204 protein-coding genes and 1 tRNA gene (2 of these 205 running past the window's edge) are annotated in these 230,686 nt (G+C 37.2%); 92 read left to right on the top strand and 113 right to left on the bottom strand.

Annotation, left to right across the window (positions count from 1 at the left end):
• The 3 genes from SJY44_RS10705 to SJY44_RS10715 form a co-directional block, all read right to left on the bottom strand.
• Nucleotides 1-1,556 carry the 5' portion of a tetratricopeptide repeat protein gene (locus SJY44_RS10705; protein ID WP_396589700.1) on the bottom strand. It extends 127 nt beyond the left edge of the window, so only the first 1,556 of its 1,683 coding nucleotides appear in the window; its start codon is at nt 1,554-1,556; its stop codon lies beyond the left edge, outside the window.
• 243 nt (nt 1,557-1,799) lie between these two features.
• Complete coding sequence (locus tag SJY44_RS10710) at nt 1,800-2,039, bottom strand: VF530 family protein (RefSeq protein WP_298925803.1); 240 nt, start codon at nt 2,037-2,039, stop codon at nt 1,800-1,802.
• A gap of 13 nt (nt 2,040-2,052) precedes the next feature.
• Nucleotides 2,053-3,477, bottom strand: a complete 1,425-nt coding sequence (locus SJY44_RS10715; RefSeq protein WP_396589701.1) for an L-serine ammonia-lyase — start codon at nt 3,475-3,477, stop codon at nt 2,053-2,055.
• Nucleotides 3,478-3,644: 167 nt separating this feature from the next.
• Between SJY44_RS10715 and dnaK the strand changes: the two genes are divergently transcribed.
• The gene (gene dnaK, locus SJY44_RS10720) at nt 3,645-5,561 is read left to right on the top strand and encodes a molecular chaperone DnaK (RefSeq protein ID WP_299214078.1); all 1,917 of its coding nucleotides are present in this window, start codon (nt 3,645-3,647) and stop codon (nt 5,559-5,561) included.
• 110 nt (nt 5,562-5,671) lie between these two features.
• Here the strand turns inward: dnaK and SJY44_RS10725 are convergent, their stop codons facing one another.
• The 12 genes from SJY44_RS10725 to SJY44_RS10780 all read right to left on the bottom strand — a co-directional run bounded on the left by SJY44_RS10725 (nt 5,672) and on the right by SJY44_RS10780 (nt 15,221).
• Nucleotides 5,672-6,316 carry a response regulator gene (locus tag SJY44_RS10725; protein ID WP_396589702.1) on the bottom strand — a complete coding sequence of 215 codons (645 nt, stop codon included), beginning with the start codon at nt 6,314-6,316 and terminating at the stop codon, nt 5,672-5,674.
• A 670-nt stretch (nt 6,317-6,986) separates the two neighbouring features.
• Complete coding sequence (locus tag SJY44_RS10730; RefSeq protein WP_298925815.1) at nt 6,987-7,847, bottom strand: hypothetical protein; 861 nt, start codon at nt 7,845-7,847, stop codon at nt 6,987-6,989.
• A gap of 291 nt (nt 7,848-8,138) precedes the next feature.
• Nucleotides 8,139-8,861, bottom strand: a complete 723-nt coding sequence (gene rluF / locus SJY44_RS10735; protein ID WP_298925817.1) for a 23S rRNA pseudouridine(2604) synthase RluF — start codon at nt 8,859-8,861, stop codon at nt 8,139-8,141.
• A 17-nt stretch (nt 8,862-8,878) separates the two neighbouring features.
• A complete protein-coding gene (bla, locus tag SJY44_RS10740) occupies nt 8,879-9,625 on the bottom strand; it encodes a subclass B1 metallo-beta-lactamase (RefSeq protein WP_396589703.1) in 747 nt (248 codons plus the stop codon).
• Between the two features lie 217 nt (nt 9,626-9,842).
• A complete protein-coding gene (locus SJY44_RS10745) occupies nt 9,843-10,130 on the bottom strand; it encodes a TIGR03643 family protein (RefSeq protein ID WP_298925822.1) in 288 nt (95 codons plus the stop codon).
• On the bottom strand, nt 10,120-10,539 hold the full coding sequence (locus SJY44_RS10750) for a DUF2452 domain-containing protein (RefSeq protein ID WP_396589704.1): 420 nt from the start codon (nt 10,537-10,539) through the stop codon (nt 10,120-10,122). The genes SJY44_RS10745 and SJY44_RS10750 overlap by 11 nt, the downstream gene beginning before the upstream one ends.
• Before the next feature lie 14 nt (nt 10,540-10,553).
• Nucleotides 10,554-10,718 carry a Lacal_2735 family protein gene (locus tag SJY44_RS10755; protein WP_298925827.1) on the bottom strand — a complete coding sequence of 55 codons (165 nt, stop codon included), beginning with the start codon at nt 10,716-10,718 and terminating at the stop codon, nt 10,554-10,556.
• A 222-nt stretch (nt 10,719-10,940) separates the two neighbouring features.
• Nucleotides 10,941-11,384 (bottom strand): DUF1801 domain-containing protein, encoded by a 444-nt coding sequence (locus SJY44_RS10760; protein WP_396589705.1) that lies wholly within the window; start codon nt 11,382-11,384, stop codon nt 10,941-10,943.
• Between the two features lie 222 nt (nt 11,385-11,606).
• Nucleotides 11,607-12,032, bottom strand: a complete 426-nt coding sequence (locus tag SJY44_RS10765; protein ID WP_396589706.1) for a VOC family protein — start codon at nt 12,030-12,032, stop codon at nt 11,607-11,609.
• Between the two features lie 244 nt (nt 12,033-12,276).
• The gene (locus tag SJY44_RS10770; protein ID WP_396589707.1) at nt 12,277-13,131 is read right to left on the bottom strand and encodes a lysostaphin resistance A-like protein; all 855 of its coding nucleotides are present in this window, start codon (nt 13,129-13,131) and stop codon (nt 12,277-12,279) included.
• A gap of 70 nt (nt 13,132-13,201) precedes the next feature.
• Nucleotides 13,202-14,893 (bottom strand): amidohydrolase family protein, encoded by a 1,692-nt coding sequence (locus SJY44_RS10775; protein WP_396589708.1) that lies wholly within the window; start codon nt 14,891-14,893, stop codon nt 13,202-13,204.
• 243 nt (nt 14,894-15,136) lie between these two features.
• A tRNA-Ser gene (locus SJY44_RS10780) sits at nt 15,137-15,221 on the bottom strand.
• Nucleotides 15,222-15,325: 104 nt separating this feature from the next.
• Here SJY44_RS10780 and SJY44_RS10785 point away from each other — a divergent pair.
• Nucleotides 15,326-16,081: a sulfite exporter TauE/SafE family protein gene (locus tag SJY44_RS10785; protein ID WP_396589709.1), complete on the top strand. Its 756-nt coding sequence runs from the start codon at nt 15,326-15,328 to the stop codon at nt 16,079-16,081.
• Between the two features lie 46 nt (nt 16,082-16,127).
• Nucleotides 16,128-17,321, top strand: coding sequence for a DegT/DnrJ/EryC1/StrS family aminotransferase (locus SJY44_RS10790; RefSeq protein ID WP_396589710.1), 1,194 nt, complete (start codon nt 16,128-16,130; stop codon nt 17,319-17,321).
• Here the strand turns inward: SJY44_RS10790 and ribB are convergent.
• The 8 genes from ribB to SJY44_RS10830 form a co-directional block, all read right to left on the bottom strand.
• The gene (gene ribB / locus SJY44_RS10795; RefSeq protein WP_396589711.1) at nt 17,318-18,460 is read right to left on the bottom strand and encodes a 3,4-dihydroxy-2-butanone-4-phosphate synthase; all 1,143 of its coding nucleotides are present in this window, start codon (nt 18,458-18,460) and stop codon (nt 17,318-17,320) included. The genes SJY44_RS10790 and ribB overlap by 4 nt on opposite strands.
• Entirely contained in the window at nt 18,460-19,971 is a 1,512-nt protein-coding gene (locus SJY44_RS10800; protein WP_396589712.1) for an LptF/LptG family permease, read from the bottom strand. Before SJY44_RS10800 ends, ribB begins: the two co-directional genes overlap by 1 nt.
• Nucleotides 19,972-19,975: 4 nt before the next feature.
• Complete coding sequence (locus SJY44_RS10805; RefSeq protein ID WP_396589713.1) at nt 19,976-20,623, bottom strand: outer membrane lipoprotein carrier protein LolA; 648 nt, start codon at nt 20,621-20,623, stop codon at nt 19,976-19,978.
• 3 nt (nt 20,624-20,626) lie between these two features.
• Nucleotides 20,627-22,996 (bottom strand): DNA translocase FtsK 4TM domain-containing protein, encoded by a 2,370-nt coding sequence (locus SJY44_RS10810; RefSeq protein WP_396589714.1) that lies wholly within the window; start codon nt 22,994-22,996, stop codon nt 20,627-20,629.
• A 64-nt stretch (nt 22,997-23,060) separates the two neighbouring features.
• Nucleotides 23,061-23,426 (bottom strand): diacylglycerol kinase family protein, encoded by a 366-nt coding sequence (locus SJY44_RS10815; RefSeq protein ID WP_396589715.1) that lies wholly within the window; start codon nt 23,424-23,426, stop codon nt 23,061-23,063.
• Nucleotides 23,419-23,925: a thiol peroxidase gene (gene tpx / locus SJY44_RS10820; protein ID WP_396589716.1), complete on the bottom strand. Its 507-nt coding sequence runs from the start codon at nt 23,923-23,925 to the stop codon at nt 23,419-23,421. The genes SJY44_RS10815 and tpx overlap by 8 nt, the downstream gene beginning before the upstream one ends.
• Before the next feature lie 92 nt (nt 23,926-24,017).
• Nucleotides 24,018-25,508: a Na+/H+ antiporter NhaC gene (nhaC, locus tag SJY44_RS10825; RefSeq protein WP_396589717.1), complete on the bottom strand. Its 1,491-nt coding sequence runs from the start codon at nt 25,506-25,508 to the stop codon at nt 24,018-24,020.
• 71 nt (nt 25,509-25,579) lie between these two features.
• On the bottom strand, nt 25,580-26,800 hold the full coding sequence (locus SJY44_RS10830; RefSeq protein ID WP_396589718.1) for an aminotransferase class I/II-fold pyridoxal phosphate-dependent enzyme: 1,221 nt from the start codon (nt 26,798-26,800) through the stop codon (nt 25,580-25,582).
• A 150-nt stretch (nt 26,801-26,950) separates the two neighbouring features.
• Between SJY44_RS10830 and SJY44_RS10835 the strand changes: the two genes are divergently transcribed.
• Together SJY44_RS10835 and SJY44_RS10840 are read left to right on the top strand one after the other, a co-directional pair.
• Nucleotides 26,951-27,409, top strand: coding sequence for an Lrp/AsnC family transcriptional regulator (locus SJY44_RS10835; protein WP_298925873.1), 459 nt, complete (start codon nt 26,951-26,953; stop codon nt 27,407-27,409).
• Nucleotides 27,410-27,518: 109 nt separating this feature from the next.
• Nucleotides 27,519-27,908 (top strand): hypothetical protein, encoded by a 390-nt coding sequence (locus SJY44_RS10840; protein ID WP_396589719.1) that lies wholly within the window; start codon nt 27,519-27,521, stop codon nt 27,906-27,908.
• A 6-nt stretch (nt 27,909-27,914) separates the two neighbouring features.
• Here the strand turns inward: SJY44_RS10840 and SJY44_RS10845 are convergent, their stop codons facing one another.
• From SJY44_RS10845 to SJY44_RS10855, 3 genes are all read right to left on the bottom strand, one after another.
• On the bottom strand, nt 27,915-28,844 hold the full coding sequence (locus SJY44_RS10845; protein WP_396589720.1) for an aldo/keto reductase: 930 nt from the start codon (nt 28,842-28,844) through the stop codon (nt 27,915-27,917).
• Nucleotides 28,841-30,139: an NTP/NDP exchange transporter gene (locus SJY44_RS10850; RefSeq protein WP_396589721.1), complete on the bottom strand. Its 1,299-nt coding sequence runs from the start codon at nt 30,137-30,139 to the stop codon at nt 28,841-28,843. The genes SJY44_RS10845 and SJY44_RS10850 overlap by 4 nt, the downstream gene beginning before the upstream one ends.
• 97 nt (nt 30,140-30,236) lie before the next feature.
• A complete protein-coding gene (locus tag SJY44_RS10855; RefSeq protein WP_396589722.1) occupies nt 30,237-31,286 on the bottom strand; it encodes a helix-turn-helix domain-containing protein in 1,050 nt (349 codons plus the stop codon).
• Nucleotides 31,287-31,465: 179 nt separating this feature from the next.
• Here SJY44_RS10855 and lpdA point away from each other — a divergent pair, with 179 nt between their 5' ends.
• Nucleotides 31,466-32,872, top strand: a complete 1,407-nt coding sequence (gene lpdA / locus SJY44_RS10860) for a dihydrolipoyl dehydrogenase (protein ID WP_396589723.1) — start codon at nt 31,466-31,468, stop codon at nt 32,870-32,872.
• Nucleotides 32,873-32,932: 60 nt separating this feature from the next.
• On the opposite strand, the gene SJY44_RS10865 is transcribed toward lpdA, so the two are convergent.
• On the bottom strand, nt 32,933-34,342 hold the full coding sequence (locus tag SJY44_RS10865) for a DUF3179 domain-containing protein (RefSeq protein WP_396589724.1): 1,410 nt from the start codon (nt 34,340-34,342) through the stop codon (nt 32,933-32,935).
• A gap of 85 nt (nt 34,343-34,427) precedes the next feature.
• Nucleotides 34,428-35,624 (bottom strand): acyltransferase family protein, encoded by a 1,197-nt coding sequence (locus SJY44_RS10870; RefSeq protein ID WP_396589725.1) that lies wholly within the window; start codon nt 35,622-35,624, stop codon nt 34,428-34,430.
• Nucleotides 35,625-35,753: 129 nt separating this feature from the next.
• On the opposite strand from SJY44_RS10870, the gene SJY44_RS10875 reads away from it, so the two are divergent.
• The 17 genes from SJY44_RS10875 to SJY44_RS10955 all read left to right on the top strand — a co-directional run bounded on the left by SJY44_RS10875 (nt 35,754) and on the right by SJY44_RS10955 (nt 60,078).
• Nucleotides 35,754-36,287, top strand: a complete 534-nt coding sequence (locus SJY44_RS10875) for an NADPH-dependent FMN reductase (RefSeq protein ID WP_396589726.1) — start codon at nt 35,754-35,756, stop codon at nt 36,285-36,287.
• A 7-nt stretch (nt 36,288-36,294) separates the two neighbouring features.
• Nucleotides 36,295-37,596 (top strand): anthranilate synthase component I family protein, encoded by a 1,302-nt coding sequence (locus SJY44_RS10880; protein ID WP_396589727.1) that lies wholly within the window; start codon nt 36,295-36,297, stop codon nt 37,594-37,596.
• 22 nt (nt 37,597-37,618) lie between these two features.
• Nucleotides 37,619-38,926, top strand: coding sequence for a tRNA lysidine(34) synthetase TilS (gene tilS, locus SJY44_RS10885; protein WP_396589728.1), 1,308 nt, complete (start codon nt 37,619-37,621; stop codon nt 38,924-38,926).
• On the top strand, nt 38,923-40,902 hold the full coding sequence (locus SJY44_RS10890; RefSeq protein ID WP_396589729.1) for a cytochrome c biogenesis protein CcdA: 1,980 nt from the start codon (nt 38,923-38,925) through the stop codon (nt 40,900-40,902). Before tilS ends, SJY44_RS10890 begins: the two co-directional genes overlap by 4 nt.
• An 82-nt stretch (nt 40,903-40,984) precedes the next feature.
• Nucleotides 40,985-43,378 carry a penicillin acylase family protein gene (locus SJY44_RS10895; protein WP_396589730.1) on the top strand — a complete coding sequence of 798 codons (2,394 nt, stop codon included), beginning with the start codon at nt 40,985-40,987 and terminating at the stop codon, nt 43,376-43,378.
• 195 nt (nt 43,379-43,573) lie between these two features.
• Nucleotides 43,574-44,326 (top strand): hypothetical protein, encoded by a 753-nt coding sequence (locus SJY44_RS10900; RefSeq protein ID WP_396589731.1) that lies wholly within the window; start codon nt 43,574-43,576, stop codon nt 44,324-44,326.
• Entirely contained in the window at nt 44,323-47,094 is a 2,772-nt protein-coding gene (locus SJY44_RS10905; RefSeq protein WP_396589732.1) for a carboxypeptidase-like regulatory domain-containing protein, read from the top strand. Before SJY44_RS10900 ends, SJY44_RS10905 begins: the two co-directional genes overlap by 4 nt.
• A 4-nt stretch (nt 47,095-47,098) precedes the next feature.
• A complete protein-coding gene (locus SJY44_RS10910) occupies nt 47,099-48,322 on the top strand; it encodes a DUF4249 domain-containing protein (protein WP_396589733.1) in 1,224 nt (407 codons plus the stop codon).
• Nucleotides 48,319-49,521, top strand: a complete 1,203-nt coding sequence (locus SJY44_RS10915) for a DUF4249 domain-containing protein (protein WP_396589734.1) — start codon at nt 48,319-48,321, stop codon at nt 49,519-49,521. The genes SJY44_RS10910 and SJY44_RS10915 overlap by 4 nt, the downstream gene beginning before the upstream one ends.
• A 23-nt stretch (nt 49,522-49,544) precedes the next feature.
• The gene (locus tag SJY44_RS10920) at nt 49,545-50,729 is read left to right on the top strand and encodes a DUF4249 domain-containing protein (protein WP_396589735.1); all 1,185 of its coding nucleotides are present in this window, start codon (nt 49,545-49,547) and stop codon (nt 50,727-50,729) included.
• Complete coding sequence (locus tag SJY44_RS10925) at nt 50,726-51,904, top strand: DUF4249 domain-containing protein (RefSeq protein WP_396589736.1); 1,179 nt, start codon at nt 50,726-50,728, stop codon at nt 51,902-51,904. The genes SJY44_RS10920 and SJY44_RS10925 overlap by 4 nt, the downstream gene beginning before the upstream one ends.
• 53 nt (nt 51,905-51,957) lie before the next feature.
• Nucleotides 51,958-53,121: a DUF4249 domain-containing protein gene (locus SJY44_RS10930; protein ID WP_396589737.1), complete on the top strand. Its 1,164-nt coding sequence runs from the start codon at nt 51,958-51,960 to the stop codon at nt 53,119-53,121.
• A 26-nt stretch (nt 53,122-53,147) separates the two neighbouring features.
• Entirely contained in the window at nt 53,148-54,347 is a 1,200-nt protein-coding gene (locus SJY44_RS10935; protein WP_396589738.1) for a DUF4249 domain-containing protein, read from the top strand.
• On the top strand, nt 54,344-55,546 hold the full coding sequence (locus tag SJY44_RS10940) for a DUF4249 domain-containing protein (RefSeq protein ID WP_396589739.1): 1,203 nt from the start codon (nt 54,344-54,346) through the stop codon (nt 55,544-55,546). The genes SJY44_RS10935 and SJY44_RS10940 overlap by 4 nt, the downstream gene beginning before the upstream one ends.
• Nucleotides 55,543-56,718, top strand: a complete 1,176-nt coding sequence (locus SJY44_RS10945) for a DUF4249 domain-containing protein (protein WP_396589740.1) — start codon at nt 55,543-55,545, stop codon at nt 56,716-56,718. The genes SJY44_RS10940 and SJY44_RS10945 overlap by 4 nt, the downstream gene beginning before the upstream one ends.
• Nucleotides 56,719-56,727: 9 nt before the next feature.
• Complete coding sequence (locus SJY44_RS10950; protein WP_396589741.1) at nt 56,728-58,491, top strand: hypothetical protein; 1,764 nt, start codon at nt 56,728-56,730, stop codon at nt 58,489-58,491.
• Nucleotides 58,492-58,542: 51 nt separating this feature from the next.
• Nucleotides 58,543-60,078: a YifB family Mg chelatase-like AAA ATPase gene (locus SJY44_RS10955; RefSeq protein ID WP_396589742.1), complete on the top strand. Its 1,536-nt coding sequence runs from the start codon at nt 58,543-58,545 to the stop codon at nt 60,076-60,078.
• A gap of 6 nt (nt 60,079-60,084) precedes the next feature.
• Here the strand turns inward: SJY44_RS10955 and SJY44_RS10960 are convergent, their stop codons facing one another.
• The gene (locus tag SJY44_RS10960) at nt 60,085-61,197 is read right to left on the bottom strand and encodes a pyridoxal phosphate-dependent aminotransferase (protein WP_396589743.1); all 1,113 of its coding nucleotides are present in this window, start codon (nt 61,195-61,197) and stop codon (nt 60,085-60,087) included.
• 409 nt (nt 61,198-61,606) lie between these two features.
• Here SJY44_RS10960 and SJY44_RS10965 point away from each other — a divergent pair, with 409 nt between their 5' ends.
• Nucleotides 61,607-62,017: a hypothetical protein gene (locus SJY44_RS10965; protein WP_298925958.1), complete on the top strand. Its 411-nt coding sequence runs from the start codon at nt 61,607-61,609 to the stop codon at nt 62,015-62,017.
• On the opposite strand, the gene SJY44_RS10970 is transcribed toward SJY44_RS10965, so the two are convergent.
• Nucleotides 62,014-62,457 carry a hypothetical protein gene (locus SJY44_RS10970; protein WP_298925961.1) on the bottom strand — a complete coding sequence of 148 codons (444 nt, stop codon included), beginning with the start codon at nt 62,455-62,457 and terminating at the stop codon, nt 62,014-62,016. The two genes, SJY44_RS10965 and SJY44_RS10970, sit on opposite strands and share 4 nt — an antisense overlap.
• Before the next feature lie 181 nt (nt 62,458-62,638).
• Between SJY44_RS10970 and SJY44_RS10975 the strand changes: the two genes are divergently transcribed.
• From SJY44_RS10975 to SJY44_RS10990, 4 genes are read left to right on the top strand one after another with little or no spacing between them, the layout of a single operon-like run.
• A complete protein-coding gene (locus tag SJY44_RS10975) occupies nt 62,639-63,835 on the top strand; it encodes an Nramp family divalent metal transporter (RefSeq protein WP_396589744.1) in 1,197 nt (398 codons plus the stop codon).
• Nucleotides 63,836-64,564 carry a 5-oxoprolinase subunit PxpA gene (gene pxpA, locus SJY44_RS10980; RefSeq protein WP_396589745.1) on the top strand — a complete coding sequence of 243 codons (729 nt, stop codon included), beginning with the start codon at nt 63,836-63,838 and terminating at the stop codon, nt 64,562-64,564. It begins immediately after the preceding gene.
• A gap of 10 nt (nt 64,565-64,574) precedes the next feature.
• Entirely contained in the window at nt 64,575-65,309 is a 735-nt protein-coding gene (gene pxpB / locus SJY44_RS10985; RefSeq protein WP_396589746.1) for a 5-oxoprolinase subunit PxpB, read from the top strand.
• The gene (locus SJY44_RS10990; protein ID WP_396589747.1) at nt 65,302-66,141 is read left to right on the top strand and encodes a biotin-dependent carboxyltransferase family protein; all 840 of its coding nucleotides are present in this window, start codon (nt 65,302-65,304) and stop codon (nt 66,139-66,141) included. Before pxpB ends, SJY44_RS10990 begins: the two co-directional genes overlap by 8 nt.
• A gap of 3 nt (nt 66,142-66,144) precedes the next feature.
• Here the strand turns inward: SJY44_RS10990 and SJY44_RS10995 are convergent, their stop codons facing one another.
• Entirely contained in the window at nt 66,145-66,873 is a 729-nt protein-coding gene (locus SJY44_RS10995) for a nitroreductase family protein (protein ID WP_396589748.1), read from the bottom strand.
• 364 nt (nt 66,874-67,237) lie between these two features.
• Between SJY44_RS10995 and ilvD the strand changes: the two genes are divergently transcribed.
• The 7 genes from ilvD to SJY44_RS11030 all read left to right on the top strand — a co-directional run bounded on the left by ilvD (nt 67,238) and on the right by SJY44_RS11030 (nt 76,365).
• On the top strand, nt 67,238-68,914 hold the full coding sequence (gene ilvD, locus SJY44_RS11000; protein ID WP_396589749.1) for a dihydroxy-acid dehydratase: 1,677 nt from the start codon (nt 67,238-67,240) through the stop codon (nt 68,912-68,914).
• Nucleotides 68,915-68,963: 49 nt separating this feature from the next.
• Nucleotides 68,964-70,697: a biosynthetic-type acetolactate synthase large subunit gene (ilvB, locus tag SJY44_RS11005; protein ID WP_396589750.1), complete on the top strand. Its 1,734-nt coding sequence runs from the start codon at nt 68,964-68,966 to the stop codon at nt 70,695-70,697.
• A gap of 2 nt (nt 70,698-70,699) precedes the next feature.
• Nucleotides 70,700-71,281 carry an O-methyltransferase gene (locus SJY44_RS11010; protein WP_396589751.1) on the top strand — a complete coding sequence of 194 codons (582 nt, stop codon included), beginning with the start codon at nt 70,700-70,702 and terminating at the stop codon, nt 71,279-71,281.
• Nucleotides 71,282-71,283: 2 nt separating this feature from the next.
• Complete coding sequence (gene ilvN / locus SJY44_RS11015; protein WP_298925993.1) at nt 71,284-71,811, top strand: acetolactate synthase small subunit; 528 nt, start codon at nt 71,284-71,286, stop codon at nt 71,809-71,811.
• 24 nt (nt 71,812-71,835) lie between these two features.
• Nucleotides 71,836-73,311, top strand: a complete 1,476-nt coding sequence (ilvC, locus tag SJY44_RS11020) for a ketol-acid reductoisomerase (RefSeq protein WP_298925996.1) — start codon at nt 71,836-71,838, stop codon at nt 73,309-73,311.
• A gap of 36 nt (nt 73,312-73,347) precedes the next feature.
• Nucleotides 73,348-74,613, top strand: a complete 1,266-nt coding sequence (ilvA, locus tag SJY44_RS11025; RefSeq protein ID WP_396589752.1) for a threonine ammonia-lyase IlvA — start codon at nt 73,348-73,350, stop codon at nt 74,611-74,613.
• Nucleotides 74,614-74,775: 162 nt separating this feature from the next.
• Nucleotides 74,776-76,365 carry an NADP-dependent glyceraldehyde-3-phosphate dehydrogenase gene (locus SJY44_RS11030; RefSeq protein ID WP_298926004.1) on the top strand — a complete coding sequence of 530 codons (1,590 nt, stop codon included), beginning with the start codon at nt 74,776-74,778 and terminating at the stop codon, nt 76,363-76,365.
• 18 nt (nt 76,366-76,383) lie between these two features.
• Here the strand turns inward: SJY44_RS11030 and SJY44_RS11035 are convergent, their stop codons facing one another.
• From SJY44_RS11035 to leuC, 7 genes are all read right to left on the bottom strand, one after another.
• On the bottom strand, nt 76,384-76,857 hold the full coding sequence (locus tag SJY44_RS11035) for a hypothetical protein (RefSeq protein ID WP_396589753.1): 474 nt from the start codon (nt 76,855-76,857) through the stop codon (nt 76,384-76,386).
• 40 nt (nt 76,858-76,897) lie between these two features.
• A complete protein-coding gene (locus tag SJY44_RS11040; protein WP_396589754.1) occupies nt 76,898-77,377 on the bottom strand; it encodes a hypothetical protein in 480 nt (159 codons plus the stop codon).
• Between the two features lie 12 nt (nt 77,378-77,389).
• Nucleotides 77,390-79,072 carry a hypothetical protein gene (locus SJY44_RS11045; RefSeq protein WP_396589755.1) on the bottom strand — a complete coding sequence of 561 codons (1,683 nt, stop codon included), beginning with the start codon at nt 79,070-79,072 and terminating at the stop codon, nt 77,390-77,392.
• A 223-nt stretch (nt 79,073-79,295) separates the two neighbouring features.
• Nucleotides 79,296-80,351 (bottom strand): 3-isopropylmalate dehydrogenase, encoded by a 1,056-nt coding sequence (gene leuB / locus SJY44_RS11050; protein WP_298926012.1) that lies wholly within the window; start codon nt 80,349-80,351, stop codon nt 79,296-79,298.
• Between the two features lie 24 nt (nt 80,352-80,375).
• On the bottom strand, nt 80,376-81,893 hold the full coding sequence (locus SJY44_RS11055) for an alpha-isopropylmalate synthase regulatory domain-containing protein (protein WP_298926015.1): 1,518 nt from the start codon (nt 81,891-81,893) through the stop codon (nt 80,376-80,378).
• A gap of 35 nt (nt 81,894-81,928) precedes the next feature.
• Complete coding sequence (gene leuD / locus SJY44_RS11060; protein ID WP_298926018.1) at nt 81,929-82,525, bottom strand: 3-isopropylmalate dehydratase small subunit; 597 nt, start codon at nt 82,523-82,525, stop codon at nt 81,929-81,931.
• A gap of 15 nt (nt 82,526-82,540) precedes the next feature.
• Nucleotides 82,541-83,950 (bottom strand): 3-isopropylmalate dehydratase large subunit, encoded by a 1,410-nt coding sequence (leuC, locus tag SJY44_RS11065; protein ID WP_396589756.1) that lies wholly within the window; start codon nt 83,948-83,950, stop codon nt 82,541-82,543.
• Between the two features lie 418 nt (nt 83,951-84,368).
• Here leuC and SJY44_RS11070 point away from each other — a divergent pair, with 418 nt between their 5' ends.
• Complete coding sequence (locus SJY44_RS11070; RefSeq protein WP_396589757.1) at nt 84,369-85,481, top strand: DUF2911 domain-containing protein; 1,113 nt, start codon at nt 84,369-84,371, stop codon at nt 85,479-85,481.
• Between the two features lie 47 nt (nt 85,482-85,528).
• On the opposite strand, the gene recG is transcribed toward SJY44_RS11070, so the two are convergent.
• Nucleotides 85,529-87,634 (bottom strand): ATP-dependent DNA helicase RecG, encoded by a 2,106-nt coding sequence (gene recG / locus SJY44_RS11075; RefSeq protein WP_396589758.1) that lies wholly within the window; start codon nt 87,632-87,634, stop codon nt 85,529-85,531.
• A gap of 46 nt (nt 87,635-87,680) precedes the next feature.
• Between recG and SJY44_RS11080 the strand changes: the two genes are divergently transcribed.
• Together SJY44_RS11080 and SJY44_RS11085 are read left to right on the top strand one after the other, a co-directional pair.
• Nucleotides 87,681-89,768 carry a M1 family metallopeptidase gene (locus SJY44_RS11080; protein WP_396589759.1) on the top strand — a complete coding sequence of 696 codons (2,088 nt, stop codon included), beginning with the start codon at nt 87,681-87,683 and terminating at the stop codon, nt 89,766-89,768.
• Nucleotides 89,765-90,679: a patatin family protein gene (locus SJY44_RS11085; RefSeq protein WP_396589760.1), complete on the top strand. Its 915-nt coding sequence runs from the start codon at nt 89,765-89,767 to the stop codon at nt 90,677-90,679. Before SJY44_RS11080 ends, SJY44_RS11085 begins: the two co-directional genes overlap by 4 nt.
• Nucleotides 90,680-90,682: 3 nt before the next feature.
• On the opposite strand, the gene SJY44_RS11090 is transcribed toward SJY44_RS11085, so the two are convergent.
• The 5 genes from SJY44_RS11090 to SJY44_RS11110 all read right to left on the bottom strand — a co-directional run bounded on the left by SJY44_RS11090 (nt 90,683) and on the right by SJY44_RS11110 (nt 95,524).
• Nucleotides 90,683-91,201: a hypothetical protein gene (locus tag SJY44_RS11090; protein WP_163422518.1), complete on the bottom strand. Its 519-nt coding sequence runs from the start codon at nt 91,199-91,201 to the stop codon at nt 90,683-90,685.
• A gap of 109 nt (nt 91,202-91,310) precedes the next feature.
• Nucleotides 91,311-92,084 (bottom strand): hypothetical protein, encoded by a 774-nt coding sequence (locus SJY44_RS11095; RefSeq protein ID WP_396589761.1) that lies wholly within the window; start codon nt 92,082-92,084, stop codon nt 91,311-91,313.
• A 38-nt stretch (nt 92,085-92,122) separates the two neighbouring features.
• Nucleotides 92,123-93,697, bottom strand: a complete 1,575-nt coding sequence (locus tag SJY44_RS11100) for an FMN-binding glutamate synthase family protein (RefSeq protein WP_396589762.1) — start codon at nt 93,695-93,697, stop codon at nt 92,123-92,125.
• Between the two features lies 1 nt (nt 93,698).
• Nucleotides 93,699-94,973 (bottom strand): amidohydrolase, encoded by a 1,275-nt coding sequence (locus tag SJY44_RS11105; protein ID WP_396589763.1) that lies wholly within the window; start codon nt 94,971-94,973, stop codon nt 93,699-93,701.
• A gap of 11 nt (nt 94,974-94,984) precedes the next feature.
• On the bottom strand, nt 94,985-95,524 hold the full coding sequence (locus SJY44_RS11110) for a DsrE family protein (RefSeq protein ID WP_396589764.1): 540 nt from the start codon (nt 95,522-95,524) through the stop codon (nt 94,985-94,987).
• A 133-nt stretch (nt 95,525-95,657) separates the two neighbouring features.
• On the opposite strand from SJY44_RS11110, the gene SJY44_RS11115 reads away from it, so the two are divergent.
• Entirely contained in the window at nt 95,658-97,988 is a 2,331-nt protein-coding gene (locus tag SJY44_RS11115) for an ATP-dependent helicase (RefSeq protein WP_396589765.1), read from the top strand.
• Between the two features lie 51 nt (nt 97,989-98,039).
• Here the strand turns inward: SJY44_RS11115 and SJY44_RS11120 are convergent, their stop codons facing one another.
• Nucleotides 98,040-99,380 (bottom strand): hypothetical protein, encoded by a 1,341-nt coding sequence (locus SJY44_RS11120; protein ID WP_396589766.1) that lies wholly within the window; start codon nt 99,378-99,380, stop codon nt 98,040-98,042.
• Between the two features lie 270 nt (nt 99,381-99,650).
• Between SJY44_RS11120 and SJY44_RS11125 the strand changes: the two genes are divergently transcribed.
• Nucleotides 99,651-100,271, top strand: coding sequence for an L-threonylcarbamoyladenylate synthase (locus tag SJY44_RS11125; RefSeq protein WP_396589767.1), 621 nt, complete (start codon nt 99,651-99,653; stop codon nt 100,269-100,271).
• A 62-nt stretch (nt 100,272-100,333) separates the two neighbouring features.
• Here SJY44_RS11125 and SJY44_RS11130 read toward each other — a convergent pair whose 3' ends face one another.
• The 3 genes from SJY44_RS11130 to SJY44_RS11140 all read right to left on the bottom strand — a co-directional run bounded on the left by SJY44_RS11130 (nt 100,334) and on the right by SJY44_RS11140 (nt 102,761).
• A complete protein-coding gene (locus tag SJY44_RS11130; protein WP_298926061.1) occupies nt 100,334-101,206 on the bottom strand; it encodes an OmpA family protein in 873 nt (290 codons plus the stop codon).
• A 94-nt stretch (nt 101,207-101,300) separates the two neighbouring features.
• On the bottom strand, nt 101,301-102,302 hold the full coding sequence (locus SJY44_RS11135) for a glycosyltransferase family 2 protein (RefSeq protein ID WP_396589768.1): 1,002 nt from the start codon (nt 102,300-102,302) through the stop codon (nt 101,301-101,303).
• A gap of 12 nt (nt 102,303-102,314) precedes the next feature.
• The gene (locus SJY44_RS11140) at nt 102,315-102,761 is read right to left on the bottom strand and encodes a type I restriction enzyme HsdR N-terminal domain-containing protein (RefSeq protein WP_396589769.1); all 447 of its coding nucleotides are present in this window, start codon (nt 102,759-102,761) and stop codon (nt 102,315-102,317) included.
• Between the two features lie 26 nt (nt 102,762-102,787).
• Between SJY44_RS11140 and holA the strand changes: the two genes are divergently transcribed.
• A complete protein-coding gene (gene holA / locus SJY44_RS11145; protein WP_396589770.1) occupies nt 102,788-103,789 on the top strand; it encodes a DNA polymerase III subunit delta in 1,002 nt (333 codons plus the stop codon).
• Between the two features lie 2 nt (nt 103,790-103,791).
• Here the strand turns inward: holA and SJY44_RS11150 are convergent, their stop codons facing one another.
• The 5 genes from SJY44_RS11150 to uvrA all read right to left on the bottom strand — a co-directional run bounded on the left by SJY44_RS11150 (nt 103,792) and on the right by uvrA (nt 113,274).
• Nucleotides 103,792-104,169 (bottom strand): DoxX family protein, encoded by a 378-nt coding sequence (locus SJY44_RS11150; protein WP_298926073.1) that lies wholly within the window; start codon nt 104,167-104,169, stop codon nt 103,792-103,794.
• A gap of 121 nt (nt 104,170-104,290) precedes the next feature.
• Nucleotides 104,291-106,702, bottom strand: coding sequence for an alpha-ketoacid dehydrogenase subunit alpha/beta (locus tag SJY44_RS11155; RefSeq protein WP_298926075.1), 2,412 nt, complete (start codon nt 106,700-106,702; stop codon nt 104,291-104,293).
• Nucleotides 106,703-106,860: 158 nt separating this feature from the next.
• A complete protein-coding gene (locus tag SJY44_RS11160; protein ID WP_396589771.1) occupies nt 106,861-109,635 on the bottom strand; it encodes a metalloprotease in 2,775 nt (924 codons plus the stop codon).
• A 75-nt stretch (nt 109,636-109,710) separates the two neighbouring features.
• The gene (locus tag SJY44_RS11165; protein ID WP_298926081.1) at nt 109,711-110,397 is read right to left on the bottom strand and encodes a TIGR00730 family Rossman fold protein; all 687 of its coding nucleotides are present in this window, start codon (nt 110,395-110,397) and stop codon (nt 109,711-109,713) included.
• Nucleotides 110,398-110,412: 15 nt separating this feature from the next.
• Nucleotides 110,413-113,274, bottom strand: a complete 2,862-nt coding sequence (gene uvrA, locus SJY44_RS11170) for an excinuclease ABC subunit UvrA (RefSeq protein WP_298926084.1) — start codon at nt 113,272-113,274, stop codon at nt 110,413-110,415.
• Between the two features lie 255 nt (nt 113,275-113,529).
• Here uvrA and SJY44_RS11175 point away from each other — a divergent pair, with 255 nt between their 5' ends.
• Complete coding sequence (locus tag SJY44_RS11175) at nt 113,530-114,054, top strand: hypothetical protein (protein ID WP_298926087.1); 525 nt, start codon at nt 113,530-113,532, stop codon at nt 114,052-114,054.
• Between the two features lie 85 nt (nt 114,055-114,139).
• Here the strand turns inward: SJY44_RS11175 and SJY44_RS11180 are convergent, their stop codons facing one another.
• The 6 genes from SJY44_RS11180 to SJY44_RS11205 form a co-directional block, all read right to left on the bottom strand.
• Complete coding sequence (locus SJY44_RS11180; RefSeq protein ID WP_298926090.1) at nt 114,140-115,000, bottom strand: alpha/beta fold hydrolase; 861 nt, start codon at nt 114,998-115,000, stop codon at nt 114,140-114,142.
• 111 nt (nt 115,001-115,111) lie between these two features.
• On the bottom strand, nt 115,112-116,674 hold the full coding sequence (locus tag SJY44_RS11185; RefSeq protein ID WP_396589772.1) for an amidohydrolase family protein: 1,563 nt from the start codon (nt 116,672-116,674) through the stop codon (nt 115,112-115,114).
• A 284-nt stretch (nt 116,675-116,958) separates the two neighbouring features.
• Nucleotides 116,959-117,729: a DNA alkylation repair protein gene (locus SJY44_RS11190; protein WP_396589773.1), complete on the bottom strand. Its 771-nt coding sequence runs from the start codon at nt 117,727-117,729 to the stop codon at nt 116,959-116,961.
• 3 nt (nt 117,730-117,732) lie between these two features.
• The gene (locus SJY44_RS11195) at nt 117,733-118,509 is read right to left on the bottom strand and encodes a TIGR03915 family putative DNA repair protein (protein WP_396589774.1); all 777 of its coding nucleotides are present in this window, start codon (nt 118,507-118,509) and stop codon (nt 117,733-117,735) included.
• Nucleotides 118,510-118,519: 10 nt separating this feature from the next.
• Nucleotides 118,520-118,672: a hypothetical protein gene (locus SJY44_RS11200; protein WP_298926104.1), complete on the bottom strand. Its 153-nt coding sequence runs from the start codon at nt 118,670-118,672 to the stop codon at nt 118,520-118,522.
• A 55-nt stretch (nt 118,673-118,727) separates the two neighbouring features.
• Complete coding sequence (locus tag SJY44_RS11205; protein ID WP_396589775.1) at nt 118,728-119,990, bottom strand: putative DNA modification/repair radical SAM protein; 1,263 nt, start codon at nt 119,988-119,990, stop codon at nt 118,728-118,730.
• Between the two features lie 99 nt (nt 119,991-120,089).
• Here SJY44_RS11205 and SJY44_RS11210 point away from each other — a divergent pair, with 99 nt between their 5' ends.
• Nucleotides 120,090-120,851 (top strand): LexA family transcriptional regulator, encoded by a 762-nt coding sequence (locus tag SJY44_RS11210; protein ID WP_298926110.1) that lies wholly within the window; start codon nt 120,090-120,092, stop codon nt 120,849-120,851.
• A gap of 47 nt (nt 120,852-120,898) precedes the next feature.
• Here the strand turns inward: SJY44_RS11210 and SJY44_RS11215 are convergent, their stop codons facing one another.
• The gene (locus SJY44_RS11215) at nt 120,899-121,348 is read right to left on the bottom strand and encodes a hypothetical protein (RefSeq protein WP_396589776.1); all 450 of its coding nucleotides are present in this window, start codon (nt 121,346-121,348) and stop codon (nt 120,899-120,901) included.
• Between the two features lie 152 nt (nt 121,349-121,500).
• Here SJY44_RS11215 and SJY44_RS11220 point away from each other — a divergent pair, with 152 nt between their 5' ends.
• Nucleotides 121,501-122,574, top strand: a complete 1,074-nt coding sequence (locus SJY44_RS11220; RefSeq protein WP_396589777.1) for a transporter substrate-binding domain-containing protein — start codon at nt 121,501-121,503, stop codon at nt 122,572-122,574.
• A gap of 6 nt (nt 122,575-122,580) precedes the next feature.
• Here the strand turns inward: SJY44_RS11220 and SJY44_RS11225 are convergent, their stop codons facing one another.
• The 4 genes from SJY44_RS11225 to SJY44_RS11240 are packed head-to-tail and all read right to left on the bottom strand — an operon-like array spanning nt 122,581 to nt 126,459.
• The gene (locus SJY44_RS11225; RefSeq protein ID WP_396589778.1) at nt 122,581-123,270 is read right to left on the bottom strand and encodes a hypothetical protein; all 690 of its coding nucleotides are present in this window, start codon (nt 123,268-123,270) and stop codon (nt 122,581-122,583) included.
• Nucleotides 123,270-124,184 (bottom strand): RimK family alpha-L-glutamate ligase, encoded by a 915-nt coding sequence (locus SJY44_RS11230; RefSeq protein WP_396589779.1) that lies wholly within the window; start codon nt 124,182-124,184, stop codon nt 123,270-123,272. The genes SJY44_RS11225 and SJY44_RS11230 overlap by 1 nt, the downstream gene beginning before the upstream one ends.
• An 11-nt stretch (nt 124,185-124,195) precedes the next feature.
• A complete protein-coding gene (gene ggt / locus SJY44_RS11235) occupies nt 124,196-125,878 on the bottom strand; it encodes a gamma-glutamyltransferase (protein ID WP_396589780.1) in 1,683 nt (560 codons plus the stop codon).
• A complete protein-coding gene (locus SJY44_RS11240; RefSeq protein ID WP_298926125.1) occupies nt 125,866-126,459 on the bottom strand; it encodes an acyl carrier protein phosphodiesterase in 594 nt (197 codons plus the stop codon). The genes ggt and SJY44_RS11240 overlap by 13 nt, the downstream gene beginning before the upstream one ends.
• A 91-nt stretch (nt 126,460-126,550) precedes the next feature.
• On the opposite strand from SJY44_RS11240, the gene glmM reads away from it, so the two are divergent.
• Nucleotides 126,551-127,942, top strand: a complete 1,392-nt coding sequence (gene glmM, locus SJY44_RS11245) for a phosphoglucosamine mutase (RefSeq protein ID WP_396589781.1) — start codon at nt 126,551-126,553, stop codon at nt 127,940-127,942.
• Nucleotides 127,943-127,944: 2 nt separating this feature from the next.
• On the opposite strand, the gene SJY44_RS11250 is transcribed toward glmM, so the two are convergent.
• The 5 genes from SJY44_RS11250 to SJY44_RS11270 all read right to left on the bottom strand — a co-directional run bounded on the left by SJY44_RS11250 (nt 127,945) and on the right by SJY44_RS11270 (nt 131,775).
• A complete protein-coding gene (locus SJY44_RS11250; RefSeq protein ID WP_396589782.1) occupies nt 127,945-128,478 on the bottom strand; it encodes a hypothetical protein in 534 nt (177 codons plus the stop codon).
• Nucleotides 128,479-128,565: 87 nt separating this feature from the next.
• Nucleotides 128,566-129,747 (bottom strand): Gfo/Idh/MocA family protein, encoded by a 1,182-nt coding sequence (locus SJY44_RS11255; protein ID WP_396589783.1) that lies wholly within the window; start codon nt 129,745-129,747, stop codon nt 128,566-128,568.
• Between the two features lie 3 nt (nt 129,748-129,750).
• Nucleotides 129,751-129,984, bottom strand: coding sequence for a hypothetical protein (locus SJY44_RS11260; RefSeq protein ID WP_396589784.1), 234 nt, complete (start codon nt 129,982-129,984; stop codon nt 129,751-129,753).
• Between the two features lie 23 nt (nt 129,985-130,007).
• Complete coding sequence (locus tag SJY44_RS11265; protein WP_396589785.1) at nt 130,008-130,871, bottom strand: alpha/beta fold hydrolase; 864 nt, start codon at nt 130,869-130,871, stop codon at nt 130,008-130,010.
• Nucleotides 130,849-131,775, bottom strand: a complete 927-nt coding sequence (locus tag SJY44_RS11270) for a lysophospholipid acyltransferase family protein (RefSeq protein ID WP_396589786.1) — start codon at nt 131,773-131,775, stop codon at nt 130,849-130,851. The genes SJY44_RS11265 and SJY44_RS11270 overlap by 23 nt, the downstream gene beginning before the upstream one ends.
• 51 nt (nt 131,776-131,826) lie before the next feature.
• On the opposite strand from SJY44_RS11270, the gene SJY44_RS11275 reads away from it, so the two are divergent.
• Nucleotides 131,827-132,477: a rhomboid family intramembrane serine protease gene (locus SJY44_RS11275; protein ID WP_396589787.1), complete on the top strand. Its 651-nt coding sequence runs from the start codon at nt 131,827-131,829 to the stop codon at nt 132,475-132,477.
• Nucleotides 132,478-132,546: 69 nt separating this feature from the next.
• Here the strand turns inward: SJY44_RS11275 and SJY44_RS11280 are convergent, their stop codons facing one another.
• The gene (locus SJY44_RS11280; RefSeq protein ID WP_396589788.1) at nt 132,547-133,656 is read right to left on the bottom strand and encodes a redoxin domain-containing protein; all 1,110 of its coding nucleotides are present in this window, start codon (nt 133,654-133,656) and stop codon (nt 132,547-132,549) included.
• 97 nt (nt 133,657-133,753) lie between these two features.
• Nucleotides 133,754-134,248 carry a hypothetical protein gene (locus SJY44_RS11285; protein ID WP_396589789.1) on the bottom strand — a complete coding sequence of 165 codons (495 nt, stop codon included), beginning with the start codon at nt 134,246-134,248 and terminating at the stop codon, nt 133,754-133,756.
• 88 nt (nt 134,249-134,336) lie between these two features.
• Here SJY44_RS11285 and SJY44_RS11290 point away from each other — a divergent pair, with 88 nt between their 5' ends.
• Entirely contained in the window at nt 134,337-137,249 is a 2,913-nt protein-coding gene (locus tag SJY44_RS11290) for an FAD-binding and (Fe-S)-binding domain-containing protein (protein ID WP_396589790.1), read from the top strand.
• Here the strand turns inward: SJY44_RS11290 and SJY44_RS11295 are convergent.
• Nucleotides 137,246-138,124, bottom strand: coding sequence for a UDP-2,3-diacylglucosamine diphosphatase (locus SJY44_RS11295; RefSeq protein WP_396589791.1), 879 nt, complete (start codon nt 138,122-138,124; stop codon nt 137,246-137,248). The genes SJY44_RS11290 and SJY44_RS11295 overlap by 4 nt on opposite strands.
• Nucleotides 138,125-138,316: 192 nt before the next feature.
• Here SJY44_RS11295 and aroC point away from each other — a divergent pair, with 192 nt between their 5' ends.
• The 5 genes from aroC to SJY44_RS11320 are packed head-to-tail and all read left to right on the top strand — an operon-like array spanning nt 138,317 to nt 143,798.
• The gene (gene aroC / locus SJY44_RS11300; protein ID WP_396589792.1) at nt 138,317-139,381 is read left to right on the top strand and encodes a chorismate synthase; all 1,065 of its coding nucleotides are present in this window, start codon (nt 138,317-138,319) and stop codon (nt 139,379-139,381) included.
• A 56-nt stretch (nt 139,382-139,437) separates the two neighbouring features.
• Nucleotides 139,438-140,763, top strand: a complete 1,326-nt coding sequence (locus SJY44_RS11305) for a dicarboxylate/amino acid:cation symporter (protein WP_396589793.1) — start codon at nt 139,438-139,440, stop codon at nt 140,761-140,763.
• 17 nt (nt 140,764-140,780) lie between these two features.
• Nucleotides 140,781-141,812 (top strand): glutathione synthase, encoded by a 1,032-nt coding sequence (gshB, locus tag SJY44_RS11310; RefSeq protein ID WP_298926190.1) that lies wholly within the window; start codon nt 140,781-140,783, stop codon nt 141,810-141,812.
• On the top strand, nt 141,805-142,629 hold the full coding sequence (locus SJY44_RS11315; RefSeq protein WP_396589794.1) for an N-formylglutamate amidohydrolase: 825 nt from the start codon (nt 141,805-141,807) through the stop codon (nt 142,627-142,629). The genes gshB and SJY44_RS11315 overlap by 8 nt, the downstream gene beginning before the upstream one ends.
• Nucleotides 142,626-143,798 (top strand): flavohemoglobin expression-modulating QEGLA motif protein, encoded by a 1,173-nt coding sequence (locus SJY44_RS11320; RefSeq protein ID WP_298926196.1) that lies wholly within the window; start codon nt 142,626-142,628, stop codon nt 143,796-143,798. Before SJY44_RS11315 ends, SJY44_RS11320 begins: the two co-directional genes overlap by 4 nt.
• A gap of 38 nt (nt 143,799-143,836) precedes the next feature.
• On the opposite strand, the gene SJY44_RS11325 is transcribed toward SJY44_RS11320, so the two are convergent.
• From SJY44_RS11325 to SJY44_RS11395, 15 genes are all read right to left on the bottom strand, one after another.
• A complete protein-coding gene (locus SJY44_RS11325) occupies nt 143,837-145,930 on the bottom strand; it encodes a mucoidy inhibitor MuiA family protein (RefSeq protein WP_396589795.1) in 2,094 nt (697 codons plus the stop codon).
• 128 nt (nt 145,931-146,058) lie between these two features.
• Nucleotides 146,059-146,475 (bottom strand): hypothetical protein, encoded by a 417-nt coding sequence (locus SJY44_RS11330; RefSeq protein WP_396589796.1) that lies wholly within the window; start codon nt 146,473-146,475, stop codon nt 146,059-146,061.
• A 71-nt stretch (nt 146,476-146,546) separates the two neighbouring features.
• Nucleotides 146,547-147,803 (bottom strand): mechanosensitive ion channel family protein, encoded by a 1,257-nt coding sequence (locus SJY44_RS11335; RefSeq protein WP_396589797.1) that lies wholly within the window; start codon nt 147,801-147,803, stop codon nt 146,547-146,549.
• The gene (locus tag SJY44_RS11340) at nt 147,800-148,213 is read right to left on the bottom strand and encodes a thiol-disulfide oxidoreductase DCC family protein (RefSeq protein WP_396589798.1); all 414 of its coding nucleotides are present in this window, start codon (nt 148,211-148,213) and stop codon (nt 147,800-147,802) included. The genes SJY44_RS11335 and SJY44_RS11340 overlap by 4 nt, the downstream gene beginning before the upstream one ends.
• Before the next feature lie 130 nt (nt 148,214-148,343).
• Complete coding sequence (locus tag SJY44_RS11345) at nt 148,344-149,594, bottom strand: amidohydrolase family protein (RefSeq protein WP_396589799.1); 1,251 nt, start codon at nt 149,592-149,594, stop codon at nt 148,344-148,346.
• Nucleotides 149,595-149,737: 143 nt separating this feature from the next.
• Nucleotides 149,738-150,034: an antibiotic biosynthesis monooxygenase family protein gene (locus SJY44_RS11350; protein WP_396589800.1), complete on the bottom strand. Its 297-nt coding sequence runs from the start codon at nt 150,032-150,034 to the stop codon at nt 149,738-149,740.
• A gap of 51 nt (nt 150,035-150,085) precedes the next feature.
• Nucleotides 150,086-150,472 carry a DUF4345 domain-containing protein gene (locus SJY44_RS11355; protein WP_298926216.1) on the bottom strand — a complete coding sequence of 129 codons (387 nt, stop codon included), beginning with the start codon at nt 150,470-150,472 and terminating at the stop codon, nt 150,086-150,088.
• 209 nt (nt 150,473-150,681) lie between these two features.
• Nucleotides 150,682-151,455 carry an alpha/beta fold hydrolase gene (locus tag SJY44_RS11360; protein ID WP_396589801.1) on the bottom strand — a complete coding sequence of 258 codons (774 nt, stop codon included), beginning with the start codon at nt 151,453-151,455 and terminating at the stop codon, nt 150,682-150,684.
• 382 nt (nt 151,456-151,837) lie between these two features.
• A complete protein-coding gene (locus SJY44_RS11365) occupies nt 151,838-152,821 on the bottom strand; it encodes an NAD(P)-dependent alcohol dehydrogenase (protein ID WP_396589802.1) in 984 nt (327 codons plus the stop codon).
• Between the two features lie 32 nt (nt 152,822-152,853).
• Entirely contained in the window at nt 152,854-153,564 is a 711-nt protein-coding gene (locus SJY44_RS11370; protein WP_396589803.1) for a hypothetical protein, read from the bottom strand.
• Nucleotides 153,565-153,754: 190 nt separating this feature from the next.
• Nucleotides 153,755-154,336, bottom strand: a complete 582-nt coding sequence (locus SJY44_RS11375; RefSeq protein WP_396589804.1) for a Crp/Fnr family transcriptional regulator — start codon at nt 154,334-154,336, stop codon at nt 153,755-153,757.
• Between the two features lie 361 nt (nt 154,337-154,697).
• Nucleotides 154,698-156,200 (bottom strand): S10 family peptidase, encoded by a 1,503-nt coding sequence (locus SJY44_RS11380; protein WP_396589805.1) that lies wholly within the window; start codon nt 156,198-156,200, stop codon nt 154,698-154,700.
• A gap of 97 nt (nt 156,201-156,297) precedes the next feature.
• Nucleotides 156,298-157,719 (bottom strand): serine hydrolase domain-containing protein, encoded by a 1,422-nt coding sequence (locus SJY44_RS11385; RefSeq protein ID WP_396589806.1) that lies wholly within the window; start codon nt 157,717-157,719, stop codon nt 156,298-156,300.
• A 53-nt stretch (nt 157,720-157,772) separates the two neighbouring features.
• The gene (locus SJY44_RS11390; RefSeq protein ID WP_396589807.1) at nt 157,773-159,680 is read right to left on the bottom strand and encodes a tetratricopeptide repeat protein; all 1,908 of its coding nucleotides are present in this window, start codon (nt 159,678-159,680) and stop codon (nt 157,773-157,775) included.
• Nucleotides 159,677-161,557 (bottom strand): tetratricopeptide repeat protein, encoded by a 1,881-nt coding sequence (locus SJY44_RS11395; protein ID WP_396589808.1) that lies wholly within the window; start codon nt 161,555-161,557, stop codon nt 159,677-159,679. The genes SJY44_RS11390 and SJY44_RS11395 overlap by 4 nt, the downstream gene beginning before the upstream one ends.
• Nucleotides 161,558-161,871: 314 nt before the next feature.
• On the opposite strand from SJY44_RS11395, the gene SJY44_RS11400 reads away from it, so the two are divergent.
• A complete protein-coding gene (locus SJY44_RS11400) occupies nt 161,872-163,950 on the top strand; it encodes a thiol-activated cytolysin family protein (protein WP_396589809.1) in 2,079 nt (692 codons plus the stop codon).
• 127 nt (nt 163,951-164,077) lie between these two features.
• On the opposite strand, the gene SJY44_RS11405 is transcribed toward SJY44_RS11400, so the two are convergent.
• The 4 genes from SJY44_RS11405 to SJY44_RS11420 form a co-directional block, all read right to left on the bottom strand.
• Complete coding sequence (locus SJY44_RS11405; protein WP_396589810.1) at nt 164,078-166,249, bottom strand: DNA mismatch repair protein MutS; 2,172 nt, start codon at nt 166,247-166,249, stop codon at nt 164,078-164,080.
• A gap of 102 nt (nt 166,250-166,351) precedes the next feature.
• Complete coding sequence (locus tag SJY44_RS11410) at nt 166,352-167,491, bottom strand: cytochrome-c peroxidase (protein WP_396589811.1); 1,140 nt, start codon at nt 167,489-167,491, stop codon at nt 166,352-166,354.
• 119 nt (nt 167,492-167,610) lie between these two features.
• On the bottom strand, nt 167,611-168,213 hold the full coding sequence (locus tag SJY44_RS11415) for a short chain dehydrogenase (protein WP_396589812.1): 603 nt from the start codon (nt 168,211-168,213) through the stop codon (nt 167,611-167,613).
• 22 nt (nt 168,214-168,235) lie between these two features.
• Entirely contained in the window at nt 168,236-169,741 is a 1,506-nt protein-coding gene (locus SJY44_RS11420; RefSeq protein WP_396589813.1) for a YfcC family protein, read from the bottom strand.
• A gap of 72 nt (nt 169,742-169,813) precedes the next feature.
• Here SJY44_RS11420 and SJY44_RS11425 point away from each other — a divergent pair, with 72 nt between their 5' ends.
• A complete protein-coding gene (locus tag SJY44_RS11425) occupies nt 169,814-170,479 on the top strand; it encodes a uracil-DNA glycosylase (protein WP_298926249.1) in 666 nt (221 codons plus the stop codon).
• Between the two features lie 86 nt (nt 170,480-170,565).
• Nucleotides 170,566-170,970 carry a response regulator gene (locus tag SJY44_RS11430; protein ID WP_298926252.1) on the top strand — a complete coding sequence of 135 codons (405 nt, stop codon included), beginning with the start codon at nt 170,566-170,568 and terminating at the stop codon, nt 170,968-170,970.
• Here the strand turns inward: SJY44_RS11430 and SJY44_RS11435 are convergent.
• From SJY44_RS11435 to SJY44_RS11460, 6 genes are all read right to left on the bottom strand, one after another.
• A complete protein-coding gene (locus tag SJY44_RS11435; RefSeq protein ID WP_396589814.1) occupies nt 170,967-171,821 on the bottom strand; it encodes a substrate-binding domain-containing protein in 855 nt (284 codons plus the stop codon). The two genes, SJY44_RS11430 and SJY44_RS11435, sit on opposite strands and share 4 nt — an antisense overlap.
• Nucleotides 171,822-171,872: 51 nt before the next feature.
• Nucleotides 171,873-172,742, bottom strand: coding sequence for a nucleoside phosphorylase (locus tag SJY44_RS11440; protein ID WP_396589815.1), 870 nt, complete (start codon nt 172,740-172,742; stop codon nt 171,873-171,875).
• A 1-nt stretch (nt 172,743) separates the two neighbouring features.
• On the bottom strand, nt 172,744-173,676 hold the full coding sequence (locus SJY44_RS11445; RefSeq protein WP_396589816.1) for a DUF1835 domain-containing protein: 933 nt from the start codon (nt 173,674-173,676) through the stop codon (nt 172,744-172,746).
• 144 nt (nt 173,677-173,820) lie between these two features.
• The gene (locus SJY44_RS11450; protein WP_396589817.1) at nt 173,821-174,150 is read right to left on the bottom strand and encodes a translation initiation factor; all 330 of its coding nucleotides are present in this window, start codon (nt 174,148-174,150) and stop codon (nt 173,821-173,823) included.
• A 12-nt stretch (nt 174,151-174,162) separates the two neighbouring features.
• Nucleotides 174,163-174,606 carry a hypothetical protein gene (locus tag SJY44_RS11455; protein WP_396589818.1) on the bottom strand — a complete coding sequence of 148 codons (444 nt, stop codon included), beginning with the start codon at nt 174,604-174,606 and terminating at the stop codon, nt 174,163-174,165.
• A gap of 7 nt (nt 174,607-174,613) precedes the next feature.
• Nucleotides 174,614-175,564, bottom strand: coding sequence for an isopenicillin N synthase family dioxygenase (locus tag SJY44_RS11460; protein ID WP_396589819.1), 951 nt, complete (start codon nt 175,562-175,564; stop codon nt 174,614-174,616).
• Between the two features lie 114 nt (nt 175,565-175,678).
• Here SJY44_RS11460 and SJY44_RS11465 point away from each other — a divergent pair, with 114 nt between their 5' ends.
• The 11 genes from SJY44_RS11465 (at nt 175,679) to SJY44_RS11515 (ending at nt 185,110) form a co-directional block, all read left to right on the top strand.
• Nucleotides 175,679-177,655, top strand: a complete 1,977-nt coding sequence (locus SJY44_RS11465; protein WP_396589820.1) for a thiamine pyrophosphate-dependent enzyme — start codon at nt 175,679-175,681, stop codon at nt 177,653-177,655.
• Between the two features lie 88 nt (nt 177,656-177,743).
• Entirely contained in the window at nt 177,744-178,229 is a 486-nt protein-coding gene (locus SJY44_RS11470; protein ID WP_396589821.1) for a lipocalin family protein, read from the top strand.
• Between the two features lie 4 nt (nt 178,230-178,233).
• Nucleotides 178,234-178,926, top strand: coding sequence for an OmpA family protein (locus tag SJY44_RS11475; protein WP_396589822.1), 693 nt, complete (start codon nt 178,234-178,236; stop codon nt 178,924-178,926).
• A 77-nt stretch (nt 178,927-179,003) separates the two neighbouring features.
• Nucleotides 179,004-180,131, top strand: coding sequence for an NAD(P)/FAD-dependent oxidoreductase (locus tag SJY44_RS11480; protein ID WP_396589823.1), 1,128 nt, complete (start codon nt 179,004-179,006; stop codon nt 180,129-180,131).
• Nucleotides 180,131-180,844, top strand: coding sequence for a methyltransferase domain-containing protein (locus tag SJY44_RS11485; protein WP_299167408.1), 714 nt, complete (start codon nt 180,131-180,133; stop codon nt 180,842-180,844). The genes SJY44_RS11480 and SJY44_RS11485 overlap by 1 nt, the downstream gene beginning before the upstream one ends.
• Nucleotides 180,844-181,899, top strand: coding sequence for a type III polyketide synthase (locus SJY44_RS11490; RefSeq protein WP_298926286.1), 1,056 nt, complete (start codon nt 180,844-180,846; stop codon nt 181,897-181,899). Before SJY44_RS11485 ends, SJY44_RS11490 begins: the two co-directional genes overlap by 1 nt.
• 12 nt (nt 181,900-181,911) lie before the next feature.
• Nucleotides 181,912-182,691 (top strand): SDR family oxidoreductase, encoded by a 780-nt coding sequence (locus SJY44_RS11495; protein ID WP_396589824.1) that lies wholly within the window; start codon nt 181,912-181,914, stop codon nt 182,689-182,691.
• A 3-nt stretch (nt 182,692-182,694) separates the two neighbouring features.
• Nucleotides 182,695-183,153: a 3-hydroxyacyl-ACP dehydratase FabZ family protein gene (locus SJY44_RS11500; RefSeq protein WP_396592091.1), complete on the top strand. Its 459-nt coding sequence runs from the start codon at nt 182,695-182,697 to the stop codon at nt 183,151-183,153.
• Nucleotides 183,143-184,414 carry a beta-ketoacyl-[acyl-carrier-protein] synthase family protein gene (locus tag SJY44_RS11505; protein WP_396589825.1) on the top strand — a complete coding sequence of 424 codons (1,272 nt, stop codon included), beginning with the start codon at nt 183,143-183,145 and terminating at the stop codon, nt 184,412-184,414. Before SJY44_RS11500 ends, SJY44_RS11505 begins: the two co-directional genes overlap by 11 nt.
• Before the next feature lie 22 nt (nt 184,415-184,436).
• The gene (locus tag SJY44_RS11510; RefSeq protein WP_396589826.1) at nt 184,437-184,688 is read left to right on the top strand and encodes a phosphopantetheine-binding protein; all 252 of its coding nucleotides are present in this window, start codon (nt 184,437-184,439) and stop codon (nt 184,686-184,688) included.
• Complete coding sequence (locus tag SJY44_RS11515) at nt 184,685-185,110, top strand: hypothetical protein (RefSeq protein ID WP_298926298.1); 426 nt, start codon at nt 184,685-184,687, stop codon at nt 185,108-185,110. The genes SJY44_RS11510 and SJY44_RS11515 overlap by 4 nt, the downstream gene beginning before the upstream one ends.
• Nucleotides 185,111-185,147: 37 nt before the next feature.
• Here SJY44_RS11515 and SJY44_RS11520 read toward each other — a convergent pair whose 3' ends face one another.
• On the bottom strand, nt 185,148-185,663 hold the full coding sequence (locus SJY44_RS11520) for a YceI family protein (RefSeq protein ID WP_396589827.1): 516 nt from the start codon (nt 185,661-185,663) through the stop codon (nt 185,148-185,150).
• 298 nt (nt 185,664-185,961) lie between these two features.
• On the opposite strand from SJY44_RS11520, the gene SJY44_RS11525 reads away from it, so the two are divergent.
• The 6 genes from SJY44_RS11525 (at nt 185,962) to SJY44_RS11550 (ending at nt 191,814) form a co-directional block, all read left to right on the top strand.
• A complete protein-coding gene (locus SJY44_RS11525; RefSeq protein WP_298926306.1) occupies nt 185,962-186,291 on the top strand; it encodes a hypothetical protein in 330 nt (109 codons plus the stop codon).
• Nucleotides 186,292-186,414: 123 nt separating this feature from the next.
• Nucleotides 186,415-187,332, top strand: a complete 918-nt coding sequence (locus SJY44_RS11530; RefSeq protein WP_298926309.1) for an EamA family transporter — start codon at nt 186,415-186,417, stop codon at nt 187,330-187,332.
• 155 nt (nt 187,333-187,487) lie between these two features.
• On the top strand, nt 187,488-188,936 hold the full coding sequence (locus SJY44_RS11535) for a hypothetical protein (protein WP_298926312.1): 1,449 nt from the start codon (nt 187,488-187,490) through the stop codon (nt 188,934-188,936).
• A 105-nt stretch (nt 188,937-189,041) separates the two neighbouring features.
• Entirely contained in the window at nt 189,042-190,040 is a 999-nt protein-coding gene (locus SJY44_RS11540) for a sensor histidine kinase (protein WP_396589828.1), read from the top strand.
• On the top strand, nt 190,037-191,056 hold the full coding sequence (locus SJY44_RS11545; RefSeq protein WP_396589829.1) for a histidine kinase: 1,020 nt from the start codon (nt 190,037-190,039) through the stop codon (nt 191,054-191,056). The genes SJY44_RS11540 and SJY44_RS11545 overlap by 4 nt, the downstream gene beginning before the upstream one ends.
• Nucleotides 191,053-191,814 carry a LytR/AlgR family response regulator transcription factor gene (locus SJY44_RS11550; protein ID WP_396589830.1) on the top strand — a complete coding sequence of 254 codons (762 nt, stop codon included), beginning with the start codon at nt 191,053-191,055 and terminating at the stop codon, nt 191,812-191,814. The genes SJY44_RS11545 and SJY44_RS11550 overlap by 4 nt, the downstream gene beginning before the upstream one ends.
• Here SJY44_RS11550 and SJY44_RS11555 read toward each other — a convergent pair.
• Nucleotides 191,811-192,386 carry a Crp/Fnr family transcriptional regulator gene (locus tag SJY44_RS11555; protein WP_396589831.1) on the bottom strand — a complete coding sequence of 192 codons (576 nt, stop codon included), beginning with the start codon at nt 192,384-192,386 and terminating at the stop codon, nt 191,811-191,813. The genes SJY44_RS11550 and SJY44_RS11555 overlap by 4 nt on opposite strands.
• Nucleotides 192,387-192,468: 82 nt before the next feature.
• On the opposite strand from SJY44_RS11555, the gene SJY44_RS11560 reads away from it, so the two are divergent.
• Together SJY44_RS11560 and SJY44_RS11565 are read left to right on the top strand one after the other, a co-directional pair.
• Nucleotides 192,469-193,665, top strand: coding sequence for an MFS transporter (locus SJY44_RS11560; protein WP_396589832.1), 1,197 nt, complete (start codon nt 192,469-192,471; stop codon nt 193,663-193,665).
• Nucleotides 193,666-193,752: 87 nt separating this feature from the next.
• Nucleotides 193,753-194,211 carry a cold shock domain-containing protein gene (locus tag SJY44_RS11565; protein ID WP_298926329.1) on the top strand — a complete coding sequence of 153 codons (459 nt, stop codon included), beginning with the start codon at nt 193,753-193,755 and terminating at the stop codon, nt 194,209-194,211.
• Between the two features lie 72 nt (nt 194,212-194,283).
• Here the strand turns inward: SJY44_RS11565 and SJY44_RS11570 are convergent, their stop codons facing one another.
• Entirely contained in the window at nt 194,284-195,552 is a 1,269-nt protein-coding gene (locus tag SJY44_RS11570) for a hypothetical protein (RefSeq protein WP_396589833.1), read from the bottom strand.
• A gap of 119 nt (nt 195,553-195,671) precedes the next feature.
• Between SJY44_RS11570 and SJY44_RS11575 the strand changes: the two genes are divergently transcribed.
• A complete protein-coding gene (locus SJY44_RS11575; protein ID WP_396589834.1) occupies nt 195,672-196,790 on the top strand; it encodes a hypothetical protein in 1,119 nt (372 codons plus the stop codon).
• Nucleotides 196,791-196,802: 12 nt separating this feature from the next.
• Here SJY44_RS11575 and SJY44_RS11580 read toward each other — a convergent pair whose 3' ends face one another.
• Nucleotides 196,803-199,028, bottom strand: a complete 2,226-nt coding sequence (locus SJY44_RS11580; RefSeq protein WP_396589835.1) for a DUF5916 domain-containing protein — start codon at nt 199,026-199,028, stop codon at nt 196,803-196,805.
• Between the two features lie 94 nt (nt 199,029-199,122).
• Between SJY44_RS11580 and SJY44_RS11585 the strand changes: the two genes are divergently transcribed.
• The gene (locus SJY44_RS11585; RefSeq protein ID WP_396589836.1) at nt 199,123-199,680 is read left to right on the top strand and encodes a DUF4251 domain-containing protein; all 558 of its coding nucleotides are present in this window, start codon (nt 199,123-199,125) and stop codon (nt 199,678-199,680) included.
• Between the two features lie 5 nt (nt 199,681-199,685).
• Here the strand turns inward: SJY44_RS11585 and SJY44_RS11590 are convergent, their stop codons facing one another.
• Complete coding sequence (locus tag SJY44_RS11590; protein ID WP_396589837.1) at nt 199,686-200,420, bottom strand: LytR/AlgR family response regulator transcription factor; 735 nt, start codon at nt 200,418-200,420, stop codon at nt 199,686-199,688.
• Nucleotides 200,421-200,503: 83 nt separating this feature from the next.
• Nucleotides 200,504-201,013 (bottom strand): hypothetical protein, encoded by a 510-nt coding sequence (locus tag SJY44_RS11595; protein WP_396589838.1) that lies wholly within the window; start codon nt 201,011-201,013, stop codon nt 200,504-200,506.
• A 271-nt stretch (nt 201,014-201,284) separates the two neighbouring features.
• On the opposite strand from SJY44_RS11595, the gene SJY44_RS11600 reads away from it, so the two are divergent.
• Nucleotides 201,285-202,196, top strand: coding sequence for a sugar phosphate isomerase/epimerase family protein (locus tag SJY44_RS11600; protein ID WP_396589839.1), 912 nt, complete (start codon nt 201,285-201,287; stop codon nt 202,194-202,196).
• 75 nt (nt 202,197-202,271) lie between these two features.
• Nucleotides 202,272-203,465, top strand: a complete 1,194-nt coding sequence (locus tag SJY44_RS11605; RefSeq protein ID WP_396589840.1) for a PQQ-dependent sugar dehydrogenase — start codon at nt 202,272-202,274, stop codon at nt 203,463-203,465.
• A 21-nt stretch (nt 203,466-203,486) separates the two neighbouring features.
• On the opposite strand, the gene SJY44_RS11610 is transcribed toward SJY44_RS11605, so the two are convergent.
• Nucleotides 203,487-205,730, bottom strand: coding sequence for a DUF5916 domain-containing protein (locus SJY44_RS11610; RefSeq protein ID WP_396589841.1), 2,244 nt, complete (start codon nt 205,728-205,730; stop codon nt 203,487-203,489).
• Between the two features lie 129 nt (nt 205,731-205,859).
• Here SJY44_RS11610 and SJY44_RS11615 point away from each other — a divergent pair, with 129 nt between their 5' ends.
• The gene (locus SJY44_RS11615) at nt 205,860-206,759 is read left to right on the top strand and encodes a helix-turn-helix domain-containing protein (protein ID WP_396589842.1); all 900 of its coding nucleotides are present in this window, start codon (nt 205,860-205,862) and stop codon (nt 206,757-206,759) included.
• A gap of 40 nt (nt 206,760-206,799) precedes the next feature.
• On the opposite strand, the gene SJY44_RS11620 is transcribed toward SJY44_RS11615, so the two are convergent.
• The 7 genes from SJY44_RS11620 to SJY44_RS11650 form a co-directional block, all read right to left on the bottom strand.
• Nucleotides 206,800-207,438, bottom strand: a complete 639-nt coding sequence (locus SJY44_RS11620; RefSeq protein ID WP_298926358.1) for a class I SAM-dependent methyltransferase — start codon at nt 207,436-207,438, stop codon at nt 206,800-206,802.
• A gap of 49 nt (nt 207,439-207,487) precedes the next feature.
• Nucleotides 207,488-209,863 carry an outer membrane beta-barrel protein gene (locus SJY44_RS11625; protein ID WP_396589843.1) on the bottom strand — a complete coding sequence of 792 codons (2,376 nt, stop codon included), beginning with the start codon at nt 209,861-209,863 and terminating at the stop codon, nt 207,488-207,490.
• A gap of 133 nt (nt 209,864-209,996) precedes the next feature.
• Nucleotides 209,997-210,554: a hypothetical protein gene (locus SJY44_RS11630; RefSeq protein WP_298926364.1), complete on the bottom strand. Its 558-nt coding sequence runs from the start codon at nt 210,552-210,554 to the stop codon at nt 209,997-209,999.
• A gap of 50 nt (nt 210,555-210,604) precedes the next feature.
• Nucleotides 210,605-211,585, bottom strand: coding sequence for an alpha/beta hydrolase family esterase (locus SJY44_RS11635; protein WP_396589844.1), 981 nt, complete (start codon nt 211,583-211,585; stop codon nt 210,605-210,607).
• 142 nt (nt 211,586-211,727) lie between these two features.
• Nucleotides 211,728-212,384, bottom strand: coding sequence for an SCO family protein (locus tag SJY44_RS11640; RefSeq protein ID WP_396589845.1), 657 nt, complete (start codon nt 212,382-212,384; stop codon nt 211,728-211,730).
• 11 nt (nt 212,385-212,395) lie between these two features.
• Entirely contained in the window at nt 212,396-214,123 is a 1,728-nt protein-coding gene (locus SJY44_RS11645) for a tetratricopeptide repeat protein (protein ID WP_396589846.1), read from the bottom strand.
• Between the two features lie 289 nt (nt 214,124-214,412).
• On the bottom strand, nt 214,413-215,198 hold the full coding sequence (locus SJY44_RS11650) for a sterol desaturase family protein (protein ID WP_396589847.1): 786 nt from the start codon (nt 215,196-215,198) through the stop codon (nt 214,413-214,415).
• Nucleotides 215,199-215,302: 104 nt separating this feature from the next.
• On the opposite strand from SJY44_RS11650, the gene SJY44_RS11655 reads away from it, so the two are divergent.
• Nucleotides 215,303-215,926, top strand: a complete 624-nt coding sequence (locus SJY44_RS11655) for a TetR/AcrR family transcriptional regulator (RefSeq protein ID WP_396589848.1) — start codon at nt 215,303-215,305, stop codon at nt 215,924-215,926.
• Nucleotides 215,927-215,934: 8 nt separating this feature from the next.
• Here the strand turns inward: SJY44_RS11655 and SJY44_RS11660 are convergent, their stop codons facing one another.
• Nucleotides 215,935-216,429 carry a Crp/Fnr family transcriptional regulator gene (locus SJY44_RS11660; RefSeq protein ID WP_187269583.1) on the bottom strand — a complete coding sequence of 165 codons (495 nt, stop codon included), beginning with the start codon at nt 216,427-216,429 and terminating at the stop codon, nt 215,935-215,937.
• A gap of 243 nt (nt 216,430-216,672) precedes the next feature.
• On the opposite strand from SJY44_RS11660, the gene SJY44_RS11665 reads away from it, so the two are divergent.
• The 10 genes from SJY44_RS11665 to SJY44_RS11710 all read left to right on the top strand — a co-directional run bounded on the left by SJY44_RS11665 (nt 216,673) and on the right by SJY44_RS11710 (nt 228,476).
• Nucleotides 216,673-218,187 (top strand): M20/M25/M40 family metallo-hydrolase, encoded by a 1,515-nt coding sequence (locus SJY44_RS11665; RefSeq protein ID WP_396589849.1) that lies wholly within the window; start codon nt 216,673-216,675, stop codon nt 218,185-218,187.
• A 43-nt stretch (nt 218,188-218,230) separates the two neighbouring features.
• Nucleotides 218,231-219,070, top strand: coding sequence for a LytTR family DNA-binding domain-containing protein (locus tag SJY44_RS11670; RefSeq protein ID WP_396589850.1), 840 nt, complete (start codon nt 218,231-218,233; stop codon nt 219,068-219,070).
• Between the two features lie 91 nt (nt 219,071-219,161).
• Nucleotides 219,162-220,304, top strand: coding sequence for a serine hydrolase domain-containing protein (locus SJY44_RS11675; protein WP_396589851.1), 1,143 nt, complete (start codon nt 219,162-219,164; stop codon nt 220,302-220,304).
• 235 nt (nt 220,305-220,539) lie between these two features.
• Nucleotides 220,540-220,917 (top strand): hypothetical protein, encoded by a 378-nt coding sequence (locus tag SJY44_RS11680; RefSeq protein ID WP_298926394.1) that lies wholly within the window; start codon nt 220,540-220,542, stop codon nt 220,915-220,917.
• 621 nt (nt 220,918-221,538) lie between these two features.
• Nucleotides 221,539-224,658, top strand: a complete 3,120-nt coding sequence (locus tag SJY44_RS11685) for a WD40/YVTN/BNR-like repeat-containing protein (RefSeq protein WP_396589852.1) — start codon at nt 221,539-221,541, stop codon at nt 224,656-224,658.
• 2 nt (nt 224,659-224,660) lie between these two features.
• Nucleotides 224,661-225,074 (top strand): PH domain-containing protein, encoded by a 414-nt coding sequence (locus SJY44_RS11690; RefSeq protein WP_396589853.1) that lies wholly within the window; start codon nt 224,661-224,663, stop codon nt 225,072-225,074.
• Nucleotides 225,071-226,285 carry an amidohydrolase family protein gene (locus SJY44_RS11695; RefSeq protein ID WP_396589854.1) on the top strand — a complete coding sequence of 405 codons (1,215 nt, stop codon included), beginning with the start codon at nt 225,071-225,073 and terminating at the stop codon, nt 226,283-226,285. Before SJY44_RS11690 ends, SJY44_RS11695 begins: the two co-directional genes overlap by 4 nt.
• An 8-nt stretch (nt 226,286-226,293) precedes the next feature.
• Nucleotides 226,294-226,662 (top strand): hypothetical protein, encoded by a 369-nt coding sequence (locus SJY44_RS11700; protein WP_396589855.1) that lies wholly within the window; start codon nt 226,294-226,296, stop codon nt 226,660-226,662.
• 96 nt (nt 226,663-226,758) lie between these two features.
• Nucleotides 226,759-227,268: a hypothetical protein gene (locus SJY44_RS11705; protein ID WP_396589856.1), complete on the top strand. Its 510-nt coding sequence runs from the start codon at nt 226,759-226,761 to the stop codon at nt 227,266-227,268.
• A gap of 104 nt (nt 227,269-227,372) precedes the next feature.
• On the top strand, nt 227,373-228,476 hold the full coding sequence (locus tag SJY44_RS11710; protein WP_396589857.1) for an MBL fold metallo-hydrolase: 1,104 nt from the start codon (nt 227,373-227,375) through the stop codon (nt 228,474-228,476).
• A 17-nt stretch (nt 228,477-228,493) separates the two neighbouring features.
• On the opposite strand, the gene SJY44_RS11715 is transcribed toward SJY44_RS11710, so the two are convergent.
• The gene (locus SJY44_RS11715; protein WP_298926410.1) at nt 228,494-229,576 is read right to left on the bottom strand and encodes an adenylate/guanylate cyclase domain-containing protein; all 1,083 of its coding nucleotides are present in this window, start codon (nt 229,574-229,576) and stop codon (nt 228,494-228,496) included.
• Nucleotides 229,577-229,876: 300 nt separating this feature from the next.
• On the opposite strand from SJY44_RS11715, the gene SJY44_RS11720 reads away from it, so the two are divergent.
• The gene (locus SJY44_RS11720; protein ID WP_298926413.1) at nt 229,877-230,068 is read left to right on the top strand and encodes a cold-shock protein; all 192 of its coding nucleotides are present in this window, start codon (nt 229,877-229,879) and stop codon (nt 230,066-230,068) included.
• A 138-nt stretch (nt 230,069-230,206) separates the two neighbouring features.
• Nucleotides 230,207-230,686, top strand: the 5' portion of a protein-coding gene (locus tag SJY44_RS11725) for a hypothetical protein (protein ID WP_396589858.1). Its footprint extends 171 nt past the window's final position; 480 of the gene's 651 nt are visible here — the first part of the coding sequence; the start codon lies at nt 230,207-230,209; its stop codon lies off the right edge, out of view.

The following is a 230,686-nucleotide window of genomic DNA, read 5'->3' on the forward strand; positions in this document are numbered from 1 at the left end:
TTTGCTGCAATTGCAGCACCATAGACACCATTAAACCTATTAGGGTGCCCTTTTAAATTTACCTCATAAGCTTCTAGTGCTTCAACAGGTTTGTTTAGAGCTAAGAGCATATCGCCCAAAAGTTCATCAGCGGGTAATACTTCACCTGGAGTCACCGCATGTTTTGAAGTTTCACCTTCTAATTTAGAAGCTGTTTCCATCAAAACAAGCGCATTATCCTTATTGCCTTTTGCCAATTCAATCCAAGCTTTGGCGGAATGTATTTGTACATTTACTTGACCGGCTTTGTACACCTCTTTTGAATCTAGAAGACTTTGATGCAATGTCTCTAAGGATACTAGTTCATTTTCTGCTGATTTTACATCCGCAGTATGGGAATAACCCAATGCTTTGCCAAAATGTAACATGGCTTTTTCCCAATGCAAATTCTCCCATGGAAAGTTAATCGTTGGTAATTCAAGTTTAGAGGCCTGCTCCCAGTTTTTGTTCTCTAAAGCCATTCTAACGGGCATTGCGGTTAAAGCATAAGTGGCAGCAAAGTGGTCTTTGGGAAAAACTTCTTTTACTTCTTGCATTTCCTTCAATTGTTCGGCTGCTTTTTGATTGTCTCCCATCTGCAAATAGCCATATACCAAATAATCAACTGCATGAATTTCCTGTGCCCAACTTGCAGTTGGATTAACACTTTCTGCGTAGCAGGTTGCAGAAGATGCAGAATTTAGATTTGTGTTGATAGATTCGTCCCAAAGCCCCAAACGTGTAAATATATGTGATGGCATATGCTGTGCATGTGCTGAAGCTGGTGCAATTTCGGCATAACGTCTTGCTGTGGTCAATGCCTTTGCTGCAAGTTCTGGATAATCGTAATTATGAATAATATAATGTGCAATACCTGGATGGTTGGGTTGTTCCACAAAGAGGTCTTCTAGGATTTTTCCTGATTTTTTCTGTCTGGAATAGGTTTTATCATTGGGGTCCGCAGCGGCACGGATAGCCAATGCATAGAAAACTGCAGCTTCGGTATCCCCTTCATGTTTATGGTACAGCTCTTCCATTTTCTTTTCATACATTCTCTGTCTAGTCAGTTTGTCAATATTTTCCCAATCTGTATAGAAGACGCTAATCGCATCCAAATAATCCTTTTCCAAATCGGATTTAGGTAGTTTGTTTGCCAATTTTATGAGTTTCTCACCTTTTTCTAAATAACTAAGGTCAGATTGCATCCAAAGCGATTGAAAGATGCTCATTGAAACGCCCCAATATGCCATGGCACAATTTGGATCCATATCGATTACTTTCACAAATGCTTTTTCAGCTTCGGCATATTCAAAAGAATGTAACAATGACAATGCTAAATCAAACGTAGCTCTGGTCTCATAACTGCAGGATAATGAAAAATTTACTTCCCCAAAACTTTCTGTGCTGCATAATAGGAGTTCTCCTCTTTTAAGGTCGATGGAGGCTAATGCGGGGTTTTGTTTTTTGTTTTTACAGGCAAATAAACAGACGGTCAGAATTGTGCTTACTGCCAACCATACCTTTTTTGAATGTCTCATGAATTGAATAGAGTAAATAAAATGTTCCTTTTTGTTCTAGCGGGGGAATCAAATAGTGCTTAATGTGTCAATATTACGGTGCTGTCTCGGGAGATGGAAATCACGGCGCCGTAGGTCTGAATGGATAATTGTAACCAATAGTTGGTTGCAAATCAGGGCGTAAGGTAACAAAAGTTATGGGATGTTAGCAATAAAGATGTTCTATATGCTTGTTCTTAATATATTTTGGTATGTTTTGCTGTATTACTTACCAGTAATCAATTTAAGATAGAGCTGCTCTACCTTATCTCTAGCCCATGGAGTTCTTCTCAAAAATTTAAGACTGGACTTTATTGAAGGGTCTTTTTTGAAACAATTGATATTAATTCTATTTGCCAACTCTTCCCATCCATAATGCTCCTCTAACAGCTCCAATATATCTACCAATTTTACACCATGTAATGGGTTGTTTGGTTGTTGATTGAAATTATTTTGATTTTCCATGCAGAGATTTAGATTAACAATCACTTAAGAACACCCCAACTGCCAATCCTCCTTCTGAAGTTTCCTTGTATTTGGAACTCATATCCTTTGCAGTTTCCCACATGGTATTTACTACTTTATCCAACGGTACTTTGGTTTCCTTTGGATTTGTATCCAGGGCCAATTCCGCGGCATTGATTGCTTTAATGGCTCCCATGGAATTTCGTTCAATACAAGGAACTTGTACCAATCCGCCAATAGGGTCACAGGTTAGCCCTAAATGATGTTCCATAGCAATTTCCGCTGCAACTAGGACCTGTTCTGGTGAACCACCCAGCAGTTCGGTTAATGCTCCAGCAGCCATTGCAGATGAAACACCTATCTCAGCTTGGCACCCACCCATAGCAGCGGATATCGTAGCACCTTTTTTAAAGATACTTCCTATTTCGCCCGCTACTAACAAGAATTTTTTGATGTGCTCAAAATCTGCTTTATGATTTTCAATGACCATATAATACATTAAAACTGCAGGAATGACCCCTGCGCTTCCATTGGTGGGTGCAGTAACCACCCTTCCTAAAGAGGCATTTACTTCATTGACACTAAGTGCAAAACAACTCACCCATTTAAGAATTTGTCTAAACTTAACCTCTGTTTTTCGGATAGTTTGCAGCCATTCCTGAGGATTGGAGTAGGGGAATTCGCCTTTTAGTTTTTCATGCATTTCAAAGGCCCGCCTTCGGACATTTAGTCCACCTGGTAATATGCCTTCAGTATGACAACCCAAATACATGCATTCCAACATGGTATCCCAAATCCTTTGTAATTCTATATCAATTTCCGAATCTGTTCTAAGTGAAAGTTCATTTTCTAGAACAATGGCAGAAATAGACTTGTTTTTTTCTTCACAATAATGGAGTAGTTCGGTACCTGTTTTTATAGGGCAAGGAAAAGTTTTGAATACGGCCTTGTTTTCTTTGGAATGGAGGAGTTCTTCCTTCACTACAAATCCTCCACCAATAGAATAGTATGTTTCTAGCATGGAACTGCCAGATGACAAAACTGCTTCGAACTGTATACCATTAGAATGAAAGGGAAGAAACTCTTTTTTAAAGATGATGTTTTTGGTGAAATCAAAAGGTATTTTTTTTATGCCATCAAAATGAAGTTGTTTTTCAGCTTTTAAATCAGAAATCACATTGCCGATGCTTTCAGTAGGTACGGTTTCGGGATTGCTCCCCAACAATCCCATGACTACGGCAATATCCGTGGCATGACCTTTACCGGTGAGGGACAGTGACCCATACAAGTAAACTTTGACATTAAGAACAGACTCAAAAATTTCTTGCTCCTTGAGTTCGCTGATCCAACGCTCTGCAGCTCTCCACGGGCCCAAAGTGTGTGAGCTTGAGGGGCCTACGCCAATTTTGAGCATGTCAAAAACACTAATACATTCCATGGTTTGGGTATTATATGGGGCTAAAGATAAAGAGGCATTATGTAATTAATACTATCCTTCTGTTTTTTAAAAGATGACACCTTGTCATATTCTTTGACATGGCATAATCATTGACATTTTTAGAGCGAGACAAAAATGAATTTTCAATATATATAACTTTAGATACAATGAGCAAAATTATAGGTATAGACTTGGGTACAACAAACTCCTGCGTCTCTGTGATGGAAGGAAACGAACCCGTAGTAATCCCAAATGCTGAGGGTAAGCGTACAACTCCCTCTGTAATTGCATTTGTGGAAGGCGGAGAGATAAAAGTGGGTGACCCTGCAAAAAGACAAGCAGTAACAAATCCTCACAACACGATTTATTCCATCAAAAGATTTATGGGAAACAAATTCTCAGAATCTTCTAAAGAGGCAAAAAGAGTTCCTTATAAAGTGGTTAAAGGAGATAATGACACTCCAAGAGTAGATATTGATGGGCGCATGTACTCTCCTCAAGAATTGTCAGCAATGATTCTTCAGAAAATGAAGAAAACTGCTGAGGATTATTTGGGTCAAGATGTTACAAGAGCGGTTATTACAGTACCTGCTTACTTTAATGATTCGCAAAGACAAGCTACAAAGGAAGCTGGTGAAATAGCTGGTTTAACTGTAGAACGAATCATAAACGAACCTACTGCGGCTTCTTTGGCCTATGGTATGGACAAAAAAGACACAGACCAAAAAATAGTAGTGTTTGATTTTGGTGGTGGTACACATGATGTTTCCATTCTTGAATTAGGCGACGGCGTTTTTGAAGTATTGGCAACAGATGGAGATACGCACTTAGGTGGTGATGATGTTGATCAAAAAATTATTGACTGGTTGGCTGAAGAGTTTAAAAAAGACGAATCAATGGATTTGCGTGAAGATGCCATGGCATTGCAAAGACTAAGAGAGGCTGCTGAAAAAGCAAAAATTGAATTGTCTTCTTCTCCACAAACCGAAATAAACTTACCTTATGTTACGGCTACTGCTTCTGGCCCTAAGCACTTGGTAAGAACACTATCACGCGCAAAATTTGAGCAGTTGATAGATGATTTGGTAAAAAGAACTATCGAACCTTGCCAGACAGCTTTAAAAGCTGCAGGGCTTTCAAAAAGTGATATTGATGAAATCATCTTAGTTGGTGGTTCCACACGTATCCCAGCGGTGCAAGAAGCTGTTGAGAAATTCTTTGGTAAAAAACCTTCAAAGGGAGTGAATCCTGATGAGGTGGTAGCCGTTGGTGCAGCAATACAGGGTGGAGTATTGACAGGGGATGTTAAAGATGTATTGTTATTGGATGTTACACCACTTTCTCTTGGTATTGAAACTATGGGTAGTGTTTTTACCAAATTGATTGAGTCTAATACCACAATTCCAACGAAGAAATCTCAGGTATTCTCTACTGCTGCGGATAATCAACCTTCAGTTGAAATCCATGTGCTGCAAGGAGAGCGCCCTATGGCTAAGGATAACAAAACCATTGGTAGATTCCATTTGGATGGTATTCCACCTGCACAAAGAGGTACTCCTCAGATTGAGGTAACCTTTGATATTGATGCAAACGGTATCATAAAGGTATCTGCAACTGATAAGGCTACGAACAAAACACAGGATATTCGTATTGAAGCTTCTTCTGGCTTGACCGAAGAAGAGATTCAAAAAATGAAAGCAGAAGCGGAAGCTAATGCTGAATCGGATAAAAAAGTGAAAGAAACTGCTGATAAGTTGAATGAAGCTGATGGAATGATTTTCCAAACAGAAAAGCAACTTAAAGAATTTGGTGATAAATTATCTGATGATAAGAAAAAGCCAATTGAAGAGGCTTTGGAAGAACTCAAGAAGGCTTATGAAACCAAAGATTTGGTGATAATTGAGCCAGCTTTGGAAAAAATCAATGAAGCATGGAAAGTGGCTTCAGAGGAAATGTACAAAGCACAAGCTGACGCTGCGCAGTCCAATGGAGCTGAGGATGCAACTGCAGGTGATGCAGGAGCAAGTGATAGTGGTGCTGAAGGTGACAACGTAGAAGACGTAGACTTCGAAGAAGTCAAGTAGCCTATCCAGAGCAAAGTCGAAGGATAGGTTTTGAAGAAGTGAAGTAAATTTTCAAAATACATAATAAAAAAGCCCGCAATTTGCGGGCTTTTTTATTTTAAAAGGATTGGCTACGCTGCGTTCAATTGACGTATTTCCATCTCTTGAAGCTTCTTCAAAGCTTCGGCTTTCGAGTTCACATTAAGTTTTACATAAATATTCTGAATGTGAAAATTCACTGCGCTTGGTGTTACGCAGAGCCTATCCGCAATCATTTTATACGTATATCCTTGAGTGAGGAGCTCAATAATTTGATTTTCCTTTTTTGAAAACCTCTCAAAAGTTTTTATCTGAAAAGAGTGGATGATTTTCCTGGCAATATCATGTTCCAAGACCACTCCATGATGATGTAACTCCTCTAAAGCATTAAAGAACCGGTTTTTGGTCAAAGGTTTGGTCAAAAAGCCGTCCGCTCCCTTTTTAAAAGCTTCTTTTATAATTTTGAAATCACATTTCTGACTTGTCATTAAGATTTTAGGAGCTTCACTTTGCTTATTGAAATACGATATTCCATCAATTCCTGAGATTCCGGTCAGATTAACTTCAGAAACAACAATATCGGGGTCAGTTTTTGCTGAACGGCACATAAATTTATTTACTGAGGTATATATTTCTACTAATTGATAGCGCGACTCATCGCTAAAGTAAAATCTATAAAGGGGGTGCAATTTTTCATCACTATCAATAATCGCGATTTTTAAAGGGTTAGTTTTCATGTTTACTAGATTTGGGTTATCTGATTTTGTCATTGCTTGTCTTCATTTTACCTTAATTTAAGGCAAGATGTATCCTGTCTGCCATATCCGAATAAGGGAATACATAGGAAAAGCGGTTGCGTTTCAGAATATTGATTTGGAACGCAATGATAAGCTTCACCGATGCCCTAGATGGACATGCTGATAACAATCCTGTAAAGGATTAAATCAAAGTGGTGTAGAAAGAGTTTTTGGAGTGCTAAAAAAGAACCCTTATTTGGCCAGGGGGACTTAATGTAGCACTGAGAATTGTAGCTTTTTTCATAGGTATAAGATTTGGGATCTTGTATTATTTCGAAAATTAAATTAGGCTATTTTTTCTTTCAGAAGAACTTTTTGTGGCTTTTTTCGTTCAAATGCACTTTTCTATTTCTATTATAACAAATGAAATATGCGTAAAGAGAATCGATGTAAAGCTTTAAAAATCAAATAGTCACCTAACCGTATATAACAAAATAGGATGCCCTATTGGAGCATCCTATTTTTAGTAAATCGGTCCGAATGAAATAATACAACCCGCTTCTATGATAAACTTCAGTTCCCCCTGTTTAGTTCATCATAGGTCAACTATAGCATCTCGATATTTGACAAAATCAGATTAACCCTGAGGTAATGAACCGATCTATTTTTTTTAATCTTCAAAGGAAGTGCTGGTGTACTCGTTTGAAGTTTCAGCATTTAGTGCTGTTTTAAGATTTTCATCACTATAAGCTACCATGGTATTATCCATAGATTGCCTTCTATAGGCGATGGTCACTTGTTCAATAGTGTGGTTTTCTCCTCTGTTGGATACCACATAGCTCTCTCCTTTTTCTAGATCAAGTTGTATGGCGTAATCATCTCTACTACTATTAATATGACTTCCAAGGTTTACAGAAGGAGTAAGGGTGTTGTATGATACTTGAGAAGCATAGAGGTCCAGACCTCCAAATCCATCTCGGCCTTCAGAGGCAAAGAACAAAAGGGTGCCATTGTATATATTGGGGTATAATTCATCTTCTTTGGTATTTACCTTTGGCCCAAGGTTTTTTGATACACCTAAACTTCCATCCGCCTTGATATCGGCTACATAGATATCATATTTTCCATAGCTACCTCTCATATTGGAGGCAAAGAAAAGACGTTTGCCATCTTCTGAAACAGTTGGGTGTTTGGCAGAAGCGTATTTTGGGCATACCTTTAACTTGGTAATGTTACTCCATTTACCATTTATTTTTTCAGCACGATAGATTTCGTGTATTTGCTCCTTTTTTGAAAACACTCCATATAATGGTTTTTGCTCACTGGATTGGCTGAAGTAAGCCGTTTTACCATCTTTGGTCATTGACTTGGAAGGAATATAACCTTCAAGTGTTGATAAATGACCATTACCGTTATTTATTTTGATGGCTTCTTTACTGGTTTCAAGTTTCATCGGATTTTGTGCTGTAATCTGATTCATGTGAAACAAACCGATAATTAATGTCAAACTGTAGGTTAATATGCGTGTCATGATTTTGGGATTTGGGGGTTAATACATGACAAAGTTGAGGAAAGATTTTTGAGGATTACTTATCAATTTTTCATAGGTTTTGAATTTTAACGATAAAAAAGTGTATTTTATCGAAAATATTTTAACAATTTAACATGTGTGTAAGCGCATTATGTTGATTAACGATGTTTTTTGCATTTTGACCGACATCATCTGCTGCTAAACCGCTCATGCCATGATAGTTTCAGTTGTGCTTTTAACTACAAACCCGCTTGATTGGGAACACAATTCCTTAAAATGGCTATGTTTTTCTTAGTAGTGGGTCTTGGAAGAATCGGATACCAATCTATTGATTTCCATAAGTTCATTGTTTGTTAAGTGGCGCCATTTACCCACAGGAACATCTAGGTCTACATTCATGATACGGACACGTTTTAACTTCTTGACACGGTAGTCCAAGTACTCGCACATTCTACGAATTTGCCTGTTTAAACCTTGTGTTAGTACAATTTTAAACTGATTTGAACTTAATTGTTCCACTTTGCATTTTCTGGTGACCGTATCTAAAATGGGTACTCCGTTTTGCATTTTCTTTATAAACTCTGAGGTAATAGGTTTGTTTACCGTAACCAAGTATTCCTTTTCATGATGGTTTCTTGCACGAAGAATTTTGTTCACGATGTCCCCATCGTTGGTCATAAAAATGAGACCTTCACTTGGTTTGTCTAATCTGCCAATAGGGAAAATTCGCTTTGGATAATTTATAAAATCAATGATGTTGTCTTTTTCAACCCTGGTATCAGTGGTGCAAACAATGCCAATGGGTTTATTGAAAGCTAGGTAAACAGGTTTTTCTTTGGGTTCAGAAATTAACTCTCCGTCAACTCTTACTTCATCTTTAGGGTTTACTTTGGTGCCCATTTCAGGCACTTTTCCATTTATGGTCACCCTACCTTGCTCTATAAGTTTATCTGCGGCACGTCTGGAGCAATATCCTACTTCACTTAGATATTTATTAATACGGGTTTCTTTCATTTCCATTTATTACCGGACTATTGCTGTTTTACATTGGAAAACAACTTAACCGTGTAATCCAACAAATCTATACCACCTGGTTTTCCGTGACCGGGAACTACATATTGTAGTTCAGGGAATCTGTTTTTTACATTTTGAACAGTAGTTGGCCATTCATTTACATTGGCTTCTTCAATATAGCCTTTACCAGCGTTTAGTCCTTTTACCAAGCATCCTCCAAAAAGCACTTTTTCTGTTGGCACATAGCCTACAATATTGTCTTTTGTATGGCCTTCACCCATAAATACAGTTACAACACTTTCATCACCTACTTTAGTTATAAGTTCATTTTGAAAACTGTTTTGAGGAATTGCTGTGCTATCCGCTTCTTTTGCAAATTCAATTGTCAATTGGTTTGCAAAAGATGGTATTTCTGCATCATGAAATGCATTTAGACCTCCAAGACAGTCATCATGAGAATGGGTTACTATTACGGCTTTTACGGTTACTTTGAAATTGTTTTTTAACTGCGCTATAAGTTCTTTTGAAACCAAGTCTGTTGTGGGAGTATCAAAAATTATGGCTTCGGAACCATTTTTATATACCAGTCCGTTGCAAGGAACTTTTCCAAAACTCTCGGTCTTCAAATAGGATGTGTGTATGTAGGTGTTATCTGTTAGTTTTGTTATAATTAAACTATCAGATTTATAGATTTCCTTGGGCGCTGTATTGGCACACCCGAGAAGTATAAATAATACAATTATAGAAAGTAACTTGCACTTCATTTTTGATAAATAAGAATGATTTGCTAAAGATATTCAGAAATTTGTTCCCGTTAAAAGTAGTATGGGTTTCAACTGACTTTATTTTCAGTTTACTAATTCGTTTATATATGGTAATTACTGTTGTTTTAAGACTTTGCCACATTTTGTAGACCTGATATGATGAACTAGCTTATTTTAAGGTTTTTATTTTTGAGATTGTCTTCCAAAGTACTAGTCATTAACGCTTACTGATTTTATTTCCAGAAATAGCCTTTTGCCTTGAGCACTTAAAACGGTTGATGTCTGGGTTACGTTTTTTTAGGTGTTTTTGACTGACTCCACTATTTACGCGTTTTCGCCAACGTTTAAAACTGGAATTTTTAAGACTCTCCCGCATGAGTTTGATGACATCTTTTTCTTGAAGTCCAAATTGAAAAAGAATTGCTTCAAAAGGGGTGCGATCCTCCCACGCCATTTCTATTATACGATCTAACTCTCTTTCGGTGAACGATTCATTACTTGTCATCGAGAGATGTCACTTTTTCCCAGATCTGATCTGCATTTAAATAAAAACTTCCGAGAATATTAAAATTACATTGATTAGGCGCTATAAGAGATAAAAAAGATTCTGTATTATTTCTTTCATACAGATGGTAGACTTCCCCAATAATAGGTTCAAAACTAAATTTAGCATTGAAAATGAGTTGGTTATACTCAAATTCATGTATCATTTTTTCATACTCAGCCTTAAGCTCTAAATATTTGGTTTTAACCTTATGGTTAACTTTGTTGATGCTTCTATTTTTCCAGGCAATACTATCTGTCGCGGTAATGACGGGTGCACCAACATTTGTTGCATAAGGTTTTAAAGCAGCGTCGTATTTTTGACTCCCTTGGTCAAATACCACGTTGTCTGGCTTTTTTTCATATCCCATTTAAGTTGATGATATTAGACCAGTTGATCAATTTGTTTCATTATTTCCTCTGCTTCAAATGTTTTCTGATCACTTAGTTTTCTATTTGATGTTGAGAATCCATGGGCTTCTCTTAAAAGTTTTGCGTACTGTTCTTGCAATTTTTCTTTTTCTGTTCTCTTTTTGAACAATCCGAACATATTTTCTGGGGGTTTTTGAAATTATTTCTAATCTGTTTCTTCTTCTTAAGATAAAACAAAGATACAAAATGTTTAACCATTTTTAATATTAGTTAAACATTTTATGTTTTTAGACTGTAAAGAGAAATTCTAGGAGATTTTTTTCTTCGAATAACTTGGCTTTTATTATTCTGTGCTTAGTTATGTAAGCTATAACTGATCTTGACGTTGTAATGAACTAGCTTATTTTGAGGTTTTTATTTTTGATATTATTTCCCCCTTTGATTTGCTTGGTTTGTCCATATCTTCAATAGCTAAATTAACCGCTGCTTTAATCAAATCCTTTACTTTTTCATTGCGGTAATTGCTTACGGCTTTTATGGGAATGTGTCTAATCAATTTCCCAGTACCTGTGAGCAGTTTGTGCTTATCTTCGATTATGGTTCCTTTGTTAAAACCTAAATTCAAGTGATTGGTATATATTGGTATCATGCAAAATGCATCCGACATTTTTTCGGAAATGGAAAATAAGGATGTTAAGGCATGCGTGTGATATAGCAATTCATTGGCATCAGGGTAAACTTCAAGGATAAATACCCTTAAGTCTATAAATAGCTCTATCAAATGGGGGTCTTTTAATTCTAAAAAATTGAGAAAGTCAGGATGTATAGCACTTGGTTCCTTCATCTTTTTTCTTTTTGATTATTTTTCAATAGTAATCATAGGTTTGGTGTACAACAAAATGGAATATACCATAATCAATCCCATTATGGAAAAAATCATATCGTATAGGTCATACACATTGTTACCACCTAAATTATGGATTTTGGGTAGCTTCAGCGTTTTTTGCAATTTGTGAAAGCACTTGGTTTTCAGATGTATCCGTGCGGCTTATATTAAAATTTGAAATTATTCTGAAAGGTTCAGTTGCCATGAAATACCATATTTGTCTTCACACCATCCAAATTTTTTACCAAAGCCATAATTCCCCGAACCGTAGTTATCAAGAGGAACCATAATTTGGCCTCCATTTGAAGAAAGTTCTTCAAATAAAATTTGCATCTCGTTTTCTGAGTCACATTCAACGAACAGTGATACTCCTGGTGTAAATGACCAAGCGTGTTTAAAATTACTTTCGGAAACCCCGTACTCTGTACCATTTAATGTAAATACTCCATATTTGATAAGCTCTGGTGTTCCTCCAGCCTCTCCTTCCGAGTATTTTGATATGCTTTTGATTTCCGAATTCGGAAAGATCGAAGTGTAAAAATTCATCGCTTCTTCAGCCTTTCCGCATTGATCACCTACAAACGTTAGAAATGTTGTTGTCTGCATTTTCTTAATTTTAGTTCAAACCAATTTTTTTTAATCAAATAATTAACATACTTCTCGAAAGTTGCTATTATTGGTGAATTGCTGAATTGCTGAATTGGCAATTGTTAAGCTCTTTTTTGCATCGAATTACTGCCGACGTGTTGTATATGATTCGTTGCTTGGTTTAGCACATAGCTTTGCAAGTACACACCAAACTAAAAACCTGCGAAGATTTTCAGAAGTAGGCTTTTATCAGCAATTAATTTTATACAGTGTTGTAGCTTGTTTTTTCTATTTTATTCTTTCTTATTGATAATTTCAAAAATACAATACAAACTATGAGTAGTAAAATTATAGACAAAATAGAATCTTCTATACCAAAGTCACTTCCTATTAGTAAAATGGGTCCATCAAAATTAGAATTGATTATATGACCTTCTTCTGTTCCAGAGAGATTTGAACCATAAAAAGGTTGCGCAAAGTTCCATCCTAAATGAAACGCAAAAGGCAACCATAATCTTTTTGTATAGGTATACATTATACTATGTGCAAATCCAAAGCTTAATAATAGTAGAACAGACAATACTGTAACATTGTCATTCAACAAATGTGGCACTGTGAAAATTATAGATATTATTATCAAAGCCAAATAAGTTCCTAGCCATTTCTCAATAATTCTATATATAATCAGCCTGAAAAAAACCTCTTCTATTAAAGCTGCGATTACTAGAAATGAAAATGGTGCTAGTAGATAAGAAAAATCAGAAATACTGTCAACAGTATAGTAACCGAGTAGATAAAGAATTAATATAACCAACGATAAAACCAAAAAACCAAATAGAAAACCGCCTAATAATTCTGTTTTTAAATTTGTTTTAGACAGCTCTTTGATTTCTCTTTTTTCATATATTTTGAAAAAATAAAAATAGCTAAATAATAAAACAACAACAGAAATGTAATTTATAATAGTATCTCCAATTGGCTTGCTGTCAATAAAGTTATGTATCAAAGGTTTTGTAACTAAATTTTGAATTCCGATAAGTACTCCAAGACAGGTTGTAATCCCAAAAACTATTTTGACAATAGGAAAGTGAATTATTTTTTTTAATGTAAACTTCATCAATAAATTTTAGGTTTGTTTTATATAAGCTCCAACGACCTTAATAAAAGGTCGTTTTAATGCCGTTTATTTATTGTCGTGGGCTTTTTTGATTTGTATACCCAGGTCCTCTAACCACTTGTCCGGGCAATTCACCAGTATGTTCTCCACCTTTAAGTACTTGAGTTCCATTGACAAAAACATGTACCATACCTGTCGAGAACTGCAAAGGTTTTTCAAATGTCGCGTGATCTTGAATTTCATTTGGATTAAATATTGCCAAATCTGCATAGAAGCCTTCTTTTAGTGCTCCACGTTTTTTGATTTTCAAATTGGTGGCTGGGAGGGTAGTTAGTTTATAGATAGCCTCCTCCAAGGAAATCACTTTTTCATCTCTCACATATTTGCCAAGCAAACGGGCAAAATTGCCGTATGCACGAGGGTGTGTACTCGATTTAAGGAAAACACCTTCGGGAGCAGAAGATTCAGCATCTGAACCAAAGCTCATATAGGGTAACGCAATTTGCTTTTTTACATTTTCCTCTGACATCAAAAAATACACTGTTCCAACTCTACTACCATCTTGAATCACTAAATCCATCGCTGTTTCTTCTGGGGACAGGTTTCGCATTTTCGCTACTTCAGCTAAGGTCTTACCTGTGAGGTATTTCAAACTATCATTTTTAAATCCAATTAGCATTATTTTGTCCGCAGATTCTGCTGCCTGCATCAAGCTTTCCCATTCGTCAGTTGGAGTGGTCATTTCTTTTATAACTTGTTTGCGAATTACAGAGTCTTGTAACCGCTCTGCCCATTTATCATAACCTCCTTCTTGAACCCAAGGTGGCATGGAGGCATCTAAACCTGTAGCTCCGGCAATATACGTGTACATATCCGTAGTGATTTGCAAACCTGCTGACCTAGCTGAGTCAATTTTTGCGACCACATCATCAAACTTGTCCCAATTGGCTCTTCCACTTTGTTTAAGATGGTAGACTTCTGCTCTAATATTAGCTTTATCAGCAATTTGTATCAATTCGTCCAAGCTCTCTAATATTTTTCCGCCTTCGCTTCTCATATGTGATATGTACATCCCATCATATTCAGCTGCCACTTTGCAGATTTCAATTAATTCTTCGGTACTGGAATAGAATGCAGGAGCATAAATTAGCGATGAGCCAATACCCAAGGCTCCTTCCTCCATAGCTTGCTTTACCATCAATCGCATGGAATCAAGCTCTACATCTGAAGGTGGTCGGTCTTCAAATCCAATGGCATGGATCCGAAGCGTTGTAGCACCTACGAATGAAGCCACATTGGGGGAGATACCTTTTTCAACCAGAAAATCCAGATATTGTGCCAGTGTCGTCCATTTGATCTCGTATTTGATGTCGCCTTGTCTTTCCTGTTCTTCTTTTTTCATTTTTTCGTTCCATGGCCCCATTGACCACCCTTCTCCGAAAACTTCCAATGTCACACCTTGTCTGATATCACTTTGAGAGGTACCATCTTCTATCAAAGCGTCTACGGACCAGCTGAGCATATTTATAAAACCAGGAGCTACCACCAGACCTGAAGCATTGATTTCTAACTCGCTTTTTGCTCCTTGTAGATTGCCTATAGCTGCAATAGTATCCGCTCTTATGCCAATATCACCTGTATAGGATGCATTACCGGAACCATCAACAATTTGACCGTTTTTGATAAGTACATCATAGGATTCGGTAGAAGAGCATCCATATAAAATGGAGACACCTAGTAAGATTTGAAAAAGTGGTTTCATATTGTTCAGTTTAATTGACCATAACAACCCGCTAAACGCAGTTCGATGATTTCTACGGAAATATAATAAAATCATACAACAATGAAACCAGAATTTGGACTACCTAAAAATCTGGTCTTATTGTTCATCAAGAAGGCCGCGTTAGCGGTCGTACCTTGTTGATTTAGTTTGATATCGGGTAAAATAAAAAAGCCCGTAAACATAATGTTTACGGGCTTCTGGTGGAATTTGGCAATTCCCAAGCGGAGAAAGAGGGATTCGAACCCCCGGAGGTGTGACCCTCAACAGTTTTCAAGACTGCCGCATTCGACCACTCTGCCATTTCTCCTAATGCGGGTGCAAATATACTAACCTTTTTTATTTCTTTATAGCCTCTTCACTTTATTTTTTTTAAGTCGAAAGATTCCAATTTAAGCTACTATTTTTACGCCCATGGATCAATGGTACCATTATGCACTTTTAATTATTGTGGGTTTTGCGGTTGGTTTTATCAATACCATTGCAGGGGGAGGTTCTTTACTTTCTTTACCAACATTAATTTTCCTTGGACTACCACCTAGCGTGGCCAATGGCACCAATAGAGTAGCTATTGTTATACAGACCGCCATGGCAACCGCGGGTTTTAAAAGTAAGGGAGTGTCTACATATCCTTTTAATATCTATTTGGGTATTTCGGCTTTTTTAGGGTCTATTATCGGAGCAAAGATTGCAGTTGATATTGATGGCGAAGCATTTAACAGGATTCTTGCCATTGTAATGATGGCAGTGGTTTTGATTATCATTTTTAAACCTAAAATGAAGCTCATTGAAATGCAAGAACGCCTTACTGGAAAATATTTATGGCTCAGTATTGTAGTATTTTTCTTTTTTGGTATTTATGGAGGGTTTATTAATGCAGGTTTGGGGTTTTTAATGATTTTGTTTATGCATTTTGTCAATAGAATGAATTTGGTAAGAGTGAATGCGACAAAAGTGGTCGTGGTCTTTATCTATATGTTGTCCGCTTTAGCTGTATTTGCTTTTAATGATAAGGTAAATTGGAAACTTGGGTTCATTTTGGCCATTGGAAATGGAACAGGTGCTTGGGTGGCCAGTAGATTCTCGGTTAAAAAAGGAGATGGATTTATAAAGACATTTTTGGTGGTCATGGTGGTTGCCATGGCAATTAAATTGTGGTTCTTTACATAAACTATTTGTCGATTCCGTAACGACGAAAATTTTAAATTAAAATTATATGCCAGGTTTTGAACTTTTTGGAGATAACGAACGGAAACAAGTACAGGATGTGCTTGATTCTGGAGTGTTGATGCGCTATGGATTTGATGGGAACCGACAAGGGCATTGGAAAGCAAAAGAATTGGAAGCCGCATTAGCGGAAAGAATGCAAACAAAGCATGTTCACTTATTAAGTAGCGGTACAGCTGCCCTAACAGTAGCATTGGCAAGCGCAGGAGTTGGAGCAGGGGACGAGGTAATTATGCCCACATTTACTTTTGTGGCCAGTTTTGAATCTATTTTAGCCATAGGAGCAGTCCCAATTCTTGTTGATGTTGATGATACGCTTACTCTTAACCCCAAAATGGTAGAAGAAGCAATTACAGAACGTACCAAAGTTGTAATGCCTGTGCACATGTGTGGATCTATGGCAGACTTAGTGGCATTAAAATCTATCTGTACAAAACACGGCTTGCTATTATTGGAAGATGCATGTCAGGCTATTGGTGGCAGTTACCAAGGAAAACCTTTGGGAAGCATAGGTGACTTAGGTTGTTTTTCTTTTGATTATGTAAAGACGATTACTTGTGGGGAAGGAGGGGCTTTAATTACGAATAATGAATCGTACTATGAAAATGCCCATAAATACTCAGATCATGGGCATGACCATTTGGGCAGCGATAGGGGAGCGGAGCAACATCCATTTTTGGGATACAATTTTAGAATTTCAGAACTGCATGCTGCAGTGGGTTTAGCACAAGTTTCAAGGTTGGATGATTTTTTAGAAATTCAAAAACGGAACTATACTATTTTAAGAGAGGTATTATCCAGTATTCCAGAAGTTACCTTTAGAAGAGTGCCAGAAGGCGGAGTGGAGAACTATTCGTTTCTGAATTTTTTCTTACCTACCGAGGAAATCACCAGGAAGTTACATGAAAACTTAGGTGCATCTGGTGTTGATGCCTGTTTTTATTGGTATGATAACAATTGGCACTATTACCGAAAATGGGAGCATTTAACTAATTTGAAATCGTTGGGTAGTCTACCCAAAGAAGTTATAGATGGCTTACCTGACTATTCAAAATCGGATTTCTCTGCATCGGACCATTGGATAGGTCGCACTATTTCATGCTTAATTAAGCTAAGCTGGATGGAAGATGAAGTGCATCAACGAGCAGAAAGAATGGCAGGTGTCATTAAAGAGGTTGTTTAGTAATTTACGTAATCAACAATCTCTAAACCATAGCCAATCATACCTACACGACGCGTTTTTCCTGAATTGGTGAGTAATCTAATTTTTGAGATATTCAAATCGTGCAGAATTTGAGCACCAATACCAAAATCTTTGGTGTCCATATCAATTTTAGGCGCTTTTGTTACGCCATCAGGGGCTTGTATTTTTTTAAACTCCGCCAGACGACCCAATATATTCATATTTTGGTTTCCTTGATTGATGAAAATCATCGCACTTTTTTCCTCCCCATTCAACGCATCAAACATTTTGCTTAACGCTTCATCAGGGTTATTGGTCAAAGTGCCCAGAATATCATTATTGACCAAAGTAGAATTTATACGGGTCAAAATAGGCTCGCCACTTTTCCAAGTACCGCGTACCAAAGCAATATGAACTTGGTCATTGGTAGTTTGCTTATAGGCCCGTAAACGAAAATCTCCAAAGCGTGTTTTTATATCAAAAGCTTCCTTGCGCTCTATAAGACTGTCGTGCTCCATCCGGTAAGCAATTAAATCTTCAATAGAAACAATCTTAAGGTCAAACTTTTTGGCAACTTTAATAAGTTCTGGTAAGCGAGCCATGCTACCATCTTCGTTCATGATTTCAACAATCACCCCAGCAGGTTTAAGATCTGCCAATCTGGCAAAGTCAATTGCTGCTTCAGTATGTCCAGTTCTTCTCAGTACACCACCTTCTTTTGCAATCAATGGGAAAATATGCCCCGGTCTAGCCAGTTCATGTGGTTTAGTACTTTTTTCTGTAAGTGCTATGACTGTTTTAGCTCGGTCTGCTGCTGAAATACCCGTGGTAACCCCATTACCACGAAGGTCAACAGAAACGGTAAAAGCGGTTTCTAAAGGATCAGAGTTATGGGTAACCATTTTATGGAGTCCTAATTCTTCACACCTTCCTTCTGTAAGTGGAGTGCAGATTAGGCCACGCCCATGCTTGGCCATAAAGTTTATGGTTTCTGGGGTAACCATTTCTGCTGCGGCCAAAAAATCCCCTTCATTTTCTCTATTCTCATCATCTACAACGATAATGACCTTGCCCTGTCTGATGTCTTCAATAGCATCCTCAATGGCATTGAGTTCTACTTTCTTTTCTTTGGTAACCATTATTCTTTAGAAGCTTTTTCTTTCTTTTTGAACAGGTTTTTTATCCCGTCCACAATATGTCCAAATCCTATTAGGCCTTTATCTGCAGTGGCTCTTCTGGTTAAAGAGATTCCAAGTGGAAGCATGATCAATGTTGGGAGCCATGCCCCTAAAATGTTGCTTATGTTTCCTTCCTTGGCATAATTGCTGGCAAATACCCCAATAAAATAATAGGTCAAAAATAACATAATAGCAACAACCATAGGTAAGCCCAGTCCCCCTTTTCTGATAATGGCCCCTAAAGGTGCTCCCACAAAGAAAAGGATGATACATGAAAAAGCAAGTGCGTATTTCTTATGTAAGGACAATATATGGCTGTTATAGAATTTGAATCTTTTCTGTAATTCTTCCTTTTTGGTGACTACAGTGGTCAGAATACTTGATACCGTAGTTTTTGCATTGTTTACTACCTGTAAATGCTGCCATTCGGGAAGGCTAGTCAATAGTTCATCAACTGTTTTAATAGTATCGTTGGTAATCTTTTTGTTTTTTATGGTATCATTTACCGCTGAACTTATGAGTTGTGCTTTAATAAGTGTACTATCCTTTACTTTGGTTTCAGGGAACGCTCCCATACGGTTGACAATGTTTTTAGAAAAAGCTTCAACTTTTTCCAAATTGTTCTTTCCGATAGAGTCAATATCCTTAATTAAACGGCTAACATTTTTCATCTTATCCGTGGTAATATTTCTGTCTTCTTCTAAATCTTGATTATTTAGTTCCGAAATATCTATGTTGATGGTATATGTCTCAAACTTGGACTTGGCAAACGGATGTTTTTTTCTGTCTTTGCTGCCTTTGGGCTTTAATTCCTCATAATAATGACCATCTTTTAGAACCAATTGTATAATATTGGATTCTTCACTACTTATTAATTCACCCTCCTTAGCCTTTATGACCGTGTTGTTTACGCTTTGCTTTGTTTTTTTATGGATGATTACATTATCTAAAAAACGGTCCTGTTCCCCATACTTTTTATCCACTTTTATATTCATTCCCTCACCAGTACCTTCAAAATCACTAAAAATACCTTCGGTAATGGCCGCTGCCGGTTTTACCTTGGCAATATTCCGCCTAAGGTTAAACATTTTTTGTTCAGATTTTGGAATAACCGTATTGGCGAAGAAGAAGGTGACCCCACCTAGCAGGATAACATATACGATAAGACTGCGCATACCTCTTTGCAGCGATATCCCTGAAGCTTTCATGGCCGCAAATTCATAGTTTTCCGCAAAGGTGCCAAAAGTAAGAATGGAAGCCAATAATACTGTTAATGGCAATACTTTGTCTACCAATGTTGGGATAAAGTAGAAAATAAATTTACCGATAATGACAATGCCCAGACCTTTACCCGCTAAATCATCAATAAAGAGCCAGATTCCCTGAAAGATGAAAATAACGATCAGGATAAAGAAAGCGCTAAAGAAATTATAGAGAAATCGAGTTAAAATATACTGGTCTAGTATTTTCAATGCCTTAGTTTCTTATGATATAGTAACCTTTGTCTTCGTATTTTTTCGCGTCAAAGGTAAACAGGGTATTTGAAAGTGACTGATTTGTTTTGAAAGAATTAACGGTGATGGATGTTTTGGTGCTGTTTTCACCAGTTTGAATAAGCTTATAGATGTGTTTGGTCTGAATATCCACTCCTAACAGGATAGATTTAATCTCAGTATTTGAGTCAATTGGGGTTAATTTCACATATTGAATTTTTCGACCTTCCACATTTTGAAGGATGTCCCATTCATAATTATGTCCGGTTCTATAAAAGGTCAGCATTTTTGACGGGGTAACAATGTTGTTGTCCTCGTTAATATCTTCAACGGTTACTTCCTCATTTTCAGGAACAATGGTATATACTTTTCTCCCGTCATTTAACTGCTGCGCGCCTAAATAATCAAGTATATATTTATCACCGCTTATAGTAACATTTCCATTGGTTTCTTGTTTAAGGTTTGCTTCGGTATTTTCTAAGGTAGACTTAAAATCAATGTAGATATTTTCATAGCTCATTACCTTGGTATAAACATCATCTAGCAGTGTTTTTGCTTTGGAAGAATTTTGTCCATAAGAAAAGATGCCAAGAGTCATGATTCCTATAAAAAGAAGTTGTTTTTTAAACATGGTTTACTTTTTTTCGTTTTGTAAAAGTTGTTCTAAAGAATAAATGTCTGGGACCAACACTTGCCTTGCTTTACTACCTTCAAAAGGTCCTACGATTCCGGCTGCTTCCAATTGGTCAATAATTCTGCCAGCTCTATTATATCCTAATTTTAATTTTCGTTGAATAAGAGAGGCGGAACCCTGTTGCGCTGTTACAATAACTTCCGCAGCATCTCGGAACATAGCATCTCTATCCGAGATATCATAATCAATCCCCGTGCCAGAATCCTCACCTACATATTCCGGAAGTAAATGTGCATCTGGATAAGCGCGTTGAGAGCCTATGTATTCCGTAATCTTGCTAACTTCAGGAGTATCTACAAAAGCACATTGCAATCGGGTAACATCATTACCTTGGGTGAACAACATATCTCCACGACCTATAAGTTGATCTGCTCCTTGAGCGTCTAGAATAGTTCTGGAATCTATTTTTGAAGTAACCCTAAATGCAATCCTAGCGGGGAAGTTAGCTTTTATGATACCTGTTATCACATTTACCGAAGGTCTTTGCGTTGCTATTATTAAATGAATACCTATTGCTCTGGCCAATTGTGCCAATCTGGCAATAGGGGTCTCCACTTCTTTACCTGCGGTCATTATCAAATCTGCAAATTCATCAATCACCAAAACAATGTACGGAAGGAACTTATGCCCATCATTAGGGTTTAATTTTCTTGATTTGAACTTTACATTATATTCCTTAATGTTACGGACCATTGCCAATTTGAGCAATTCGTACCTGTTATCCATTTCTATACAAAGGGAATTTAAGGTATTGATTACTTTATTATTGTCCGTTATAATGGCTTCTTCAGAATCTGGAAGTTTTGCCAAGAAATGACGTTCAATTTTATTATAAAGTGTTAATTCCACTTTTTTAGGATCTACAAGAATAAACTTGACTTCCGCAGGATGTTTTTTGTAGAGCAAAGAGGTGATAACAGCATTCAATCCAACGGATTTTCCTTGACCAGTAGCACCTGCCATAAGCATGTGGGGCATTTTGGCCAAATCAACCACAAAAGTTTCATTGCTAATGGTTTTTCCAAAGGCAATGGGAAGCTCCATTTCTGCCTTTTGAAATTTGTTTGAAGCAATCACCGATCGCATGGAAACGGTTGTCGCGTTCTTATTGGGAACTTCAATACCAATAGTGCCTTTACCAGGAATAGGTGCTATGATCCTAATACCTAATGCAGCTAATGAAAGGGCAATATCGTCTTCAAGGTTTTTAATCTTGGATATTCTAACACCAGCTTCTGGAACTATCTCATAAAGCGTAACCGTTGGGCCAATTGTCGCTTTTATTTGGGCAATACCAATTTTATAATTCTTTAGGGTACTAACAATCCTATTTTTATTCTCCTCAAGCTCTTCTTGGTTAATGGTAATACCACCTGATGCTCCATGAGGGTCTAGAAGATCTAAGGGAGGGAATTTGTAATTTCCCAATTCCAGCTTTGGGTCAAATTCACCATAATCTTTGACCAATTTCTCAGCCTTGATATCTTTCTCTTCCTTTTCTTCGGTGACTTTTTCAACTTTCAAGGCTATGCCTAAATCATCTTCTTCTGGAAGATTGACATCTAAGCCAGCTTCATTTTTTATGGGTGGAATATCTTTTTTGTGAGTGTAAGTATCTACAACAACGGGAGTGTCGGTATCCATACTTAATTCGATACTTCCTTCATCTGAAACCAGCGTTTTTGTCTTTGGGGTGCTCTTTTTTAAATCAGATTTAAGATTCTGTCTTTGGGAACGAAAGAAGTTTGCAATGCCTTCTGGAGAGAAGTTGAACAATTGCACTAAGATTATAATCAAAACAAACAAAAGCAATAGGAACACTCCTATTTTTCCGGTATAGTCTTGAAGGAAATCATTCATTTCATAACCGATCAGGCCACCTAGAAGGGGTAGTTCAACAGCAAAAAAACCAAGTGCTACTGAAATCCAAATAATTCCAATCAAGCCCCAAATCCATTTACCTATGAGTCCCTTACTATCAAGTCCAAGAAAAAGATATAATCCTGTAATTGCCAGTAATAAGGGGAAAGCAAATGAGGCAAGGCCAAAGCCTTTGTACATAAAAAAATGACTTATGCCTGCACCAAATTTATTTAGCAAGTTACTTGCCTGAGCGTTTCTATCCTTAAACTCAGAAAGCATGCTCTGGTCTTCTTGCCAGGTAAAATAGAAAGACATAAAGGAGAAAAACAAAGCTATGCTGAGGACAATCAAAAGACTTCCCAGAATAATTTTATTTTGCTTCGAGAGTTTTAATGAAAAACCTTTTTTGGCGGATGTAGGTTTGGATTTTGTCCTCTTTTTTGCCATTAATCTTTTTAATATGGGGGCTAATTTACAAATTTACGATGCTAAAGACGTTCCTAGATGTTACTTAAACCAATTTTGGCACATAAATTAGAAGTCCAACAATGCCAGCCAAAATGGATACGATCATAACGGCACCAGCGGAGACATCCTTAATAAAGCCAATTTTAGGATCTTTTTCTGGCTGAACAAAATCAGATAATTTCTCAACGGCGGTGTTTAGCCCCTCTATCCCCATGACCATGCCAATGGCGATCAACTGAATCATCCATTCAGTGTTTGAAATATTAAAATAGAAACCTGCGCCCGTTACGACCAACGCAATTACAAACTGAATCTTAATACTGGACTCAGTGCGTAAAAGCAGGAACATGCCCTTCATGGCATACCCTACACTTTTTATTCTATTTTTTAGAAAAGACTCTTTAGGCATTCATAAGTGCTTCTAAAGCAGCCTTGTAGTTTGGTTCGTCCGCCGTTTCAGCCACTTGTTCTGTATGTACAATTTTTCCGTTCTGGTCTATTACAACAATGCATCTGGAGAGAAGTGTAGCAAATGCACTATCGGCGAAGGCAACACCATATTCCTTTCCAAAGCTTCCCGTTTTATAATCAGAAAGCATGTCTACATTTTCAATTCCTTCTGCTCCACAAAAACGTGCTTGGGCAAAAGGTAAATCTTTGGAAATGCATAAAATTTTTGTGTTTTCAAGTTTTGCAGCTTCTTCGTTAAATTGACGAACTGATTTTGCACAGGTACCCGTGTCCACACTTGGAAAAATATTCAATACAAGTTTGTGTCCGGTATAATCTGATAGAGAAACCTCGGATAGGTCAGATTTTGTAAGCTTAAAACTAGGTGCTGTTGTATTTGTTGATGGAAGTTCACCTACTGTATTGGCAGGGTTTCCTCCTAATGTTATTGAAGCCATTTTATAGAAATTTATATTGGCGTGAAGGTAAAAATATAAACGCTTATTAGCGCATTTATCATAAAATATTTAACCAGAATTTATAGACTACACTATGCATTAGCTGGGGTTGCCAGTTGCTTTATTTTAATTCTAAAAGCTGCAAACAACAAGGTCATAAATGGACTTAACCAATTAAAGATGGCGTAGAAAAAATATTCTGCAACGCCAACACCCAAAACACCGCTATGGTATGCACCACAAGTATTCCAAGGGATTAAAACAGAGGTTACCGTCCCTGAGTCTTCCAATGTTCTACTCAGGTTTTCTGGAGCTAACCCTCTTTCTTTATATGCTTTGGCGAACATTTTACCTGGTACAACAAGGGCTAAATATTGATCGGATGCGGTTACGTTAAGTGCCAAACAACTCCCAACTGTACTTGCAAACAAACCAAAGGTGGTTTTTGCCATGCTCAAAAGAGACTTCGTAATACGCTCTAAAGCTCCTATACCATCCATGATGCCACCAAATACCATAGCACAAACAATTAGCCAAATGGTCCCTAACATTCCGGACATTCCTCCAGATGAAAATAATTTACTCAAAGCAGGGTCATCTGTGGCAATATTGGTATCCACAGTGATTGCGTTTAAGATGCCCTTATAACCAGATTCAAAATTGAGACTTGTTCCACCACCAATACTAGTCACTATTTCTGGCTGAAAAATCAAAGCGAATACTCCTCCCAAAAGCGTTCCTATCAATAAAGCCAATAGTGGGGGGGCTTTTTTTACAATTAAAAAGATAACAACTAAAGGGACAATGAAAAGCCATCCATTAATATTGAAAGTGGAGGCTATATTTTTTAGAATGGCATCCGTGTCTGTAACTCCTGAAGAGTCTATTGTGAATCCTAGAATTATAAAAACCAAAAAGGTAATGCTAATGGTAGGAATCGTGGTCCAGGTCATATAGCGAATATGGGAGAACAAATCTCCCCCTGCCATCGCTGGTGCTAGATTGGTGGTATCACTTAAAGGCGACATTTTATCTCCAAAATAGGCTCCTGAAAGCACAGCACCTGCTGTCATTCCTAAAGAAATACCTAATGCTTCTCCAATGCCTATTAAGGCAATACCAACAGTCGCAGAAGTTGTCCAGCTACTTCCCGTTGCAATAGAAATGATTGCACAAATGATAACACATGCTGCTAGAAAAATAGTGGGATTTAGTATTTGCAAACCATAATAAATCATCGCCGGAATAATACCACTTACCAACCAAGTTCCAGAAAGTGCGCCCACCATTAATAAAATGAGCAACGCTCCAGTAGTGGATTTTACATTTTCTGCCACTTCAGATATCATTTGTTTATAGGAGACCTTGTTGAAGAAACCAACAATGGCAGCAACGGCGCCACCCAATAACAAAATAAACTGGTTGGAGCCACTAAGTGCATCGTCACCAAAAACATACACATTGTAAGCCAACATGCCTACCAATGCAAAAACGGGAATTAGGGCTTCCCAAATATTCAGTTCTCTATTTTCAATGATTTTTTCGTCTTCGCGATATTTGGCTTTTTTCTTCTTTTCAGACATTAATTGGAGTTTGGTAGAAGGTAATATTACGATTTTGAAGCTTGTTCTCCAAACTGATAGATTTCACCTTTCTAAACCAGAACGGCTTTTCTTGGTAGGATATCCAATTTCTCCATGCAAGAGCGCATTGTTAAATATGTTTTATGAATATCATTGTCCAAACCTATAGAAAAGCGGATAAGTCCTTGTGACAATCCTAGTTCTTCTTGTTCTTCCAAGGGAATTTCTGAAGAGGTAGATGTACCCGGAGCACTAAATAATGTTTTATAAAAACCAAGACTTACCGCCAAGTAACCCAATTTCTCTTTTTGCATTAATTCCATTAGAGCGTTGGCGTTTTCTAACGAACCTACGTCCAAAGTCATTAACCCTCCAAAACCGTACTCAGCATTCATTTGATTTTTCATGGTCTCATGTCCTGGATGGCTTTCTAGACCTGGGTACACAACTTTTAAACCATCTTTTTCAAAGGCTGTTGCCAAGTAATGCGCATTCTCACTGTGCTTTTTGATACGGACATGCAGGGTTCGCATGTTTTTTAATATCGAAGCAGCCCTAAGACTGTCCAATGTGCTACCTAATAGCATTCCAGCACCATCATTCACATCTTTTAAGCTAAGGCAAAAATCTGTGGAGGCGCAAACTGCTCCAGCCACGCAATCACTACTTCCGTTTATAAATTTGGTAAGACTATGTATGACAACGTCAGCTCCGAGTTTGGCTGCGTTTATATTTAATGGTGAAAAGGTATTGTCTACAACCAATGGAATCCCGTGCTTTTTTGCCAATCTAGAAAGCGATTGGATATCCGCTACCTCAAGCAAAGGATTACTCACTGCTTCACAATAAATCATTTTTGTTTTTGGGGTGATGGACTGCTCAACAATTTCCAAATTGGTAATATCAATGAAAGAAGTGGAGATATTGAATTTCTTCAAAAAGTTTTTAAGAAATGCATACGTACCTCCATAAATGGTTCGGCTACATACAATATGCTCGTTGGCGTCACACAATTGCATTATTACGGAACTAATGGCACCCATTCCACTTGCATATACATTTGCAGATTCTGTTCCTTCCAGTTGCGCTAAGGCCTCACCAAGATATAGATTGGACGGAGAGGAGTGTCTGCTGTATAGGTAACAGCCTTCCGTGTTGCCCTCAAAAGTATCGAACATGGTTTTTGCCGAGAGAAAGGTATAAGTTGATGAATCTGATATTGAGGGGTTAACGCCTCCGAACTCACCAAAATATTGCAAGTCCTGAATGTTTTCTGATGCTTTATAGTCCATTTGAATACTTTTTTAGTAAAAATACCTGTATGATGAACTAAAGTCAATAATAATAAGTAAATATAGATTTTAAACTTAAAATATTAATTTTTTTAGTTTTTTGTTCTATTTTTGATAGAATAGCAGGGTTTTAACCGAAAAATAATCAGAATGGAACTGGATGAAAAGGATAGACAACTAGTGAAATTGCTCCAAGAGGACTGTAAAAAAACTACAAAGGAGTATGCGGACAGTTTGCAATTATCCAAAACAGCAGTTTATGAGCGAATACGGAGACTTGAACGCACCGGGGTAATTACCAATTACGTGGCCCTGGTCAATAAAGAAAAGGTGCAACGTGACTTCACTGTGTTGTGCCACATTAAATTGGTGCAACATACCAAAGAAAATGTACTTCGTTTTGAACGTGAAATCCTAAAACTGGAAGAAGTATCAGAATGTTTTCATGTAAGTGGTGATTATGACTACATTTTAAAAGTGAATGTAAAGAACATGAAAAATTACAGGGAGTTTATGGTTACAAAACTAACAGCCATAAACAATATAGGGAGCACTCAAAGTTCATTCTCTATCAAAGAAGTGAAGAACAGTACTTCAGTTTATATTTAAGAAAGTTTAACGTAAAGCAGTGTTAAAAGAACAGTTTCATCGGGATGATATTCCTAATTTCTGATTAAATCAAGAAACAAACAACAATCAAAAAACACCTTTTTTACAAATGAATTCCCGTACGCGAGTTTTTCTCACGGTGCTGGCAACAATCATTGGCGGACTGTCATTGATGCTTTACACCACAATTTCAGAAGATATTTTATTTGATAATTTAAGTTTTTGTACCTCTTCATCACAAGACCTAGTTCTTGGTAGCATGTCACTTTTTACATCTGCTATTTTAGCAGGATTTATTGCAACTTTAATAGTAGTAAAAGACAATTTTTTACCCCATTTTTTCATTTCAATGTTCATTATTGGTAAAATGTCTTTTGCCGCAATGTGCGGTCAATGGCATGGTCCTTTATGGTTTGAGACTGGAATGAACCTATCTCTTATTGGTGGTGTTTGGTTAGGCAGATATGGCGCTGTTAAATTCCCTTTAGCTCCTTTTTAATTTAGGTTAAAGTGTTTTAAGGTGAGAAAGCATTTTGCTTCTCAAGCTACTGTTGGGCATTTTACCCAAACCTGCTCCCATATTGTCAATCATGTGGTGTGGTTTGGATGTGCCTGGAATTACACAGCTTACATTTTCGTTGGACAAAATGAATTTTAAAAAGTATTGTCCCCAGCTATTAATGTCTTGTTCTTTTGCCCATTGCGGGATTTCCTTTCCTCTTACCAATCTAAACAATGAACCACTTTCATAAGGTTGATTTATAATCGTTGCTGTATTGTATTTTCTAGCAGTTTCAAATAATGATTCCTCCGCATGCCTTGATTGGATGGAGTAATTAAATTGAACAAAATCAGGTCTCTCAGATTTAATTATTTCTTCTAAAGTGCGATGGGATGAATCCACATAGTGTGTAATGCCCCAATAACGTATCTTTTGTTGTTGTTTCCAATCTTTTAATGTTTTAACATGGGTTTTCCAGTCTGTTAGATTATGAATCTGAATTAGATCCATTTTTGCTTGCCGCATTTTTTGCATAGATGCTTCCATTTGACGAATTCCCGCTTGTTTGCCTGAGGTCCAAACTTTGGTGGCATAAAACAGCTTGTTTTTAAAATCCAGCTTACTGGTTAAATCACCGACCACTTTTTCAGAACTGCCATACATGGGTGAAGAATCAATAACGGTACCCCCTAAACGGTACATTTCCAGTAGTACCTGACTTAAAATTTCACGTTGTTCAAGAGCATTTCCAACATCAAAAGTTTGCCATGTACCAAGCCCTACAACTGGCAATGCTTCTCCAGTAGATGGTATAATTCTGGAAATTACTTTCTCATTTGTATTCAAGGGGTTTGTAAATGATTGGAATGAAAGCCCAATTCCTGCCAACAATGATATTTTTAGAGCTTCCCGACGATTGTACATTGTTTTCATGTCTTGTTGTTTAAAGTTAATACATTCTCTTTTTTTAGTTGTTGTTTTCCAAGTTGATATCCAATAAAGCTCCATAAGAAGGAAACAGGTATAGCAAGGAATGCAATAGCGCCCAATCCCCAACCAATAGCGACAAATCCAGCAAAAACCCACCCGACAAGTGCATCTCCTCCACGATAGATTGCAGTATCTATAAAATTTTTGGCTTTGTATTTATCTTCAAAAGAAGAAACGGTAAATAGGATTTCTTTGCTTGGACGCAATAACATAAAATTTCCAGCTCTGTGCACCACCATCAACATTGCAATGATGCTCAAAGAAGGATTTAGCCCTAGAATTATTAATCCAATGCCCATGATAAAAGGAATGGAAGCTAGAACCATGGATAATCCAGACTTTTTTATAATACTTCCGGTAAAAAACAATTGACCAATAATGGCTATTGTGTTTACCCTAAAGTCAATACTTGAAAAATAACGTATCCGCTCCGTGCTCTTGGTCAGCACTTCCTCTACAATATGCGCTTGCTCAAAATAAAGAACGGTAGAAATAGAGGTATAGAGCAGAACAAAGGCAACAATACCTATTAGGTATGGTGATTTAATTATATTTTGAATTCCCTCAAAAAGCCTTGTGACGTTTACAGTATTGGTTTTGATTACTTTGTTAAAATGCTGTTTCTTACCTGACAGTTTAAGAATGCCAAGAATGCATAAAAGAGCAATTAGCAAAAAGAAAGCAGCAACTACTAAAAGCATACTTATAGCATATCTTGAGCTTAGGTGATTTGCTATTACCGGCCCTGTTAGTGCTCCCAAACTTCCTCCGGAAGCAATTATTCCAAAAAACCGTTTAGATGACTTACTTGAAAATACATCGGCCATAAAACTCCAGAACAAGGAAACCACAAACAGGTTGAAAACACTTAACCATATAAAAAATGAAATGGCAACTATTCTTGAAACACCAAAAATTTCAAAAAGCAGATAAAATAGTAAGATGTTGCCAATGAAGAAAGAGTAAGAAAAAAGAAGCACTCTTTTGATTGAATTTCTAGACATCAAAAGACTAAATAAAGGAACAATACATAGCATGGCAACAAAAGTTCCAGTAAACAGCCATTGCATGTTTATGGCGCCATTTACAATACCCATTTCATCTCGTAAGGGCCTTAAAATAAAGTAGGAACACAGCAAGCAGAAAAAGTACAGAAAAGAACAACTTATAAGGCTTAGTTCCTTATTGCTATATTGTTTTAACGGTTGAAATATAGAAGTATTTAAATACTGTTTCATAGAAGCCTAAAACCCATTTTATTCGAAACCGAATATGGGAATTAGTGCTTTCTAATCCTTTTTGATTAGTGAATACGTCTGATGGATTTATAAAAGGCTAAACGGATGCTTTGACCTTCTGAAATTTTGTTGGGGTCACACCAGTAAACTTTTTAAAGGCAATATTAAAAGAAGATAGGGTATTGAACCCGCAATCATAGGCAATGCTTGCAATTTTAGTGTTTCTGTATTTTGGATGGAGCAGGCACTTTTTTGCCTCTTCAATCCTGTACCCATTTAAAAAATCAGGGAAGCTTTTTCCAATGGTATTGTTCACAATGTGCGAAACAAGGTAAGCGGGTAATTTTGCCTGCTTTGCAACCTTGTTCAAAGTGCAACTTGGGTCTAGATATAGTTTTTCATTTTTCATTAAGGATTGAAGCTGTTTTGCGCTATGAAAAAGTTCTTTCTCCGTGAGCCTTATGTTTTGATGCTTCCTTGAAGCTTCATGCTTTAAGAGCGAAGGATTCTTGAACACCAGAAACGCCATAAAGTAGATAAATGGTAGGTAGGTTACTGGCCCAAGCAAATATGGCGTAAGCCCTAGAATATAGTTGGAGAAATACAAAAATTGCAACAAAGCGGTCCCAAGGACTAAGGTTGTTATCCAGATAACAGAAGTTCTATCTATTGGTGATTGATGCTTTTTGGATAAAAACCGCACAGCCAAAAGAGTAACTGCCAAACCACTGTATGTTACTTGATGAAAAAGCAGGAAGGAATAGCCGCCAGAATTCCAAAAGCCGTTTAGCGAAAGAGAGGTGATGAAAAATAATAAAATGGAGCTGGGCACAAAATGTAAAAGATTTTGTGATGTCCATTTTTTTGGAAATAGAAAATACAAAGTGTAAAGAAACAGGGCTGGCCCTGAAATTGAATGTGCTATAAAACCAAAATCGATAAACCATAAGGGGATAGAATCCAAATAAACCCAAAGAATAGATTTGGTGAGGCGCAGTGTTACGGAGACAAAAAACAGGCAAAGTAAAAGGTTCCTAAAGTCTTTTTTTCGTTCGGAGAAACTGTAAAATGCCATTAAAAAGCTTTGGGCAGCCCCAATACCTGCTATAAATACTTCTATTTCTTTATTTAATCGTATAGTTCGCATAAACTAAATATAACCAGAAGTTGTAAAAATGTTAAGAAAAATAAGATAAGCTTAACAGCTAATGCCAGTTGTGATAAAATTGATGCAAAATCAAATCTCAAAAGAACAAAGCCTTTTCAGATAAACATTGTTATTTTTGTATTGATTATCGAACTAAATAATATCCCTAAGAAATAGATATGAATCAATATGATGTAGCCGTTATTGGCTCTGGACCTGGAGGCTATGTAGCGGCAATTCGCTGCGCGCAATTAGGAATGAAAACTGCAATTATTGAAAAGTATAGCACATTGGGTGGTACCTGTCTAAATGTGGGCTGTATCCCTTCCAAGGCCCTTTTAGACTCTTCGCATCATTATGAAGATGCCATAAAACATTTTGAAGAGCATGGAATTGACATTCCAGGCGAGATCAAAGTGAATTTAAAACAGATGATTGCCAGAAAGCAGGGTGTTGTTGATCAAACTACCAAAGGTATCCAGTTTTTGATGGATAAAAACAAAATTGATGTCTATGAGGGAGTAGGTAGTTTTAAAGATGCTACGCATATCAATGTAGATAAGACAGATGGAAAGAAAGAAACCATAGAAGCAAAACATACAATTATTGCGACTGGTTCCAAACCATCTTCACTTCCATTTATTAATATTGACAAGGAACGTATTATAACTTCCACAGAGGCTTTGGAACTCAAAGAGATTCCAAAACATATGATTGTGATTGGTGGAGGTGTTATTGGACTTGAATTGGGACAAGTATACAAACGTCTAGGTTCAGAAGTTACTGTTGTGGAATTCATGGACCGAATTATTCCAGGAATGGATGGTGGGCTTTCCAAAGAATTGATGAGGGCGATGAAAAAGCAGAAAGTCAAGTTCAGCCTATCACATAAAGTGAAATCTGTAGAACGCAATGGCGACGAAGTTGTAGTAAAAGCAGATGATAAAAAAGGGCAAGAAGTAACGTTTACAGGGGACTACTGTTTGGTTTCTGTAGGGCGAAGACCTTATACAGATGGATTGAATGCTGAAGCAGCTGGAGTAAAACTGGATGATAGGGGCAGAGTAGAGGTCAATGACCATTTACAAACCAATGTTTCCAATATTTATGCTATTGGAGATGTAGTACGAGGAGCTATGTTGGCTCATAAAGCGGAAGAAGAAGGATCTATGGTTGCAGAGCTGATAGCAGGACAAAAGCCTCATATCGACTACAACTTAATTCCAGGGGTCGTATACACGTGGCCAGAAGTTGCCGCCGTAGGCAAAACCGAAGAAGAATTGAAGGAGGGTGGAATTGAATATAAAGTTGGGCAATTCCCTATGCGAGCTTTAGGACGTGCCAGAGCCAGTATGGATATTGACGGCTTTGTAAAAATACTTGCAGATAAAACTACAGATGAAGTTTTAGGAGTTCATATGATTGGGGCACGCTGCGCTGATCTAATTACAGAGGGGGTGACTGCAATGGAATTTAGAGCATCGGCTGAAGATATAGCTCGTATGAGCCATGCACACCCTACCTATGCGGAGGCTGTTAAGGAAGCTGCCTTGGCCGCGACTGAAGATAGAGCGCTTCATATTTAGGAAAAACAATGAGCCCTGACTATCGAAATAGCCAGGGCTCTCCTCCTCCTCATAGCAACCCTACTTTATTAATATCACATTTGGGAAAGCGGCCTTATAGCCAAACCAAAAAGCATTATGGGATGGTAATCGTTCCATAAGTTGTTCACGTGGACCAATCAATTCATTTTCTGCGATTTCCCACTTATTTCCATTCATATCTGTAACAGTGCTTTCTCCATCATAATGAGTAAATGTTTTTCCTTTCGTTTTGTAGACGCGGTGCGCTCCAGTTTTATCTGTAAATACTGTAAAATGGATACTGCCAATTTTACCAGCGTAAATGACATTCTTTTTTAAGAATTTACTGCTGATGGCCATATTATCTTTAGTTTCTTCAGGTAACCGTATAGCAAGGATTTCATCTTTGTTTTTTAATCTAGGATCTATTTTAGGAACTGTAAACATTAATTTATCTGTTGAAAAATAATCCTTGTAGGCAACTCCCTCCCTATAATCCCTTTGGTGCCCAGTATTCAAAGACAGCACTTGGGTGTCTGGATGTCTTTTCTTCCATTCGCTCCAAGTAGTGGTAACTACACTTAAGTAATCAAGTTTTATTCCTTTTCCTACCAAAGGCCCTATAACAGGCTCTCCTTCCAAAGTACTCCAAAGAGATTGCGTGGCCTTGTCATACATAAGCTTGTTGGAGCGATACAGAAACCCACTGGTACCTATGCTATGGTTAATTCTATTATGCTCAGTTTTGTACAGAATTACGGTTCCGCACAAGGTGCAATACACCCCGGCAACGGGAACCCCGCCAACATCATCAACAAACATTTCATGCCAAGCTAAAATTTGTTTTGGGTATGCTCTGGCATCTCCATTTACCTCTATTCCAAAGACGGTGGCATTGTCATCTAAATAATTAGCTTCTATGGGAGCTATCATTTTTGGATTGCGTAATGGGGGAATGCCATCTTGAAATACGCCACCCCAGCGTACTTCATCCAATCTAATTAGGGATTGATCACTTCTGTCTAAAAAGTACTTTCTGAATTTAGGATCTATAAATTGATGAAGCTCTGCTTTAAAATGATAATAGGCATCAGAATATGTTGCTTCCTTATTCCAAAGCCATTGAAACCATTTGTCATAATCGAAACCAAATTGCTTGTTGGTTTTTTTTTCCAATAGCCTAAGTAGCTTATTGGAATGTGCCGGAGACTTTGAAAAATATAAAGATTCCAAGAGCATAATTTCATAACTTTCTTTCCAATTTTCGTCAATGAAATTGATTGCCTTAACGGTTACCCGAGAGTCATTTTCATTTAACAGATCTAAGAAATAAGCTGAAATCTCTTTTTCATTAACTGAAGGTTCTTTTTCAACAGCAACAGCTCTGTGATTCCCAAAGTGATATATGAAAGAAATAAAAAGGTAAATAGAGAAAAGCACCAAGCTTTTTACCTTATATGCAGCAAACATAATACAAGATTTACACTAGTTATGTCGGTATAAAAACCTATAAATCTTGCATTTAACTATTTTTTGTGAAAAACTGAAGAACCAGTTAGTTTTTAACCAACCCCAAAATTCTAAGTAGAAAAAGTCTTGCCTTATGGAATGCTTCTTTTCGTATTGGTTTACTTGCTTTGTAGATGCCAATACTTTGATTTTTCACATAGTCTATTCCCCAGGCAATGTTGCCCTTGATTTCAGATTCATGTTTGCCATATTTCAAAGCCAAAAATGTACAGGCAAACATGAACGCCAATGCACCCGCAATTACTACGGGGGGAATTAAAATGTGATTGAAAAATCTATACAATCCCAAACCCGTAAAACTTCCATAAAGAATAACAAAATGGATTACATATATAGAGAGGGTGCTTGCACCAATACTCAATACTATTTTGTTGGTCATAAACTTGCGAAGCAACATAAAAATTGCAAAGATTACGAACACATCACCTAATCTAATAAAGAGGTAATTATTAAAGAAGATATCTGCAAAAAGCTGTATGCCTGTTATTCTGTGTGTGTATAAAAAGAAATCCGAAGAAGCGAAAATCAATATGGACCCAAAAACTAGCGCTAAACTAATGGCAACTTCATATAGGTGCTTATAGTCTTTGAAACGGTTAAATAGAACAGAAATAAATCCTCCTATGGTGGCATATCCCAACCACGGAATTATTGTGAACACAGAACCATTTGCTTTGGTAAAGTAGTTTGCAATGGCATTGGGTAAAAATGAAAACGTCCATTGTTTAAACAACGGTTCAAATAAGAACAGCACAATAGTAATTCCTAAGAGTAGCGTTGGAAAGAGATGTTTTTTTCTTTTAATAGTAAAAAGATAAACCCCAATAAGTGTTAATATGGAAAGGCCAATACAATGCAGGACATCTACTAGATAAAACGAATCATAAATTTCACCGGTTAAGATTCCAAAAAGGTTCATTCGCAAGAAATAACCAATCAATAACAATTGCAATCCACGACGGATGCCTTTTTTTACTCTTGGGTTTTCAAACCCTTTTTGAGGAACCTTTATGAGCAGGTATGTGAAAATAAAACCAGAAACGGTAAAGAAAACGGGAGCTGTAATACCTCTAAAGTACTGCCAGACACTGAAAACCATGTTTTCTCTATCTCTAAAGACGGGGTCTAAAAGACCATCTATGAAATGACCTTGGAGCATCATTAGGATTGCCCATGCACGCATGGCATCAATAAAGAACAATCTGTTGGTCTTGGTATTCATTTACAAACAATTATCCTATATACTTGCTTAACAGCTAGTTTGGATGTTTCGCGAAGCGAAATTAGACAAAATACTCGCATGTATAATACAATTGGGGTATTTTAGCGAAACAATCAAAGTTTTTTCAATATGGCTGCAATTTTGTCACTGGCAGGTAGCAATTCTTCAATTTCCATTAATTATAGATTAGTACAACACACAACTTCTTCAATAGAAGGACATGAGATTCAATTGCTGAATATGGCAAGATATCCTTTTCCAATGTACAGTGAAGATGAGGAAAAGCAAAAAGGATATTCCAATTCTTTAATTGAATTGAAGAATGATATTCAAAGAGTTGATGCCATTATACTTTCGGTAAATGAACATAATAGTAATCCCTCTGCCTATTTTAAAAATTTAATTGACTGGTTGTCAAGACTAGAGCGTAAGTTTTTACAAGATAAAAAAGTGTTTTTGATGTCAACTTCTGGTGGTAAGCGAGGAGGGGTGGGGTCCTTGCAAGTAATCGAAAATATGTTGCCAAGATTTGGAGCTGAGATTATTTCAACATTTTCATTGCCATCTTTCCACGAGAATTTTGGGATAGATGGAATAACGAACGATAGTTTGAAAATAGAACATAACAAGGCCTTAAATACTTTTCTAGAAACTCTAAAGTAAAAACCTATTGCGCAAGCATCTTTCTTTCTCAATTTCCTCTCCTTCAATACTTAAGGACAACTTACTGGAATGGTCAAAAACATATGACAAGATTGTGTGGTTGGACAGCAACGAACATGTTGACAGTTACGGTTCGTACGATGCGATTTTAGCAATTTCAAGACAGACCGATAGGTTCGCCAAAATTATTAAAAGCACCGATGAAGCACATGAATTTATCGGTAAAAAGCAGGATTGGCTATTTGGTTATTTCTCCTATGATTTAAAAAATGAACTGGAAGATTTAGTTTCCGACAACTTTGATGGCCTTGGTTTCCCAGAAATTCATTTTTTCCAACCTTCAAAAATCATTCAGGTTAAAGGAAATAAAATCAGCTTTTTATATTTAGAAGATTGCGCGGATGAAATAGAAAATGACTACTCCCAAATAGAAAAGTTAACGCACTCTGAGAGTGAAAAAGAAGATCCTTCACAATCTGTCCACATAAAAATGCGCGTTCATAAGGATGCCTATTTTGAAAAGGCAAATAAGTTTTTGGAACATATATATCGAGGAGATATTTATGAAGCCAATTTTTGTCAGGAGTTTTATGCAGAAAACACATGTATTAATCCTTTGACCACCTACAAAAATTTAAACGCTATTTCCAAACCACCGTTTGCCGCTTTTTTTAGAGATGATGATAAATATTTGTTGTGTGCTTCTCCAGAGCGTTATCTTAAAAAGTTGGATGAAACCATTATTTCGCAACCCATTAAAGGGACCGCCCAAAGGGGAACAAATAAGAAGGAAGATGAACAATTTAGAATACTGCTTGGGAATGATGAAAAGGAACGTGCTGAAAACATTATGATTACGGACTTAGTCCGTAATGATCTATCTAAGAGCGCATTAAAAGGAAGTGTGCAGGTGAAAGAATTATGTGAAGTGCATACATTTAAGCAAGTGCATCAAATGATTTCTACAGTTGTTTCAACAGTGCCAAAAGATAAAAATCCGTTTGAACTTATTAAGGAAACCTTCCCAATGGGGAGCATGACGGGAGCCCCAAAAATTTCTGCAATGAAAATCATTGAAGAGTTAGAAGAAACAAAACGAGGGCTGTATAGTGGTGCAGTGGGGTATTTTGAACCTAATGGAAATTTTGATTTTAATGTGGTCATTCGTAGTATTCTTTATAATGCCAAATTAAAATACGTTTCCTTCTCCGTGGGAAGTGCCATTACTGCCAAATCAAATCCTGAAAAGGAATACCAGGAATGTCTTCTTAAAGCGAAAGCTATGAGAAGCGTTTTGGAGCAGAGCTGATGTTTATTGTTAATTTTGCACTATGCTAGCACAATTCTTGAGCCATATTGATTCTAACTTCACTTTCTTAAAAGGAAAGCGATTGTTGTTGGCATGCAGTGGGGGAGTAGACAGTGTAGTACTTGCGCATTTGTGTGTTGGTGCTAATTTGGATATCACCCTAGCGCATTGCAATTTTAATTTGAGGGGAAAAGAAAGTGATGATGATGCATTGTTTGTTAAAGATTTAGCGAATCAACTTGAAATAGATTTTAAGACAAAATCTTTTGATACCAAGAAATATGCTCAAACTCATAAGGGGTCTACTCAAATGATTGCGAGAGAACTTAGGTACCGGTGGTTTGATGAAATTATGGATACCGAAGGTTTTGATTATGTTATGACTGCCCATCATGCTGATGATAGCGTCGAAACTTTTTTAATCAATCTTTCAAGGGGTACAGGAATTGATGGACTTTCAGGAATTCCAGCGATGAACGAAAAGATAGTGCGACCACTTTTGAGCTTTTCAAGAAAGGCCATTTTAGACTATGCAAATGCTGAACACATTGATTGGAGAGAAGATAGCAGCAATGCGGAGAGCAAATACCTTCGCAATAAAATCCGTCAAGAAATTGTTCCAAGACTAAAAGAACTTCATCCAACTTTTTTGGAAAACTTTAAAGGGACACAAACCCATCTGCTTCAAACTAGTGTTATAATTCAAAGCCATATTGATAAACTTAAGGACAGTCTGTTTGAAAAAGGAGAAGGACATTTCAAAATAAATATAGACAGCCTGACAAAATTAGAACCCCTTGATGCGTATTTATATCAACTCTTTAATGAATATGGATTTACGGAATGGGAGGATGTAAATAGACTTTTAAATAGTATGAGCGGTAAAGAAGTGCAATCTAATACTCACAGATTAGTGAAGGATAGAGAGTACTTACTTCTTTCTAAAAAAGAAGACAAAAACAATGAAATTTTTGTTGTTTCTGAAGGCGCTGGAAGTATTGATTTTCCTGTTCAGCTGAAGATTGAAGAAGTAAAGACCCTTGAGGAAACGGCTAAAAATGTGGTTTTTTTGGATAAGGAAAAGTTAAACTATCCGTTAATGTTAAGGAATTGGGAAAAAGGCGACTATTTTTATCCTTTTGGAATGAAAGGAAAAAAGAAGCTTTCTAAATTCTTTAAAGATGAGAAAGTGGATGTTCTTTCAAAAGAAAGGCAATGGCTTTTGTGCTCAGACAATAATATTGTTTGGGTAATTGGAAGAAGGCCAGATGAACGCTACAAGGTTGATGATTCAACTAGAAATATTTTAAAAATTACATTTTCTGTATGAAGTATTTGTTTCTATTCTTAGGTTTCTTTTATGCTTTTTCTACTGTTCAAGGGCAATCTGAGGACAATCCTGCCCTGTGGTCCCATGAGGTTAAAAAAATATCAGATACTGAATACGAACTTGTCTTTAAAGGGAAAATTCAGGAAGGCTGGCATGTATATTCCCAATACACAGCGGAAGGAGGTTCCCTTCCAAGCGAATTCACTTTTGAAAATGCAGGAGAGGAATATGAGTTGGTTGGAGAAACAAAAGAGAGTGAGACCATAACAGAATACAGCGATGTCTTTGAAGTTGATGAGACTTTTTTCAAGAAGGAAGCAATATTTACACAAAAAATAAAATTGTTGAAACCCGAAATCACCCAGATTTCGGTCAACTTGTTTTATCAAATATGTAAAGAAGTATGCATTCCAAAAGATGAGCTGTTTCAAATCTCACTAAATGGAGATGTTTTTGTAAACGAGAATAAGCAGGTAGATGAGCACAGTGCGTTACTTAGCTCGTCTTTAAAGTTGGATTTAAAGAACAAAGAACTTCTAAACCAGGGAGATTTTGAGAATTTGAAGGGGGTATCCAATCTTTGGATGATTTTTGGTCTTGGGTTTTTAGGAGGACTTATCGCATTGTTGACACCATGTGTTTTCCCTATGATTCCATTAACGGTCTCTTTTTTTACCAAACAGACCAAACAAAAGTCTAAAGGAATAGGAAATGCCATATTGTATGGTTTCTTTATTGTACTGATTTACTTTTTGCTGAGTTTACCTTTTCATTTGTTTGATTCAGTTGACTCGCAAATCTTGAATACTATAGCGACCAACATTTGGTTAAATGTGCTCTTCTTTGTCATATTTGTGTTTTTTGCCTTTTCCTTTTTTGGGTATTATGAGCTAACCTTACCAAGCTCTTGGGCAAATAAAATGGATGCAGCTTCTTCTAAAGTAGGAGGAGGACTGGGCATATTCTTTATGGCTTTAACTCTTGCAATCGTTTCTTTTTCATGTACGGGACCTATTTTAGGAGGACTTTTAGGAAGTACCACTCTGGCTGAGGGTGATGTAGCTACAAACCTTTCTTCTGGCATGGTAGGTTTTGGTTTGGCTTTAGCATTACCATTTGCATTGTTTGCGCTATTCCCGACTTGGTTAAATTCCTTGCCCAAATCTGGAGGTTGGATGACCACTGTAAAGGTTGTTTTAGGGTTTTTGGAATTGGCACTTGCATTTAAATTCCTTTCAAATGCAGATTTGGTTGGAAATTGGGGCATTTTCAAAAGAGAAATATTTTTGGGTGTTTGGATTGTGTTGTTTGTTTTGTTGACATTGTACCTTTTCGGAATCTTCAAGTTTCCACATGATGGTCCAAAACAAAAACTTTCGCTCACTCGAAAATTCGTGGGATTAGTAAGTATTGCTTTTTCAGGGTACCTGATAATGGGTTTACTCAATGTTACAAACTTGAAATTGCTTAGTGGGTTTCCTCCCCCTGATTTTTATAGTATAACAGAAACAGAAAGTGATTGTCCATTAGGTTTAGATTGTTTCAAAGACTTTGAAGAAGGAGTAGCCTATGCGCAAGAGGTGAACAAACCTATTCTTTTGGATTTTACGGGTTGGGCCTGTGTCAATTGCAGGAAAATGGAAGAAAATGTTTGGAGTGATTCCAAAATATATCCAATGCTAAAAAATGAATATGTTCTCATTTCATTATATGTTGATGATAGAAAAGAACTCCCGGATAGCGAAAAATTTGATTTTAAGTACGATTCGGGTAGAATAAAAGCCATTGAGACCGTAGGACAAAAATGGGGTACTTTTCAAACCATAAACTTTAATGCTGCTTCCCAACCGTATTATGTGTTGTTATCTCCAAATCTTGAAATATTAAATGATGCGGTACAATATGTAGACAAGGACGTTTATGAAATGTGGCTCAGATCTGGTCTGGAAAAGTATCAGCTATCCATGAATAAATAACACCTACATTCTTCCCATTATTTTACCCTTTTTGGAAAAAAGTTTAACTTAGTTCAACTAATTAACTTAACCAAGCACCCCCGTGAAGAAGTTAAAAAGAGTACTTAGAGTACTTGTTCCTATATTACTTGCTGTAATCATTAGTGCCTTTTTATTCATAAACAGCCTTAAGCCCGATTATGATGGAGAAAAAGTATTGCCTGGGTTAGAAAGTGAGGTAACTGTTTTTTATGACACTTATGGAATTCCCCATATTTATGCTGATAATGAAAATGATGCTTTTCGTGCTTTAGGATATGCTCATGCACAAGATCGTCTTTGGCAAATGGAATTGCTTAGGAGAGTTGCTAAAGGTGGACTTTCTGAAGTTTTCGGAAGGGACTTGTTAGAAACGGATAGATTCTTTCTTTCTCTGGGAATAAGCGATTATACAGAGCAAACAGTTTCCAGATTAGATATGGATAGTGATATGGTGATTCTTTCAAATGCATATTTGGATGGGATAAATGAGTTTATTAAAGAAGGCCCTACACCTATAGAATTTTACCTTACAGGATTGGAAAAAACACCCTTCTCTCTTGAGGATATCTATAATGCAACGGGTTACATGGCCTTTAGTTTTGCCATGGCCCATAAAACAGATCCCTTGTTGACCAATATTCGAAATCAGTTTGGTGATGACTATGTTAAGGATTTAGCCATAGATTCGGATACTTCAACGGTTTGGATCAATAATTATAAAAGACCAGATTTAGATTCCATTGATATAAATATTATAGGTGGTATTACTCGCGCTTTGAAAAAATTGCCCATACCTCAATTTATTGGGAGCAATAGTTGGGTCTTGGCACCAGAGAAAACTAAAAATGGAAAAGTTATACTGGCAAACGACCCCCATGTTGGTTTTGCCCAGCCCTCTGTTTGGTACGAAGCTCATATGAGTACCCCTAAATATGAAAAATACGGGTACCACTTTGCAGGCATACCGTTTCCTGTATTGGCCCATGACAGAAATTTAGCCTTTGGCCTAACAATGTTTGAAAATGATGATATTGATTTTTACTTTGAAGAAACTCATCCAACTGATAGCACAAAGTATAAAACCGAAACAGGGTGGGAAGAGTATGAGGTTGTAAGTAAGAACATTAAGGTTAAAGATAGTGGTGACATCACTTTTACTTATAAGAAGACAAGGCACGGTCCTATATTGAACAATATTGCAAAACAAATCAAAGGAGAACGTCCAATTGCTATGTCATGGATTTATACCCAGGTGGAGAACCAGGTAATAGATGGACTGTATGGTATGGGTCATGCCGAAAACATAGATGAATTTGAAGCAGAATTACCCAAAGTACACGCACCGGGCTTAAATGTAATGTATGGTGATGCTGCCGGGAATGTTGCATGGTGGGCCACCGCCAAGTTGTATCAAATGCCAGATAGCATATCCACCAAATTTGTCCTTGATGGAACCACAGGGAAAGAAGAGCGTTTGGATTATCTTGATTTTTCAAAGAATCCAAGTGCGGTAAATCCACCTTGGAATTATGTGTATTCGGCCAATAACCAGCCAGATTCTATTTCTGGAAGGTTGTACCCAGGGTATTATTTGCCAGAAAATAGAGCTAGAAGAATCGTACAGCTGCTGGATTCAAAAAGTGATTGGGACAAAGAATCAACATCAGAAATGATACTCGATGTCACTTCAACCGTGAACCCAGCTTTGGTTACAGAGTTGATAAAACTTCTAGATGTCACCAACTTATCCGAAGAGCAATTGGTGCAAGTGGATGCACTCAAAAATTGGAATGGGGAGTATACGCTTGACAACACAAATGCAGTACTTTATCATAGGTGTGAGTATTATGTTTTAAAAAATACTTTTGAAGATGAATTGGGAGCAGAACAATTCAATCAGTTTTTGAGCACACATTTACTTAAACGCCATATAGCTAAGGGAACTAGCATGGAATCTGGGAAATGGTGGGATAATGTCCATACAAAAGATATAATTGAAACTAGGGATGATATTGTATTAAAATCTTTTGCAGATGCATGGTATTCCTTGATAAATGACTTTGGTACAGACCCAACCCAATGGACTTGGGAAAAGGTACATACTTTGGAACATGAGCATCCCATAGGTAAAGTAGAGTCGTTACGAAAGTTTTTTAATGTGGGTCCTTATCCGGTACATGGTACTAGGGAAGTTATCAACAATATGGCGTTTCCTTATGATAGCACAGGTTTTTATAAAGTCAATTCGGGACCATCAACACGTCGTATCATAGATTTTTCAGATATAGAGAATAGTATTAGTATTCTACCCACAGGTCAATCCGGAAACCCTTTCAGCAAGCACTACAAAGATCAAGCAGAACTGTTTGTCAATGGTAAGTTTAGAAAAATGATGATGAACAAGCAAGAAATTGAAAGTAGCGCTGAATCCGTGTTGATATTTTCTAAAGAATAGACTAAGTCGAACCGGATGTTTAAGAACTATATCTCATATGTTCTTTATGATAGTATATTTATCAGAAATTTATGTTAATTTTTAAGGATTTTCTATTTTTTTGCGCTTCAACAGGTTTGATGATTATAAATAGTATTTTAGTTTAGCTAATTTAAATAAGAATTGTCTTACCCCAGGCACAACCTAACATAAATTATGATTTGTTTTTTTAAGAATTCTTTAGTGTCATTTTTGGCCTTTAGCGTCTTTTCCATAGCCTATGGTCAAGATGTAGCGCAAGTAAAATATTATAATTTTTTTGACCAACAGGTCGGTGTTGAAAACACGGGACTGTATCAAGGAATTGTGTATGCCGAGCAATACAGAACAATCAATGAAAAAACCCAATTCTTTAAAACCCGGGACTTTCTTAAAGGTAGTGTCTGTTATGACGGACAGTGCTACTATGACCTGGATTTAAAGTATAACGTCTATGAAGACGAAGTTTTGATGAGGTTAATTACCAAAGCGGGAGGGGGTACAATCAAGTTGTTTAAAGATCATGTAGATAGCTTTGAAATTACGGGAAGCAATTTTATTAAAATTCTTCCAAAGGATGCACCTTCTTTGAATGCTTATGGTTTTTATGAAGTAGCCTTTAGTAACTCACGGTTTACTTTATACACCAAACACGTCAAGAAAAATTTTGAAAGAAAAGATAGGAAATCTCTCTATTACGAATTTTTGAAAGGTCAAAGTGAGCACGTCCTTTTTTACAACGATACATATACCATTATTAATTCCAAGAAAGACATAGTAGAATTGTTCCCAGCACAAAAAAAGGAAATCGACAAATTCTACAATGTGGCAAGATCACTAAGAAAATCAAACCCAGATGGTTTTCAGGTCAGTCTAATGAAACGCATTGAAATACTATTATCCCGAACCGAAAACCAATCAGGAGAATGAAAAAACTTTTTACTATCATCGTGCTTCTTGTAAGCACGCAATACGCCATTGCACAGGAAGAAATACCAAAAATTTCAGTTTCATTTACTAATGTAGATGTGTCAAGGGCACTTGAAATGATTGAGAACAAAACTGACTATAAATTCTATTATTTGGATGAGTGGTTAGAAAATGTGAAGGTTACGGGTAATTTTCAAGATACTCAGGTAAGCCTGATATTAGATGATTTGTTCAAAAATACTGTGTTGAACTTTTACATTTCTGATGACCAAAAGATATTTCTGTTGCAGAACAATCAGATTTATGATTCCCTCCCAGATGATTTTTTTGGAGAACAAGAAGATCAGCTTTCGGATGAAGAAATAGGATATGAGCAATTAAAAGACTTAGGACCTTTATTTGTTAATTCAAATGATGGTGCAAATAGAGGATTAGAAGTTGTAAAAATTGGTAGAGAAAACAGAAACAATAGAAGGAGAACCTTCACATTGACTGGAAAGATAGTTAATGCCAAAGGCCAACCAATACCAGATTTAGCTCTAATTATAAAAGGCAAAGATATCGGAACATCAACTAACGCAAGTGGAAACTACACGGTAGAACTTCCAGTTGGTGAGAACATTATTGAAACAAGAGGGCTTGGTATACAAGATTCCAGAACCAAGGTGATCTTGTATAATGATGGAGTTTTTAATTTTCAATTGGACGAAAGTGTTGAGGTATTGGACGAGGTGGTAGTGCAGGCCAATAGAGATCGAAATGTGGAAGCAGCTTTGACTGGTGTAACCCTTATTGAAGTTGAAAAAATAAAGAATATCCCCTTGGTTTTGGGAGAGAGGGATATACTCAAGGCTGCGGTAACTCTACCCGGTATTACCACAGCAGGTGAAGGTGCTGCCGGTTTTAATGTAAGAGGAGGTAGAACGGACCAAAATTTAATTTTATTGGATAATGGTGTTATCTATAACCCATCACACTTTTTTGGAATCTTTTCCGCTATTAATCCTTTTAGTACTGGATCAGCGGAAATTTACAAAGGAAATATTCCAGCTGAATATGGTGGTAGACTTTCCTCTGTTTTTGACATTACTACCAAAGACGGAAATACAGAAAAATTTGCAGGTGAAGCTTCCATTGGACCTGTGACAAGCAATATTGTTCTTGAAACACCTATAGTTAAGGATAAATCAGCTTTACTGGTTGGAGGTAGAGCTACATATTCAGATTGGATATTACGTTCCTTAGATGATGAACAATTAAACAATAGTACGGCTTCATTTTTTGATGTGGTTGCAAAATACAACCATACCATAAATGAAAACAATGAGATAAAAGCAACTGGATATTTTAGCCGCGATGCTTTTAGTATTACCTCAGATTCCATATTTGATTATAGCAACAGATTGGTTTCATTGAAGTGGGATCATAAATTCAGCGAAAAAACAACAGGAAGCCTTATTCTTTCTAACAGTGAATACAAATTTGGAATTGAGTTTAATGGCGAATCCAATGACGATTTTGATTTAGGATATAAGAACAATGAAACTGAGGTTAAAATAAAGATGAAATACCTTCATAGTGACAAACACAAATTTGATTATGGTATATCTAGTAAGCTTTATGTGGTAGACCCGGGAGATATTGTGCCACTAGGAGCCCAGTCAGATGTCTCTTCTTTGACCATACCTCAAGAACGGGGTCTGGAATCGGCAGTTTTTATATCTGATAGCTATAAAGTCAATGATAAATTGCTGATAGACATGGGACTCAGGTTTTCATTTTATGCTGCTCTCGGTGCTTCATCCCAGCGAATTTATCAAGATAATGCACCACTCAATAGCGGTACTTTTGTGGAGACTCAAGAGTTCGATAAAAATGAAGTGATCGAAACTTATGGAGGTCCAGAGGTGCGACTATCTGCAAGATATTTTATAAAGCCGGACCTGTCAGTAAAGGCAAGTCTTAATAACGCTTACCAGTACATCCATACATTATCCAATAACACAACGGTATCACCAACAGATACATGGAAGTTATCTGATTTAAATATTGAACCTCAGGAAGCATATCAGGCTTCACTAGGGTTATACAAGAATTTTGAAGGCAACAAATATGAGCTGAGCGTTGAAGGATATTACAAGCAACAAAAAAATCTATTGGATTATAAGGTAGGCGCCCAGCTATTGCTTAATGAAGCCATAGAAACCGAAGTGTTGCAAGGAGACGGAAAAGCATATGGGGTAGAGTTTCTTCTAAAGAAAAGCGAAGGAAAATTGAATGGTTGGTTAGGTTATACCTATTCACGTTCCTTTGTAAAATTGGATAGTGAGTTTAATGAAGAGAGGGTAAACAATGGAGACTTTTTTCCGTCAAACTTTGATAAGCCTCATGACATAAGTGTAGTTGCCAACTATAAGTTCACCAGAAGGTTTAGTGCATCGGCCAACTTTGTATATCAGACAGGAAGACCTGTCACATTTCCGATAGGAAGCTTTTCTTTCAATAATTCAGAGTTTGTTTTTTACAGTGACAGGAACAAGTTCAGAATCCCTGATTATTATCGATTGGATTTGAGCTTTAACATGGAAGGAAATCATAAGATCAAAAAGTTTGCACATAGTTTTTGGAGCTTTTCAATCTATAATGTATTGGGAAGAAATAACCCATACTCTGTATTCTTTGTAACGCAAGATGGAGATATAAAAGCATTCCAAAGCTCTATTTTCTCAATACCTGTGCCTACTATAACCTACAATTTTAAGTTTTAAATGTATGAAACTACTAAAAAAACATTTTTGCTTTTTAGTAGTCATCAGCATCGTTTTGCTATTTATTGGATGCGTTGAGGAATTTATTCCAAAAGCAGGTGAATTTAATGACATTCTTGTAGTTGAGGCTACAGTAACCAATGAAATGAAACATCACAAGATTTATTTGAATAGGACATATTCTTTTGAAGATGAAATTGCGCTTGCGGAAACCAATGCGCAGGTTATGATTCTTGAAGATTCAAACAACCAACATATGTTTGAAGAATCAGAACCAGGCGTATATACTTCAATCAATCCATTCAATGTTGTTCCAGGGTCTAACTACCAACTGAAGATTACCATGACAGACGGAAGTTCCTTTAGTTCTGATCAAATGACCTTGCCCCAGGGTTCCGCAATAGATAGTTTGTATACGGAACGTATTGTAAACGATTTTGGTGAAGAGGGCATGGGAATTTATGTAGATAATACCAATGCTCAAGAAGGTTCAAAAAACTTTCGATATGAATATATAGAAACCTATAAAGTCATAGCGCCAGATTGGAATTCAGTTGCACTGGTCAATGTACCGCAACCCGTATGCCCCATGGTAATAAAAGCAGGTAGAGAGCGGGAGGAACGTGTATGTTATACCTCAAAGAGCTCCAACGGTATAATTTTGGCCAGCACGGATAGCTTTGATGAGAACCGGGTGCAAAGATTTCTTGTTCGGTTTATTGATAGGAGCAATTACATTCTATCCCATCGCTATAGTATTTTGGTAAAACAATATGCGCAAAGCAATGCAGCACATTCCTTTTATGAGGCACTTAAAGAGTTTTCAAGCTCAGAAAGCTTGTTTTCCGAGACACAGCCTGGGTTTTTAGAAGGAAACCTGCATTCCGATTCTGATAGGAACAAACAAGTTTTGGGGTATTTTGATGTATCCACAGTTTCTGAAAAAAGGATTTATTTCGATTATGAAGATTACTTTCCTGGTGAAGAACTTCCTCCATATGCAGATCCATGCCAAAGAGCCGCACCAAAAGTGGCCGCAGGACATAGTTCTGAACCTAGGTGTATTCTTCCGGTACTTGTGGAAATGGATTTAATACGATACGTGACTGATAATTCAAGCTATACAGGCCCTCAGTCAGAAGGAGGCCCTTTTATAACAGTTCCCCGTGTATGTGGGGATTGCACGGTTTTAGGCTCAACTGAGATTCCAACATTTTGGGAAGAATGAAAAGAACATACAGCACATATAAACTTTTACCCATTGGTGTAGTGCTGAGCTTCACCTTAGATGGATGCATAGAAGAATTTGATGCTGAGTTCGAAGATTTTGAAAGTGCTATCGTTGTAGAAGCCACCATTACGAATGAAATGGAACAGCAACAGGTTTTTTTAAGCCGTACCTACAAGTTTGAGGAAGAAGGACCAACGGCAGAAACTAATGCCCAAGTAAGGATAATAGAAGGAGGCAATACATATACATTACAGGAAACCGAACCAGGAACCTATGTGTCCGAACAAACATTTTCTGCCCAACCAAACGTAGCCTATCAACTGCTAATAGAAACCCAAAATGGTAGAAGATATAGTTCCAATGAAATGACGTTGACCGATACCGCCCAAATAGATAATTTAAGTGCGGAACGCATAACCAATGATTTTGGTGAAGATGGGGTAGCTATTTTGGTGGATAGTTTTGATGCTACAGGAAATTCTAAAAACTTTAGATATGAATTCTCAGAAACCTATAAAGTTATAGCCCCAGAATGGAATGCCTTTGACCTAAAGAGTACTGGAATAGAATGTGGGGTGGATGTAATTCCAAAAACGGAACAAGATCAAGTTTGTTTTGCCTCAAATGTTTCTAATGACATCATTTTGGCCAGCACAGCCAATTTTGATGAAAATAGGATAAGTAAGTTTATGGTGCAATTTGTAAGTGGGGAAAACTATATCATTTCCCACCGGTATAGTGTGGAGGTGACACAATATATATTGTCAAACGAGGCATTTTCATATTTTGAAGCCTTAGACCAATTTTCAAGCACTGAAAGCCTTTTTTCTGAAAGCCAGCCTGGTTTCTTGATAGGCAATGTTTTTTCAGATGATAACCCAGATGAAAAAGTACTTGGTTTTTTTGATGTAAGTACAGTTTCTAAAAAACGAATTTTTTTTAACTATGATGATTTTTACCCTGGAGAAGATTTACCATCATATGTAAATCCTTGTCTGGAAATAGCACCTAAATTAATTAGCCAAGGCGGTGCTAGATGTATTCTTAGTGCTTTGGTAGATGCTAATCAAGTTAGTTACTCTAATGTAAATGATGACCCCCCTTTTGAAGAAGGCCCATTTCTGGTATTACCTCGAGAATGTGGGGATTGCACAGTTTTAGGCAGTAATGAACAACCTGATTTTTGGATAGAATGAGGAAGAGAAACAAAATATTCATAATGGTGATCGCTTCGTTTCCAATGATGTGTATTTGTTCATGCATCGAAACTTTTGAAACCAAGTTTGAGGATTTTGAAAGCGCTTTGGTATTTGAAGCTATAATAACAGATGAGTTAAAGCAGCATGAGGTAAAGGTTACCAGAACTTATGAGTTTGAGGATGAAGGCCCCGAGACAGAATCAAATGCTGACGTTAGGATAGTGGACGGAACGGGAAATACTTTTGTGTTTCAAGAAACTCTTCCGGGCACCTACGTTTCCAATCAATCTTTTGCCGCACAATCTGGAACAACATATCAATTGTCCGTAACTACAAATGATGGCAGGTCTTACAGTTCAACGGTTATGGAGATGACGGAAAGCACCACCATTGACGAAGTCTCGGCACAGCGCATTACAAATGATGAGGGAGTAGATGGAATGGCAATTTATGTAGATAGTTTTGATCCTTCTGGTAATTCGGTTAACTATAGGTATGAATATGAAGAAACCTATAAAATAATTGCACCTCGACATAATAAGAATACTTTAGAAATTTTATTTTCTGTCTATCCTGAATGTGAAGCCAGAATTGTACCCAGAGAAGTTGAGGAACGTGTTTGTTATGCCACCAACTTATCCAACAGGATTATCCAAACAACAACTAGTGAGTTGGATGAAGATAGAGTCGATAAGTTTCTTGTTCGTTTTATTCCAAGCGATGACTTCATTTTATCACATCGTTACAGTATTTTGGTGAGGCAGTATGTTCAGTCCAATATTGCCTATTCTTTTTACGAGACCCTTAATGAACTATCTGGCAATGAGAGCCTTTTTTCAGAAACGCAACCTGGATTTCTAATAGGAAACGTTTCTTCAGATAATAGCAGAGATGAAAAGGTTTTGGGATATTTTGATGTTTGTGCCACTAATGAGAAACGGATTTTTTTCGATTATAAGGACTTTTACCCAGATGAGCCTCTTCCTCCTTACATTGTCCCATGTGTTGAAAGTTCGCCACTGGAGATTAATCATCCACCAGGGACTTGCCCATTGATCAGGCAAATAGAATTGGATATTGTGGAACTAATTGGAGAAAATGAAGGCCAATTTCCTCTTGGAGGACCATTTATAATTGTTCCTCGCGAATGTGGAGATTGCACTGCACTTGGTAGTAATATACAACCTGATTTTTGGCTGGAATGAGCAAAAGAAGAAAAATAATAAAACTTACAACGGCTTCATTTTCCATAATGTGTATTGGTTCTTGTATAGAACCCTTTGATGCCAAATTCGAAGATTTTGAAAGTGTTTTGGTAGTGGAGGCCACCATTACGGATCAGCTTGAACAACAGCGCGTATTTTTAACGCGGACTTTTGAATTTGATGATGACGCCCCTTTTCCGGAATCCAATGCAAATGTTAGTGTTAAGGGAGGCGGTAATGTTTTTGTCTTTCAAGAGAGTGTTCCTGGTTTGTACTTATCAACCCAAGCTTTTGCCGCTCAGTCGAATATCGATTACCAATTGCGTATTGAAACTCAAAATGGAAGCTCATATAATTCGCAACAAATGACGTTGACCCAAGCAACGCAAATAGATGACCTGCGTGCTGAACGTATTTCTAACAATCTGGGGGAAGATGGAGTAGCTGTTTTGGTGGACAGTTTTGATTCAACGGGAAATTCAGTTAATTATCTATATCAATATGAAGAAACCTATAAAATTATAGCTCCAGATTGGGCTCCTCTGGATTATGTAATTCGGAATCAAGAGGGTGTAGATATGTTGGAGTTAATTCCAAGAGGCATGGATGAAAGAATCTGTTATGCTACGGATGTCTCAAACTCCATTATACTTGCAAATACTACAAATTTGAGTGAAGATAGAGTGTCCAATTACATGGTAAGATTTATGGGTAGCAACAACTATATTTTATCTCATCGCTATAGTATTTTGGTGAAACAGTTTGTGTTGTCCAATGCGGCCTACACTTTTTATGAGAGGCTAAATCAGTTTTCGGAAAACGAAAGTCTGTTTTCAGAGAATCAGCCTGGTTTTTTAGAGGGAAATATTTCCTCAGAAGACAGTAGGGAAAAGGTATTGGGGTTTTTTAGTGTAAGCAGTGTATCGGAAAAGCGAATATTTTTTAATTACGAAGACTTTTTTCCAGATAAAAGATTACCAGAATTTGTAAACCCTTGCAGACCTGTTGGAGTTGGTACAGGACTATTGGAACAAGTAAGAGCGGATGTGGTAAAATATTTTGGAACCATTGTGAATAACATTACAGGAGAAGTAGAAACAGCTGTTGTACCTAGGGTTTGTGGGGATTGCACTGTATTGGGGTCTTCTGAAATACCTGAATTTTGGATAGAATAATTATGATTAGAAATATATACTTTCTTTTGATTGTCATATTATCAACAATATTGATGAGCTCCTGTATTGAAACCTTTGAAGCCACTTTTGAAGATTTTGAAAGTGCCATAGTTGTGGAAGCGACTATTACGGACAAACTGGAACAACAGCGGGTATTTCTAACCCGTACTTTTGAATTTGAAGACGACGGACCTTCTGCAGAGACCAATGCAAGTGTTAGGGTAGAGGGTGGCGGTAATACTTTCGTTTTTCAAGAAAGTACGCCAGGTTTATACATATCTACGCAGGCTTTTGCAGCTGAACCTAACACAGATTATCAGTTACGTATTGAGACTCAAAACGGGAGGTCATATGGCTCAGAACAAATGACGTTGCCCCAAGCTACACAAATAGATGATTTAAGGGTAGAACGCGTTACCAATGATTTAGGAGAAGAAGGAGTGGCTATTTTGGTAGATAGTTTTGATCCTGCAGGAAATTCGGTAAATTATAGGTACCAGTATGAGGAAACCTTTAAAATAATTGCCCCGTTCTGGACACCCAATGATTTAGAAAGGACACCTGCAGGTGTAGCTACCGAAATTTGCCAAGTAAGTATTATTCCCGACGAAAGATCTGAAGAAACTTGTTTTGCAACTGATTTTTCAAATACAATAATTCAAACAAGTACTAAAGATTTAGCAGAGGATAGGGTAAGCAATTTCATGGTTCGCTTTATCAGTAGAGAAAATTATATCATTTCACACAGATATGGCATATTGGTCCGTCAATTCGTCCAGTCTAACGAAGCATTTACATTTTATGAGACACTGAATGAATTTTCAGGGAATGAAAGTTTTTTTTCAGAAACGCAACCAGGATTCCTAGAAGGAAACATTTCCTCGGATACCAATACAGATGAAAAAGTACTGGGTTATTTTGATGTTGCATCTGTAGCTGAACAGCGATTATTTTTTAATTATTCAGACCTGTTTCCTGGAGAAGAGCTTCCACCATATGTGGATCCTTGTAATTTAAGTGCTCCTCCATTTAGAACTCCTGGAAATCCTCCAAGATGTATTTTAGCTGTTCAAACGGACCTTGGTTTAGTCAGTTATGCAGGCAACAACGATAGTGCAGGACAGAATGAAGGCCCATATTTTGTTGCGCCAAATGTATGCGGAGATTGTTCTGAAATTGGTAAAGTAGAAGTTCCTGAGTTTTGGATTGAAGAGTAATTATTTATATGACAATAATAATGATGATGGATTTTTTAATCATTTTTAAAAATAGATTTTTGGTTGTTTTGGCTGGTATCTTACTTTACGGTTGTATTGACCCTTTTGATGCTGTATTTGTTGATTTTGAAAGCGCAGTGGTAATTGAGGCCACCATTACAGATGAAATGAAACAACAACGAATTTTTATTTCCAGAAGTTATGAGTTTGAAGATGATGGCCCTGTAGCTGAATCCAATGCTGTAGTTAGTATTAGTGATGGAACTGGCAATACATTTTCTTTTCAAGATGACGGAAATGGGGTGTACGTTTCTGAACAGATTTTTGCCGCTGAGCCAGGTAGAGAATACCAACTTTCCGTGATAACTCAGGATGGCAGAAGCTATGGGTCGGAAGTTACAGAAATAACACCGTCAACAATTCTTGATGAAATAAAGGCCGAAAGGATAACAAATGATGATGGAGTAGATGGTATGGCCATTTTAGCGGACAGTTTTGATTCTTCAGGAAATGCCAAGAATTATCGATACGAGTACCAAGAGACGTATCGCATTATAGCACCAACTTGGACCCCTACGTCGTTAGTTGGAGAGCCTGGTGGAGGTTGCGCATTGCTCAAAGTACCGAACACAACAGATGATGAAGTTTGTTATAGAACTGATTTTTCCAATAGAATTATTATCACTTCTACAGAAGATTTAGCAGAGGACAGGGTGAGCAATTTTATGGTACGTTTCATTAGTAGGGAGAACTATATCATTTCACATAGATATAGTATTTTGGTAAGACAATTTGTTCAATCAAATGAGGCTTTTACTTTCTTTGAAACACTTAATGAGCTTTCAGGTTCAGAGAGCCTATTTTCGCAAACACAGCCTGGTTTTTTGCAAGGAAATGTATTCTCAAATGAGAATGAAGATGAGCGTGTACTTGGTTTTTTTGATGTGAGTTCGGTTTCAGAAAAACGTATTTTTTTCAACTTTGATGATTTTTATCCAGGAGAACCACTGCCCCCATACATAGAATCATGTAGATTTAGTTCTCCGCCTATAGCCTCACCTGCGGGTTGTGTGTTACGCCCCCTTATTGAGAGTGGAGCAGGTATTTACGCAGGAGATAATGGGGAGCCTTCTGATGGCGAAGGACCCTTTTTTGTTGTACCTAGAGTATGTGGGGATTGTAATGTTTTGGGAGCTCCGGAAGTTCCAGAATTTTGGATTGAATGATAAAAAAGATAAGAACATATAGCCTATTTATAATCATTGCAACGGTATGGTTGTTTAATGGCTGTATTGATCCTTTTGAAGCAAATTTCGTTGACTTTGAAAGTGCATTGGTCATAGAAGCTACTATAACCAATCAGTTGAAGCCACAACAAGTTGTACTTACAAGAACCTATGAGTTTGAAGAAGACGGCCCTTCTGCTGAACCCAATGCAAATGTAAGTGTAAGTGATAGTGCTGGGAATACGTTCAATTTTCAGGATACTGGTAATGGGGTCTATGTTTCAACACAGGTCTTTGCGGCCCAATCAGGAATGGCTTATCAGCTTTCCGTAACAACTCAGGACGGTAGAAGTTATGGATCAAGCACTACTCAGGTAACCCCGGCAGCAACAATTGATGATATCAGGGCAGAAAGAAAAACAAATGATAATGGGGAAGATGGAATGGCCATTTTTCTGGATAGTTTTGACCCTTCGGGAAATGCCAAGAATTATCGTTATGAGTATGAAGAAACCTATAGGATAATCGCTCCAGAATGGAACCCTCGATCCTTAATAGGGGACCCTGCTGGAGGCTGTGGCTTGCTTAAAATACCAAACATTACAGATGAAGAAGTATGTTATAGAACTGATTTGTCAAATGCTATAATACTTACTTCTACAGAAGATTTAGAGGAAGACCGAGTATCTAACTTTATGGTGCGTTTCATTAACAGGAACAATTATATCATTTCACATAGATATAGTATTTTGGTAAGACAGTTTGTACAGTCCAATGAGGCATATACCTTTTTTGAGACACTCAACGAACTTTCGGGTTCAGAGAGCTTATTTTCACAGACGCAACCTGGTTTTTTACAGGGAAATGTATTCTCAAATGAGAATAGGGGTGAGCGTGTACTTGGTTTTTTTGATGTGAGCTCGGTTTCAGAAACACGTATTTTTTTTAACTACGATGATTTTTATCCGGGTGAATCTTTACCACCGTATATAGAACCTTGCCGACCAAGTGCTCCACCAATTATTAATGCTGGTGGGATCTGTGTCTTGAGACCAATAATAGAGATTGGAGCCGGAGTATATCAGGGAGACAACGAACCACCTGGAGAAAACGAAGGACCTTTCTTTATTGTGCCTCGTATTTGTGGCGATTGCAAGGTGTTAGGGTCGCCAGAAATACCAGATTTTTGGATTGAATGAATAGTAGAATGTCTACATATGGCTTAGGATTGATTATTTTAATGACATGTCCACTTATGGGTTGTATTGAACCTTTTGAGACAGAGTTCATAGACTTTGAAAGCGCATTGGTAATTAATGCAACTATTACAAATCAGTTTAAACATCAAGAGATATTGGTATCTCGTACTTATGAGTTTGAAGAAGAAGGCCCTACTGGAGAATCCAATGCAAAGGTAAAGGTGGTTGCGGGTAATGGAACAACATACGATTTTAATGAAACCGAAAAAGGTAAATATGTTTCAAATGCTCCTTTTTCCGCAGAACTTGATATAGATTATGTTTTGAATATTACTACTGAGGAAGGGTATTCGTACATATCAGATGAGGTGCAATTAAGTAATTTTACAAAAATTGATAGCCTATATGCAGAAAGAATGACTACAGATTTGGGTGAAGAAGGTATGGGAATCATGATTAACAGCTTTGATGCAACTAATTCTTCAAAGTATTACAGATATGAATATGAAGAAACTTACAGAATAGTAGCACCCAGATTTGTAGGTCGAGATTTGGTTGCTGGACCGGAGGGGTGGTTATTCCCGGGCAGACCCATTGATGAAAAGACATGTTATTCAACAGATTTTTCCAATCGCATTATTTTAACAGATACAGAAGATTTGAGTGAGGATAGGTTGTCACGTTTTTTAGTTCGTTTTGTGAATAGGGAAAATTATATTATCTCACATAGATATAGTATTTTGGTGAGGCAGTACGTACAGTCTTTTGAAGCATTTAATTTTTATGAGACGTTAAACAATTTTTCAAGCTCTGAAAGTTTGTTTTCGGAAACGCAACCTGGTTTTTTGGAAGGAAATGTGTTTTCTAATGAAAATCAGAATGAGAAGGTTTTAGGTTATTTTGATGTGGCGGCGGTAGACGAAAGACGAATTTTCTTTGATTATGAGGAATTTTTCCCAGGAGAACCACTTCCACCTTATGCCGACCCTTGCACACCGTCTTCACCAGAAGAAGACAAATTAGTTAATCAATTGGACTTAAATATAATTAAATACTTAGATACAAACCCTAACCCCGAGCCTACGACGGGACCCTTTTTTATAGTCCTTAGGGTTTGTGGAGATTGCACGGTACTAGGAACCTCAGAAGTACCAGATTTTTGGATAGAATAAAACAGAATTATGAAAAAACTAACAATTACAATCATTTTATTGGCTCTAGTTTCTTTGGGTTTAAAAGCTCAATTAACAACAAATGCTAGCCTGGCCAATATTCCACAGGAAAGTGTTTATCTGCATTACAATGAATCTTTCTTGTTTTCTGGAGAACATCTGTTGTATAAGTTTTACAGCTTGGATAATGTCAATAGAAAACTCAGTAGCATCAGTAAAATGGGTTATGTTGCTTTGGTTGATAAAGAAGGGAACACTGTTTTCAAACATAAAGTACGCCTCACAGGTGGTTCGGGCTATGGCAACTTTTTTGTGCCTACTTCGGTTCCCACAGGTAGTTATAGGTTATTGGGCTATTCGGAATGGATAAAAAACTTTGGTAAAGAACATTTCTTTCAATCAGATATCTATATTGTTAATCCATACCAAGCCACTCCGGATTCTTATTTGGAGCAACCAATAGACTCTTTACAGCCTGTTGTTTCCAAAAAGAGCACTCTCATGCCACTAAACACAAATGTATCTGAAGTTAACAGTACTTTGGTCAGTTTGACTGTTGATAAGTCCACAGCTGGAAAAAGAGAAAAAATAGCACTTAATATTTCTGGAATAAATGCTGCTGCCAATAATGGTAGTTATGCCATTTCTGTAAGAAAAACAGACTCTTTTTCGGCACCTGCTCAAATAACTTCAGGAATGTTTTATAAAGAGTTGCTTAAAAAAGGTTCCACTAAGATTAAAGTCACGGGGAATTCCTCAAAAATACCGGAGCTAAGAGGTGAGACAGTTGCAGGTATGATTAGAAATAAAGAGACTAAACTCCCAGTAAAAGACCTAAGAGTATCTTTTTCATTGCCTGGAGATAAGTATTTGTTTAAGGTGGCCACGTCAGATAATCAGGGAAGGTTTAGATTTATCCTTGGAAGGGAATATGACAATGCAACCGCAGCGATTCAAGTTTTGTCCAATGATTGGGATCTTTATGAAATAAGTATGGATGAAGAAAAAATCGATTCCGAAGGAATGGAGTTTACAGATTTTGTCCTTACCAAAGAAATGAAGGATTATATGCTTGAAAAAAGTATTCAAAACCAAATAGAGAATGCTTATCAAGAGGTGAAAGCGGACTCTATTGTCCCTGCTAGCCATGTACAACCTTTTTATAGGAAATTTGCCACGGTTTATGATTTGGATGATTATACAAGATTCAATAGTATACAAGAAACTATAGTTGAAGTTGTAGATCAAGTTGGGACTAGAAAATTGGATAATGGCAATCGCGTTTTTGAAGTTAGACCGGAAATTGGTTATACGGATGCAAGTCTTTTACCCATGGTTTTTGTTGATGGTCTTTTTATTAAAAAGCACGAAGATTTCATGGATTATAGCGCCAAGAAAATCAAAACAATAAGTTTTTCAAGAGACAAGGTGATTTTAGGGTCACAGTTGTTTCAAGGTGTGATCTCCTTTAAAACTATTGAAGGTGGTTTTTACGATGATTTTTTTACTCCCCATATTGTGAATGTGGAACTGTTTAAACCGCAATCCAATAAGGAATATTTCTCACAGGAGTATTCAGAAGAAGCAAAACAAGATCGTGTTCCCGATTTTAGACATCAATTGCTTTGGGTTCCTAAATTGGATATATCTAATGGAAAAAAAGAAGTGACATTTTATACATCTGATGTGGTTGGGGATTATGAGTTGGTTCTAGAAGGGTTTACATCAACTGGAAAGCCGGTATCCGTCAAAAAGAAAATTGTGGTTAGATAGGATTAAATATATTGCAAATCTTATCTAATGTGATTTTTCTTTTAAATCTATATGCTCATAAAAGTATACGGCAGCGCTGTCTTTGGGGTAGAAGCCACTACAATTACTGTAGAGGTTAATGTGAACAAAGGAATAGGTTATCACTTGGTAGGCCTTCCAGATAACGCGATAAAGGAAAGCAATTATCGTATTGCAGCAGCACTCCAAAACAATGGGTATAAAATCCCGGGGAAGAAAATTACCATAAATATGGCTCCGGCCGATTTACGAAAAGAAGGTTCCGCTTATGACCTTACCTTAGCCTTGGGAATACTTTCGGCTTCCAACCAAATACAATCCAAGAATATAGACAAGTATTTAATTATGGGGGAACTGTCGCTAGATGGGGGATTGCAGTCAATAAGAGGAGCTTTGCCTATTGCCATAAAAGCACAAGAGGATGGTTTTAAAGGATTTATACTGCCAAAAGAGAATGCAAAAGAAGCAGCTATTGTCTCGGATTTGGAGGTTTACGGGGTAGAAAATATTAAAGAGGTAATAGATTACTTTGATACTGGTAAACCCTTAGAACAGACCAAAGTAAATACCAGAGAAGAGTTTTTTAAGTGTTTGAACTTTCCTGAATTTGATTTTTCGGATGTAAAAGGACAAGAAAGTATAAAACGTTGTATGGAGATTGCCGCCACAGGCGGGCATAATATCATTTTGATTGGACCACCAGGAGCAGGAAAGACTATGTTAGCCAAACGCCTACCATCTATTCTTCCACCAATGACTTTGCATGAAGCATTGGAAACCACAAAAATCCATAGTGTAGTTGGTAAGGTGAAAAATATGGGGTTAATGAGTCAACGTCCTTTTAGAAACCCACATCATACCATTAGTAGTGCAGCTTTGGTGGGTGGGGGCAGTTATCCTCAACCAGGTGAAATTTCTTTGTCTCATAATGGCGTTTTGTTTTTGGATGAACTTCCAGAGTTTGAACGGCGTGTGCTTGAAGTGATGCGGCAACCTATGGAAGATAGAGAAGTAACCATTGCAAGAGCAAAATTTACGGTTACCTATCCCAGTAGTTTTATGTTGGTTGCTAGCATGAATCCCAGTCCTAGCGGGTATTTTAATGATCCTGATGCTCCTGTAACCTCATCGCCAATGGAGATGCAACGATATTTGAGTAAAATTTCAGGTCCTTTATTGGACAGGATTGATATTCATATTGAAGTTACTCCGGTACCTTTTGAAAAGTTATCAGAAGAAAGAAAAGGGGAGAGTAGCGTTGAAATTCGAAAAAGAGTAATGGTTGCACGAGATGTTCAAACTAGAAGGTTCTCAAATTTAGAACAGGTGCATTATAATGCACAAATGAATACCAAGCAGATCAGGGAGTTTTGCGTTTTGGACAAGGATTCAAAAGAATTGCTCAAAAACGCTATGGAACGATTAAATCTTTCGGCCAGAGCATATGACAGAATTCTAAAAGTTGCAAGAACAATTGCTGATTTGCAGAATGTGCAAAATATTTCAACCACACATATTTCGGAAGCTATTCAATACAGAAGTTTGGATAGGGAGGGGTGGTTGGGATAGAGTAAATTAGGCCATCACTTTCTTCAAGGCTTGAATAAAAACTTCCATTTCCTGCATTGTCCCAGTACTTATTCGAACCCAATTGTACATTGGGGGGAAAGGTCTGCCAATAAGTACATTCTCCTTTTTCATTGCGGCATTGACCTCGCGGATATCTCTACCAGTCTTAAAAAACACAAAATTGGTATGTGATGGTATATACTCTAGTCCCATTTCCGAGAAATTACTATATAAATAGTCTTTGGCTTCGGTGTTTTTTAAAATGCTAAACTTATAAAAATCATCATCTTTCAGCGCCATTTTAGCCGCTTCAATAGCTAATATATTTGTATTGGCCATTACACTGGCTTTCAATCTATCTGCTATATCAGGTCTGGCAACAAGATAGCCAATACGAAGCCCGGCCATACCATATACTTTTGAAAAAGTTTTGGAAACAATAATATTACGTCCTTTTTTAACCAATTCCACCATGGAGGGATAGTCCGGCTCCGTAATGAAATCATAGTAGGCCTCATCACTAAATATCATGGCTTTGCTATCCATTGAGGTACAAAAATCCGACAACCCCGATTTGTTTAACAATGTACCCGTAGGGTTATTGGGATTACAGATAAAAATAAGTCCGGTTCTATTGTTAACTCTTTTGGCCATTGCCTCTAGATCATGCTCCATATTGGTATTAACAGGTACACGATGCACGTGTGTCCCAAAATTTTCTGCATATCGCAACATGGCTTGAAAGGTTGGGTCAGCTGCAATGATTTCCCTTCCACCAAGGCCATAGGTAAGTCCTGTTGCATGAAGCCCTTCAGTAGAACCTCCAGTGACAACAATATGATTTTTGGGTACACCTTCCTTTTCTGCAATCATTTCAACCAGTTCTGACAATGCCTTAAAGGGGTAACGACATGCTACATCAAAAGCTTGGGTTATAGCTGTCCTAACTTCTTTGGAAGGCCCAAAAGGATTTTCATTGGAATTTAGTTTTACTACACCATCTATTTTAAAAGGCCTTGCCTCAAAATCTCTAGCAATAATATCTAATGGCCCTAAAAGAGCAAAACCACTTGATAACCCCACAGTCTTAAGCCAATGTCTTCTATCTATATTTTTCATACCCAATTATTTATGGTCAAAAAGGTACAAAAAATAAATATTGAGAGCTTTAAAAACCACTTTGAATAACTAGGAGTATTAGCTTAACCAAGGAAGGCTGAACAGAGTGGCACCCGAAACTCTTTTAAATATGTTGAAGCTTTGATTTCATGCTAATGATAGCCACACTCAAATAAATTTCCGAGTGTTATTACATCATAGATGGCTGGGACTATATGCTGTAAGTTTAGTATTACAGATAGAAGAGGATAGCATTATAATTTTTTTTTAAGTCTTTAATTCTCAATTTCTTAAGTAAACTATAAAATTGGATCTAAAACATCAAAAATTAAGTTAATTATTTCATTTTCTGCACTTTAAGGACAGCTTTGTTCTAATTTTGCACCCGTTTTCTGAAAAAGAATAAAGTATGCAATGTGTGGAATTGAACCCCATAGGAAATTTTGACCCATGGGAGCAAGATAAGATAGATGAATTGCTACATCAAGAGATAACCCATTCACTTGGGGAGCGATTGGTGTTTGAAAATGAGAGCGTAAAACTTTGGGATTTACATCTGGACCCTGGAGAACGCATACCATTTAGACATCATAACACCAATTACAGTTGGGTGTGCACCACGGGAGGTTTAGCATTGACCCGTAATGGGAACGGTAAAATAAACATGGTCAAACTTGACCCTGGAGACACCGAATATTGGGAGTTCAAGGGCAAGAATTACGTCAATGATTTAGAAAATATTGGCGAAGACCTTATTGTTATAAATATTTTGGAATACAAGGAAAACAATGTTGGAAAACAGTTGTTGTTTTCTGATTAAATTGCCTTGATGTTCGCCTTTAAGCCAGTAATTATTCCTAAGATATTTTCTACCGTATCTTCCAAGTAGTATTTTATTGCCAAATGTGGAATTCTTACAGTTGTAAATCCATTTTTAAAAGAGTGCATTGCTTCTTCTAAGTCATTTATTGCTTGTTCATGGGTAATCATGTTATAGTCCTTGTCAATTTCAATATTAAGTTTCACCCTAGAAATTGCAATATCTACAGATTTTTTTCCATCCCACCATTCTAGCATAGGATTAGCTCCAGCAACTTTTAGCGCGTAAAAAAGTTGAATGGCCTCAACGGAAGTATTATTGTCAAGAATGATTTTTTTGATTAGTCGGGTATGCCTCTCACAGAGTTCAACGCCTAAAGAATCCATGGATTCCTTATGTTGTTGGTACCCGATAGTTTTATCGCAGTCCTTACATGTCATGAGTATCGGTCAAGTTTAAGTCAATTATTTGATTTGGGACTATTATAACTTTTACATTTTCAAATTCGTATAAAAAATCGATGTAAAACACTCTACTTTTAGACGAAATGCATTTTTTTGGATGAAATGCATTATTTCTAATAAAACCTTTTAATTTGAAGAATGAAAAACAACAATAAATATGTTTAAGAAAATAGGGCCTGGTGTATTGGTAGCCGCAGCATTTGTTGGGCCCGGCACAATTACAGTATGCACTTTGGCGGGAGTTCGTTTTGGATATACGCTTATCTGGGCAGTATTATTATCCATTTTGGCCACAATAATACTTCAAGAGATGGCGGGTAGGATAGGGGTTGTTTCCCAAAATGGTCTTGTTGATGTTATAAAGAATGAATTAAAAGTCAAATGGATAAAAAACACAATAATAGGGATTGTTCTGGGAGCTATACTTGTTGGAAATGCTGCATATGAAGCTGGCAATATTGGTGGGGCAACTCTAGGACTAGAGGGGTTATTGGGACAGAAGGAATTAACACCTTTCTACCCGCTTTTAATCGGTGGTTTTGCATTTCTTCTTTTATGGTTTAGCAGTTATAAAACATTAGAAAAGGTGTTCGTTGGTCTTGTAGGAATCATGGGAGTTTGTTTTGTGGTCAGCGCAATTTTAACCAACCCTTCTGTATCCGAAATTTTAAAGGGTATGTTTATTCCAGGATTGCCTGAGGATAGTCTGCTTACCGTAATCGCATTGGTAGGAACTACCGTGGTGCCCTACAATCTGTTTTTACATGCATCTTTGGCCAAGGAAAAATGGAAATCTAAAAGTGAGCTTAAATCGGTAAAATGGGATACAATAATTTCAATCGCATTAGGGGGGGTAGTGTCCATAGCAATACTTATTACTGCATCAGCAGCACCAATACAAGATGTTGCCAATGCTATGGATATGGCAAAAGGTCTTGAGCCTTTATTTGGAAAATCTGCAATTTACTTCATGGGTATTGGTCTTTTGGCTGCGGGAGTTACCTCCGCAATAACGGCCCCATTGGCGGCAGCTTTTGTAGCAAGTAGCTGTTTTGGATGGGATGGAGCAATGAGTAACAAAAAGTTCAAGTTAGTATGGTCTGCGGTATTGTTTTCTGGTGTTTTCTTTCTGTCGTTTGATATAAAACCCATTCAAGTGATACAATTTGCCCAAGTGGCAAATGGGATCTTACTGCCCGTAATGGCCGTGCTCCTGCTTTGGATCGTAAATAAAAAAACTGTTATGGGAAGCCATAAGAACTCGTTGTTTCAAAATGTATTAGGATTCATTATCGTTGGGTTCGCTATTTTTTTAGGGATAAAGAGTATTCTAAAAGTTATTGGTTTGTTCTAGATGGGAAATTGGACGGTTAATATTAATTGTGATGTTGGTGAAGGAGTAGGCAATGAAGCTCGACTACTACCTTTAATTAAGTCATGCAATATAGCTTGCGGAGGACATGCAGGTGACCTAGAGAGTATGACAGAGGTAGTTAAGTTGGCAAAAATCCATAATGTAAAAGTAGGTGCCCACCCATCATATCCAGACAAAGCCAATTTTGGTAGGGAGGTAATGACAATTTCAGATTCAGAATTAAGACAAAGTATATTAAATCAATTAAGGACTTTTGACGAAGTTCTTAAAAAAGAAGAAATACAGCTTCACCATATTAAGGCGCATGGTGCTTTATATAATGAGACAGCAAAGAACGGTAAGCTTGCGGAGCTTTATCTAGATACAATAAAGGACTATAAAAGTAAAGCTTGTTTATATGTCCCATATGGGTCGGTTATAGCAAGCATTGCAGCGGAAAAAGGATTTAAATTACAGTATGAAGCATTTGGGGATAGAAATTATAACAAGGATCTAAGCCTTGTGTCAAGAAAACTAGATAATGCCCTTATTCAAGAACCTGAAAAAGTACTGCAACATATATTGCCAATCATAAAAGAGAGAAAAGTGAAGGTAGTTACAGGCGAAAAAATAAAAATAAAAGCAGAAACAATATGCATTCACGGAGACACCTCTTCTGCATTGGAAATATTGATGTATCTTTCTCAAGAATTACCCACACATAGGTAGAGTTGTAAAGGTGAAAAGTTACCCCATTAACATCAAACAATATGGTCAAAATTCAGTTCTTGTTGAATGGCCAAATATTGTAAACGAAGCTGTATTAGAAGATATTCTTCAATTTGTTGACTCCTTTAAAAACTTGAATTTAGCCGGGTGGGAAATGTCTGCAGCGTACAACTCATTAACATTGGTCAATTCCAAGGAAGAAGTTAACTTCGAAAATATTGAGAAGTTAATTTTAGATTGTTATTCAAACCGAACAGATTCTAAAGTCAAAAGCAAACGATTTTTGTGGAAAATACCAGTTTGTTATGATGCTGATTTTGGAATTGATATTGAAGAAGTTTCCAAAACATTGAAATTGTCTATTGGAGAACTCATAGAATTGCACACCTCTTTTAAATACACCGTTTATGGAATAGGTTTTTTGCCTGGTTTTATGTATTTGGGAGGATTGCCAGCAACGTTGGAAATTCCAAGACGAAAAGAACCAAGATTATCCGTCGCCAAAGGGTCAGTAGGTTTGGCAAGCAAACAAACAGGTATTTATCCGCAGGACTCACCTGGAGGCTGGAACATTATTGGGAGTTGCCCAATTCCAATCTTTAATCCTAGTTTGGAAAAACCATGTTTTGTAAATGTTGGAGATAAGATACAGTTCCATAACATATCAAGGGCCGAGTATGATTTACGCAAGATTGAAGGTGAAGTAGGCATATATAAACCTGAAAAAATCGCTTTGGATGCTTAAGGTTTTAAAATCAGGTTTTTTTACGAGTATACAAGATTTAGGAAGGTTGGGATATAGGGATATGGGAGTTCCTATTTCTGGGGCAATGGACAGCCATTCGGTAAAGAAAGCGAATTTACTTTTGGATAATAATCCAGATGCTGCGGTTTTGGAAATTACCATGACCGGTCCTACCTTATTATTTGAATCCCCAACGTATATCTGTCTTTCAGGAGCTTATTTATCCCCAACACTTAATAACAAACCTATTGAAAACTATCAAGTCATAAAAATTACAAAGGGAGATATTCTGTCTTATGGCAAATTGGAAAATGGATTTAGAAGCTATTTGGCAATAAAAGGGGGCTTCCGAACTACAAAAGTTTTAGGGAGTCGTTCGCAGTATTTTCCTGTAACGGAGCACAGGTGTCTTAAAGATAGAAATGAAATTGATTATGAAGAAACAGTTTCTTTTAACCCTGTAATATCAGGAATCAAAATGGGGAACCATTTTGATTTGGATTACTTGGAAGTGTATAAGGGCCCGGAATTTTCTATTTTATCGGATAACCAATTGGCTTCTCTTTTTGCAAAATCTTTTTCTGTATCTAAAGCAAATAACCGAATGGCGTATCAGCTTTCTGAACTTATTGAGAGGCACAAAAAATCTATGCTAACCTCTGGAACACTGCCCGGAACAGTTCAGTTAACACCAGCAGGAAGACTGATTATTTTAATGAAAGACGGTCAAACAACAGGGGGCTATCCAAGAATATTGCAACTTTCCAATGCTTCTATAAATGTATTGGCACAAAAAAAGTCTGGAGACACCTTTTCCTTTAAACTCTTATAACAGTTAGACCAGTTTGTAAACCTCTTCAAACGGGATTCTAAAACGAGGCCCGTATACTCCTTTGTCATCTCGCACTCCACAACCAATAACCATATTTATTTCAGAACTCCGTGGCAAACCCAAAGCACGTTTTACCAATAAGGTGTCACTGCCTTCCATAGGACAAGTATCATAACCTTTGGATGCCATACTTATCATAAAATTTTGAGCGGCCAATCCTGCGCTTTTATGCGCCACTATGCGCATGTCGGACGCTCGAACTTGACGATAGGTGGGCTTGAAAAAACCAACTATTTGAAAAATTAGATACTTCAACCATCCAAAAATCCCCATAAAATCAAAATAGACAGAAGGAATAAGTTTTCTATAGTACGCAAGAGCAAACTTTTCTCTAGAGGTATATTCCTTTTGGGGTTTCTTGCCATATGCCGATTCCAGAAAGGTAAGATTAGACCTGACTCTTTTGCGCCATAAATCTTTTCGGGTTACAACTACAACCATTTGTTGAGCTGTTTTAGCTGCATTTTGGCCCAAGCAGGCTTTTACCATGTTATTTAAAACATCTTTATTGGTGATATGATAAAACTCCCAAAGCTGCATATTACTGCTAGTAGGGGCTAAAATGGCATTTTCAATACATTGTCGAACCGTATTGACATCTAATTCAACATCACTTTTAAAAATACGGACGGATCTTCTGTATTGAATAGCTTGGGTAACTGTTTTTTCCATGTCGTTAAAGATACCTAAATGTACTTTCCATTAAATATTTTTTGTATTATTGAATTGTGAAAGCAAAAAATCTAATTAATGGTGTCGTCATTATTATTCCAAATTTGGAATGATACAGCTATACTATTTATTTAAAAAAGCCTGTATCAAAAACGATACAGGCTTTTTTTATACAGTCAATGAAACTAAATGGATATGGGATTTTAAATTGGTATAACTATCTGAAAAACAAATGAATATGTTGATATTTTTTTAAATGAATTTAGAACACATCTAACTGTTAAAATTATTGAGTTTTTGAAACATCTATCTTTGATTATAAGAGTAAATTCAACAAAAAACCGGATTCGAAAGAAATATATTAATGGAATTGAATAAGTATAGTAAAAATGTTACACAAGACCCAACGCAACCTGCAGCACAGGCTATGTTGCACGCCATAGGATTAACGGAAGAAGATTTAAAAAAACCGTTGATCGGCATAGGAAGCACAGGGTATGAGGGAAATCCATGTAACATGCACCTAAATGAGTTAGCTACCTATGTTAAAGAAGGCACACAACAAGGAAATCTTGTGGGCTTAATTTTTAACACCATTGGCGTCAGTGATGGTATTTCAATGGGAACTTATGGCATGCGTTATTCACTTCCATCAAGAGATATTATTGCCGATTCTATGGAGACCGTAGTTCAGGCAATGAATTATGACGGTTTGGCAACTGTTGTTGGATGTGACAAGAATATGCCTGGCGCACTTATGGCAATGATTCGTTTAGATAGACCTTCTATTTTAGTCTATGGGGGGACAATTGCATCTGGATGTCTAAAAGACAGAAAACTGGATGTAGTATCTGCATTTGAAGCTTGGGGAGAGAAAGTCGCGGGGACCATTAATGAAGAAGAATACAAAAGTGTAATTCAAAACGCTTGCCCAGGTGCAGGAGCATGTGGCGGAATGTATACTGCAAACACTATGGCTTCTGCCATTGAGGCTTTGGGAATGGCGTTGCCTTACAATTCATCAAACCCTGCTGTTGGTGATAAAAAGAAGCAAGACTGTATTGATTCAGGAAAAGCGCTAAGACACTTATTGGAAAACGATATCAAACCAAGTGATATCATCTCTAAGAAATCATTGGAAAATGCAGTTCGGTTAATAACGATACTTGGCGGTTCTACAAATGCTGTACTTCATTTCTTGGCAATCGCAAGAGCTGCTGAAATAGATTTTGGTTTGGCAGATTTTCAAAGGATTAGTGATACCACACCTTTCTTGGCAGATTTAAAGCCAAGTGGAAAATATTTAATGGAAGACCTACACCATGTAGGAGGAGTTCCTGCTGTTATGAAGTTCATGCTAAAACATAACATGTTGCATGGAGACTGTCTTACCGTTACAGGAAAAACAATAGCCGAAAATCTAGCTGATGTTGCTGATTTAACAGAGGGGCAACAAGTTGTAAAGGATTTAGAGAACCCAATCAAAGAAACAGGGCACCTTAGAATACTTCATGGCAATCTTGCTACGGAAGGAGCGGTTGCAAAGATTACAGGTAAAGAAGGATTGCATTTCTCGGGACCAGCAAAAGTTTTTGAGGGTGAGTTTGATGCGAATGACGGTATTCGTGATGGATTGGTGAAAAAGGGAGATGTTGTAGTCATTAGGTATGAAGGACCAAAAGGAGGTCCAGGAATGCCAGAAATGCTAAAACCTACTGCTGCTATTATGGGAGTAGGATTGGGTAAAGATGTGGCTTTGATTACAGACGGGAGGTTCTCCGGAGGAACCCACGGCTTTGTGGTGGGTCACATTGCACCAGAAGCGCAAGATGGTGGAGCTATAGGATTGGTGATGGATGGAGACATTATTACCATTGATGCAGAGAAAAATAGTATTTCCATGGCTGTTTCAGATGAAGAATTGGCAAGCAGAAAGGAAAAATGGGTACAACCACCTTTAAAGGTTAAAAAAGGAAGTTTATACAAATATGCCAAAACAGTTTCATCTGCCTCGAAAGGCTGCGTAACTGATTTGATTTAATAACAATTTGGGGTTTTAAGGGAGCTTTATTCCCCAAAATATTACGCTTATGGAAACACTAAAAGCACAAAAGAAAGATTCTGAAAAAGACACCGCTATGCGAATAAGTGGTGCTGAAGCTATAATACATTGTTTGTTGGCTGAAGGAGTAGATTTAATCTATGGATATCCAGGTGGAGCAATTATGCCCGTTTATGATGAGCTATACAAATTTCAGGATAAACTAACGCACATTTTAACTAGACATGAGCAGGGCGCTACCCATGCAGCACAGGGCTATGCAAGAGTTAGCGGAAAAGTAGGGGTTGCTATGGCAACTTCAGGCCCCGGTGCTACAAATTTGGTTACTGGATTGGCAGATGCCCAAATAGATTCAACGCCAATGGTGTGCATAACAGGTCAAGTACCTAGACATTTGTTGGGTTCAGACGCCTTTCAAGAGACAGATATTGTTGGGATTTCTACGCCCGTCACTAAATGGAACTATCAAGTTACCAAGGCTAGCGAGATTCCCGAGATTATAGCAAAAGCTTTTTACATCGCAAGATCTGGGAGACCTGGGCCTGTATTGATAGATATTACCAAAAACGCTCAGTTTGATGAGTTGGATTTTACATATGAAAAATGTAAAGGAGTTCGTAGTTACAAACCTGTTCCCGAACCAGACTTAAAAGCAATTGAAGAAGCTGCCGAGCTTATCAACAATGCAAAAAAGCCATTTATAGTTTTTGGACAAGGAGTAATATTAGGAGAAGCAGAGGAAGAACTCAAGGCATTGGTGGAAAAGGCAGGAATTCCAGCTGCTTGGACTATTTTGGGGCTATCGGCAATGGACACCGCCCACCCTTTGAATGTGGGAATGGTAGGTATGCACGGCAATTATGGTCCAAATGTGTTGACCAATGAATGCGATCTACTCATTGCCATAGGAATGCGCTTTGATGATAGAGTAACAGGTAGCTTGGACACCTATGCCAAACAGGCAAAAGTGATTCATTTTGAAATTGACCCAGCAGAAATTAATAAAAATGTAAAAGCAGACGTAGCTGTCTTAGGAAATGCTAGACAGACTTTGGATTTATTATTGCCTTTGATTAATAAAAACGAACATGCAGCATGGAAGGCTGAATTCGACAAAAAATATCAAATAGAATACGATACTGTTATCAAAAATGATATAACACCTACTAAAGAGGGTTTAACTATGGGTGAGGTCATTGAGCAAATCAATATTTCTTCAGATCATAAGGCCGTTATTGTTACAGATGTAGGACAACACCAGATGATTGCCTGCAGATATGCCAAGTTTAAACAATCTAAGAGCAATATAACTTCAGGAGGATTGGGAACTATGGGATTTGCATTGCCCGCAGCCATAGGGGCTAAAATGGGAGCAATGGACCGCGAAGTGGTTGCTGTTATTGGTGATGGGGGCTATCAAATGACAATTCAAGAGCTGGGGGTAATCTTTCAGCATAAAGTTCCGGTTAAAATTGTGGTGCTGAACAATGACCATTTGGGTATGGTTCGTCAATGGCAAGAACTTTTCTTTGAGAGCAGGTATGCTTCAACGGTAATGGTTAACCCAGATTTTGTGAAGATTGCAGAGGGTTATCACATCAAATCAAGAAGAGTTTCGGTTCGTTCAGAATTAAAGGATGCAGTTGCAGAAATGATTGCATCCAAGGATTCATACTTTTTAGAGGTTAAAGTGGAGAAAGAAGATAATGTATTTCCAATGATTCCTTCAGGAGCATCTGTTTCAGATATTAGACTTAAGTAGAGATGGATCAAACTAATATTTTAGATACACCACAAGTGTATCCAGAGTTACTTGCTAAATCTAAGGAGATTGGATTTACTATGCCTTCAGACATGTATATCGGAACATTTCTTAAAACTTTGGTCTCTTCTAAACCAAATGGGAACTTTTTGGAGTTAGGCACCGGTATGAGTCTATCTCTAGCTTGGATGCTGGAAGGAATGGACATGAGTTCAAAACTTATTAGTATTGACAATGATGAAGAACTTATTCAAATAGCGAAGGATTTTTTTGCCGATGACCATAGACTTCAATTGGTTTGCGCTGATGGAGATGTATGGTTGTTTCAATATAATGGAGAAAAGTTTGATTTAATCTTTGCGGATGCATGGCCAGGAAAGTACAGTTGTCTGGATGAAGTTTTGAAACTAATCAAAGTTGGAGGTTTTTATGTGATTGATGATATGAGAAAACAAGCCAATTGGCCGGTAGGTCATGAGCACAATGCATCTTCATTAATTAAGGTATTGGAAACAAAGGAAGATTTTACAATTACAAAAATGGATTGGTCAACAGGAGTTATTGTTGCCGTGAAAACAAAATAAATATGGAAAAACAGTGGTATACCATCTCTGTCTATTCAGAGAACAATGTTGGATTACTAAATAGAATATCTGGAATATTTTTAAAGAGACACATTAATATAGAAAGCTTAAATGTCTCTAAATCAGAGATTGATAATGTTTCAAAATTCACAATAGTTGTTGTGGCTCCGGAAGAATCGGTCAGAAAGATTGTGGGACAGATAGAGAAACAGGTAGAGGTGATAAAAGCTTACTATCATACAGACGATGAGACCATTTATCAAGAATCTGCTTTGTTCAAAATATCATCAGATTTATTGTTTGATGAGAGACAGATTCAAAACATTATCAAAGAAAGTAATTCACAAATTGTAACCGTGGCTAGAGACTTTTTTGTTTTGGCCAAAACAGGACGCAGGCATGAAATAGACGAAATGCACGATGCCTTTGAACCTTATGGTATAATGCAGTTTGTACGTTCAGGAAGAATTGCAGTAAGTAAAGCAGCAATGCCAATAACCAGTATTTTAGCAGAATTTCAAAATCAATAAATAGCACAAAATCAAAAACTAAAAATGACAAATTATTTTAATACGCTATCACTTCGAGATAAATTAGAACAGTTAGGAAAATGCAGATTTATGGATGCCAGTGAATTTGCTGATGGCGTTACTGCGTTAAAAGGAATGAAGATTGTAATTGTAGGCTGTGGTGCCCAAGGATTAAACCAAGGTTTAAATATGAGGGATTCAGGTTTGGATATTTCATATACCTTAAGGGAGGCTGCGATTAAAGAGCAAAGGCAATCCTATAAAAATGCCAAGGAGAACAACTTTAATGTGGGAACCTATGAAGAGTTGATTCCTAGCGCAGATTTGGTTATCAATTTAACTCCTGATAAGCAGCATACCAATGTGGTAAGCACTGTAATGCCTTTAATGAAAAAAGGAGCTACACTTTCCTATTCCCATGGCTTTAATATTGTAGAAGAGGGAATGCAAATCCGAAAGGACCTTACGGTAATTATGGTGGCTCCAAAGAGTCCAGGTTCTGAAGTTCGTGAAGAATATAAGAGAGGTTTTGGAGTACCTACCTTGATTGCTGTACATCCAGAAAACGACCCTGAAGGTAAAGGTTTGGCGCAAGCAAAAGCTTATGCAGCCGGAACTGGCGGGCACAAAGCAGGAGTATTGGAATCTTCTTTTGTAGCTGAAGTAAAATCAGATTTGATGGGAGAGCAAACCATTCTTTGTGGGTTGTTGCAAACAGGTTCCATCTTATCTTTCAATAAGATGTTGGAAAAAGGAATTGATGCTGGGTATGCTTCAAAGTTAATTCAATATGGATGGGAAACCATCACAGAAGGATTAAAGCATGGAGGAATCACCAATATGATGGACAGATTATCTAACCCTGCTAAAATAAAAGCGTTTGACCTAGCTGAAGAATTAAAAGATATTATGCGTCCTCTTTTTCAAAAACATATGGACGATATCATGAGCGGTCATTTCTCTAAAACCATGATGGAAGATTGGGACAATGATGATAAGAATTTATTGGATTGGAGATCAGCGACTGGTGAAACAGCTTTTGAAAAGACCCCAGCCAGTAATGATGCTATTTCAGAGCAGGAGTTCTATGACAATGGAGTTTTAATGGTTGCTTTTGTGAAATCTGGAGTAGAATTGGCATTTGAAACCATGACAGAATCTGGAATCATAGATGAATCGGCATACTACGAATCCTTACACGAAACACCTTTGATTGCTAATACCATTGCAAGAAAAAAGTTGTTTGAGATGAATCGTGTAATATCTGACACGGCAGAATATGGTTGCTATTTATTTGATCATGCCTGTAAGCCTTTATTGACAGATTTTATGAAAACTGTTGAGACTGATATTATTGGCGAAAAGTATGGAGAAGGAAAAGACAATGGTGTTGACAACGTTAAGCTTATCACAGTGAACAAGGCACTGCGCGAACACCCTGTGGAAGTGGTAGGTGCTAGATTGAGAGAATCAATGACCGCTATGAAGCCCATAGCTTAGACTTGAGTTTCTTATAAATTGGAAATTAATAACCTGATGAAAGAAACGGTAGCTACATATTTTCCGCAAATAGCTGATATCTATGAAGCTGCCAATACTATTAAGCTGGTTGCTGGAGAAACACCTTTACAGCAAAGTATTCGTTACTCGAAGAAGTATGATGCCGATATCTTGCTAAAGAGAGAAGATTTACAGCGGGTAAGAAGTTATAAAATTCGTGGTGCTTTCAATAAAATCAGTTCCCTTACCAAAGAAGAACTAAAAAATGGTGTGGTTTGCGCTAGCGCAGGAAACCATGCTCAAGGAGTTGCGTTTGCTTGCAATCACTTAGGGGTTAAAGGAACTATTTACATGCCTGCGGTTACTCCAAAACAAAAGATTGACCAAACCAGAATGTTTGGTGGAGACTGGATAAAAGTGGTGTTGGAAGGGGATACTTTTGATGATTCCCAAAAGGCGGCCAAATTGTTTTGCAGCCAAAAAGATAAAACTTTTGTTCATCCTTTTGATGATGCAAAAACTATTGAAGGCCAAGCCACAATTGGGCTAGAGTTATTAAACCAGTCTAAGGAGCCTATAGATTATATTTTTGTCGCAGTAGGTGGGGGAGGATTGGCGGCCGGATTATGCGGTACATTTCAAGCGTTGTCTCCTAAAACCAAAATCATTGGTATAGAACCAGAAGGTGCTCCCTCTATGAAAATATCCATAGAAAAAGGGGAATTGGTTGAACTGCCCCAAATTGATAAATTTATAGATGGTGCTGCCGTTCAAAAAGTTGGAGAATATACTTTTCCAATTTGTAAGGACTATCTGCACAAAATGGAAACTGTGCCAGAAGGGAAAGTATGTCAGACCATTTTGGATTTATATAATAGAGATGCTATTGTTGTTGAACCCGCTGGAGCTTTAACCATTGCTGCTCTAGATGATTTTAAAAACGAAATAAAAGGCAAAACTGTTGTGTGCATTGTTAGTGGCAGTAACAATGATATTACGCGTACTGCAGAAATAAAAGAAAGAGCTTTATTATATGGTAACTTAAAGCATTATTTTATCGTTCGTTTTCCACAGCGTCCAGGAGCCCTCAAAGAATTTGTGGCTGATATTTTAGGTCCAGATGATGATATCACACATTTTGAATACTCTAAAAAATCGAGTAGGGAAAATGCACCAGCGGTCGTTGGTATTGAACTAAAATCTTCCGAGGATTTAAACCCATTGATTGAACGAATGAAAACCAATAACTTTTTCGGTGATTACCTCAATAACAAGCCTGACCTTTTTCAATATTTGGTGTAATCGGTATAACAATTTTAAAACCTTTTCTGATAAAGGCACTACTAAAACGTTTTCGTAGCTAAACCATTGAAAATAAAGGGTTTTTCAATCTTTTTTATGTTAACTTTATTCAATATTTAAGCTAGTAAATAGAAATTAATTCTAATTAAAAAGCATAGGATTATGCCAATTAAAACAGCAATACCAGAAGAATTCCAAATTACCTCGGAAATACATCAAAAAACCTATTTGGTCAATGGTGAGTTGAAAGAATGGAAAGGGAATAACACAACAGTAATTTCAACAATCTCGTCAACGGAGAAATACGAGCATACCGTTTTAGGAAGTATTCCGGATATGGGAGAAGCTGAAGCGTTAGAAGCGTTGGATGCAGCGGTAGGGGCATATGACCAAGGTCAAGGGGTATGGCCGACCATGAAAGTAAAAGACCGCATTGAATGTATGGAATCCTTTGTAAAAAAAATGGAGGAGAAGCGAGAGGAAGTGGTAAAGCTCTTAATGTGGGAAATTGGCAAATCGCTACCGGACTCACAAAAGGAGTTTGATCGTACCGTTGAATACATTTATGATACCATTGAAGACTATAAAAAATTGGATCGTGATTCTGCGAAGTTCCAAAAACATGATGGGGTATATGCCCATATCCGTAGGGGACCCTTGGGTGTAGTTTTATGTTTAGGGCCTTATAACTACCCCTTAAACGAGACCTTTGCTTTGTTGATTCCAGCGATTATTATGGGGAATACAACGGTATTTAAACCAGCCAAGCATGGGGTTTTGTTAATAACGCCGTTATTGGAGGCCTTCCAGAGTAGTTTTCCAAAAGGCGTTGTCAATATTTTGTTCGGAAGGGGCAGGGCAGTGGCGGCACCTATTATGAAAACTGGCAAGGTAGACGTGTTGGCGTTAATAGGAAACAGTAAATCTGCCAATGCATTACAGGACCAACATCCAAAAAGTAACCGATTAAGGTTGGTGTTGGGGCTTGAAGCTAAAAATCCGGCTATTATTTTACCAGATGCAGATTTGGATTTAACCATAAATGAATGTTTAGCTGGTACACTTTCTTTTAATGGACAGCGATGTACTGCCTTGAAAGTGGTTTATGTGCATGAAGATGTAAAGGATGAGTTTTTAAAACGATTCTCAGAAAAAGTAGACGCCTTAAAATTTGGAAATCCTTGGGATGATGGTGTAAAACTAACACCCTTGCCAGAGCCAGGTAAGCCTGCTTATATTCAAGAATTATTGGATGATGCCAAGGCAAAAGGTGCTAAAATCAAAAACAAAAAAGGAGGAAAACAATCCGATAATTATATCTGGCCAGCAGTTTTGCACCCAGTTTCTAAAGACATGCGAGTGTATGAAGAAGAACAGTTTGGGCCTATAATTCCTGTGGTTTCTTTTAAAGATATAGAAGAACCTTTGGATGATATGGCGGAGTCCAACTACGGGCAGCAAGTAAGTTTGTTTGGTAAGGATGTGTATACCCTATCTCCATTGATTGATTCGCTTGCCAATTTAGTGTGTAGAGTAAATTTAAACAGTTCTTGTCAACGAGGTCCAGATGTTTACCCATTTACAGGAAGAAAAGATTCTGCTCAATCTACTCTAAGCGTTCATGATGCACTACGTTCTTTCTCTATTAGAACCTTTGTTGCTTTTAAGGACAATGATTTGAACAATGAAACCATTGAACAACTGTTAGAAGCTAAAGTGAGCAATTTTTTAAGCACGGATTACATTTTGTAGTAGTCTTTTGGAATGTGATCAGGAATCGGGAATGGTAATTATTTCATATTTCCAATCTTTTTTTGTTTTATGACCTTTTAAGAGGTTTGGTGGTTTTATGCCTCCATAGATAAAAGTAGTGGCAGGTATGGATAATAGAATTGCAGCTGAATTTTGAGTGATAACATAAATAAGAAACCCCACTGTAAGTGCCGTAGCAGCATTATAATAGAAAAATCCACTGATAATAATAGAAGCAAGCAGAGGATTCCGTTTCAGTTTTATAATTTCATCGATTGCTACTTTTCTATGTTTTATTAGAATATAGTTTTTGTCCAAAATTGCAAACCTACCCGATAAGCGTTCTCCATTTTTAGTCTTTAGTCTTATCCGTTTATGTTCTTTTATAATTATTTGTTTTTGTAGGGTAGAATTTGTGATTTTGAGAGCTTTGTTTTGTGAAAAAGTTATAATAGTAAAAAGCAAGCTAAACAATAGAAAATGTATTTTCATTTTTAAAGTTTCTGATAAAAAAACGAACAAATAATATGCCTTAATTACAATCTCCAATACAAGGTTCTGCACCCTCATAATCACTATCCGTTATTTGAAAAAGGAATTTGTCTTTACCGATTGAGACATAGTCCGTGTCTCTTAATAAATTTCTGTTGGCTGGATTGAAAGCAGGAACTCCCATTTGCATGAATTCAATTGTGTACGTTGCTTTTTTTTCATTATTGAAAACTGCAATTATAGAATCTGCTTCAAGAGATGCCACAGGTAATCTTAAGTTATTGCTTTCAGGTAAATTTTCCCACGGCCCCCCGCTCCTAGTAAGCACTGAGCCTTCCAATTGGTTGGATGTATTTAATAAAGTCTCATTATACCTGCTGGGTTCGCCATTTTTATAGAATTGCAGGACAATTTGAAAAGAAGAGCTGTTTTGAATAACATATTGCCTATCAAACATGGGAGCCTCTGGGCCACAGGCCATGGTTAAAAGAAGTAAAATGATTGGAGATGAATATTTCATTGTGTTTATAAATTAATTTTGCCAATTATTGAACAATTCATCTAAATGTATCTCTGTTGGATTGTTAAATCTGGCTTTAATGTTATTTTTCCACCCCCGCCATGTTTTTGCTCCTCTTAACCCCAATTCCAATTGTTTTACAGTATAACCTTTTACCTTGTCTTTTGGAAAACCTGAACCATAAACGGAACTTTGATTAAGGTTGTCAATCATATCATAACCAACAGAAGTATAGTGATTTTCATCTAAAATCGTCTGGTTTTGAAGATTATCAGACTTGTATTCAAAAGATTTGAGTCGATATAAGTTTCTGTACCTATTCAAAACAAAAACAGTTTCTACTGTGGTTGCCCATGTTTCCATTAACCTACGTTTGCCATTTGCAGTCGGACCAAGGTTTTGGCAGCCATTAAAAGAGGTACATGGTCCAGTATACGCACCCCATACTATACTGTTATATGACTTGCGGTCCACCCTCCTGTGTGCAGCATGGGCAAGTTCATGTATAATTGTTCCGTACACTCTATCCGAAGTCCTGCCCCATGCTTGCAAAGAGATGTCTGCTCCTAAATATATTGAACGGGCTTTCACATAGGAAGACTGCCCACTTTTAGGTCTAGCAGCAATCTTAAGTTGTTTTCTTAAAAATTTATTTCGAGGTGGAGAAGTTAATCCGAATCTGCTGCCGTAATAATAGTCCAATGCTCCTTGATGTATTAGGGCATAGTATTGTTGTTTGTCATTTACTATACTGCTTGATGACTTGCCTAAATTTACATTCCAATTGCCTCTACGTTTTGGTCCATTTAATATTGCTTGTCCAAAAGTACCTGAACGGATACTGTATTCATATCGATCCCATTTGATACTATAATTTGCTTTTCTTCTAAATCTCCCTACACATTTAAAATTACCTGAATTGTTTGTAAAACCTCTATGGGTAGTAAACCATCGCCTTGCACGAACCTTAAGACCGGTTACAGGCACATAGGACCTTGTGATATGGTCATAAACTCTTACCCTTCCAGATGGTCGCCACCTTCTTCTTGAAGCTAACGGGTTTTCTTTTTCAAGCTCATCAAGATTATTAGTTAATCGTAGTGACTCATCTACTAATCTATCAATGGTTTCTTTAGATGCAAAACTATTGGCTTTAAATTCATTGGTATCACTATCTTCATCAGGTATGAAAAGTTCTTCTAAAACCTCGAACTCGATGTCAGTGGGGGTCTTTTTATTTTTTGGTATAGAAGCATATTTATAAGTAGGTTGGCTTTGTGGTAATTCAGGATCATGATAAAAATCACCATCACTAATTATTTCATAATCTAGAGGTAAGTCATATAAAACAATTGTAGAGTCATTCTTCAATTCCGCCAACTCTTCCGCTGTTTTCGGTTTAAATCTTATATATAGATGGGTGGTTATGATTTCCGAATTTTTAGTGACTTTGGATTTTTTTGAAAGACTGTCCCAAGCAGTTCTCATGTTTTGTACAGAGTATGGGTTTTCAAGTCTTTCTCCCAGTTGTGTCATACCCTCTATTTCATTTTTTTCCTCTAATAAGTTATCTAAGGCTTTTGTCTTTTCAGAAATATCTGTCTTTTTAGGATAATACTCTTCTTTTTGGCAGGAGAGAATTAAAAATATTGGAAGAACAAAAAATGGCAAACGGATTTTGCAGCCTTGTTTCATATTGTAGCATAGGTTTGGTTAAACAATAGGGGCGCTGCTGTAAATCCAAATTGAACTGTATCCTATGAAACTAGGAAAAGCTTACATTTTTAACTTTAAGAATTGATGAATAGACTATTTGAATTGATGAATCTGTAGGTGTGAGAAAAATATTTTTCTAGAGATCAAATAAAAAAGGGGGCATTTTGTTAAAAATGCCCCCTTTTTTATTCCTGATGTATTTTTATAAATTCTTAGCCAACCAGTCTCCAACTTCGCTAGTTTTATAAGCTGTTCCACCTTCGGAAAGATCTTCAGTGACAACACCTTCAGCTAAGGACTTATTTACTACAGTTCTTATTGCTTCAGCTTCATTCTTTAAATCAAAATCTTCAAAAAGCATAGCTGCGGATAAAACGGTAGCCAACGGATTGGCAATATCCTTGCCTGCGGCTTGTGGATAAGATCCATGAATAGGTTCATATAATCTGGCTTTTTCTCCCACCGAAGCCGAAGGCATCAACCCCATGGAACCTGAAATCACGGAAGCTTCATCAGTTAAAATATCACCAAAAAGGTTTTCGGTGATAATAACATCATAGTCACTTGGCCATTGCACCAAACGCATGGCAACGGCATCAACAAATTCATAAGAAACTTCTACCTCTGGATAGTCTTTCTCCATAGCTTGGACAGTTTCCCTCCATAGACGAGAAGATTCCAGTACGTTGGCCTTGTCTACACAACAAAGTCTTTTTGAGCGAGTCATGGCCATTTCAAAACCTTTTTTTGCCAAACGTTGAATCTCAGCACGGGTATATGTCATGGTATCAAAAGCGGTATTTCCATTATCTTTTCTACCTCTTTCACCAAAATAAACACCGCCTGTTAATTCTCTCAATATAATCAGGTCGGTACCCTCAATGCGCTCCCTTTTTAATGGAGATTTATCAATTAATGATGGAAAGGTAAACGTGGGTCTAACGTTAGCAAAAAGCCCCAGTTTTTTACGCATTTTAAGAAGACCTTGTTCCGGACGTACTTTAGCAGAAGGGTCATTGTCAAAACGAGGATGCCCAATAGCGCCAAACAACACTGCATCTGCAGCTTCACATATTGCATGGGTTTCATCGGGGTAAGGTTCGCCAACCGAATCAATAGCTGCAGCACCAGTCAATGCAGGTGTCCAGTTTATTTCATGATTAAATTTCGCAGCGACTGCATTAGATACTTTTACGGCTTGATCTATCACTTCTGGACCAATCCCATCTCCTGCCAATAAGGCTATGTTTAATTTCATGTATACTTTTTATAGGTTGTTTTCTCAAATTAAATTGAGCATTTTTTCTGTGGCTTTTATAGCAGATACCGTTTGATCGGAATCTAGGCCTCTGGTGGTAAAATCATTTTCTTTGGTTTGCCAGGTTATGATGGTCTCACAAAGCGCATCTGAGGTACTTCCTGGAGGAATACGAACTGCATAATCCACCAATTTTGGTAATTCCGTTTTTTCTTTTTGATATACTTTATGAAGGGCATTTATAAAAGCATCAAACTGCCCATCGCCTTGCGCATTTTCCTCATAAGATTTTCCATCTATTTCAATAGAAAGGGTAGTGGAAGGTTTTAAGCCTTTAGAATGAGTCAGAACATAGGACCTAACAAAAACGCGTTGTTGATGCAATTCACTGTTTAAAACATCAGAAATAATATAGGGAAGGTCCTCTTTTGTGACACGCTCCTTTTTGTCGCCTAGTTCTATAATACGTTCTGTTACCTTTTTAAGTTCATCATCGTTAAGTGTTAGCCCTAACTCTTGAAGATTCTTTTGAATATTTGATTTGCCAGATGTTTTTCCTAGTGCGTATTTACGTTTTCTACCAAAACGCTCTGGCAATAAATCATTAAAGTAAAGATTCTTTTTACTGTCTCCATCTGCATGTATTCCAGCCGTTTGAGTGAAAACATTGTCTCCAACTATAGGTTTGTTGTCTGGAATGCCAAAACCAGTAAATGCCGAAACCAATTTACTCACTTTATATAGTGATGATTCCTTTACTCCAATCGAAATCTCGGGCAAAAAATCATTGATTACCGCAACAGCACTTGCTAAAGGAGCGTTCCCTGCCCGCTCTCCCATACCGTTAACGGTTAGGTGCAACCCATGGCAACCAGCTTTCAAAGCTTCCATAATGTTGGCAACACTTAAATCATAGTCATTATGACCGTGAAAATCAAAATGTGAATTTGGATATCGCTTAATGATTTGACCTAAAAAATCAGAAGTTTCATGATACGTGAGTATGCCCAAAGTATCTGGAAGAAGTATGCGTTTTATAGGTTGGGTTGTTAGAAAATCTAAAAACTGAAATACATATTGAGGTGAATTTCGCATTCCATTGCTCCAATCTTCTAGGTATACATTGGTTTCTATTCCCAAAGTTTTAGCCTTGGAAACAACCGCTTCAATGTCTTTGAAGTGTTGTTCAGGTGTTTTCTTTAATTGATGGGTTAAATGGTTAAGAGATCCTTTGGTCAATAAGTTTTGCACTTTTGCACCGGTTTCTACCATCCAATCCAATGAAATTCCTTTGTCTACGAAAGTAAGAACCTCTATCCGAGATAGATAACCTTCGGTTTTTGCCCAATCCGTAATGCTTTTGACCGCCTTAAACTCTCCATCTGAGACTCTAGCCGAAGCTACTTCTATTCGGTCCACTTTGAGTTCTTCCAACAGCAGTTTGGCCAGTGTAAGCTTTTCTGATGAAGAAAAGGACACACCTGAGGTTTGTTCACCATCCCTAAGGGTGGTATCCATTATTTCAACAGTACGTGTTTTCATTTTAGATATAGTGGTCTTAAGGCATAAAAGCTGCCCTATAAAGGAGTGTCCTCAGCAAACTCTCGTATTTCTTTCTCGATGTTCAAAAGGAAATCAATATCGTCAAAACCATTTAGCATATTTTCCTTTTTATAATCATTGATGGCAAAACCCTCATTTTCATTGGTTTCCAAAATGGTAATGGTTTGCTCGGGAAGACTGATTTCCAATTCAGTATTTGGATTTTTCTCAACAGCCCTGAAGATTTTATCCAAAAACTCTGGGCTTACCTGCACTGGTAAAACACCAATGTTTAAGCAGTTGTTTCTGAAGATATCAGCAAAAAAACTAGATACCACGCAACGGAACCCATAATCATAAACGGCCCATGCTGCATGCTCCCTGGAAGAACCGGAGCCAAAATTTTTACCCCCAACCAATATTTTTCCTTTGTAAATGGGATTGTTCAATACAAATTGCTCCTTAGGTGTATTATCTGGATGGTATCTCCAGTCTCTGAACAAATTGTCTCCAAAACCTTTTCGTTCTGTTGCTTTTAAAAACCGAGCTGGGATAATCTGATCAGTATCCACATTTTCTATTGGCAATGGGACTGCTGAACTTTTAAGTATATTGAATTTATCGTAAGCCATTTTGTGTTCTTTTATTTAAGCGATTACTTCCTGCATTAATTCTCGTGGATCTGTTACTTTTCCCGTAACTGCCGCTGCCGCTGCAACTAGTGGGCTGGCCAATAATGTTCTGGATCCTGGACCCTGTCTACCTTCAAAATTTCTGTTTGATGTACTCACGGCGTATTTACCAGCAGGAATTTTATCATCGTTCATTGCCAGACAAGCTGAACAGCCAGGCTCTCTTAGTTCAAACCCTGCTTCATGTAAAAGATCAAGAATACCTTCAGTTTTGATGGCTTCTTCAACTCGGTGTGAACCTGGAACTAGCCATGCAGTGACATTATCCGCTTTTTTTCGTCCTTTTATGATGGAAGCAAAAGCTCTAAAATCTTCAATTCTACCATTGGTACAGCTTCCTAAGAATACGAAGTCTATAGGTTTTCCTATCATAGCTTCACCTTCATTAAAAGCCATATATTCCAATGATTTCTTATATGTGGCATTTCCTCCTTCCACAGCATTTGCCAGTGGAATACCATTTTGAATTCCCATACCCATACCAGGGTTTGTACCATAAGTAATCATTGGTTCTATTTCCGAAGCGGTAAAAGAAATCTCTTTGTCAAAAACGGCATCTTCATCAGAATAAAGTGTTTGCCAATAATCCATGGCCTTATCCCATGCAGAACCTTTAGGAGTATACTCCCTTCCTTTTATATAGTCAAAAGTTTTCTCGTCTGGAGCTATCATTCCGCCTCTAGCTCCCATTTCTATACTCAAATTGCAGACAGTCATACGTCCTTCCATAGACATATCTCTAAAAACCTGCCCTGAGTACTCCACAAAATATCCCGTGGCACCGGAAGTGGTAAGTTTGGAAATAATAAAAAGTGCTACGTCTTTTGGTGTCACCCCAATATTTAAATCTCCATCTATATTTATGCGCATACTTTTTGCTTTGGGCTGCATAATACATTGGGTGGAAAGCACCATTTCAACTTCGCTGGTACCAATACCAAAAGCAATTGCACCGAACGCTCCATGCGTGGAGGTATGAGAATCTCCACAAACAATAGTTGCCCCAGGAAGTGTAATTCCATTTTCAGGACCTATAACGTGTACAATTCCGTTTTTCTCATGCCCAAGGCCCCAATAGGGAATGTTATGGGCTTTGGAATTTTCTTCCAAGGCTTTTAATTGATTTGCGGACAGTTTGTCTTTAACGGGTAAATGCTGGTTCAGTGTTGGGGTATTATGGTCTGCAGTGGCAAAGGTGCGTTCTGGATACAGCACTTTAACGCCTCTATTTTTTAGCCCCAAAAAAGCTACGGGACTTGTTACTTCATGCACCAAATGTCTATCAATAAAAATCACATCAGGGCCATTTTCAATGCGCTGCACTGTATGCGAATCCCATACCTTATCAAATAGTGTCTTACTCATAGTTGTGTTCAATAATTAATAAGCTGGTAAATTTAAAATATGTAAAAAAAAGTGGTGGTATTTTGTTGCGAAAATTACGATGTTCAAGGATGGTTTTAAAATCGATTTGCCTCTTTACTCATGATTTTAGGGGATTTCAAACAAAAAACATTTTAATTGTTATCCGCTTAAAGACGATTCTTAAAGAACTGATTTTAAGAAAATGCGCTTAAAGGGAAATTCCCGATAAATGTTTACTTTTTGATTAAGGAATACATTAGGATTTACGTATTGATTTTGAATACATTATGCCTAATCTGTTGAAATTTAACATGTTTAGTTCTATTTTAACATTGCTGTAACGCTATGGAGACATTGCGCTTTCTACTTTAGAGGATCGACCTAAAAGTTTATTCATTAACACATCAAAAACGAACAAATGAAAAAAAGTTACTCGGCCATTTCGGCCATGATGCTTATTGCGATTTTTTTTATTTCCAATAGCACTTTTGCCCAATTAGATTTTCTACCACGTGGTAGTCAAACGGCAAAAGTATCTCAGCGCATTGGAAACACAGATGTTACCATTGTTTATTCTAGACCTAGCGTAAATGATAGAGAAGTTTGGGGGGCATTGGTTCCTTACGGTATGAACAATTTAGGGTTTGGTACTGCTACCGAATCTCCATGGCGAGCTGGTGCCAATGAAAATACCATCTTCAAGGCTTCAGATGACCTAACCATTGGTGGGAAAACATTGCCCGCAGGTAAATATGGTCTACATATGATTGTGAATGAAGATAATACCGCTACTGTTATCTTTTCTAAAAACTATGATGCTTGGGGTAGTTATTTCTATGAGCCAAGTGAAGATGCACTCCGTGTAGATGTTGAAGCTAAAGAAATTGCTCATGTGGAACAACTTACGTACACTTTTAATGAAGTTGATGCCACTTCTGCAGTAGCTTCATTAAACTGGGAAAAAAAGCAGATTCCATTTAAAGTAGAAACAGACGTCACGAACAATGTTCTTGCAGACATACGTCAAAAATTGCAAACCTCTCCTGGCTTTAATAGACAGACATGGGAACAGGCGGCAAATTACGCCCAGAACAATGGTGGTGATTTAGATGAAGCCCTAGGTTGGGTAGATGCTGCAATTGCCGGACAGTTTTTTAGCCAAAAAACCTTCAATAACCTGAGCATAAAATCTCAGATTTTGACAAAGCAAGGAAAAACTGCAGAAGCAGAAGCATTGATGAAGGAAGCACTGCCTCTAGGAACAGTTTTTCAGGTACATGGCTATGGCAGACAACTTATTGGTCAAGGAAAAAATGCTGAAGCTCTGGAGGTTTTTAAATGGAATGTAAAAAACCATAAGGACACATGGCCTGTACATTATGGTTTGGCAAGAGGTTATTCCGCCGTGGGGGATAATAAGTCAACAATAAAACATTTGAAAATAGCTATGGGAAATGCGCCAGCACAAGCCAACAAGGATAGAGTTGCGGCTAACATTGCTAAAGCGGAAAAAGGAGAAGCAATCAACTAAATATAACCACTACTCATAGGCAAAAAGCCCAGCGAAAGCTGGGCTTTTTAACTTATATAATTCCAAATCGTTTTTTGCTGCATCATTTTTGTATAGGCAAAAAGAATGGAACGATTCTCTTCCCTTTCCAATCTGGGGTCATCTTTGAACAGCTGTATGGCATGGTATCTCGCCGTTTTTAATATCTGATTATCCTTTACAATATCCGCTATTTTAAGATTGAGAATGCCACTTTGTTGTGTTCCCATTAAATCTCCTGGACCGCGCAGTTTTAAATCAACTTCAGCAATTTCAAAACCGTCGTTGGTACGTACCATAGTTTCTAAACGTGTTTTGGCATCTTCAGATAACTTATGGCTGGTCATAAGAATGCAAAAGCTTTGTTCGGCACCTCGGCCTACACGCCCACGCAATTGATGCAACTGGGAAAGCCCAAACCGTTCCGCACTTTCAATGATCATTACCGAAGCGTTGGGAACATTCACTCCAACTTCAATAACAGTGGTAGCGACCATGATTTGAGTTTCTCCTTTTACAAAACGCTCCATTTCGTAATCTTTATCACTTGGCTTCATTTTCCCATGTACAATAGATATCTGATAGTCAGGTAGGGGAAAATCTCTGGCAACACTCTCATAACCATCCATTAAATCCTTATAGTCCAATGCTTCGGATTCTTTAATCAACGGGTATACCATATAGATTTGTCTTCCCTTTTTTATTTCATCCCTGATGAATTGAAAGACTTTTAATCTATTACCGTCAAATCTGTGGACGGTCTTTATGGGTTTACGTCCCGGCGGCAGCTCATCGATAACAGAAATATCTAAATCGCCATAGAGGCTCATGGCCAAAGTTCTAGGGATTGGGGTAGCGGTCATGACCAAAATATGGGGAGGGACTTCATTTTTGTGCCATAATTTTGAACGTTGGGCCACGCCGAATCTGTGCTGTTCATCTATAATGGCCAACCCAAGGTTTTTAAATTGGACCTTATCCTCTAGAACTGCATGAGTGCCCACTAGAATATTTAACTCCCCATTTTCTAACTGTTCATGAATACTATTTCTGTTAGATTTTTTTGTGGAGCCAGTTAACAACGAGATATTGATTTCCATATCTCCTAACAGTTCTTTAAGGCCATTGTAATGTTGATTGGCCAAAATCTCGGTTGGCGCCATTAAACAGGTTTGAAATCCATTATCAACAGCCAACAGCATGCACATTAAGCCTACAATGGTCTTTCCAGAACCAACATCACCTTGAAGAAGCCGATTCATTTGAGCATTACTGCCCATATCATTTCTAATTTCCTTAATTACCTTTTTTTGGGCGTTGGTAAGTTCAAATGGTAAGTGCTCCTTAAAAAAAGTATTAAAATTTTCCCCCACATTGTCAAAGGGCAATCCTTTTATTTTTTGTTTTCGAAGGAGCTTTTTGGAAATTAATTGGAGCTGTACATAAAACAATTCTTCAAACTTGAGTCTGAACTGTGCTTTTGCAAGCAAATCCTGGTTTTTAGGAAAATGGATATTAAAAAGCGCTTCGCTTTTGGGAATTAGTTTTAGTTCATCCAAAATAGCATTTGATAAAGATTCTGGAAATTGCCCTTTACATTCCAAAAACAACTGTTGCATCATTTTGGCAATAACACGATTTGTAATCCCCTTGGCACTAAGTTTTTCAGTAGAAGGATAAATAGGCTGCATTGCAATTTTTAAACCTTTCTGATGTTCAGATAACAACTCCATTTCTGGGTGGGGCATAGAAAATGTGCTGCCATAGCGGGTAGTTCTGCCGAAAACAACATAGGGTTCATTCAGCTTCAGGTTTTCCCTGATCCATTTATGACTGCGGAACCAAACAAGTTCCATTTCTCCTGTTTCATCCACAAAACTGGCTACCAAACGCTTTCCCCGTTTCTGTTCAACAGTTTTAATACGGATAATTTTTCCAACCACTTGAACATCGGCTCCACTGGGTTGAAGTTGATTTATCTTGTAATAGCTGGTTTTGTCAAGATATCTGTTTGGAAATAAGTGTAGCAAATCCCGATAGGTTTGAATACCCAACTCAGACCCTAAGGTATCAGCCCTATTTGGCCCTACACCTTTTAAATATGGAATGGGAGTTTCAAGAAAATTGGGATTCATCAAACTAAAATATGTAATTTGGAAAGACTTTTGCTATTTACAAATCATGAAGCTACGCCCCATCGTTCTTTTTTTTCTTTTTGGACATATGTTATTGTCCCAAATACAGGATAAAGTGGATTTTATAAGAGCTGGGGTTTCTGTTGAAGCATTTCCAGAGGAAAAACGGATTGATGGCACTGTAGCATATGAATTTCAAGTTCTTAAAGATGTGGATTCCATTTTTTTGGATGCTGTCAACATAGATTTACTTTCTGTTTTGTTAGACATGGAGAAAGTCAAATTTGTCAATGATGGAAAAACAATTTCCATCAAAAGAAAATTTAAGAAAGGAGGCTCGCACATTATAAAACTGGAATATACTACTAAGCCCAAACAAACGGTTTATTTTTTAGGTTGGGAAGATGAAAATCCTTCAAACGATCAAATATGGACACAAGGTCAAGGGAAATATACAAGCCATTGGTTACCAAGTTTTGATGATATGAACGAGAAGGTGGAGTTTGATATGCACATCACAGCAAAAAATGGGTTATCTGTTTTTTCTAATGGAAAATTGGTAGAAAAAAATGTCGTAAAAGAAAACAAAGAGGTATGGACTTTTAACATGGACAAACCTATGAGCAGCTATTTGGTAGCTTTTGTTATAGGCGATTTTGAAAAAAGGACCACAGCTTCAACTTCTAAGATTCCAATAGAATTATATTATGAGCCTAAGGACAGTTTAAAAGCCGAACCAACCTATCGATATACGAAAGAAATTTTTGACTTTTTAGAAAAGGAAATAGGGATTCCATATCCTTGGCAGAACTACAAGCAGATACCGGTACAAGATTTTTTGTATGCAGGGATGGAGAATACAGGGGCTACTATTTTTTCCAACACTTTTATGGTGGATTCCATTGCTTTTGCTGATAAAAACTATGTCAATGTAAATGCCCATGAACTGGCACACCAGTGGTTTGGAAATTTGGTCACGGAACAAAGCGGGGAACACCATTGGTTACATGAAGGTTTTGCAACATATTATGCTTACTTGGCTGAAAAAAAGATTTTTGGGGAGGAATACTTTTATTGGCGTTTATTGGAGACAGCTGAGGCGCTTAACAATTTCTCTGGAGATGGAAATGGAGAAGCGTTGACCAATTCTAGTGCCGGCAGTCTTACTTTTTATGAAAAAGGAGCTTGGGCCTTAGTAATGCTCAAGAAAAGAGTAGGAGAACATAGTTTTCAACAGGGAATCCAAAACTATCTGTCTCAATATGCATACAAAAATGTTACAATTTCAGATTTTATTTGGGAAATAGAGAAAGCATCTGGAATGAAGCTTTCCGATTTTGAAGAAACCTGGTTACAAGAATCTGATTTCCCTTTTGAAAAGGTGAAGGATTTTTTGATTGATAAAAGCACTTCTATTTGCACCTACTTCGATATTAAAAATAACATCAAGAAGAAAACAGATTCAGTAGGAACCATTTTAACAGATAAATGGGATGTGCTGCAGTCGGATGATTTAAAATACCGATTGATTTTGGATTATGGCAACGACTTATCGGTAGATTTTCTAAAAAAAATACTGAATGAAGAAAGCCTTAAAGTTAGACAGGCAGTAGCACTTTCACTTGGGAAAACACCTTTACTGCTAAAAGAGGAATTTGAAAGTCTTTTGCTGGATAGGAGCTACAAAACTATGGAGGCCACACTTTATCGACTCTGGACAGATTTCCCAAATAATCAAAAAACATATTTGGATAAGACAAGGAAGGTTATTGGTTTGCCCAATAAGAATGTAAGGTTGCTTTGGTTGACCCTTGCGTTGGTAAGCCCGGAATATAATACCAATCTAAAGCCAGGTTATTTTGATGAACTAAGCAGTTACACAGGTTCAGCGTATCATTTTGAAGTAAGACTTTTGGCATTCCAATATTTGAAAAATATTGGAGGATTTAATGATGAAACCCTTAAAAATCTGGTCGAAGCCTGTAGTCATCATGTTTGGCATTTTAAAAAATCTTCCCGCAATATTTTAAAGGAATTTTTGAAAGGAGAAGGAAGCATTGCCCGACTTAAATCAATATACCCATCTTTGGGTCAAGAACAACAACAATATTTAGACAAAGCATTGAGTAAATGAGAGCATTGGTGATTTCTGGTGGTGGTAGCAAAGGGGCTTTTGCAGGCGGAGTTGCTCAATTTTTAATACAAGAGGCCAAGCATGAATACGATCTATTTGTTGGCACCTCTACGGGAAGTTTGTTGATTTCCCATTTGGCTCTAAACAAGTTGGATAAGATTAAACAAATTTACTCTTCGGTGAACCAAAAGAGTATTTTTAATAATTGCCCATTTCTGATTAAGAAAAAACATGGTGTTGAGGTAATTTCCATTAACCACTGGAACGTGGTAAAAAACTTCATAAAGGGTAAAAAGACATTTGGAGAGAGCGAGAACCTTCGGCATTTAATAAGGGAATCCGTAACACCGGAAGAATTTAATACCTTAAAACAGGGCATAACAGATGTAGTGGTTACCGTATCCAATCTATCGTTGAATCAAGTGGAGTATAAGTCCGTTAATGATTGCACATATGAGGAGTTTTGTGATTGGATTTGGATCTCTTCCAACTATACACCATTTATGAGTCTTGCAAAACGAAATGGTTGTGAATATGCAGATGGTGGACTGGGTAGCTTGGTTCCTATTGAAGAGGCTTTAAAAAGAGGCGCCACAGAAGTAGATGTTGTGGTGCTGCATACAGAGGTGAATTATTTAAACAGAATGCCTGTAAGAAACCCGTTTGAGCTAATGACCACAACTTTTAGCTTTATGTTGGATAGAATTGAGAATCAGAACATCAGAATAGGTAAACTGGTTGCCAACCAAAAGGATGCAATCATAAATCTCTACTATACGCCAACAATATTAACTACAAATTCCCTTATTTTTAATAAAGAACGGATGACTTTGTGGTGGAAACGAGGTTATCTATATGCAAAAAATAAAAATGAAGAAACTAGTCCTATAAACCCTGAACATCAGGAGTAGGGATTACCAAAGTTCACCTACTTCTTTCTTTACAAAACTTAGTGCGGTGGTTGATGGAGATTGTTTTTCCATGGTTTGGTTTAAGATATCCTCTCTAAGTTTATCTGGTGAATCCGTTGCGCTCATACCCGCAGATCTAATAATTTGAATAGTAGCGTTTTTTGCCGCTTTTATGATGTTCCAACATTCTTCAGACATATAAATTTGTTGAGAAAGATTATGTTCAAATTCTGTTTCAACCTGTTTTATGAGCAAATTTTCATAATCGTTCTTATCCTTCCCTTTTGGAGCAACACGCACTACCAAACTATTGATTGAAATTCTTTCCAAGAAAAGAACCATTCTTTCATAAGCTTGCAATCGAACAGGCAGTGTGTCTTTTTGTGAGTCTTTATGAAGTAGAAAGCGTCTTCGGCCTTCTTCATTTCGTGTATGTAATCTAAAAAAGTAAAAGGCAATGGCTCCGGTTACTACAGCAGGCAATAAATAAGCAAAAAGTTGAAAGATGTTATCTCCAGTCATGGAATAGTTGGTTTTTTTGATTTTATAGAGATAAAACGCAGTAAAGTTTTAAATAGTATGAAAGCTTAATAATCAAAGTAATTGTTGCTTCAACATTTTTTGCCCCTTATCAGTTACCAGCTTTCATATCTTCTTTAACCTTATCATAGAAACCTTTATAATCTGGTTGTAGTCTGATGGCGATTCCTTCTTTAAAATTTCCATCTTTAACGGAAATGCCAATATTTTCAGTGGAAACTTCAAAAGAGTCCACTAATTCTTTTGAAATGGCATTTACCTGATCAAAGGTTACTCCAAATTCCCCTGTAATATTCAATCCTTCTATTTTCGTTTTTAAGGTTGGGTTGGCTATAATCACTTTTGCCACATTTTCTAGCCAAGTTTTCCCTAAGTCAGTTAATTCAGAAGAAGTGTCAGAACCAAATAATGTGTTTAAACTGTTGGATATTACAATGTCCCCATCTACAAAATCAGCTTTAGCTTCGCTGCCCATGGTCTGCTTTACTCTTCCCAATAAAACAATAGCTGTGGAATCATTTGATGCTATCATTTCATTGATGCCACTGAGCTGCTTTTCTTTCCGTTCTAAAGCCGCTAAGGTTGCATTGACATTATCACTGCTCTTTTTTGAAAGTTCTGAAAAACTACTTAAATTTTTAAGGAGAGTGCCATTAGCATCACGGAGGCTTATATTTTCATTTTCTAAAGTTTGTGCTTTTGCCTCGCTTGAAGAGATTTTTCGCTTTGACTGTGCAAGTTCATCCTCAACATTTCTTATTTCGGTTTTTAAGTTCTCTATTTCCGCAAAAAGCTCGCTTTTTTTCTGGGAAAGCCCTGCAGCTGTAAACAATAGCGCCAGTAAAATAGGTAAATGTCTTTTCATAGATTCGTATTTATTGTTTTTTGATTTTGAAGGCTAAATTATGATGTTTTTTCCAAAGCAGTTTTTCCACCAAGATATTCGCAGTCATAAAGCTCTTGCATGGAACTAAATGGCACTGCTGTCTTTTTATAACGATAAACAGTTTCCAAATCACTACTTAGATAATCATCATCCACATTTACTTGTATGTCATTCATAGTAAACTGACTTGGGTGCTCATAGCCTGCAGCATGTGTAATTTCTATAAACTCTTTTCTAAAGGTTTTAAAATATTGAGCTAATCTGTCTGATTTTAAAGGAACATTGATGCCATTTTGCAACCATTTACTTTGGGTTGCCACTCCGGTTGGGCATCTGTTGGTATGGCAAACTTGTGCCTGAATGCACCCAATACTCATCATAGCTTCACGAGCCACATTAATACAATCAACACCCATGGCAAACGCCATGGCCGCTTTGGCAGGGAAACCTAGTTTTCCACTCCCGATAAAAACAATACGATCCGTAAGATTTCTATCCTTGAATGTTTTGTAAACCGATGCAAACCCATAGACCCAAGGTAAAGAAACATGATCAGCAAAACTTGGAGGAGCCGCACCAGTACCACCTTCACCACCATCAACGGTAATAAAATCAGGTCCTTTTCCAGTTTTCTTCATTAAATCGGCCAATTCATTCCACTGCTCCATTTTTCCAATGGCCGCTTTGATACCAACGGGAAGTCCAGTTTCCTGCGCTATCGCTTCAATAAGTTCTAAGAGTTCTGGAATTGAACTAAACGCTTTGTGTGTGGCGGGAGAGAGGACATCTTTTCCAACTTCAACACCTCGTATGTTAGCAATTTCAGGGGTAATCTTAGCTCCGGGCAAAACACCTCCTTTACCTGGTTTTGCTCCTTGTGACAGTTTTATCTCTATGGCTTTGATGCACGGGTTTTCATCCACCAAAATTTTCATTTTTTCTATGGAAAAATTACCTTCTCTAGACCTGACACCGAAATACCCTGTGCCAAAATGGAATATGACATCACCACCCTGTTTATGATAGGGTGACAGGCCCCCTTCACCTGTATTATGATAGGCATGACACTTTTTAACACCATGGTTCATGGCATCCACTGCAGCAGCGGATAGCGACCCAAAACTCATAGCTGAAATATTGATAACCGAGGCTGGTCTATACGGTTTTTTACGTTTGTTGTGCGCTCCAATTACTTTTGCACAGGGAAGAAAGTATGGGTTCTCAATATTTGGATGATTGGACCTCATTTGATACCCAATCATGGCATTTTTTATAAAAATGTGCTGATGAGAATAGATATCCCTATCAGTACCAAACCCTTCATAATTGTTTTCCTTTTTGGCTGAAGCATAAATCCAACCTCTTTCTATTCTATTGAAGGGCAGTTCTTCTCGGTTATTGGCAACAAAGTATTGGCGCATTTCTGGGCCAATACTTTCCAACCAATATCTTAAATGCCCTACTATTGGGAAATTATGGCTTATGGTATGCGCTTTTTGAAAAAAGATGTCACGTATTGCCACAAACAGTAGAAATATGAGAATCCATGCCCACCAAGGAACATTCGCCAAAAAATCCAATAAGATATCCATTTTACATATTCAGATAATCCAATGCCAGTTGGGTCATGGTTTTTACACCTAATAACAAGCCACTGTCATCAATTTTAAAGTCTGGAGTATGATGTGGAAAAGATTCAGTACTTCCGGGTGTCATACCTCCAAGGAAAAAATAAAACCCTGGGACCTTTTCTTGAAAATAGCTAAAATCTTCAGCGCCGGTAATGGCTTTATGAATGGTAACATTTTCTTCTCCCGCTACCTTTTTAAGGGTAGGGGCCATCTGAGCGGTCAAATCCAAATCATTGTATGTGATAGCTGTAGAGGTATGGATATCTATAGTAGCATCACCTCCATAAACTTTCGCGATGGCAGGTACCATTTCTTCCATACGTTTATTAATGAATTTCTGCATTTCATAGTCCAAAGTTCTTATGGTACCAATCATTTCAGCACTTTCAGGAATAATATTGGAACGAACCCCACTGGTTATTTTACCAACGGATATAACAGCAGCTTCGTTAATCAATTCAGTTTCCCTACTTATAATAGTTTGCAGACCATCAATAATTTTAGCACTTATTAAAATTGGATCAACTCCTCCCCATGGCTGAGAGCCGTGTGTCTGCTTTCCTTTTACATTGATTACGAAACGTTGAGCCGAAGCCATACTACCCCCTGGCTTGTATTTTACAGTTCCTACTGGGGTTTGTGAGTTAATATGAAGACCAAAAATGGCATCAACATTTGGATTTGTGAGTACACCTTCTTTTACCATTAGCAATGCTCCACCTTCTTCACCTGGTGGTGGTCCTTCTTCAGCTGGTTGAAATATAAATTTTACTGTTCCTTTGATTTTGTCTTTGTTTTTGGAAAGTACTTCGGCAACTCCCATTAAAATGGCAGTATGGGTATCGTGTCCACATGCATGCATGACACCTACGCTTTTACCTAAAAATTCTGATTTCACTTCCGATTTATATGCAAGATCATTACGTTCGGTGACAGGTAATGCATCAATATCTGCTCTTAGCGCTACCACTTTACCAGATTGGTTGCCTTTAAGTAAGCCAACAACGCCGGTTACAGCTACTCCGGTCTGTACTTCAATACCAAGAGACTTTAGATGTTTTGCAATTTTCTCGGCAGTTTTAAACTCCCTATTGCTTAATTCAGGATTTTGATGGATATCTCGCCTCCATTCAATTACTTTGCTTTCAACCGCTGAATAATCTTTTTCCAGGTTGGGGCCTTGTGCCCAGATGGATAAACTGGTTAATAGGAAAGTAAGTGTGAAAATTTTGTTCATATATGTTGGATTTAAAATTTTATAAGTCGATAACCTTCATTTTGAAGCTGAATCAGTGCAGTCATTGCAGAAAGCGAAATTTTGGTTCCGGAAATAAGTTCATTTTTAGGATATTTCCGTGAATTTGAAGACTGGCCGCAAAGAATAACTTCTACCCCAGAATCCATCAACGTTTTTACCATATCATAATTTGGGTTAGGAACGCCAAACCTGGACTTGTATGCCTCATTATCAATAACATCCTTAGAAGCTTTATTGTGCACCACTAAAGTTACTTTGAGTTGTGATTGGGGAACACCGCCTTGAACGTGCATGTTCAAGAATCGGGCGGCAGTTTCAATGCTTCTGTTAATTTCAGTGTGAGATTCAGGGCTGTTCATGATATCAAAAACTGCTTTGAACTCTGCATCGACATCTGTTTTAAAATCTGGATTTTCAACAGACCAAACTTCACCGTAATTCTCTATTACTGGGCCGGCTTGCTTCTTTTGAGCACTTCCGACTAAACAAATCAAACCAAAAAATAAAGGGAAAAAATAATTATGTTGCATTATTCACTCTTGAGTGTCTAAATATATTCAAAATCAAATTAAAACTACTTTCGTGTTTATAAGTATTGAAAGGATGATTTTAGCATGAAACCATTATTGGCTAATTTCACGTTTACTTAAAATACTTTAGCATTTGAATACTTTTTTGGATGAATTGAATGATGCGCAGCGAGCCCCTGTACTGCACAAAGATGGCCCCCTTATGGTTATTGCTGGCGCAGGTTCCGGAAAGACCCGTGTTTTGACCTACCGGATTGCACATTTGATGGATCAAGGCGTGGATTCCTTTAATATTCTTGCATTAACCTTTACCAACAAGGCTGCTCGTGAAATGAAAAAGAGAATTGCCACGATCGTTGGTAGTTCTGAAGCAAAGAATTTGTGGATGGGAACGTTTCACTCGGTTTTTGCAAAATTGCTGCGTTTTGATGGAGATAAACTTGGCTACCCGAGCAATTTTACAATTTATGATACCCAAGATTCTCAACGATTGATTGCTTCTATCATAAAAGAGATGGGACTTGACAAGGATATTTACAAATACAAACAAATACAAAATAGGATATCTTCTTATAAGAACAGTTTGGTTACTGTAAAGGCTTATTTCCAAAACCCGGAATTAGTGGAGGCTGATGCCATGGCCAAGCGACCCAGACTTGGAGAAATCTACCAAAATTATGTGGACCGTTGTTTTAAGGCAGGCGCAATGGATTTTGATGACCTTTTATTACGGACCAATGAGTTGTTGACGCGTTTTCCAGAGGTTTTGATGAAATACCAGGACAGGTTTAGGTATATACTGGTAGATGAGTATCAGGATACCAATCATTCCCAATACCTCATAGTAAAGGCATTGTCCGATCGCTACCAGAACATTTGTGTAGTTGGGGACGATGCCCAGAGCATCTATTCGTTTAGGGGTGCTAATATCAGTAATATCTTGAATTTTCAACGAGATTATGATGATGTGGGAATGTATCGTTTGGAGCAAAATTATCGATCTACAAAGAATATTGTAAATGCTGCCAATTCTATTATTGCCAAGAATAAAAATCAACTGGAAAAAATAGTTTGGACTTCCAATGATGAAGGGAGTAAAATAAAAATACACAGAAGTATTACTGATGCAGAAGAGGGTAGGTATGTAGCTAGCTCAATTTTTGAGAATAAAATGCAGCAACAAATGCAAAATGGAGAGTTTGCCGTTTTGTACCGAACCAACTCTCAATCAAGAGCCATAGAAGATGCTTTACGGAAGCGGGACATTCCATACAGAATATACGGAGGTCTTTCCTTTTATCAACGAAAGGAAATCAAAGATGTACTGGCTTATTTGCGAATGGTTATTAATCCAAAGGATGAAGAAGCTTTAAAACGGGTGATTAACTTTCCTGCAAGGGGCATTGGTCAAACCACCATTGATAAATTGGTTGTAGCTGCCAATCACTATGGCCGTTCCATTTTTGAAGTGATGGAACACATGGAAAAACTCGATTTGAAAATCAATACGGGAACCAAGCGTAAGCTGGGCGATTTTGTAACGATGATCAAGAGTTTTCAGATTATGAACGAAGGTTCTGACGCTTTTACTCTTGCAGAACATGTTACTAAAAAGACAGGATTATTATTGGAATTCAAAAAAGATGGCACTCCTGAAGGCATAGCCAGAATGGAGAATATTGAAGAGCTTTTGAATGGAATAAAAGATTTTGTAGAAGGACAGAAAGAATTGGCAGATGCTACTGGAGCGATATCAGAGTTTTTGGAAGATGTTGCCTTGGCAACAGATTTAGATAAGGATACAGGAGATGATGACCGTGTAGCATTAATGACCATTCATTTGGCCAAAGGACTGGAATTTCCTTATGTCTATGTTGTTGGGATGGAAGAAGATCTGTTCCCTTCTGCGATGAGCATGAACACAAGAAGTGAGTTGGAAGAAGAACGAAGATTGTTCTATGTGGCATTGACCAGGGCTGAAAAACAAGCATTTCTTACCTATACACAAAATCGATACAGGTGGGGAAAACTTATTGATGCAGAGCCCAGTAGGTTTTTAGAAGAGATTGATGAGCAATATGTTGAGAATCTTACTCCCGTTAATGATGGCTATCGATATAAATCCATGATTGATGTTGATATTTTTGGTGATGTGGATAAAAGCAAGTTACGTCAAATAAAACCAAAGAACGGAGCACCTCCAGCTGTACATAAACCAAATGAAAATCAACTACGAAAACTTAGAAAACTAAAACCTGAACTAGCAGCTCCAGCGAACAATACAGGTTCTATTGACCCTAATTTGGTTGAAGGTTCTTTGGTAAACCATACCCGTTTTGGAAAAGGAAAGGTTTTAAAAGTTGAAGGAATTGGTAATGATAAAAAAGCTGAGATTCAATTTGAAAGAGGAGATATTAAAAAACTACTGCTCCGCTTTGCCAAGTTAGAGATTTTAGAAGGGTAAAGGATTAAAAGGCTTGTGTGAGTCCTCCAAAATTCATTTTGAATGATTCAACTATTGCACGTATCCACAAAATACCTGATCAGTGAATTCCACAATGGGGTTTTCTTGGTTAAAAGGAAACGTATAAATATTGAAATATCCTTTTTGATCTCCATAATCTAGATTACAGTCAATTTCTCTAATATCATTATTGCTTGTAGCATCTACCAATTCTGCAAATAGAATTTCCCGCTTTTTTATTAGGGCTTTCGCCATGTGTTTGGATAGAACATGTTTTTCACTTTCCATATTATAAATGAGCAAAGGCCAATTCTCTGAGGCGCCACTACCCGAAAAGAAAAGAAATTCGTTCTTTTTTCCAATCAAACTAGCTACATCTTTTAAGTTAAACGTTAGGGAATCAATACTTGATGAATAAATAGAAACCTCTGTATTTTTCTTTTTATAATTATTGGTCACTTGTATTTCCAATAGGTCATTAAATTTATAGATATCTGTTTCTCCTTCTTTATTTTTAGATAGTGGAAGCTCTGAACCATTTAAAAAATTAAAGGAATTTCTTTGCTCAAAATCCTTTTCTTTTGACACATTACTTAAGTCTATTTCTTCTCTTAAATGTTCATTATCATAGGTCTTTCCATTGAATGTCATAGGTCTATACACAACGGTTGAACCCCAAGCTTCTGGTTTTAAAATTAATGACCCATCTTTTTCTATATTAAAATCCATTTGAGATTCAAAACCCAAATCCTCAATGCTATAGTAAGAAGCCATGGAGCTTTTGTTATTTGGAAATATATTGGACTCTTCTAAACCTTCATTAACAGAAGTATATGCATCTACCTTGTAATAATATTCCATTGCGGAATACTTACCCCATCCGTGAAAGAGGTATAGAGGTTGTTTCCCTTCTGTTTTTAAAGTATAAATTTCATTGTAGCATGCCGGATTCCCGCTTAGTGATGTAGGGACAACCTTTTTGTTTACAGTAAACAGTGCAATGTTTTTATAATTTATCAAAGACTCACCGATTCTGGTATCCCAAGAGAATATCCCTATCTTTTGATTATCTGATATAGCGAAAGTAAAATCATGTTTTTTGTAATAGTATGATGTACTTATCTCAGACAAGACTTTTGGAGATTTCACTTTTTCTATTGTCTTTCTGATATGCTCGTTGACAAGAATTGCAGATTCTGAAAATGAAGAGTTATCTGGATCAATACTTGATAGTCTTTGTAGTAATACATCTAAACTATCAATTACTTGTTTCCCATTATCAAAGCTAAAATTTTTAGCATATAATTTGTTCTCTATTTTTTGATTAGAGCAGCTTAATGAAACCAATAGGAGAAAAAAAGTCAGGGCTTTAATGTAGGGGCTAAGCATCATGATTTGTGCTGATTAGATTAAAATCAACATAAAATTGGTCATTTTTTTAGTGTGGTACAGGGAGAAATGGATTCATGACCTTTTTCATTTGATAAACAGCGTATTTGACCAAAGGGATGCACAAAAGGTTAAAAATTAGGGTTTTGACAACCCTTGCTTGGACTCAAACATAAGTTTTGCCCATAATCTTTGTTTCTTTGTATACAATTTGATTGCTAGAGATTATTGCATTTCAAATTTTTAAAATGATTTTATTTAAACGGAACTCACATGGCGGAGCTGATAAAGCTTTATGAAGAAAACCCAAACCCTAAACAAGTAGAGAAAATTGGGAAGGTGCTACGAAAAGGCGGGTTGATTATTTATCCCACTGATACCGTATATGGTCTGGGGTGCGACATCACGAACTCTAGAGCTTTGGCAAAAATTGCCCGTATAAAAGGTATAAAGTTGGAAAAAGCGAACTGGTCATTTATCTGTCCTGATTTAAGTAACCTTTCAGACTTTGTGCGACAAATAGATTCAGTAACATTCAAAATTTTAAAAAGAGCACTCCCAGGTCCTTATACTTTTATTCTTCCAGGCAACAATAACCTTCCAAAGGACTTTAAGAAAAAGAAGACTGTAGGCATAAGAGTCCCCGATAATGAAATTGTGAAGGCCTTGGTCACAGAATTGGGGAATCCAATCGTATCTACTTCCATTTATGATGAAGACGATATCTTAGAATACACAACCGACCCAGAACTTATATTTGAGAAATGGGAGAATTTGGTGGATATAGTTATTGATGGAGGATATGGCGGAAACATAGCCTCCACAGTTATTGATCTATCCACTGGGCAGCCTGAAGTTATAAGGGAAGGTAAAGGTAGTCTGGATATTTTTTAAGAAAGCTTCTAAAAACAAAAAGCGGCCCTAAGGCCGCTTTTAAATTTACTTTATAATATAAATTATTTTCCAGACCCACCAATTGCAGGATCTTTCATTCCTTCTTCTATCATGTTATAGAATTGGTCAATTTTTGGAAGAACAACAATACGCGTTCTTCTATTTTTTGCCCTTTCAGCTGCAGTATCGTTTGATGCCAATGGAACATAAAAACTTCTTCCGGCAGCGGTCATACGTTCAGGAGCCACGTTAAAATCTTTTTGCAATGTTCTTACAATAGCTGTTGCTCTTTTTGCACTTAAGTCCCAGTTGTCTACCAAAACACCACTAGAATAAGGAACGTTGTCCGTATGCCCTTCTACTAAAAATTCGAAATCTGGTTTGTTGTTTACAACTTTAGCTACTTTACCTAAGACTCCTTTGGCAGCATTGGTTATGTTGTAACTTCCGCTTCTGAACAACAATTTATCAGAAATAGAAACAAAGACTACACCTTTCTCAACACTTATTTCAATGTCTTCATCATCTAAATTGCCAAGAACTCCTTTTAAACTTTGTACCAAAGAAAGATTTACAGAATCTCTTCTTGTAACAGCATCTTGCAACTTTCTAATGGTTAAGTCTTTTTCTTGCAGACTTTCAAGAGATTTTTCAAGATTTTCAGCACCTTTTGTGGTTAATGTAGTCAAATTACCCATGTTGTTGATCAACTCTTGGTTGTTTGCTTTCAAAAACGCGTTTTGATCTTCTAGGGTTTGCAATTTTGAAGTTGCAGACGCTTTCTCCTCTAAACAATCGTTAAGTTTAACAGTTGCCGAGTTCAAAAGATCTTGGGTTTCTTTTTGCTGTGCTTCTAGCTCAGCATATTTTTTTTGTGATACACATGATGACAATAAAATTGCCATTGTTAATGTTCCTAGGAAAACTTTTTTCATAATCTGAATGTATAAATTAAGGATTGTTAAATATCAATGCTAAAATGGTCAGGCAAAATTAGATAAAAATGAAATTTTAAATATTTCGCCATCGTTAATCTTTTACTAAAATGTTAAAATTCTTTATTTGATGTACGAAATGAGACCAGACTATGGATGTTGTTGAATAGTACTTTAATATAAAATTAGCTTTTTCTCTTTTTTTGTAAAACCTCCTAAAGTTAGCATAAAAACTTAGATGTGCGCGCAGAATGGCAAAGCAATGGTTAAACCTAAATTGAAAAACAAAACGTAAAGCGGCTATACCATCTAATATCAGTCGCAAAAAAATTATGGATAATGCCTTTTTTCTTGGCAGGTTTTTGGTGATGGAATACAGAGAGTTCCTGAAATTAAGAAATGTCTTTTTTGGGTTCATATTCTTTAAGGTAGAACCCCCTAAATGATATACTTGGCTCTCTCCTACATAATATACCTTGTGATTTGAATTTTTGGCCCTCCAGCAAAGGTCGATTTCTTCTTGATGGGCAAAATAATCTTCATCAAATCCTTTAAGGGCTTTAAAAACATCACTCTTAATAAACATGCAGGCACCAGTAGCCCAAAAGACTTCTTTTATATCATCGTATTGACCTTCATCCTTTTCCAAAGCTTGAAATATTCTACCACGACAAAACGGATACCCCAATTTATCAATAAAGCCACCTGCTGCACCAGCATACTCAAAATATTCCTTTCGTTTTAAATCCAATATCTTGGGCTGTATGATGGCTGCTTCGGGGATTGTGTTAAAAGCTTCAAGTATAGGTTTCAACCAATTGGCGGTAACTTCAACATCAGAATTTAAAAGACAAAAAAGATCAGCCTCAATATTCTTTAATCCATCATTGTATCCTTTTGCAAATCCACCATTTGTAGTGTTTTGGACAATACCTATGGTTGGGTAGGTATCTTTTATAAATGCAACAGAATCATCTGTACTGGCATTGTCAACAACATATATACTTGCTCCATGTGAATGGGCAATAACCGAGGGAAGAAATTTTTCTAGCAATGTCTTCCCGTTCCAATTTAGTATGACAACGGCGACTTTCAAAACGGGAGCAAATTAACGGCTAAAATCAGGAATTTCCTTCAAAAACCTATATTTTTCATTTTCAAGATCCATTTCGCAATAATAATGGTCAATACCATTCGTCACCATTAGGTAGTTGGATTTTAAAAGATAATTGTACTGCGCAATCTGATCAAACGTGGTTTGATCAATTTTTATATCTGGTGATTTGCACTCTACCAAGATTTCTATAGCGCCATTTGGTTTAAAAACGACAATGTCATAACGCTTTTTCAGATTGTTGACAACCAGTTGTTTTTCTATATTGATGAGACTCTTGGGGTATTTTTTTGTTGAAATTAAATAATGGATTACATGCTGGCGTACCCATTCTTCAGGTTGCAGCACCACAAATTTTTTGCGGATCACATCAAAGATATGGAGCCTATTTTCGCTATTTTTGATTCTAAACGAATACTTGGGAAAGTTCAACGCTTGCATTGGACAAATTTGATGATTTTTTCTGAATGGATAGGATAAAGGAAATTGTTGCGAACATTAATCAAGGGACACCAAAACCTATTTATTTTTTGATGGGTGATGAACCCTATTATATTGATAAGATTTCAAAATATATTTCGGATAATGTATTGACGGAAGATGAGAAAGGATTTAACCAAATGGTTCTTTATGGAAGGGAAACCAGCGTGGATGAAGTAATTTTAAATGCCAAACGCTTCCCTATGATGGCCCAATATCAAGTTGTCATTGTAAAAGAAGCGCAGCATCTTTCTCGTAACATTGAAAACTTTAGTGCTTACGTTGAGAATCCGCAACCTACTACCATACTTGTAATTTGCTATAAATACAAAAAGCTGGACAAGCGAAAAAAGCTGTATAAAACCATTCAAAAAAATGGCGAACTTTTTGAAAGTAAAAAACTGTATGAGAATCAGGTTTCCGAATGGATACGGAGGACATTAAGCGGAAGAAAACGCAAGATTTCCCCAAAAGCCTGTATGTTGCTTGTGGAGTTTTTAGGGACTGATTTAAGTAAAATCAGTAACGAACTAGATAAGCTGGCCATAGTTGTGCCGGAAACAATAGAAATTACTCCAGAGCTGATTGAGGAGCATATTGGGTTTAGTAAGGACTTCAATAATTTTGAACTTAAAAAAGCTATTGGAGAAAGGAATGTGGGTAAGGCCACCCGTATTATTAATTATTTTTCTCAAAACCCCAAGGATAATCCATTTGTGGTTACCATTACCTTGTTGAACACTTTTTTCACCCAACTTTTGCAATATCATGGGCTTAATGACCATTCTCCCGGCAACGTGGCCAAAGTGCTTGGTATAAATCCATATTTTGTAAATGAATTTACCGTTGCAGCAAAAAATTATCCTATGAAAAGTGTGAGTGGGATAATCTCAAGTTTACGGCAACTGGATTTAAAAAGTAAAGGAGTTGGAGCAAACAATATGGCACAGGCCGATCTTCTAAAAGAACTGCTTATAAAAATTGCATAGACCTATTTCTTGTCTACACTATATTTTCCAGGTCCTAATAGGAAAACAACAATAAAAATTGTAGCATAAAGCAATGCCAATTCTTTCTTCCCAAAAGGGTCGGCTCCATGAACTACTATGGCTGCAACAAGCATTGTAATTGTTGTGGGAACAGCGGCCCAACGAGTTTTAAAGCCAATGATTATAAGGATAGGACATATAAACTCACCAATTACAGTCAAGAAGAGGGTAGGAGCCTGACCAATCCCCAATGGATTGGGAAAATCAGTATTACCACTTATAAGATTCTGAAATTTTGGGTAACCATGGGTCAACATAAAAGCAGAAGGGACAATCCTAAGAAGAGCAAGTCCCAAATGTATTAGAATATTGTTTTTCATTGAAGGGGGAATTTAATTTTCGTGAAAGTATAAATTATGTCTTAATGAAAACAATAATTATTTATTAAAAAAAAAGTTAAGTCGAAAGCCAAGTAGATTTCAATATTGAAGTTATTACGGTTTAACCCATTGCAGGATAAGATTGTGGGTCAACTTCATTCATGATTTCATATACCTTTTCAAACATATCTTCTGCATTTGGTTTTGAAAAATAATCACCATCTGAAGCATATGCAGGGCGATGAGCTTTGGCAGTAAGTGTTTGTGGTGCACTATCTAAATATTTATAAGCTCCTTGTTTTTCAATAATTTCTTGAAGCAAATATGCAGAACACCCGCCAGGCACATCCTCATCAATTATAAGAAGTCTATTTGTCTTTTTCAAACTCTTTGTCAAGTCATGTTCAAGATCAAAGGGGAGAAGAGACTGGGCATCTATGACCTCGGCATCAATACCAACCTCTATTAATTCTTGCGCAACTTTTTCAACAATCCTTAATGTAGATCCATAAGAAAGTAGCGTAATATCCTGGCCTTCTTTTATGGTTTCCACTTTTCCGATAGGAGTACAGAATTCACCAAGATTCTCAGGCTTTTTCTCTTTTAGGCGATAACCATTAAGGCTTTCAATAACCAGCGCAGGTTCATCACTTTTCATTAATGTATTGTAAAATCCAGCAGCTTGGGTCATATTTCTAGGCACCAAAATGTACATTCCCCTAAGAAGGTGAATTAATCCGCCCATTTGCGATCCAGAATGCCAGATACCTTCTAATCTGTGCCCGCGAGTTCTTACAATTAAAGGCGCTTTTTGTTTTCCGGCGGTACGGTATAATAATGTTGCCAAATCGTCACTAAGGGTTTGCAGCGCATATAGGATATAATCTAAGTATTGAATTTCTGCAATGGGTCTTAATCCTCTTAGAGCAAGCCCTATACCTTGGCCAATAATGGTCGTCTCACGAATTCCCGTATCTGTAACTCGAAGCGGCCCATATTTTTTTTGTAGTCCTTCAAGTCCTTGGTTTACATCACCAATATTTCCGGTATCCTCTCCAAAAACCAATGCTTCTGGGTATTTTTCAAAAAGTGCATCAAAATTATCACGCAGAATTACTCTTCCATCCACTTGCTCTGCATCATTTAAGTATGATGGTTCAAAAACTTCAACGCTAAGGGCGCTATTGGCCTGTTCGCTATAGAGGTGAGAACTAAATCTAGGCTGTGTTGCAGCCATAAAGTTTTCAGTCCATTGTTGAAGTGCTAATTTTTCTTGTGTTGTTTCTCCTAGAAGATACCTTAAAGCCCTTCTTGATTTTACCGCTAAATCTTTTTTTAGTGGTTCTTCAATGGCTATTAGATCATTCTTCAATTTTGATATAAAACTACGATTGGCACTTTTTTGAGCAGCATTTTCAAGTAGCTGGACCAGTTGTTTTTTTGCATCAAGATGTGGTCTTAGAAATTCTGCCCACGCTTCTTTTTTTGCAGCACGCACCTTTTGTTTTATTTCCCTTTCCAAGCTTTTCAGCTCTTCCTCGGTATAAATACCATTTTCAAGAATCCATTCTCGAAAGCGCTTATTACAATCATTCTCACGTTCCCATAATAATCGCTCTTCAGATTTGTAACGTTCATGTGAACCTGAAGTGGAATGGCCTTGCGGTTGGGTAAGTTCCGTTACATGAATCAAAACCGGCACATGATTTTCCCTTGCTATTTCTGATGCATTTTCAAAAGCATGGATGAGCGCAGTATAATCCCATCCAGCAACTTTTAAAATTTCATATCCATCATTGTTATCATCACGTTGTAACCCTTTTAAAACTTCGGATATATCTCCTTTTGTTGTATGAAATTCTGCAGGAACAGAAATGCCATAAGCATCATCCCAAACACACATTACCAAAGGTACTTGAAGAACCCCCGCTGCATTGATGGTTTCAAAAAAATGCCCTTCACTTGTACTTGCATTGCCAATAGTCCCCCAAGCTACTTCATTACCATTAATGGAGAAATTGGTTTGTTCAATATCCTTAAGGTTGCGGTAAATTTTAGATGCTTGTGCCAAGCCTAATAGCCGTGGCATTTGACCGGCGGTGCATGAAATGTCTGCACTGCTGTTCTTTTGTTTTGTTAAATCTTTCCAGGTACCATCTTCATTTAGACTATGTGTTGCAAAATGGCCACCCATTTGTCGGCCAGCGCTCATGGGTTCTTTTGCTATATCCGTAGTAGCGTAAAGTCCATGAAAAAACTCTTTTGGGCTGAGATACCCAAGGGCCATCATAAATGTTTGATCACGGTAATAACCGCTCCTAAAGTCTCCATCTTGGAAGGCTCTGGCCATGGCCAATTGTGGCAATTCTTTGCCATCCCCAAAAATTCCAAATTTGGCCTTACCGGAGAGTACTTCCCGTCTACCCAATAAACTACATTCCCTACTGGTAACAGCCAATTCATAATCGTTTAAGATTTGAGACTGAAAATCATCAAAGGAAATATCGTTTCTAGTGCTGGAATCTGGCTTCATAGACGGTTGCAAATTTCTGCAAATTTACGAAAATCAGTTCAGAAAAGCAATGAGTAGTCTTGTTAATAAAGTAACAATTTTGTAAAAAATGTTTAAAATAATAAAGAATTATTCAGTCATGACTTGTTAAAACGCTATTTCGTTGCGAATATTTTAAACTAAAACCACTTTCTAGTAAAAAGACGTATAAGCGTTTTTGGACTCAACGTTACCACAAACCGGATGCGCTCTCCATAATTGGGTTGGGCAATTTCATAGCCGTTATTGGAGTATACTGGAAAGTATAGTTCGAAGAAATCAGTGACAAAATTCAAGCGTACCCCAGAATCGTATTTAAATCTCGCATTTTCACCACGATTTTTAATAGCACCGATATCGCCATATAACTCAATCCACTGCCATAAATTAAAACTGAGGTTACCGGTTAGAATCCAATCGTTTCCAAAGCGGTCATCAAAAATAGATTTAAAACCACCTTCTGATAGAATGAATTGCTGACTGGTAAGACCTGTAGCATTTTGGGATCTGTTCAAATAATTTAAATCAAAAAGATAATCTGTAGGTCTGTCCAATGCAAAGCTGAAAAAGTCCGAATCGCTGGTATTGCTGATGAATTTTCCAGCATAGAGCCTTAGATTCAATTGACGGTTATTGTCGAACAGCGTGCGCTGCTCCCATTCGAAGGATAATTTTGAAAAATTTCCTGACACTTGACCATCAAGCACCCAAGATCTGTATCTGAGAATATTGTTGTCAATATCACCATATCTAATGTTGAATACGCTGAAATCAGGCTCAGTGTCGATTTGATCAATGATACTTTCATCGATGGTCCTAAACACATTTCTGAGTCTTGCAAAAAGAAATTGCCTACGATTTGAAATGAAATCATTGGGTCGCCAAATAAAATTAACAGCTGGCGTAATTGTTGTAAACCGAGAATTTATATCAAAGAAGGCCGTACTGGCGTTCATGGTGTAATTAATGGAGTTCAATTTGCCTTCATCGAAAAAATCACGTATTCTAAAACCAACACTTCCAACCAAAGATTTTTCTTTCATTGAATATCTTGGTTTAATATCAAAAGAGAAAGGTTGATTGATAATCGGTCTGTTGTTTAAACTGATACCTGCGGAAAGACCGTTATTGACATCGAACTTAAATTCAGGCACCCAAAACAATTGATTATAATATGGATTTTCAACATCCTTTAAAAAGCGTAATTGTAATTTCTTATTGCTTGAAAAAAAGCCATTTAGACTTTTCCAGTTATTTCTCTGGTTAACTTCAGGAATCTTTTTATCGTAATTTAAAACCAACCGTGTCTCCTTGTTTCTTGGTATGGTAAACGTACGGGAAGTGTCAATTTCCTTAAACCAATACTTCGATACCACGGAATCTTTTTGAAGTCCAAATAGGGATATTGGAACATTGGAACCGGTTCTATTTTTAATCGTAAATGAAATGGAATCTTCAGTCTTGGTTACTTTCCTTATTTTAAAATCGATGTTGGTTCTAAGTGCAACATATTCATCAAAAAACCAACTAATATCTTTTGTCGACTTTTTTCTCAACATCGTCTCTAGCGTTTTGGCCTCTAGATTAGGGTGTAGCTTAAACTGGTCATAGAACTCCAGAATGGTACTGTCAATTTTGTCGTAACCAATGTACTCGCCCAAGTATGCCATGCCCAGACCTGCCTTGTAACTATTTGCTATTCTTTGATTGAATCGTGTTAGGGAATCGCTGGGAGTAGCTAATGCCTGATGGTCATTTCTTCGCACAGATAACATCTGTAACAGGTAGTACTGTTCGTTGAAGTCGGTTTTGGCGAGGTTATAAGAGCGAAAACCCCATAAGCGTGATAGTTTTCCTGTAAGTTTTTGGTCAGGATAATACTCGTCAACATATTTGATCAACAAATAATAAACAATACCATCCATAACCCATTTTTCCTTGCGCTCATCTAAAAATAATGTTTCTTTTAGGATACTGTTTAGGGCCGTTTTAAGGAACTTCATTTCAAACTGAAACTGTTCTCTATAGGGTCGTATAAAATTCGGTAACTGATTAATTCCATACAGCGGGCTTCTGTTATAATCCACTTCAGCTACCAAAAGGTTTTTATGTGGGTATTCTCCCAAATTGTCTCTGATGAACTTAGCAATTTTATTTATCGAGATTCCTTGGGAAATTTCATCATACTTGGAAGTTTCGATATCGGAAGTAACGGTTAAATAATTTGTTATGTGTGTAGTGAAATCCTTTAAGGGTGTGAGCAGGATTTGGCTGTTTTTTTGTTGTTTTCCAATTAAATGTGCTTCGTTTCCAATTGAAAAATCAGTATTTGAATTCACTTCGAAGTTAGTGGCCAAATGCAATCCTTTGGGATAGGTAATACGTATTTCAGTATTTGTGACATCGGTAATTTGATCGTTCAAATCTTTATTGGAGTATAGATGCCATTTGTCATCAAAAACTGCTGGTGTAAGATACCAATCCCGTAAATAATAACCTCTTCTGTAACCATGTCCATAATCAGTATATCGGCTACTTGGCAAATCAATCCGGTAGGTTAAAAATAGCTCCACAGATGCTCCTGGCTCCACAGGTTTGTTTAGTATTACCTTGATGATATCAATGGCTTTTGTCCTTTCCCATTTCAATCCCATGTATTCACTGTCAACAATGCTGGCAACTTTTGTAAATCCTCTATTTTTATCTTTTGCAAGGTGAAGGCTCTTGTTGAATTCTTCACCAAACTTTTTAGCCAAAGCTGTTTTTTTACTGGAATATGCGTGGTTCCAGTCATTGAAGTAAAGCGTGACAAGGCCTCGGTCAGAATTATTGACATAGGTAAATTTTTGTCTTATCTGAATTTCTTTGGTAGTCCCATTCAACGTAGCTTTTATCTCATTCTTATGTTGACCCAAAGCAATTAGGTTGATAAACAAGAAAGATAACAGTGTAATTTTCTGAATGAAACGTTTTTTTACCAAGGCTACGTATTAGAAATTTGGGCTAAAAGTTCGTCCCTTATAGAATGCATCAATAATTTTTACGACCTCGTCTTCTGTATCCACAATTTTTATAAGGTCAAGGTCTTTGGCGCTTATATTCCCTTCTCCCAGCATGGTGTCTTTAACCCAGTCTATGAGTCCGCTCCAAAATTTGGATCCAACTAAAATAATTGGAAATTTGTGGATTTTATTGGTTTGAATAAGTGTAATGGCTTCAAATAGCTCATCCAAGGTTCCAAAACCACCTGGCATTACCACAAAGCCTTGAGAGTATTTTACAAACATTACTTTTCGCACAAAGAAATAGTCAAAATCTAGGCTTTTGTCACTGTCAATATAAGGGTTGTCATGTTGTTCAAAGGGGAGTTCAATATTAAGTCCTACCGAAGTTCCACCGGCTAAATGAGCTCCTTTATTTCCGGCTTCCATAATACCTGGGCCACCTCCTGTAATAACCCCATAACCAGCATCTGCAATGCTCTTGGCAACATTCACCGCCAACTCATAGTAAGGTTCTCCTGGTTTAATACGGGCGGAACCAAATATTGATACACAAGGACCTATGGCACTCATTTTTTCAAAACCGTTGACAAATTCACCCATAATTTTAAATATGGCCCATGAATCATTTGTTTTTATTTCATTCCATCCTTTATGATGTTGTTCTTTCCGCATGTGTGTACTTTTTTATTAAACTGCCGACGCAATTTTGCGTTTGGCACTGTCCAGCTCCTTTTTCAAAAACTTAGCTGTGTAACTTTTATTGTCTTTGGCAACCTGTTCTGGCGTTCCTTTTGCCACTATCATTCCACCTCCTCGACCACCTTCGTAGCCTATATCAATAATATGATCCATCATTTTAATCACGTCCATATTATGCTCTATTACCAAAATGGTATTCCCTTTGTCCACCAATTGATTTAAAACTTCCATAAGCACCCTAATATCTTCAAAATGTAGTCCTGTAGTGGGCTCATCAAGTATGTAAAAGGTATTTCCAGTGTCCCGTTTAGAAAGTTCTGTGGCCAATTTTACTCGTTGTGCTTCTCCGCCAGAAAGCGTAGTGGATTGCTGCCCCAAGGATATATAACCTAGACCAACATCTTTTATAGTTTTTAGTTTTCTGTGGATTTTAGGGATATTTTCAAAGAAATCAACGGCTTCATTGATAGTCATTTCCAAAACGTCCGCTATAGACTTTCCTTTATATCTAATTTCTAAAGTCTCTCTATTAAAACGTTTGCCATTGCATGTTTCGCATTCAACATAAACATCTGGCAAAAAATTCATTTCAATAACCTTCAAACCACCTCCTTGGCACGTTTCGCAACGGCCACCAGCTACATTAAAACTGAATCGACCTGGTTTGTACCCTCTGATTGTTGCTTCTGTCGTTTTTGCAAATAAAGCCCGAACCTCACTAAACGTGCCCGTATACGTTGCCGGGTTGGAGCGTGGTGTTCGCCCAATTGGTGATTGATTTATATCTATGACCTTATCTACATGGTCCAATCCAGTAATCTTTTTATAGGGCATGGGTTTTTTAACGCCATTAAAATAATGGGCATTCATTATCGGATAAAGGGTCTCATTAACCAAAGTTGATTTTCCGCTGCCAGAGACTCCCGTAACACCTACCAATTTACCCAAGGGAAACTCGGCCGTGACATTTTTAAGATTATTTCCTGTACATCCAGAAATTACAATCTTTTTTCCAGTTCCTTTTCTTCGATTATGTGGAACAGCGATTTCACGTTTTCCAGTAATATAATCCGCTGTTAGTGTATCGTACAATTTTAAATCTTCTGGTTTTCCTTCGGAAATAATATAGCCACCATGTCTGCCAGCTTTTGGGCCAATATCAATAACATGATCTGCATGTTCAATCATATCTCTATCATGTTCCACAACAATAACGGAATTACCAATATCCCGGAGGGACACCAAGGAATTGATTAGGCGTTCATTGTCACGTTGATGCAAGCCTATGCTTGGTTCATCTAGAATATAAAGGACCCCTACCAGTTGCGAACCTATCTGGGTTGCCAAGCGGATACGCTGTGCTTCACCTCCTGAAAGGGATTTAGAGCTTCTGTTAAGTGATAAATAATCCAAGCCAACATCCAATAAAAACTGAATACGGGTCTTGATTTCCTTTATGATTTCCTCCGCGATTTTCTTTTGATTTCCTTCAAGAGAATCCTCTAGTTTTTCAAAAAAGCTAGCCAATTCTGCAATATCCAATTGCGCCAGTTCGGCAATATTTTTTTCTCCTATTTTAAAATAAAGGGATTCCTTTCTTAGTCGCGCTCCATTACAACTTGAACAAGAAACTCTATCCATATATTCTTTAGCCCATCGTTTTATGGAAGTGGAATTGGCTTCTTCAAATTGAGTTTTAATAAAGTTGGAAATGCCTTCGTAGTCAATTTTGTACTGTCTTTTTACCCCTAAGGTTTTGGAATTTATTTCAAAACTGTCTTTACCACCGTTTAGTATGATATCCATCGCTTCAGCAGGAATCTTATCCAATGGGTCTGTCAATTCAAAATTGTACCGTTGCGCAATGGTTTCCAGTTGTTTAAAAGCCCAAGAGTTTTTGTATTCTCCCAGAGGTGCGATGCCTCCTGTTTTTATGGAAAGCTTTTTATTTGGAAATATCTTCTGTTCGTTCACTTCATGCACATGCCCCAAGCCATTGCATTTTGGACACATGCCTTTTGGGGAATTAAATGAAAATGTATTGGGCTCAGGAGTAGGGTAAGAGATGCCTGAAGATGGGCACATAAGGTCACGGCTAAAGTAGCGCGGTATTTTTTCGCCTTCTTCCAAAGCCATGAGTACGTTATTACCGCTGTACATGGCGGTATTTATAGATTCATTAAGTCTTTTATGGAAATCCTCGCTCTCTACCACTTTCAAGCGATCAATAACAATCTCAATATCGTGGGTTTTATAGCGATCTACTTTCATTCCTTTGGTGATATCCAAGATTTCACCATCAACCCTGACTTTTACAAAGCCTTGCTTGGCAATTTGTTCAAAAAGCTCCCTGTAATGCCCCTTTCTAGATCTAACCACTGGGGCTAGAATGTTTATTTTTTTATCGCGGTAAGAATCTATTATGAGGTTTTTTATTTGCTCATCACTATAACTCACCATTTTTTCACCCGTGTTATAACTGTAAGCATCTCCAGCTCTTGCAAAGAGAAGTCTTAAAAAATCATAAACCTCTGTAATGGTACCCACAGTGGAACGAGGAGATTTTGATGTTGTTTTTTGCTCAATGGCAATCACAGGAGAAAGACCATCTATTTTATCAACATCTGGGCGTTCAAGTCCGCCCAAAAATTGGCGGGCATATGCGGAAAACGTTTCAATATAACGACGTTGTCCTTCGGCATAAATGGTGTCAAAAGCCAAAGAGGATTTTCCACTACCAGATAGACCGGTAATGACGACTAATTTTTCCCGAGGAATGGTAACATCTATATTTTTTAAGTTGTGGACCCTTGCCCCTTGAACTTCAATATTTTCTTCGTAGTTGATCATAGCACAAGATGCTAAAATACGGTTTTGGATTTTAAAAAGGAAGTGACTTCTTGTTTCGTTTTTGTTAATTGATGCCTTATTTTTGAGGAACGAATGTTATGTTGAACCTGTTGAACCTTAAGTTGTATTGTTGCCGCTTCGACAGGCTCAGCGTGACAAAAAAGTGTGGCCTCGAGCGCAGTCGAGAGGTCTTTTAAAATTTAACCTAAAATTGGTCTCGACTGCGCTCGACCTGACATTATTGAAATTTAACTTATGAAACTATTAGGCATAGGCTCACGTATAGACCATCCAGAATATGGAAAGGGTGTGGTTACAAATGTATCCTCTAAACATTATTGGGTTACTTTTTTGGAAAATGGATTGGAAACCATTGATATTGACTCAGAATTTGAAGTAATTGATGGGGTAGAGGACGAGGTGGACAGCGTCAGTTTTTTTGATGTGGAACGTTCTTTGGTCGCAATTCTACAAAAGTGGAGCGATACCTCTGAGAAAGTGGCAATAGCTGATAAATGGAGGGGTGGAAAACTTATTTTGGAACCAGGGGATGATTTGACCAACAAAGAAATGCCTATTGATACGTTCTTCCACAAGATTGTTATGGTACGGGACCGCATTCGGGTAATGGAACAGAAGATTAACAGCAGCAGTAATTTGGATGACCAAGAAAAGGTAGACCTACAACAATACATTACCCGTATTTATGGAAGCTTGACCACGTTCAATGTGCTATTTAAAAACAAGAGCGACCAGTTTATAGGGGAGCGGAGTAAGTGACTTAAACTTTAGGCACTGTATTTCAATTCCTAAACATTACTATAGAATAATACCTGAGGTTTTGGTATCGGTTTTATACAGGTGGTTAGGTACTGCTCTTGTTTCTGTCAACATGTCTAGAAATGGCTTCTTTTAATTCGTGATAGTTTGTTTGTATTAACCAATGACCTGAATCTAATTCTATAAACTCATAATCACTTTTCATGTATTGATGACCTTCTCTTACAGAATAAGAACCTATCGCAATGTCCTTATTTCCCCAAATAAATAAAGTTGGAACATTAATATCTCCAAGTATTTGAGCCCTAGCAGCTTTCTTTAATAACTTATAATTGCTACGGTAATAATTTATGGATGCAGTCATTTGTTTTGGGTTCCTGAAAACCTCTAAATAATCATCAATTTCATTTGACTCACTATTCTTCCATAATCTTTTTAATATTTTAAAATCATCTTTTCTAATTCGCTTTTCTGGAAGATATGGCAACTGAAAGTTTTTTATGTATTGACTCATTTCCCTTTGTTCCCCATCAACTACAATTGCTTTTCCAAAAGCTTGAAGATGTGGGACAGAGATTCCGGTCCAACTTAAAATTCTGTCTTGATAATCATGAACTACTTTCCAACCAATGACTGCTCCCCAATCATGGCCGACAAGATGAAATTTTGGTTTATTTAGAAACTTGGAAATGTCTAAAATGTCCTTGGCCAATTTATTTAAACGATAATGTTTTTTACCCTTGGGACAAGCATTTTTACTATATCCTCTTAAATTAGGTGCGACACAATAAAATCCGTTTTCGGAAAAACTGGACATTAACTTTTTCCACATATAAGAAGTTTCGGGCCAGCCATGTAAAAAAATCACTAACTCGTTTTCTTTATCACCATCAGTTCGGCAATCGAATATAAAATTGTCAATCTTTACTTCAATAGTTTCTTGCATAGTTTAGAGTTGTACCTAAATATAGCTAGGAAGAGTTTCAATTTCTATTTAGCGAGCGATAACGAAGTTCGTTGATTTTTCTTTTAGAATCAAGAGGTTTTCTACTCTAATTTAATCAGCAAATTGTTTTCGTATTAAAGGGCTTCCCAGTAGGCTAAAGATAAATTTGACGTTCATATGAAATGATGATGCTAAAGATGCTGTATTGTCTTTATATGTTTCCAGTCTTTCCTTATCATAATGAACTCCATTCAAAATTACGCTGGAAATAGAGGTCGTATTGTTGATATCATCCAATGGGTTTCCTTCAAGAATTAACAGGTCCGCAATCTTACCTTTGTTAATACTGCCAAGCTCATTTTCCACATTGCTGTAGGTTGCGGGAATAATAGTAGCCGCCCTCAATGCTTCTAAATTTGTTAGACCGCATGCGGTAAATTCTTTTATTTCTGTATGAAGCGCAAAACCTGGAAAAGCATAAGAATCCGTAACATCCGTTCCTGTCATAATTGGAACCCCCTTTTTGTGGGCCATCCCAACTTGAAATTTTGCAGCTTCATATAACTTCATGTTTATTCCTTTTCCTTCACTCGATTTATTGTATTCTGCAGCTCTTCCAACGTCTGGATTCCACCACAGTTTTTTTCTAAGTGTGGGGATATATTTAAGATTGGGATTTTCTATATAGTTCTGGTTATTGGCAAACGCAGATATTTTCAACATTTGTAGGGTAGGAACCCAATGCGCATTTCTTTCTTGCATTAAATCCATCAAGCGATTCGCTTTTATAGTATCAAAATTTTCGCTCATAGATTTTTTAGACTCATAATACATGGCTTTTTTATCCTGGGCAGTTAATAACTGGTCCGCTCCGGGAAAACAATCGAACAGGAATATTCTTCCGTGTTCAAAACTGCGTTGCCCTAAACCAATTGCTTCTTCTAACGATACGCCCAAAGGTTTGTGTCCTGCTATATGTAAACCATACTTTGGAGCTTCTTTTGCAATTTGTTTATAGGAGGCAATAGGAATATCCGAGTATACCTTAATAAAATCAGCTCCTTCTTTTTGATAATGCCCCAATAACTTGGGCACATCTTTTACATCTTCCACACTAAAAAATTCGGGGTATCCAGAGGGTACGGAATTGCTGCCGTTTATTTGATAGCTGCTCTGCTGAATATACCTAGGCATAACTTGCTCATGACTTTCAAGTTTTTGATTCCAATTAAGCCTGTCTTTGGTCCCTGCCCAATAGCTATCTTCCTCGCCCATTTGACCAGATAAATCCCTTATGGAAGTAACGCCGTTAGCAATATAGAGCGGATGGTGAAGCCATTTGGAGTGCTGTGTTGAATGGGTATGCATGTCCCAAAGCCCCGGAATTAGGTATTTTCCATGTCCATCTATTGTAAAAGCATCACCATAGTTTTTATCTGTCGTTATGCTATCTATGGTTTGAATCCTGTTTTCCTTAATCCAGACGTTTCTATTTTCAAGAATGCCCCCGGTATGTACATCAACAACATGAATGGATTTTATTAGAATGCTTTCGTGTTTTTCTGGTAGTACTATTTCTGGCATAGGCCATTTAAGCGCTGCAATAATAATTAGACTAAACACAGCCAGTGAAATCAACACAAATTTTAAAGTTTTAAAAACTTTCCTCTTCATCTTTAAGTTTTATAGGTTCTTAAGGGATGACGATACTATGTTGATTATGTTACCTGATTCAAAAGAAAACAATAAAGTGAAGTAAGTGATTTTAAACCTTGGAGAAGCACTTTAAAATATTAATGGCAGCGACAAAAATAATGTGATAGGTTTTGTTATCACTATTAGCTAAGAGGAGTTTTTATTCCTCCTTAGCGACCGATAACGAATTTCGCTGATTTTTCTTTTAGAATCAAAAGGTTATACGGTAGGTTATTACCTATTTTTCAACAGCCAGGGTAATGTTATTTTATCATTCCCAAAGCCCACACATCTTTGGCCTTCACCAAATTTCGTAGTGCATGTTTAATAATCCATTTCCTTTCTTTGTTGGCATTGGGAGCCCAACCTGCAACTAACGCTTTGGCAGTTTCTGGATTGTCCTTTAAAATATCGTTGATGCAATTGGCTACAGATGTTTGCACATATTTGCTTGTGTCATCTTTTAAATTTTCCAAAATGGGTAGGATAGGAGCAGGGTCTTTAATAAAGATATCCAGTTTGGTGGCCCAAGGCAATCGGGGTCGCACCCCTTCGCTACTTAAACGGCGTACATGCTTGTTCTTATCTACAGACCAGGTTTCCATTATTTTTAAAGTACGTTCTGGATAGGTTTCCAAATAGGGACGAATCGTGTATTCCCCCGTATTCCGTTTGGTAATTTCTTGAATGGCATTCATAGAAAGATCAAAATCCATCAAGCCATATTTTTCTACATATTTGGCTATTGGCATGACCCAATAATACTCCTTGAACATACCGGTTTCTTTTTCGTTTTCGGGACCAAGAATTTTTATCAATTGCGAGATAGCGGTGGGATAATCATCAGATAGATGGGACTTTAAAGTATCCGTAATCCATTCCACCCGATCTTTAAGTTCTAGATCATCCACTTTGCCGGCTACAGTTTGTACAAAAGAGCTTTTGTTCAATGCAACTCCCTGTTCCATGAGTTTGTCCGCCAGCAGGTTTGCCAAATCTGCATCAAACCAAAGTTTTAATTGTTTAAAGGCCATTATCTATGCTGTTTCTTTCTTTTCACTAAGATACTTCCAATACCGTTTTGGGACATGTTGCGTGTGCAATTTTCTATTGATTCGCGACTTAATGTTGGTGCTTTTAAAATAGTCGTTCCATAAGGTTTGGTAATCGTATTCATCATTTAAAAAAGCATCGCTTTTATGGATTTTATTAAAATGAACCTCTTTAAGATTTAGGGAGACCAGCTCTACGTGTTCCAGATTATAGAAAATACCATATTTGCGCTTTACATCATAAATCAACCATTGTTGGTCAGCATAACGGTTACGAAAATGTTTTGAAATCAAGGGCAAGACATCAAAATCAGGTTCTATATTGGCAAAATAGATATCATCCTTGGTCAATTGAAAGCGAACAAAGGCTTCCATACGGTGTTTTTCACGCCCAACAGAACGTGCCAATTGGCTAATGCGAAGCACAATACCATCTGAGTAATCCAGTTGTTTTCCATTTTTGGAAGTGATCAGCTTTTGAATGTAGGTATAGAGGATAAGTTCTATGCCATCTGCTTCGCTCAAAAAGGCAAAATATACATTGGTAATGGCATTATGACTTTTGCTGCGTATGCCGTTCCATACACGTTTGGCCTTTTCCACATTGGTAAATATGGTTTCTGTCTCAGAAAAGAGTCCGCTTTGGCCTTTGGTGTTGCGTTGAATGTCCACCACATCTATTTTTTCTTCAAAGGCCACAAAGACAGTGGTGAGGAAGCCATTAAAGCTTCCGTCGTAAATGAGGGTTTTTGAGTTTTTCATTAGTAATAAATTATGGGTGAAACGAAGTAATCTGCTTTTTTAAAGTAGCAAGTGATTTCTTGGCCTTGCTTTTGAAAACAATGAGGTCATAGCCTAGACTTAAGATAGTATCTCGACTACGCTCTATAAAATCTGGATTTTCTTGGGTTTGTAAAGTATTCATGGTGTTCTTTTTTTCTATTGTTTATACTTCGACACGCTCAGTATGACAATATCAATTAATTAAATAATGACAATTGTGTACTGTACTGATTCCGAAACTTTCCGGTGGATTGTTGTAGAATCATTCCTTTAATTTTCTCCGCATCCAAATCCTTACGTTCCCAATTTCTAGAATCGCAAATCATAAAATATTTGGCACGGTTAAGGGCCGCTCCAATTTTTTTGAGGTGGTCCCAGTTCAATTTTCTAAATCGTCTGGCATTTAAAATCTTTTCAACAGATTGCATACCCATTCCAGGAATACGCGCTAGCATACGCTTATCTGCAGTATTGATATCCACAGGAAAATGATGCATATTCCGTAAGGCCCAAGAAAGTTTTGGGTCTACATCTATATCTAGATTAGGATGGTCATTGTTCAATATTTCATTTACGGCAAAACCATAAAAGCGTAACAACCAATCTGTCTGGTACAACCTATTTTCCCGTAACATGGGTACTTGTGTGCCTATAGAAGGTAAGCGACTATCATCTGCAACAGGCACGTAACCAGAATAATACACCCGTTTCATGTTGTACTGCTTGTAGTAATAGGTGGCAGAATACATAATGTCTTTATCCGTTTCACCAGTTGCACCCACAATCATTTGGGTACTTTGACCTGCAGGGGCATATTTTGGAGTGCTTTTAATGACTTTTCGTTCATTTTTAAAGCGAATCAATTCGTTTTTAACCTTTAGCATGGGTTTGGTAAAATCTGCATGCTTTTTATCTGGAGCCAAAAGTTTAAGGCCAGAAATGGTGGGAATTTCAATATTTATCGAGAGGCGGTCCGCGTACAGTCCAGCTTCATACATAAGCTCATCACTGGCATCTGGAATAGATTTTAAGTGGATGTATCCATTAAAGTTCTCTTCTAGCCGTAATTTTTTAGCTACTGCAATGAGGCGTTCCATGGTATAGTCGGCATTTTTGAAAATACCAGAACTTAAAAACAATCCTTCAATATAATTTCTTCTATAAAAGTTGATGGTTAAATCCACCACTTCTTGAATCTTAAAGGCGGCACGTTTTACATCGTTGCTCTTGCGTGTTACACAATAGGCGCAATCAAAAATGCAGTGGTTGGTCAATAATATTTTTAAAAGGGACACACATCTACCATCTTCAGTATAGCTATGGCATATGCCCATTTTAGTGGCATTGCCCAAACCTTTGTCCTTATTGGCCCTATCACTACCACTACTGGCGCAAGAAACATCGTATTTGGCTGCGTCGGCCAGAATATTCAATTTTTCTTGTATTCGATTAAAATCCATTGTGTTTTGTAATTAATCCAAAATTATGGAAATATTCCTAAAAATGGAAATATTCCAAATTATTTTTTGGAAATATTCCAAATTTGTTATATTTGAGGTATGGAGAATGAGTTGACACTAAAACGTTTTATTGATATTCGAAGAGATTTGGGGCATACACAGGCCGAATTTGCCAAGTTGTTGGGTATTTCCAGTACTACGGCAGATATTGAACGGGGACGCACCAAATTATCAGGTAAAGTAGTAGCTGAGTTGTTGAAACAATTCAATATTAATCCACTTTGGTTGTTTGGAGAAAGTGAGGAAAAACATTTGGAAACTTCTAGAACCAGTGTAATTCCGAAGGTAGTAACCGTAGATAGTGCCGATAATGACAATATGGTTTTGGTAAATGCGAAAGCTGCTGCTGGATACCCCCAAAATATTGCGGATACTAGTTGGTACCATCAATTACCAGCGTTTGATTTGCCCATTCCTGAGTTTAGAAATGCCACCTACCGAGGTTTTCAAGTAGAAGGGGATAGTATGTTGCCTAATTTAAGACCTAACGATTGGGTATTGGCCAAATCTGTTGAGCATATTGATCACATAAGCGCAAATAAAATGTACGTTGTAGTGTTGCAGGATGCAGTATTGGTCAAGAAGATTGAAAAGCGACCAAACTCCAATAATATTACATTAGTTTCTTTGAATGAAACCTACCCACCATACGACATAAAACCCTTCCAGATACAGGAAATCTGGGAAGTGAGCAGTAAATTGACCTTTAATGTTGATGCCACTACTGACACGGGGCTGTTAAGACAACTTCATCAATCTATGGAGGAGTTGAAACAGCAAATGGGGACTGTAAAAAACTAGGGGATACTTATGAATACCCCCTAGCAACCAACCTTACTCTATGAAGGCTACTTCCAAAATCCCTTGCTGCGTTTATTAGCCCAAAATGGTCTAAGATACTCGTCTCGTAATACTAACTCATCATCATTGTATATGAGCTCTTTAGCAATATAATGGTCTTTTGGGAGTTTTTCTGTCCTAAAAGCGATGATTTCAATTTCATCGTTTATACTATTGTCAACAAATTCAGAAACCTTTTTTGTAGGTCCTAAATGCACATTCAAAACAACTTCATGGGCTGTATTGATTATCAAATGAGTACCAGATGCAGATTTGCCCGTAGTATATGTACAAGGGCCTTTTTTTATTTCTTGTATCACGCCCTTCAAAGTAACAAGTTCTGGAATATCCCCTTTGCGAGCTACTCCATCCGATTCTCCCATTCCTTTTTGGGAATGCCCCATAGTATATGCTGCCATAAGACAGATGAGTATCATGGATTTCAAAAGTTGTTTCATCTCAATGTATTTAGTGAATGAAGGTAGTAAGGATGCGAAATCTTTCCAATGATATGTATCATGCTGCGGCACGAATTTCATTTCTCATTGCATTAAATCTGTTTTAACAATTCTTGACTATATTAGTTGCTTAACCAACCTCTTGCTTCGCTGTGAAAAAACTATTCTTTGTTGTACTCTTTTTGAGTGCTTTTTCTAGTTTGTTTGGACAAACTAAACGAGATACGCTGTTAGTTGGATATACAACAGCCGCTCCATTTATTATTCAAGAAGGGGAGTTGTTGGATGGCATTAATGTGTGGTTATGGAACCGTGTAGCAGAAGAACTTGATTTGGAGTATAAAATGGTTCAAATGGATTTTAGTACTATGCTGGATTCTTTAAGACAGGGAAATATAGACGTAAGTATAAATCCACTCACCATAACAGGAGCGCGCAGTAAGCAGATGGAGTTTACCCATTCCTTTTTTGCTTCGCACTCTACCATTGCTGTTGCTAAAAGCTCATCCCTACAAAAACTGAAGAATTTTTTGGATGCTTTTTTCCATGTTAATTTTCTCAGAGGGTTTTTGGTTCTCTTTTTTATCTTACTATTTTTTGGCACCCTGATTTGGCTCTTTGAAAAACGCAGTAATCCCGAACATTTTCGCACTAGCCTTAAGGGAATCTGGGATGGTCTTTGGTGGTCTATGGTTACAGTTACCACAGTAGGATATGGAGATAAAGCTCCTAAAACAAGATTGGGTAAGATTGCAGCCTTGGGGCTAATGTTCAGTGGTTTGTTGTTTGTCTCAGGGCTTACTGCCAGTATAGCCTCAAGTCTTACGGTAAATCAACTTGCAGATAATACGGATAGTTTTGATGCTTTTAAAAAACGCAGCGTGGGAACAGTTAATAGGTCAAGTGCAAATGACTTTTTAAAGGCACATTTCTTTAAAGATATTTCTCTTTACAATGGAGTCATCCCTGGGTTAACAGATTTAAGGGAGGAAAAGATAGACGCTTTTATCTATGATGAGCCTATTTTGCAATATCGAATTAAAAAGGATTCAAGTTTAAATGAGCTGGAATTATTGCCGATTAAATTTGATGTTCAATTTTATGCCTTCGGAATAGCAAAAAACAATGTTGAGCTAGAACAAAAAATTTCTCAGGCCATTTTAGAGATTATGGAGACCCAAGAGTGGGGGGTAGTACTAGCTGAATACGGATTGAGCGAAATATGATTGAAATTAGTTATACCCTTTAATGTTTCCCATATCCAGAGTCAAAGGGCCTAGTTTATGAGCTTTTGGCAGATAAGCACCGCTTTCCATTATTTTCCAATCGTTCCAAGTGGCTTCAATTCCACCAATGGGAATAATTTTGACCCACATTTTAAAACTACTGGGAAATCCGTCTGGCTTCAATTTCCATAAGTAATGGTCACCTGGGGTTGTGCCACCTTGCGAATATGAAACCAACAAACCCTGAGACCCATCGTCAAGCACTACAATACTTCTCGCTGTACCTTTATCAAACACCTTATAGGGGGCAACCAACCAAAAGGAATCATTATTGAACGTTTTTAGGGCTTTGGCAATAGCTTTGTTTTCTTTTTGGTGAGAAATATGCTTCCCAGATTTTGTCACCTTGCTACTTTCCGTGTTGACCAGGTCTAGCTGTACCAGATATTCATCCCATTTTACATCAATGACTCCCTTTTTTCTATCCCATTTATATTGATTTGCGCCATTCCTGTATGACCATTCTAAAAAACGGGTCTCCTTATAGTTCTGATGATTAAGAGCATTTAGCATCTTATGTGCAAGCATATCTGCTTCTACACTTGGATTTCCTTTGGGTAAGGGTTCATGAACAAACCATAAGAAAAGTAGTAGCCCTAAAGCCAATACCCCTATAATTTTGAAAGCACGCTTCATTAAAAAAGCCTTTCTTTTATGGAAGTAGCAAGGGTATCTGCCGCTTTGGGATAAAGCCTAAACCAAAGTTCTGGTTCAAAGATTTCCAGTTCTGCCAAAGCCCAATTACCGTCATTGTCTTTAAAAATATCCACTCGGGCATAAATTGGAAGCTCTGGAGCTGCTATAACCACTTTTTCGGCAAATTTGATTTCCTCTTCTGAAGGCGTGTATTCTTGAACACTCCCGCCAAAATCATCCTGTACCCTAAAATCGCCAGGTTTGGCTATTTTTAAAACAGCATTGGTGAACTTTCCGTTGAATACCATCATTGATATTTCCCCTTGTTCCACTATATTTTGTTGAAACTCTTGAAGCATCATAGCCTCATTTGCAATCAATTCTTGAAAAACAACTTCATGTTGAATGATTTCTTCCGGTAGAATTTTATAGGTGTGTCTTGCCCCGCCAGAAAAACAAGGTTTTAGGACAAAAGCTTTAGAACTGAAATTATGATTTTCAATTGCGTTGTCATACGCTTCTTTTAAACTGGTCAGCGTCCCTTTTTCAATAAACAAAGTTTTGGGAATAGTAATTCCAGCGCTAGCCATATCCTGCATATAATGCTTGTCTATGTTCCAGCCAATTAAATTTTCAGAATTAATGAGTTGTGTCTTTCTAGAGACATTTTTTAGCCAAAGTGAAAATTCCGGAAAGCGTTCAAAACAGTCCCATGTGCTTCTGAACAAGGCATATTTGGTAGATGTCCAATCAAATTCAGCATCATCCCAAGATTTTCTTGTTACCCTAAGCCCGTTGTTCTTCAAAGCATCCGATACCAACGTATCTTCTATCAGCACAGTGGCAACAGATTTTTCATTACTTTCAGTATTTGCGTATTTGCGGTCTGTGAGAATTACAACATCGTATGCCATTCTAACCATTTTTAATACCCTACCGCAGTATCATCTCCTCTTTTGTCTGCGCCACCTTCCAACCTTCCATCTTTCAGCACGCGTATAGCATCTACTTTTCCTATAATAGGAGTACGTTCCTCGTTAATGATATATCCTTTGGATTTCATTTCACTTTTTAACTCATCAGAAAATCCTTCAGGTTCAAAAATAACCATGTCGGGTAACCATTGATGATGAAAACGTGGTGCATTCACGGCCTCTTGCATACTCAGGTTGTACTCATAAACATTAAGAATGGTTTGTGCCACTGCAGTTATTATTGTAGAACCGCCAGGAGTGCCCACTACCATATAAAGTTTTCCGTCTTTTTCCACCAATGTTGGAGTCATGCTGCTTAGCATACGTTTTTCGGGTGCTATGCTGTTTGCTTCGGCCCCAATAAGACCAAACATATTTGGGACACCGGCTTTGGAACTAAAATCATCCATTTCGTTATTTAAAAAGAAGCCAAGCTCTTCTGAATACAATTTAGACCCATAGCCTCCATTTAAGGTGGTTGTTGCGGAAATTGCATTTCCTTCACTATCAACAATGGAGTAGTGGGTGGTTTCCATACTTTCAACAATTTCTACTTCCCCATGTCCAACGTCTGATGACAATGTGGCTTTGTCAAAAGAAAAATCCTGCATGCGTTCTTGTAAATAGGCATCACTTAAAAGTACGTCTAGTGGAATATCCGCAAAATCTGGATCTCCTAAGAAATAATTACGATCTGCATAGGCACGTCGTGCAGCTTCGGTAAACAATTGAATCGATCTGGGAGAATTATGTCCAAATTTGGACATATCATGAGGTTCAATCATTTTAAAAATTTGATTGATGGTTACCCCGCCGCTACTTGGCGGACTCATGGAAATTACGCGTAAATCCTTATAGTTGAAAACTACGGGCTGACGCCATTTAGCTTCGTATTTTTCCAAATCTTCAGTAGTAATAAAGCCACCTTTTTCCTGAACAAAGGTTGCCAGTTTTTCAGCCACTTCACCTTTGTAAAAACCATCTCTTCCTTTCGCTAAGATTTTTTCCAAGGTTGATGCCAGAGCAGCGTATTTGATAGTATCTCCTTGGACAAAATTGGCAGCAAATTTTGTACTATCCCCGTTCACTTGAATAAAACGCTCTTTATAACTTTCTAATCGTTTTGCCTGCTTTTCAGTAACCACTACACCTCTTTTTGCTAACTCAATTACAGGAGCAAGTATATCTGAAAGTGGTAATGAACCAAACTTTTTGTGTACTTCCATAACACCAGCCACGGTACCCGGAACTCCTGCTGCGGTAGCGCCAACGGTGCTCATATCTGGAATTACGTTGCCTAGGGAGTCCAAATACATATCTCTATGTGCTGAGAGCGGAGCCTTTTCTCTATAGTCCAAGCCTCCAATATCTCCATTATTTTTTCTGTAGACCATAAAACCACCACCGCCAAGGTTACCAGCAAAGGGATAGGCGACTGCCAGAGCCAATTCAGTGGCCACCATGGCATCAAAAGCGTTACCGCCTTTCTGCATGATTTCGGAACCTATTTTGGAAGCTTCTTCTCTTGCAGAAACTACCATTGCTTTTTCGGTTATTAATCCAGTAGGGAGGGCAGGTTGTTGTTTACAGTTTAGAAATAAAAGAAATGGGATTGCAAGTATTATTCTTCGCATAGGGAATTAAATTTTTGTTGGGAAAAGGTAATCAATTCTTCAAAAAAAAGGGTAAACTCATTTTCAAAAGCACTGTAATGCTCTTCTAAATCTAAAATGGCAAAATTCATTTTGGATTTGTTTTTTGTTCTTCTGTTCATACCTGCAAGTACTTTTGAAATACCGTTCAAATCTGCGTAACTCAGCAACCAGTTGTCCGTAATCATATAGGGCATCATACGTTGCGTTGCCAATGGCAAAATGGTATAGTTGTCTTCCAGTAGATCATAAAAGTTTTCAATAAACTCTTCTAATGGTACTTTAGAATAGTTTTGCCAGTTTTTGGCCAAAAAATGATCGTAAAAAATATCTACGATCACCCTGCTGTAATGACTGTAGTTTTTGTGAAGTCGCTTACTGCTCTGTTTGGCAATCGGGTGAGAATCTGTAAAAGTGTCTATCTCTCTATGTAATAAAATTCCCTTTTGAATCCTTTCTGGAAAGTGTTTGAACTTATTTCCACGGATATGATCGGCAAAAAAATTCCCAAGGGTTATTTCCTTATCATCAAAAGACAGATAAATATGAGCCAAGAAATTCATTGCGATAGTTTTCTTTTCTGATGAAATTTACAAATTCAAAACATGGAATAGAGAATACCCGTTTATATTTGCAAAAACTTTTTTAACAATTATGACGCTTATAAAATCAATTTCAGGAATACGTGGTACTATTGGAGGAACCACAAATGATAATCTTACCCCAATTGATGCTGTAAAATTTGCAGCAGCTTATGGAACATGGTTAAAAGATTATGCAGGAAAAGAGAAATTGACCGTCGTTATTGGAAGGGATGCCCGTTTGTCTGGAGAAATGATACAGAATTTGGTGGTATCGACCCTTGTTGGGCTTGGTATTGATGTAATTGATTTAGGTTTGTCCACCACCCCCACTGTTGAAATTGCGGTTCCTATAGAAAAAGCGGATGGTGGAATTATCCTTACTGCCAGTCATAACCCCAAACAATGGAATGCCCTTAAATTACTAAATGAGCGGGGTGAATTTTTGGATGCAAAACAAGGAGCTATAATTCTGGAATTGGCAGAAAAAGAAGATTTTAACTTTGCCGAAGTAGATGACTTGGGAGAAATCATTAAGAACGATTCTTATATTGATATTCATATTGATGAAGTTTTGGAACTTCCTTTGGTAGATAAAGAGGTGATAAAAAAAGCAGGCTTCAAAGTAGTTGTAGACGGAGTTAATTCCACAGGTGGAATAGCCATTCCGAAGCTGCTGGAAGAATTAGGGGTTGAAGTAATAAAGTTGTATTGCGAACCTACAGGTCATTTTCCGCATAATCCTGAACCCTTGAAGGAGCATTTGGGTGATATCTGTAAGTTGGTTGTTGAAGAACAAGCTGATTTTGGTATTGTTGTTGATCCAGACGTTGATAGGCTTGCATTTATAAGCAATGATGGAGAGATTTTTGGTGAGGAATATACCTTAGTTGCATGCGCTGATTATGTGTTGGGAAAAACCAAGGGCAATACAGTTTCTAATCTGTCTTCCTCCAGAGCACTTCGTGATATTACAGAAAAACATGGCGGAACCTATGAAGCGGCAGCTGTTGGAGAAGTGAATGTGGTCACTAAAATGAAAGCTAACAATGCAATCATTGGAGGAGAGGGTAATGGAGGAATTATTTACCCTGAAAGTCATTATGGGCGCGATTCTTTGGTAGGGACAGCATTGTTTTTAATGTTAATGGCAGAAAAAGGAGGCACCGTTGCCGAGCTTAGGGCAAGTTACCCTAGCTACTTTATGAGCAAAAAGAAAATTCAGTTGACACCAGAGTTGGATGTGGATGCCTTATTGGAAGCCATGCACAACAAATATAAAAACGAGCAAGTATCAACCATTGACGGGGTAAAAATAGATTTCGCTGAAAACTGGGTGCATCTTCGTAAATCAAATACAGAACCTATTATTCGTATTTATACAGAAGCTAAAAGTCAGCAAGCAGCAAACGAGCTGGCAGACCGTATTATTGATGAGATTAAAGAGGTAGCTGGATTAGAATAATCTCAATCATTCAATTCGTAGATGATATCTTGACTGTTGAATTCAGCGGCGTCAATATTGATTCTTTTATCAGAATCAAGCCATAATTTCCAAACGCCGCCTTCTTTTTTTAATCCGACATTAAAAAGACCATAACCTCTAACCACTAAGTCAGGGTCATCTTTTCGTTTGGAACTAAAACGGTAATATCCTGTTTGGTAGGCCAATTCCTCTTTTTCATCGATGGCGGTAGTTAAAATGGTAAAAGCTATTCCCAAACGGTCATCGCGTTGCTTCATGTCGTTTAAAAAACCTCCAAAATTATCCATGTAGCTTTGGCCGTTTTCCACGATATTCTGATCTAAATAGATTCTGACAATATCTGCTGAATGGATTGATTTCAGTTTTTTTGAATCCAGATTGGCATATGCTTCCATAAACGGAATCCAAATATCTTTTTTAATAGAAGTGATTGTTTCTTCAGGAACTACTTTGGTTTCTTGCGCCATGGATAGCCCAAAAAAGCACAAAGTAATTAGGGCAAACAGTTGTTTCATCGTTTCATTTTTTGATTGTGATATAATTTAGGAAACAATAGATAAAGGAAACTAACTTTAAGAAAAGTTTATGTCATAAGCTCTTTACTATGAGAGGAGTCCGTTTTTCCAATGTACTATTTCACCATCATATAATGCATCCAATCCCATTTGAACGCAAGTTGCCGCTTTGGCTCCAGTAACTACATTGGATTTGGGCATGGAATTATGAAATACACTGTCTCTAAAATCTAACAACGCCTGTTTGCTTGGATCTAAATGCTCAACTTCTATAGGAATCCCTTTTTCTTGATCCCATTTTATAGTAGCGCCAGAAACCCCATCAACTTCACCAATTTCTTTGGCGTTTTTAGACTTTTCTGGATAAAACCAGGCTTTGGTATAGTCAATTGTAATAGTACCCTTATCTCCATACACCTTAATGAGGTAATCATCTTTTGAATTACTGGTTAAGCATGTGAATTTGGCTCGGACTCCATTCGGATAGCTATAAATCATATGAACATTATCTAGAGTTTCCCTTCCATCTTTCCAATAATCTATTCCGCCATCACCCATAACCTGAGTGGGAACTGCATTTAAAACCCAATTGCTAAAATCTAATTGATGGGAGCAGAGCTCTGCCAAAAGTCCTCCAGAAAACTCGCGATACATTCGCCAATTAATGGCTCTTTCATGCTCTGGATTTTGTACTGGTCTTCGCCAGTTACCATTTCGGTTCCATTGACATTCTATTGCGGTGACCTTACCAATTTTTCCATTTTGAATTAAGTCAACAAGGTGTGTGTATAATCTGGAACTATGATATTGGTGTCCAGTTTGGAATATTTTTTCTGATTTTGTAGCCTTGCCCACCAATTCTTTGATTGCCGAATATCCTTTTACCATGGTCTTTTCACAGTACACATGTTTTCCTGCATCTAGAGAATCAATGGCAATTTGACTATGTGTGCTGAATGGCGTGGCGATTAAAACCGCATCGATATCCTTATTATCTAGAAGTTCCCTATAATCTGAATAACCTTTTGCCTTACCATGAGCTTTTTCTAAACCACTTTGCAATCTAAATGGAAGAACATCGGCACAAGCACTAACATTCATACCTTCAATTTTATTGATTATAGGAATAAGTCCGCCGCCTCTGTCACCAGTTCCAATAACGCCTATATTGAGCACATCATTCTTAGATGGGTATAGTACACTGGCATTTATAGTGGATATTCCGGCTACAGCTATACCAGTTTTTGCAACAAAATCTCTTCGCTTCATTTTTTATAGTTTAGGTTCCCAACCTTGCTCATATTCTCTTTTCCAATTTTTCATAACGGCATCATCATTAAGCACTTTTCCGGTAGTTGTATCAATTTTCAAAGTGTGTCCGGCATCCTGAGCCATATTTCCTAAATGGCATAACATGGTAGAAACGCTGGCATCGTTAATATCCGCTTTTAAAGACTCGTCCTTTCTTATGGCATTGAAAAAGTTTGCAACATGATCAACGTCCATTACTATAATTAATTTTAAATCAATTATTTAATAACCCATAAAAGTATTGAGTTTTTCACTAACTGTTCTTGGCTCCAAACAATGAAATGGTTTTCTTTTTTTATGGAAATCACTTTTAAGCTGTCTACGTTAGAGAAATGCTTCTCCATAAAGGGTACGTTTTGGTAGGGTACCAATTTGTCTTCTTCGCCGTGAATGATTAAAGTGTGCTGCGTTAGCTGATTTAATTGAGGTTGCATCACCTTTAAATCTTCTTTAAGCATCCAAAGCTCGTCGTTGGAAGGTTTAAGTGCTCCGGGCACCAAATACTTTAAGGGAAACCAAGTTAATGGTTTACGCCACTTTTCTGGTTTTTCAGCGGCAGGGTCCAAAGCCCCGGCCAATATCACCAAGTTTTCATACAACTCTGGTTGTTCCAGTGCCATTTGTACGATTAATGGACCTCCATAGGAATGACCGATTAAGGTTTGTGGTTTCCCATTGTCCAATTGCCTCAAAAGTTCATTAAGAAGAATTGCTTGAGGTTTAAGCCCCATACTTCTTCGAAAATTACTATTTCCAAAACCTGGTCTATCAGGAGCTATGATTCGAAATTTTTTTAAGAGAACTGAATCCGTGAGATAGGCTTTATAGGCATCCCAACTTCCCGGGGATCCGTGAACAAAAACCAATGTTTGCCCATCTTTATTACCTGTTTCAATGTAATGTAGATCTTTTCCATGCAGCTCAAGGGTTTCATCTAGATAGGCTACGTTCTTTTCTTGAAAAAAGGCAGCTGTTTTTTTAAATGAAGTACGCATGGTCATACAAGAGTTGGCAAAAAGTAAATACCCTAATACAAGTGCAAAAAGAAGATGTCGTTTTTTAAATCGTTTTTTGATTGACATTGGAGTTTACCATGTTTTGAAACTCTTTGGGCATCTTATCCTTATGTTTCCACCTTTTATGCGTCCAAAAATAATATTCAGGAGCTTCATAAATAGATTTTTCAACCTCTCTCAAAAAAGCTTCAGAAATTTCGTATCCTTCTGCTTCTGTTGGCTTTTCGGATAGCACTTTAAAAGTACCTTGATAATAACCGCGTTTCAGTTTTTTAACCTTAAGATAAATCGGGATAATATCATGAACCTTACAAAGTTCTTCGCCTCCAACATGAATGGGTACGGTAATATTCATAAATTTTGCCCAGTGACGTGTTCTATTTAGCATGGGAGATTGGTCGCTAATGATACCAACCGTGATTAACTCACCGCTTTCTTTTGCATCTTTTATTATTTTTCTGCTTTCATGGGTTTTGATAAGTGTTGTGCCATACTTACCTCGTATATCACGTACTAATTTATCAAAGTGCTTATTTTGAATGGCTTGATAAATAGCATATGCTTTGGAGCTAACCTGGGAGTTTAAAGAAAAAACCCATTCCCAACTTGCATAATGCGGCATCATTATCATTATGTTTTTACCTTCGCCTTCCAGTTTTTTCATCACCTCTACATTGGTAAAAGCATATCTTTCATTCATTTGTCTATTGCTAATTCCCAAGGTCTTTGCCATTTCTAAAAATATATCGCAAAGATGTTTGTAGAACTTCTTTTCTATCAATAAACGTTCGCTATCTGATTTTTCTGGGAAAACCAATGCTAGATTACTGCGTACCACTTTTTTACGATATCCAACAACATGATAAAGTAATTGATACACGATATCAGAAATAAAATAAAGTATTCTGAATGGAAGTCTGGAAACCAACCAGAGTAGGGGGTAAGCAAGGATAAAAACAACTAATTGCATAAGTAAATCTTGTGGCAAATATAGCTATATTTGCCCCTAATATTATAGAATATGTACAATTTGCATGCGGCTACTATTGCTATTATCGCTGTGAATATCATTGTGTCTTTGAGAGGATTTAGTGATTCTGTTTTTTTTGATCGATACAAATTTAGCATTGGAGGAGTAAAAGCCGGACAAAGGGAAAGAACTGTAACGTCTGGTTTTTTGCATGTTGACATTTCCCACTTGTTTTTCAATATGTTTACCCTCTATTTTTTCGCCAATGTGGTGATTAATGGGTTTGGTCCAGTTAAATTTTTGATTATCTACTTTATTAGTCTTATCGGAGGAAGTCTTTTGGCACTCTTCTTTCATAAAAACGAACCGTATTATAGCGCAGTTGGTGCAAGCGGGGCTGTTACTGGTATTTTGTACGCAGCCATTCTGTTAAACCCCAACATGCAGTTGGGAATCATGTTTATTCCAATACCATTGCCTGCATACGTATTGGGTATAGCTTATCTTTTGTACTCGATTTATGGAATGAAAAGTAGATTGGGTAATATTGGACATACTGCACATTTTGGAGGGGCAATAGGCGGGTACGTAATTACACTGTTGTTTAGGCCTGACCTCTTTGTAACGGATACTTTAATAGTGCTTCTATTGGCAGTTCCCATTATAATTCTCTTCATTTTAGAAAAAATGGGAAAAATCTAAAGGTAACTCTTAGTAAACAAAAAAGCCCCAGACTAGTCTGGGGCTTTTTTGTTATAAATCCTTATTAGTTTAGTTAAGCAGTTCTGCAACCTTTTGTTCCAAAGCTGGGCCTCTTAAATCTTTTGCAACAATCACCCCGTTTTCATCTATAAGAAAAGCGGCTGGAATTGCATTAATGTTATATAACTGCGCAACCGGGTCCTGAAAACGTTTTAAGTTGGAGATATGGTTCCACGCAAGACCGTCAGACTCTATGGCCTTTGTCCAATCCTCTGCACGGGTATCTAAAGAAACACCAATTACATTAAGACCTTTTTCATGGTACTTATTATAAACAGAAACGATATTTGGATTTTCTGCCCTGCAAGGTCTGCACCAAGCTGCCCAAAAATCTACTAAGGTTAATTTTCCTTTTACATCGCTTAGTGCCAATAAATCTCCGTTTGGAGTAGGAGCAGAAAACTCAGGTGCTATACCTCCAATTTCGGTGGTTTTTTGTTTATCCAACTGCTCTCCTAATTGTTCCCCTGGCCTTGATTGCTTCATTTCTGGCGTTAGTGCGTCGTAAAGAGCCTTAACTTCATCACTGGGAAGCCCTTTGCTCATCATTAAATTTCCAATAATCAAAACAGAAATAAGGGCATTGGGGTTTTCCTTTGCAAAATCAACATTAAAAGTTTTTACCTCATCTTGAAATTCAAGATATTCTTCACGCAATGCAGTTACTGTAGCGGTATCTTGCTGTTGAGCCGCATTACGCATATCATCTTGCATAGATCTAGCCCGCTCAGATAGTTTTCTTGATTCGTTTAAGAAACCCATGAAAAGCTCATTTTGAGGAGTACCTTTAAGCTTAGCATAGTTCATGCTATCTTTCTGGAACTTTAAGTTGATGGCACCATTCTCAAGAATAAAAGGAATATTTCCTCCATTGGATTCTACAAAAATGTAATGAAGCTGCGGTTTTTCTTGTATACCTTCAAAACTGAAGACTCCATTTTCTATTGTGGTCGTATCAATGTCAATTAACTGATTAAGGGAATCTGTTGTTTTTAAGTATACGTTAGTACCGTTATCCAATTCACCGGTTACTTTTGCGTTCAAAGTAAAACCCTCAGGTTTTGAATTACATGATGCTAAAAACAATACCCCTAAAGTAATTGCAAGTATTTTTCTCATTTTTTACTATTTAAGGCGCTAAGGTATTCATTACTTATGTCATAAAAAAGCCCTCAACCTTATCTTGAAAGTAAAGGGCAATCATATAATCGGTGTATTAAAATTGATATCGGATACCTAGCGCGATGTCAAAATCAAAATCATTATCGAAACCACCATAGCCCAACAGCCCTATTTCAGGTCTAAAATCCAAGGATAGAAGTAAGGGAATATCGAAATTATATTCTACGCCAATATCTCCTGCAGCAAAAACAAAAAGGCCATCGTTGTCTTCTCCATTAGGTATTGGTTCAAAGTCTACACTCCCTAATCCGCCACCAACACCATAGTACCAATTAAAATTGCCATCTAATTGATGTACCCATTGGTATACTCCTGATAGTTTAAAAGCATCAAACTGTCTGCTGTCTCGCCAGCCCAAGTTGAATTCAGCTCTGTTGTAGCGTCCAATCGATTTTTGATAAGAGATTTCGGCGCCAAAACCGTCACTGTCGCCAAGACGAAGCCCTAAAGTATGTTCAGAAATGTCTTGCGCGCTGGCTGCTATTGTTGCAAACAAAAAAAGACCGGTAAATAATGTGGTAATCCTCATAAGTTTCTCGTTTAGTTAAAAATTAAAGATAGCTTTGTAAAGCTTTCTGACAATAAAACTTATTTTGACAACCAAAAATTGTTCCAGATTGGATAAAACTCTCTTAAAATCTCTCTCTCAAGAATTACAAGGCCAATTATTAATAGACCACTTAAGTAGGGCTCTATATGCGACGGATGCATCTGTTTACAGAAAGCAACCTGCAGCGGTGGCATACCCATTAAATGAGGAGGACATTCAAATTTTAATCTCCTTTGCAAACAAGCACGGTATTGGATTAATTCCTAGAACTGCGGGAACTTCCCTGGCAGGACAATGTGTAGGTGAAGGTATTGTTGTTGATGTTTCCAAACATTTTACCCAAATTTTGAATTTGGACAAAGAGAAAAAACAAATAAAGGTTCAACCTGGGGTAGTTAGAGATGAGTTAAATCAATATTTAAAACCATTTGGTCTTTTTTTTGGACCAAATACGTCAACATCTAATAGATGTATGATTGGTGGAATGGTCGGTAACAATTCATCTGGTACCACATCTATTCAATATGGTGTTACAAGGGATAAAGTGGTTGCTCTTAATTGTGTATTATCTGATGGTAGTGAAGCTTTTTTTGCTGATTTGGATAAAGATGAATTTGAAAGCAAGAAGAATCAAACTTCACTTGAAGGCATTATTTATTCAGCAATTAATACGGAGCTTTCCAACACCAATAACCAAGAAAATATTAAAACAGAATTCCCAAAACCTAGTATCCATAGAAGAAACACGGGTTATGCAGTGGATGAACTTTTAAAGAACAAGGTTTTTGGAGCTAATGAAGGAGATTTTAATTTATGCAAATTGTTGTCCGGGAGTGAAGGCACCTTAGCTTTTACTACCGAAATCACCCTACAATTGGATGATTTACCGCCGCCTTTATCAGCAATGGTAGCCACGCATTATAGTAGTTTAGAAGACTGTTTGAGCGATGTAGCCCCGGTTATGCAGCATAATTTGCATACCTGCGAGATGATGGACAAGGTCATTCTTGATTGCACAAAAAACAATAGAGCACAATTGGCCAATCGATTTTTTGTGGATGGAGATCCTGCGGGAATCTTAATGTTGGAGGTAAAGGCTAACACCGATGATGAACTGGAAAAACAATTGCAAGAATTACTGGCGAGCATTCAAAAATCCGGATTAAGCTATGCAAGCCCGGTTTTAAAAGGTGATGATATCAACAAAGCTCTTGAACTGCGCAAAGCAGGATTAGGTTTATTGGGAAATATGGTTGGTGACCGTAAAGCAGTTGCTTGTATTGAAGACACTGCGGTAGCCTTGGAAGATTTAAAAGATTTTATTGGGGAATTCACTCAAATTATGAAGGGCTATGATCAAGACGCTGTTTACTATGCCCATGCTGGAGCTGGAGAATTGCACTTAAGACCCATTCTTAACTTGAAAAAATCAGAGGATGTCGTTTTATTCCGTTCCATCACAACAGATGTAGCAAAACTCACCAAAAAATACAAAGGTAGCTTTAGTGGTGAGCACGGTGATGGTATAGTAAGAGCGGAATTTATTCCCTTAATGATTGGAGAGGCCAATTATGAATTACTGAAACGTATAAAATCTGTTTTTGACCCCAATAATATATTCAACCCAGGGAAAATTGTAGATGCCTTTCCCATGGATGAATCGTTGCGTTATGAAATTAACCGAGTTGAGCCCGAAGTAAAGACATTAATGGATTTTTCAGATAGCGAAGGAATTCTGAAAGCTGCTGAAAAATGTAATGGCAGTGGTGATTGTCGAAAAAGCCATAATATGACTGGCGGTATGTGCCCCAGTTACCATGCTACCAAAAATGAGAAAGATACCACGCGCGGTAGGGCCAATGCCCTGCGGGAGTTTTTGACCAATTCAGAAAAACCAAATAAGTTTAATCAGAAAGAACTCAAAGAAGTTTTTGACCTGTGTTTAAGTTGTAAAGCTTGTGCCAGCGAATGCCCAAGCAACGTAGATGTGGCGACCCTAAAAGCAGAGTTTCTTTATCAATATCAAGAAACAAATGGTTATCCATTGCGAAGCAAGTTATTCGCTCACAATACTAGATTCAATGCTCTTGGGAGTAAACTCCCTAGGCTGACCAATTCCATTTATAAGTCCAAAACAATGGGCGGTCTCCTTAAAAAAACATCTGGTGTAGCTGCGGAAAGATCTCTTCCAAAAGTTTACAATTTCAATTTTGAAAATTATTTAAAAAAGTTTAGGACTGAAAACATCCAATCCTTAAAGAAGGTGGTTCTATATATTGATGAATTTACTCAGTATTTGGATGTACAGGTGGGTAAAGATGCAGTAGAACTGCTTTGTAAGCTGGGATATGATATACAGTTATTTTATGCTGAAAGTGGACGAACATATTTGTCTAAAGGGTTCTTAAAACAGGCTAAAAAACTGGTGGAGAAGAATATGACTAAATTGGAAACCATACTTCTACAAAATATTCCAATTGTTGGCTTGGAACCTTCAGCAATACTATCATTTAGGGATGAATACAAGAGATTGCATCATAATAAAGAACAAGTAGATAAACTTGCTTCAAGTTCCTTTTTAGTAGAGGAGTTTTTAGCTTCAGAGATTAGCGAAGGAAATATAACCTCTGACAGTTTTACAAAAGAGGAAAAAGTAGTGAAGATTCATAGTCATTGCCATCAGAAGGCATTGTCTAACCAGAAAGTCACGTTTGACATGCTTAACCTGCCCATAAATTATAAGGTTTCTATTATTACATCGGGTTGTTGCGGAATGGCAGGCTCTTTTGGGTATGAAAAAGAACATTATGAAACCAGTATGAAGGTTGGTGAGCTTAAATTGTTTCCAGCTGTGCGGAAAAGCCCGGTGGAAACCATAATTTCAGCAAATGGGACAAGCTGTAGGCATCAAATTAAAGATGGAACGGAAAGGGATTCACAACATCCTGTTTCAATCTTGTGTCAAGCCCTGATTATCTAAGGTCTTTTCGTCTTTTTTTCTTCTATCACTTCAGAGATGGTTTCAATATCCAATTCTTTATCCGTTATGGAAGCGATAAGCTCATTCATGTCCATTTCCTTAAGGTCTTCGTCAACAAAGAAAGGCGATAGCTTGTCATGGTTATAATGGTATATTTTCCAACGCTTAAAAGAATATTCCAGAGCAGTTAAATTTTCTACCCAATCCCCAGAATTTAGGTAAAGACAGCTTCCATGCTTATTTTCATACCGCTCTTTCTTGGGTTGATGTATATGGCCACAGATTACATAATCATAGTCGTTTTCAATAGCAAGGTCTCCTGCGGTTTTTTCAAAATTATTGATATACTTTATGGCGCCTTTAACGCTTTTTTTTATGCGTTTGGAGAGGGAATATCGCTCACGTCCCATCTTAGCCAAACACCAATTAATAAAACTATTTATTAGGATAAGAATATCGTAACCGTAGCCACCAAGTTTTGCTAACCATTTTGCATTTTGGATAGACACATCAAAAACATCACCATGGAAAATCCATGCCTTTTTACCATCTAAATTGAGTACAAGTTTATTGGCAATTTTAAAATTACCCATTGAAGTATCACTAAACTTACGAAGCATTTCATCATGATTACCAGTGATATAGTAAACTTCTGTGCCCTTAGATGCCATACCAATAAGCTTTCTAAGTACTTTTAAGTGCGAAGCTGGGAAATAACGTTTGCTAAATTGCCAAATATCTATGATATCCCCATTCAGTATAAGTTTCTTGGGTTGAATACTGTTTAGGTAAGCGATGAGCTCATCCGCATGGCAGCCGTATGTTCCAAGGTGGACATCTGAAATTACAGCTAATTCAATCTTCCTCTTTTTCAATGATATAGAGTTTGTTGCAAAATAAGTGTGTAGGAATAAACTTAAAATCAAATTGAAGTCAATAATTTATGAGCATACCGTTAAAAAAACATCAATTGACACCCTTATACGTTACATAAACATTAACTGGCAAGCTTTTTTTTGAAAAAGATTTATAACATCTACCTTTGAAGCTTATTGAATTTTTGGTACATGGCAGGAAATACTTTTGGACAGCTTTTTAAACTAACATCTTTTGGAGAATCACACGGTAGGGCGATTGGCGGAGTAATAGACGGCTGTCCTGCCGGTATAGCATTGGATTTGGAAAAAATCCAATTGGAATTAAACAGGAGGAAGCCTGGCCAGTCTGCAATAGTCACGCAACGAAAGGAACCTGACACAGTTGAGATTTATTCAGGTCTTTTTGAAGGGAAAACTACAGGAACTCCTATAGGTTTTGCTATCCATAATACAAATCAAAAATCCAATGATTATTCACACATAAAAGATTCATACAGACCTTCTCATGCGGATTACGTTTACGACAAGAAATATGGGTTTAGGGATTATAGAGGTGGAGGTAGAAGTTCTGCTAGAGAAACGGCAAGTAGGGTAGTGGCAGGGGCTATTGCAAAGCAATTCCTAACGGATGTAAAAATCAATGCTTTTGTTTCTCAAGTTGGTGAAATGAAATTGGAAAAAGACTACAAAGAACTTGACTTTTCAAAGATAGAGGCCAATCCAGTGCGTTGTCCAGATATGGAAACGGCAGCCCGTATGGAAGAATACATAAAATCCATTAAAAAAGAAGGTGATACTATTGGCGGTGTCATTACCTGTGTCATTCAAAATGTACCAATTGGTTTGGGCGAACCGGTGTTCGATAAATTGCATGCTACTTTAGGAGGTGCAATGCTTTCAATCAACGCAGTAAAGGGTTTTGAGTATGGCAGCGGATTTAATGGAGTTACGATGAAAGGAAGTGAGCACAATGACTCCTATAACAGTGATGGCACTACAACAACAAATCTAAGTGGCGGTATTCAAGGAGGTATCAGCAATGGGATGGACATTTATTTCAATGTGGCTTTTAAACCTGTTGCAACAGTTCTTCAATCCTATGAAACTATAAATAAAGAAGGCGAGAAAGTGACAACCCAAGGTAAAGGAAGACATGACCCTTGTGTTGTTCCAAGAGCTGTCCCAATTGTAGAAGCCATGGCCGCTATGGTTTTGGCAGACTTCGCCCTTTTAGCGCGTACTAACAAAATATAATAGCTTCTTTAATTTTTTTCCACTCAAAATAGTATCTTACTACGCAAATTCCAACTATGCGTAAATTAGAATTACACTGGAAAATCCTTATAGGGATGGTGTTAGGTATTGTTTTTGGCTTCGTTATGACCCAAATTGATTGGGGTAAAGGTTTTGTCTCCGACTGGATTCAACCCCTGGGAACAATTTTTGTCAAACTACTTAAACTTATTGCTATTCCTTTGATTATTGCTTCTTTAGTCAAGGGAATTTCCGATTTAAAGGATATTTCTAAGTTTAGGAATATTGGTTTAAGAACCATAGGAATTTATATTTTAACTACCGTTGTGGCCATTACTATTGGTTTACTTCTTGTAAATACGTTGAAACCCGGAAACGGTATTTCGGAAGAAACGGTTGCCAAATTAACCCAGACCTACGCAACAGATTCGGGGGTTACTTCAAAAATAGAAGAGGCCACGCGTCAAAAAGATGGAGGTCCTTTACAGTTTTTAGAAGATATGGTGCCAGACAATGCCATAAAAGCTATGAGCGATAACGGCCTTATGCTCCAAGTTATCTTTTTTACCATATTTCTCGGGATTTCTATGTTACTGATTGGTGAAAACAGGGCAAAACCTTTAAAAGACTTTTTCGATTCCTTAAATGATGTGGTGCTAAAAATGGTAGATCTTATTATGCTTTCAGCTCCATATGCCGTATTTGCATTGTTGGCAGGAGTTGTTACTTCTTCCAGTGATCCAGATTTACTGCTAGCACTATTAAAATATGCAGGTGTGGTAGTTGGGGGACTGTTTTTAATGATAGTGTTTTACGCCATTGTTGTTTCCGTTTACACTAAAAAGAATCCGTTCTGGTTTTTAAAAGAAATGAGTCCTGCGCAACTATTGGCCTTTTCAACAAGTTCCAGCGCCGCTACTTTACCAGTGACCATGGAAAGAGTGGAGGAACACATAGGAGTGGACAAAGAAGTTTCTAGTTTTGTGTTGCCCGTTGGTGCAACCATTAATATGGATGGTACAAGCCTTTATCAGGGCGTAGCAGCGGTTTTTATTTCTCAAGCATTAGGCTTTGACCTAACCTTTGGAGATCAGTTAACCATCGTGTTAACCGCATTATTGGCCTCTATTGGCTCTGCAGCAGTACCAGGTGCCGGAATGGTAATGTTGGTGATCGTATTAGAGTCCATAGGTTTCCCAGCTGATAAATTGGCCATAGGATTGGCATTGATTTTTGCTGTGGATAGACCTTTGGATATGTGCAGAACTATAGTGAATGTAACTGGAGATGCCATGGTATCCATGGTTGTTGCAAAATCCGTTGGCAAACTCGGAAAACCAAATATCAAGGAGTGGGACGATCACTTAGATGAAGTTATATAACAAACCAAAGAAGAGTTATGAATATCTGTTTTTTAATGTATCCTTGGGAAGAAATTCAACCAGAAAACGATACGAGCCTTGCGCTTATTCATGAATGTGTAAAAAGAAAACATGGGGTGGCTCTGTGTACTCCGGCCAATCTAACCATAAGAAATAGTGTTACCAGTGCCTTTTGTACAGTAATCAATAAAATGGATAAGGTTTCAAGCAGCCTAAAAACGTTTTATAAACAAGCATCACTAAGAGAGGAAATGCTTCCTTTGGCCGGGTTTGATGTTATTTTCATGCGTGCCAATCCACCTCTAGATCCTTTAATGCTCAACTTTTTAGATTCTGTAAAGGATGATGTGTTTATTGTGAATTCCCTTCAAGGGCTGCGCGAAGCAAATAATAAACTGTATACTGCCGCATTTGGTGATAGCCATAGCAACATTATTCCAGCAACCCACGTTTCAAAAAACAAGAACTATTTGGTAAAACAAATCAATGAATCCGAAGCGGATAAAATGATTTTAAAACCTTTGAACGGTTTTGGGGGTTCTGGAGTAATCCTTATTGAAAGAGCTGCGATGTCCAATATAAAATCATTGTTGGATTTTTATGTAACTAATTCAGATGGAACTTCTAACTACGTTATACTTCAAGAATACATTGAAGGTGCTGACCAAGGTGATGTTAGAATTTTGATTCTGAATGGAGAACCCATAGGAGCTATGAGGCGAATACCAGGTTCGGATGACCATAGATCCAATGTTTCTGCAGGAGGCACTGTCGCCAAGCATTCATTAACCAAGGAAGAAAAAGCCCTTTGCAAACAGATTGGCCCCAAACTGGTCAATGACGGACTGTATTTTGTTGGTATTGACGTAATTGGTGGTAAGTTGGTAGAAGTTAATGTAATGTCTCCCGGTGGAATTACGTACATGAATAAAGTTTACAAAACAAAAATACAATGCAAGGTCATTGATTTTGTTGAAAGCAAGGTTATTGATAAACTGCAGGCTTTTGATAGAAGGTCTAGATTACGAAGCGAAGTGGAGAATGCATAAACGCTCTATTGAAGATATCATTCATTTCATTGAGGATGGAGCATGTTTTGAGGCAGTTTCCAGTGACTACTCCTTTACCATAAAAATAGATAAATACGTTCCTTACATATGCGGCGCGGTGCATGATGGACATCAGTTTCGTCAGTCACTGTGGGATAATTGTATACATACGGAGTATGAACGCTGGTATGAAGAAGATCCATTCACCAAACAAATGGTACAAAGCTTTCCCATTGTTATTGCAGGTTGTGACAGCCGATTTGAATATGATTTAAACAGAGAACCAGAGCGCGCTATTTATGAGGATGCATGGGGTAAAAAACTTTGGAAACAACCACTTTCTGAAGAGGAAAAACACTTGAGCTTAACAAAGCATCAAAATTTTTATAAGGTAGTAACCGCGCTGATTGCAAAATTGGAGGCCGAGTTTCAAAAAACATTGGTGTTTGATATGCATAGCTACAATTGGAAACGATGGGATAGGGAAGTTCCTGTTTGGAATTTGGGAACATCCAATGTGGATAACGATAGGTTTGGAACTTTAATAGAAAGTTGGCGAGCCAAGTTAGGCGCTATGCAATTGCCCAATGGCATACAATCTACATCCAAAATCAACGATACTTTTCAAGGAAATGGTTATTTCTTAAAATACATTACACAAAACTTTAAGGACACGCTGGTTTTGGCGACAGAAATCTCAAAAATATACTGCGATGAGCATTCAGGCGTTATTTATCCTGAAGTGGTAAAATCTGTTGAGAATCAACTTAAAGATTTGATACCTTTGCAAGTTGAAGAATTCCAAAAGCACGTATGATTGAAGTAAAACGGCAACTAGAGTTACAAAAGGAATACCCTGCGCTGTTTGATATTGATTCAAACTTGAACCGTTTGGTGAAACGAATTGAGTTGCTCAATTATGTGAACCCTTTGAACATAGAAAAGGAGAAACATCGTTTTTTTGCTTCAAAATATACCCTAGAACCAGAATTCAAGTATCCCAAATTAAAGTTTGACTCATACAAACTTCAGCGTCTTTTCTTCTCACAAAGATTAGAACGTATTGAAGATGAATCTATCCGTAAGTTATATCAAGATGTGATATATTATTATGCCAATATGATTCAATGCATTGAAACGATTGGACAAGGTAAAAAGTTTTATTACAATTCCCTTCGCGCATTTGGAACCCCAACGGAGAAGGATGTGCAGAATGCTAGATTTATACTTCATTTTAAGGATGAACCTAGTTCAGTAGATATGGATAAGGTATTTTCTCCAGATGAAGCCAAGGCTTATTTTGAAGACTATATAACCAGATATAATTTCCCGCTTAAAATTCGGTTTTCAACGAATATTGCTGCTGAGGCCATGGTGAGTAATAGCTCACAGACTTTGTTGATCAAGAAAAATGTCAAATTCAGTAAAAATCAATTGCTCACTTTGGCCAACCATGAAATAGGGGTGCATTTGGTCACTACATTCAATGGCCTAGATCAGCCGTTAAAAATATTTTCCAACGGATTGCCTAAAAATGTGGAAACCCAGGAAGGGTTGTCTGTTTTTAGCGAATATATGGGCGGAGCACTTACGCTTAGGCGATTAAAAGAACTTGCATACAGGGTTATGGCAGCGGATGGTCTAATAAAAGGTTATAGTTTTGCTGATACTTTTGATTTAATCCACGGGCAATATAAGTTAAATAGGGAAGAGGCATTTGGGATTACGCTACGAGCACATCGTGGAGGTGGTTTTACCAAAGATCGTTTGTATTTAAGCGGATTGCGAAAAATATACAAGCGGTATCAAAATGAAGAGCCGTTGGATATCTTGTTCACCGGTAAGGTTTCACTGGATTACGAAGAGCAGATGAATCACCTTAGACAATTGGGCTTGGTGCAACCCATTACTCATAAAAGTCTGTCATTTGAGCAGAAACTGAATACGAACAAGACGTTGGATTTTATACTGAACAATCTTAAATAGCATGCCATTTCAAAAGAAATGACATGCTTATCTATATGCTAAAGTGAAATATATCTTCCTCTAGGGTATTTTACCTGAAAAGAGAAACTTTCCTTTTTACTCTCCTGACTGTTTAATTTCATATTCCAGGTTAGCAAACCTGTTTTTTTGTTGTATTCTGCTGTCTGTGGCTCCACATCATCCACCTTTATCTCTTTGTTCTGAGAGATTGGAATTCTATCCATCAACTTTAAATCAATGGCCAAGCTTTTGCTGTTTTTTACCTCAAGGTCATAAACACGGTCCAAAGTGCGGTTACTTCCAGTAAATGATTTGCTTTTAAAATTACGCTGTTGTTTCCTGGTTACCGTAATACCTGGGTCAATACCAAGAGAAAGGGTCATTTCTTTTTTCACGGTAAAGGGATCAAGATTGGTTTTACCGGCATAACCACCTTCAAAGTAAACGTTGGCCTCGCCGGGTAATAATTGGTATTTCTCCCAATCTTTCAATGTAGCGGTAAGAAAAACATTTTCATTGATTAAGGGAGCAGCAAAATACTCATATTCAGCAGAGAGCTTAAAAGTATTTATTTCAATAGCTGTAATATCTCCATCAGAAACTATGGAATAAGTTTTTTTGATTACGAACTTGGTATTGGTCAAATCATCTTGTATAGAACTCTTCTTAGTGGTAATGACCACTATCCCATTTACGCCTCTGCTGCCATATAGTGCACTGGATTCAGCACCTTTGAGGACTTCCATGCTTTGAATTTCATTCTCGTCCAAGTCACCTTCGCCAAAACCTTCTAAAGGAACGCCGTCAACAATATAAAGTGGTTGCTGTGCTCTTTGAAAGCTGGAATTACCTCTTATTCGAATATCGTTAATTGCGCCGGAACTACCAGAACTATGGGAAATTTGAACGCCTGATACCTTACCTTGAAGCACAGAACTTACGGAAGACGATTTACTTGTTCCATAACCAACTACAACTACTTCGTCCAAAGCCGCTGCATCTGTTTCCAGTTGAGCATTGATTACTGAAGAGTAAATCGGTAGTTCTTGTGTTTTTTGTCCAATATATGAAATGACCAATTCCTTGCCTGAAATTACATCCAATGAAAAATTACCATCAAAATCAGTTTGTGTGCCATTGCTTGTTCCTTTTACAATTACTGTAGCTCCTGGTAAAGGACTCCCAGATTCATCTACAATGGTACCAATGACTTTCCGCACAGTAGGATTGTATGCATACCCTTTTTTCTTAGCCGAAGGCCTTTGTTGCTTGGCGTATCTGCTCACAAAGTTGAGGTATTTAGCACCTAGATTTGGCTTGTTCACATTCATATTTGGGTTTCCTGTGGACAATGTAACATTCACATTATCCCAATTCTTGCCAGTTTTCTGGTATACATGTGCCTTATAAGAAAGGTCAATAGGAGCATTCAGTTTTTTGGATTTGATATCATAGTTTGGAATCCATCCGGCATCTCTAACCAAATAAGAAATGGATAAATCCAGGTTTGCTGCTATGGGTGCATCAAAGGTGATAGTCAATTCTCCCTGTTCCTCTTCTGGAGCATTATTGACTTCGGCCAATTGCTTTCTTAATGTGCCAATTTCTAAATTGAACTTGTTTATTTTAAGATTGGTTCTAAAAACCTCGTTTTTAATAGCAGTTATACGCTCTCTATAGTACTTACTGATTTCCTTTACTTTCTCTAAATCCAAAGCTTGATTGTCCGTGCTTACCATTCTATTGGTAGTGATTACCTTTTCTTCTTCTTCCAAACCTGCAATCAAGTTTTTAAGCATGGTGATTTCGTGTTGGGTTTGGATAATCTCATCTTCCCATTTCTTTACTTGTGGATTGCCTTCCGATTTTTCCAAATAGTTTAAATCATAGGACATGGATAAGATGGAAACCGCTTGTAACCCAGAAATTTGAATACTACTCTCCTCAATTTTGGAAGAAAGTCCAGAAAAGACCAATTCATTGGTGCCTTCACTCAATGTGCATTGCGCCTTTCTGTATATCTGGGCACCGCTTAGGTATACAGTGACATCTTTAATTTTTGAAGGAATTTTTTTGTCGTTCCCAAACCCTAATATTGGGAAGAGCATGAGGAGAAGTATTAGCTTTTTCATAATTGTTGGATTTATAGTTTGGGTAAACTTAAGTGCAACAATCAATTTGTGAAATTAGAAATATGCAACCACTACCATTTGGATGGTAAACCGTGCATCTGGGTTAGGAAAGCCAAAAAGAAGGATTATTATGGAGCAAATGAGATGATAAACCCATCTGCACCAGAACCTGTAGATATTTTATTTTGATCTAGGATAAGTTGACCATTTGTAAAGGAGATACCAGCAAACTCTTGTTCATTTATTTCCAAAAAACTTTCATCATCCACCTCAATAATGGAGTAGGGGTACAAGCCTGAATCCAATCCATCATAAATAACATCAACCAGGACATTGTTGTTCACCACAATAAGTTTGGAATCAGAAGCATTAAAGGTCCATGTGATGGTTGCAGTTTCAAAAGTTTGATTCATGCCAACAAAACCACCACTAATGTTCTGTACATTCCAAACCCCACTCAAAATATCTTCTTTTGATTCATTATCTGAATTGGAACAAGCGGTAAGGGTTATAAAGCAAAGTATAGTAATGATAAACTTTTCCATAGTTAGGTTTTGTATTAGATAATAAATAGAGGTAAGCGTTGCTTTTACAACTTTTTAAAATATCTACTACATCACTTCGATGTAAAATTACTGCTACTCGGCAATTCAAAGCCTTCAAGGTCAAAATATGAAATAGCGGCTAATAGATGATCAAAAATATCCGCCATAATATATTCATAGTTGGCCCAGCGCTTATCATTGCTAAATGCATAGACTTCCATAGGAATACCTTGTGAGGTGGGGTCCAGTTGCCGTACCATAATGATCATTTCTTTATTTACTCCAGAATGATTGTTAAGATACGCATCGATATACTTTCTGAAAATACCAAGATTGGTCAGATTCCTTCCATTGAGGAGTATTGATTTGTCCACATCATGCTCGGTATTGTACTTGTCAATATCAGTACTTCGGGTCTTCAAGTATTCTGATATTAATTCAATTTTTTGAAGGGATTCCACATCACTCTTCTCCAGAAAACGGATACTTTCTTGTTTGATCAGCAAAGCTCTTTTAATTCGCCTGCCCCCAGAATTGGTCATGCCGCGCCAGTTTTTGAACGAATCTGAAATAAGGGCATAGGTTGGAATCGTTGTAATAGTCTTATCGAAATTCTGGACTTTCACTGTAGCCAGATTTATTTCTATAACGTCACCATCTGCTCCGTATTTATCAAAAGTGATCCAATCACCAATGCGTACCATGTCATTTATAGATACCTGAATACTGGCAACAAACCCCATGATAGTGTCTCTAAACACAAGAATGATAACAGCAGATGCTGTTCCCAAGGCTGTAAAGAATTTCCATAATTCAATTCCTGTGATAATCGAAAAGGCAAAGAACAATCCTAAAGCCCATGCGAAAATCATGAACACCTGAATATAGCTGTCTATCGGCTTATCCTTTAGGCTTGGTATGGTTTTAAGAAAGTCTTTAATAGTATGGAGAAGGCTTCTAACAATCCATAGAAAAAGAAAAATACCAACGACCTCTATAATTTTTAACAGGAAGGGTTCTGCTACCGGAAAATCCCGAAAAACAAATGGAACAGCTTTGAAGAGTATGACCAAAGGAACAATATGGGCGATATTACGTGGAGCCCTATTTTTGACCAAGAAATCATCAAAATGCGTTTTGGAGTTTATGGATAGTCGCGTAAATAGCCCAACCAATATTTTTCTTAGTATAAAATCAAGTAAGAACAGTATAGCAAGAAGGCCAATCAGAAGAATTGCAAGATTTATATATGAAGCCCATTCAGGTGCCAGTCCAGAATCAATTAAATAATCATAAATTTTGTGAGATAGCTTTTCCATAGTCATCATGAATCTAAAAATTTAGCTTGTAATTCTGGAGTCGGAATCATACAGGCATCCTTTTTGCCAAACCAATTGTATCTGTTGCGTGCGATTAGGTCGTAAATAACATCTCTAAACGATTTGGGTATCCAAATAAAGGTGCCCAATAACTTCCAACCTCCCCCAAATTCTTTTGCAATGTTCAATGCAGCATCTGATTTGGTAAAATAAGCCACTCCAGGTTCTATTAGAATGATGGAATCTACCTTGGTGGTATCAATAGCGCGTTCGGCGATAAGTTGCTCCCCAATTTCGCTTTGTAGGGCAGCATAGCGAAACGTATCTTTTTTGTCCCTTTTGATGACAAATTGGATAGCGCCGTTACAAAGGTTGCAAACGCCGTCAAACAGGATTATTTTTTTTTCTTTTTCCAGCATGATTGAAAATCCAAGTCATTTCTTATGTTCCTTCGACATGCTCAGGATGACATTAAGAAATAATGTTTTTCACACTGTAAAGATACGGTGCCTTTAGATCAAAGCCTAGTTTAAGGGAGAGAGTAGCATATCAATCTAGGATGATACCCTGTTTAATTTTTAAGATAATCGACTTATTGATTTCTTTTATGTCCTCCAAAGGGTTTTTATCCAACACCAAAAAGCTCGCCTCATACCCTTCCTTTAAAAGGGCAATCTTTCTATGAGGCAGGGTAGTGGTGGCCGAATTTTCGCACCACATTTTAAGCAAATCCAGATTACTGAACAGGTTTAGGGACTGCAGTAACTGGAACTCTCCAACTGAACTATCGTTGTACATATCAGAACCAATGGCAATCGTTACACCTGCCTCCTTTAGGATTTCTAAATTGGAGCGTACATTATTCAACAGTTGGTCGTAATTGGGTCTTTTCCTGTTTTTGGTGACCAAGGAAGCCGTGGTGGTCACCACCATGCCTTTTTGTGCAGCCAATTGAGCGTCTTCCAGAGCAATGTGCTTGCCGTTATGAATTTCGGGCAGGTGGGCAATTTCATCGACCTCTCCCGTTACCGCTACATGAAAATCGTGGGCCGTGGCCACATGTGCGCTAACCCTTAAATTGTTTTTATGCGCTTTTGCAACGATAGCAGGTACCAAGTCTGGATTAAGGCCTTTTTTGCCAAAATAGGCCGTATCGTTTTTCCGTTTTTGGTATTCTTCGGAATAGAGCAGGTTGATCTTGATGAAATCGGGCTTAAAAGATAGCACTTGGTCCCATTTACGATTTAGGTCGTCCGCATTGTCTATAATAAAATAACCATGAGATTCTATCTCTTCTATAGTGTTGAAAAGTCCATCAAAATGGCCATACCCAAGGAATCTTTTTCTTAGTGCAACAGGATGCCCGCCGCTTCCCGTTAAGGGCGCATGCGCCAAGCTTACGTCTATGCCGCTTGGTTTATTGTAATGGTGCATTAATGGATCTATCCGCTTTTTTATAGAAGAAAGGTGCTTTACATAAAACACGCCATTATCCAGGTAGGCTTTAATTCGTTTTTCCAGTTCGTAATCGCTTTCCAAGTTATGGTTATGGGCTTCGGCAAAAGGAGGGATAACATACTTGCCAGTGAGGTCAATAACCGTGTCATTTTGGGTATTTTCCTTAGAAAAACTTAAAATACCGTCTTTTACCCAAACAGTTCTTTTCACAAATGTATTTCCATTAAACCAAAGGCCATTAGTGAGTTCTATACGAAGGCCATTTGGGTTTAGCTTAGCAGTATTTTGTTGGCTGATACTAAGCTGGGTCACCAAAAAAAGCCCTAAAAGGAGATGTTTCATGGTTGTGTTGTTTATATAAAGACGAGAACTTTATTGAAATGTGACACGTTGTATATCAGTCTCGGCGATGGTTCCTAATAAAGGCATTTGTATTCCAAATATATTACAAGATACAATCTTGAGGCAGAGAAGGGCACTTCATCTTAGCTTGTGAAATCATCTATTTCCCTAAAGATTTCTACAGAGACCCGTTCTCCCAAATCATGCATGAATCCCATTTGGCTATGGTTGCCCTCATGCCAAAATTTCTTCCAGTCATCAAGAGAATCCCATCTTGCCATGGTTTTAATTGCTGTAGGGTCGTTATCGCTCTGTACCATAAAACTACCCCTTGCTCCCTTAACCTCTTTATGGATTTTATTGGTTGTTTTTTTCCACGTCTCAATAAAAAGCTCCAATTTTTCTGGTGCTACATTCCAGTTGTATAGTATTCGTATCATGTATTATTATTTAGACATTGCAAGATACAATCTTACTGTAGTTCGTGTTTTCTAAACCATAGTGTTTACCAAACCAAAAATATTGGCGGCGCCCAAAACAAGTTCAAACCATATGCCTTGAGTGATTTGTTTGTTTGGTTTACCATCAACTGCTATACTTGCAAGTCTGCCTATAGCAAAGCCAAGAAAAATCAGTGCTGCAATTACAAAGGAAGTAAAAGTAAAACTTGAGAAAAGGGTCCCCAGCAATGTTAGGATTCCCCCACAGAGCATTACAGCGCTTACCCCTCTCATTTCGTTTAATAGATTGACATTGTTCTCCAAGGTAATTCCTGAATTCTTTACATAGGCTTTTATGGGGTTGCTTAAGCGCATGGCACCCACAAACACCAACATAAGACCTGATAATGAAAGGATAACAATTTTGAAGATTTCCATTTTAAAGTGTTTTTTGGTTTATAGTAATGCAAAGCTAAGATAGTGATATGACAGCAGTGTGTCAGGGGTGCGACTATTATAGCTGTAAAGTAAGTGGCGCACAAGATACCATCTTGCGGTAGCAGGGTGTTATTCTGCGGAGAAATCAGCCATGCATTAATATTTTTATTTTGGTGTGGCACAGATCGCAATAAATTATAGCCATTGTTCTACACCGTTTTTATTGCGCTTTTGATGTCGTGATATAGATTTTCCGAATTCTCGACCATGTGCCAGTGTCCAATCCCCCTATATAGTCTATTCGGAATATTTTGCTCTTTTAGGAAATCCTGTGTTTCTTTTGGTGTGTCTAAATCTCCCCAAATGTATATTTTGTTGCAGTTCAAATTGTTGAATTCAAATCCGCATTTGTTGTTTTTTATATATTCTTGACTTGTGACCCCCCAATTACGCATTCCTTGTGGCATTGCAAATCTTAAGCTGCTATAATACCTTCTATACCTCTCTTCTTTGATTGCATATTCAAAAATTTCTCCTTCGAATGATTTTATGAAATCTTTGGCAGTTTTGAAGCTCAAAGGTTTGCTTGAAAAATAACTGTCGGCCTCCGTTAAATTACCTTCTATATTGAAAAAATAATTTATTTTTTCAGATTGCTGTTGACAAACCCAAGTTCCGATTAATGCTCCAATTGAATGAGCAACAATATTCACTTTTCCGCTGTTTTCGGTTTCTTTCTTAATTATTTTGGAGAGTAGGTCGGCATGTTCTTTAATCGATGTGTACTCACTATTCATAGGACTGACACCAAATCCTGGCAAGTCCACCACATAAAGATTAAATTCAGTCGAAAGGCTTGAATCAAAAACTTCTTTGTATGCCAATCCAGAATCGGCAAATCCGTGCAAAAACCAAATGGACTGCCTATTTTTCTCTATTTGGTTGTGCCTAATGAACAAGCCATCGAGGATTTTGATTTTCATTCGTAATGTTTTTTCAAATGGTGTAGAACGTATTAGGATATGGTCTCGTTTTAATGGCGTTTATTTCTTGTTTGATGCGGTTTTGAAAAGTTAAACAAATGCTGACTCAAATTAATTTACTTGTGCCAGAAGAGTTGATTAAGATAATAACCACAAACCCTAAAGCACCAAATGGTCAATAGAGTTCTCTTTTTTTAATTCCAAATATGTTTTGAAGTTTCGACTGTTTAATAGCTTCTCGGGTTGAAGTTACTTAAAATAGGGCATATAAAAGATACAATCTTGCGGTAGCGGGAGACAGGAAGTTTCATAATTGGTTTTATCAGTACTGTTCTAGAAATTACTATTAAACCGGCTATTGTTTTTTATACGTGGTTGTGTGTTAATTATATTCATTTACTACAATTACAACATTACCTTTTTTATGCCCTCTATCCACATGTTTATGTGCCTCTACAATCTGATGTAATGTAAATATTTTGTCAATAACGGGTTTTAATTGTTCTTTTTCAATGATTTTTTTCAGGATAATCAATGCTTCAGCCGACTCTGGTGAGTTTTTCCCCACAACTACTTTATTACTGCTTGTTAATGAAGTCCAAATCATTTGAAGACTAGGTATCGGCCTGGCAATATTCAAGTAGATTCCCTTTTTGCTTAGTACTTTTTTACAAGCCGAAAAAGGAAGTTTATCTATGGTTACAAATATGATATCATACGTTTCAAAATTTTCTATGAAATTATGCTTTGTGTAATCAATCACTTTATCAGCTCCTAAAGATTTCACCAGATCAAGATTCGCAGTGCTGCATACACCGGTTACTTCTGCACCAAAGTATTTGGCAAGCTGTAAGGCATATGTCCCCACACTGCCTGATGCTCCATAAATGAGCACTTTTTGTTCCGGCTTTATATTTCCTATTTTTTTGAGATAATGAAGCGCTGTTCGGGCACCTATAGGTATGGCAGCGGCTTCTTCAAAGGTTATGTTGGTTGGTTTTATAGCAATAGGACCATCTTCAGGCAAGCAAATGTATTCCGCATAAGCTCCAAATGTTTGCAGGGTAGCAGCAAAAACTTGATCTCCTTTTTTAAAGGTAGTCACATCCTTACCAACGGTTTCAATTTCACCCGAAAGTTCCATCCCTAGAATAAACTTTCTAGGTTTTCTAAGTCCAAGCATCAAACGAGCAGGAATCCAGAAGGATACAGGCACATTAAAACTTCGCACCCTATAATCCGCTGCACTTACAGTGGTTGCATGAATTTTTATCTGGACTTCATTGTCTTTAGGAACCGGTTTTTCTATTTCTTTTAATTGAAGAACCTCTGGAGGCCCATATTTTGTGCAAACAACTGCTTTCATATTTTTCCTTTTAAGCTATAGTCTGTTTAGGTTTATTTTGAACGCGCTTCTCGAATGGATTCCAATCCGTTTTTTAAAAACTTTATCACCATGGGTTTAACCAGCCATAATGGAATTCCTTTCAGGTCAAATTGAACACTATTACTAGCATGACAAGAGTTACTGGAAACAGGAGTGAAACTCCAAGAACCTCTAAAAGTTTCCACTCGATTAAACTTTTTGGAAAGTTGGACTTGACTTTCATTCCATGCTTCATGCCAGGTTACTCCTGCAGATCCGTCTTCATCATTGAAAAAGATATACCTGACACTCATTTCAGTATCTTTCAATGGAAAGGGTTCATTGTGAATGACGTAGGTTAAGAGACTATCTTTAGACTCGCTGACGATGTCATAGGTTGGGTATTTCTTGTTTTTCAAATCAGCAGCTTGATTCTGAATGTCTTGCCTGAAGATTACAATGCATGTTTTTGGGGATGCCTCTATGTCTCCTTCAATCTTAAATTCTGAGAAATTCGTTCCTTTGATTTTTCGGGAATAAATAGTCCATTTCTCACCTTCACCATCAGGACTTTTTTTTATTTCCTCAAATTGATAAGCACTCCATTCTTTAATACTTTTATTTCTTAATCGAATCGCACGATGTGTTGAGCAACTTGAAAATGTTAAGGAAGCGATCCCCAAAATAATAGTGTAAACACACAATACTGATAGTTTGTATTGGTGAGTAATCCCGTTTCTCATACTTCTTCGTCTTAATTCTGATATTTATTCGGCAAAATTAAGATGCATGAATTTTTTACACATTCACTTAAGTTAATGAGTATTGTTTATTTCCTATTTTACTCGATTAAATTTTCAAATCAATGAAAAAGATTTATTTGGTTATTTCTACAAGGCTTTCAAAAGTCGCCAACCAAGTACCATTCGGCCACTACTTTTTCTGATCTATGATTCTTTTACGAATTCTACTTAATGATTGTGGTTTAATACCAAGGTAACTGGCTATCTGGTGATGGGGAATTCTCTCTAGAAGGTGAGGCTTTGTTTTGAACAAATTAAGATACCTTTCTTCGGGTGAAGAAGAGACAAATTGACTCCATTCTTCTTTTGATTTGTTTATTTTTTCTATGGCTATTTCTTGAAAAATGGAATCAAGTCTAGGAATTGCGGCACGTATTTCTTCTTCATAGCCCTTGTCACTGATGGTCAAAATACAATCTTCTGCACATTCCCAATAGTGATTTGAGGGGGAGCCCTTACGTGAAGGAGGAGTAAATGTATCACCTTCCGTAAAGAAGGCCGTTGATATTTCTTCTCCATCTTTTATTAAATATTCTCTAACACAACCTTCCACTACCATGAAACACTTTGTCGGAACTTGTCCTTCTCTCAACAACAGTGTCCCTTTTTTAAACTCATCTACAATGGTTTTTTCAAGAAGGGTTTCAATTTCTTGTTTGTTCAGCATTTCGAAATTGCTGATCATGGACCTAATCTTTTCTTTTAAACTCATTGAATTATGTTTTAATTACGCGCTACGGCGTCAATAAACGTACATTTTAATAGCGTTTATTTCTTGTTTGATGCAGTTTTAAAAAGTTCAACAAATACTGAACTTAAATTAACTTGCTTTTGCCCTGAAGAATCGATTAAGCTTAATAATTACGACATCAATATAAGGTATAACATGGTCGCTTGAATACCATCAGACCCTCTTTTTCTGCCAAAAAATGTAATGCCTTTATCTTCAGAAGAATTTAACCACAAAAGTTATTTTTGAGAATCATTGCTTAGCAATTCGCCGTTTCTTAAGGCAGAAAAGAAGGATGATAAATCGTCTATTTGGCACATATACACAATGCATAGAATTTTTACTAGTTGGAGGTTTGATCTATAAACTCGTCCACATCCTTTTTAAATTTCTCCATAGAGGGTATATGCGTATACATCATATGGCCGGCCTCGTAATATTTCATAATGATGTTCTTTTTTAACTCAGCATCCAATCCCATATGGTTAATGGAATGCTCTACACCGTAAAAGACCGTGGCAAGGTCGTAATATCCGTTTAGGATTAAAATCTTTAAATCGGGGTTTCGTTTCATAGCCGAAGTCATATCTGGCAAGGTGGTCGTAGCGACTTGCATGTTCCATATAACGTTGCCACTGTGTTTCCAATCCCACTTAAAGTTTTTTCTTGTACCTGCGGTCGTAGTGTAGGTCAAATCTTTTCTAACGTTTAAATCGTTGTACAAATAATCTTTAAAGGCCGAAATGTAAGGCGAGGAGATGGCATCGCTCTGCGGGTCTGTGAGCGAATATTGAGACAACAAATCTTCATTAACTCCGGTAAATCTAGAATCGAGCCTACCCACGGTTAGGCCTTTGTCCCTTAGCACTTCTTGAAAATATTCACCATTAGTGACCCTCAAATCTGCTTTTATATAATACTCTTGGCTTAGCCCAGAATAGTCTGCCAACTTTTGGGCAACAGCTGCCTTTTCCGAGCTGCTTAATTGATCCCCTTTGAGTAGGGCAGGTGCATATTCGTTTTGGGTGAAGGTTCTTACCTCATTTAAGAAAGCCTCCAAACTTTCGCCCTTGTTTTTTACTTTATTATGATACCAGGCCGTTGCGGCATAGGTAGGATAATGGATTAAATAGGCGGTATCGTCTCCTGGGCCGAACAATAAATGCTGTAGATCAAAAACGGCAGAAACCATGATTACCCCGTTCATGGCGATACCCTTGTCTTGAAGGTGCTTTACCAAGCCTGCGTTCCTAAACGTACCGTAGCTTTCGCCCAGCAAATATTTGGGCGCGTTCATTTTTTCAGCTTTTATGATAAACTGTTCTATAAAAAGCCCAATGCTTCTAATATCTTGGTCCACACCCCAAAAATCTTCCCATTTTGCATCGCCAACAGGTTTGCTAAAGCCAACACCGACTGGATCTATCATGACCAAATCTGCTTTGTCCAAAATAGAAAACTGATTATTGACCACTTTGTAGGGAGCCGGTTTGGTGTATGCAGGATCATTGACTTCGATTCTTTTAGGTCCTAAAACCCCAAAATGTAACCAAAACGATGCCGACAGCGGACCGCCGTTAAACGCAAAGACAATGGGTCTGTTTTTACTGGAATTCGTCTTTTTATAATGCGTAAACCCAAACAAGGCTATGGGTTTATCGTTTTCATCCCGTAATTGCACCGTTCCCGTTTCCGTGGCAAGCGTTATGGTTTTGCCATTAATATTTACAGATTGGGTAGAGGTAAAGATTTCACCATCAGGGATTTCTTTTTTTTCTGATTTTTCTTGAGCAAATGCTACAAAGGTGAATAGCGAGAACGCTATTGTTAACAATTGGTTTTTCATTTGGTGTACGTTGTTAATTAGAATGTTTTTGAGTTCTTGTGGGACATGGTTGAAAATATGATTAAATATCGATTTATTACTTATTTTAAAGCTAAACTTAAATGGAATTCGCTCTTTTTCTAAGCATGACATAGAAGCCTGTAAAATATTCTTTTATCGCCAACGCTTTGCCGGTGTCATCAACCTCAAATGTAATGTAATCGTAGGGCCACTGTGCAATCCAAAATTTATGATTGCCCAAGTAGGTCATGGGGTAGCAAGTATCTTCAATACAATACAACAGATTTTGGTCTTCACCTTTTTTAATTTGGATAGTTCCCCCAATTTTTGAATCGAAACCAATGTAATTGCCGGTGTAGTTATTAGGGTTTTTTAGTATTTTTTTGTTAAACGAATCAGGGGTGACGCTGAATCCCAAATATTCAGCGGCAAATTGTGCAAATATATTTCGGGAGTTTGATGGGGTGCTGTCGGTATTCGTAAAGACAACAAATGTTAGGTCGCGCTCAGGAAAATACACCATGATGGCATAGGTGGATTTGTGCCCACCTGTATGCCCTATGATTTTTTCACCAAAAAACTCCCCGTTTCTTACACCCAGTCCATAACCGGTCTGTATACCGTCTGCAAGTATTCGAGGGGTTACCATTTTTTGATATGAAACTGAGTCGATAAAAATGCCCAAGGACCATTGTTTTGGAAATTGGGCAAGCATAATGGATGTTGCCGTCAAACCTCCATCCCCTTTAATCCAAGGCCAATGTGGGTATGGAATGTATGAATTGCCTTTCTTTTCCCAATAGGGGGACATTTCTGGTAATGAATCTGCTTCTGCAATCAATTTTAGACCCATGTCCCCAGGTTCGTTGATCACCCGATCAAATTCTTGTTGTAAGGATCGTTGGGTAATCCTTTCCACAATCATTCCCATTAAAAGGAAGCCAGAATTGCAGTAACTGTAATTGGTACCTGGTTCAAAAAGTAAGCCATTCGTGGCAAAAAAGGAATAGAAATCCTTTTTGGTAGGATTTTTGCCCGTTCCCACATACATCGAATCAATTGCCGTTGCGTATTCTGGAAGGCCAGAGGTATGACTGATCATGTGCGCCAGGGTAATTTTCTTTGCTTGCTCCGAATTGGGAAAATCTGGTAACAGCTCTAACAAGGTCTGATTCAGCGACAATTTTTCTTCTTCTACCAATTTCATGACCAAGGTGGAACCTATCAATTTGGAGATAGATGCAATCTTAAATCGGGTGGTATTGGAAACCGATTTGATTTTTGCGGTATCCACATACCCAAAACCGCGGTTGTACAAGGTATCTGTTCCCTTCATTATAGCTACTGAAAAACCTACTACCTCTCCTTTTTTTATGATGGATTGACCTAATGAGTCCAATTTCGCAAGAGATGCATTATCAACTGCATTGGTGTCCTCGGGAGTTGATTTGCACGCTACAACTCCTATCAGCGTAGTTATAAGAAATACAGAAAATATTTTTAAAGCTATTTTTCTCAAAACCAATAGTTAACAGCAGAAGTTAAGTTAAATTTTTCAATTTGCTGATTCGTCTAAAGGGTATTTAAAAAAGTGGTCAGGTCCATCTCTTTATCAAGGGCCAATTTCTTTTTTAATCGGTATTTGGATTTCAAAATACTATCTGGAAGTACGTTCAGCGTAGCTGCAATCTCCTTTGTGGTCAAATTCATCCGCAAAAAGACAGCCAAACGAATTTCTTTTTCTGAGATATCATGGTATAGCGTTTTGAGCTTTTGGTCAAAGTCATTGTGCACTTCGGAGAAATAGGACTTAAAGACTTCCCAATCCTTGTCCGAAGCGTTCTGCTTTTTTAGGAGCATCACAATACGGCGGAACTCTACCTTAAATTTTTCCGGAGAATTTTTAAGGTTTTCCAGATTCTCTTTGAGTTCTTGGATAAAGGTGTTTTTCTGCACCAAATGCAGGGTCTGGCTGGTCAATTCTTTTTTCTTGTGCTCGATTTCCTGTTTATAGATTTCTTCTTGTTTTTCGCGTGCTATTTTGTTCTTTTTTATGCGTTGTCGAAAGCCGAAAAATAGTAAACCCGAAAGTGCTATGCCCGAAAATGCTCCGCCTGCATATAATCCTTTTTGTAAGTTATCAGCCCTTGATTTCTCGTTTAATGTTTTGATTTCTTCTTCCTGTAGGGCGATTTCGGCTTCTTTCTTTTCGGTTTCGAAAACAGTCCGCAATTCTTCTATTTGCTGAGACTTTTTAATGGTGAAAATGCTATCCTTTAACTTGCTGTACAACTCAAAGTCGGCCATGGCCCTTTCATATTCCTTTAATTGACGGAAAGATTTAGATCGATGTAAATAAGCGTCGGATGCCTGAGGAATTGCTCCAATGCTATCTGAAATACCAATGGCTTTTCCAAAATAAGGAAGGGCTCGGGAAGGTTGGTTCATTTTATTGTACATAACACCTAAACTGGTGAATGCTTCATTGATTTCCGTAGGGTTTTCCATTTGCCCATATATCATAATAGAGTTATTTAGACTTTCAAGTGCTTTTTGGTCACGGTTTAAACTGCTATATGCATTGCCTAAAATGTTATGTGCACTGGCTTCCGTCAATCTAAATTCGTTTTCTTTAGCAACTTCAATGCAACGCAAAAGATATTCTATGGCCTTTTCTGGCTGGTTTTGGAATACCATATTCTCACCCATAAGCTTTAGGACATCACTTTCCCAAAGCAAATCCTTGAACTTCGTATAGACTTTTAAAGCTTGTTCAAGGTAAATAAAACTCTGTTGATAGTTTTCCAATTTCATCTCCGTTTGGCCTAATGCATTATATGCATCTGCCTCAAATAGAGGGTCTTTGGCTCGTGCTTTATATAACTCAAGCGACCTTAGCTGATTCTTTAAAGCTAAATTGTACTGGCCTTTTCTTACATTGATATCAGCCAGTGCGTGATACGTAGATCCAATATATTTGAAATCAATTTCTCTTGCGTTTTTAACTGTATCCCTGTTGTTAAAAAGGGCAATATTCTTGTTTAGATATTCTTCGGCTTTGGTGAAATCATTTTTCTTGTTATACAGCACGGCAAGTCCCATGTTTACGGTAAGAAGACCTCTTATATTTCTCAGACTTTCGGCTATGTCCAAGGCTGCTTGCTTGTAGTAGAGGGCGGAGTCAAGCTGGTCTTTGTTCAAAAAATAGAAACTTAGATTATTATAGGCTTGACCAAGGCCTTTTCCATTTTTTAATTCTTTGGAAATACGAACGGATTCTTGGGCATATTTATAGGCCTCATCAGGATTCGAGAAACTTAAATTCTGAAAGATGAGTGACCCAAGGTTTATCTTGATAGTGTCAATAGCTTGTTTGTTGTACTCTCTTATTAAACTATCAATATTTTTATATTCCTGGGCGTGTAGCAGGTTACAAAGACAAAAACCACCTACTAGAAGTAACTTGAAGAGGGATCTCATAATGAATTCAAAAATTGGTTCAAATCGGTTTCCTTGTCCAGCGCCAATTTCTTTTTTAATCGATATTTGGATTTTAGGATACTATCTGGCAGCACATTCAAGGTAGCAGCAATCTCCTTGGTGGTCAGGTTCATGCGTAAAAAGGCAGCCAGTCTTATTTCTTTTTCTGAAATGTCTGGGTAGAGGGTTTTTAGCTTCTGGTCAAAGTCGTTATGGACATCAGCAAAATAGGTTTTAAAAACTTCCCAGTCTTTGTCAGAGGCATTTTCCTTTTTTAGGAGCATCACAATCCGACGGAACTCTGCTTTGAACTTTTCGGGAGAGCTTTTGAGGTTTTCCAAGTTCTCTTTAAGTTCTTGGATAAAAGTGTTTTTTTGGACTAGATGCAAAGTCTGACTGGTCAGCTCTTTTTTCTTGTGCTCGATTTCTTGTCTGTAAATTTCCTCCTGCTTTTCGCGAGCTATTTTGTTCTTCCTTATTCGTTGACGGTATCCAAAGACAGATAATCCGAATAGGGCTAGGGCAGAGGCCATGCCACCGGCATAGAGCCCTTTGCGCAAATTACTGATTTCCACTTCCTGGTTCAGTGTCTCAATCTCTTTTTCTTGCAATGCGATTTCGGCTTCCTTTTTTTCGGTTTCGTAGATGGTTTTAAGTTCTTCGATTTGTTGAGACTTGGTTAAGTTGAAGATACTATCATTGATTTTTTGAAATTTTCTTTCATCCTTTAATGCATTTGCAGGTCTATCAAACGCTTCATTCGTGTATGCTCGATATTTATATGCTTTTTGCTGTTGGTCCAGAGTTCCTAATGAGTCGGCAATTTTTAACGCTGTATTCAGATGGTACATTGAAAACGTATAATCTCCTTGGAAAGCAAGTACATTTCCAATTTCATTACGAATAGTGGATTCGTTCAGTTTGGAACCGAAGTTGAAGTTTTTTTGTAAACTTTGATGTAATAAATCATACGCTTTTACATAATCCAAACGCTTTTTAGATAGGATTCCAAGTTGTAGCAAAGAATTGACTTCCATATCAAGGATATTCAATTCTTTAGCCAATGCTAGGCTTTTTTCAAAAGAGTCTTCAGCTTTTTCTAAATTTTCAATGGCTAGGTATGATTTTCCTATGTCACAATAAGTTCGGCATTGCCATACTTTATCACCAAGATCATTGTACATATCCAAGGCGCCTGAATAGTATGCGATGGCATTGGTATGGTTTCCTTGAAGATACTCAATGTAGCCAAGTTGTTTTTTAGTATCAGCATCTTGCCAAGGTTCTTCTTGAATGGTATCGAACATCCGCATACTTTTCAAGGTTTCTTCAAGTGCTATTTTATAGTTTCCCTTATCAATAAAAATTGTAGCTCTGGTTCTTATTGCATTCGCGAGGTTAAGGCTGTGTTTGATCTCTTTATTTATTACTATTACGCTATCATATAGCTTGATTGCCTTATGATAATTGCTCTTTAGCTGTTCTATTAGTGCGATTGCAGCAAGTGTTGTAGCTTTACGTTGTTGATTTTTTAGTTTGTTCCACTTATTTAGAGATTTTTCATACCAGTATAATGCAGAGTCGTTGGCGGCGGTCACCTTATAATACGTTCCGATATGATATAAAGCCACACCTTCACTTTCCTCCTTTCCCAACTTGGAAGAAAGCGTGAAAGCCTTAAAGGCATATACCTTCGCTTTTTCCGGAGTATTATAAATTTCCGCATAGAATAGCTCCTCCAGATTTTTAATTTTCGGCATTCCTTCAGAGATGGTATCTTGAATATTAAGTAGACTATCCAACAATTTGTTATTCTGGCTAAAGCTAGAAGTGCCGAGAAAGCAAACTAAGGCCACGGTGAAGCATTTTAGCATCATTGTTTTGAGAGGTTGATTATTTCACCAAGATACCAATTATATCATTCGTTAAAACAATCGATTCCAGAAGGCAAAAAGGACTTGTCCATAAAAAGTCTGTAGATTTTTATTTATGACTCAACATAAAAATGCTTGTAATGCATTGTTTTTATTGATATTAACATGAATTTGAGTGCTTATCAAAAAACCTGCTGTCCATGGTGCTTTTGAATGAAATCCATGCTGCTTGTCCATACTTTGTCCATGCCCAAAATTAGGGTCGGGGTGTTTTCTCCTCTAGGTTTGGGGTGTTGAATCCTAAAAACCAAATAATTATGAAAACAAATCAATCTCATTTAAAATTGTTGCCGTTGCTAGCTATATTTGTACTGTTACTCTTTTCTTGTAGCAGCGATAGCGATTCCCCGGAAATTCCAACAGATGATGACCCCATTTCTCAAGATGATGACGGGCCAACACCAACCACTTTTAGAGGGGTGGTTGAACAAGGGGGCGAATTTGAAGAAGTACCCCAGTCACGAACAGACGAAACTTTGGCAGAGGGTGACGAATACCCCGATGATTATACCTCTGGTAGTGGTTCGGATGCTGAGACGCTACGATTTATCTGTAAATCAAGAACAGTGAGTGTGACGGATGGTGCCGGAGAATTTCAAACATTGGGCGGTGTTGCCAGTGAAATATTTCCTGGAGCATTATTGCAGGGAAAAACCATTAACAATGTAAAGCCACAAGGCATCCCGCTTAAAAGAGCCGGAGGTAGTATCTCGTATAATCTAAATGATGGTAACCCAGAAGCATCTCAAGACCTGACTGAAATGAGTGAGTCTCAAGTTCGACAAGCGATGAACGATATTATTGCGGGAAGCACTGGAGTGGTACCCGCCAATTTCGATTTGGACTACGAAAATGTTTTTTCCGAAAAACAAGTTGCTTTGCAAATGGGACTTTCGTTTGAAGGTTACGGAGTAAAAGCTGAAGGTAAGTTATCGTTCAGTCAAGATAAAACCTATAACCGGGTTTTGATAAAACTCTATCAGTCGTACTACGATGTCAGTTATGATTTCCCAACGAGTTATGATGATGTTTTTGATGCTAGTGTAACTCCAGATGATTTGGACCGATTTATACAGCCAGATAATCCTGCTACCTACATTAAAAAGGTAACCTATGGTAGAATCTTTTACATGCTTGTTGAATCCACTTCTTCTTTGGAAGTAATGAACACGCAAATTGACGCTTCGTACAAAAGCTTTGACAAGGAAATTGAAGGGAACTTGGAAACAGATAGTATGGAGAAAATGGAAGACCTCAAACTAAAAGTTATTGCCTATGGAGGTGATTCTCAAAATACGTTTTCCGGATTGGGAGAAACTAGTATTTCGGAATTGGCCGATATGTTAGCTGCGAGCACGGATATTAGAACTGGTTTGCCCTTGTCCTATGAAATTTACTCGTTAGAAGATCCATCCAAACAGGTAGGAACCAATATTTCTACCGAAATGGAGGTTGTGGAATGTCAATTAAAAGGCGTTTTGCCACCAGTGTTGTATTCAAACCTTGTAGATCTTTTTGAAGATGGTATTGGCGCGGCCACTCAAATTCAAAATGAATACACCGCTATCTTCAATGGCGCTGGAACGGAATATATTATTTTTAATGCATCTAGTGGGGCTGTCTCTGACCCTTATAGCATTAAAGATGCGACTGCTCCTTTAGGAGCGACCACTTTTGACAATGTTGGCGCAGCACTACGGCAATTTTTAGATGAAATCTTTATTTTCAATGCGCAAGGAACCGAATATGAACTTTTGGAATATGACTATAATGGTATTGCAAGTATCCCAACGGCACCAATAGGGGAGTTTAGGCAACGTGACGGTGCCAATAGACGATGGGTGGTCAATGATAAATTTTCAGAAGTAAATGATGTGAACGATAATTTTGCTGATGGATCATTTATTGGCCCAGAATCTAGAGATGTTGACTGTGTTTCATTTCCATTGTTTGGAAAAGGTATAAAAGCAGCTGTTAGAAGAGATAGATATATACAGCCCGTAGGTATTTATACGGAACCATTTTCCACAAGAATCATTAATGGAGAGGTTACCTCAACATATTATTATTCCCTGGACACAAACGGTAGTACCTATAGCAGAAGAAACTATTACAATCCGTACTCTGTTACGGTGCCAAGTGGTACCATTGGTTTTGGTGATTTCAATTGTTGGGAATCAGAACGAGATGTCAGCGCACTACGGGGAGCAGTAGAAGCAGCATGTAAAATAAACATTAATGGAGATGCCATTCAGCGTATATTATATTTTACACCTGAAGGGTTATTAGTTGTGAAAGATTTGGTAGGAGACGAGGAAGGTCCTTACGCATTATAAAATGATTTAGCTACACAGTCGGCCGCTCAGGTTGGGTTCAACAACTTGATGCCGGCTGTTATTTTTATTCTCAAGAAATTGGAAATCTCTTTCTTAAGGTCTCAACTGCGCTCGACCTGACAAAGGATTATTTTTTTGCTTCAACCAGCTCCAGCTGGTCTATGCTTACATTGGTCATGAACATGCCGTAATTAACGGCGGCTTTATTTTTCTCCAAAGTATCAATGGTGCCCACCGCCTTGCCATCAAATAGTCGAACACGGTCACCTACTTTAAACACGGGTCTAGGTTTGTTCTTTTCTTTTTGGATTGCCTTTTTCTTTTCTACCTTCTTTTCTTGCCTGACCTTTACAATTTTCTGTTCCAGTTCCTGGGCAACTTGCTTCTTTTGTACTTGTTTGGCTTTGGTCTGTTTTGCTGATGTTTTTTTGCGCTTGCTGTTTTCGGTTTCTACAATCCTGAGCAACTCCGAGATTAAAGGCCGCTTTTTGTTATCCAAAAAATAGCGTTCTGCAGCCGTATTGATTTTATCACCCAATTGAATCATGCGTTGGTTATGATCATACAATTCTTGGTAGTTTTCCAACTTAGACTTGATTTTGGCATTTAGTTTTTCCAAACGTTCTGCTTCATCACGGGCTTTGGTTTCTTCATCCTGCAACCGGGAACCGGTTTGCACCATTTTGGACCGCTCTTTCTGTAGTTTGGCTATGGTCGCATCAAACCTAACCTTGCCCCGTTCAATCTTTTTCTTCGCTCTATTTATAAGCGAATATGGAATTCCATTTTTCTGGGCTACTTCAAAGGTGAAGGAACTACCAGCCTCTCCCAAGATCAACTGAAAAGTAGGTTCTAAGGTTTTAGCGTTGAAAAGCATATTGGCATTGGTAACATGTGGCAATTCATTGGCCAAAGCTTTTAAGTTGGCGTAATGTGTGGTTATTACCCCGTACGCTTCACGTTCGTAAAAGACTTCTAAAAATGCTTCTGCCAATGCACCTCCTAATTCAGGGTCACTACCGGTACCAAACTCATCAATTAAGAACAAGGTTTTATCATTGCATTTCTTTAGGAACTGATTCATGTTTTTCAAGCGATAGCTGTACGTGCTAAGATGGTTTTCAATAGATTGATTATCTCCGATATCGGTTAAAATTTTATCGAACAGACAAACTGTACTACGTTCGTGCACTGGAATTAGCAATCCACTCTGGAGCATCACTTGCAAAAGTCCGATGGTCTTTAGTGTGATACTTTTTCCACCAGCATTGGGACCAGAAATGACGATAATCCTGTTTTCCTTATGTAATTGAATGGTCTGCGGCCAGGTCTTTTCCTTTTTAAATTTATTCGTTAAAAAGAGTAGGGGATGATAGGCATCCCGAAGGAACAATTCTTTTTCTTCATTGATTTTAGGAAGCAGGGCATTCATATCCAAGGCGTATTTTGCCTTGCCTGCGGTAATATCGATATGGGTAAGATAATCTTGATATTGTTTTAGCAGATAATCATAAGGTCTGATAGAATCGGTGAGTTGATTGAGGATACGCTGTACCTCCTCTTTTTCTTCAAACTCTAGATTGCTGAGTTCCCGAACAAAATTGAGTGTGGTTTCTGGGACAATATAAACAATGCTGCCAGTTTTGGAACTGCCCATCATTGTTCCTTTCACCTTTTTACGGTGCATTGCTTTTACCGCTAAAACCCTTCGGTTCTCCACAACAGATTCACGGATATCATCAAGAAAATCCTGTGATTGGCACCTGGACAGGGCAACACTAAAACTTTGATTGATTTTTCCACGAACTTCATTGATCTGCATTCGTATGTGGCGCAACTCATTAGAAGCATCATCCCTAATTTCGCCAAATTTATCTAAGACATTATCTATGGAAGTCGGGATTTCGGTATTGACCTCGACTTTTTCTGTGCTAGCAAAGAGTAGGGGATAGTACTCTTTAAATTTTTTAAAGAATTTTTGGTGCAGCGCAACGGTTTTACACATGCCACCTATTCTTCTAAATCCTGAAACCTCTAAAGTGGTGTTTTCAATCTTCAGTAATTTCAGTTCGTTATTGATACTGTCAAAACCATGGTTTGGAATTCTATTATCATTGGTGAAGGACGCCAAATACTCCGATGTCTGCCCTAAAATTTCCAATAAATGCTCTTTGTCAGATATTGGTTGAATTTCTAAAGCAATCTCTTTTCCCAATTCGGTGTTGCATCGCCCGGCGACTTGCTCCAGTACTGTTGGAAATTCTAAATCTTGAAGTGTTTTGGGATGTATGCTTTGCATTTTCTTTTACTAGCAGCGCAAAGATAGGTATTCAGTCCACTAAAAAAAGAGATGGAGATGATTCGATCTGAAACAAGGCTTAGCCAGGTTGAAAAAAGTCAATCAATTTATAGAACCTCCTACGGGCAGACCGCTTGGGACGTTTTCAGGAATGGTTTTATCAAAGTTACTATCATTCAGTGTGTTTAAGAATGCTAAGATTCCTGCCATTTCCTTTACCGATAATTTTAGATCGTGAACAAAAGAATCAAATTTAGTTGGATCTATATTAGGGTTCCGAACCTTACTGTTAGAGATATCTTCGTAGAACTCCAATACACGCCTTAAGGTCATAAAACTACCGTTATGCATATAGGGTGCCGTGAATCTTAGATTTCTAAGAGATGGAGTTCTAAAGGCAAAACTGTCTTTTTTGTTTATGTCCGCAATGCCAAAATCCACAAAAGGCAGTTTGGAATTTTCTGGCACTCCCAAAACATGTATTTTGTAATCAGAGAACATGGGACCGCTATGACAATTGACGCAGCCTACTTTTTTGAACTGTTCAAACCCATCTTTTTCACGAATTGAAATAGCTTTGCGATTACCTCTCATATACTGGTCAAATGGGGAATTGTTGGTAATCAAAGTTCTTTCAAAAGCAGCTATGGTCTTTGCTAAATTTTCAACGGTAATAGGCTCTGTTTCATTGAAGGCATTCTTAAAGAGCGTCTGATATTCAGGAATATTCTTTAACCTATCCACAACAACCAGTAGAATTTCGTTTTCCGTAAAACCGTGACCCCGCATCTCCTCAAATGCTTTGATGGGCTCCAGTGCCTGTTTTTCCAGGCTTTTTGCTCTCTCGTCCCAAAACATAGGTGCATTTTCAGCTATATATTTTTGGTAATTTTGTATTCCGTTGAAAGCAGTATTTAATATGGTCTGTGCATTGCGTTTAACAAAGGGAATATCATTAGGAGTATTGAATTTTCTTTTACTTCCGAGGCCTTTGGCGTTGGTGCCTATAGATATGTCCAAAAACTCGGCGTAACCCATATCTGGATGGTGGCAGGTTGCACAGGAGATATCTTTATTGCCAGATAATATGGGATCATAAAACAGAAGTTTGCCCAGAGCTTCTTTTTCTATGGATGAAGGGTTGTCTTTTGGCGCTATCACCTTGGTGGGCAAAGCGGTGAAAATGCTTTTATCCTCAGCCAAGGTCCTATCTATATTAACTTCTTTAGGTTTTGGTTGCAAACAGTTTGCTAAAAGAAGAGAAATAAGAAGTAATAATATGGAGGACCTATGTTTCAAAAGGGAATGTCATATTTACAAGCAATGTAAAGATAGCGGAAAGCCAAATGCACAAGTATCATTTAGTTATAAACCCTGATTATTTCACCATTTCCTTTCCCCATGACGCTTCTTACATAGGCATTAACGGCTTTTTCCATTGAAATTGGGTTATGTCCTGGAAAGTAGTCCTTGTATTTTTTATAGGCATCTATTACCATTCCCAAGGAAACTACATTAAGTCTTGTTCTATTTTCAATCTCTAAAGCTGCCGCTTGCACAAAACTATGTATGCCACCATTGACCATGGCCGCGCTTGCGGTTTTAACAACGGGGTCATCTGCTAAAATTCCTGTAGATAAGGTAATTGAGCCACCTGGATTTAGAAAGTCTTGGCCTAAGCGAACGAGGTTCACCTGTCCCATCAGTTTACTTCTAAGGCCAATATGATAATCTTCTTCAGTTAAGTCCTTAAAGTTTGCCCATTTTGCTTCACCAGCAATGCAGATGATGGCATCCAGTTTGCCAGTTTGTTTAAACATGTTTTCAATGGACTTACTGTCTACAATATCTACAGTGACATCGCCAGAGGTTCTTCCAGCAATGATAACCTCATTATTTTCTGAAAAGTGGCTTGTTACTTTATTGCCAATAGTTCCTTTTCCACCTATAATCAATATTTTCATTCTGTATGTTTTCTAACCTTGCTCAAAGATAAATACTAATTGTAAGTGTGACCATAGCAAGAATGGCTAAAAGTAAAACCAATGGCCAAACAAACTTCAACCATTTGTCATAACCTACATTGACGAGGGCAAGAGATGCCAATATAATACCGGTTGGATTAATAAACTTGAAGAGTCCTACTCCATATTGATATGCATTAACCATAATTTCCCTTCCAATGCCAACATTATCTGCCAAAGGAGACATTATGGGCATGGTCAGCACTGCCATTCCTGAAGAAGAAGGGATGAAAAAAGTTAAACCGCTATATAGTAAACAAGTTACATTTATAAACAGGCCTTTATGCATACCTGAAGTTAGTTCACTTGCGTAGAACAATAAGGTATCGCTCACTTGACCATCTTCCATTAGAACCGTAATCCCTCTTGCAATACCGATTATAAAAGCAACTCCCAAGAGATCTTTTGCTCCCGATATGAATTCATTTACAAATTGTTTTTCATTAAGCCGGGTAATAAACCCAATCAATAATGCACCAGCGAGGAAAACAGAGGTCATTTCCAGAAACCACCAACCCAATTGGGAAACGCCATAGACCATAATAAGAAAACAGCTAGAAAAAACAAACAAGACTAGTTTAAGCTTTCCTGAAAGTTTTGTGGTTGTAGTGCTGGAAATTCCTGAAAACAAATTTTCAATTTCTTCTTTTTGATTATAGATGAGTGATCGTTTGGGGTTTTTCTTTACACGCTGTGCATAACGAATAATATAGGCAATACAAATAATCAGGCCTAGAAGAAGCATAATAAGTCGGCCATTAAGACCTTCTGTCCAGCTTATTCCGGCAGCATCTGATGCAATGATCGTACTGAATGGATTAACTGTGGATGCCAAAGTGCCAATGGAAGAACCAATGTAGATTGAAGCTATGCATGCCAGTGCGTCGTACTTCGCCGCTAAGAAAATAGGAATTAAAATGGGATAAAAAGCAATGGTTTCTTCTTCTAATCCGAAGGTAGTTCCGCCCAATGCAATTAATGTTGTCACCATGATTATCAAGATGAATTCTCTACCCTTTAATTTTTGTGCCAGCCACGCAATTCCAGCCTCAAAAGCTTTAGTTGCATTAACAATACTGATAAGTCCACCAATAATCAGAACCAGTAGAATAATATCTGTAGATTGCATAATACCCTTTAGAGGGGCTTGTATAAAACCAACAAAACCCTGAGGCTGCCCTTCCAGTTTTTGATAGGTATTTGGAATACTTATAGGTTTGGAAATGGCACCATCCTTGAATTTTTCTATCGGAATTTGAATTGCCAGCTCATCAAGGGTCTTTTGGGTAGCGGGAAAGCTAACACTTGTTTCCTCTGAAGCCCTAATCAATGTATCCGTTTTATTATCATATGAAAGACGATCATATTGCCCAGCAGGGATAATCCATGTTAAGAGAGAAACAATGGCTGCTATAATGAATAAGACAGTATGTGCCGTTGGAAATTTTATTTTTTGAAGAAAGGACATGGGTTAATTTTGAATGTTAGTCACAGGGAAAGATATTATTTTTAGATTTATCCGAAGAAATAAGAAGAATTAATGAATGTAAGTATAGATCTAAGCTGGAAACCTCATTTACAACCTGAGTTCGAGAAACCTTATTTTCAACAACTGACTCAATTTGTAAAACAGGAATATCAACAGCATACTTGTTTTCCCAAAGGAAAGGACATTTTTGCAGCATTTGATCATTGCCCTTTTCAGGACGTCAAAGTTGTTATAATAGGGCAGGACCCATATCATGGGCCTAACCAGGCCAATGGACTGTGCTTTTCTGTAAAAGATAATATCCCACACCCGCCATCGCTGGTAAATATTTTTAAGGAGATTAAAGTTGATGTGGAACAACCATACCCCAAAAGCGGCAACCTAGAACGATGGGCACAGCAAGGAGTACTGCTTTTAAATGCTACATTAACGGTAAGGGCGCATGAGGCAGGAAGCCATCAAAAAAAGGGTTGGGAGCAGTTTACGGATGCTGTGATTGAAACGGTATCCTCTAAACAAGAAGGTATTGTTTTTTTGCTTTGGGGTGGGTTTGCAAAAAAGAAATCAACCTTGATAAATAAAACAAAACATCACATACTTACTTCAGGGCATCCTTCACCATTAAGTGCAAACAGAGGCCTTTGGTTTGGTAATCAACATTTTAGTAAAACCAATGCCTTGTTGGGTCAAATGGGAAAAAAGTTGATAAGTTGGTGAATTACTTCTTGAAAGGATTTTCTTAAAGTATCACAAGAATTCGTACGTTTATAGACTAACACGACCATCAGAAAATTCTTAATAAATTGCGCAGACTGAAATCAGTTTTACTCGTTGATGATGACGATACAACGAACTTCTTAAATAGGTTTTTTGTAAAACAATTAGATAATGGTTTAACGGTTAACACGGCCAGTAACGGAAAAGAAGCTATTGATTTTTTGGAGGGCACTTCAGATGAAGATTTAATGCCCTGTTTACTTATTTTGGATACTAACATGCCTACAATGAATGGGTGGGAATTCTTGGACGCTTTTGATAAAAAGTTTGATAAGGGGTTTAAAGAAAAAATTGTGGTGGTCATGTTAACTGCCTTGGATACTGAAGAAACCACAGCTTTGGCACTGGCAAACCCTAATGTTAGGGATACAGCGCAAAAACCACTCTCTGATTTAAAGTTTAAGACTTTGATTAAGAAATATTTTTCTTAAACTTTGGAATATAGAAATTCTTTAGAATTTTTCACTTCATTAATAAGTTGCAGGCTAAGCAGTCTATTTTGCACTTCATTTAAGATTTTTACATCTATTTGATTCTGCCCCCAGGTTGTTTTGGAAAGCCAATCTTGAATATCCTCCAATTGTTGATTGTATCTATTTGCCAAAGTCCTGTCAATACTTGGAATTTGTTTGAATTCAATAGTATAGGTATTGATAATTTCTAAAATATGTTTAAGCAATTGTCCGTTTGTCTTTAAAAAAGCATTTGTTGCGGCGATAACAAAACAAGGCCAAGGGGTAGGGCAGTTTCCCAATCGTTTAAAGATACCTTTATCTACCAATGGTTTTGTTGTAAAATGCTCCCACATAAAATATGCATTGGAACCTTCACTAAGATTTTTAACAGCGCCATCTAGGTTATCTATTATGTCAAATTCAAGCATATCTGTATCCCAACCTTGATTTTGCGCATGTACATATGCCATTAAATGGCTTCCACTACCTATACGACTTACAGCAGCTTTGTCTTTTTCTAATTCCGATATAGAAGTGCGCTCACTGCTGTTGGCAACGTGAATTCCCCAAAGTAGAGGGGAAGAGATATACTCTTGTACAATTTTGGATGGATTTCCCTGAGAAATGCTTTTAACCAAACCTTCAGTGAGTATAATAGCCAAATCCGTTTCGCCATCATTCAGAAGCTGGCACATTTTTCCTGTGCCTTCTGGAATATTTGTCCATTCTAAACGTATGCCACGGTCTTCAAAAGCACCTTCTTCAATGGCTAAATGCCAGGGAAGATTAAAATGCTCCGGCACACCAATTATTTTAACTGTTTTCATAAGGTTTTAAATAGGGAAGGAATATTACCAAAAATCATATTAAGCCAATATTCAAGAAACAAGTTTTTCTAAAGTATATTTTATGAGGTCGTCCACAGTCCTAACAGCATTTGAAGAAAATTCTCCTGTAGCTCTATTGGCCAGAATAGCGTTTAAAGAAATTGCACGATGTCCATGTAGTTTTGCCAAACCATAAATGCCAGCTGTTTCCATTTCAAGGTTGGTTATTTGCTGGTTTTTATATAAAAAGGAAGCAAGTTTATCATTGAAATCCGTAATCTTTGGAGCTAACCTAAGGCTTCTTCCTTGTGGTCCGTAAAATCCTGAATTAGTTGCTGTTATGCCAAATCGTATACGATTTGAGGTAATCATGTCTCTCAGGTTTTTATCAGAATCCACAGCATACGCCACTATGTTATGTGCATTCCATTCCAGGAAACTATTAAGCTGCTCTTCTAGGCTATGATTTCTCACATGTCCAGCATCATAAAAGTGTAGCAAGCCTTCAAAACCAACTGCGGATGTGCTCAGTAAGAACGAATCAACAGGTATATCTGCTTGTATTGCACCAGATGTACCAATCCGTATAAAATCTAATTGTGTCTTCTCTTTTTTTACTTCTCGGGTAGTAAAATCTATGTTTACCAGAGCATCCAACTCATTAAAAACAATGTCAATGTTGTCTGTGCCAATACCAGTGGAGATAACCGTAATTCTTTTTCCGTTGTAGATACCTGTTTGAGTCAAGAACTCACGACTTCCCTTTTCAATTTCAATAGAATCGAAGTATTTAGTAACCAAAGGCACACGGGTAGGGTCTCCAACAGTGATTATGGTAGAAGATATATCTTCAGGTAAAAGATTAAGATGGTAAATACTGCCATCAGGATTCAGAATCAATTCTGAGTCACTTAAGGCCATTTTAGAGTTTTAGGATGCGATCTGTAGTAGAGTTATATAAGAAGTTATACTTTAAAGAACCTCCTAAATACAATTGATTATCACGTAGTTGAGAATAATAATTTGCTTTATTCGTTAAAACTTCTTTTCCTTTTCTTGTTAGTTTAACAGGATTGAAAGAACCAAATAGGGGTTTGAGCGAAGAGATCATGCGATTGTATTGTGTGTCTCCAAAACCATAATACCCTTGATTTGCTAGAACCTGGTTTAATAGGACAGCTCTGGATTCTGGTTTTTGACTTGCTGCTGTATCCAAAATACGGTTCTCCATTTCGTTAAGGCCGTTCTTAATTGTTGGAAAACGTTTTAGATGCGCTCTTAGAGCCTCGGATAAGTATTGAAACTGAAAATTGTTATGTGCAATCAGGTTTTCTAAGCGAATAGGGTTGTCACTGCAATATAATTGCCAGACGTAATCGGCAAATTCAATATCATCCTGAGATAAAATGGTTCTATTGTCGTAAAGATCCAGCAATTTCTCATCACTTAGCTCATTTAGACCATATAGTTTATCGCTTTCATCTTCTTTTCCACTGCACACTAATGATATTTCTGCATGCCTTCTGTGCGTTTTAAGCCAGCTGAGGACAGCCAACATATTTATTTGACAGAAAAGGTCGTATTCAAACCAAAGAACAATCTGATCTTGTTGTTTGTGGTTACATAGCGATCTATATTCCTTAAGGGTTTTCTCGACAAACCAAGATTTGGAAACTTTGTAGTTTTTGTTCAAAAATTCAAATCGCGTCTTCCAGAAGGATTCACTGCCTACGGCACATAGTGTCTTGCCTTCGCAGAGCATTTCTCTCCACGTGATAATATCTCCTTTTAGGTGTAACGATTGTAATTTTGACGTGAAATTGTCGCCGTTGGTAATATGCAACAGTGATTTCATTTTCAGTTTAGTTTTCGTCGGTTAGAGACATTAAATGTAAGATTTAAACCAAGAACACAAAAATTTTTTCATAAAACATTGGATGTCAAAGCTTAAATTTAACAACGTAGGAAAAATATGAAGAGAATTTTAGGAATAAAGATGCTATCCGCCAACTCTTTTAGTAGAAAATCCATGATCTTTCAAAAAGGCCATAATTTTATCTCGATAATCCCCTTGAATGATGATAAAGTCGTTTTTATAACTACCACCAACACTTAAATACGACTTAAGATCCTTTGTAAGTTTTTTGAAATCGGCATCAGAACCAGTATAGCCTTCTAAAATGGTCACTGGTTTACCTTTACGTTTTTCATATTTGCAGATTATAGGAGCATCTTGGAGCCAATACTTGGGTTGGTCTTTTTTGGGAACCTCATTTTCGTCAGGTTCATGGTCCGGAAATAAATTTTTGAGTTGATCTTGTAGATCCATAGTAAAACTGATTTAGGGCAATAGCTCTAATTGATTTTTATTTACGCTTATTGTGATTATATCACCATAGATAATTTCATCAATTTTAGGTAAAATTAATTCTAAAGTGGTTTTACTTTGTTCATGTTCTGTTTTGGTTTTTGGGTCTGGCATGTAGACTAAACCCTTGTGTTCAATCATTTTATAGCTAACGGTAACATCGAAAAAGTAGAAATTTTCTGGGGGAATGTGTTTTGTCCACTCCACTTGATTAAAAAAATACTTGGGATTTTTTATTTGATAATTAAAGGGGGATATGTCAATATTGAGTGTTCCCGGATGATACCTCGTTAAATCCAATCCAAGCTTTTTAAAATAGGGAGCTTGAATTGCAATTGTACCTCCAGGATAGCGATGATCACCTTTCTTGCCAGATGCAGCACCATGTCCAGGAATTATCTTGGCAGTTATGGTCATGAAATACTCATTTTTTCACCAGGCCTAGCTCTATCAGGCGTTCATGAAGATAATCTCCGGCAGTAATGTCTTCAAAACCTTTTGGATTTTGATCATCAATACAATCCTCAAGGCAATTTAAGGGCATCTCGCTTATCGGATGCATAAAAAATGGTATAGAGTATCTAGATGTGCCCCAAAGTTCTTTAGGCGGGTTTACAACTTGATGAATGGTGGATTTTAATTTGTTATTGGTTAGTCTCGAAAGCATATCGCCAACATTAATCATAAGTTGATCGGTCCTTGCTATGGCATCTACCCATTCTCCTTGATGGTTCTTTACCTGAAGTCCCTTGCCATGCGCACCCATAAGCAATGTTATGAGATTGATATCTCCATGAGCCGCAGCCCTAACGGCATTTTTAGGTTCTGAAGTAATTGGAGGGTAGTGGATAGGTCTAAGAATGGAGTTTCCGTTTTTGATCCATTCATCAAAATACATTTCATCTAGGTCAAGATGAAGTGCTAACGCCCTAAGAACATATTTAGCTGTCTTTTCCAGCATCTGATAGGTTTCTTTGCCAACTTTGTTGAATTCCGAAAGCTCTTTGACGTTTACATTGTCCGGATATTCAGCTTCAAGCTTTGGATTGTTCTCAACATATTGCCCAAAATGCCAAAATTCTTTAAGGTCGCCCTCTTTTTTTCCTTTGGCATGCTCTTTTCCAAAGGAGGTATACCCACGTTGTCCGCCTATACCTTCAATTTCATAGCTATCCTTTGTGGATTGGGGCAATTGAAAAAACTGCTTAATCTCCCCATAAAGTTGTTCCACCAAGTCCTCTGACAAAAAATGACCGCTTAAGGCAACAAAGCCTATATCCTCAAAAGCAGCACCTATTTCTGCTGTGAATTTTTCTTTTCTGGCAGCATCACCAGAAACAAAATCTCTAAGGTCTACGCTTGGAATTGCACTCATAACGTCAAATTTTATTTTACTATCAAAAGTAATGAATATTAAGAAACCTTTCTAAAAATTAGAAGGTCATAGATGGCTTTTTCATTACTTTTAACCCATTGAATTTTTTACTTTATGAGATATCATATTGGTAGTTTGGACCAACAAAAACTACTGGATTTGTACAAGGGAATGCTAAAGCCCAGAATGATAGAAGAAAAGATGCTGATTTTGTTGAGGCAAGGCAAAATTTCCAAATGGTTTAGTGGAATTGGGCAGGAGGCAATATCAGTGGGTGTTACGCAAGCTTTGAATAGCGAAGAGTATATTTTGCCAATGCACCGTAATTTAGGAGTGTTTACATCTAGGAACATTCCATTGCACAGGCTCTTTGGTCAATGGCAGGGAAAGAAAAGTGGTTTTACCCAAGGCCGAGATCGGAGTTTTCATTTTGGAACCCAGGAATATAAGATTGTGGGCATGATATCCCACTTGGGGCCTCAATTGGGTGTTGCCGATGGAATTGCATTGGCCGATATGCTACGCAGAAAGAAAAGGGTGACAGCCGTTTTTACTGGTGAAGGTGCAACTAGTGAAGGTGATTTTCATGAAGCATTAAACATAGCTTCAGTTTGGAACCTTCCAGTTATATTTTGTATTGAAAACAACGGGTATGGCCTTTCAACACCTACCAATGAACAATATAACTGCGAACACCTTGCTGATAAGGCTAAAGGATATGGAATGGAATCCAGGATTATTGATGGGAACAACATCATAGAGGTCTATTCAAAAGTGGATGAGCTTTGCAAGGCCATTAGAAAAAGGCCTAGACCCGTTTTGTTGGAGTTTAAAACCTTTAGAATGCGTGGTCATGAAGAAGCGAGCGGTACAAAATATGTTCCGGAAAAGCTGATGAAAAAATGGGAAAAAAAAGACCCAATAGCGAATTATGAGGCATTTCTACTACAAGAAGGAACTATAACTGAAGAAGAAATAGGACGACTTAAAGATGAAATTACAGAAGAAATCAACTCAAATTTGAAATTGGCCTTTGATGAACCTACCATTGATGTTATTGAAACTAAAGAATTAAAAGAAGTATATCAAGAATTTAATTATGAGCATGTTGAACCTAAAGGAGATGTAAAAAATATCCGTTTGGTTGATGCAATTTCTCAAGGCTTGGAACAATCCATGGAACGCTATAATGAGTTGATTATCATGGGCCAGGATATTGCAGATTATGGAGGTGTTTTTAAGATAACAGAAGGATTTACATCAAAATTTGGCAAAAGCAGGGTTAGGAATACACCTATTTGCGAATCAGCTGTTGTTTCTGCAGCTATGGGTTTATCCATAAACGGAATGAAGGCCGTGATGGAGATGCAGTTTGCTGACTTTGCTACTTCAGGATTTAACCCAATTGTAAATTATTTGGCCAAAGTACATTATCGTTGGGGCGAAAACGCAGATGTTGTTATTCGTATGCCTTGTGGCGGCGGGGTTGGGGCTGGACCTTTTCATTCACAGACCAATGAGGCTTGGTTTACAAAAACACCAGGTCTTAAAGTAGTATATCCTGCTTTTCCATATGATGCAAAAGGCTTGCTCAATACAGCTATAAACGACCCAAATCCAGTGCTGTTTTTTGAGCACAAGGGCTTGTATAGAAGTGTCTACGGGGATGTTCCTTCGGATTATTACACAATTCCATTTGGGAAGGCAAATTTGGTCAAGACAGGCGATTCGCTATCTGTAGTTACGTACGGGGCAGGAGTACATTGGGCATTGGAAATTTTGGAAAAATATCCAGAAATCAATGCAGATGTTATAGATTTGCGTACACTTCAACCTCTCGATATTGGAACTGTTTACACTTCGGTGAAAAAAACAGGAAAACTGATTGTATTGCAAGAAGACACCGTGTTCGGCGGTGTTGCAAGCGATATTTCTGCTATGGTAATGGAAAATTGTTTTGAATTTTTAGATGCACCCGTTAAAAGGGTTGGAAGCTTGGAGACGCCAGTTCCGTTTTCTAAAGGTTTGGAACAAAATTACTTGCCCAAAGGAAGGTTTGAAAAAACACTGGTAGAGCTTTTTGAATATTGAAATTACTTGGTTTAACATTTTTTTAACAACCTAGAAAGATAAATATGGTGTCTCACTCGTATATACTAAAATTTAAATTCCAATTCTTATGGTAAAAAATGCATTCTTTTTTATGATGATGGCCACATTTTTGTTGACATCATGTTCTGTTTCTAAAAGTGCAAGGAGCCAGCGTAATCTTTTCAGCGGTTCTTGGAGCTTGGACAACATTTCCTATGAAAATAACACAGGGAACTTTAAATCGGTGATTTTCAATGATGCAGATGATATTTGTTTTGAAGGAAGCGACTGGTTTTTTAGGGACAACAACAGTACAGGTCGGTATACAATCACTGGAGGCAGCCTTTGTCAAGGAGGAGATCGTTTCTTTAGATGGTCCGTTGTTGAGCCAACCGCAAATTACAGTAGTCAACTTCAATTCAAATTTATTGATGAAAAACGAAAAGATGTTTCAGGAGGGGTGGGCTATCGTTTAAACATTGCCAACATATCGGAACAATCCATGACACTTAAATCCAATGTTTCCGTAGATGGAGAGTTGGTCACTATAGTTTATGAATTCTCAAAAAAATAACAAAATGAAAAATATAGTATTAAAAAGCACAACCATTGTTCTGGCTTTGAGTTTAATGGTGAGTTGTAATGCAGTTAAAAACGCCAATAACACACAAAAAGGAGCTACAATTGGTGCCGCTGGTGGTGCAGTTATAGGTGGTATAATTGGAAATAACGTCGGAAAAAACGGTAATACCGCTTTAGGCGCCATCATTGGCGCAGTAGTTGGTGGTGCTGCCGGAGGGTATATCGGCAATAGAATGGATAGACAAGCCGAGCGAATTGAAGAAGAAATTCCAGGTGCGGAGGTAACTCGTGTAGGAGAGGGAATCAATGTTATTTTCAATGAAGATGCAGGAGTCTATTTTGATACCAATAGATCTGATGTTAAAGGAACTTCAGCCACTACTTTAGATAAATTGGCTGGAATCTTTAAAGAGTACCCAAACTCAAATGTTTTGGTTGAAGGGCATACAGATAGTGCGGGTAGCGAAGAATACAATTGGAAGTTGTCTCAGCAAAGAGCAGAATCCGTGACTAGCTATTTGGTAGGCAAGGGTATTTCCAGTGGTAGATTTAGTACAAAGTGGTACGGAGAGACCCAACCACGCGAAAGCAATGAGACATCAGAAGGAAAAGCTAAAAACAGGCGTGTTGAGCTAGCCATTGTTGCTAGTGATGAACTAAAGCAAGAGGCTTACCAAAAAACAAACTAAGAATACAAAACATTTTATGTTTTTAATCCCGGCCATAATAGGTCGGGATTTTTGTTTTAAAGAATTATCTTCATAGGGTGAATAATCCCAAAGTTGTTATCATTGGTGGTGGATTGGCCGGGTTGACAGCTGCGCTGGATTTGGCGCAAAAAGGAAAACAGGTCTTGGTTATTGAAAAAAACCAATATCCCAACCACAAAGTATGCGGAGAATATGTATCTAATGAGGTCAAACCTTATTTAGAACAGCTTGGTTTGGAATTGGGTAACCTAGGATTGCCAGAAATTGATACCCTTCAAATTAGCACACAATCAGGTAAGCTAATAGAAGTTGGTCTTCCTTTGGGTGGCTTTGGAATAAGTAGATACACTTTTGACCATAAGCTTTACTTGTTGGCGAAAAAAAAAGGAGTGGATTTCCTTTTTGATACAGTAGTTGATATTCAATTTGTAGGTGATGAATTTTTCATAACCTTATCTTCTAAAGAAAAAATATCCAGTAAAGTAGTTTTGGGAGCATTTGGTAAGCGCTCAAACTTAGATGTTAAGTTGAATAGAAGTTTTATTCAGCAGAAGTCCCCATGGCTCGGAATAAAATCACATTACAGAAACAATGGGCATCCCTCAAATGTAGTGGCACTTCACAATTTTCCTGGAGGATATGGAGGGTTGTCCCAAACAGAGACCGGAGATTTAAACTTTTGCTGCTTGGTTAAGTATGAAAGCTTTAAAAAAGAAGGGGATATAGCTTCGTTTAACCAAACTGTGGTGTCCCAAAACCCAATTTTAAAAGATTTTTTAGCCAATACAGAGGCAAAATTTGAAAAACCATTGAGCATTGCTCAGATTTCGTTTGAAAAGAAAAAGATGGTGGAGAATCACATATTAATGTGCGGGGATACGGCAGGTTTAATACACCCTCTTTGTGGTAATGGAATGGCGATGGCAATCCATAGCGCAAAATTAGCCGCAGAACAAGTGGTTATGTTTTTGGAAAAACCTAACTTCACAAGAAAAGATATGGAAAAAGAGTATCAAATGCTTTGGGAAAAGAATTTTGGCAAAAGACTCTGGATGGGTCGTCGCTTACAAGACCTTATGTTGCATACCAAGTGGTTTAATTTGGGAATGCACACTGTGGCCAACTCCAAAATAGTACTTCGAGAACTGATTCGTAACACACATGGCAATCCAATTCTAAATTGATGGATTTTTCTGTGCGTAGCGAGGAACTGGAACTCATGGATGATCCAAACATGGAGTTTGAGCTTTTGGATGCTGCCTATGCGGACATTAACAAATGCAACAAATTACTGGGGGGAGAGTCAATAACCGTAGACGCGGTATGGGAATTGGTGAAAGAGAGCGGCAAAAAATCGTATACGATTTTGGATATGGGTTGTGGAGATGGCACCATGCTAAGAAAACTATCCAAACATCTGAGTAAAAATGGGGTGTCGCACAATATGGTAGGGATAGACCTAAGAGATGACGTATTGCAAATTGCCAAGGAGAAATCTCACGATTACCCTAACATAAATTTCAAGAAAGAAGACATACTAAAAGCTGATTCCAGTCTTTCTTGCGACATTTTGATCAACACGCTTACCATGCATCATTTTGATGAGAACCGTATAGACGCTTTTCTAAACAAGTTTGTTAGCTTGGCCAAAGTTGGGGTGGTTATCAATGACCTTCAAAGAAGCAGAATCGCTTATGCTCTTTTTCAAGTATTTGGGTTTTTCTTTATTAAGACGAAGGTTGCAAAATATGATGGCCTTGTTTCCATAAGCAAAGGTTTTAGGAAGGATGAGTTGATAGAACTATCAAAAAAAATACCAAGTGTTACACATACAATTCAATGGAAATGGGCTTTTAGGTATGTATGGGTAATGAAATTTAACCGACATAAGAATTAATGGGTCCAGTACATGTAGTTGGAGTATCAAAACAATTGCCAAAGTATAGCAGGAAAACTTCGGATATTATTCCTTTCATAGATTTATGGCTTTCAGACCAAGACGAACGTTTTAGAAGAAAAGTGGTAAAGATATTTGAAGGGGCGGGGGTGGACCAGCGCTATGGCATAATGGATATTGAAGAGGTCTTTACCGCAACTTCTTTTGAGGAGAAAAATAACATATACTCTAGAGAAATCAAGATTTTAGGAGAGCAAGTACTTCAAAAAGCTTTAAATCAAGCGGAATGGGATGCAAAATCCTTGGACTATATCATTACGGTCAGTTGTACTGGGATTATGATTCCATCATTGGATGCCTATTTAGTTAATTCTCTGGGGCTGAGACAAGACATCATTAGGCTTCCGGTAACAGAAATGGGTTGTGCTGCGGGAGTTTCTGGCTTGATCTATGCAACGAATTTCCTTAGGTCAAATCCAGGGAAACGAGCAGCTGTTATAGCAGTCGAAAGCCCTACCGCTACTTTTCAGCTTAATGATTTCTCCATGGCCAATATGGTAAGTGCTGCAATATTTGGTGATGGAGCAGCATGTGTTTTGTTGTCTTCAGAAAAAGAAGCTGAAGGCCCAAAGGTCATTGGGGAAGAAATGTACCATTTTAAGGATGCTACTCATTTAATGGGTTTTGATTTAACCAATACAGGATTAAAAATGATATTGGACCCAGCAGTTCCGGAGGTGATTGCAAAACACTTTCCGCAGATTGTCCATCCATTTTTAGAACGATTTAATTCAAACATTGAAAAGGTCGATTATTTAATTTTTCATCCGGGAGGAAAGAAGATAGTGCAGACGGTTCAGGAATTGTTTGGTAAATTGGGTAAAGACATAAATGACACAAAAGAAGTATTGCAAGAGTATGGGAACATGAGCAGTGTTACGGTGCTGTATGTGCTGGAGCGTTTTCTGCTTAAGGAGACGGCCAAAGGGCAACAGGGAATGGTATTGAGTTTTGGTCCTGGATTTTCAGCGCAACGGATTTTATTGGAATGGTAATTTGTTTTGACAATGAAAGATTCATCTAAATGGGCTTTAATATTAGGAGGCAGTAGTGGACTTGGTTTTGCCACTGCAAAAAAACTTGCTCAGCATGGATTTAAAATAATAATAATTCACAGAGATAGAAAATATGATATTGAGAGGATTAAAGTAAATTTTCAAGATATTACTTTAACCAAAAATGCATTATTTAGTTTCAATGTAGATGCTATAAATCCTATAAAACGTGATGAATTAATCCAGGAAATCAAGAAGCTCATTGGAGTTGAAAAAATACATGTGCTTATTCACAGTATTGCAAAGGGCAACTTAAAACCCATGGCTAGTGAAAATAATGCTCTAAATAATCAAGATTTTCATTTAACTATTGATGCTATGGCTATAAGTCTTTATGACTGGGTAAAGGATTTAGTGAGTTCAAAGTTGTTTTCTGGAGACGCTAGGCTGATATCTTTTACTAGTGAAGGCAATTCCAAAGCATGGGAAAGTTACGCTGCTGTATCCGCTGCAAAAGCGGCTCTGGAAGCAATCACACGAAACATTGCTCTTGAATTTGCGCCGATTGGCATAAAGGCAAATTGCATACAGGCGGGTATGACGGATACTAAGTCCTTTCAGATGATACCAAATAGTGAGGTTTTAAAAGAAGAAGCGATAAAGCGAAATCCCAATAATAGACTTACGACACCCGAAGATGTTGCCAATGCTGCTTATTTACTCACAATGGAAGAGGCGAAATGGATTACGGGAACGGTTATAAAAGTTGATGGAGGTGAAAGTTTGCAATAGATGATGACACCTGATGAAATAATCGATAACCTTCCATATGCACAACCCTTTCTTTTTGTGGATGAGTTGATTCACGTGGATGAGCAATCAGCTGAAGGAACTTATGTATTTGAAGAGGATTCTAGTTTTTACAAAGGTCATTTTAAAGATTTCCCTGTTACCCCAGGGGTTATTTTAACGGAGTGCTGTGCTCAAATTGGCTTGGTGTGCCTTGGGATTTACCTTTTGCAAAAAGAGATTACTGAAAAACAAGATAAAAAACCGCAAATTGCCCTGAGTAGCTCTGAAATGGAGTTTTATTTACCAGTTTTTCCTAATGAAAAGGTGAAAGTGGTCTCAGAAAAAATGTATTTCAGATTTGGTAAACTCAAATGCAAGGTGAAATTGCTTAATTCTGAAGGAGAATTGGTGTGCAAAGGAATTCTAGCTGGAATGTTCAAACAGGTGAGTAATGGAAAATAGAGTGGTGGTAACCGGTATGGGGGTTTGTGCACCAAATGGAATTGGACTTTCTGAGTTTGTTGCATCACTAAAGAATGGAAACAGTGGGATACAATTCTACTCTGAACTAGAAAAATTAAATTTCTCATGTCAAATAGCTGGAAAACCATTAATTAATAATTCTAACTTGAATGAATACTTTACTAATGTTCAGTTAAAAGGTTTGAATGCCAGTGGCGTGTTTTATGGCGTAATTGCGGGAAAAGATGCATGGGAAGATGCCGGTTTATCATCCGTAAGTTCAGAAAACCCTGATTGGGATAGTGGAATCATATTTGGTACAGGAATTCTTGGAGTGGATAAGTTCAGAGAAGCTATATACCAAGTTGATGAGGGTAATGTAAGACGATTAGGCAGCACCTCGGTAATTCAGACCATGGCTAGTGGGATAAGTGCTTACCTCGGTGGTATGTTAGGTTGTGGAAATCAGGTCACTACTAATTCATCAGCCTGTACTACCGGCACGGAAGCTTTATTAATGGGCTACGAGCGTATTAAAAACAAAAAAGCAGTAAGGATGTTGGTGGGTAGTTGTAGTGATAGCGGTCCCTACGTGTGGGGAGGTTTTGATGCCATGCGTATACTTCCGAGAAACTATAATAACAATCCAGAAGCGGCCAGTAGGCCAATGAGTGCATCTGCAGTTGGATTTGTACCTGGCAGTGGGGCGGGAGCTCTAGTTTTAGAATCATTAGAGAGCGCTTTAGAGCGTGGCGCGAATATTTATGGGGAAATTATAGGGGGTAATGTAAATAGTGGAGGACAAAGAGGCGGAGGGAGTATGACTGCTCCAAACAGCAAAGCTGTTCAGCGCTGCATAACAAATGCTATTAAAGACTCAGGAATAGAGCCAAGTGATATTGAGACAATCAACGGACACCTTACTGCCACGTCAAAAGATCCTGATGAGATTACTAATTGGAGTCAAGCGCTTGGCCGCTCTGGAATCGATTTTCCTTTTGTTAATTCCTTTAAAGGACATTTTGGACATTGTTTGGCGGCCGCTGGGAGTATTGAGTGCGTTGGTGCCTTGCTTCAATTTAAGGAAAACCAGATTTTTGGAAACATCAATTGTGAGGATGTGCATCCAGAAATAGATAAATTGATAGATACTTCAAAAATTCCTCGTACAACAATGGACTTTGCGCCAAAAATTATTGCAAAAGCCAGCTTTGGCTTTGGAGATGTAAATGCCTGTGTTATTTTTAAAGCCTATAGCTAGAAACAAATTCTTAAAATAAAAAATGCAAGAAGAAAGATATCAGAAACTAAAGGAAATCGTACAAACCTATTTACCAGATGATGTTTCTGCGGAAGCCATACAAATGGAAAGTAATTTCACCCAAGAATTAAACATCAACTCGGCCAATTTAGTAGATATTGTGCTGGATGTTGAAGATGCTTTTGACATTATGTTGGAAAATGAAGATATGGACGGTATGCAAACAGTTAAGGATGCACTTCAAATAATAGATCATAAAATAGCTGCTAAATGAAAGAATTCTGGAATTACGTTTTGGAAAAAGTGACTGTTGATAAGCGATTATTGATTACCTATTGTCTCGTTTATTTTCTTTGGGGCTTTGGAATGAATTGGTTTGGAGCACAAATGGAAATTGCCAAGTTTACCTTTTGGTGGCAGGTGATTACCTGTTATATTTTATATATGGTTCCAATTTCTTTGGTATTAAGGGGTTTGCCTTTTCATATGCAATATGCCTATGGATTAATTGCCATGGGATTGTTGGAGTTTGGAGGATATGCTCTACAAACTTCGTATGCATATCCAAATAACATTTTGGATCAACTATTCAACATACGTAATTTTAGCCTAGGTATGGCACTGTTTTTTGCTTTGTACTTTCCTTTAGGTAATTGGGGTGTAGGTAAGATTTACAATATGCTGTTCAAAAAATAGCACGGGTTACTTAGCGTTCCTAAAAGGATATGGTGAGCTAGTTATTGATATCAAAAACCATTTTGACCTTCACTAGATTGTCTTCTCTTTTTTTCTTGATTTTAATTCCATAATCAATAGAATATAAAGAAGTGGTTCCAATGAGTTGATTTTCTTTTCTGGTAAAGGTGATAGTGACTTGTTTTGAAGTTTCTTTAATGGTAAGATTACCCTTTACCACTAGCTTTTCGCCTTCCAGTCTAGCTACATTACTTTCAAAGGAAATCTTTGGATAATCATCGGCATCAAAATACTTCCCACTTTTTAAAGACCAATTTCTTAATCCGCTATTAGTATCTAAGGTTTCAGAGGAAACAGAACCCTTAAAAATTGAGCTTTCTAAATTACCAAGATCTATTGACGATTCTGATTCAAAACCCGAAATAGTCCCTTTCACATTTTTGGAAACAAATTCAAATGATATTTGGGCACTCTTGATACTGGTTTTTTGCCCATTCACTATAGTAAAGGACAAGCCAATGACTAAAAACAAACAAAGTGAAAAGATTCTCATAGCAATTTTTAATCTAAAGTAAAGATTTGGTCATTAAAGAAAGGGACTACTTACAGAATTAGTAACTTTTGTTTAACATTTTGATATGTTCAACATACCCAATTGAAGTGAATGCTCCTTTCAGGTTATATCAGTTTTGAAAATTTGCAAATATTTAAGCATCAATTTTTTAGAATTAGCAATACAGGTTTAACTGAATGTTAAATATTTAAAAATAGAGTTAATTTTGTACAACAATGTAAGATAATTAGTAACTTAATGGAAGGTTTTAAGGCAATCAATACTTAAACAAAATATTATGAATGATGTAACCGAAAATAGCACTGGTCAAATCCAAGAACTATTGATTCGTATGGAGCGAAATAATAACATTATTCAAAGACTTTCCAAAAAGCTTAGCTCTTATACTTGCGAGCCCAATAATTCCTCCTGTTTTGAAAAACTATATGATCTTAGGCATAGCTTTAAGGTTTTTACTGGTCAACAAAAGCAAATTATGGAGCTTCTAAAGCAGAAAAGAGGAATGGCAAAGAGCTTGCAAAAAGATATCCAACTTCATTTAGAGCGATTTAAACAACTAGAGCAAGAGATGGCCGCTTATATCTTGGATACTAATCAGTATTCCTAAAATCTCATGTGCTGGATGCAGTTTTAATGGCTGCTCATTTCTTTGCATAACTTCATTTAGAATATATTTTTTACTCCTGTAAACATCCGTATTATTGCAGGGCAAACAGCCACATTTTTCAGAATGGGAAAGTCCTCTAATTCTACTCTTGTCATTCTTGCCTTTTTTGCGATATACGTAATATGGGGGTCTACTTATTTGCTCAATAAGATTGCCGTATTGGAGCTGCCGCCTTTTATGTTGGCTTCATTTCGTTTTACCACCGCAGGTATTTTAATTTTCATTATTGCGAAGATGATGGGAATTCAGATTTCAATTACTAGAAAGCAGTTGTGGAATACAATAATTGCGGGGTTCCTCTTTTTAAGTTTTGGCAATGGGGTAGTGGTATGGGCTCTCCGTTATGTTGATACTGGTTTTGCTGCTTTAGAAATATCTGCACAGCCGCTTATTATTTTGTTGCTGATGCGAATTTTGCAAGGAAAGAAAATACAACCAATGTCAGTCGTTGGTGTTATTTTTGGAATCATTGGTATATATCTTTTGGTAAGTCAAAAACAGGTTATAACCAAGGAAGGCTCAATCTTGGGCATGGTCATGATATTTTTCTGTATGTTGAGTTGGGGTTATGGGAGTTTGTTTGTTGCAAAAGCGGACCTGCCAACAAATTATTTTGTTAATACAGGTTATCAAATGTTTACTGGGGGTATTATTCTGGCCTTTATGAGCATTGGGTTTAGCGAAGATTGGACCTCGCCATTAGTTTGGAGCGGCAAGGTGCAAGTTGTAATGATATTGCTGGTCATTTTTGGAAGCATCCTGGCATTTACCTCTTTCAACTACTTGTTAAAATCAGTTTCTCCAGAGAAAGTGGCAACTTCTACCTATGTAAATCCTATCGTTGCACTCATTCTGGGCTGGTATTTCCTAAATGAAGAAATAACATTGCAATCCATAATCGCAGCTGTTGTATTGCTTACGGGGGTCTACTTCATTAATGCTAAAAAGACTTTGGCCATTTTTGAAAGGTTTAAAAGATAGTTTATAGCACCTTTCTCTCCTCTTTGTACAATTCAGTACATAAACCGTCCAATTGGCTACATTTCATTTTTACAAGAAAGGATTGAAGCACATCTTTGCTTCATCAATCAAAAAATAATCAGTACAATCAATCATCAATCAAAAAACGAACAATCATGAATCAACTATCAAAAATCTTTGCTGCCCTAGTCTTAAAGGTTATTCTTTTCTTTTTCCTGCTAAATGGAAGTTCTGTAAACGCTCAGCGCAAGAGTACCTCAATAAACGTTAGTGATAATGGAAAAACCTCTATTTCCGTAAAGAATGGTTTTGGGAATAATTTTCAGGTCGAGTTTAAAGGAGATATCACACTTTCCAATGATGACACTGATGTTATTGCCATTTCTGATGAGGGCTATATGGAAATAAAGAAATCTGCTTTTGGGAATCGCAGGAGGGTCTTTATAGAATCTAACAGTTCAGGGCAGCTTACCAAAAAGTATTATGTAGGAGGTTCTGAAAGAAATTTTGATTCTGAAGGAAGAAAATGGATGGCGGAAATACTTTTAGAAGTAGTTCGCACAACCACTTTAGGGTCTGAGCAGCGTGTTAATCGGATTTACAAACAAGGGGGAACATATGGTGTGCTTAAAGAAGTTGACTTTATTGGTAGCAATTATGTAAAAGCAAGGTATATAAAGCTATTGTTGAAAAAAGACCTTAAAAATGCTGACTTAATATCCATTCTAAATGTAATTGGCGATGATATTGATTCTGATCACCATAGGGCAGACATTCTAAAAAACAATACCTCAAAGTTTTTGGCAACAGAAGCTAGTACTTCGGCATATATTGAAGCTACCGCAGAGATAGATTCTGACCACCACAAAGCGGAGGTTCTTAAAAGATCTATTAAAGATGGTTCACTAAAGGGAAATCAGATGAATTCCCTTTTTACAATTGCAAAAGATATAGATTCCGACTATCATAAATCTAGCGTTCTGCTAACAGTACTAAGAAATTCATCTCTTAATACTGCAAATATGAAACTGCTTATAAGTACTGCGAACGGGATAGATTCGGATCATCATAAATCGGAGGTTTTGCGAAGTGCATTAAACTCTGATGGTCTATCAGATAGTAGTTTCCATACTTTGTTAAGTTCTTTGGATGACATGAGTTCGGACCACCATAAAGGGAATGTACTTTCTAAATTACTTCAAAAAGACCTTGACCCATCTTCACTTTCACATGTATTGAAACAAGTGGGGCACATGGATTCTGACAGTCATAAAGCCAATGTGCTAAAGTCGGTCGTACGGAAGGAGCTTTCAGATGAAAGTATAGAAGTTTTATTGGATGTTTTGGAGCACATGAGTTCCGATAGTCATAAAGCGGGTATTTTTAAACAAATGGCAAGAAAAACATATTCGGATACACAGCTTACCAAAATTTTATGGACCATTAAAGATATTGGTTCAGACTATCATAAAGCTGAATCACTACTTGCATTTTCCAGAATGGTTTCGCAAAAAGAAGCTACGGTAAAAGAAACCTATAGATCCGTTTGTAAAAGTATTTCATCTGACTCGCATTACAGAAAAGCCATAAACGCAGTTCAATAACCAATTAGAATTCTGACCACCAAAATACTCCAACTGCTTTAGCATAATAATGAGTATTTTGGTGTTATGGACAGAATTTTTACTTTTTTCTCAGACCGACCCACCATGGCAAGAAATCTGTTCCTTATCATCTTAGGCTTTATTGTTGGAGCCCTATTCTACAGTTTCCACAATTTTAGCGGAAAACCAAGTTTTTGGGAATTTGTTCTCAATGGTATTCTAGGTGTTGCCATTAGTTATGTTTTCCATTTCTGTAATCTTTTTTTGAACAAAACCATTCGCTGGAAACAACAGACTGGATTAAGACTTTTACTTGGAATTGTAATGCATTTGATTTTAGGATTGTGCATTATTTTTCTTGGATTAAAAGGATATGAAATACTATACCATGAGTACACCTTTTTCTCTGGAGAAGGAAGCAAGGTGCTATTGAAGATAGGTATACTTCTTTTTTGTACCGTCCTTATCTACAACATCATCTATTTAGTCTTTTATTCATACCGACAATACACCATGGGGCAGGTAATGGAAGTCCAGTTCAAACGGAAACAAACAGAACTTCAACTAAAAGCATTAAAATCTCAATTAAGTCCTCATTTTCTTTTTAACAGCCTAAATACATTGTCTTCTTTATTTCAAAAGGATATAAAAAAGGCAGATATTTTTATAAGGTCTTTGGCAAAATCCTATCAATATACCCTGAAAGCTTACAAAGAAGTGCTGGTTACGGTAGAGGACGAATTGGCATTTGTGAACTCTTATTGCTTTTTGGTGCAAACACGCTTTGGAGATTACCTCTCATTAGACTTGCAATTGACAGATAACGAACTTAAAAGCAAGATTCCGCCATTAACGCTTCAGATGTTGGTGGAGAATGCCGTGAAGCACAATATCATCAACAATGAAAATCAATTGAAAGTTCAAATAAAACCAAACAATGGTTTTTTAGAGGTATCCAATAATAAAACGGCAAAACGACCAGAAACAAAATCTTTGAAAATAGGTCTCAAAAATATTATTTCGCGGTATGAATTGCTAGCGGAAAAACAAGTGAAAATAGTTGACGATGAATACTTTACCGTAAAACTCCCATTGCTTACATGAAAAAACTGTTTGTTCATAAACCGCTGTTTAGATTATTGAGCCCTTTGTTCAGTGGAACTCTGGTGTATCTTCTTATTTTACTGATCAATAACACAATTGATGAACTTGGCGCTAATTTTTTTGGTCAGGAGCTTTATGTGTGTATTGGCCTTGCATATTTGATTCAGGAGTACGCTCGTATTTCAATTATAATTTTTAAAAGACTTAAAAGACCGTCCTCATTTTTTGTTAAAACCATACTACAGATTGTTAGTACAATTGTCATCAATATCGTTTTGGTTTCCTTGGCCATGCATTTGTATTTTACCAATGTACTTTACTACACCCCAAACAGTAACGAGTTAATGATATTTAATAGCATTTTCTCCGTTATTGCTTTGATTTATGTCTTGCTGTATGTGAGCCATCAGTTTCTGTATATGGTAAATACGGAAAAGTTGGAAAAAGAAGAATGGGCCAGGCAGGAAGTAGAAGAGGACTTTACGGATTTTAAGCGAGGTATAAATCCAGAATTGCTTTTTGAAAGCTTAGAAGCAATTTTGGTAGTTATGAAAGAAGACCCTGATAAAGCTGAGCAGATTACGGATCGTTTCGCCATGGTCTATAGGTATTTATTATCCAAAAAGAAGGATGAACTGGTTCCCATATCTGAGGAACTAAAAACGTTGAAAGAATTACTGCAATTATTCTCAGAACTCCCACATAGAAAAATGCAATTGGGCCAAATAACGGCAAATGAGACTTTGGTAGTACCTGGAAGTTTGCTGCGTATTGCTGAAAAGGTAATGCGTACAACAATTCCATCAGAGATTAAAAAAATGACCATTGATGTTTTAGAGTCTAAGAATAAATTGGAAATTAAATATAAACATGAAGAAAAGATTGATAAATCATTAAACATCAGTATTTTAAAATACATTCAAAAAGATTATGAATATTATGCTTCTGAACCTGTCAAAGTGATTCATGACGACGTTTTTAAAACCATATACCTTCCAAAATTGAGCTTAGAATGAAGATTGTAATCATTGAAGATGAACCTTTAGCATCAGAAAAATTAGAACGCTATCTTTTAAAATATAGTGAGAAGGTTGAGGTGCTTAGTATACTGCCTTCATTGGAACTTGCTATCCCATGGATTGCAGAGCATCAATCTAAAGTAGATTTGTTTTTTATGGATGTGCAATTGACTGATGGTCTCAGCTTTGAGATTTTCTCCAAAATATCTGTACAAAAACCGGTGATTTTCACTACTGCCTTTGACGAGTTTGCTATAGATGCATTTAAGGTGAACAGTATTGATTATTTATTAAAACCGATTATGTTCACTGACCTTTCAAGGGCCTTGCAAAAGCTAAAATCATTGAAAGAACAGTTCTCCAACCCTTTGGAGCTGGCACCGGTAATTCAAAAACTACAAGAAAAAAGCTATAAGGATAGGTTTTTGGTTAGAATGGGCAATCACATTAATTCCGTACAGAGCAATTCAATCAATGCCTTTTTTGCAGAAGGGAGGGATGCTTACCTGATTACTGAGAAAGGAAAAAAGTACATAATTGAATATAAACTTGAAGCATTGGAAGAGTTGTTGGACCCAAAACTTTTTTTCCGTGTTAATAGAACCTATATCGTTAATATCAATGCCATTACGGATGTTACCGTTTATGCCAATAGAAGGTTAAAGCTTATACTGAATTCTAAATTGGATAAAGAAGTAATTATTAGCAGAGAGAAGGTAGCCGATTTTAAGAAGTGGTTTGAAGGACTTGCTTAAAGTTGATCGGTTTTTTCTTTTAGCTCTTTTAATGCCCTGTTCAGACTTCTGGTGGTGACTCCTATATAATTTGCAATATCTTTTTTAGATATCACTTCGGTAAACTCTGGGAATATCTTTTTTAACCTGATTACATTGTCTTCAATAGGGTAGGAGTGCTGGTATGAATGTCTTGGGGCTTTGTACCTAATCTTATCTGCCAGAGCTTTCATAATCAATCTATTAAAGTGATTGTCCATTTCCAATAAAGCATTAAAACGAGTATGGGAAATGGAAAGAGTCTTTAGTTGTGTTATTGTCTCAACGGAACATATGGTATGTTTTTTACTGAACACCTCTAATTCTCCAAACTCCATTCCTTCGCCCAAAAATTCTTGGATAAATTCCTTTCCATTTTCATCAGAAATGTAACATTTTGTAATTCCTTCAGTAATAAAATATACTTTGCTGTACCTTCTATCCTGTTCAATTATTTTATGCTTTGGACTAAATTTCTCCTCACTTATATCATGCTCGTTCGCATCATATAATTTTTTTATATATCTGGCTAATTCAAGGTTTATTCTAATCATTTTTTTCAATGGGACAAATGTCCTTTTTAGTGCTGTGAAGAAGTAATTTCTTTGCCCTTAAAGTTACGGAATACGAATTGCCATGACAATAAGAAGAAACAAAATAGTACTCTCAAAACAAGGAATGTATACTTCAAAATTCATTCTTATTTGTTTGGGTTCCCTTTTCTTTTCGGCAAGTTATAATATGCTGATTCCTGAACTTCCATCTTATTTAAGCAGTTTAGGAGGTGCTAAGTATATTGGTCTTATTATAGCACTCTTTACACTGACTGCGGGTATCTCCAGACCTTTTAGTGGAAAACTTACAGATACAATTGGGCGAAAGCCTGTTATGGTTTTTGGAGCTATGGTGTGTCTGGTCTGTGGATGTTTTTACCCCATTTTAACTACAGTATATGGTTTTTTGCTCTTGAGATTATTTCATGGTTTTTCCACAGGGTTTACACCAACTGCAGCTTCTACTTTTGTTTCAGATGTTGTGCCAAGGGAAAGGTTGGGAGAGGCCATGGGTATTCAAGGAATAGCATTTAGTACTGGTTTGGCATTGGGTCCAGCTCTGGGTAGTTTTATCAAACTTTACTTTTCCTATTCGGTACTATTTTACAGTTCTTCCGCAATGGCTTTTTTAGCGTTGTTGCTGATAATGAATTTAAAAGAAACATTACCTAAGAAACAACCTTTTCGATTAGGGTTATTAAAAATATCCAAGAATGATATTATAGCTTTGGAAGCACTGCCACCGGCCATAATTACTTTTTTATCCTATGTTGGTTTTGGAGTGGTCCTTACCCTTATCCCAGATTGGACCGAAGCAGTTGGTTTTGTGAACAAAGGAGTATTTTTTATCGTCTTTACGATATCATCACTTTTTGTGCGATTTATAGCTGGAAGACTTTCGGATAGTTATGGCAGGATAAAAGTAATTGTTGTTGGCCTTGTTTTACTTTTGATTGCTTTGGTTTTGATAGGGCGCTTAAATACGCAATCTGGATTATTAATAGGCGCCTCAATATATGGCCTTGCAATGGGTATAATATCTCCTGCAATAAATGCCTGGACCATAGATTTAAGTCTACCTGAACAAAAAGGGAAGGCAATAGCCACTATGTATATTGCTTTGGAAGCAGGTATAGGTTTAGGTGCGCTATGCTCAGGATGGTATTATCAAGAAGCCACATCAAGAATTCCATTTATCATGTATTGCTGTGCAGGCTTAGCATTTGTAGGGATAGTGTATATTATCGTGATAAAAAGAAATAATATCGCAAAATATTAAAAAATCAAGGTTTTCAACGCTGTCATTTATTATCTTTAGCCAATTATATAAAAATCATCTTAAAAATCAATTCCAGGAGTATAATTTATGGCTAAATCGCAACAGACGTATAACAAATCAGAAAGAGAGAAAAAACGCTTAAAGAAAAAAGAGGAAAAGCAAAAGAAGAAAAATGCTAGAAAGGCCGAAATTAAAGAAAGCGGCAAGACCGGTATTCAGTTTGCGTATGTAGATCATAACGGTAATTTGACTGACACTCCACCAGATCCTTCACAAAAATTGGCTGTTGAAGCCGAAAGCATTACACTTGGTATTCCTAAAAAAGAAGAGGGTGATGAAGAAGAATTTGACCCTGTAAGAAATGGAAAAGTCTCATTTTTTGATACTTCCAAAGGATTCGGGTTTATTATTGATACTGAAAATCAGGAAAAATACTTCTGTCATGTCAGTGGTTTAATTGATGAAATAGCCGAGAACGATAAAGTATCTTTTGAACTGGAAAGAGGTATGAAGGGTATGAATGCCGTTCGTGTGAAGAAGATATAATAGCAATTATATTACTCCATCTAAACTTAAGACTTTTCAGTAATAGTAAAGGTTTGTAGGTTCATATTTGTATTATTTTACGGAACCAAAATTTTCATCTATAAGAATTATTTCTTTTGAAATATCTGTGAGTTGAATGCTTTTTACTTCTCCAGCTCCCAAAAAATGATAGCGAATACCTGCTATATCTCCTATAGACTCATGGTAGGCCTTTGAAAAGATTTCCTCATTTTCTGCAAAAAGAGTTAGGTGTTTTTCCCTCACTTTAATTTTAATATTTTTAAATGTAGTTAACGCTAAGCCAAGCTCTGAGAGGTCATGCTCTTTCCCGTTAAGATACGTTTCACTCAACATTATTCCCAGTTCAGAAGCACAACCTGGGATGGAAAAAGGGATAATTAATGAGCTTTTTGTTCCCATAATTACAATGGAAGCATGTTGACAAACGGCCCATTTGTCTCGGTATACATTTTTTATGGTGGTATTTAATACAAAATTGTCTCCAGATACTTTTTCAAAATTTTTGACATAATGGAATGATGAGACAAGAGGCTCTTCGCTCCTCACTATTTCATCAATGATGTCTGAAGGGAGCGATAATTTATTTGAAGTTTGGCGCACTTCCTTTATGTATTTTGGAATAGGCTGATAATCAACTGTGCCCAGCCAACCATTACTTTTAATGAATAAGTCGTGCTGCTTTATTTTTTTTCCATCAATAAGGAGTTTTGCTCTAAAATATCCGGGATAATAATATATGCCCGTTGCCTGTTTCTGCCCTGGTTTAATTTTAATGGTTTTTGTCCTGTCCCAAAACTGTTGAATGTAGATACTGTCTGATTTTACACCATTTAAATCAAAATCAAAAACTACAGAATTCGGAATGCCCTCAGCAATAGGATAACTTGAGAATTTAATTTGAGATGAATCAATAGTTGCATTTTTATTTCCAATTCCAATCATAGAGAACAATGAAATAAACACAAGGGTCAACACTGATGCCGATACCACAATGATTCTAGCATTAGGTGTAATTTTACGCTCTATCCATGAAGGATTTTTGCTATCCACCTTGTTTTTAAAATCACGCCAATTGAGATATCCTGCAAATTGTGATAGTGCATTCAACGTACTTATGCTCGGTGCATTTTCATAATTGACTCTTCCCCAAACACGTTTTAGTGTAGTAGGGCTTAAAAGTACATGGGTCTCTTTCTCTATGGTTTCGCTTAATTCTATAAACACTTCGTTATGCCATTGAGCAGCATTTCCCCAGCCTAGCTTATCCTCAATTTGGCGTAAGCATACCTTAACTAGTTTATGTTCTGGATATAGTTTCATTTGTTAGTACAAAAATCTTCAAAATAAACGTAATTGTCCAATAATGCCCCATATTGAACGAACTTGTTTCGCATTTTTTATGCTAATATTCGAGCTTAGTCCAATCAAACAAGAATGTAATGAAAACAAAAGCGGCAATATTTATAAATCTGTTGGGTACAGTTTTTTTTGTACAAACAATTTCTTCCCAAAAAATTATTCCATTGGACACTTTGCATTGGAAAATTGAAGCAAAAGCCTATGTGCTTGAAACTTATAAGGGACAACCTTCAATTTATCTTCAAGCAGGGTCATTGATTCTAAAAGATGAAAGTTTTTTAAATGGTACCATAGAGTATGACATCTATTTAAAAGAGGCGCAAGCGTTTCCTGGTGTATATTTTAGGATAAATGATGCTGATGCTGAACATTTCTATATTAGACCCCATCAATCAGGTAATCCAGATGCAAATCAAGCCGCACCTTTAATTAAAGGAATATCACCTTGGCAGCTTTATTTTGGACCAAAATACTCTTTTCCTTACCACTATAAATATGATGATTGGACTCATGTAAAATTGGTGGTCAACAATGATAGGGCACAGGTATATTTAGATTATTCAGAAGAACCCCATCTCTCTTGGAACCTTTTTCATGAAGCCAAAGAAGGGGAAATATCATTTAGTGGAGGTAATGCTCAAGGTATGTATATTGCCAATATTGTTGTAGATAAGGAAAAAGATGTTATTAAGAACTTTGAACCTATTGAAAGAAAACCTATAACCGGGTTGGTTCAGAGTTGGGAAATATCAGACAAGTTTGAAGAAAAATTATTAGTTGACCACACAAAGCTAAGATCAGTCACTGAATCAAGAACATGGGGTAAAAAGGTGACTATAGAGGAAGGAACTGCTGCAAACATATCAAGACAAGTTAGATTACGTGATGGAAAGCCAGGAAATACAGTTTTTGCAAGAATCATAATTAACTCTGATAAACCTCAGACAAAACTGTTTGAATTTGGCTATAGTGATCGAGTTGTCGCTATTTTGAATGAAGAGCCTATTTATAAAGGCACCAATAGATGGCGTTCCAGGGATTATCGCTATTTGGGAACTGTGGGCTTGTTTGATGCTATATATCTTGACCTTAAAAAAGGAAAAAATACTTTACTAATGGCTGTTTCCGAAGATTTTGGAGGTTGGTTGGTCACTGGAAAATTTGAGGACCCTTCTGGGATTAAAATTAAAACGAAATAATGCTCTTCTCCGTTAATTCAGAATATCAAAGCGATGTGTATACTTTACTGTAAATATTTGATTGTTCAGCGCATCTAAATCATCATCATCTTTTACAATATTGAATACTACAAATAAACCGGTGTTGGCATTTTGTAACCATCCAAAGCGAGCGTTCACCGCAGTAATACTTGATACATTATTACGCTGTATCAAGCTTTGTACAAACATTCTTGGCGTAAAGGAATAAGAAAGGCGTAGGCCTCCTACCAAAGCAGTCAAATTACCAGTTTCCAGTTGAATGTCACTATGACTAAAAGTAAGTGAAGAGTTAAAACGATCACCAACGCGGTAATTTGCAGTTCCGCTATTGGTAATACGATCACCATTGAAATAGCCGCCAATAATGGTTCTAGTACTCAGGGAAAATGCATTGTTGGCATTGGTAATCAAAATAAACTGAAGCTCTTCGTTCTTATACTCTCCAGCGGGTACTGTAACATTGGAAATGTTGAAAGGCTCTAAAACCCTTTCCGTAGTAAAGTTGATACCTGTATGTATTTCAAAGCCGCTTTTGAATTCCCAATGGTTGTCCACATGAAGAAAACCGGTTATCAGTTCATCATCAAAATTCCAATATCCACGGTATGAAACATGAGGACGTATTTCAAGAAGATTCCCCATGTTCTTTACTCTGTGTGCTTTTAAAATAAGAAATTCAGGTTTTTTAAAAGCAGTACGTTGCAAAAAACCAACCTCTGGATTAAAACCCGCTCCAACTTCGGTATAACCAGCTCGTAAATCCCATCCGTCCCAGTTGTAATTTCCTAACAATTTAAATGCATGGTCTTTTTCTTCAATACCTGGAGTGGTACTTTTGGCTACAAAACCGGTGACTTCTGCTTTGTTTCCAATTCCCCAGGTCCCATCCATTGCATATACCCGATTGTAATCATCTTCCATATTACCTAAACCCTCTCTATTGATAAACATACCACCTAGGGAAGACCGAGTTCCTTGAAAATCATGGTTTACCCGTGCCACGGAGAAATTATTTTGATCAATACCAGCCTCATCAACATCATCTGTAAACATACTCAAGAAGCCTACATTAGTTCGCCCTACTTTACCTGATAGTCTTGCTCCACCGATTATAGGCACCAAATCTCCATTGTCACCGATACCAATTCGACGGCTAAAGAATAAATCTACCTCTCCAGGGCTACCAACGCTAAATTGGCCGGCATTTTCTAAGAAAAAAGCTCTTTTTTCAGGGAAGAAAAGATTGAACCTATCCAGATTTACTTGTTGATCATCCACTTCCACTTGAGCAAAATCCGTATTGTATGTTAAATCCAAGGTAAGGCTAGGGGTAATACTGTATTTAATATCCGCCCCAACTTCAAAATTTGTATCTGTTTCACTTGGAGAAACAGCGCTGTTATTTACCACTTGTGTTAGCGCATATGGAATAAGTTTTAAATTCCCTGGGTTTCGTAAGTTCAACCCGTTGAGTTTTCCGGCTAGGGACAATCGTTTCATGTCAAAACCTAATGGCAATGAAGTCCAATATGCGGTCTCTGTATTTTTACTGATGTTTCTTCTAAAATTAAGGCCCCAAGTTTTGTCCTTACCCGCTGCAAAGCGCAAAGATCTAAATGGAATGGCAAATTCCGCACTCCACCCATAATCTCCCAATTGTGACCTCACTTTCCAAGTAGCGTCCCAATTTAAGTTAGTACCACCAATAACGCCACCCTGTTGCCTGTTGGTATTGAAACTTCCCTTTCCCTCATTATCAATCTGTGCATCATATTCCATTCCCTGCGCATTGGTGCCAAAAAGGAATCCGTTTTGCCTATCATTATAAGTGTCAATGATAAAAAGAAAACTATCTTCATCATTTAGATCTGCATCCCTACGCGAGTCGGAAACCACAATATTTTTGGCATCTTTATCATAGCAAACCACAGAAACATAAAATGTAGTATTGGTATACGCTATTCTTATTACGGTTTTTTCTGAAACAGCTTGCCCATAGTTTGGACGTAATTGAATAAGATTTTCAATGGCGGGAACAGTTTGCCAAATAGGGTCGTTTAGTACCTCGCCATCAATGTCAAAATCCTTTGATAATACAGTAGCCCTGTATTCTGGTATATTTTTGATGGAATCTTGTAATTGAACTTGTTGCGAGTGAACTGTGTGTAAGGTAAAAAAAGTGAAAAGCGTAAAGGCTTTGCAAAACAATACTTTCATGAAAATTGGTCTGGTTTGAAGGTTAAATATACTGTTTAAATGGGAAATTTTACTCAGATTGAGTATTTTGTAATAGCATTAAAACCTGTTGATTATGAAGCCATTTGAAAAATATATTATCAGCATGCTAATTGTGATTACGGCTGGGTGTGCATCTAATCCGAAATCCACAGCAACGACACAAGAAATTGAAGCCATAAACAGGCTTGTTTCTGAGAAATCTTTTGAAATTAAGGCTAACTGGGCAAATCCATTGGCAACAGGGAGCATTAACAGTATTGCAAATGCAGGTTTATTGCCCGTTGGAAGTACTGCTAACCGAATTGACCTATCCGGTAGCGCAAGTTACTTGAGAGTTATAGGAGATAGGGTAGAAGCCAATCTTCCCTATTTTGGTGAAAGGCAAATGGGGGGAACGTATAACAGCAATAATACCGGTATTCAGTTCGAAGGTGTTCCCAAGGATTTTGAGATTGTTCCTAATAAAAAGACTCAAGGGTATACTATGCGCTTTACAATAAGTGCTGCTACAGAAACGTATCAGGTGGTGGCGCAATTAACGCCTTCATTTTCTAGTTCATTAAATATTAATAGTACCCACAGAACTGCAATTTGGTATACTGGGAACGTGGGGGAGTATGCCAAGCAATAGAATTTCTACCAAGAAATTGGTTTGAAAGATTGACCAATTTTTAATCTTTTTCCAGAGGAGAGGACTATATATTCATCACGTTTATCTTTCTCCTTCGCTATAATTTGGCTTTTGTTCACAATATACTTTCTATGGATTCTTATAAAATCAGGTTGTAGTTGTTCTGCCAATATTCCTAAACGATCTCGCTTGATGAAAGTGCCTGCTTCTGAATAAAAATTCAAGTAATGTCCTTCAGCTTCAATCCACTCTATTAGCTCAAGGCCAATCGTTATTAGTTTTCGCCCCTTATAAACTTGAATGGTTTTTGTCTTGTCTTTCAGATTGTAAACGTAAGCTGCAGATGCAAGAATCAACAATAAATGATATAATGCCTCACGCCCAAAATAGTATCGTGCATATTCAGAATCAATAAAGTGATCAAAGTATCCAAAAGCGTGTAAAATGATATTGGATAAAACATAGAAAATGATAAGACTTAAAATGGTTGTGCAGGAAACAAATGGCCAAAACCATTTTGCATACCTTTTTTTAATTTCCTTTTGAAGCCTTAGCGTAAGGACTATGAAAGGTATAAATAGAAGCACCGAAACACATAGATATACTATTGACACCCAAACACTATAGCTGGAATGATTGCTATAGCGAATTATGTTTTGAATTAGGGTGATGATAAAAATGACAACAAGCAGAATTATGGATAGAAAATAAAACCGCTTTTCACTCTGAATTGCCCACATCCTTAAAAAATTTCGTAGCTAAGAAGATACACAAATATAATGACAACCTTTTTTGATTTAATGATGCTTAACCGTCTTGGAATCTATCCAAAGACTCCTTTAAGCATTTTTTCGGTTAAGCCCTTAGATTGTAACCATGCCACAAGTTCAGTCCTTTTTCCCACCTGGGCATGATGCAGTAAGGTAAAGCCATGTGGGCCATATGAATGCAGTAAATGCGGATAATCCGTGACTATTTTTTTAATGAAATCATCATACCCTAAAAAAGCGTAATTAAAAATATCTAACCGTGCACCCTTGCTCACTAAAAAATCAACAATATCTCTCCTGCCCATATGAGAAGCACCACCTACAGCAGTTTCAAAATCACCTTTCTTAAACTGACTAGCGCAATTGAGCAGTAATGGATGTTTTTCAAGTATTTTTTTTGTTTCGTCAAAGCTTTTATGTGCGGCCAACACGAATTCAAGAATTAATTCACTGCTAAAAACAGCTTCTTGGTTTACTGATGTTTTTGCAATAAGAGCACTTGGTGTTATAGCTAAGGCGCCTCCAATGAGTAGGTTTTGTCGTAGAAATTTTTTTCTATCCATTTTACTTGATTTTTATGTGAATACAAAAAACATGGATTTTGTAGAGTTTTATATAACTGGAGAACATTTTGTCCTAAAAGTGTGGTGAGCCGTCTTGAAAATGATAACCGTTAAATGATCTTTCTCAAATTTGTTTGTGGATTTTTTGAGAAAAAATGTACAATCTGCACAAATCATTTTTAACTTTTAAAGGAATTGCATTTGGAGTGAAGGCAGTATTTTTTGTTTATTTTCGGGTTGGTTAACAGTGCGCGATAACTCAAAAGAATACATGCAAGAACCAAGCTCAATTAATAGAAGAAAATTTATAAAACAATCAGGTTTACTTATGTCAGCGGCTATGATGCCTGTTTCTGGATTTTCTATGATCAATCAATCTAAATATAAAATGGGACTACAGCTTTTTACCATTCGTGACGCAATGGAAAAAGACCCAATAGGTAGTTTAAAAATAGCTAAGGCTTTGGGCTACGAAGATTTAGAAATTTACGGGTACAATGAAGAGCAGGGGAGTTATTATGGATTTAAAGCTTCAGAATTCAAAAGAATTCTAGATGATATCGGATTAACAGTTTCCAGCGGACATTATGGTTTTTCAGATTATTTTAAAAAATCAGAAGATGAACTAAAGCGTTATGTGGGGCAGTGCATTGAAGGTGCTCAAGCATTGGATAAAAGTTATATTACTTGGCCATGGTTACATCCAGATTACAGAACTATTGAAAATTTCAAATTACTTGCAGACAAACTAAATAAGATAGGGGAGCAGGTCACCAATGCTGGGCTTGGTTTTGCCTATCATAACCATGGTTTTGAGTTTGAAGACCATGATGGACAAATAGGATATGATGTCATTCTGAATGGCACAGACGCCAATTTGGTGAAATTACAACTGGACCTTTATTGGGTTGAACATTCTTCTAAATTGAGTCCAGAGAAATGGATTACCAAACAGCCAGAAAGGTATGTAATGTGGCATATTAAAGATATGGACAAAATAACACGGGATTATACGGAGCTAGGTAATGGCTCTATTGATTATAAAACCATGCTTCCTGATATTGACCAAACCGGATTACAGTTCTATTATTTGGAACAGGGAGGTAATTTTGCCCAGAATTCTATACAGAGCATAACAGATAGTGCTACTTACTTTAAGATGCATTTGAAAAAATATCTCTGAAATTACCCTAATTTTATAATTGCAAAACACTTAACATAGATTTGTAAGATTTTGAACGTTAGTAAAAACATCGACATGCTTAAAAGAATTTCATTTTTATTCATTTTATCTCTATTCATATTTTCCTGCAATGGAAAAAAAGAAAAGTCAAAAGAAACCATAGCTGAAGAAGTAGAAGAAGTTGAGCAAACTGAAACTACTTTGCCCTTGCAAAGTCTAAATATTCCAGAGGGGTTTAAGGTAGAGGTGTTCGCTGAAGGTATTGATGGAGCTAGATCAATGGCCATGGGTGATAATGGTACACTTTTCGTAGGCACACGAAACGAAAAAACGGTTTATGCACTTCAAGATTTGGATGGAGATTTTAAAGCCGAGAAAATAATGGTTTTAGACTCTACATTGGAGGTCCCCAACGGTTTGGCCTTTAAAGATGGGGCATTGTACGTTGCAGAAGTTGGTAGACTTTTAAGATATCCAAATATAGAACAACAACTTTCCAGCTCACCGCAACCAGAGGTAATTTATGATGATTACCCAACGGAATTTCATCATGGATGGAAATACATTGCCTTTGGTCCAGATGGAAAATTATATGTTCCAGTAGGCGCACCATGTAATATCTGTGAACGTTCTGGTGAAGATGAACGCTATGCTACAATCACTCGAATGGACCCAGATGGCAGCAATCGGGAGATTTATGCCAAAGGAGTTAGAAATACCGTAGGCTTTACTTGGCATCCAGAAACTGATGAATTATGGTTCACGGATAATGGTAGGGATATGTTGGGGGATGATACTCCGCCATGCGAATTAAATCGGGTTACTGAGGCTGGTCAGCATTTTGGATATCCCTACTGTCATGGAGGAACTGTTAAAGACCCAGAGTTTGGTGATGCATTCCCATGTTCAGATTTTGTTGCACCTGTTCAAGCTATGGGAGCACATGTGGCTCCGTTAGGGATTAAGTTCTATACCGGGAATATGTTCCCAGAAGAATATAAAGGACATGCCTTTATTGCCGAACATGGGTCATGGAACCGTTCTTCTAAGGTGGGTTATAAGATTTCATTGGTAAAGTTGGAGAACAATGAGGCCGTAAGTTATGAGACCTTCATAGATGGATGGCTAGATGATGATACGCAAGAGGCATTTGGAAGACCGGTTGATATATTATTCCTAGAGGATGGGTCTTTATTGATTTCTGACGATTTTGGAGATGCTATTTACAGGGTTTCGTATGATGATACTAGATTGGCTAGCTTGAACTAACCAAATTTAAACGAATAGTACTCAAAGATTAATCCAATAATTGAGCTTCAAAACTATTGCTCGTTGTCTTGGAAAACGAATGCTTGGAAGGATAAGTCCACCGTTTTCCGTCTGACTTTCTGCAAAAAAGTTATCAGTGTACACCAGAAAAATATCCGATACAGGCTTAAAGCGCCATTGTATTCTAGAATTAAGATTTACATTTTGAATCTGACTGTTAAACTGCACAAAAGTTGTCCAAAAGATGTTTTTGGTAAAAGTGAAATCAAAACGAGTGCCTATTAATAGTAAGTCCGCATCCTTGTAGGGCTCAGGGAGACGAATATTGTTATAGGCAAAGTTTAATGAGGTAAAACCCAGGGGTTGATACCTGTAAGTAAGTGTTCCTGCAAAATTGTATAGAGACCCATTAAAATATTCTCCAAGTTGGGAAGATAGATTATAGGAAAAAAACTTTCGAGCATCCGACCTATACGTTGCGCTTAAAAAAGAGTAACCATAATCTGTACCTTGATTCAAAGCCAGACCATTGAGTCCACTTGGATCAAAGGGATTCAATAAAAAGGTATATTGTTTTTCTGCGGATAACTCTAGGTAAGCTGTGCTTTTATAATTAAATCTATAGTTAAGAGCTAGATTCCAATCCAAATCATCAAATGAAATATTGTTTTTTATTAAATCTCCAGAAACTCCCGGACCGTGTTTTTGAATAACACCTTTTTCAGGATAATAGTTATACCAGATTTGTGGAGTTAATTGAAAGACATTACGTCTTCTTACAAATCCTACTTCGGGATTATAGCCCGCACCAATACTTTGACCAGTAAGATTGGATTCTAATTTATAGGTGCTATAGTTTAAAAAACCACCTAAAGCATAGTTAGAATTTGAATTGCCCTCGTCAAAAGACTGATGGTAGAACAATTTCCCATTCCAAGTATTGTCGTTAGTGGCCAAATTTGCATCAATCCCCAACGTTCTGTTGTAGGTATTGGGAGAAAAAGTAAAATCCCCTCCAACAGAATCAACAAAAGCTTGCTTGTTTATAAATGTAGCACTTAGATAAGACCTGCTCAGTATTCGCTGTTGTAAGGCCGCTACTAAATAATTGGTGGAAGCTAAACCTATGGCTTCATTTTCCTTTAGCTGTGCATTGAGCACTCCTAATCTTAAGTTCTTATTCAATTTCCCATTTAATCGTATTCCGCCATAGATTTCGTTTTGCACATTTTGACCAGTGGATTCATCCCGTGTTACCCCAATCCGTCTTGAAAAGAAGGGACGAGTACCATCAATTCCAAAGCTTGCGAACAAATCAGCATTTTCTAAAAAGAATTGTCTGCGTTCGGGAAAGAAGATTTCAAATCTATCTAGATTGGTTACCTGCTGATCTACTTCTACTTGAGAAAAATCGGGATTAGCGGTCACGTCTAATGTCATTGCCGGCCCCAAACCAAATTTGGCATCAAAACCAAAATCAAAATCGTTTATTGTGGGTGTGTCCGTTTCAAAGTTTTTGGAATTTCTAAAAATGCTATACGGAATTAGTGAAATGTTTGTTTTGGTCTTTTGCAAAGGTTCATCCCAAATTAATTGCTGGGTAAACGCAAGGTTGATGATAAACTGATTTCTTGGAATGGGAGTCCAAGTAGATTGCTCACTGTATTCACTATCAAACCTGTAAAAATTGATATACCAATTATTCAAATCCTTTTTATAGCGGAGTGTTTTAAAAGGAATTGCCATTTCCACCGCCCAATGATCATCATATATTTCAGCTTTGGAGTACCAAACGTTGTCCCAACTTGTAGAAAATGTATCTGAACTTGCCACACTTCCCCCATTAGCAATAAGCCCTTCTCTTTGAACGCCAAAAGGGTTTACACCAAATAGGAATGCGTTATTTCTATCGGCATAGGTATCCAATACAATGCTTATTACATCATTGGCCTCACCCCTAAAGTCTCTTCTTAAAGAAGGGGTAACGTAACCTCTGGGGCCTAAATTCATCATTTTAGCAAATACATAAAGGTTGTCTTCATCATAGGTCATCCGTATTTCAGTTTGTGCTTTTGCTGGAACGGAGTCGCTAGGGAAGAATTGGGCAAAATTCTCAGCTATTGCGGCTTCCTTCCAATCCAGCTCGTTCATTTGGGCATCCAACTCAATTTTCCCTTTGGCTTTTTTAATAGCCAATCCGTTTTGTGCTAAGGTGAATTGAAAAGAAGCAAAGACTATAATTATAATGATGAAAACAGTGCGCATAAGATGTTGTTATGAGGTAAAACTAATTTTGGAATCGACTTTCTTGTTATTGAATCGGGAATAGTGGTTATGGAATTTGAAAATTGGCAATAGCATAAGTCAGTTTTTTTTAGCTTAGTAGAAAAAGTTTTGGATTTAATAGGGGATGGGTATACTGGACATAAGGAGGAATTGACCATCAATGGCTTTTTGGTCTACTTTACAAGAATGCAGACCTATGAAAAGGTTGTTATTTATAAAGAGGTTGAAGAGGAATGGTTGCAATTTCATTTTCAACTGGCAGGAAGGACCAGAACTATTGTTGCAGATGATGTAAAGGAGATCATTATTAAACCAAATACTTTTACAATCATTTATGAGAAGTTAGGAGATTGCGCCATTCACTTTCCTAAGAACTGCAATTATGAAAGTTTCGGTTTTGTTATACAACCTGAGTATTTTTTAAACTCTTTTCTAAAGGATTTTAAAGAGCTGCAATCACTTAGAGCGGTTATTGAAACCAATGATGAATATTTTCTAGATCAGGAATATGCGTTATTGGACTCTAAGACCAGAAAAATAATCAATGATATTAAACACAATCCCTTTTCGGGGAATTTAAAAGAGGTGTTCATAGAGGCAAAGCTCATTGATTTGATATTTCATTCTATTCCTTTGTTGAGAGAGAAAACTAAAAATTCAATTCAGTTTACAGATGCTTCAAAACAAAAAATCATTGAGGCGAAGGAGTACATACATAAAAATCAGCACAAAAGATTATCCATTAAAGAAATTGCTAATGCCGTTGGGTTGAACCAATACTTTCTTAAAACTAAATTTAAGGATGCCTTTGGAAAAAGTGTTGTGGATTTCTGTATTGAATTAAAACTGGAAAGGGCATACAATGAAATTCAAAACACGGATAACAAAATAACCTTTATTGCATATGAGGTTGGTTATTCCAGTCTGGGTAATTTTTCGAATGCCTTCTACAAAAGATATAAGATAAGGCCCAGTGTATTAAGAAAAAAGCCCCACAGGAATACATAGGGATTTACGACGGATAACTTTTATCTAAAGATTAGTTTAATTATTTTATTGCCCGGCCTCTAATTTGTGGTGTAATTGGAACGAAAGGAGAATAGGAATTGTATTCTTCTATGGATAAGGAGCTAAAACCGGCAGACTCCAACAAAGACTTTGTGTCTCTTTTGGTGTTACATCCTTCAAAAAACCAAAACCAAGGTTTGAACGTCACATTTTGAACAAAGGATACAATTGTTTTCTCTTTTGCTTTAACATGCTCAATAAATACAAAAACACCAGCAGGTTTTAGAATACGTTTTATTTGTTCAACACATTTAGCAGGATTGGCCACTGTGCACATAACCAGGGTACAGGCTACAAAATCAATAGAATTGTCCGGTAAATCAATAGATTCCCCAATAACCGTTTTTATCTCAAGAGCTATCCCATATTTTTTTGCACTTTTCTTTAGGTTGGCATGCATATGAATATTGGGTTCTATGGCAATCAACTTTGTTCCTTTTTTAAGGTATCGCATGTTTGCTCCAGCTCCTGGACCAATTTCTACTACAGTTTCTGGATGTCCTTTAAAAAGACTTCTTTTTGACTTTCCAAAAAGATAGTTCATATACCCAGAAAGTACTTTAAACATCCAGGAATTGATTGGACCGCGGATAGCATTGTTTTTAAATTCGCTACTCATAATATTTACTTAGTTTATTTGTGTTAAAACTGCTTTGATGTTTTACAGTCTATTTTATTCTCTTTTTTTCTTCACTGGCGTTGGTTCCATCATATTTTGATTTCTTTTTGTTGGCTCCAAAACCTTTGGTGTAGGTTAAAGTCATAATACTTGATTCTGGGAAGTAAGTTTCCAGTGCATTAATGACAGGATTAGATTGATTGGTTCTTATTCTCCAATTATCCGAGGCAAACATGTTGTTAAGAGATAGATTCAGCGTACCATAATTATTTTTTAGCTGATACTGAATACCAAGGTTTAATGAACCTCTAGCTCCAAAAGAGCTGATTCCAAATAATGAGGGGGATTGGTAGTGTCCACTTAGCTCTAACCTTGTGTTTTTATTTATAGAAAACTGCTGAGAGGAGGTTACTTTGTATGTACCCTTGTTTCTTTTAAATTCAGAGTTCTGGAATCTTGTTTCTAAAGTTTCGTATTGGTAATTAAAATTGGTTTCACTTTGCCACCAGGCAGTAATGTTTAATGGTACTCGAAAGGAAAGGCTTAGGAAATTCCTTTTGTCTATGTTTTCGGCTTTAAAAATATATTGTTCTTCGTTTTCTGAAAGCCTAGGTTGAAACTCGATTATAGCATCTGTCTCAATTATATATTCTAATGATAGATATTTACCTGACCAACCCCATTCTATGCCTATTTTATCAATCAACGCTGGTTGTAAATTGGCATTCCCAGAATAGAGCGCATCTGGCCCCAAAAACAAGATAAAAGGAGCTAAATTATTGAAGCTGGGACGGTTGATGCGTTTACCATAATTTAGTTGTAGACTATGCATATCAGTAATCTGTTGGGTAATACTTATCGTTGGAAATAAATTGCCATACTTTCTGCGAATAATCTCTTCATCTTTGTTACCGATTAGTTCATTGTGAGTATGTTCAAACCGTAGTCCAGTAGACAATTTTGTGTTATTACCAAGTAGAAATTGAAATGAAGAGTAAAGGGCACTTATCCGTTCTTCCATTTGGGTCACGCTTGAAAGTTCATCATCAATAATTACCTGTAGTCCATTATCTGAACTCACTTCTACCGTATTTTTAAATTTTGATGAGCTGTTTTTAGCACCAAACTGGATGTCAATATTTTTGGAAAGGGACCAGTTATAGTCTAAACCAAAAACATTAAAAGTGATAGGGGTCTTTTTTTTGATTTCAACAAAATCCACCCCACTTTCATAAGAACTCGGATTGTCATCAGTGTAGTGCAAATGGTCATAGTCGAAGGTTAACTTATGATTATTCCCCAAGGATTGTTGTATATGAAAGTTCCCAGAAATATGATTCCAATGATTAATTTCTTTTGTTTCAATGTCTAATGACTCCAACTCGCTGGTACTGTTATTGTTGACTACTTTGTCAAAAGCTATCATATCCCATTTTGAATTATAGCCACTCAAACCTGCTCCAATATTTGTGCTTTTTAGTACATCGTAATCCAACCCTAGCGAATAGTTATGTGAAACCGTTATCGGCTTACGAAGACTACGGGTCTTTACTTTTTTCAGGTTTTCCAAACTGTTAAATTCGCTTTGCAAACCCCATTCTTCAGGAGAATTGTTTCTGTTAAAAGAATAGCTGCCATACCATCCTAGTTGGCCTTGTTGCGAATGGAAATTTGCAGACATACCTGTTTTTTCTTGTTCACCATAACCTCCCATAAAGGACAGACCACCTCCAGAATCATGATTGTTTTTAGATTTGGTTCTGATGTTTATCATACCTCCAGAACCATTGGCTTCATATGTAGCAGGTGGATTGTTAAAAACCTCCAAATGTTCAATTTCAGACGCTGGCATACTTTTTAACAAACTCAATAAAGCCTGTCCATCTACTCGGCTGAGTTTCCCGTTCATCATGATGGCTACTCGACCTCTTCCATTTAAAGAAAGTGTATTGCTCTGTTGATTTACTGATGTACCAGCTACATTGGACAAAAGCTCTAGTGCAGATCTTCCGGAACTAGCTATTTGTTGCTCTACATTAATGATTAAACTATTCGCTTTTCTTTCATAAAGCCTTTTTCTACCGACCAATTCTACCTCTTCAAGAGCAATTGACTCAGTCAGTAATTGTAAAACTCCAAAATCAAAACTGTCTCCTTGATAGATAAATTCCTGGATAAAATCTTGATAACCAATAGCAGCAATTTTTAAGAGAAATGAACCGTTGTTTAGGTTATCGATTACAAAACCTCCCAATGAATCTGTAATGGTTCCAGCTACAAATGTTTCGGCTTTTAAAAACATTACATGTACTAAGGGTACCGGGTTGTTCAAACTATCTTTAACTTGACCTTTGATAATATTGTTTTGAGCAAGCACAAATATTGGGCAACAGTATAGCAATACCAGCAATACTTTTTTTCTCATGATTGAAAAGATGGTTTAATAGTGCATACAGCAGCTAAGAGGATAGAAAGTGCCCATGTATTACAAAGAATAATGGACACTGGACTAACCTAACACTACTTACTTAACTAAACACTAATTACCGAATCTGGGTTTAGTAAGATTCCAGATTGATGGTGAAATTGCAATTGAAAGTAACAATACCCTGTCCTAAGTTTGAAAGGTTTACTTCGCCATCTAAGGCAACAGTACCTTCCATTCCTTCAAACTCAAAAGTTGTGCTTATAACATTATTTTCGGTTGGTGTAAATGAAGTATTGAAATTAAGCTCGTTATATGGAGGTTGTAATTCCTGGAACACTATATTTTCTGCCTGTATAGTTCCACGTCCATCCATATTGATCGAAGTAATTACTCTAGAGGTAATGGTGCCATCACTAGGAGTTTCACTATTTACAACACAATCTTGAAGTGTTCCGATTACATTTCCCGTCTCGGGATCTATAAGATCCATTAAAAAACAGTCAGGTTCTAAAGTTTCTCCAGTTTTGGGATGTACTATAGTTTTAGGTTGGCCCAGAGCTGTTCCGCGACCAATAACCTTTAATTGGATTTGTCTGGGCTCTGGACTATCTCCAGTATAATCGTCACTGTTACAGCTTAAAATAAATAATGTGATTGATGTTAAAAATATGCGTTTGATAACCTTCATGATATTTAAAATTGAATGTTGATGAATTGATATTCTTTTGATGATGGTAATTACTTATTAAAATGGTCTGGATTTGAATATTGCACTTGATAAAAAAAACGCATTACAGTTTCAGGGATGTTAATATGCTTGTTCATGTTAGCTGCTATTTGAGACCACTGATTCACATGTGGATTAGGAAAGGGATACCCACCTTTCACTATTTTTAAAAGAGAAACTCTTTTGTTCTTTTCTTTCGACCAGTAATCATCTCGGAAAAATGTGGAATTGGCCTTTGCAATAGTGGATGAAAGCGATGACAACGTGGCTTCATCGTTTTGCTCCAAAAGGGTTAACCAATAATCCAAGGTCTCATTGGTTGGCAGTACTTTTCCTCTGGTAAATCCGTCTAATGAAGTAAGCTCACCACCCTTATATGGGTTTATTGTGTCCGACACATTGTTTATGACCATTATGGAAACAGCTTTGTTGATAGGGACACAATCATCATTGGACGTTATAGGTAAATTTGCTCCAATTGCGGCGAATCCTTTAAAAACATCAGGAATTGTTTTTGCCAATTTATAGCACATATTTCCTCCGTTGAAATAACCTGTCACAAAGACATTTTTGCGATCAATATGGTATCTTCTTTCCATTCTTTGAATAATGGATTTAATAAAAGCCACATCATTGATGTCTTTGTTTTTTGTTTCGAAAGAGGCCTCACGTCTGCAATCATTCCAGTAATTTTTATAGCCTTGCGGATAGACAACGATTGTAGCACCCGTATTATCTGCCAATTTGTTAAACTCAAATCCTGTTTTTGTTTGAATTGACTTTGTGGTCATTCCATCACCATGTAAAACAAGCACGAGTCTAGAATTGTTAACGGGATATTGAGGAACGTGATATTCAAATGTTCTCCAATGCGCATCAATCATAATGGAATCCAGAACTGTTGTTTTTTCATGGCCACTTTGAGCGTTTATACTTCCCATGCAGAGGGCCAAAAAGATGATTAAGTAATTAGTATTCTTAAAAATTGTCATGATGCTAAAATTTATTAATTGATGAATTTGTTATGATTGATTAGTACACGTTTCATGTGTTTTTTAGACAATAGATGTTAAGCCCTTGTTATTTATAAAGGATTTGGCACTATGTTTTTACTAGTAAGAAGCTGCTTTTAAATCAGTTTGTCAAAATCTTGATATCATTGATTAAACGGAGTATTTCTTTATCATCGATACCATTATAAATGCCTCTGATTTGTTTTTGTTTATCCACCAGGGTGAAATTTGACGTGTGGATAAAATCTTGTAACCCTCCATCACCTTCATCAGTAACAGCAAAATAACTTTTGCGCGCTAGCTCATATATATGTTTTTTATTACCAGTGGTAACATTCCATTTAGAATCTATCACACCCTTGTTATTTGCATATTCACGTAGTATTGGAATATTATCAACGTTGGGTGTCACAGATAAAGACAGAAGCATTACGTTATCGTCATTTAAAAATTCCTCTTGAATTTTAGCCATATTATCGGTCATGATCGGACAGATACTTGGGCAGCTAGTAAAAAAGAAATCTGCCACATAAACTTTGTCTTTATAAACATCTTGGGTAATCGTTTTACCATTTTGATTTATTAATTCAAAATCTGCTACCGTATGATTTTCACTTATGCCCTGTATGCTTTTATCAACTAATTCTGGATGCACATCGGTAGGGTTATATACCATTAGCTTTTCCTCAATTGGTTGAAATATTATAAACAGAGCCGTTAAGACTATGGCAAAAAAAAGTAGGGGCAACATGAATTGTTTGATTATCTTAAGTTTCATTTTGACCATTGCTATAAAACTGAACTTGTTATTTTTATATCGGCATGCTCCCAAGCGCTATCAAATTCTTTTTTTATTTTCTTGGCCTCAACAACTTTTCCTTGGGCCATATAGGCGTTATATAGCCCTATTAGCGACCAACCGTTTTGTCTTAATACTGCTAAATCTTCTTTGTATATTTTTTCAGCTTCACCATATCTTTTGGCTTGCATTAAAACAGCGCCTAAATTTTGACGAGTGGGAATATGCCATGCTGCAGGTTCAGTATAGGTTAAACCATCTTCAAAGACCACAGCACTGCTAAGGTGTTCAATAGCTTTTGACAGATCGCCTTCCATCGCGGCTAATTCACCGGCTACCACTTCATATGCAATATTGGCCGAATGGATGGAAGCGTTATTTGGAGTAGCCACCAATGTTTCCAATTCCGAATCATTTTTGAGTTGGGCAAGGGCCTCCAATTCTTCTTTGGCTTCTTTCAAATTTCCTTTTCTGATAAAGGCCAAACCTCTTGCATAATGCCTGATAAGGTTAAGATGCTTTATATTGGAACTTGGAGCAGGAATCGACAAAATTTCGTTCCATTTACCAAACCTTGTATAGGCCAATAGGGGAGTCGAAGCAAAATCTTGTAGAAAAGGCATTTCAACAAGTTCTCCTACGGGTACCTTTTCAGCTGTTTTTTTAGCGGCATCAAGAGCAATCTCACTAGCACCTAACAAACTTGCCGAAGACCATAAAAAATGGATATTATGTGGGTAATAAGCTAAAGGGTACAACCCTTGGGCAAAACATTGGGAGATATAATCCTCATCTGCCAATATAGCCGCTTGATTGACCTTTACTGCATCTAAATAACGACCGACCCGAATGTAAATATGTGATGGCATGTGCACAATATGGCCAGCTCCAGGCATTAAAGAGGCCAGTTTATCGGCACTGGGAACTCCCAAATCTGGATAAGGCAGTTCCACCATATGAATGTAATAGTGATGCCCTCCCGGGTTTTCAGGTTTAAGTTTCATTGCCTTTTCAAGAGCGGCTTTAGCTTCTGCAATATTTAGGGATGGATTCCCATCTTTGTCCCAATAATTCCATGGCACCGTATTCATAACAGATGCCGCATATAAAATTTGAATATTGGCGTCTTCAGGGAATTTTTTAACCACTTTGGCCATTTCCTCCATATAGGCCATATTCAGTTCGGCGACATCTTTGGTCAAATCTTCACTGTATCTTGCAGACAATGCTTTTATCAAAGCCTTTTCCTTTGGAGTAGCATTTGATGCCAAATGCTTGGCCTTCGTCATAGCTTCATTTATCTTGTTCTTGCGTTCATCATCGGGTAGGGGGTCGTTGATGTTTGGCCCCAATGCGAAAGCTTGTCCCCAATAGGTCATTGCGGCATTGGGGTCTAAACGTGCAGCTTCCATAAACGAACGGTGTCCTTCGGCATGGTTAAAGGCGTAGGATAGTTTTAGACCTTGGTCAAAAAATGCCTGTGCCCTTTCCTTTTCCGTACTTATAGAAAAATGAAGGTTCCCTAAATTTTCAAATAATGGAGAAATTTGTTTTGTGGTATCTAACGCTGTCAACAAAAATTTAGCTGGAGTACACTTGACAAAATTATATGCTAGTTTTGATGAAACATCAGAGTTATTCCTGATTATTTTGGTTGCCGAAAAGTACATTATAGGAACAAGTACTGTTGCTGTGACTATAAGGCTTATTTTTCTCATAACTTTATTTTTTTATTTGATAATATGAATTTTCTCTGGGGAACAATTATTTAAACATGATATTGCCGATTAATGATAAAGGAGTCCATAGAGTCCCAGTTGTATTACATAATTGAGAAATGAAACTTTCCATAATCTTTAGTTTAAAACTTTAGACCGCAAAACTATACGGGGAGAAAAGCCTAGGCAAAAAAATGGCCTTGACCTATGTTAGGAATTCATTTTTGTACGTTGAAATATCTCGTGCAAATAAATACCCCTGTTTTGACAGAAACTCTGGGTTATACTATTATTTTTCATTATTTTTCTTTGTTGTCACATCCTTAAAACTCAACATTTCCAATATTCTATTGGATGCTCCATGATAGAAACCTGTTTCATGTTCATAGCTTTTTGGGTTTTTAAAGGTGCCGAACATCATATCTATTATGGGCAAATCGGTATAATTGTACCTATGTATTCCCTTTGCGTGGTGAACGGTATGGCTCTCCGGACGTTGGATGATGTATCCGAGCCATCTAGGGGTATTAATATTGGCATGCTGAAAAATGCCTAAAAAAGTAAGGGATAATACAATAATGGTGATAGCCTGAGGAGTCAATCCCATGATGAGGGCAAAACTAACCGACCCAACCAAAGACAGTCCTATCATATCATTTACACTAAAAACAAAGGCACTGGGAACATCTATCCTTTCCGAACTGTGGTGCATTTGATGAGATGTCCTAAATAGAAAATTGGATTTGTGCATGCTTATATGCCAGCCATATTGCACAAGTTCGAATAAAAATACGCCTAGAATGATCTGTACCCATAAACTCAAAGAGCTTAGGTCCATTAATTGGTAGGAAGCAAAAAAGTCATCCCATATAAGAGGAATGTAGGTAGTCAGAAGCACATAAGCAATAAAAAAGGTTATGCCTTTAAGTTTCCAGAATTTCATTTTAGGTAATCTTCGGGCCGGAAAAAGATATTCCCAAAGCATTAACCCGCCAAACATGACGTACACTATAAGAGAGATTGGATCAAATAAGATGTCTATGGGAGTTGGTAATTGTGAAATAAAATTTTGCATAATTGATAATTCTTGTTAATATTATAATACAGACTAGTTGGTGCAAATATAAAATTATTTCAATACATACCAACTAGTCTGTTTAATTTTTTTATCTTTAACAAATGGGAAGAGATGGAAAACCTACATATGATAAAATATTGGCCGAATCCAAAGCCTTGCTATTCGAAAATGGATTTTCGGGGACCAGTATAGATCAAATATTACAGAGAACCGGAATTACCAAAGGGGCATTCTTTTATCACTTTAAAACAAAGAGTGCATTGGCAAAAGCTCTGATAGAAGAGTATGCCAAGGAAGATATCTTGCACATGAACGAGGCTTTAAAAAAGACAAAATACTTAGAGGGAGATGCTTTGGAACGCCTTTTACAATTCATCCAGGAGTTTGTTGATATGATGTCCGGTTTATCGGAGCCTTATAGTTGTTTGTATGCTACTTATACCTATGAACCCAGTCAGTTCGATGAGGAAACGTTACGGCACATATCGGAAACTATATTAACATGGAGAAAAACCATGGAACAATTGATTAGAGATGTTCTACAAGACTATGATACCAAAATTGAAATTGACATCCAATCGCTGGCCGATCATACTGTTGTTATCTTTGAAGGTGCTTTTGTAGTATCAAAGGCCTTGAAGGGCAGAGACCTAACCACAGACCACTTAAAACACTTGAAAAATTATTTTCAGCTACTTTTTATTAGAAAAACCACGAAAGATTAAGGTGGGTATTAAGAATTCATTTTGTTCCTGATTCTACTAAGGCTTTCGGGGTGTATCCCGAGATATTTGGCAATTTTATTTACAGGAATATTGGAAATATACCTAGAGCGTGTTCGAAACATTTCTGCGTATCTTTCTTCCGCTGTTTTGGTTAATAGATCTTTTTCCCTATTGGATTTTCTAATATAGCCATGCTCAGTTGCAATTCTTCCAAACTTGTTTGCTTCCAAAGAAAATTCATAAGCGGACATTAAATCCTTACGTTCGATAATTTCCATTTCTGAGTCCATAAGGGTCGTTATTTGCACATCTGTCGGAAGTTGATCTAAAAAGGAGGTGTAGCCACAGAAAAAATCGTTTTCAAAAAAAAAGTCGATTATCTTTTCAGTCATATAACTTTTAATCGTCATCTCAACAATACCTTTGTTCATAAAGTAAAGAGAATCTTCTACCTGCCCGTATGTTGTGATACTGGTTCCCTTTAAAACAGTAACCTTTTTCATGGGAAAGGGTAAATCACTATAAGTGAATGAAGCCTTTAATATCTTATTATAAAAATCGATAAATAGCATTTGGTGAGGTCGTTAAAACGAAGTTGTTAAATTACTGCTTTTATTTGTTTTGACCTTTGAACCGCCAAAACAAAAAATCAAATACCTTCCTGCTGTTATTCCAATGTCTATTGAACAAAGAGACTGGCAATATTGTCCATTTAGATTTATCTTTAACCAATACAAACGACCACCATGAAATCATTTTTACGACATCTTTTGATTCTGCTAATACCAATAACAATTTTTGGACAGCGTTATGATCAAGAAAAGCTTGAAGAGTTAGCCGAAAAATATACCAAACAATCATTTACAGAACTTATAGATATTTTAAGTATCCCAAATGATGCTATTTTTCCCGAGAGTCTTGAAGAAAATATACAATGGTGTGAAAAAGCTTTTGGAAATAGAAATTTTAAAACCACCCGTATACCTACTGCAGTTGCTCCCTTATTATTAGCTGAAAGAAAAGGAAAAAAAGCTAAGAAAACGGTGTTGATCTACCTTCAGATAGATGGACAACCTGTAGATACTACAAGATGGTTTCAGAAAAGCCCTTACATTCCTGTTTTCAAGGAAAAGGAAGCCTCGGGCAACTGGAAGACTTTGGAGAATTATGACCTTAATAATTATCAGGATGACTGGCGAATCTTCGCAAGATCAGCTTCTGATGCCAAAGGCCCTGTTGCTATGTTCTTGGCTGCGTTGGATGCAATTTCAGAAAAAAACTTCGAGCCAAATTATAATATAAAGGTTATTATGGATTTTGAAGAGGAGTTGGGCTCGCCTCGTCTTCCCCAAGCCGTCATAGACAATAGGGAGCTTCTAAAATCGGATATGATGGTCATTTTTGATGGCCCACTACATATTACCAATAAGCCGACCTTGGTTTTTGGAGCCCGGGGAATAGCCACCATTACATTGACCACTTATGGGCCAATTGTTCCACAACACAGTGGTCATTATGGGAATTACGCTCCTAATCCTGCATTTGGACTCTCCAAACTATTAGCCTCTATGAAGGATGATGAGGGACGAGTAAGCATACCGGGATATTATGATGGTATAACATTGGATGAAGACACCAAAAAAATCCTGAGAGGGGTTCCAGATGATGAGGATTTTATAAGGAATAAACTTCAGATTGCCGATATAGATAAGGTAGGAAGTAATTATCAAGAAGCGATTCAATATCCTTCATTAAACATTAGAGGCATGCAATCTGGTTGGATCAATGAAAAAGCGAGAACTATTGTACCTAGTTGGGCTAGAGCAGAGATAGATGTTAGATTGGTATTGGAATCTGACCCACATCGCCTTATAAAATTGATTAGCTCACATGTTGAAAACCAAGGGTATTTGGTCTTAGATAGGGAACCGACTAAAGAGGAACGATTATCAAACAAAAGAATTGCAACCTTCACACATGAACTATCTTATCAATCTTTCCGAACAGAAATGAATTCTGATGTAGGCATTTGGTTAGAAAATGCGTTGGAAAAAGCTTTTGAGGATGATATCATTAAAATAAGAATGGGCGGTGGCTCTATTCCCATTTCACCATTTGTAAATACCTTAGGTATTCCGGCTGTAATAGTGCCTACCGTCAACATGGACAATAACCAACATAGCCCTAATGAAAATCTTAGATTAGGTAATTATAGAGATGGCATAAAAACGATGATAGCCATATTAACCGAAAAACTATGATCCCAATTAGATTTTTTGGATATCGATAGCGTTATAATTTAATATGATTTCTTCCAAAAGTATGGGCTATTGGCGAATAATAGAGCCTATTTTATTAGGTTCCATTGCCAATATTGTCATCAATTTTATTTTTAATCCAGCTAGTCCAGATTTTATTCTAGAAGAATTTTTCATTGCCATTGTTTTTGCCGCCATGCTTACCGAAATTAATAGAATTATTGATTTCAGATTAGAGCGAAAACTTAGCTGGACAAAAAACTTAGGGAAGCGTTTTCTGTATCAATTGGTGTATTTAACCGCGGCATTGCTTGTTGTCATTAATATCATCGGCAATATATATACCTGGGTGATAGGGGATGGGTTTTATTCATTAAAGGAATTACTCATTATTAACCTATGCGTTTTTGTTGTTGCCCTACTGTTTACTTTTTTTAAATGGTCGGCTCATTTTTATAAAAATTGGATGAATGCTGAACACAGTTTAAAGGATTCCGCCAAAGAATTAAATGAGTTAAAATCAGAGTTCTATAAAAGTTCAAACCAAATAGAACTACAAAAAGCCAACAGTATTTTACAAATAAGTGCGAAAGACATCAACTTTGTAAAAAGTGATTTAGGAGTTGTGTGGGTATATTATGATGGTACCAAAGCAGTTTTTAATGGGTCCCTTCTCAGTTTAATGGAATTGCTTCCAAGACATTTATTTTTTCTAGCTACTAGAAACACAATCATCCGACAAGAAACGATTTTGTCCATCTCACCATCTACCTATGGAAAAATTGATTTAAAATTGAAGGATATAGACAATGATAATACTTCAATTACCATAAGTAGGCTTAAAGCGGCATCCTTTCGCAGGTGGCGCAATAGCAGTTCAAATTAATTCTAATAGCACTTCAAGTATTTAGAGGTCATTTTCTTTTTTGACAAAACATTGCGATAATTTCTTTGTGTTATCAAAAAAACGAAAAGACATGAAATTATTTAGACTAATATTGAGTGCATGCGCATTAATTATGGTTGCAACAATTTCGCCTGCAGTTGCTCAAACTCAAAAAGGAAAGCTAGGCAAGATTCAAAAGTATATAGATGATGCCACCGGTAACAATCTGGTTGGAGTTTCTGTGTACATTAAAAGCCCAAAACTTGGAAAATGGATTGGTACTTCAGGGTATTCCGATTTAGAGAATAAGGAAAGGCTAAAGGAGAATGACATATTTGGATTGGCCAGTATTGGTAAAATGTATGTTGCTGTGTCTACATTAAAGCTTGTAGAAGATGGTAAAATAGGTATGGATGACAAAATACAAAACTACTTGCCCCAAGAGATTATAGATGGATTTGCCACTGCCAAAAATGTTACTGTTAGGCATTTGTTAGGCCATACTTCGGGATTATACAATTATAACAGAAATCCAGAACTCAATGAACTGTATTTATCTGGAAACCTAAAGCTAGATACCTTATCCCATATGGATGCATTGCGTAAATATGCTTACGGGATTACTGGGCATACCAAACCCTTGGGAGAATATAAGTATAGTAGCACAAATTATTTGCTTTTATCCATGATTATGGATACGGTTGTTAAAAAAGGGCATGAAAAATTTATTAGAGAAGATATCATTGAAAAATACAATCTAAAAGATACATATTATAAGCAAACACCACCTAAAAGATTGGTTGACCATTATGGCGATATTGATTTAAATGGCATTACAGAAAACTTATCGGCACAAACTATAGAGACCACAAATTGGTATAGCGGGGACGACGGTGTTTATGCTTCAATTGAAGAAGCAGCTAATTTTCTGGAAAGATTGATGAAAGGAGAAATTCTAGGGGATGAAATCTTAAAAGAAATGATGACATGGAATGATGAGAAAAAACCTGATTATGGGTTGGGATTAATGGCAGATAAAGCTTTCCCATATAAGTTTTTAATGGGGCATTCTGGAAGGGGTATTGGCATAACAACAGATCTGTACTATTTTCCACACCAGGATATGACCGTTGCCATATTTTGTAACTCAGGATTACGCTCGGCTTCAAAAGAATATGCAAAAACATATTACAAAATGCGTAATAGAATAATAAAAAAGCTATTCCTATTTTAGGGATAGTTTTTTCTATGGCAAAATTTTTAAGGTCCTGAATTTGAAGAGCGTTCTCAAGATAAAAAAATTATCCATGTTGATTTATATACTCTCTAGGGGTAAGTAAACATATCTTTTAGCAGGAATAGGATGACATAAAGGTAATTTATACATGCCATCGGGAAAAAGTGGTATTCCATCTCAATAGGTTTAGCCTCAATTTTGTATCTGTAATTAAAATCTAAAAAACATCATTATGGAAACAGCAACAACAGTATTGGAACAAGAATTATTGAAAAAGGCTAATGAAGTTACCGCACTTTTAGCAGAAGGTAAATTTATAGAGGCAATGGAAGAGTATTTAGATGACAATGTGCAGTTATTTGAAGGGAACAACCCGGCCAAAATAGGAAAGGATTTTTGCTTAGCAGAGGAAAAGAAATTGTTGGATACCGTGGTAGCGTTTCATGGATATAAAGTTATAAGTGGACCAGCGGTAAAAAATGATGTTACTTTTTATGAGGCCGTAATGGAGTTTAGAACCAATGATGGAACGGAGCATAAATTTGAACAAGTGGTGCGCACCAAATGGGAAAATGGAAAAATAATTAACGAGCGCTATTATCATGCCTAATAACCTATAGGTAATTCTAGTCTAGAAAACATTAAAGGGAAGCTTTTGCTTCCCTTTTTACATTGTATTTATTTGTTTTTCAATTTATTGAGTTAAAAGATATTTCCTTGCATGCTCAAGATGTAAACCAGGATGAATATCTTTTTATGAAACTAAAAATAGCTCATTAGGTTTTGAAGGTTTTCCCTCAAAACACTATAGGCTTTTATTTCTTTTTTTCCAGATTAAACCATGTGCAAATCCAGCCAAATAAATAATTATTGCACATAATATGAATGACAAATATTGTAGTTGTAATACGGTAATTAATGTAATCATTTTCTTAATATTTTATTAAACATATATCAATTTTTTACGTACAATTATTTTTAATTGATGTATGTATGTTTTCAGTTGAGGGATTTCCAGATAGACTAAGTTTCTGCGTCTTGGACACCTCAAAGCTTTGCATATAAAATTTGTGTTAAACCTATACTTAAGTAAAGAATACTAGGAGGATAGTATTGAAACATTAATCAGTCATATTGACTTTTGGAAAGTGATAATACGATATCTTTATGACAACATTTTTATAAATAGACTATCATCATGATTTTGAAATCCAACCAAATTAAATGGCGTATGCTTTTACTAATTACACTTAGTCTTAGCATGTGTTTCATCACTGTTGCACAAACCAAATCTACTAATAGCCAAATAGATCAAAAGCTGTATGAAACCTTGACATATCGCAATATTGGTCCCTTTAGAGGAGGAAGGTCAACAACAGTTGCTGGTCTGCCAGATGATATTTTCACCTACTATATGGGGGCTACGGGCGGCGGTGTTTGGAAAACTACTGATGGTGGAAATACATGGAACAATATTTCAGATGGATTTTTCAATACTACAGGTATTGGTGATATCACCATAGCGCCTTCAGACCCCAACATTATTTATGTAGGCACGGGAGAATCTCCGGTTCGTGGGGTTAAGACTTCCCATGGAGATGGACTTTATAAATCTATTGATGCGGGTAAAACCTGGAAACATATGGGTCTTGCGGCTACTCGCCATATTAGTGATGTTTATGTACATCCTACAAATCCAGATAAAGTATATGTAGCGGCTCAAGGAAATCCTTGGGGGCCAAATGAAGAACGGGGAGTATATCTTTCTGAAGATGGAGGTGTTAGTTGGGAGAAAATTTTATATGTGAACCAAGATTCAGGGATTGTGGATATGACCGTGGACGCTAACAATCCTAATTTTATGATGGTCGCTTCTTGGGATTTTCATCGTAAACCTTGGGTGGTGCAAAGTGGCGGACCAGGCAGTCGCATTTATAAAACTACAGATGCCGGTAAAACTTGGAAAGAGATTACAAAAGGCTTACCAGAACTTAAAGGAAAGATGGGCGTTTCTATTTCTCCAGCCAATCCTAACATTGTTTATATAGCCATAGATGCCTTGGGAGAAAAGGCTGGGGTATACCGCTCAGATGATGCAGGAGAGAGTTTTAAGCAAACTACAAACGACGCTACTACCTATGCAAGGTCTTGGTACTATATGCATATTATAGCCGACCCCAATGATGAAGACGAAGTTTGGGTCATGAATAGCTTCGCGATGAAATCCATTGATGGTGGTAAAACCTTTACAGGGATTATGGGAAGTCATGTAGATCACCATGATTTATGGATCAATCCCAACAATAGCAATATTATGATCAATGCCAACGATGGTGGAGGATCTGTGACCTATAATGGAGGAAAAACTTGGTCTACATTGATGAACCAACCTACCGGGCAGTTTTATAGGGCAATTACTGATAATCAATATCCTTACAGAGTCTATTCCGGACAACAGGATAACAGCACCATAGCCATTGATAGTAGAGTGGTTGACGATGGGATTGGAGAAATGCATTGGGATGTCATGCGCGCAGGAGAATCTTCTACAGTAGCTCTAGATCCAGATAACCCTAGATATGTGTATTCCACTTATTTTGCAAGCAATTTTGTAGAATGGGACCGAGACATTGATAATACCCGTATGGTGCGGCCTTATCCAGAACGGGTCACAGGTGAGCAACCTAAAAATTTAAAATATCGTGCCAATTGGAACGGTCCGGTAATCGTTTCTCCCCATAACCCAAATGTAATTTATTATGGGTCCCAATACATGATGAAGTCTTCAGATAGAGGGGTTACCTGGGATGTTATCAGTGAAGACCTTACACGTAACGATAAGGAGCATCAAGGGAAGGGAGGTAAACCTATCAGCAATGAACAGATTACCGCAGAGAGTTACAATAACCTTTTCAATATTGAGGAATCCCCAGTAAAAGAAGGTGTTATTTGGGTAGGGTCTGATGATGGCTTGGTTCATGTGACCCAAGATGGTGGCAACAGTTGGACCAATGTAACCCCAAAAGGACTAAAAGAAAGTATTATCAATGTTGTGGAGCCTTCACCCCATGATGCAGCAACCGCTTACATTGCGGTTGCCGGGTATAAGCTGAATGATTTTACCCCTCATATTTACAAAACAAACAACTATGGTAATTCTTGGGAGAAAATTGTAAACGGTTTACCTGGTGATACATTTGCCAGAAGTGTAAGAGAAGATCCTGACAGAAAAGGATTGCTTTATGCCGGTACAGAAACAGGTGTGTTTGTTTCTTTTAATGATGGAAAACTATGGTTGTCTTTGCAGAACAATTTACCTGAAGTTCCCATTACGGATTTACGTGTAAAACGTCAAGATTTGGTAGTTGCTACCCAAGGAAGAGCCCTTTGGATTTTGGATGACCTTACTCCATTGCATCAGATAACGGATGAAGTTGCTAAAAAAGACTATTTCCTTTACAAACCTCGTGATGTTCATGCGGAACTTTCTGTGGCCTATAGCATTGATGGTGGATATGGAGAAAATCCACCTCAAGGTGCCCAGATTCATTATACCTTAAATAAAGAGGTTTCAGAAAATACCCCAATGTCCATAGAGATTATGGATAGTAATGGACAGGTAATCCATTCAGAGTTTACAGATAACCCAAGAGTTGGGTGTGACACACTGGTAAAACCTCAGTTGAAAAGAAAGTTGGGCGCACATAGATACCAATGGAACATGAAAATTGGCCGATTTGATTGTCTGAAAGAATTGTATACTACTAACCGTGATTTAACGGCATATAATGCTGCACCGGGAAATTATAAAGTCCGATTGAAAATAGGGGAGTTTAGCCAAACTCAAGATTTTGAAATTAAAATTGACCCTCGCATAGCGAATAGTATAGATAATGTCGCTGCTGCCTATGTTGAAAGGGATGGAATATCCAAATCCATATATAAAGCTGCTACCGAAATGGCAAAAGGGGTTCGTGACCTCCAAAAAATTAAGCAACAATTGGATTTTATACTGGAGGTTTCTAAAGACCAAAATATAAAAGAACAAGGAATGGCGCTTAACCAGACTGCAGATGATTGGATATCCAGAATTCTACAAAAGGAAATGCGTACTTACCAAAGCAATTATATGTTTGAAGCCCGCCTTTTAATAAAGTTTAAGGATTTCTTGAATAGAATTGGAAAAGGAAACTTACCCATGACACCTGGAGTGAGAGAGGTTAGCAAAGATTATTTACAACAATGGAGTACATTAAGTAATCAATTGCAGGATATTGAAAATCAGAAAGTTAAAAATTACAACGCATTGCTAAAGCAAGCTGGCTTGCCAGAGTTGTATTGGCCAAAGTAAAAATGGAAAAGTACCCATCTAAAGTAAGCTATGGACTTTTACTTTTTGTAATGGTCATATTGGTTGGAAGTAGTATTCCAATGCTGTCACCACCGATATGGCTTGGAATTGGGATTAACACATTCGTGATGGTTTTTGTACTCATGATTTTTTTTAATCTAAATTATATTGTTGATGGAAGTTTGTTAAGCGTTAAACTTGGTTTTTTGGTAATAAAGAAAATCGATATACATTCCATAAAGATGGTAGCAGAAACAAATAGTCTTATAAGTGCCCCGGCTGTATCATTGGATAGGTTGGAAATCATCTACAATGATCATGATAGTGTCATCATATCACCAAAAGATAAATCTGGATTTATTGATCACATTACTAAAGTAAATCCGGAAGTAGTAATACAATACAAACCAACATGAAAACAATCACCACTCTCATTTTATTGACCATGACATTGAGTCTTGGCGCCCAGAACATCTATATTAAAAATATTAATGTCTTTGACGGCATCAGCAACAAGATTACAGCAGAATCAGCAATCAAAATAAAAGGAAAAACAATAGAGTGGGTGGGTGAGCAGTTAGCCCAGGACCCTACTGGGTACGAGGTAATAGATGGCCTGGGCTATTACCTTATGCCGGGAATGATAGATGCGCATACGCACATCAGTAATTTCAAGGCTGCCGAAAGAGCGCTCAAATCTGGCGTTACTACAGTACGATCTGCAAGCACAAAGTTCTATCAAGATGTGACGCTGAGTAACCTTTCAAAACAAGGAATTATACCCGGTCCAGATTTTGTTAGTGCTGGTATTTATGTTACCCCAAATTTAGGGGAGACTATACTGGCCGATGTTAGATTGAGCAATCTTAGCAAAGGTGTTCGTTCTGAAGAGGCTTTGCGTCAATTGGTAAGAATCAATGCTGAACGTGGAGTAGATGTTATTAAAACCAGAGGGACTGAGCGGGCCGGCCTTCCAGAAACTGATCCTAGGCAACAAACATACACCAAAGAACAACTAAGCATTGTGGTAGATGAAGCAGCAAAGCATAACTTAAAGGTGATGGTGCATGCCCACGGTGACGAAGGAGGTCGGGCAGCGGTGGAAGCTGGGGCAGTCAGCATTGAACATGGTACTTTTCTAAGTAGGGAGACCCTTGAACTTATGAAGAAGAAAGGCACTTATTTAGTTCCTACTTTTATTACCATTGAAGATTTAAAAGTTCCCGGGGGGGAATACAGCAATCCAACACTTGAGTTGCGCGGAAGATTTATGTTGGTAGAGGCCGAACGCACAATCAAGGATGCTTTGGACATCGGTGTTAAAATGGCAACAGGTGCAGATAATGATTATAGTGCAGAGAGTACCACAAGAGTTTCTTTGGAAGCAGAACACTTTGTTAGGTTGGGAATGACAAATTTTCAAGCATTGCAAGCGGCCACAAAGAATGGAGCAGAGCTTCTAGGGCTTACCAACCAGATTGGAACATTGGAACCTGGTAAGGAAGCTGATATGATTCTCCTTCCCAACAACCCATTACAGGACATAGTAGCCCTTCAAGATGTTTTATTGGTGATAAGCAACGGACAAGTGGCACTCAAACGTATTCCTTTTGCACTTGATGAATAATTATAGTTATGGACAATGTAGCTTTCTTAGAATTATTTGAACCGAACTCTCAGGCGTTGAGGATGGGATTGGTTTTAAGAGAATTGGTATTCTCATCATTTTCTGATGTTAATGAATCTATTGTAGGTGGTGCCAAGGTAAAATTAGCATTGTACAGTAGGGGAGGAAAAAACAATGTGCTTTGCGGTATACAGCAAGGTTCTGCGGATTCCTGTATGTTATATGTCCATCACGTAGATACCATTTCGCATAAAAGGTTGAAATTCAGTGGAAGTGGCAAACACGCAAAACGTATCAAGTTTTCAGATGAAAATGAAATTTTTGAGGAGGATATTACCTGGCTTTTTAAGCTCGTAAAAGACAAAGCTCCTTTTTGACCAATTAAAAGATTTCTAAAAAACATACTGCTGGTTCTAGGTCATTCGGTATGCAGTATTTTGTACCTTTATAAAGTATCGCCTTTAATAATCAGTATGAGACAATCGTTGATTCTTCTTTTTGCATCTTTATTTTCAATAGGTGCAATTAGCCAAAATGGTGTTGAGGTACCAGATTCGAACGCAAATATTCTTCCACGATTTACCATTGATGGAATAGACCACCCAGTTGGCGTTAATGGGGAAGTGTACAAAAACCTTAGAATTGAATATAGAGTTTCGGAAAGATTACAGATTCAATTACAACATTTCTATGATAAATTTGGAACACATGAACAAACAGGCTCTAAATTGCTTCTAAAATGGTACGTTAAAAAGAAACTTTTTTTGTTTGCAGGGCCAGAGGCCCTATTTGACATCAACCAAGTTACAGGTGAACATGAACTTATGCAGACCAATTTAAATATTGGAATAGGGTATGAGGTCAACCCTAGTTTATTGTTGGAACTTGGTTATCACTCTCGAACCAATTCAAATAAGGTAACAATAGGGAATTTTGGAAGACCCGTAAATCCAAATTCCTTCTCTCTACGCGCAAGTTTTTAGAATAAAGGCATTGCTTCTCCTTACTTTTGTTTTTTCCCAATTCTCAAAATTGTTGTTGAAACACAAAAACATCATTGAAAACACTTAAAAAATACCTGAGAAGAATGCTGGTAATTATATTTTCCCTAGTGGGGATTTTGGCAATTGCGTATCTACTTTTTGTGAATTATTATCCAAGTTTTGGTGGGAACGTATCCACAGAACAAAAAAATGAGTATGCAAAATCACCAAATTATAAAGACGGAAAATTTGTAAACAAAAAGGACGTCCCCAAAAATTTAAACTTTGGGGAAATGGTAAAACTTGCCTATAAGTTTTTCACTACAAAAGTTCCTAACGGTAATCCAGAACAGGATTTAAAAGTTGAAAAATTAGATTCAACCAATGTGGCCAACTTTAAAAATGATACACGGCTTATTTGGTATGGACACTCCGCTTTTTTATTGCAGATTGATGATAAAAATATTTTGATAGACCCAATGTTTGGAGCTGTCGCAGCACCACATCCATTGTTAGGGGGAAATCGTTTTAATAAAGAAATGCCGCTAGAAATTGAGAAGTTGCCCAATATAGATGCAGTGCTTATTTCACACGATCATTATGATCATTTGGATTATGAATCTATTACCAAGCTAAAAGACAAGGTGGACATGTTTTATACCCCGCTTGGTGTTGGTGTGCACTTGGAGGAATGGGGCATTGAAAAGGAACGCATAATTGAACTGGATTGGTGGCAAGAAGTACATTATAAAGACCTGTTATTTGCTTGCACGCCAGCACAGCATTTTTCAGGGCGAAAATTTGGAGGTGAACAGAGTACCTTATGGAGTTCCTGGGTTATTACGTCTGCAAAGGATAAACTCTTTTTTAGTGGGGACAGTGGTTATGGAAATCATTTTAAGGTTATTGGTGAAAAATATGGGCCTTTTGATTTTGCCATGATGGAATGCGGGCAATACAACGCCATGTGGCCAGATATACATATGTTTCCCGAGGAAACTGTTCAAGCAGGTATTGATGTCAAAGCCAAAGTGGTAATGCCCATTCACTGGGGTGGGTTTAAATTGGCATTGCACAGTTGGACAGATCCAATAGAACGCGTTGTTAGAAAAGGTATGGAGTTAAAGGTTCCCATTGCGACCCCAAAAATAGGGGAGGTGATCAACCCAAAAGATTCTTTACAGATTTACAATGTCTGGTGGAAATGAACACTTGCTATAGGCTCCTATATTTGGTTAGAAAGAGCATGAATTCGTATTTCTTCATGTTTCCCTTTTAACAGAACTGTACCCAAAGACCTTGATGAAAAAACACTACCTATTTTCAAATCTTTTAATAACACTTCAGAAATTAATAAATGAACATTGTGTTTGTTGCATTCCCCTTGAATCCGTGCTGAAGTATTGATAACATCTCCATGATAGGCCAATTCTTTCTTTACAATGCCAACTTCTGCAACCATTAAGACCCCACCATGCAGCCCAGCTTTAAATTCTGGAACTACGCCATACTTTTTAGAATAGTATTTTGCTTTTGCCATTTTTTGTTGTTGAAATGCAAAGAACAAACTCACACAATTATTGTTTGCTAATCCCTTTTTGTAGGGCCAGCTCAATACAGCTTCATCTCCAACATATTGATAAATTTCAGCATCATACTTTGGAACAACTTTATTAAGATCAAAGAAACAATCTTGAATCAGTTGACTGTATTTAAAATGCCCTAACTGTTCAGCTATTGTAGTGGAATCTTTTAAGTCCAGAAACATGAAAATTCGTTTTTCCTCTTTTGGGTTCTTATACTTCCCCAACAACATTTTTAGAAAAACACCTTTCCCAAATTTTTCAATGGCAATTTTGATAAATGCAAAAACCAAGGATAGCAAAACAACATAAAGTAGAATTGCCCAAAATGTTTTATTGGTACGCCACCAACCTATTTGATTATCTATGTTTATCTGACCTAGCGCAGAAAACATTTCTAAAACAAGCGTAAAAACAACGATGGTCAAAAAAAAGTATATAATTGTTTTAATTGCCAAGCTAAGCCCGAGGGATAGTTTCTTTGGACCAAATTTTTCAAAGACAAAGTCAATGGTTGCATATAAAAACCCGATTGAAAGCCCTACAAAAACATGATGGAGAACTATATTTGAAATAGGTATCTGTAGAAAATCTGCTGTTGATGAAATACCATCATTATCTCCTATGCCATAATACCGGAATACTCCGAACAACCCCATTGCTATTGACCAAAATAAGAGGGATTTCCAAAGAAGATTAAAAAATTTACTAAGACTTCTGTTCACCAAAATTTCATTAAAATTAGCTTTCTAGCAGTATTTCATTAAAAATAGAGTCCTTGCAACTCATTTTTTAGAATAAAATATAAAAAAAGAGAAAGTATAAAAATAACGTAATTATGAAGTCAAATAGTAAATCTATCTTAATGAATACAGCCCTTCACACAATTATTGGTAGTTTATTAAAGGGTTCATTTTACATTTTTATGATTAAATCATAAAAATTAAATGCGTTAATTGGCTATATATCAAATTAATGGCACCACCTTTGCAGTTCAAATAGTATAATAATTTAATTACATTACAATGAGTAAAGGAACAGTAAAATTTTTCAACGACACTAAAGGTTTTGGTTTTATCACTGAAGAAGGAGTTGAAAAGGATCACTTTGTACACATTTCTGGATTAGTAGACGAAATTCGTGAAGGCGATGCAGTTGAATTTGATCTACAAGAAGGTAACAAAGGATTAAATGCAGTAAACGTAAAAGTTATCTAATACATATACTTTCAAGTTTTACAAAAAGCCCATCAGCAATGATGGGCTTTTTTATTTTAAATTCTAAAAAAATGATTTTTTGACAAATGCTTTGGTTAAATCTACAAGTACATTTGACTTTCATCATCAAATCATAAAATGAACAGATATTGTTTTGCCTTTCTGTGCCTATGGTGCAGTACATTGCTCGCTCAAAACTTACCCCATTCTGAGATTAACCACCAAACTTCTTCCACTAATTTCTTAGATAAAATAGAATTCAGAGCAGGTTATTACGGTAATTTTTATTGGAATCCAGGTCTAACATTTGGAGCGGAATACCTCTGGAAAGAGAAGGTTCTTACCAAGAAAAAAAAACGGAGAACAAAGGTTATTACAAAACAATGGTTGCTAAATGGAACCTTTGGTCTTAGTTGGGATCCCAGAACAGAACTGGGTGTTTTTACAAATTACGGAATTCTCTGGCGGAGGACCAATACTAAAGGAAAACAGATTAATATTCAGTTTAACCCATTAGGTTATTATCGTGCATTTTTACCAGAAACATATGAAGTATCTGGTGATGATGTAAACAAGGTTTTTCTTCCTGGAAGAAACTATTATGCCCCGTCTTTTTCC

This window comes from Allomuricauda sp. R78024 (genome assembly GCF_044596045.1).
GTDB lineage: Bacteria > Bacteroidota > Bacteroidia > Flavobacteriales > Flavobacteriaceae > Flagellimonas.

Coding starts and splice junctions, on each gene's coding strand:
- SJY44_RS10710 (WP_298925803.1), bottom strand. CDS start 2,039: ATGGAAAATCAAAATAATTTCAATCAACAACCAAACAACCCATTACAT.
- SJY44_RS10715 (WP_396589701.1), bottom strand. CDS start 3,477: ATGGAATGTATTAGTGTTTTTGACATGCTCAAAATTGGCGTAGGCCCC.
- dnaK (WP_299214078.1), top strand. CDS start 3,645: ATGAGCAAAATTATAGGTATAGACTTGGGTACAACAAACTCCTGCGTC.
- SJY44_RS10725 (WP_396589702.1), bottom strand. CDS start 6,316: ATGAAAACTAACCCTTTAAAAATCGCGATTATTGATAGTGATGAAAAA.
- SJY44_RS10730 (WP_298925815.1), bottom strand. CDS start 7,847: ATGACACGCATATTAACCTACAGTTTGACATTAATTATCGGTTTGTTT.
- rluF (WP_298925817.1), bottom strand. CDS start 8,861: ATGAAAGAAACCCGTATTAATAAATATCTAAGTGAAGTAGGATATTGC.
- bla (WP_396589703.1), bottom strand. CDS start 9,625: ATGAAGTGCAAGTTACTTTCTATAATTGTATTATTTATACTTCTCGGG.
- SJY44_RS10745 (WP_298925822.1), bottom strand. CDS start 10,130: ATGACAAGTAATGAATCGTTCACCGAAAGAGAGTTAGATCGTATAATA.
- SJY44_RS10750 (WP_396589704.1), bottom strand. CDS start 10,539: ATGGGATATGAAAAAAAGCCAGACAACGTGGTATTTGACCAAGGGAGT.
- SJY44_RS10755 (WP_298925827.1), bottom strand. CDS start 10,718: ATGTTCGGATTGTTCAAAAAGAGAACAGAAAAAGAAAAATTGCAAGAA.
- SJY44_RS10760 (WP_396589705.1), bottom strand. CDS start 11,384: ATGAAGGAACCAAGTGCTATACATCCTGACTTTCTCAATTTTTTAGAA.
- SJY44_RS10765 (WP_396589706.1), bottom strand. CDS start 12,032: ATGCAGACAACAACATTTCTAACGTTTGTAGGTGATCAATGCGGAAAG.
- SJY44_RS10770 (WP_396589707.1), bottom strand. CDS start 13,131: ATGAAGTTTACATTAAAAAAAATAATTCACTTTCCTATTGTCAAAATA.
- SJY44_RS10775 (WP_396589708.1), bottom strand. CDS start 14,893: ATGAAACCACTTTTTCAAATCTTACTAGGTGTCTCCATTTTATATGGA.
- SJY44_RS10785 (WP_396589709.1), top strand. CDS start 15,326: ATGGATCAATGGTACCATTATGCACTTTTAATTATTGTGGGTTTTGCG.
- SJY44_RS10790 (WP_396589710.1), top strand. CDS start 16,128: ATGCCAGGTTTTGAACTTTTTGGAGATAACGAACGGAAACAAGTACAG.
- ribB (WP_396589711.1), bottom strand. CDS start 18,460: ATGGTTACCAAAGAAAAGAAAGTAGAACTCAATGCCATTGAGGATGCT.
- SJY44_RS10805 (WP_396589713.1), bottom strand. CDS start 20,623: ATGTTTAAAAAACAACTTCTTTTTATAGGAATCATGACTCTTGGCATC.
- SJY44_RS10810 (WP_396589714.1), bottom strand. CDS start 22,996: ATGGCAAAAAAGAGGACAAAATCCAAACCTACATCCGCCAAAAAAGGT.
- SJY44_RS10815 (WP_396589715.1), bottom strand. CDS start 23,426: ATGCCTAAAGAGTCTTTTCTAAAAAATAGAATAAAAAGTGTAGGGTAT.
- tpx (WP_396589716.1), bottom strand. CDS start 23,925: ATGGCTTCAATAACATTAGGAGGAAACCCTGCCAATACAGTAGGTGAA.
- nhaC (WP_396589717.1), bottom strand. CDS start 25,508: ATGTCTGAAAAGAAGAAAAAAGCCAAATATCGCGAAGACGAAAAAATC.
- SJY44_RS10830 (WP_396589718.1), bottom strand. CDS start 26,800: ATGGACTATAAAGCATCAGAAAACATTCAGGACTTGCAATATTTTGGT.
- SJY44_RS10835 (WP_298925873.1), top strand. CDS start 26,951: ATGGAACTGGATGAAAAGGATAGACAACTAGTGAAATTGCTCCAAGAG.
- SJY44_RS10840 (WP_396589719.1), top strand. CDS start 27,519: ATGAATTCCCGTACGCGAGTTTTTCTCACGGTGCTGGCAACAATCATT.
- SJY44_RS10845 (WP_396589720.1), bottom strand. CDS start 28,844: ATGAAAACAATGTACAATCGTCGGGAAGCTCTAAAAATATCATTGTTG.
- SJY44_RS10850 (WP_396589721.1), bottom strand. CDS start 30,139: ATGAAACAGTATTTAAATACTTCTATATTTCAACCGTTAAAACAATAT.
- SJY44_RS10855 (WP_396589722.1), bottom strand. CDS start 31,286: ATGCGAACTATACGATTAAATAAAGAAATAGAAGTATTTATAGCAGGT.
- lpdA (WP_396589723.1), top strand. CDS start 31,466: ATGAATCAATATGATGTAGCCGTTATTGGCTCTGGACCTGGAGGCTAT.
- SJY44_RS10865 (WP_396589724.1), bottom strand. CDS start 34,342: ATGTTTGCTGCATATAAGGTAAAAAGCTTGGTGCTTTTCTCTATTTAC.
- SJY44_RS10870 (WP_396589725.1), bottom strand. CDS start 35,624: ATGAATACCAAGACCAACAGATTGTTCTTTATTGATGCCATGCGTGCA.
- SJY44_RS10875 (WP_396589726.1), top strand. CDS start 35,754: ATGGCTGCAATTTTGTCACTGGCAGGTAGCAATTCTTCAATTTCCATT.
- tilS (WP_396589728.1), top strand. CDS start 37,619: ATGCTAGCACAATTCTTGAGCCATATTGATTCTAACTTCACTTTCTTA.
- SJY44_RS10890 (WP_396589729.1), top strand. CDS start 38,923: ATGAAGTATTTGTTTCTATTCTTAGGTTTCTTTTATGCTTTTTCTACT.
- SJY44_RS10900 (WP_396589731.1), top strand. CDS start 43,574: ATGATTTGTTTTTTTAAGAATTCTTTAGTGTCATTTTTGGCCTTTAGC.
- SJY44_RS10905 (WP_396589732.1), top strand. CDS start 44,323: ATGAAAAAACTTTTTACTATCATCGTGCTTCTTGTAAGCACGCAATAC.
- SJY44_RS10910 (WP_396589733.1), top strand. CDS start 47,099: ATGAAACTACTAAAAAAACATTTTTGCTTTTTAGTAGTCATCAGCATC.
- SJY44_RS10915 (WP_396589734.1), top strand. CDS start 48,319: ATGAAAAGAACATACAGCACATATAAACTTTTACCCATTGGTGTAGTG.
- SJY44_RS10920 (WP_396589735.1), top strand. CDS start 49,545: ATGGTGATCGCTTCGTTTCCAATGATGTGTATTTGTTCATGCATCGAA.
- SJY44_RS10925 (WP_396589736.1), top strand. CDS start 50,726: ATGAGCAAAAGAAGAAAAATAATAAAACTTACAACGGCTTCATTTTCC.
- SJY44_RS10930 (WP_396589737.1), top strand. CDS start 51,958: ATGAGCTCCTGTATTGAAACCTTTGAAGCCACTTTTGAAGATTTTGAA.
- SJY44_RS10935 (WP_396589738.1), top strand. CDS start 53,148: ATGGATTTTTTAATCATTTTTAAAAATAGATTTTTGGTTGTTTTGGCT.
- SJY44_RS10940 (WP_396589739.1), top strand. CDS start 54,344: ATGATAAAAAAGATAAGAACATATAGCCTATTTATAATCATTGCAACG.
- SJY44_RS10945 (WP_396589740.1), top strand. CDS start 55,543: ATGAATAGTAGAATGTCTACATATGGCTTAGGATTGATTATTTTAATG.
- SJY44_RS10950 (WP_396589741.1), top strand. CDS start 56,728: ATGAAAAAACTAACAATTACAATCATTTTATTGGCTCTAGTTTCTTTG.
- SJY44_RS10955 (WP_396589742.1), top strand. CDS start 58,543: ATGCTCATAAAAGTATACGGCAGCGCTGTCTTTGGGGTAGAAGCCACT.
- SJY44_RS10960 (WP_396589743.1), bottom strand. CDS start 61,197: ATGAAAAATATAGATAGAAGACATTGGCTTAAGACTGTGGGGTTATCA.
- SJY44_RS10965 (WP_298925958.1), top strand. CDS start 61,607: ATGCAATGTGTGGAATTGAACCCCATAGGAAATTTTGACCCATGGGAG.
- SJY44_RS10970 (WP_298925961.1), bottom strand. CDS start 62,457: ATGACATGTAAGGACTGCGATAAAACTATCGGGTACCAACAACATAAG.
- SJY44_RS10975 (WP_396589744.1), top strand. CDS start 62,639: ATGTTTAAGAAAATAGGGCCTGGTGTATTGGTAGCCGCAGCATTTGTT.
- pxpA (WP_396589745.1), top strand. CDS start 63,836: ATGGGAAATTGGACGGTTAATATTAATTGTGATGTTGGTGAAGGAGTA.
- SJY44_RS10990 (WP_396589747.1), top strand. CDS start 65,302: ATGCTTAAGGTTTTAAAATCAGGTTTTTTTACGAGTATACAAGATTTA.
- SJY44_RS10995 (WP_396589748.1), bottom strand. CDS start 66,873: ATGGAAAAAACAGTTACCCAAGCTATTCAATACAGAAGATCCGTCCGT.
- ilvD (WP_396589749.1), top strand. CDS start 67,238: ATGGAATTGAATAAGTATAGTAAAAATGTTACACAAGACCCAACGCAA.
- ilvB (WP_396589750.1), top strand. CDS start 68,964: ATGGAAACACTAAAAGCACAAAAGAAAGATTCTGAAAAAGACACCGCT.
- SJY44_RS11010 (WP_396589751.1), top strand. CDS start 70,700: ATGGATCAAACTAATATTTTAGATACACCACAAGTGTATCCAGAGTTA.
- ilvN (WP_298925993.1), top strand. CDS start 71,284: ATGGAAAAACAGTGGTATACCATCTCTGTCTATTCAGAGAACAATGTT.
- ilvC (WP_298925996.1), top strand. CDS start 71,836: ATGACAAATTATTTTAATACGCTATCACTTCGAGATAAATTAGAACAG.
- ilvA (WP_396589752.1), top strand. CDS start 73,348: ATGAAAGAAACGGTAGCTACATATTTTCCGCAAATAGCTGATATCTAT.
- SJY44_RS11030 (WP_298926004.1), top strand. CDS start 74,776: ATGCCAATTAAAACAGCAATACCAGAAGAATTCCAAATTACCTCGGAA.
- SJY44_RS11035 (WP_396589753.1), bottom strand. CDS start 76,857: ATGAAAATACATTTTCTATTGTTTAGCTTGCTTTTTACTATTATAACT.
- SJY44_RS11040 (WP_396589754.1), bottom strand. CDS start 77,377: ATGAAATATTCATCTCCAATCATTTTACTTCTTTTAACCATGGCCTGT.
- SJY44_RS11045 (WP_396589755.1), bottom strand. CDS start 79,072: ATGAAACAAGGCTGCAAAATCCGTTTGCCATTTTTTGTTCTTCCAATA.
- leuB (WP_298926012.1), bottom strand. CDS start 80,351: ATGAAATTAAACATAGCCTTATTGGCAGGAGATGGGATTGGTCCAGAA.
- SJY44_RS11055 (WP_298926015.1), bottom strand. CDS start 81,893: ATGAAAACACGTACTGTTGAAATAATGGATACCACCCTTAGGGATGGT.
- leuD (WP_298926018.1), bottom strand. CDS start 82,525: ATGGCTTACGATAAATTCAATATACTTAAAAGTTCAGCAGTCCCATTG.
- leuC (WP_396589756.1), bottom strand. CDS start 83,950: ATGAGTAAGACACTATTTGATAAGGTATGGGATTCGCATACAGTGCAG.
- SJY44_RS11070 (WP_396589757.1), top strand. CDS start 84,369: ATGAAAAAAAGTTACTCGGCCATTTCGGCCATGATGCTTATTGCGATT.
- recG (WP_396589758.1), bottom strand. CDS start 87,634: ATGAATCCCAATTTTCTTGAAACTCCCATTCCATATTTAAAAGGTGTA.
- SJY44_RS11080 (WP_396589759.1), top strand. CDS start 87,681: ATGAAGCTACGCCCCATCGTTCTTTTTTTTCTTTTTGGACATATGTTA.
- SJY44_RS11085 (WP_396589760.1), top strand. CDS start 89,765: ATGAGAGCATTGGTGATTTCTGGTGGTGGTAGCAAAGGGGCTTTTGCA.
- SJY44_RS11090 (WP_163422518.1), bottom strand. CDS start 91,201: ATGACTGGAGATAACATCTTTCAACTTTTTGCTTATTTATTGCCTGCT.
- SJY44_RS11095 (WP_396589761.1), bottom strand. CDS start 92,084: ATGAAAAGACATTTACCTATTTTACTGGCGCTATTGTTTACAGCTGCA.
- SJY44_RS11100 (WP_396589762.1), bottom strand. CDS start 93,697: ATGGATATCTTATTGGATTTTTTGGCGAATGTTCCTTGGTGGGCATGG.
- SJY44_RS11105 (WP_396589763.1), bottom strand. CDS start 94,973: ATGAACAAAATTTTCACACTTACTTTCCTATTAACCAGTTTATCCATC.
- SJY44_RS11110 (WP_396589764.1), bottom strand. CDS start 95,524: ATGCAACATAATTATTTTTTCCCTTTATTTTTTGGTTTGATTTGTTTA.
- SJY44_RS11120 (WP_396589766.1), bottom strand. CDS start 99,380: ATGATGCTTAGCCCCTACATTAAAGCCCTGACTTTTTTTCTCCTATTG.
- SJY44_RS11125 (WP_396589767.1), top strand. CDS start 99,651: ATGGCGGAGCTGATAAAGCTTTATGAAGAAAACCCAAACCCTAAACAA.
- SJY44_RS11130 (WP_298926061.1), bottom strand. CDS start 101,206: ATGAAAAAAGTTTTCCTAGGAACATTAACAATGGCAATTTTATTGTCA.
- SJY44_RS11140 (WP_396589769.1), bottom strand. CDS start 102,761: ATGCAAGCGTTGAACTTTCCCAAGTATTCGTTTAGAATCAAAAATAGC.
- holA (WP_396589770.1), top strand. CDS start 102,788: ATGGATAGGATAAAGGAAATTGTTGCGAACATTAATCAAGGGACACCA.
- SJY44_RS11150 (WP_298926073.1), bottom strand. CDS start 104,169: ATGAAAAACAATATTCTAATACATTTGGGACTTGCTCTTCTTAGGATT.
- SJY44_RS11155 (WP_298926075.1), bottom strand. CDS start 106,702: ATGAAGCCAGATTCCAGCACTAGAAACGATATTTCCTTTGATGATTTT.
- SJY44_RS11165 (WP_298926081.1), bottom strand. CDS start 110,397: ATGCGGAAAGAACAACATCATAAAGGATGGAATGAAATAAAAACAAAT.
- uvrA (WP_298926084.1), bottom strand. CDS start 113,274: ATGATCAACTACGAAGAAAATATTGAAGTTCAAGGGGCAAGGGTCCAC.
- SJY44_RS11175 (WP_298926087.1), top strand. CDS start 113,530: ATGAAACTATTAGGCATAGGCTCACGTATAGACCATCCAGAATATGGA.
- SJY44_RS11180 (WP_298926090.1), bottom strand. CDS start 115,000: ATGCAAGAAACTATTGAAGTAAAGATTGACAATTTTATATTCGATTGC.
- SJY44_RS11185 (WP_396589772.1), bottom strand. CDS start 116,674: ATGAAGAGGAAAGTTTTTAAAACTTTAAAATTTGTGTTGATTTCACTG.
- SJY44_RS11190 (WP_396589773.1), bottom strand. CDS start 117,729: ATGGCCTTTAAACAATTAAAACTTTGGTTTGATGCAGATTTGGCAAAC.
- SJY44_RS11195 (WP_396589774.1), bottom strand. CDS start 118,509: ATGAAAAACTCAAAAACCCTCATTTACGACGGAAGCTTTAATGGCTTC.
- SJY44_RS11200 (WP_298926104.1), bottom strand. CDS start 118,672: ATGAATACTTTACAAACCCAAGAAAATCCAGATTTTATAGAGCGTAGT.
- SJY44_RS11205 (WP_396589775.1), bottom strand. CDS start 119,990: ATGGATTTTAATCGAATACAAGAAAAATTGAATATTCTGGCCGACGCA.
- SJY44_RS11210 (WP_298926110.1), top strand. CDS start 120,090: ATGGAGAATGAGTTGACACTAAAACGTTTTATTGATATTCGAAGAGAT.
- SJY44_RS11215 (WP_396589776.1), bottom strand. CDS start 121,348: ATGAAACAACTTTTGAAATCCATGATACTCATCTGTCTTATGGCAGCA.
- SJY44_RS11225 (WP_396589778.1), bottom strand. CDS start 123,270: ATGAAGCGTGCTTTCAAAATTATAGGGGTATTGGCTTTAGGGCTACTA.
- SJY44_RS11230 (WP_396589779.1), bottom strand. CDS start 124,184: ATGGCATACGATGTTGTAATTCTCACAGACCGCAAATACGCAAATACT.
- ggt (WP_396589780.1), bottom strand. CDS start 125,878: ATGCGAAGAATAATACTTGCAATCCCATTTCTTTTATTTCTAAACTGT.
- SJY44_RS11240 (WP_298926125.1), bottom strand. CDS start 126,459: ATGAATTTCTTGGCTCATATTTATCTGTCTTTTGATGATAAGGAAATA.
- glmM (WP_396589781.1), top strand. CDS start 126,551: ATGACGCTTATAAAATCAATTTCAGGAATACGTGGTACTATTGGAGGA.
- SJY44_RS11250 (WP_396589782.1), bottom strand. CDS start 128,478: ATGAAACAACTGTTTGCCCTAATTACTTTGTGCTTTTTTGGGCTATCC.
- SJY44_RS11255 (WP_396589783.1), bottom strand. CDS start 129,747: ATGAAGCGAAGAGATTTTGTTGCAAAAACTGGTATAGCTGTAGCCGGA.
- SJY44_RS11260 (WP_396589784.1), bottom strand. CDS start 129,984: ATGGACGTTGATCATGTTGCAAACTTTTTCAATGCCATAAGAAAGGAC.
- SJY44_RS11265 (WP_396589785.1), bottom strand. CDS start 130,871: ATGTCAATCAAAAAACGATTTAAAAAACGACATCTTCTTTTTGCACTT.
- SJY44_RS11270 (WP_396589786.1), bottom strand. CDS start 131,775: ATGCAATTAGTTGTTTTTATCCTTGCTTACCCCCTACTCTGGTTGGTT.
- SJY44_RS11275 (WP_396589787.1), top strand. CDS start 131,827: ATGTACAATTTGCATGCGGCTACTATTGCTATTATCGCTGTGAATATC.
- SJY44_RS11280 (WP_396589788.1), bottom strand. CDS start 133,656: ATGAGAAAAATACTTGCAATTACTTTAGGGGTATTGTTTTTAGCATCA.
- SJY44_RS11285 (WP_396589789.1), bottom strand. CDS start 134,248: ATGAGGATTACCACATTATTTACCGGTCTTTTTTTGTTTGCAACAATA.
- aroC (WP_396589792.1), top strand. CDS start 138,317: ATGGCAGGAAATACTTTTGGACAGCTTTTTAAACTAACATCTTTTGGA.
- SJY44_RS11305 (WP_396589793.1), top strand. CDS start 139,438: ATGCGTAAATTAGAATTACACTGGAAAATCCTTATAGGGATGGTGTTA.
- gshB (WP_298926190.1), top strand. CDS start 140,781: ATGAATATCTGTTTTTTAATGTATCCTTGGGAAGAAATTCAACCAGAA.
- SJY44_RS11315 (WP_396589794.1), top strand. CDS start 141,805: ATGCATAAACGCTCTATTGAAGATATCATTCATTTCATTGAGGATGGA.
- SJY44_RS11320 (WP_298926196.1), top strand. CDS start 142,626: ATGATTGAAGTAAAACGGCAACTAGAGTTACAAAAGGAATACCCTGCG.
- SJY44_RS11325 (WP_396589795.1), bottom strand. CDS start 145,930: ATGAAAAAGCTAATACTTCTCCTCATGCTCTTCCCAATATTAGGGTTT.
- SJY44_RS11330 (WP_396589796.1), bottom strand. CDS start 146,475: ATGGAAAAGTTTATCATTACTATACTTTGCTTTATAACCCTTACCGCT.
- SJY44_RS11335 (WP_396589797.1), bottom strand. CDS start 147,803: ATGATGACTATGGAAAAGCTATCTCACAAAATTTATGATTATTTAATT.
- SJY44_RS11340 (WP_396589798.1), bottom strand. CDS start 148,213: ATGCTGGAAAAAGAAAAAAAAATAATCCTGTTTGACGGCGTTTGCAAC.
- SJY44_RS11345 (WP_396589799.1), bottom strand. CDS start 149,594: ATGAAACATCTCCTTTTAGGGCTTTTTTTGGTGACCCAGCTTAGTATC.
- SJY44_RS11350 (WP_396589800.1), bottom strand. CDS start 150,034: ATGATACGAATACTATACAACTGGAATGTAGCACCAGAAAAATTGGAG.
- SJY44_RS11355 (WP_298926216.1), bottom strand. CDS start 150,472: ATGGAAATCTTCAAAATTGTTATCCTTTCATTATCAGGTCTTATGTTG.
- SJY44_RS11360 (WP_396589801.1), bottom strand. CDS start 151,455: ATGAAAATCAAAATCCTCGATGGCTTGTTCATTAGGCACAACCAAATA.
- SJY44_RS11365 (WP_396589802.1), bottom strand. CDS start 152,821: ATGAAAGCAGTTGTTTGCACAAAATATGGGCCTCCAGAGGTTCTTCAA.
- SJY44_RS11370 (WP_396589803.1), bottom strand. CDS start 153,564: ATGAGAAACGGGATTACTCACCAATACAAACTATCAGTATTGTGTGTT.
- SJY44_RS11375 (WP_396589804.1), bottom strand. CDS start 154,336: ATGAGTTTAAAAGAAAAGATTAGGTCCATGATCAGCAATTTCGAAATG.
- SJY44_RS11380 (WP_396589805.1), bottom strand. CDS start 156,200: ATGAAAAACCAATTGTTAACAATAGCGTTCTCGCTATTCACCTTTGTA.
- SJY44_RS11390 (WP_396589807.1), bottom strand. CDS start 159,680: ATGAGATCCCTCTTCAAGTTACTTCTAGTAGGTGGTTTTTGTCTTTGT.
- SJY44_RS11395 (WP_396589808.1), bottom strand. CDS start 161,557: ATGATGCTAAAATGCTTCACCGTGGCCTTAGTTTGCTTTCTCGGCACT.
- SJY44_RS11400 (WP_396589809.1), top strand. CDS start 161,872: ATGAAAACAAATCAATCTCATTTAAAATTGTTGCCGTTGCTAGCTATA.
- SJY44_RS11405 (WP_396589810.1), bottom strand. CDS start 166,249: ATGCAAAGCATACATCCCAAAACACTTCAAGATTTAGAATTTCCAACA.
- SJY44_RS11415 (WP_396589812.1), bottom strand. CDS start 168,213: ATGAAAATATTGATTATAGGTGGAAAAGGAACTATTGGCAATAAAGTA.
- SJY44_RS11420 (WP_396589813.1), bottom strand. CDS start 169,741: ATGTCCTTTCTTCAAAAAATAAAATTTCCAACGGCACATACTGTCTTA.
- SJY44_RS11425 (WP_298926249.1), top strand. CDS start 169,814: ATGAATGTAAGTATAGATCTAAGCTGGAAACCTCATTTACAACCTGAG.
- SJY44_RS11435 (WP_396589814.1), bottom strand. CDS start 171,821: ATGAAAACAGTTAAAATAATTGGTGTGCCGGAGCATTTTAATCTTCCC.
- SJY44_RS11440 (WP_396589815.1), bottom strand. CDS start 172,742: ATGGCCTTAAGTGACTCAGAATTGATTCTGAATCCTGATGGCAGTATT.
- SJY44_RS11445 (WP_396589816.1), bottom strand. CDS start 173,676: ATGAAATCACTGTTGCATATTACCAACGGCGACAATTTCACGTCAAAA.
- SJY44_RS11450 (WP_396589817.1), bottom strand. CDS start 174,150: ATGGATCTACAAGATCAACTCAAAAATTTATTTCCGGACCATGAACCT.
- SJY44_RS11455 (WP_396589818.1), bottom strand. CDS start 174,606: ATGACCATAACTGCCAAGATAATTCCTGGACATGGTGCTGCATCTGGC.
- SJY44_RS11460 (WP_396589819.1), bottom strand. CDS start 175,564: ATGAGTGCAATTCCAAGCGTAGACCTTAGAGATTTTGTTTCTGGTGAT.
- SJY44_RS11465 (WP_396589820.1), top strand. CDS start 175,679: ATGAGATATCATATTGGTAGTTTGGACCAACAAAAACTACTGGATTTG.
- SJY44_RS11470 (WP_396589821.1), top strand. CDS start 177,744: ATGGTAAAAAATGCATTCTTTTTTATGATGATGGCCACATTTTTGTTG.
- SJY44_RS11475 (WP_396589822.1), top strand. CDS start 178,234: ATGAAAAATATAGTATTAAAAAGCACAACCATTGTTCTGGCTTTGAGT.
- SJY44_RS11485 (WP_299167408.1), top strand. CDS start 180,131: ATGGATTTTTCTGTGCGTAGCGAGGAACTGGAACTCATGGATGATCCA.
- SJY44_RS11490 (WP_298926286.1), top strand. CDS start 180,844: ATGGGTCCAGTACATGTAGTTGGAGTATCAAAACAATTGCCAAAGTAT.
- SJY44_RS11495 (WP_396589824.1), top strand. CDS start 181,912: ATGAAAGATTCATCTAAATGGGCTTTAATATTAGGAGGCAGTAGTGGA.
- SJY44_RS11500 (WP_396592091.1), top strand. CDS start 182,695: ATGACACCTGATGAAATAATCGATAACCTTCCATATGCACAACCCTTT.
- SJY44_RS11505 (WP_396589825.1), top strand. CDS start 183,143: ATGGAAAATAGAGTGGTGGTAACCGGTATGGGGGTTTGTGCACCAAAT.
- SJY44_RS11510 (WP_396589826.1), top strand. CDS start 184,437: ATGCAAGAAGAAAGATATCAGAAACTAAAGGAAATCGTACAAACCTAT.
- SJY44_RS11515 (WP_298926298.1), top strand. CDS start 184,685: ATGAAAGAATTCTGGAATTACGTTTTGGAAAAAGTGACTGTTGATAAG.
- SJY44_RS11520 (WP_396589827.1), bottom strand. CDS start 185,663: ATGAGAATCTTTTCACTTTGTTTGTTTTTAGTCATTGGCTTGTCCTTT.
- SJY44_RS11525 (WP_298926306.1), top strand. CDS start 185,962: ATGAATGATGTAACCGAAAATAGCACTGGTCAAATCCAAGAACTATTG.
- SJY44_RS11530 (WP_298926309.1), top strand. CDS start 186,415: ATGGGAAAGTCCTCTAATTCTACTCTTGTCATTCTTGCCTTTTTTGCG.
- SJY44_RS11535 (WP_298926312.1), top strand. CDS start 187,488: ATGAATCAACTATCAAAAATCTTTGCTGCCCTAGTCTTAAAGGTTATT.
- SJY44_RS11540 (WP_396589828.1), top strand. CDS start 189,042: ATGGCAAGAAATCTGTTCCTTATCATCTTAGGCTTTATTGTTGGAGCC.
- SJY44_RS11545 (WP_396589829.1), top strand. CDS start 190,037: ATGAAAAAACTGTTTGTTCATAAACCGCTGTTTAGATTATTGAGCCCT.
- SJY44_RS11550 (WP_396589830.1), top strand. CDS start 191,053: ATGAAGATTGTAATCATTGAAGATGAACCTTTAGCATCAGAAAAATTA.
- SJY44_RS11555 (WP_396589831.1), bottom strand. CDS start 192,386: ATGATTAGAATAAACCTTGAATTAGCCAGATATATAAAAAAATTATAT.
- SJY44_RS11560 (WP_396589832.1), top strand. CDS start 192,469: ATGACAATAAGAAGAAACAAAATAGTACTCTCAAAACAAGGAATGTAT.
- SJY44_RS11565 (WP_298926329.1), top strand. CDS start 193,753: ATGGCTAAATCGCAACAGACGTATAACAAATCAGAAAGAGAGAAAAAA.
- SJY44_RS11570 (WP_396589833.1), bottom strand. CDS start 195,552: ATGAAACTATATCCAGAACATAAACTAGTTAAGGTATGCTTACGCCAA.
- SJY44_RS11575 (WP_396589834.1), top strand. CDS start 195,672: ATGAAAACAAAAGCGGCAATATTTATAAATCTGTTGGGTACAGTTTTT.
- SJY44_RS11580 (WP_396589835.1), bottom strand. CDS start 199,028: ATGAAAGTATTGTTTTGCAAAGCCTTTACGCTTTTCACTTTTTTTACC.
- SJY44_RS11585 (WP_396589836.1), top strand. CDS start 199,123: ATGAAGCCATTTGAAAAATATATTATCAGCATGCTAATTGTGATTACG.
- SJY44_RS11590 (WP_396589837.1), bottom strand. CDS start 200,420: ATGTGGGCAATTCAGAGTGAAAAGCGGTTTTATTTTCTATCCATAATT.
- SJY44_RS11595 (WP_396589838.1), bottom strand. CDS start 201,013: ATGGATAGAAAAAAATTTCTACGACAAAACCTACTCATTGGAGGCGCC.
- SJY44_RS11600 (WP_396589839.1), top strand. CDS start 201,285: ATGCAAGAACCAAGCTCAATTAATAGAAGAAAATTTATAAAACAATCA.
- SJY44_RS11605 (WP_396589840.1), top strand. CDS start 202,272: ATGCTTAAAAGAATTTCATTTTTATTCATTTTATCTCTATTCATATTT.
- SJY44_RS11610 (WP_396589841.1), bottom strand. CDS start 205,730: ATGCGCACTGTTTTCATCATTATAATTATAGTCTTTGCTTCTTTTCAA.
- SJY44_RS11620 (WP_298926358.1), bottom strand. CDS start 207,438: ATGAGTAGCGAATTTAAAAACAATGCTATCCGCGGTCCAATCAATTCC.
- SJY44_RS11625 (WP_396589843.1), bottom strand. CDS start 209,863: ATGAGAAAAAAAGTATTGCTGGTATTGCTATACTGTTGCCCAATATTT.
- SJY44_RS11630 (WP_298926364.1), bottom strand. CDS start 210,554: ATGAAGGTTATCAAACGCATATTTTTAACATCAATCACATTATTTATT.
- SJY44_RS11635 (WP_396589844.1), bottom strand. CDS start 211,585: ATGACAATTTTTAAGAATACTAATTACTTAATCATCTTTTTGGCCCTC.
- SJY44_RS11640 (WP_396589845.1), bottom strand. CDS start 212,384: ATGAAACTTAAGATAATCAAACAATTCATGTTGCCCCTACTTTTTTTT.
- SJY44_RS11645 (WP_396589846.1), bottom strand. CDS start 214,123: ATGAGAAAAATAAGCCTTATAGTCACAGCAACAGTACTTGTTCCTATA.
- SJY44_RS11650 (WP_396589847.1), bottom strand. CDS start 215,198: ATGCAAAATTTTATTTCACAATTACCAACTCCCATAGACATCTTATTT.
- SJY44_RS11655 (WP_396589848.1), top strand. CDS start 215,303: ATGGGAAGAGATGGAAAACCTACATATGATAAAATATTGGCCGAATCC.
- SJY44_RS11660 (WP_187269583.1), bottom strand. CDS start 216,429: ATGAAAAAGGTTACTGTTTTAAAGGGAACCAGTATCACAACATACGGG.
- SJY44_RS11665 (WP_396589849.1), top strand. CDS start 216,673: ATGAAATCATTTTTACGACATCTTTTGATTCTGCTAATACCAATAACA.
- SJY44_RS11670 (WP_396589850.1), top strand. CDS start 218,231: ATGATTTCTTCCAAAAGTATGGGCTATTGGCGAATAATAGAGCCTATT.
- SJY44_RS11675 (WP_396589851.1), top strand. CDS start 219,162: ATGAAATTATTTAGACTAATATTGAGTGCATGCGCATTAATTATGGTT.
- SJY44_RS11680 (WP_298926394.1), top strand. CDS start 220,540: ATGGAAACAGCAACAACAGTATTGGAACAAGAATTATTGAAAAAGGCT.
- SJY44_RS11685 (WP_396589852.1), top strand. CDS start 221,539: ATGCTTTTACTAATTACACTTAGTCTTAGCATGTGTTTCATCACTGTT.
- SJY44_RS11690 (WP_396589853.1), top strand. CDS start 224,661: ATGGAAAAGTACCCATCTAAAGTAAGCTATGGACTTTTACTTTTTGTA.
- SJY44_RS11695 (WP_396589854.1), top strand. CDS start 225,071: ATGAAAACAATCACCACTCTCATTTTATTGACCATGACATTGAGTCTT.
- SJY44_RS11700 (WP_396589855.1), top strand. CDS start 226,294: ATGGACAATGTAGCTTTCTTAGAATTATTTGAACCGAACTCTCAGGCG.
- SJY44_RS11705 (WP_396589856.1), top strand. CDS start 226,759: ATGAGACAATCGTTGATTCTTCTTTTTGCATCTTTATTTTCAATAGGT.
- SJY44_RS11710 (WP_396589857.1), top strand. CDS start 227,373: ATGCTGGTAATTATATTTTCCCTAGTGGGGATTTTGGCAATTGCGTAT.
- SJY44_RS11720 (WP_298926413.1), top strand. CDS start 229,877: ATGAGTAAAGGAACAGTAAAATTTTTCAACGACACTAAAGGTTTTGGT.